The sequence below is a fragment of the Micromonospora sp. CNZ295 genome (assembly GCF_004217535.1).
The window spans coordinates 2,284,330-2,513,925 of the sequence record NZ_SHKZ01000001.1; the positions used below are offsets into that span (position 1 = coordinate 2,284,330).

At 72.1% G+C, this 229,596-nt stretch carries 207 protein-coding genes, 4 tRNA genes and 3 pseudogenes (2 of these 214 cut by a window edge); 136 read left to right on the forward strand and 78 right to left on the reverse strand.

Going from position 1 to position 229,596, the window contains the following annotated elements; translation table 11 throughout:
* Together EV376_RS10890 and EV376_RS10895 are read right to left on the reverse strand one after the other, a co-directional pair.
* Positions 1-797 carry the 5' portion of an Ig-like domain-containing protein gene (locus tag EV376_RS10890; RefSeq protein WP_130322313.1) on the reverse strand. It extends 463 nt beyond the left edge of the window, so only the first 797 of its 1,260 coding nucleotides appear in the window; its start codon is at positions 795-797; its stop codon lies beyond the left edge, outside the window.
* 130 nt (positions 798-927) lie between these two features.
* Positions 928-2,175 carry an Ig-like domain-containing protein gene (locus EV376_RS10895; protein WP_130322315.1) on the reverse strand — a complete coding sequence of 416 codons (1,248 nt, stop codon included), beginning with the start codon at positions 2,173-2,175 and terminating at the stop codon, positions 928-930.
* A 188-nt stretch (positions 2,176-2,363) separates the two neighbouring features.
* Between EV376_RS10895 and EV376_RS10900 the strand changes: the two genes are divergently transcribed.
* Positions 2,364-2,439, forward strand: a tRNA-Lys gene (locus EV376_RS10900).
* A 621-nt stretch (positions 2,440-3,060) separates the two neighbouring features.
* On the forward strand, positions 3,061-3,861 hold the full coding sequence (locus EV376_RS30460; RefSeq protein WP_486482586.1) for a MarR family transcriptional regulator: 801 nt from the start codon (positions 3,061-3,063) through the stop codon (positions 3,859-3,861).
* 108 nt (positions 3,862-3,969) lie between these two features.
* Here EV376_RS30460 and EV376_RS10915 read toward each other — a convergent pair whose 3' ends face one another.
* The 4 genes from EV376_RS10915 to EV376_RS10930 all read right to left on the reverse strand — a co-directional run bounded on the left by EV376_RS10915 (position 3,970) and on the right by EV376_RS10930 (position 7,661).
* On the reverse strand, positions 3,970-5,112 hold the full coding sequence (locus tag EV376_RS10915; RefSeq protein ID WP_130322319.1) for an IS110 family RNA-guided transposase: 1,143 nt from the start codon (positions 5,110-5,112) through the stop codon (positions 3,970-3,972).
* 596 nt (positions 5,113-5,708) lie between these two features.
* Positions 5,709-6,917 carry a hypothetical protein gene (locus tag EV376_RS10920; RefSeq protein ID WP_130322321.1) on the reverse strand — a complete coding sequence of 403 codons (1,209 nt, stop codon included), beginning with the start codon at positions 6,915-6,917 and terminating at the stop codon, positions 5,709-5,711.
* Positions 6,918-7,164: 247 nt separating this feature from the next.
* Positions 7,165-7,377: a hypothetical protein gene (locus tag EV376_RS10925; RefSeq protein ID WP_130322323.1), complete on the reverse strand. Its 213-nt coding sequence runs from the start codon at positions 7,375-7,377 to the stop codon at positions 7,165-7,167.
* An 80-nt stretch (positions 7,378-7,457) separates the two neighbouring features.
* Entirely contained in the window at positions 7,458-7,661 is a 204-nt protein-coding gene (locus EV376_RS10930; protein WP_130322325.1) for a hypothetical protein, read from the reverse strand.
* Between the two features lie 171 nt (positions 7,662-7,832).
* On the opposite strand from EV376_RS10930, the gene EV376_RS10935 reads away from it, so the two are divergent.
* The gene (locus EV376_RS10935; protein WP_130328607.1) at positions 7,833-8,612 is read left to right on the forward strand and encodes a transposase family protein; all 780 of its coding nucleotides are present in this window, start codon (positions 7,833-7,835) and stop codon (positions 8,610-8,612) included.
* 50 nt (positions 8,613-8,662) lie between these two features.
* Here EV376_RS10935 and EV376_RS10940 read toward each other — a convergent pair whose 3' ends face one another.
* Both EV376_RS10940 and EV376_RS10945 read right to left on the reverse strand, forming a co-directional pair.
* Complete coding sequence (locus EV376_RS10940) at positions 8,663-9,139, reverse strand: barstar family protein (RefSeq protein WP_207228120.1); 477 nt, start codon at positions 9,137-9,139, stop codon at positions 8,663-8,665.
* A gap of 161 nt (positions 9,140-9,300) precedes the next feature.
* Complete coding sequence (locus EV376_RS10945) at positions 9,301-10,614, reverse strand: hypothetical protein (protein ID WP_130322327.1); 1,314 nt, start codon at positions 10,612-10,614, stop codon at positions 9,301-9,303.
* A 484-nt stretch (positions 10,615-11,098) separates the two neighbouring features.
* On the opposite strand from EV376_RS10945, the gene EV376_RS10950 reads away from it, so the two are divergent.
* Positions 11,099-11,773, forward strand: a complete 675-nt coding sequence (locus EV376_RS10950; protein ID WP_130328608.1) for a YdcF family protein — start codon at positions 11,099-11,101, stop codon at positions 11,771-11,773.
* A gap of 6 nt (positions 11,774-11,779) precedes the next feature.
* On the opposite strand, the gene EV376_RS10955 is transcribed toward EV376_RS10950, so the two are convergent.
* Positions 11,780-13,006, reverse strand: coding sequence for a helix-turn-helix domain-containing protein (locus tag EV376_RS10955; protein ID WP_207228122.1), 1,227 nt, complete (start codon positions 13,004-13,006; stop codon positions 11,780-11,782).
* A gap of 370 nt (positions 13,007-13,376) precedes the next feature.
* Here EV376_RS10955 and amcA (EV376_RS30170) point away from each other — a divergent pair, with 370 nt between their 5' ends.
* From amcA (EV376_RS30170) to EV376_RS10980, 6 genes and pseudogenes are all read left to right on the forward strand, one after another.
* On the forward strand, positions 13,377-13,541 hold the full coding sequence (amcA, locus tag EV376_RS30170; RefSeq protein ID WP_165437985.1) for a multiple cyclophane-containing RiPP AmcA: 165 nt from the start codon (positions 13,377-13,379) through the stop codon (positions 13,539-13,541).
* A complete protein-coding gene (locus tag EV376_RS10960) occupies positions 13,538-13,885 on the forward strand; it encodes a hypothetical protein (RefSeq protein WP_130322329.1) in 348 nt (115 codons plus the stop codon). Before amcA (EV376_RS30170) ends, EV376_RS10960 begins: the two co-directional genes overlap by 4 nt.
* Positions 13,882-15,018 (forward strand): cyclophane-forming radical SAM peptide maturase AmcB, encoded by a 1,137-nt coding sequence (gene amcB / locus EV376_RS10965; protein WP_130322331.1) that lies wholly within the window; start codon positions 13,882-13,884, stop codon positions 15,016-15,018. Before EV376_RS10960 ends, amcB begins: the two co-directional genes overlap by 4 nt.
* Positions 15,015-15,197 carry a multiple cyclophane-containing RiPP AmcA gene (gene amcA, locus EV376_RS10970; RefSeq protein WP_130322333.1) on the forward strand — a complete coding sequence of 61 codons (183 nt, stop codon included), beginning with the start codon at positions 15,015-15,017 and terminating at the stop codon, positions 15,195-15,197. Before amcB ends, amcA (EV376_RS10970) begins: the two co-directional genes overlap by 4 nt.
* A gap of 63 nt (positions 15,198-15,260) precedes the next feature.
* Positions 15,261-15,923 (forward strand): pentapeptide repeat-containing protein, encoded by a 663-nt coding sequence (locus EV376_RS10975; RefSeq protein ID WP_130322335.1) that lies wholly within the window; start codon positions 15,261-15,263, stop codon positions 15,921-15,923.
* A 15-nt stretch (positions 15,924-15,938) separates the two neighbouring features.
* Positions 15,939-16,512, forward strand: a pseudogene (locus EV376_RS10980) (kinase).
* Positions 16,513-16,624: 112 nt separating this feature from the next.
* Here EV376_RS10980 and EV376_RS10985 read toward each other — a convergent pair.
* The gene (locus EV376_RS10985) at positions 16,625-16,996 is read right to left on the reverse strand and encodes a hypothetical protein (RefSeq protein ID WP_486482587.1); all 372 of its coding nucleotides are present in this window, start codon (positions 16,994-16,996) and stop codon (positions 16,625-16,627) included.
* A 631-nt stretch (positions 16,997-17,627) separates the two neighbouring features.
* On the opposite strand from EV376_RS10985, the gene EV376_RS10990 reads away from it, so the two are divergent.
* The 4 genes from EV376_RS10990 (at position 17,628) to EV376_RS11005 (ending at position 21,673) form a co-directional block, all read left to right on the forward strand.
* Positions 17,628-18,515, forward strand: a complete 888-nt coding sequence (locus tag EV376_RS10990; protein ID WP_130322337.1) for a replication-relaxation family protein — start codon at positions 17,628-17,630, stop codon at positions 18,513-18,515.
* A 380-nt stretch (positions 18,516-18,895) separates the two neighbouring features.
* Positions 18,896-19,798, forward strand: a complete 903-nt coding sequence (locus EV376_RS10995) for a DUF2637 domain-containing protein (protein ID WP_130322339.1) — start codon at positions 18,896-18,898, stop codon at positions 19,796-19,798.
* Positions 19,791-20,201, forward strand: a complete 411-nt coding sequence (locus EV376_RS11000; protein WP_130322341.1) for a hypothetical protein — start codon at positions 19,791-19,793, stop codon at positions 20,199-20,201. The genes EV376_RS10995 and EV376_RS11000 overlap by 8 nt, the downstream gene beginning before the upstream one ends.
* The gene (locus EV376_RS11005; RefSeq protein WP_130322343.1) at positions 20,198-21,673 is read left to right on the forward strand and encodes a site-specific integrase; all 1,476 of its coding nucleotides are present in this window, start codon (positions 20,198-20,200) and stop codon (positions 21,671-21,673) included. Before EV376_RS11000 ends, EV376_RS11005 begins: the two co-directional genes overlap by 4 nt.
* An 80-nt stretch (positions 21,674-21,753) precedes the next feature.
* Here EV376_RS11005 and EV376_RS30815 read toward each other — a convergent pair.
* From EV376_RS30815 to EV376_RS11030, 5 genes and pseudogenes are all read right to left on the reverse strand, one after another.
* Positions 21,754-22,056: pseudogene (locus EV376_RS30815) on the reverse strand (transposase); the annotation flags it as partial.
* Positions 22,057-22,235: 179 nt separating this feature from the next.
* Positions 22,236-24,833: a DEAD/DEAH box helicase family protein gene (locus EV376_RS11015; protein ID WP_130322345.1), complete on the reverse strand. Its 2,598-nt coding sequence runs from the start codon at positions 24,831-24,833 to the stop codon at positions 22,236-22,238.
* Positions 24,830-27,076 (reverse strand): DNA methyltransferase, encoded by a 2,247-nt coding sequence (locus EV376_RS11020; RefSeq protein ID WP_130322347.1) that lies wholly within the window; start codon positions 27,074-27,076, stop codon positions 24,830-24,832. The genes EV376_RS11015 and EV376_RS11020 overlap by 4 nt, the downstream gene beginning before the upstream one ends.
* A gap of 25 nt (positions 27,077-27,101) precedes the next feature.
* Positions 27,102-28,592: an AAA family ATPase gene (locus EV376_RS11025; protein ID WP_130322349.1), complete on the reverse strand. Its 1,491-nt coding sequence runs from the start codon at positions 28,590-28,592 to the stop codon at positions 27,102-27,104.
* Between the two features lie 2 nt (positions 28,593-28,594).
* On the reverse strand, positions 28,595-31,327 hold the full coding sequence (locus tag EV376_RS11030; protein ID WP_207228124.1) for a hypothetical protein: 2,733 nt from the start codon (positions 31,325-31,327) through the stop codon (positions 28,595-28,597).
* Positions 31,328-32,052: 725 nt separating this feature from the next.
* On the opposite strand from EV376_RS11030, the gene EV376_RS11040 reads away from it, so the two are divergent.
* From EV376_RS11040 to EV376_RS11060, 5 genes and pseudogenes are all read left to right on the forward strand, one after another.
* Entirely contained in the window at positions 32,053-33,111 is a 1,059-nt protein-coding gene (locus EV376_RS11040) for an NAD(P)-binding domain-containing protein (RefSeq protein WP_486482588.1), read from the forward strand.
* A 116-nt stretch (positions 33,112-33,227) separates the two neighbouring features.
* Positions 33,228-33,346, forward strand: a pseudogene (locus EV376_RS30820) (cyclophane-forming radical SAM peptide maturase AmcB); the annotation flags it as partial.
* Positions 33,343-33,525 (forward strand): multiple cyclophane-containing RiPP AmcA, encoded by a 183-nt coding sequence (amcA, locus tag EV376_RS11050; protein WP_130322353.1) that lies wholly within the window; start codon positions 33,343-33,345, stop codon positions 33,523-33,525. The pseudogene EV376_RS30820 and the gene amcA (EV376_RS11050), both read left to right, overlap by 4 nt.
* A gap of 60 nt (positions 33,526-33,585) precedes the next feature.
* Positions 33,586-34,248, forward strand: coding sequence for a pentapeptide repeat-containing protein (locus tag EV376_RS11055; protein WP_130322355.1), 663 nt, complete (start codon positions 33,586-33,588; stop codon positions 34,246-34,248).
* A gap of 15 nt (positions 34,249-34,263) precedes the next feature.
* Positions 34,264-34,833: a kinase gene (locus EV376_RS11060; protein WP_130322357.1), complete on the forward strand. Its 570-nt coding sequence runs from the start codon at positions 34,264-34,266 to the stop codon at positions 34,831-34,833.
* A 175-nt stretch (positions 34,834-35,008) separates the two neighbouring features.
* Here EV376_RS11060 and EV376_RS11065 read toward each other — a convergent pair whose 3' ends face one another.
* Together EV376_RS11065 and EV376_RS11070 are read right to left on the reverse strand one after the other, a co-directional pair.
* A complete protein-coding gene (locus EV376_RS11065) occupies positions 35,009-35,740 on the reverse strand; it encodes an alpha/beta hydrolase family protein (protein WP_130322359.1) in 732 nt (243 codons plus the stop codon).
* A 211-nt stretch (positions 35,741-35,951) separates the two neighbouring features.
* On the reverse strand, positions 35,952-36,380 hold the full coding sequence (locus EV376_RS11070; protein WP_130322361.1) for a hypothetical protein: 429 nt from the start codon (positions 36,378-36,380) through the stop codon (positions 35,952-35,954).
* Between the two features lie 287 nt (positions 36,381-36,667).
* On the opposite strand from EV376_RS11070, the gene EV376_RS11075 reads away from it, so the two are divergent.
* On the forward strand, positions 36,668-37,366 hold the full coding sequence (locus EV376_RS11075; protein ID WP_130322363.1) for a hypothetical protein: 699 nt from the start codon (positions 36,668-36,670) through the stop codon (positions 37,364-37,366).
* 18 nt (positions 37,367-37,384) lie between these two features.
* Here EV376_RS11075 and EV376_RS11080 read toward each other — a convergent pair whose 3' ends face one another.
* Positions 37,385-37,567, reverse strand: a complete 183-nt coding sequence (locus EV376_RS11080) for a hypothetical protein (RefSeq protein ID WP_130322365.1) — start codon at positions 37,565-37,567, stop codon at positions 37,385-37,387.
* 170 nt (positions 37,568-37,737) lie between these two features.
* On the opposite strand from EV376_RS11080, the gene EV376_RS11085 reads away from it, so the two are divergent.
* Positions 37,738-38,712 carry an NADPH:quinone reductase gene (locus EV376_RS11085; RefSeq protein WP_130322367.1) on the forward strand — a complete coding sequence of 325 codons (975 nt, stop codon included), beginning with the start codon at positions 37,738-37,740 and terminating at the stop codon, positions 38,710-38,712.
* A gap of 14 nt (positions 38,713-38,726) precedes the next feature.
* A complete protein-coding gene (locus tag EV376_RS11090) occupies positions 38,727-39,374 on the forward strand; it encodes a YdcF family protein (RefSeq protein ID WP_130328611.1) in 648 nt (215 codons plus the stop codon).
* A gap of 47 nt (positions 39,375-39,421) precedes the next feature.
* On the opposite strand, the gene EV376_RS11095 is transcribed toward EV376_RS11090, so the two are convergent.
* Together EV376_RS11095 and EV376_RS11100 are read right to left on the reverse strand one after the other, a co-directional pair.
* On the reverse strand, positions 39,422-41,182 hold the full coding sequence (locus tag EV376_RS11095) for an ABC transporter ATP-binding protein (protein WP_130322369.1): 1,761 nt from the start codon (positions 41,180-41,182) through the stop codon (positions 39,422-39,424).
* Positions 41,179-42,921, reverse strand: coding sequence for an ABC transporter ATP-binding protein (locus tag EV376_RS11100; RefSeq protein WP_130322371.1), 1,743 nt, complete (start codon positions 42,919-42,921; stop codon positions 41,179-41,181). The genes EV376_RS11095 and EV376_RS11100 overlap by 4 nt, the downstream gene beginning before the upstream one ends.
* A 138-nt stretch (positions 42,922-43,059) precedes the next feature.
* Between EV376_RS11100 and EV376_RS11105 the strand changes: the two genes are divergently transcribed.
* Complete coding sequence (locus EV376_RS11105) at positions 43,060-44,358, forward strand: low temperature requirement protein A (RefSeq protein ID WP_165437987.1); 1,299 nt, start codon at positions 43,060-43,062, stop codon at positions 44,356-44,358.
* Positions 44,359-44,389: 31 nt separating this feature from the next.
* Here the strand turns inward: EV376_RS11105 and EV376_RS11110 are convergent, their stop codons facing one another.
* The gene (locus EV376_RS11110) at positions 44,390-45,205 is read right to left on the reverse strand and encodes a DUF72 domain-containing protein (protein ID WP_207228126.1); all 816 of its coding nucleotides are present in this window, start codon (positions 45,203-45,205) and stop codon (positions 44,390-44,392) included.
* Between the two features lie 212 nt (positions 45,206-45,417).
* On the opposite strand from EV376_RS11110, the gene EV376_RS11115 reads away from it, so the two are divergent.
* Both EV376_RS11115 and EV376_RS11120 read left to right on the forward strand, forming a co-directional pair.
* Positions 45,418-45,855, forward strand: a complete 438-nt coding sequence (locus EV376_RS11115; protein ID WP_130322378.1) for a SigE family RNA polymerase sigma factor — start codon at positions 45,418-45,420, stop codon at positions 45,853-45,855.
* Between the two features lie 52 nt (positions 45,856-45,907).
* Positions 45,908-47,467 (forward strand): recombinase family protein, encoded by a 1,560-nt coding sequence (locus tag EV376_RS11120; protein ID WP_130322380.1) that lies wholly within the window; start codon positions 45,908-45,910, stop codon positions 47,465-47,467.
* Positions 47,468-47,801: 334 nt separating this feature from the next.
* On the opposite strand, the gene EV376_RS11125 is transcribed toward EV376_RS11120, so the two are convergent.
* Both EV376_RS11125 and EV376_RS11130 read right to left on the reverse strand, forming a co-directional pair.
* Entirely contained in the window at positions 47,802-50,846 is a 3,045-nt protein-coding gene (locus EV376_RS11125; RefSeq protein WP_165437988.1) for a type ISP restriction/modification enzyme, read from the reverse strand.
* An 871-nt stretch (positions 50,847-51,717) separates the two neighbouring features.
* Positions 51,718-52,272 (reverse strand): AAA family ATPase, encoded by a 555-nt coding sequence (locus tag EV376_RS11130; RefSeq protein WP_130322384.1) that lies wholly within the window; start codon positions 52,270-52,272, stop codon positions 51,718-51,720.
* A 269-nt stretch (positions 52,273-52,541) separates the two neighbouring features.
* Between EV376_RS11130 and EV376_RS11135 the strand changes: the two genes are divergently transcribed.
* Positions 52,542-53,243, forward strand: a complete 702-nt coding sequence (locus EV376_RS11135; protein WP_130322386.1) for a pentapeptide repeat-containing protein — start codon at positions 52,542-52,544, stop codon at positions 53,241-53,243.
* A gap of 105 nt (positions 53,244-53,348) precedes the next feature.
* Here the strand turns inward: EV376_RS11135 and EV376_RS11140 are convergent, their stop codons facing one another.
* The gene (locus tag EV376_RS11140; RefSeq protein ID WP_130322388.1) at positions 53,349-54,572 is read right to left on the reverse strand and encodes an MFS transporter; all 1,224 of its coding nucleotides are present in this window, start codon (positions 54,570-54,572) and stop codon (positions 53,349-53,351) included.
* An 81-nt stretch (positions 54,573-54,653) separates the two neighbouring features.
* On the opposite strand from EV376_RS11140, the gene EV376_RS30825 reads away from it, so the two are divergent.
* Positions 54,654-55,385, forward strand: coding sequence for an ArsR family transcriptional regulator (locus EV376_RS30825; protein ID WP_165437990.1), 732 nt, complete (start codon positions 54,654-54,656; stop codon positions 55,383-55,385).
* A gap of 281 nt (positions 55,386-55,666) precedes the next feature.
* Here EV376_RS30825 and uppS read toward each other — a convergent pair whose 3' ends face one another.
* Positions 55,667-56,557 (reverse strand): polyprenyl diphosphate synthase, encoded by an 891-nt coding sequence (gene uppS, locus EV376_RS11155; RefSeq protein ID WP_486482589.1) that lies wholly within the window; start codon positions 56,555-56,557, stop codon positions 55,667-55,669.
* A 79-nt stretch (positions 56,558-56,636) separates the two neighbouring features.
* Positions 56,637-57,449: an SAM-dependent methyltransferase gene (locus tag EV376_RS11160; protein ID WP_486482887.1), complete on the reverse strand. Its 813-nt coding sequence runs from the start codon at positions 57,447-57,449 to the stop codon at positions 56,637-56,639.
* A gap of 1,132 nt (positions 57,450-58,581) precedes the next feature.
* Between EV376_RS11160 and EV376_RS11165 the strand changes: the two genes are divergently transcribed.
* The 5 genes from EV376_RS11165 (at position 58,582) to EV376_RS11185 (ending at position 63,159) form a co-directional block, all read left to right on the forward strand.
* Entirely contained in the window at positions 58,582-58,980 is a 399-nt protein-coding gene (locus EV376_RS11165; protein WP_130322396.1) for an ATP-binding protein, read from the forward strand.
* A gap of 768 nt (positions 58,981-59,748) precedes the next feature.
* Positions 59,749-60,585, forward strand: coding sequence for a DUF2637 domain-containing protein (locus tag EV376_RS11170; RefSeq protein ID WP_486482590.1), 837 nt, complete (start codon positions 59,749-59,751; stop codon positions 60,583-60,585).
* 465 nt (positions 60,586-61,050) lie between these two features.
* Entirely contained in the window at positions 61,051-61,992 is a 942-nt protein-coding gene (locus tag EV376_RS11175) for a replication-relaxation family protein (RefSeq protein WP_130322398.1), read from the forward strand.
* Between the two features lie 579 nt (positions 61,993-62,571).
* Positions 62,572-62,715: a hypothetical protein gene (locus tag EV376_RS30830; RefSeq protein WP_486482591.1), complete on the forward strand. Its 144-nt coding sequence runs from the start codon at positions 62,572-62,574 to the stop codon at positions 62,713-62,715.
* A gap of 93 nt (positions 62,716-62,808) precedes the next feature.
* Positions 62,809-63,159: a hypothetical protein gene (locus EV376_RS11185; RefSeq protein WP_130322402.1), complete on the forward strand. Its 351-nt coding sequence runs from the start codon at positions 62,809-62,811 to the stop codon at positions 63,157-63,159.
* Between the two features lie 49 nt (positions 63,160-63,208).
* Here the strand turns inward: EV376_RS11185 and EV376_RS30835 are convergent, their stop codons facing one another.
* From EV376_RS30835 to EV376_RS11225, 7 genes are all read right to left on the reverse strand, one after another.
* On the reverse strand, positions 63,209-64,249 hold the full coding sequence (locus EV376_RS30835) for a GNAT family N-acetyltransferase (RefSeq protein ID WP_486482592.1): 1,041 nt from the start codon (positions 64,247-64,249) through the stop codon (positions 63,209-63,211).
* Positions 64,250-64,273: 24 nt separating this feature from the next.
* The gene (locus EV376_RS11200; RefSeq protein ID WP_130322404.1) at positions 64,274-65,767 is read right to left on the reverse strand and encodes an APC family permease; all 1,494 of its coding nucleotides are present in this window, start codon (positions 65,765-65,767) and stop codon (positions 64,274-64,276) included.
* A 46-nt stretch (positions 65,768-65,813) separates the two neighbouring features.
* Positions 65,814-66,545, reverse strand: coding sequence for a GOLPH3/VPS74 family protein (locus EV376_RS11205; RefSeq protein ID WP_486482593.1), 732 nt, complete (start codon positions 66,543-66,545; stop codon positions 65,814-65,816).
* The gene (locus tag EV376_RS11210; RefSeq protein ID WP_130322406.1) at positions 66,542-66,772 is read right to left on the reverse strand and encodes a hypothetical protein; all 231 of its coding nucleotides are present in this window, start codon (positions 66,770-66,772) and stop codon (positions 66,542-66,544) included. The genes EV376_RS11205 and EV376_RS11210 overlap by 4 nt, the downstream gene beginning before the upstream one ends.
* Before the next feature lie 97 nt (positions 66,773-66,869).
* The gene (locus EV376_RS11215; protein ID WP_165437991.1) at positions 66,870-67,469 is read right to left on the reverse strand and encodes a class I SAM-dependent methyltransferase; all 600 of its coding nucleotides are present in this window, start codon (positions 67,467-67,469) and stop codon (positions 66,870-66,872) included.
* A gap of 86 nt (positions 67,470-67,555) precedes the next feature.
* Positions 67,556-67,924, reverse strand: a complete 369-nt coding sequence (locus EV376_RS11220; protein WP_130322410.1) for a hypothetical protein — start codon at positions 67,922-67,924, stop codon at positions 67,556-67,558.
* 135 nt (positions 67,925-68,059) lie between these two features.
* A complete protein-coding gene (locus EV376_RS11225; RefSeq protein WP_130322412.1) occupies positions 68,060-68,797 on the reverse strand; it encodes a hypothetical protein in 738 nt (245 codons plus the stop codon).
* Positions 68,798-69,509: 712 nt separating this feature from the next.
* Between EV376_RS11225 and EV376_RS11230 the strand changes: the two genes are divergently transcribed.
* From EV376_RS11230 to EV376_RS11265, 8 genes are all read left to right on the forward strand, one after another.
* On the forward strand, positions 69,510-70,892 hold the full coding sequence (locus tag EV376_RS11230) for an NsdA family TPR-like regulatory protein (RefSeq protein ID WP_130322414.1): 1,383 nt from the start codon (positions 69,510-69,512) through the stop codon (positions 70,890-70,892).
* A gap of 33 nt (positions 70,893-70,925) precedes the next feature.
* Positions 70,926-71,504 (forward strand): GNAT family N-acetyltransferase, encoded by a 579-nt coding sequence (locus EV376_RS11235; protein ID WP_130322416.1) that lies wholly within the window; start codon positions 70,926-70,928, stop codon positions 71,502-71,504.
* A 601-nt stretch (positions 71,505-72,105) separates the two neighbouring features.
* Positions 72,106-73,731, forward strand: a complete 1,626-nt coding sequence (locus EV376_RS11240) for an Eco57I restriction-modification methylase domain-containing protein (RefSeq protein WP_165437992.1) — start codon at positions 72,106-72,108, stop codon at positions 73,729-73,731.
* Between the two features lies 1 nt (position 73,732).
* Positions 73,733-74,827, forward strand: coding sequence for a BsuBI/PstI family type II restriction endonuclease (locus tag EV376_RS11245; protein WP_130322420.1), 1,095 nt, complete (start codon positions 73,733-73,735; stop codon positions 74,825-74,827).
* A 145-nt stretch (positions 74,828-74,972) separates the two neighbouring features.
* Positions 74,973-76,460: a hypothetical protein gene (locus tag EV376_RS11250; RefSeq protein ID WP_130322422.1), complete on the forward strand. Its 1,488-nt coding sequence runs from the start codon at positions 74,973-74,975 to the stop codon at positions 76,458-76,460.
* Between the two features lie 8 nt (positions 76,461-76,468).
* A complete protein-coding gene (locus EV376_RS11255; RefSeq protein ID WP_130322424.1) occupies positions 76,469-76,867 on the forward strand; it encodes a hypothetical protein in 399 nt (132 codons plus the stop codon).
* A 439-nt stretch (positions 76,868-77,306) separates the two neighbouring features.
* Positions 77,307-78,563: a hypothetical protein gene (locus EV376_RS11260; RefSeq protein ID WP_130322426.1), complete on the forward strand. Its 1,257-nt coding sequence runs from the start codon at positions 77,307-77,309 to the stop codon at positions 78,561-78,563.
* 64 nt (positions 78,564-78,627) lie between these two features.
* Positions 78,628-79,368, forward strand: a complete 741-nt coding sequence (locus tag EV376_RS11265; protein ID WP_130322428.1) for a Clp protease N-terminal domain-containing protein — start codon at positions 78,628-78,630, stop codon at positions 79,366-79,368.
* Positions 79,369-79,371: 3 nt separating this feature from the next.
* On the opposite strand, the gene EV376_RS11270 is transcribed toward EV376_RS11265, so the two are convergent.
* A complete protein-coding gene (locus tag EV376_RS11270) occupies positions 79,372-79,884 on the reverse strand; it encodes a hypothetical protein (RefSeq protein ID WP_130322430.1) in 513 nt (170 codons plus the stop codon).
* Positions 79,885-79,976: 92 nt separating this feature from the next.
* Positions 79,977-80,162: a hypothetical protein gene (locus tag EV376_RS11275; protein ID WP_130322432.1), complete on the reverse strand. Its 186-nt coding sequence runs from the start codon at positions 80,160-80,162 to the stop codon at positions 79,977-79,979.
* 245 nt (positions 80,163-80,407) lie between these two features.
* Here EV376_RS11275 and EV376_RS11280 point away from each other — a divergent pair, with 245 nt between their 5' ends.
* Entirely contained in the window at positions 80,408-81,070 is a 663-nt protein-coding gene (locus EV376_RS11280; RefSeq protein WP_130322434.1) for a GNAT family N-acetyltransferase, read from the forward strand.
* Positions 81,071-81,320: 250 nt separating this feature from the next.
* Here the strand turns inward: EV376_RS11280 and EV376_RS11285 are convergent, their stop codons facing one another.
* A complete protein-coding gene (locus EV376_RS11285; protein ID WP_130322436.1) occupies positions 81,321-82,772 on the reverse strand; it encodes a glycoside hydrolase family 3 N-terminal domain-containing protein in 1,452 nt (483 codons plus the stop codon).
* A gap of 166 nt (positions 82,773-82,938) precedes the next feature.
* On the opposite strand from EV376_RS11285, the gene EV376_RS11290 reads away from it, so the two are divergent.
* Positions 82,939-84,114, forward strand: a complete 1,176-nt coding sequence (locus EV376_RS11290; RefSeq protein WP_130322438.1) for an ROK family transcriptional regulator — start codon at positions 82,939-82,941, stop codon at positions 84,112-84,114.
* 142 nt (positions 84,115-84,256) lie between these two features.
* Here EV376_RS11290 and EV376_RS11295 read toward each other — a convergent pair whose 3' ends face one another.
* The gene (locus EV376_RS11295; protein ID WP_130322440.1) at positions 84,257-85,270 is read right to left on the reverse strand and encodes an ABC transporter permease subunit; all 1,014 of its coding nucleotides are present in this window, start codon (positions 85,268-85,270) and stop codon (positions 84,257-84,259) included.
* Entirely contained in the window at positions 85,267-86,274 is a 1,008-nt protein-coding gene (locus tag EV376_RS11300) for an ATP-binding cassette domain-containing protein (protein WP_130322442.1), read from the reverse strand. Before EV376_RS11300 ends, EV376_RS11295 begins: the two co-directional genes overlap by 4 nt.
* Positions 86,275-86,397: 123 nt before the next feature.
* Here EV376_RS11300 and EV376_RS11305 point away from each other — a divergent pair, with 123 nt between their 5' ends.
* The gene (locus EV376_RS11305) at positions 86,398-87,201 is read left to right on the forward strand and encodes an ABC transporter ATP-binding protein (RefSeq protein ID WP_130322445.1); all 804 of its coding nucleotides are present in this window, start codon (positions 86,398-86,400) and stop codon (positions 87,199-87,201) included.
* 17 nt (positions 87,202-87,218) lie between these two features.
* Positions 87,219-88,115 (forward strand): ribokinase, encoded by an 897-nt coding sequence (locus EV376_RS11310; RefSeq protein WP_130322447.1) that lies wholly within the window; start codon positions 87,219-87,221, stop codon positions 88,113-88,115.
* A gap of 11 nt (positions 88,116-88,126) precedes the next feature.
* Here EV376_RS11310 and ftrA read toward each other — a convergent pair whose 3' ends face one another.
* Positions 88,127-89,119 (reverse strand): transcriptional regulator FtrA, encoded by a 993-nt coding sequence (gene ftrA, locus EV376_RS11315; protein ID WP_130322449.1) that lies wholly within the window; start codon positions 89,117-89,119, stop codon positions 88,127-88,129.
* A gap of 70 nt (positions 89,120-89,189) precedes the next feature.
* On the opposite strand from ftrA, the gene EV376_RS11320 reads away from it, so the two are divergent.
* Entirely contained in the window at positions 89,190-89,648 is a 459-nt protein-coding gene (locus EV376_RS11320) for a rhodanese-like domain-containing protein (protein ID WP_130322451.1), read from the forward strand.
* 3 nt (positions 89,649-89,651) lie between these two features.
* On the opposite strand, the gene EV376_RS11325 is transcribed toward EV376_RS11320, so the two are convergent.
* The 3 genes from EV376_RS11325 to EV376_RS11335 all read right to left on the reverse strand — a co-directional run bounded on the left by EV376_RS11325 (position 89,652) and on the right by EV376_RS11335 (position 92,358).
* Positions 89,652-90,365: a hypothetical protein gene (locus tag EV376_RS11325; protein ID WP_130322453.1), complete on the reverse strand. Its 714-nt coding sequence runs from the start codon at positions 90,363-90,365 to the stop codon at positions 89,652-89,654.
* A gap of 235 nt (positions 90,366-90,600) precedes the next feature.
* Positions 90,601-91,083, reverse strand: coding sequence for a DUF6232 family protein (locus EV376_RS11330; RefSeq protein WP_130328616.1), 483 nt, complete (start codon positions 91,081-91,083; stop codon positions 90,601-90,603).
* 726 nt (positions 91,084-91,809) lie between these two features.
* Complete coding sequence (locus tag EV376_RS11335; protein WP_486482594.1) at positions 91,810-92,358, reverse strand: DUF6232 family protein; 549 nt, start codon at positions 92,356-92,358, stop codon at positions 91,810-91,812.
* A 99-nt stretch (positions 92,359-92,457) separates the two neighbouring features.
* Here EV376_RS11335 and EV376_RS11340 point away from each other — a divergent pair, with 99 nt between their 5' ends.
* On the forward strand, positions 92,458-93,231 hold the full coding sequence (locus tag EV376_RS11340) for an enoyl-CoA hydratase-related protein (protein ID WP_130322455.1): 774 nt from the start codon (positions 92,458-92,460) through the stop codon (positions 93,229-93,231).
* 72 nt (positions 93,232-93,303) lie between these two features.
* Positions 93,304-94,926 (forward strand): acetolactate synthase, encoded by a 1,623-nt coding sequence (locus EV376_RS11345; RefSeq protein ID WP_130322457.1) that lies wholly within the window; start codon positions 93,304-93,306, stop codon positions 94,924-94,926.
* A gap of 42 nt (positions 94,927-94,968) precedes the next feature.
* On the opposite strand, the gene EV376_RS11350 is transcribed toward EV376_RS11345, so the two are convergent.
* The 3 genes from EV376_RS11350 to EV376_RS11360 are packed head-to-tail and all read right to left on the reverse strand — an operon-like array spanning position 94,969 to position 96,130.
* Complete coding sequence (locus EV376_RS11350) at positions 94,969-95,385, reverse strand: PLD nuclease N-terminal domain-containing protein (protein WP_130322459.1); 417 nt, start codon at positions 95,383-95,385, stop codon at positions 94,969-94,971.
* Positions 95,386-95,412: 27 nt separating this feature from the next.
* A complete protein-coding gene (locus EV376_RS11355) occupies positions 95,413-95,742 on the reverse strand; it encodes a DUF202 domain-containing protein (RefSeq protein WP_130322461.1) in 330 nt (109 codons plus the stop codon).
* The gene (locus EV376_RS11360; protein ID WP_130322463.1) at positions 95,735-96,130 is read right to left on the reverse strand and encodes a DUF202 domain-containing protein; all 396 of its coding nucleotides are present in this window, start codon (positions 96,128-96,130) and stop codon (positions 95,735-95,737) included. Before EV376_RS11360 ends, EV376_RS11355 begins: the two co-directional genes overlap by 8 nt.
* 41 nt (positions 96,131-96,171) lie before the next feature.
* On the opposite strand from EV376_RS11360, the gene EV376_RS11365 reads away from it, so the two are divergent.
* The 9 genes from EV376_RS11365 to EV376_RS11405 all read left to right on the forward strand — a co-directional run bounded on the left by EV376_RS11365 (position 96,172) and on the right by EV376_RS11405 (position 104,738).
* Entirely contained in the window at positions 96,172-96,969 is a 798-nt protein-coding gene (locus EV376_RS11365; protein WP_130322465.1) for a GNAT family N-acetyltransferase, read from the forward strand.
* A 2-nt stretch (positions 96,970-96,971) separates the two neighbouring features.
* On the forward strand, positions 96,972-97,379 hold the full coding sequence (locus tag EV376_RS11370; RefSeq protein ID WP_486482595.1) for a hypothetical protein: 408 nt from the start codon (positions 96,972-96,974) through the stop codon (positions 97,377-97,379).
* A 180-nt stretch (positions 97,380-97,559) separates the two neighbouring features.
* Positions 97,560-98,339 (forward strand): electron transfer flavoprotein subunit beta/FixA family protein, encoded by a 780-nt coding sequence (locus EV376_RS11375; RefSeq protein ID WP_130322469.1) that lies wholly within the window; start codon positions 97,560-97,562, stop codon positions 98,337-98,339.
* Between the two features lie 12 nt (positions 98,340-98,351).
* Positions 98,352-99,311, forward strand: a complete 960-nt coding sequence (locus tag EV376_RS11380) for an electron transfer flavoprotein subunit alpha/FixB family protein (protein WP_130322471.1) — start codon at positions 98,352-98,354, stop codon at positions 99,309-99,311.
* Positions 99,312-99,786: 475 nt separating this feature from the next.
* Positions 99,787-100,962, forward strand: coding sequence for a cysteine desulfurase family protein (locus EV376_RS11385; protein ID WP_130322473.1), 1,176 nt, complete (start codon positions 99,787-99,789; stop codon positions 100,960-100,962).
* Between the two features lie 180 nt (positions 100,963-101,142).
* The gene (gene mnmA / locus EV376_RS11390; RefSeq protein WP_130322475.1) at positions 101,143-102,216 is read left to right on the forward strand and encodes a tRNA 2-thiouridine(34) synthase MnmA; all 1,074 of its coding nucleotides are present in this window, start codon (positions 101,143-101,145) and stop codon (positions 102,214-102,216) included.
* 46 nt (positions 102,217-102,262) lie between these two features.
* The gene (locus EV376_RS11395; RefSeq protein WP_130322477.1) at positions 102,263-103,267 is read left to right on the forward strand and encodes a methionine synthase; all 1,005 of its coding nucleotides are present in this window, start codon (positions 102,263-102,265) and stop codon (positions 103,265-103,267) included.
* A gap of 35 nt (positions 103,268-103,302) precedes the next feature.
* A complete protein-coding gene (locus tag EV376_RS11400; RefSeq protein ID WP_130322479.1) occupies positions 103,303-103,668 on the forward strand; it encodes a VOC family protein in 366 nt (121 codons plus the stop codon).
* 44 nt (positions 103,669-103,712) lie between these two features.
* Positions 103,713-104,738 carry an ADP-ribosylglycohydrolase family protein gene (locus EV376_RS11405; RefSeq protein WP_130322481.1) on the forward strand — a complete coding sequence of 342 codons (1,026 nt, stop codon included), beginning with the start codon at positions 103,713-103,715 and terminating at the stop codon, positions 104,736-104,738.
* Positions 104,739-104,800: 62 nt separating this feature from the next.
* On the opposite strand, the gene EV376_RS11410 is transcribed toward EV376_RS11405, so the two are convergent.
* Positions 104,801-105,406, reverse strand: a complete 606-nt coding sequence (locus EV376_RS11410) for a type II toxin-antitoxin system PemK/MazF family toxin (RefSeq protein ID WP_130322483.1) — start codon at positions 105,404-105,406, stop codon at positions 104,801-104,803.
* A 333-nt stretch (positions 105,407-105,739) separates the two neighbouring features.
* On the opposite strand from EV376_RS11410, the gene ligA reads away from it, so the two are divergent.
* The 6 genes from ligA to EV376_RS11440 all read left to right on the forward strand — a co-directional run bounded on the left by ligA (position 105,740) and on the right by EV376_RS11440 (position 116,785).
* Complete coding sequence (gene ligA, locus EV376_RS11415) at positions 105,740-107,875, forward strand: NAD-dependent DNA ligase LigA (protein ID WP_130322485.1); 2,136 nt, start codon at positions 105,740-105,742, stop codon at positions 107,873-107,875.
* Positions 107,876-108,015: 140 nt separating this feature from the next.
* Positions 108,016-110,928 carry a bifunctional diguanylate cyclase/phosphodiesterase gene (locus tag EV376_RS11420; RefSeq protein ID WP_130322487.1) on the forward strand — a complete coding sequence of 971 codons (2,913 nt, stop codon included), beginning with the start codon at positions 108,016-108,018 and terminating at the stop codon, positions 110,926-110,928.
* A gap of 85 nt (positions 110,929-111,013) precedes the next feature.
* Entirely contained in the window at positions 111,014-111,319 is a 306-nt protein-coding gene (gene gatC / locus EV376_RS11425; RefSeq protein WP_088995614.1) for an Asp-tRNA(Asn)/Glu-tRNA(Gln) amidotransferase subunit GatC, read from the forward strand.
* Positions 111,316-112,791 (forward strand): Asp-tRNA(Asn)/Glu-tRNA(Gln) amidotransferase subunit GatA, encoded by a 1,476-nt coding sequence (gene gatA / locus EV376_RS11430; protein WP_130322489.1) that lies wholly within the window; start codon positions 111,316-111,318, stop codon positions 112,789-112,791. Before gatC ends, gatA begins: the two co-directional genes overlap by 4 nt.
* A gap of 14 nt (positions 112,792-112,805) precedes the next feature.
* Entirely contained in the window at positions 112,806-114,305 is a 1,500-nt protein-coding gene (gene gatB / locus EV376_RS11435) for an Asp-tRNA(Asn)/Glu-tRNA(Gln) amidotransferase subunit GatB (protein WP_130322491.1), read from the forward strand.
* A gap of 122 nt (positions 114,306-114,427) precedes the next feature.
* Entirely contained in the window at positions 114,428-116,785 is a 2,358-nt protein-coding gene (locus tag EV376_RS11440) for a transketolase-like TK C-terminal-containing protein (protein ID WP_130322493.1), read from the forward strand.
* Positions 116,786-116,815: 30 nt separating this feature from the next.
* Here EV376_RS11440 and EV376_RS11445 read toward each other — a convergent pair whose 3' ends face one another.
* The gene (locus tag EV376_RS11445) at positions 116,816-118,393 is read right to left on the reverse strand and encodes a metallophosphoesterase (RefSeq protein ID WP_130322495.1); all 1,578 of its coding nucleotides are present in this window, start codon (positions 118,391-118,393) and stop codon (positions 116,816-116,818) included.
* Positions 118,394-118,455: 62 nt separating this feature from the next.
* On the reverse strand, positions 118,456-119,628 hold the full coding sequence (locus tag EV376_RS11450) for a PQQ-dependent sugar dehydrogenase (RefSeq protein WP_486482596.1): 1,173 nt from the start codon (positions 119,626-119,628) through the stop codon (positions 118,456-118,458).
* 143 nt (positions 119,629-119,771) lie between these two features.
* On the opposite strand from EV376_RS11450, the gene EV376_RS11455 reads away from it, so the two are divergent.
* Positions 119,772-120,692 carry a 2-hydroxyacid dehydrogenase gene (locus EV376_RS11455; protein WP_130322499.1) on the forward strand — a complete coding sequence of 307 codons (921 nt, stop codon included), beginning with the start codon at positions 119,772-119,774 and terminating at the stop codon, positions 120,690-120,692.
* Between the two features lie 19 nt (positions 120,693-120,711).
* On the opposite strand, the gene EV376_RS11460 is transcribed toward EV376_RS11455, so the two are convergent.
* Positions 120,712-121,098, reverse strand: a complete 387-nt coding sequence (locus EV376_RS11460) for a PH domain-containing protein (protein WP_130322501.1) — start codon at positions 121,096-121,098, stop codon at positions 120,712-120,714.
* Between the two features lie 202 nt (positions 121,099-121,300).
* Here EV376_RS11460 and EV376_RS30840 point away from each other — a divergent pair, with 202 nt between their 5' ends.
* On the forward strand, positions 121,301-123,613 hold the full coding sequence (locus EV376_RS30840; protein ID WP_486482597.1) for an EAL domain-containing protein: 2,313 nt from the start codon (positions 121,301-121,303) through the stop codon (positions 123,611-123,613).
* Positions 123,614-123,630: 17 nt separating this feature from the next.
* Here EV376_RS30840 and EV376_RS11470 read toward each other — a convergent pair whose 3' ends face one another.
* Positions 123,631-124,650, reverse strand: coding sequence for a LacI family DNA-binding transcriptional regulator (locus EV376_RS11470; protein WP_130322503.1), 1,020 nt, complete (start codon positions 124,648-124,650; stop codon positions 123,631-123,633).
* A 300-nt stretch (positions 124,651-124,950) separates the two neighbouring features.
* On the opposite strand from EV376_RS11470, the gene EV376_RS11475 reads away from it, so the two are divergent.
* From EV376_RS11475 to EV376_RS11500, 6 genes are all read left to right on the forward strand, one after another.
* On the forward strand, positions 124,951-126,237 hold the full coding sequence (locus EV376_RS11475) for an extracellular solute-binding protein (RefSeq protein ID WP_130322505.1): 1,287 nt from the start codon (positions 124,951-124,953) through the stop codon (positions 126,235-126,237).
* Positions 126,238-126,297: 60 nt separating this feature from the next.
* Positions 126,298-127,290 carry a carbohydrate ABC transporter permease gene (locus EV376_RS11480; protein WP_130322507.1) on the forward strand — a complete coding sequence of 331 codons (993 nt, stop codon included), beginning with the start codon at positions 126,298-126,300 and terminating at the stop codon, positions 127,288-127,290.
* Positions 127,287-128,162, forward strand: a complete 876-nt coding sequence (locus EV376_RS11485; RefSeq protein ID WP_130322509.1) for a carbohydrate ABC transporter permease — start codon at positions 127,287-127,289, stop codon at positions 128,160-128,162. Before EV376_RS11480 ends, EV376_RS11485 begins: the two co-directional genes overlap by 4 nt.
* Positions 128,159-130,591: a glycosyl hydrolase 2 galactose-binding domain-containing protein gene (locus EV376_RS11490; protein WP_130322511.1), complete on the forward strand. Its 2,433-nt coding sequence runs from the start codon at positions 128,159-128,161 to the stop codon at positions 130,589-130,591. The genes EV376_RS11485 and EV376_RS11490 overlap by 4 nt, the downstream gene beginning before the upstream one ends.
* A gap of 91 nt (positions 130,592-130,682) precedes the next feature.
* Complete coding sequence (locus EV376_RS11495) at positions 130,683-131,015, forward strand: metalloregulator ArsR/SmtB family transcription factor (RefSeq protein WP_130322513.1); 333 nt, start codon at positions 130,683-130,685, stop codon at positions 131,013-131,015.
* A complete protein-coding gene (locus EV376_RS11500) occupies positions 131,012-132,691 on the forward strand; it encodes a SulP family inorganic anion transporter (protein ID WP_130322515.1) in 1,680 nt (559 codons plus the stop codon). The genes EV376_RS11495 and EV376_RS11500 overlap by 4 nt, the downstream gene beginning before the upstream one ends.
* 31 nt (positions 132,692-132,722) lie before the next feature.
* Here EV376_RS11500 and EV376_RS30470 read toward each other — a convergent pair whose 3' ends face one another.
* Both EV376_RS30470 and ilvD read right to left on the reverse strand, forming a co-directional pair.
* Positions 132,723-133,067: an RloB domain-containing protein gene (locus tag EV376_RS30470; RefSeq protein ID WP_207228128.1), complete on the reverse strand. Its 345-nt coding sequence runs from the start codon at positions 133,065-133,067 to the stop codon at positions 132,723-132,725.
* Between the two features lie 148 nt (positions 133,068-133,215).
* Positions 133,216-135,063 (reverse strand): dihydroxy-acid dehydratase, encoded by a 1,848-nt coding sequence (gene ilvD, locus EV376_RS11510; RefSeq protein ID WP_130322517.1) that lies wholly within the window; start codon positions 135,061-135,063, stop codon positions 133,216-133,218.
* A 110-nt stretch (positions 135,064-135,173) separates the two neighbouring features.
* On the opposite strand from ilvD, the gene EV376_RS11515 reads away from it, so the two are divergent.
* The 5 genes from EV376_RS11515 (at position 135,174) to serA (ending at position 143,260) form a co-directional block, all read left to right on the forward strand.
* A complete protein-coding gene (locus EV376_RS11515) occupies positions 135,174-137,549 on the forward strand; it encodes a bifunctional diguanylate cyclase/phosphodiesterase (RefSeq protein WP_130322519.1) in 2,376 nt (791 codons plus the stop codon).
* Positions 137,550-137,785: 236 nt separating this feature from the next.
* The gene (locus tag EV376_RS11520) at positions 137,786-139,666 is read left to right on the forward strand and encodes an acetolactate synthase large subunit (protein ID WP_130322521.1); all 1,881 of its coding nucleotides are present in this window, start codon (positions 137,786-137,788) and stop codon (positions 139,664-139,666) included.
* Between the two features lie 81 nt (positions 139,667-139,747).
* Positions 139,748-140,263, forward strand: a complete 516-nt coding sequence (gene ilvN / locus EV376_RS11525) for an acetolactate synthase small subunit (protein ID WP_073832451.1) — start codon at positions 139,748-139,750, stop codon at positions 140,261-140,263.
* Between the two features lie 53 nt (positions 140,264-140,316).
* The gene (gene ilvC, locus EV376_RS11530; RefSeq protein WP_130322523.1) at positions 140,317-141,330 is read left to right on the forward strand and encodes a ketol-acid reductoisomerase; all 1,014 of its coding nucleotides are present in this window, start codon (positions 140,317-140,319) and stop codon (positions 141,328-141,330) included.
* 331 nt (positions 141,331-141,661) lie between these two features.
* Entirely contained in the window at positions 141,662-143,260 is a 1,599-nt protein-coding gene (gene serA / locus EV376_RS11535; RefSeq protein ID WP_130322525.1) for a phosphoglycerate dehydrogenase, read from the forward strand.
* Positions 143,261-143,322: 62 nt separating this feature from the next.
* Here the strand turns inward: serA and EV376_RS11540 are convergent, their stop codons facing one another.
* Together EV376_RS11540 and EV376_RS11545 are read right to left on the reverse strand one after the other, a co-directional pair.
* Complete coding sequence (locus EV376_RS11540; protein WP_130322527.1) at positions 143,323-143,679, reverse strand: hypothetical protein; 357 nt, start codon at positions 143,677-143,679, stop codon at positions 143,323-143,325.
* A gap of 348 nt (positions 143,680-144,027) precedes the next feature.
* A complete protein-coding gene (locus tag EV376_RS11545; protein ID WP_130322529.1) occupies positions 144,028-144,873 on the reverse strand; it encodes an FAD:protein FMN transferase in 846 nt (281 codons plus the stop codon).
* Positions 144,874-145,094: 221 nt separating this feature from the next.
* On the opposite strand from EV376_RS11545, the gene EV376_RS11550 reads away from it, so the two are divergent.
* Both EV376_RS11550 and EV376_RS11555 read left to right on the forward strand, forming a co-directional pair.
* Positions 145,095-146,126 carry a 3-isopropylmalate dehydrogenase gene (locus EV376_RS11550; protein WP_130322531.1) on the forward strand — a complete coding sequence of 344 codons (1,032 nt, stop codon included), beginning with the start codon at positions 145,095-145,097 and terminating at the stop codon, positions 146,124-146,126.
* Positions 146,127-146,369: 243 nt separating this feature from the next.
* Entirely contained in the window at positions 146,370-147,467 is a 1,098-nt protein-coding gene (locus EV376_RS11555) for a branched-chain amino acid aminotransferase (RefSeq protein ID WP_130322533.1), read from the forward strand.
* Positions 147,468-147,536: 69 nt separating this feature from the next.
* Here EV376_RS11555 and EV376_RS11560 read toward each other — a convergent pair whose 3' ends face one another.
* Both EV376_RS11560 and EV376_RS11565 read right to left on the reverse strand, forming a co-directional pair.
* Entirely contained in the window at positions 147,537-148,265 is a 729-nt protein-coding gene (locus EV376_RS11560) for a tyrosine-protein phosphatase (RefSeq protein ID WP_130322535.1), read from the reverse strand.
* Positions 148,266-148,322: 57 nt separating this feature from the next.
* Positions 148,323-148,781, reverse strand: coding sequence for a PRC-barrel domain-containing protein (locus tag EV376_RS11565; protein WP_130322537.1), 459 nt, complete (start codon positions 148,779-148,781; stop codon positions 148,323-148,325).
* A gap of 305 nt (positions 148,782-149,086) precedes the next feature.
* Between EV376_RS11565 and cimA the strand changes: the two genes are divergently transcribed.
* Positions 149,087-150,670: a citramalate synthase gene (gene cimA / locus EV376_RS11570; RefSeq protein ID WP_130322539.1), complete on the forward strand. Its 1,584-nt coding sequence runs from the start codon at positions 149,087-149,089 to the stop codon at positions 150,668-150,670.
* A gap of 63 nt (positions 150,671-150,733) precedes the next feature.
* On the opposite strand, the gene EV376_RS11575 is transcribed toward cimA, so the two are convergent.
* A complete protein-coding gene (locus EV376_RS11575) occupies positions 150,734-151,714 on the reverse strand; it encodes an endonuclease/exonuclease/phosphatase family protein (RefSeq protein WP_130328618.1) in 981 nt (326 codons plus the stop codon).
* A 336-nt stretch (positions 151,715-152,050) separates the two neighbouring features.
* On the opposite strand from EV376_RS11575, the gene EV376_RS11580 reads away from it, so the two are divergent.
* From EV376_RS11580 to arfB, 7 genes are all read left to right on the forward strand, one after another.
* Positions 152,051-152,593 carry a hypothetical protein gene (locus tag EV376_RS11580; protein WP_130322541.1) on the forward strand — a complete coding sequence of 181 codons (543 nt, stop codon included), beginning with the start codon at positions 152,051-152,053 and terminating at the stop codon, positions 152,591-152,593.
* A gap of 162 nt (positions 152,594-152,755) precedes the next feature.
* Positions 152,756-153,805, forward strand: a complete 1,050-nt coding sequence (locus tag EV376_RS11585) for an AAA family ATPase (protein WP_130322543.1) — start codon at positions 152,756-152,758, stop codon at positions 153,803-153,805.
* Positions 153,802-154,818, forward strand: coding sequence for a DUF58 domain-containing protein (locus EV376_RS11590; protein WP_130322545.1), 1,017 nt, complete (start codon positions 153,802-153,804; stop codon positions 154,816-154,818). Before EV376_RS11585 ends, EV376_RS11590 begins: the two co-directional genes overlap by 4 nt.
* The gene (locus EV376_RS11595) at positions 154,815-155,774 is read left to right on the forward strand and encodes a VWA domain-containing protein (protein WP_130322547.1); all 960 of its coding nucleotides are present in this window, start codon (positions 154,815-154,817) and stop codon (positions 155,772-155,774) included. The genes EV376_RS11590 and EV376_RS11595 overlap by 4 nt, the downstream gene beginning before the upstream one ends.
* 53 nt (positions 155,775-155,827) lie before the next feature.
* On the forward strand, positions 155,828-156,691 hold the full coding sequence (locus EV376_RS11600; RefSeq protein WP_130322549.1) for a trypsin-like peptidase domain-containing protein: 864 nt from the start codon (positions 155,828-155,830) through the stop codon (positions 156,689-156,691).
* Positions 156,692-156,799: 108 nt separating this feature from the next.
* The gene (locus EV376_RS11605; protein WP_130322551.1) at positions 156,800-157,090 is read left to right on the forward strand and encodes a hypothetical protein; all 291 of its coding nucleotides are present in this window, start codon (positions 156,800-156,802) and stop codon (positions 157,088-157,090) included.
* 132 nt (positions 157,091-157,222) lie between these two features.
* Positions 157,223-157,648, forward strand: coding sequence for an alternative ribosome rescue aminoacyl-tRNA hydrolase ArfB (arfB, locus tag EV376_RS11610; protein WP_130322553.1), 426 nt, complete (start codon positions 157,223-157,225; stop codon positions 157,646-157,648).
* 87 nt (positions 157,649-157,735) lie between these two features.
* Here arfB and EV376_RS11615 read toward each other — a convergent pair whose 3' ends face one another.
* Both EV376_RS11615 and EV376_RS11620 read right to left on the reverse strand, forming a co-directional pair.
* Positions 157,736-158,620 carry a 3-methyladenine DNA glycosylase gene (locus EV376_RS11615; protein ID WP_130322555.1) on the reverse strand — a complete coding sequence of 295 codons (885 nt, stop codon included), beginning with the start codon at positions 158,618-158,620 and terminating at the stop codon, positions 157,736-157,738.
* A 35-nt stretch (positions 158,621-158,655) separates the two neighbouring features.
* Positions 158,656-160,119, reverse strand: coding sequence for a hypothetical protein (locus EV376_RS11620; RefSeq protein ID WP_486482598.1), 1,464 nt, complete (start codon positions 160,117-160,119; stop codon positions 158,656-158,658).
* A 285-nt stretch (positions 160,120-160,404) separates the two neighbouring features.
* On the opposite strand from EV376_RS11620, the gene EV376_RS11625 reads away from it, so the two are divergent.
* The 4 genes from EV376_RS11625 (at position 160,405) to EV376_RS11640 (ending at position 161,860) form a co-directional block, all read left to right on the forward strand.
* Positions 160,405-161,208, forward strand: coding sequence for a fumarylacetoacetate hydrolase family protein (locus EV376_RS11625; RefSeq protein ID WP_130322557.1), 804 nt, complete (start codon positions 160,405-160,407; stop codon positions 161,206-161,208).
* A 103-nt stretch (positions 161,209-161,311) separates the two neighbouring features.
* Positions 161,312-161,383, forward strand: a tRNA-Gln gene (locus tag EV376_RS11630).
* Positions 161,384-161,488: 105 nt separating this feature from the next.
* Positions 161,489-161,561: transfer RNA gene (locus EV376_RS11635), tRNA-Glu, on the forward strand.
* Positions 161,562-161,787: 226 nt separating this feature from the next.
* Positions 161,788-161,860 (forward strand) — tRNA-Glu (locus EV376_RS11640).
* 174 nt (positions 161,861-162,034) lie between these two features.
* On the opposite strand, the gene EV376_RS11645 is transcribed toward EV376_RS11640, so the two are convergent.
* Positions 162,035-162,721, reverse strand: a complete 687-nt coding sequence (locus tag EV376_RS11645) for an IclR family transcriptional regulator (RefSeq protein ID WP_130322559.1) — start codon at positions 162,719-162,721, stop codon at positions 162,035-162,037.
* Between the two features lie 49 nt (positions 162,722-162,770).
* Here EV376_RS11645 and leuC point away from each other — a divergent pair, with 49 nt between their 5' ends.
* The 4 genes from leuC to EV376_RS11665 all read left to right on the forward strand — a co-directional run bounded on the left by leuC (position 162,771) and on the right by EV376_RS11665 (position 167,859).
* Positions 162,771-164,216, forward strand: coding sequence for a 3-isopropylmalate dehydratase large subunit (leuC, locus tag EV376_RS11650; protein WP_130322561.1), 1,446 nt, complete (start codon positions 162,771-162,773; stop codon positions 164,214-164,216).
* Positions 164,217-164,231: 15 nt separating this feature from the next.
* Positions 164,232-164,819: a 3-isopropylmalate dehydratase small subunit gene (gene leuD / locus EV376_RS11655; protein WP_130322563.1), complete on the forward strand. Its 588-nt coding sequence runs from the start codon at positions 164,232-164,234 to the stop codon at positions 164,817-164,819.
* A 173-nt stretch (positions 164,820-164,992) separates the two neighbouring features.
* On the forward strand, positions 164,993-165,595 hold the full coding sequence (locus EV376_RS11660; RefSeq protein ID WP_130322565.1) for an HU family DNA-binding protein: 603 nt from the start codon (positions 164,993-164,995) through the stop codon (positions 165,593-165,595).
* A 197-nt stretch (positions 165,596-165,792) separates the two neighbouring features.
* Positions 165,793-167,859, forward strand: a complete 2,067-nt coding sequence (locus tag EV376_RS11665; RefSeq protein WP_130322567.1) for an endonuclease/exonuclease/phosphatase family protein — start codon at positions 165,793-165,795, stop codon at positions 167,857-167,859.
* A 39-nt stretch (positions 167,860-167,898) separates the two neighbouring features.
* Here EV376_RS11665 and EV376_RS11670 read toward each other — a convergent pair whose 3' ends face one another.
* The 4 genes from EV376_RS11670 to cofC are packed head-to-tail and all read right to left on the reverse strand — an operon-like array spanning position 167,899 to position 172,056.
* Positions 167,899-168,798, reverse strand: a complete 900-nt coding sequence (locus EV376_RS11670; RefSeq protein ID WP_130322569.1) for an NUDIX hydrolase — start codon at positions 168,796-168,798, stop codon at positions 167,899-167,901.
* A gap of 18 nt (positions 168,799-168,816) precedes the next feature.
* A complete protein-coding gene (locus EV376_RS11675) occupies positions 168,817-171,153 on the reverse strand; it encodes an RNA degradosome polyphosphate kinase (RefSeq protein ID WP_130322571.1) in 2,337 nt (778 codons plus the stop codon).
* 53 nt (positions 171,154-171,206) lie between these two features.
* Positions 171,207-171,404, reverse strand: a complete 198-nt coding sequence (locus EV376_RS11680) for a S1 domain-containing protein (protein WP_207228130.1) — start codon at positions 171,402-171,404, stop codon at positions 171,207-171,209.
* 10 nt (positions 171,405-171,414) lie between these two features.
* Positions 171,415-172,056 (reverse strand): 2-phospho-L-lactate guanylyltransferase, encoded by a 642-nt coding sequence (cofC, locus tag EV376_RS11685; protein WP_130322575.1) that lies wholly within the window; start codon positions 172,054-172,056, stop codon positions 171,415-171,417.
* A gap of 131 nt (positions 172,057-172,187) precedes the next feature.
* Here cofC and EV376_RS11690 point away from each other — a divergent pair, with 131 nt between their 5' ends.
* The 5 genes from EV376_RS11690 to EV376_RS11710 all read left to right on the forward strand — a co-directional run bounded on the left by EV376_RS11690 (position 172,188) and on the right by EV376_RS11710 (position 177,031).
* Positions 172,188-172,913, forward strand: coding sequence for a lysophospholipid acyltransferase family protein (locus EV376_RS11690; protein ID WP_130322577.1), 726 nt, complete (start codon positions 172,188-172,190; stop codon positions 172,911-172,913).
* A 76-nt stretch (positions 172,914-172,989) separates the two neighbouring features.
* A complete protein-coding gene (locus EV376_RS11695) occupies positions 172,990-173,988 on the forward strand; it encodes an NAD(P)H-dependent glycerol-3-phosphate dehydrogenase (protein WP_130322579.1) in 999 nt (332 codons plus the stop codon).
* Positions 173,989-173,993: 5 nt separating this feature from the next.
* Positions 173,994-175,109, forward strand: coding sequence for a cystathionine gamma-lyase (locus EV376_RS11700; protein ID WP_130328620.1), 1,116 nt, complete (start codon positions 173,994-173,996; stop codon positions 175,107-175,109).
* 26 nt (positions 175,110-175,135) lie between these two features.
* Positions 175,136-175,888 carry a putative protein N(5)-glutamine methyltransferase gene (locus tag EV376_RS11705; RefSeq protein ID WP_486482599.1) on the forward strand — a complete coding sequence of 251 codons (753 nt, stop codon included), beginning with the start codon at positions 175,136-175,138 and terminating at the stop codon, positions 175,886-175,888.
* A gap of 90 nt (positions 175,889-175,978) precedes the next feature.
* Positions 175,979-177,031, forward strand: a complete 1,053-nt coding sequence (locus EV376_RS11710) for an ROK family protein (protein ID WP_130322583.1) — start codon at positions 175,979-175,981, stop codon at positions 177,029-177,031.
* A 69-nt stretch (positions 177,032-177,100) separates the two neighbouring features.
* Here EV376_RS11710 and EV376_RS11715 read toward each other — a convergent pair whose 3' ends face one another.
* Both EV376_RS11715 and EV376_RS11720 read right to left on the reverse strand, forming a co-directional pair.
* Complete coding sequence (locus EV376_RS11715; RefSeq protein ID WP_130322585.1) at positions 177,101-177,301, reverse strand: DUF397 domain-containing protein; 201 nt, start codon at positions 177,299-177,301, stop codon at positions 177,101-177,103.
* 4 nt (positions 177,302-177,305) lie between these two features.
* Positions 177,306-178,151, reverse strand: coding sequence for a Scr1 family TA system antitoxin-like transcriptional regulator (locus EV376_RS11720; protein WP_130322587.1), 846 nt, complete (start codon positions 178,149-178,151; stop codon positions 177,306-177,308).
* Between the two features lie 229 nt (positions 178,152-178,380).
* Here EV376_RS11720 and EV376_RS11725 point away from each other — a divergent pair, with 229 nt between their 5' ends.
* Entirely contained in the window at positions 178,381-178,644 is a 264-nt protein-coding gene (locus EV376_RS11725) for a hypothetical protein (protein WP_130322589.1), read from the forward strand.
* 51 nt (positions 178,645-178,695) lie between these two features.
* Here EV376_RS11725 and EV376_RS11730 read toward each other — a convergent pair whose 3' ends face one another.
* Entirely contained in the window at positions 178,696-179,979 is a 1,284-nt protein-coding gene (locus tag EV376_RS11730) for an ATP-binding protein (RefSeq protein ID WP_130322591.1), read from the reverse strand.
* Between the two features lie 197 nt (positions 179,980-180,176).
* On the opposite strand from EV376_RS11730, the gene EV376_RS11735 reads away from it, so the two are divergent.
* Entirely contained in the window at positions 180,177-181,283 is a 1,107-nt protein-coding gene (locus EV376_RS11735) for a D-alanine--D-alanine ligase family protein (protein WP_130322593.1), read from the forward strand.
* A gap of 96 nt (positions 181,284-181,379) precedes the next feature.
* Here the strand turns inward: EV376_RS11735 and EV376_RS11740 are convergent, their stop codons facing one another.
* Positions 181,380-182,015, reverse strand: coding sequence for a DUF3515 family protein (locus tag EV376_RS11740; RefSeq protein ID WP_130322595.1), 636 nt, complete (start codon positions 182,013-182,015; stop codon positions 181,380-181,382).
* A 9-nt stretch (positions 182,016-182,024) separates the two neighbouring features.
* On the reverse strand, positions 182,025-182,258 hold the full coding sequence (locus EV376_RS11745; protein WP_130322597.1) for an Lrp/AsnC ligand binding domain-containing protein: 234 nt from the start codon (positions 182,256-182,258) through the stop codon (positions 182,025-182,027).
* Positions 182,259-182,355: 97 nt separating this feature from the next.
* Between EV376_RS11745 and EV376_RS11750 the strand changes: the two genes are divergently transcribed.
* Both EV376_RS11750 and EV376_RS11755 read left to right on the forward strand, forming a co-directional pair.
* Positions 182,356-183,309, forward strand: a complete 954-nt coding sequence (locus EV376_RS11750; protein ID WP_130322599.1) for a thiamine-phosphate kinase — start codon at positions 182,356-182,358, stop codon at positions 183,307-183,309.
* 28 nt (positions 183,310-183,337) lie between these two features.
* Complete coding sequence (locus EV376_RS11755; RefSeq protein ID WP_130322601.1) at positions 183,338-183,805, forward strand: GNAT family N-acetyltransferase; 468 nt, start codon at positions 183,338-183,340, stop codon at positions 183,803-183,805.
* 168 nt (positions 183,806-183,973) lie between these two features.
* Here the strand turns inward: EV376_RS11755 and rpmB are convergent, their stop codons facing one another.
* Positions 183,974-184,165 carry a 50S ribosomal protein L28 gene (rpmB, locus tag EV376_RS11760; RefSeq protein WP_011905179.1) on the reverse strand — a complete coding sequence of 64 codons (192 nt, stop codon included), beginning with the start codon at positions 184,163-184,165 and terminating at the stop codon, positions 183,974-183,976.
* Between the two features lie 176 nt (positions 184,166-184,341).
* Here rpmB and EV376_RS11765 point away from each other — a divergent pair, with 176 nt between their 5' ends.
* Positions 184,342-185,973 carry a DAK2 domain-containing protein gene (locus tag EV376_RS11765; protein ID WP_130322603.1) on the forward strand — a complete coding sequence of 544 codons (1,632 nt, stop codon included), beginning with the start codon at positions 184,342-184,344 and terminating at the stop codon, positions 185,971-185,973.
* Complete coding sequence (gene recG / locus EV376_RS11770; protein ID WP_130322605.1) at positions 185,970-188,174, forward strand: ATP-dependent DNA helicase RecG; 2,205 nt, start codon at positions 185,970-185,972, stop codon at positions 188,172-188,174. The genes EV376_RS11765 and recG overlap by 4 nt, the downstream gene beginning before the upstream one ends.
* Positions 188,175-188,324: 150 nt before the next feature.
* On the opposite strand, the gene EV376_RS11775 is transcribed toward recG, so the two are convergent.
* The gene (locus EV376_RS11775) at positions 188,325-189,248 is read right to left on the reverse strand and encodes an LPXTG cell wall anchor domain-containing protein (RefSeq protein ID WP_130322607.1); all 924 of its coding nucleotides are present in this window, start codon (positions 189,246-189,248) and stop codon (positions 188,325-188,327) included.
* A gap of 375 nt (positions 189,249-189,623) precedes the next feature.
* Between EV376_RS11775 and rsmD the strand changes: the two genes are divergently transcribed.
* From rsmD to EV376_RS11820, 9 genes are all read left to right on the forward strand, one after another.
* Positions 189,624-190,187, forward strand: a complete 564-nt coding sequence (gene rsmD, locus EV376_RS11780; protein WP_130322609.1) for a 16S rRNA (guanine(966)-N(2))-methyltransferase RsmD — start codon at positions 189,624-189,626, stop codon at positions 190,185-190,187.
* Positions 190,184-190,672: a pantetheine-phosphate adenylyltransferase gene (gene coaD / locus EV376_RS11785; RefSeq protein ID WP_130322611.1), complete on the forward strand. Its 489-nt coding sequence runs from the start codon at positions 190,184-190,186 to the stop codon at positions 190,670-190,672. The genes rsmD and coaD overlap by 4 nt, the downstream gene beginning before the upstream one ends.
* Before the next feature lie 267 nt (positions 190,673-190,939).
* On the forward strand, positions 190,940-191,437 hold the full coding sequence (locus EV376_RS11790) for an SPFH domain-containing protein (protein ID WP_130322613.1): 498 nt from the start codon (positions 190,940-190,942) through the stop codon (positions 191,435-191,437).
* An 88-nt stretch (positions 191,438-191,525) separates the two neighbouring features.
* On the forward strand, positions 191,526-192,089 hold the full coding sequence (locus tag EV376_RS11795; RefSeq protein ID WP_130322615.1) for a YceD family protein: 564 nt from the start codon (positions 191,526-191,528) through the stop codon (positions 192,087-192,089).
* A 5-nt stretch (positions 192,090-192,094) separates the two neighbouring features.
* On the forward strand, positions 192,095-192,268 hold the full coding sequence (rpmF, locus tag EV376_RS11800) for a 50S ribosomal protein L32 (RefSeq protein ID WP_130322617.1): 174 nt from the start codon (positions 192,095-192,097) through the stop codon (positions 192,266-192,268).
* Between the two features lie 135 nt (positions 192,269-192,403).
* Positions 192,404-193,378 (forward strand): phosphate acyltransferase PlsX, encoded by a 975-nt coding sequence (locus tag EV376_RS11805; protein ID WP_486482888.1) that lies wholly within the window; start codon positions 192,404-192,406, stop codon positions 193,376-193,378.
* A complete protein-coding gene (rnc, locus tag EV376_RS11810; RefSeq protein WP_207228132.1) occupies positions 193,375-194,163 on the forward strand; it encodes a ribonuclease III in 789 nt (262 codons plus the stop codon). The genes EV376_RS11805 and rnc overlap by 4 nt, the downstream gene beginning before the upstream one ends.
* The gene (gene mutM, locus EV376_RS11815) at positions 194,156-195,019 is read left to right on the forward strand and encodes a bifunctional DNA-formamidopyrimidine glycosylase/DNA-(apurinic or apyrimidinic site) lyase (protein WP_130322621.1); all 864 of its coding nucleotides are present in this window, start codon (positions 194,156-194,158) and stop codon (positions 195,017-195,019) included. The genes rnc and mutM overlap by 8 nt, the downstream gene beginning before the upstream one ends.
* 204 nt (positions 195,020-195,223) lie before the next feature.
* Positions 195,224-197,464, forward strand: coding sequence for an MMPL family transporter (locus EV376_RS11820; RefSeq protein WP_130322623.1), 2,241 nt, complete (start codon positions 195,224-195,226; stop codon positions 197,462-197,464).
* A 54-nt stretch (positions 197,465-197,518) separates the two neighbouring features.
* Here the strand turns inward: EV376_RS11820 and EV376_RS11825 are convergent, their stop codons facing one another.
* A complete protein-coding gene (locus tag EV376_RS11825) occupies positions 197,519-198,367 on the reverse strand; it encodes an endo alpha-1,4 polygalactosaminidase (protein WP_130322625.1) in 849 nt (282 codons plus the stop codon).
* Between the two features lie 105 nt (positions 198,368-198,472).
* Positions 198,473-199,777, reverse strand: a complete 1,305-nt coding sequence (locus EV376_RS11830; RefSeq protein WP_130322627.1) for a CAP domain-containing protein — start codon at positions 199,775-199,777, stop codon at positions 198,473-198,475.
* 373 nt (positions 199,778-200,150) lie between these two features.
* On the opposite strand from EV376_RS11830, the gene EV376_RS11835 reads away from it, so the two are divergent.
* From EV376_RS11835 to EV376_RS11845, 3 genes are all read left to right on the forward strand, one after another.
* A complete protein-coding gene (locus EV376_RS11835) occupies positions 200,151-200,345 on the forward strand; it encodes a hypothetical protein (protein ID WP_130322629.1) in 195 nt (64 codons plus the stop codon).
* A 313-nt stretch (positions 200,346-200,658) separates the two neighbouring features.
* The gene (smc, locus tag EV376_RS11840; protein WP_130322631.1) at positions 200,659-204,255 is read left to right on the forward strand and encodes a chromosome segregation protein SMC; all 3,597 of its coding nucleotides are present in this window, start codon (positions 200,659-200,661) and stop codon (positions 204,253-204,255) included.
* Positions 204,252-204,872 (forward strand): HAD-IA family hydrolase, encoded by a 621-nt coding sequence (locus EV376_RS11845; RefSeq protein WP_130322633.1) that lies wholly within the window; start codon positions 204,252-204,254, stop codon positions 204,870-204,872. The genes smc and EV376_RS11845 overlap by 4 nt, the downstream gene beginning before the upstream one ends.
* A 7-nt stretch (positions 204,873-204,879) precedes the next feature.
* On the opposite strand, the gene EV376_RS11850 is transcribed toward EV376_RS11845, so the two are convergent.
* The 4 genes from EV376_RS11850 to EV376_RS11865 all read right to left on the reverse strand — a co-directional run bounded on the left by EV376_RS11850 (position 204,880) and on the right by EV376_RS11865 (position 209,357).
* Complete coding sequence (locus tag EV376_RS11850) at positions 204,880-205,410, reverse strand: DinB family protein (protein ID WP_130322635.1); 531 nt, start codon at positions 205,408-205,410, stop codon at positions 204,880-204,882.
* Positions 205,411-205,452: 42 nt separating this feature from the next.
* Positions 205,453-207,075, reverse strand: coding sequence for an MDR family MFS transporter (locus EV376_RS11855; RefSeq protein WP_486482600.1), 1,623 nt, complete (start codon positions 207,073-207,075; stop codon positions 205,453-205,455).
* 106 nt (positions 207,076-207,181) lie between these two features.
* Positions 207,182-207,622: a MarR family transcriptional regulator gene (locus tag EV376_RS11860; RefSeq protein WP_130322639.1), complete on the reverse strand. Its 441-nt coding sequence runs from the start codon at positions 207,620-207,622 to the stop codon at positions 207,182-207,184.
* Positions 207,623-207,644: 22 nt separating this feature from the next.
* Positions 207,645-209,357: an alkaline phosphatase D family protein gene (locus EV376_RS11865; RefSeq protein WP_130322641.1), complete on the reverse strand. Its 1,713-nt coding sequence runs from the start codon at positions 209,355-209,357 to the stop codon at positions 207,645-207,647.
* A gap of 153 nt (positions 209,358-209,510) precedes the next feature.
* On the opposite strand from EV376_RS11865, the gene ftsY reads away from it, so the two are divergent.
* From ftsY to EV376_RS11920, 11 genes are all read left to right on the forward strand, one after another.
* Positions 209,511-210,692, forward strand: a complete 1,182-nt coding sequence (gene ftsY, locus EV376_RS11870) for a signal recognition particle-docking protein FtsY (protein WP_130322643.1) — start codon at positions 209,511-209,513, stop codon at positions 210,690-210,692.
* 7 nt (positions 210,693-210,699) lie between these two features.
* Entirely contained in the window at positions 210,700-211,563 is an 864-nt protein-coding gene (locus EV376_RS11875; protein WP_207228134.1) for a phosphotransferase, read from the forward strand.
* Positions 211,564-211,757: 194 nt separating this feature from the next.
* Positions 211,758-213,137: an ammonium transporter gene (locus EV376_RS11880; protein ID WP_130322647.1), complete on the forward strand. Its 1,380-nt coding sequence runs from the start codon at positions 211,758-211,760 to the stop codon at positions 213,135-213,137.
* Positions 213,138-213,162: 25 nt separating this feature from the next.
* The gene (locus tag EV376_RS11885; protein WP_170839442.1) at positions 213,163-213,501 is read left to right on the forward strand and encodes a P-II family nitrogen regulator; all 339 of its coding nucleotides are present in this window, start codon (positions 213,163-213,165) and stop codon (positions 213,499-213,501) included.
* A gap of 12 nt (positions 213,502-213,513) precedes the next feature.
* A complete protein-coding gene (locus tag EV376_RS11890) occupies positions 213,514-215,793 on the forward strand; it encodes a [protein-PII] uridylyltransferase (protein ID WP_130322649.1) in 2,280 nt (759 codons plus the stop codon).
* 72 nt (positions 215,794-215,865) lie between these two features.
* The gene (locus EV376_RS11895; protein ID WP_486482889.1) at positions 215,866-216,801 is read left to right on the forward strand and encodes an ABC transporter ATP-binding protein; all 936 of its coding nucleotides are present in this window, start codon (positions 215,866-215,868) and stop codon (positions 216,799-216,801) included.
* The gene (locus tag EV376_RS11900; protein ID WP_130322651.1) at positions 216,791-217,612 is read left to right on the forward strand and encodes an ABC transporter permease; all 822 of its coding nucleotides are present in this window, start codon (positions 216,791-216,793) and stop codon (positions 217,610-217,612) included. The genes EV376_RS11895 and EV376_RS11900 overlap by 11 nt, the downstream gene beginning before the upstream one ends.
* A gap of 17 nt (positions 217,613-217,629) precedes the next feature.
* Positions 217,630-218,757: a sensor histidine kinase gene (locus tag EV376_RS11905; RefSeq protein WP_130322653.1), complete on the forward strand. Its 1,128-nt coding sequence runs from the start codon at positions 217,630-217,632 to the stop codon at positions 218,755-218,757.
* Positions 218,754-219,407, forward strand: a complete 654-nt coding sequence (locus tag EV376_RS11910; protein WP_130322655.1) for a response regulator transcription factor — start codon at positions 218,754-218,756, stop codon at positions 219,405-219,407. The genes EV376_RS11905 and EV376_RS11910 overlap by 4 nt, the downstream gene beginning before the upstream one ends.
* Before the next feature lie 200 nt (positions 219,408-219,607).
* A complete protein-coding gene (ffh, locus tag EV376_RS11915) occupies positions 219,608-221,152 on the forward strand; it encodes a signal recognition particle protein (protein WP_130322657.1) in 1,545 nt (514 codons plus the stop codon).
* A gap of 82 nt (positions 221,153-221,234) precedes the next feature.
* Entirely contained in the window at positions 221,235-222,314 is a 1,080-nt protein-coding gene (locus tag EV376_RS11920) for an amidohydrolase family protein (RefSeq protein WP_130322668.1), read from the forward strand.
* A 164-nt stretch (positions 222,315-222,478) separates the two neighbouring features.
* Here the strand turns inward: EV376_RS11920 and EV376_RS11925 are convergent, their stop codons facing one another.
* A complete protein-coding gene (locus EV376_RS11925) occupies positions 222,479-223,072 on the reverse strand; it encodes a TetR family transcriptional regulator (RefSeq protein WP_130322670.1) in 594 nt (197 codons plus the stop codon).
* A gap of 104 nt (positions 223,073-223,176) precedes the next feature.
* Between EV376_RS11925 and proS the strand changes: the two genes are divergently transcribed.
* The 9 genes from proS to lepB (EV376_RS11970) all read left to right on the forward strand — a co-directional run.
* On the forward strand, positions 223,177-224,583 hold the full coding sequence (proS, locus tag EV376_RS11930) for a proline--tRNA ligase (protein WP_130322672.1): 1,407 nt from the start codon (positions 223,177-223,179) through the stop codon (positions 224,581-224,583).
* Between the two features lie 85 nt (positions 224,584-224,668).
* Positions 224,669-225,316, forward strand: coding sequence for a ribonuclease FAU-1 family protein (locus tag EV376_RS11935; protein ID WP_130322674.1), 648 nt, complete (start codon positions 224,669-224,671; stop codon positions 225,314-225,316).
* 244 nt (positions 225,317-225,560) lie between these two features.
* The gene (gene rpsP, locus EV376_RS11940) at positions 225,561-226,025 is read left to right on the forward strand and encodes a 30S ribosomal protein S16 (protein ID WP_130322676.1); all 465 of its coding nucleotides are present in this window, start codon (positions 225,561-225,563) and stop codon (positions 226,023-226,025) included.
* A complete protein-coding gene (locus EV376_RS11945; RefSeq protein WP_174242547.1) occupies positions 226,000-226,260 on the forward strand; it encodes an RNA-binding protein in 261 nt (86 codons plus the stop codon). The genes rpsP and EV376_RS11945 overlap by 26 nt, the downstream gene beginning before the upstream one ends.
* Positions 226,261-226,262: 2 nt before the next feature.
* Positions 226,263-226,802, forward strand: a complete 540-nt coding sequence (gene rimM / locus EV376_RS11950) for a ribosome maturation factor RimM (protein ID WP_130328622.1) — start codon at positions 226,263-226,265, stop codon at positions 226,800-226,802.
* A gap of 42 nt (positions 226,803-226,844) precedes the next feature.
* Entirely contained in the window at positions 226,845-227,618 is a 774-nt protein-coding gene (gene trmD / locus EV376_RS11955) for a tRNA (guanosine(37)-N1)-methyltransferase TrmD (protein WP_130322678.1), read from the forward strand.
* A gap of 144 nt (positions 227,619-227,762) precedes the next feature.
* On the forward strand, positions 227,763-228,119 hold the full coding sequence (rplS, locus tag EV376_RS11960) for a 50S ribosomal protein L19 (protein ID WP_130322680.1): 357 nt from the start codon (positions 227,763-227,765) through the stop codon (positions 228,117-228,119).
* A 184-nt stretch (positions 228,120-228,303) separates the two neighbouring features.
* The gene (gene lepB, locus EV376_RS11965; protein WP_130322682.1) at positions 228,304-229,176 is read left to right on the forward strand and encodes a signal peptidase I; all 873 of its coding nucleotides are present in this window, start codon (positions 228,304-228,306) and stop codon (positions 229,174-229,176) included.
* 10 nt (positions 229,177-229,186) lie between these two features.
* Positions 229,187-229,596: the 5' portion of a signal peptidase I gene (lepB, locus tag EV376_RS11970; RefSeq protein ID WP_130322684.1), read on the forward strand. 232 nt of this gene lie beyond the right edge of the window; 410 of the gene's 642 nt are visible here — the first part of the coding sequence; the start codon lies at positions 229,187-229,189; the stop codon falls past the right edge of the window.

Sequence of the window (229,596 nt, forward strand, 5' to 3'; positions counted from 1 at the left end):
TTCGTGACCGTCATCCGCTTGGTCTTGTTGTCCACCGTCATGATCAACGACGGGCCGATCTTGATATCGACGGTCAGGTCGCTGCGTCCGTACCAGCCGTCGCCGAGCGGCAAGCCGCCGGCCTGGACCCGGTACGACACCGTGCTGTTCGCCGTCCAGAACTCCTTCGGGCGGTACCGCACCTCGGTCGGGCTGACCCAGTGCCAGATGCCCTCCTGCGCCGGCGTCGCGGTGACCGTCATCCGGCGCTGCAGGTCGTCCCGGTAGTCCTCCGGGATGGCGCGCCCGAACTTCACGATCAACGGCATCCCGACGCCGACCACCTGTCCGTCGCCCAGGAAGCTGCTGATCCGGATCTGCTTGTCCGGCTTGGCCATGGTGGTGAAGGTGCTGGTCGCGGTGGCGGGGCGGCCGTCGTCCCCGGTGGCGGTGACGGTCGCCGTGTACGTCTCGCCGTACGCCAGGGCGCCGGCCGGCAACCAGCTCGCGCCGTCCGCGGCGAGCGTGCCCTCGACGGCCGCGCCGGCGGAGTCCTTCAGCTCGACGGTGGTCTCCTGGGCCTCCTTGGCGGTGAACGTGATGCCCGTCGAGGCGGGCACGTCCTTCGCGTCGGCGGCTGGCTCGACGATGGTGACGGAGGCCTTCGGGGCGGGCGCGGCCTGGCCGTCACGCCAGCCCGACTTGTCGTCCCCGCCGGAGGTGCAGGCTGCGGTGAGCGTCAGCGCCGCCGCGAGAAGCCCGGCCGCGAGCGCGCGGCGTCGCACGCGCCGGGTCGGCTGGTCCTGGACAGCTCGCATGGTTACCTCACAGTCGTGGTGCCGATTGCCCATCCTCTCTCACCGACGCACGGGAGCGCCCGCCCGTTGCGTCGGGTGAACCGGAACACAGGGGGCCGACCGGTCCGGACCTTGACCGGCCCGGTGCAGGTCAGAACGGTGAACCGAACCCGCCCGGGGGCACCGGGAGGGCGCTGCCCTTGACGAAGTCGGACCAGCTCAGGCTCCACGCCGTCCACCCGTTGCCGGCGGCCAGCCTCCGCTCGGTGCCGGTGACGGTGATCGGGTCGCCGATCCGGGTCTTGTCGAACAGCCAGCGGGCGTGCGCCGTCGACACGTTCACACAGCCGTGGGAGACGTTCTGCCGCCCCTGCACGTGCTCCGACCATGGCGCGGCGTGGATGTACTCGCCGCCCCAGGTGAGCCGCTGCGCGAAGTCGATCTCCGTGACGTAGCGGTTGGCCGGATCCGGGTCGTCCCGGGTGTCGAAGACCGTGGACTGCTTCTTCTCCATGATCACCATCGTGCCGCTGGAGGAGGGGGTCTTCCGCTTGCCCAGGCTCACCGGCAGGGTGCGGACCACCTTGCCGTTCTCGTACACCGTCATCCGCTTGGTGGCGTTGTCGACCTTCATCTCGAACGCGCGGCCGATCTTCGCGGTCGCGACCCGGTCGACGTTCCCGTACCGGCCGTTGCTCAGGGGGATGCCGGCCAGCGCGATGCGGACGCTGAGCGTGGTGCCGGGCTTCCAGTACTCGGGGGCGCGGTAGTAGGCCTGCCGCCCGCCGTCGACCCAGTGCCACGCGCCCGGCTGCGGCGGGTCGGTCTGCACGAACATGCGCTGCTGCACCGCCGCCCGGTCCTTCTTCGGGATACCGGGGTTGAACTCGACGACCACCGGCATCGCGACGCCGTACTCCTTGTCGTCGAAGAGGTAGAGGCCGGAGGTGATCATCGACTTCGGCTTCGCCATCGTCGTGAACGTGCTGCGCCCCTCGCTGGTGCTGCCGTCGGCGGCGGTCGCGGTGACGGTCGCGGTGTAGCTGGTGGCGTACTTCAGGGGGGCCGCCGGCACCCAGGAGGAGCCGTCGGCGCGCAGCCGGCCCTGGACCTGCTTGCCGTCGGCGCTGGCGAGAGTGACGACGGACACCTTGGCACCATCCGGAAGGGCGGCGCCGATCTCGGCGCTGACCGGCCGGTTCGTCGCCCCGTCGGCCGGGACGACGGACAGCGGCGGTCCGTTCGGCGTCGCCGGCTGGCCCGGCGTGCTGCTCGCGGCCGGCGTCGGCGCGCCCATGAACTTCGGCTGCTCCTCGTCGCCGCCGCAGCCCGCCAGCGCCAACGACGCCATCAGGCCGAGAGCGCCCACGATCGCCCCGGCCCGCGTGAAACTGCCCATCGCCACCTCTGTCCTCGCGTACCTGGCGGACATCGTGCCGTATCGGTGCCCGTTGGCAGGTGCCCTCCGGCCTGGCCGATGGTCGTTTTGGGTGCTTACGTCCGACAAGCTCAACCGAAGGGTGGAGCGGGGGATCGGATTGGAACCCGGCTCACGGGCCGTGCTAAGGTTTCCCCCGTTGCCAGCGAGCGCCGCTAGCTCAACTGGCAGAGCAGCGGACTCTTAATCCGCGGGTTCGGGGTTCGAGTCCCTGGCGGCGCACCAACGATCAAGGCGCTGGCCTGGTGGTTCACACCGGGCCGGGGCCTTTTTCGTGTCCGTGGCGATTGCTGGGTGCTCGGTGGGTGATCGGGAGCGGTGGGACCGTTCCGGCCGGCGGTGGACGCGGTGCGGTGGTCATGGACGCTTGCTCTGATGTGGCCGCAGTCCGCCGTGTGGTTCTCGCCGGGCGGGCTACCGTAGCGCGTCGATGGCGCGGGACTCCTGGTGTCACCCTCGGTGACGACCGTGATGGTGGCTCCGATGCCGCCGTGAGCCTCCACCGGGCCGGCGAGGCCGCTGTATGGCGGGTGGTGCGAGGCGGGCAGTCTGGCCTTAAAAATCAACTCGCTGCGGTCCGATTTGCCCCCACCGTTGTTTTTGCCCTCAGCTCTTCGGCCGGTTCCCTGAACAGTGATCTCCAAAATCGGCCCCAAAACCCCGGTTTGGAGACGAGGGGTGCTTGCAGAGCCCGCCAGTGCTTCGTCCGATGCCCCGGAAGAGGCTCGTCCTCGGCCTCGGTGATCCCGGTTGCGCTGCCCCGAGGCGGTTCCTCCGACCACCCTCCGTTACCGGTCGGCGAAAACCGACTGTCCGGCTGTCGGTGTCTGGGGGGATCATCACAGGATGGGTGACGACGCGGCCGTGCTGCGGTTGTCGCCGCGGCGGTGGCGGATCTTGTCGTTCCTGGCGCAGCACGCTCTGGCGTCGACGATGGATGTGGCCCTGGTCTGTGACGTGTCGCGGCTGACGGCTCACCGGGACCTGGTCTGGTTGCACGAGGCGGGGCTGGTGAGCCGGCAGCGCTCGGAGGAGGACCGTACCCACACCTGGTGGTACAAGGCGACCGGCGAGGGGACCGAGCGGCTCCGCCGTGATTTGGCGGCCTCGGGGCGGCTGGTGCCTCTGCAACTGGGCCGGCGGCACCCGAGCGCGTCGGACGATCTGCTGTTCCTGCCGCTGGTCGAGGTGTCGCGGCGGAATCCGGGGCGGTGTGAGCTGTTCCAGTGGCTGGCGACGATGGACACCTCGGCGTGGCTGCGCCAGCACGACCTGGCGTACCTGCGCGCCGACGGCTATGGCGTCTGGCTTGAGGATGGACGGTGCCTACGGTTCCTGGTGCACGTCGACCGTGGCCCGGTAGGCGAGGTAGTCGCCGAACACGAGAAGCGGACGTACGGGCTGGGCGGGCTGCTGGCCGGCTACCGACGTACCGATCCGGTGGTGCCGGTCGGGGCCGTGTTGGTCGTCGCCCAGGACGCCGAACGAGAGGAGCAGTTGCTGGCCGGCCTGGTCCGCGAGCCGCTGCGGGCGCTCATCGCCACGACCAACAGGAACATGTTGTATCGGCACTGGCCGCATGAGCAGCTTTGGCGGGTACCGGGCGAGGACGAGCGCCGCAGCCGACTGATCGAGATCGCCGGCTGAAACCGAAGGACGTTCCGACGTCGACCAGCATGAGTCGATCCGCGGAGACTCGGAGTGGCGTCAGGTGACGGCGACTCGTCGGACGCGCTCATCTGGCTCCCCTCTGTGTCAAGACACCGCCGGGAGGAGAGTTCTATCCTGGGTCTTGGCGGGTCCGGGAAGTGACTTCTCCGAAGAGCCGGCTTGGGGATGAGAGTCGGTCACGCTGGAGTCAGTAGTCGTGCCCCGTTGTCCTCCCGGGCCCGCCGCCGTGGCCACCGCGTCGCTGATCATGCACCGGTAGACGATGTCGGACAGGCGTCGTTTCAGCGCGCGCATCGCTTCCATCGATGTCTTGCCGGAGGCCTTCTTCCGGTCGAAGTAGGCGCGTCCCTCGGTGGGATTGCGCAGCTGGACGGTGGCCATGATGTGCAGCACCCGGTTGATCTGCCGGTTCCCGGCACGGGAGAGCCGGTGGCGTACCTGCTCGCCGGAGGACGCGTCGATGGGGGCGGTGCCGTTCCAGGAGGCGAAGTGGGCCCGGTTGGGGAACCGGGTGATGCCGCCGACCTCGACCAGCAGCCGAGCGGCACCGGAGGGTCCGATGCCGTGCAGGTCCATCAACGTGGTGCCGGTGGAGGCGACCAGTTCCTTCAGTTCTTTGTCTGCTTCCTTGGAGCGACGGTAGATCCGTTCGAGGTCACCGATCAGCTCCGCGGCGACCCGCCGGCGGGCCTTGCCGACCGCGTCACGGGGCCGGACGGTGGCCAGCAGTGCTTTGGCCTGGGCGGCGGACAGGCTCTTCTTCGCTCCACCCGGAATGAGCTCGAGGAGCAGTTGGTGCAGCTGGGAGACCATCCGGGTGTGGTCCTCGCCGAGGGAGCGGCGCCGGTCGACCAGAATCCGCAGCAGGGCCAGCTGCTCGTCGTTGACCACCGGGCGCAGCCCGGCCATGCGGGTGCCGACCAGCGCGATGGAGTGGGCGTGGGTGGCGTCTGTCTTGCGGCCCTGCCCGGTGGCGAAGACCCGCGCCCTGGCGGACAGCTTCGGCGGGACGTCGACGACCTGCTCGCCGTCGGCCAGTAGCCGGTTGGCGATGTGCCGGCCGATGCCCTGGCAGCCCTCGATCGCCCACACCCGGTTCGGCCACTGCTTGGCGTACTTCTTCATAGCCGTGTAGCCGTCGCGGCCGGTGTCGAACCGGCCGGCGCCGACGACGGTCTCGTCGCGGGCCATGACCTCGATCGTGGCAGAGCGCTTGTGCGGGTCCATGCCGATGACCACACGATCCGACGTGACACTCAACGCGTCCTCCGATGCTCGATCCACCTGGGTTGTCGAGCCGGGAGGGCAACGCTACTTCGAGCCGAACAAACCCCTCTTGAGCCTCTCCCCGCCCTGGCGGCGCCCGGGCCGCGCAGGCCAAATGAGAGCCACACGACCAGCGTGGGCAGCCGAAATGAGAGCGACAGCCCGGGCGCCTCAACCGAAGCCTGGCCGGGCCACGGTCGCAGGTCAATGAAACAAGTAGCCGAGTTGAGTGCACTCGACCATCCGGGCAAAGTGCGCCTGCGCAGTCACCATCGCGCCATCTGTCAAACGCATCCCCGCCAACCGGCTCGGTGGCCACCGGCTGCCCAGGATGCGTCCACCATCCTGCTGATCGCCAGACATGCCCACCCTGGCATCGAACCGCTTCCGCTGTCTCTGAAGCCGGCTGAGTGAGTCAGTCGCACCGCCGAGAGGTGGACACGTGCCGAGCGGCATATCCGACCGCCGCCACCGGGGACCACCTGCGAAAGCACCTCAGCCGGCCGCAGAATCGCCTCGACGTTTCCATGTGATCTGCGATAGGTCACGGTTCGGGTTTACTTGTCGGGGTGCCCGGTCGTCGCCTGCACCTCGAAATCGATGGGACCACCAGGGGCCTGTCCCCCCGGGCGAGTCTCTAGCTCCGTAATCGTCCAGCCCGGTGCGCTCCGCACGATGTCCTTATACGCGCTGACGACAGCGACCTGGGCGTGTTCGGCGACCACTTCAAGGCGACCCAACATTCGTTCTACGGGTTCCCCGTCGTAGGAGAACGCAAGGGGCTCGTCGAGGAGGAGGATCGTCGGCTCGACACGGGCGTGGTGACGTGCGTGCGCGGCGGCCAGTTCAACCAATAAGAGTGATGTCCACATGCCGGGAAAGTGGTCAAGCTGAGTTTCGCGCACGATTCGTCCGCCTATTTCGACCAGCCACTCGATACGATTGCCTTTGGTGTTCACTTCCTTGACTATGTCGCTCGACTGCGGCAACGAACGCAGCACTGCCTTCATTGCTGCGGCACTCAGGTCAAACAGTTGAGCCAGCTGCATGACACTATTGAGCCGCGGAATGTTCGCCATCGGAAGAAAGATCGTCTTATATGGCCGGGCGACGTAGGGAACCTCTTTGCCGTCGAGAATGTGCCAAACTTCGCCGGCGCGTCCGCTGGTGGCCACGTCATGGGTATGCGGGTCGAACCATTTGACCGCAAAGTCAACATCTCGGTAGCGGGACATTTCGGCAACGTGTTCCGGGTAGGCGACGCTGGCGATGAGGCGAGCCAGGACCGATTTTCCGCTAACGTTAGGACCCGTGATGACGTTGCGCATGCCGAGAGGGAACCTTCGGCCGGCGAGGGCGGCAGGCCCGGAGTCGACCGTGATCGATTCTACGAGCCCGTAGTTGTCGGAGACAATGCCCGTGACCTCCCCGCTCTTCCTTGCCTCGTGCAGGCGTTTCCATGCGCGCAATTGAGCCGCAGAATAAATGCCGCTGGGGTCTGAGTCTATGGCCTTACCGTGGGTGTAGCAGCACCAGATGCCGTTCTCGGGCGCGCTCCGCTCGTCGGCAGAAAGGCCCCCTGTCCCCCGCGGCCCACCGGGAGCTGCGGCATAGATGTGAGCGGCCATACCGGTTCTGATGACGCTGCCACCGTTGGCCGAGGGGCCGATCGTGAGGCGGCCACAGTTCAGCACCGAGCACTGATAACCGGCGCGTTCGGCGATAATCGTGCGAACTGACTTTGAGAACTCGGCTCGATTTGTCATCCGCCATTCCCGTCGTTACAGCCCGGCTACCGGCATGCCACCCTGTACCTGGGCAGAGTATCGCCCATCCAGCCTATGGTGCGCGCCTCGTGCGTGCCATGGGGCCGGTTGATGCAGGGATGTGGTTTCTCTGCGTGCTGGCCACACCCAACAGCGCCGTAGTCGCCCGCGTGGCCCGGCTGGAGGCGCAGGGGCGCATGCTGCCTCCAGGCCGCGCCGCGGAGAAGCCGCGAAGGCGGACGGGCGATCAGTTCCAGCGATCGGCGTTCGGATTCTCGCCGAGCAGCCGCGCACTCTCCAGGCACAAGTCTTCGCCGAACAGTTGGTTGCCGTGGGAGTCGGTGCCCCATGCGTCGTCGGCGCAGGCAGCGATGGCCCGCCATGTGTAGCCTTCAGCCCGCCATTGCCTCACTTGGCGCGCGATGTCCGTGGTCAGGGTCAGCCCCCACGCCTCCAGCACGTGGCGAATCTACGCTGAGCGTCTTGACGTCGCCGCCGGTGCGTCCGGATCTGCCGCTGAACATGCGCGACCCCTGCCAACTAAAGATGGTCGCAGTATGGAGAGCAACGACGGCCAAGGGCGTGGCCCAGGTCCCGCAGGAGGGTACCCAGCCGCTCGGCCTCCTCGGCGGTGGGCGGAGTGATGGCCGCGCCAGCCGCGATGTGCTCTCCGGCCTCGTACAACGCGACGTACAGGTCTTCGGCGGTTGCGCGGTCGAGCCGCAGAACGATGTCATCCCGCATGCGCAGACCCTAATCACACGTCGCGGGGCACCGGTTGGCCAAGGTCGGGAGTGCGCGGATCTGCCGGGGATCGCGCGTCGCTGGGAGTGGTGGCCGGCGGAGGCGTGGACCTAAGGGATGTCTCGTAACCCCGGTGTTCGTCTGATGAGGACGATCATCGAGGATGCCTGGGTGCAGGTGATCTCCGCAGCCCGTCCGGAGCTGATCTTCCCGTTCACCGGTCTGCAGCCGGCCCAGTTCCGGCGGCTGGTCCGCCTGGTCGCCGAGCGAGGCGGGGACGCCATCGCTGACGGCCGGCCGGGCCGGCAGTGGGCCCTGGACCTGCCGGATCGGGTGCTGCTGGTGGCCGCGTACTGGCGTACCAACCTGACCATGCGCCAGATCGGCCCGCTGTTCGGCGTCTCGCACTCCGCCGCCCACCGGGTCATCGACACCCTCGCACCGCTGCTGGCCCTCGCCCCCGTACGCCGGCGACCGGTCGACCAGATCGCCATCGTCGACGGCACCCTGATCCCGACCCGGGACCACCGCCTGGCCGCGCCGAGCAAGAACTACCGCTACTCCACCAACCTGCAGGTCGCCATCGACGCCAGCACCCGCCTGGTCATCGCCGTCGGCGACCCGCAGCCGGGCAACCGCAACGACACCATCGTCTACCGCAGCAGCGGTATCGACCAGAAGCTCGCCGGGCGGCCGGTCATGGCCGACGGCGCCTACCGCGGCAACCCCGAAGTGATCATCCCGTACCGCAAGCCCTCCGACGGCAGCGACCTACCCGACTGGAAAGCCGACCTGAACAAGCAGCACCGCACCGTGCGTGCCCAGGTCGAACACGCCCTGGCCCGCATGAAGTGCTGGAAGATCCTGCGCGACTACCGCCGCGCCGCCCGCACATTGACCGATGCCGCTTCCGGCATCGCCCACCTGCACAACATCGCCCTCGCCGGCTGACGGTCAAGTCCGGCGCCGGGCAACGCCTTCACCGAGTTACGAGACGTCCCTTAGTGAGCGGATGCCGCTCGGGTCGGGCGCGCCAATGGTCGGGGGGTCGGTTTGTCCATCAAACGGGTTAGCGCAACTCGAGGATGATGCCGTCCTCGGATTCGCTGCCGCCTGGGCTGTGGTCGTGGATGATCTCTACGATCATGTCGAACAGCGTCTGCCCTTGGCCACGCTGCGCGTTGCTGACCCTGGCCTCGATGCTCGCGGTGCGATGGGTGGCAGGTGAGGAGGATCTGCTCCAGCCATCGGGCCGTCGCGTCATAACCGAGCGCGAGCCGGGACGAGTCAGAGTTGACCCACTTGAGCACCCATCCGGTCTCAGGGGTCCCGAAGCCTCCGCGGAGGATGTCGTTGAAGGCATCCAGGCTTCCGTTCCAGGTGCCGTGACAAAGCAGCTGCGAGAACTCGCGTACAAAGCCGGCGAAGTCGTTAAACGAGGCTCCGTCGATGACGAGCACGGGAAGGGCATCGCTCATGGTTGGTCACGGTGCAAGTATGAGGGCGACCTACACCACCCGGATCTGCCGCCGATCGTATGCGCTGGCCGGGCGGTAAGCGTCACGCTCAGTGGTCGGCCCGCTTGCCGGCCGGCCTTCCTAAACTGCCGATGAGAGCGCCCGTGCGTTCGCTGCGCCGGCTATAACTCGGTCTGGTGGGCGCTGACGATGCGTTTCAGGACAGCTGTCATGGCAGACCAGTCCTGGTGCGGTAGCGGGCCGCCATGCGCCTCGGCTAGACGGACCTTGCGGCGATAGTTCTCCTGCACCTTCTTCTTGCTTCTTTTGTCGGCGAAACGGGCCTCATACTGACTAGGGTCGCGGTGATGGAAGGCCAGATCCATTAACAGCGTGACGTTGTCGTCACCCCGGATCGTGTCAGATCCTAGATACATCTCGACGCACCCGGAGATTCGCGCATTGCTTCGATCCATAGTCGACCGGTGCTGACCTTCGAAAGGCGGGAGTTGAGCGATCAGATAGTCGGGTATCGGCACAGCGGGAAACTGTATGATGACGATATTCGGCGGCAGTGCGATTGTCTTGAGCTGCTTCAAGGCATCACTAGCGGCGCCATCGTCGTCGAACGCGGCTACGATGCGGTTCCTGATGCCTGCTGCGGCGAATGCTTTCACCGTATTGACCAGCGCTCCTGCGCTGCCCTCGGATCTGGCGCGCGGGTCGAGGAATCGCACGAGGTCGGTCAGGTGTGGATACAGCAACTTAAGGCCGGCACGAAGGAACTCGGCGTCGGTGCTGCCCTCGGTCAGTACGACAATCGGTGATCTGGCTGACGATTCGACTGTCCACCGTTCTTGCGCGACTGATGGCATGGTGCCGAGTTCGTCCTTAACAAGCCAGCCGTCATGCACCAAGTCTGAAACGTCGAGAATCACCTCGATGTCAGGCACGGCGTGAGTCACGAGCCGCAAGCGGTGCCATCGGGCATTTTCTGTTTCATCGGGAATCAGGCTCAGCAACCACTTTGCTGATCCGATGACGGGCTCCTGGTCGGGCGGCTCGAACACAGCTTTGCTTTGTGTAGCGGCTGCTGACGCTATCGCCTTCAGCCAACGATCAGTGTCGAGTTCGGCGAGTGCCGCCTGTTCGGCCTCCCAGCGTTCGACCCACTCTGGATGTACCCTGCCCGTGCCTTCGAACCAAGGCCGACTGTCAAGGTTCTCGCCGATCGATTGCCTCAGAACCTCGAGTGCAGAATCGATGTCGAAGCCGAGGATGTCGAGCCGGTCTGCGATCAGAAGCCCGGTGGCCTTGTACTCGAAGAACTCAACGTCATAGTCAGGCTTGTCACCGAGCGCGTAGCGAGTTGAAGCTCGCCCGATCGAAACGGAGTACATTCGGTCCTGGAACAGGCAAATGAGGTCATTCGGGACTATGTCCTTGAAGAAGAATAATGTGAACGGCCCGGCGTTCAGTTCACCCCAACTGCCCATGGTCATCCATTTTGGGGCTTCAGCCTGCCGACGCGCGAGCGGGTTTGGTCTCCTCTCTGACGCCGGACAGCAACGTCGCGATCAACGAGCGAGCCGGTGCACTCTCATGCCGCCGATCGCGCGCTCGGCTCGACGATGAGCCGTCAGGCCGGTAGTCGGTCCGCTCGCCCCGGTCGGCGTGCAGGCGATCCGTTCGTATCGCTGGCCGCGTTGGTTGCAGTCTTGACCGCTCCGGATCGGCTTGCCCTGCCAGCTGCGGTCGGCGACGGCGCACCCGTCGGGCGCGTCCTGCAGGTACGCGAGCTGGCGCCGACGGAGGGAGCGGCTGCCGATGGCGCTGATGGTGTCGGCCCTGCCTGAACGTCCCCTGCTGGGCAGAGGAGCTGTAGCTGATCTGGATCCGGCCCGGCCTGCCCTACGCTGGCGCCATGAGGGAACGGGGCGTGAATCGAACTCCAGCGCTGGCCCTACCTGGCGGGCGCTGATGGACCGGCAGGCCGCGGTGCCGACTCACGTGCTCCCGAACGAGGTCCGGCGTGACGTCGAGACGTTGTGGCGCTACCACGACATGCACCACCAGCTGCGCCCGTGCGACGTGGGCATCGGGCTGGGCAGCCATGACCTCGGCGTGGCGGTGATTGCAACGCGGCTGTTTCAGGTAGGCCTGTTCCCATGGATCGTTTTTACCGGCGCGAACGCCCCGACGACCGTTGAACGGTTCCCGCGTGGAGAGGCGGTGCACTACCGCGAGTACGCCATCGAGCAGGGCGTGCCGGCGGAAGCGATTCTCGTGGAGCCGCGCGCGACGAACACCGCCGAGAACCTTGAATTCTCCCGCGCGCTCCTGACCGAACACCGGATCCCGGTGAAGTCGGTGCTGATCATGTCTCGGCCCTACCAGCAGCGTCGGGCCTACGCCACGTGCCGGCTCGTGTGGCCGGAGGTTGATGTGGTGTGCGCTTCGAACCCGCTCGAACTGGACGACTACGTGAGCAGCATCGGCGACCCGCGGCGGGTGGTGGACATGCTGGTAGGCGACACGCAGCGGATCGAGGTGTACGCGGAGCGCGGGTTCGCCATCCCGCAGGAGATGCCGGACGAGGTACGGACGGCCTTCGAGCGCCTGGTGGCGGCCGGCTACACGAGCCGGCTGATCTGAGCCCAGCTACCAGCGCGGCCCTCCCGACCGGACGCCCATGCGGTCGCTGAGTTCGACGGCCAGTCGAGGTGGCCGGGGGCGGGTGAGAATGTCTCGGACGAGGTCGCGGGAGAGCTGGTGGTAGCGCACCTGGTCGGGGCCGATGACCTCGGCGTCCAGGAGCGCGTTGAGCGCGTCGTCAATGCGGTTCCACCGGGCAAGGGCTCGGGCGGTTTCGATGGCGTGCCGAACCCGCCGCTCGACGGGAACGGTGCTGGTGTCGAGTGGGGCGCCGATGGCGATGGCGCGTTGCACGTCGCCGAGTTCCATCGCCACGGTCGTCTTGTGGATCGACACGTTGGTCGGCCCGAACGCGGTCCACACGTGGTTGCCATCGGCACCGAGTCGCTGCGCGGTGGCATCGGCCTCGGCGATGTGGGTGTCGGCTGAGGCGCGGTCGTCGTCTCGAGCGGCGGCCAGCGCGCAGACCAGGTGCAGGCTTCCGTAGACCGACAGCAGCTGCGGAGTCGGCTTGACGAGCCGTGGTTCCAGGAACTGCGCCGCCGTGGCGGCGAGGCCGCGGGCTTGGGCGTACTCACCGATGGACGCCAGCGAGTGCGCGGCGGAGCGGCTAAGTGAGCCGATGACGACGTGGTCGTGGCTGGCGTTGGCGGCGGCCAGCCCTCGGCTGGCGGCGGTCCACGCGAGGTCACCTTCGCCGAGCTTGGTGAGGAACAACGCGGCGAGCTGATGGGCGTAGGCGGTCATCGCGTGCGCGCGCTGGCCGTCGTCTCCGTCGTACGCCTCGGTGGCGGTGAGGCAGTCGTGGATGAGGTAGGGGAGCCGGCGGGCGAGGGTGCCGTACCGCGAGTGCTGGTAGGCGGTCCAGATCTCGGCGATATCGTTCTCGATCTCGCGCAGGGCGGGAGCCTCGACGTCCCCCGTGCTGGCAAGCGCCGGCGCGAGGTGACGATAGTCGTGAAGCGCGGCCCGCAAGGCGGGGATGGTCTCGCGACCTGAGTCGTCCGACCACTCGAACAGGCTCGGTGCACCGATCAGGTCGCCGAGGGACACGTCCAGGGCCTTGGCGATTGCGCGTATGACCGACAGCCGGTCCAGGTCGGCCCGGTTCGTCTCAACCTTGCGTAACCACTCCTGCGTCTTGCCGACCAGACCGGCCAGCACCTCCTGGGAGAGCCCTCGCCGCCGCCGGTAGAAGGCGACGCGCTGGCCGATCGTCATGTCGTCCGTCATCCCTCGCACACCATCACCCTGCCCGCTGAAGGCCGCCGGACCCGGTACGGATTTTCCCGGTCCTCCGTACGGACCGCCCCTACGTTCAGTTCACCCCAGATCACCGGCACGTGTCGATGCCGGTGTCGGGGATGACTGACAGGGAGCTGCAGATGGAGGGATCGATGAGCGGCGCACCACACCACGGCTTGGGCCGCTGGCTCGGCCCGTCCGGGAGCGAACTGTCTCGGCGCCTTCCCCGCCTGCGTACCGCCATGAGGGCTGCGCGGGTGGGTGATCGGCGGTCTGCTCCCAGCCGCCGTGATGCGGCGGCGGGCTCGCCATTCCCCCGGCGAGCCCGCCGCTCATCGTCCCTGGTGGGGGTGGCGGCATGACGGTGTACGTCTCGCGTAACGCGATGGCCAGCCAGTCCCGGCGCCCCGAGCCCAGATGGACGTCCTCCCAGGGGCAGGTGTGGCCTGCTGATCCGCCGCTGCTCACCTTCGTGTGGCGTCGGCTGTTCGAGCAGCAGACCCGCGAGGGCGGTCGCCGGTGACCGGGCAGCAGCGCCGCCTCGCGGCGAACCGGGCCGCGCCAGCCGGGGTGGAACATCTGCCGATGCGCCCGCTATGGCTGTGCCGCCGATGCGGGCAGCCGTGGCCCTGCGGCGCAGCGAAGCTCGCGCTCCTAGCCGAGTATCGAGAAGTGCCGGTGAGCCTGTTCCTCTACCTGGCCGGCTGCCTGCACGACGCGATCGAAGACCTGCACCGGCTCAACCCGAGCGTCACGGGCAGCGCCGCCGACATGTTCGACCGGTTCCTCGGCTGGCCTGCCCGCCACACCCACGCCTACCGCGTCAGTGCCACCACGGCCGTCAGCATCGAGGAGGCATCCTCGTGAACGGCATCGGCCTCATCAACGCCACCGGCTGGCCGGCGATCGCCGGCAGCTTCCACACCCTGGTCGTGCAGCCGACGAGCTTCTGCAACCTCGACTGCACCTACTGCTACCTGCCCGACCGAAGATCCCCCCGCCTGATGAGCGGCGCGGTCGCGCAGGCTTGCGCCGAGTCGATCGCACATCAGAACAGCGGTCATCCGGTGAGCGTCGTGTGGCACGGGGGCGAACCCACCGCCACACCCGTCGGGCTGTTCCGGGATCTACTGGCCCCGTTCGAGGAGCTCCGGCGCGCGGGAGTGGTGCGTCATGAGATCCAGACGAACGCGACGCTGATCAACCGACAGTGGTGCGAGCTGTTCACCGTTTACGGGTTCGAGGTCGGGGTCAGCATCGACGGACCCGGCGCGTTGAACCGGAACCGCCTCGACCGGGCCGGCAAGTCGACGGACGCCCGAACCCTGCGCGGCATGCAGACCCTGGCCGACGCGGGGCTGAGGTACTCGGTGATTTGTGTGGTCACACCGGAAACCACCGGCCACGCCGAAGCCCTCATCGACTTCTTCGCCGGCCTGCCCGGCTGCGAGTCGGTGGGCTTCAACATCGAAGAGCAGGAGGGCGCCGACCGGGCGCCGGTGTCGGAGGGCGCCGCTTACCGGTTCTGGCAGCGCCTCATCGAGCGTCGCGTCGGCGGCAGCCCGCTGCGGATCCGCGACGTGGACCGCCTGGCCGACTATCTCGCCGCCACCCGCGCTGGGCGCGTCGACCACGCCCCGTACGAGCCGATCCCGACCGTCTCCTGGGACGGGCAGGTGGTGCTGCTGTCACCGGAACTGCTCGGCATCACCGAGCCGCGATACGGCCACTTCATCGCCGGCAACGTCCTCCATCAACCCATCACCGCCATGCTCGCCCGCGCCGGCGACCTGGACTACGTCGCCGAATTCATAACGGCCCTCAACGACTGCGCCGACCACTGCACCTTCTACGACTTCTGCCGTGGCGCCCAGGCCGGCAACCGCTACTTCGAGCACGCGACCTTCACCGCCCGAGAAACGACCTACTGCCGAACCACCCGGCAAGCTCTCGTCCGCGCCGCCGCAGACCACCTCACCCCTCAAGGAGGAGCACCATGACCAACGCTCTCGCGGTCCTCATCAACGCCGCACCCGAGCAACTCGCCCGCCTCGGCGTCGACCCGGAACGGTCGGTAGCGTCAATCGACGCGGCGAAGTTCGACAACCGCCCCACCTGGGCTAACAAGGGTAAGTTCGACAGCCGACCCGGCTGGGACAACTGGAACAAGAAGAAGTAGTCACCACCACGGGGACGCGCGGGGGTGGCGTGCCCACCCCGCGCCCATACAGGTTGAGGACACATGCGCACCACCACGATCGGCGACGTGAAGGTCCTGCTGCCGGACCTCGTACCGGACGACCTCGACACCACGACGGACCTCGCCGACGGCCTCACCGAGGCCCTCGTCAACGGCGCAGGGTGGCACGGCTCGCACCTTGAGGACGCCCGCATCCGCAGCAGCCTGATCACCGGCGTGGACCTGAGCGAGAGCACCTGGGAGGCCGGCAGCCTCTACGGCTGCGAGATAACCCGCACCGACTTCTCCGCCGCGAGCCTGACCGGCATCACCATCGAACGGTGCGCGATCACCGGCTCCCGGTTCACCGGCACCAGACTCACCGACGTACGCCTCAAGGACGTCCTGTTCGACAGCTGCCGCTTCGACTACGCCACCCTCCGCCGGGTCACCGCCACCGGCTCGGTCGCATTCACCAACTGCACACTCACCAACGGCGCGTGGTCTTCCTGCCGCCTACCTCGCGTCGCACTGCGGTCCTGCGACCTGAGCGGTCTGGAATTGGACTCCTGCCACCTCGACGGGACCGACCTGCGGGGCAGCCGACTCCACGGCCTCAAGACGCCGCTGGATAACCTGCGCGGCGTCACCCTCGGCGAGGACCAACTTCCTGACCTCACCCGGCTGACCGTCGCCGCCCTCGACCTCACCGTCCGCGACAACTGAAGCCGAGGAGGCATCGTGGTCGCTGAGCCCACCGGCAGCCCGGACACGATCCTCGTCCGCGTCCGGGGCAACTCCGGCTCGGGCAAGAGCAGCATCGCCCGGGAGCTGCGACGCCGGCACGGCCGGGGCTGTGCCCTGGTCGAACAGGACTACCTGCGCCGTATCCTGCTGCGCGAACGGGATCTGCCCGGGGGCGCCCCACCCGCCCTGATTGCGCAGACGGCTCGGTTTGCTCTCGACCACGGCTACCACGTGGTGCTGGAAGGCATCATGCACACCAGCCGCTATCAGGGAATGCTGACCGCCCTGCGGGACTGCCACCGAGGGCGGTCCCTCTTCGGCTATCTCGACGTGTCCCTGCCCGAGACCCTGCGCCGGCACCTCACCCGCCCACAGGCCAGCCAGCGAGTTCACCGCCGACAAGATGAGCGGCTGGTACGCCGCCCACGACGTCCTGGGCTGGCCCGACGAACTCGTCCTACCCGAGACCACCACCCTGGTTGACGCCGTCGAGGCCCTCGCCGCTGCCGCCGGGCTACCCCAGACCGGACGCGACGACGACCTGCTACCGAACGTGCCGTCCCCGTAGAGCAGCCCAGCTGGCTACGGTGATGCCGTTTCGGCGCGCCATTCGCCGACGTCGGTCCCGAATGGCCAGGCAAGCCGTCAAGCACGGCAACTGCGACAGCATGGAGGTCGCCCTACCACGCTCGCATGAGCCAGCTCTCGATGACTGTGAAGTCGTGCTCGGTCAGTCCGCGGTGTGGGTCGACCCGATGTAGCAGGGCCGGGTCGTGGTGGTGAGTCGATACCCACTGCTGGTCGGCGTGGGAGATTTCGTCGTCGATCCAGACGAAGGGGCGTCCGTGCGCCCATTCGACCAGTCCACGGGTCTTCCAGTGCAAGACGCCGACCTCGTCGGAGTCGGGCCAGTCCACGACGGGCAGGGCAGGTAGCCCGAGCAGCGGCGCGAGCACGTCGTTCGCGTCGCTCATCCAGGTCGTCGCCCACACGAGATCACATGGCAGGGCTTTCAGCCGGCGGCCGTGTTCCGGATTGACCTTGTGCAGCAAGGGGTGGGCGTCGGCCGGCAGGGCCGGTGCCCCGGTGGGCCATGTGACATGCCCGGCGAAGCCGCCGTGGGTGTCCCGAACGGGAGGAGGGTCCCGTCCACGTCTAGGAACAGCAACGGACGCGGCGCAGGGGCGGACATGACCCAAGAGGCTAGCTTCACCCCGCCCTCAACTACCTGCGCGCGCTTTCCCCAGGTCCATTCGTCTCGTCGGTGCTCCCGGCGGCCGGCAAGCGTGCGCTGCTGACGGCGACCACGGCAGGGGCGGCGCTTGGATGCCTCTCACCGGGACTCTTCCGCTCCGGCGGCGCTGTGGTGACCCGACCACGCCAGCACCACCACATTCCACACCCTCAACCAAGGAGTTCTCGTGCTTTCGCCGACACCTTCACCTACTGCCGTAGGCATTGATGCTGACGAGTTCCGGCTTGATCCCCGTTCGGGGGTCGGGCTTGGCGTCAGCGTTGACGTCAGTCTTCACCCGGACCCCCGAACGGACCCCCTGTTTCCTCTCACAACGCAGGTCAGCCCGTCTGTCAGCGCTGGAGCCTTGTCCTGCGACAGACCCTGCCTGGTCTCGGGTCTCTCCCCCTGGGGCTGGCATTCCATGCCCGGAAGGGAGGTGGTGGCCGGTGGATGATCCGGTCCTTCGGGTCCAGTCCCAGCTAACCGGCCGTGACCGCGTGCTGCTGGGCTGGTTGTACGACCACGGCGTGTTGACGTCGTTCCAGCTCGCGAACGCCCTGTTCCCGTCGTTGGACTTCTGTCAGCGGCGGCTGCGGACCCTGTACCGGCTGCGGTTGGTGGCCCGGTTCCGGCCGCAGCGGGCCGACGGCGGCTCGTACCCGTACCACTACGTCATCGATCAGCTCGGCGCCGAGGTCGTCGCGGCCAGCCGGGACGAACGCCCACCCCGTCGGGACCACGCCCGGGTGGAGCGGCGGCGCTGGACCTCGACCCGCAGCCTCGCCCACCGGCTGGGGGTGAACGGCTTCTTCACCGACCTGGCCGGGCACGCCCGCACCCACCCTGGCGCGGCGTTGGTGGAGTGGTTGCCGGAGGCGGTGTGCCAGCGCGCCGGGACGTTCACCCGCCGGCGGGATCCGGGGCTGGTGCGGGCGTATCAGCCGCGGGTCCGCCCGGACGGCTACGGCCGGTGGGTCGACGGCCGGACCGAGGTGCCGTTCTTCGTCGAGTACGACACCGGCGCCGAGCAGTTGTCGATCCTTGCCACCAAGGTGGACGGCTACCAGGATCTGTTCGCGACGATCCGGCGGGCGTGGCCGGTGCTGTTCTGGCTGCACTCGGCCGCCCGGGAGCGCAACCTACGCCGCGTGCTGGCCGACGTGCCGCTGTCGGTGCCGGTCGCCACCGGGGCCCGCGACCACCCCGCGACGGCGGGCCTGGGCCCGGCCGGGGCGGTGTGGGCCGTGGCCGGTGTGGAAGGGCAGCGGCTACGGCTGGCGGATCTCGCCGGGTACGCCGTTGACGCCTCCGGTCTGGCGGGTGAGGCCGCGTGATTGGCGACGGCACGACGGCGGCGGACAGTACTTCCGCTGCGGAGCGGACAGCAAGGTTCGGCGTCTGTCACGGATCTGTCGTGAGCGGCTCGGCCGGTGCTGACAGATCCGTGAGAGCACCGGACGTTCGCTCCCACAGCTGCAGGACCGCATCCCGGTCCCGCGTCCGCGGCGGGCGGTCCGCGGCCGGCGTCCGATCCCCGTCCGACGGTTGTCCGACGCCGGGCCGGTCCGCTATTCGGTCCGGCCTCCTGCGGCTGACGGATGGGCCGTTGCTCCGGTCAGGGTCGAGGAGGTGATCGGCCACGACGACACCGGTCCCTGGCCCGAACGCCAGTCCGCGGGGTAGCCGCGTCGAGGGCGGCGTCCAGGTCGTCATCATGCTGGCCATCGGCGGCGCAGCCGGGGCGGCCAGCTTCACCCACGTGCACAACGTGGCCGCCGCGCACGGCCAACCCGGCTGGCTGGCCTGGGCCGACGCGATCGTCCTGGAGCTGATGTCCATCGCCTCCGGCCTGGAACTGCGCCGCCGCAAACGCACCCACACCTCCACCGTGTTCCCAGCCACCGTGCTGGCCTGCGCCGTCACCCTGTCCCTGGCGGCGCAGGTCGTCGAGGCCGAACCCTCGGTCATCGGCTGGGTCGCCGCCGCCGTACCGGCGCTCGGATTCCTCGTCATGGTCAAGATCGCCCTCGGCCGCACCAGCACCGCGACGTCCGCCACCGCCGAAACGGTTGGGGACTGCCGACCGAATGATGCCGGACGGGCCGATCCGGACAGCAGACCAGACGAGGCGACCCGGACCGCTGTCAAGGCGGGGGAGCGGCGGCCTAGGAGCCGGACCGTCCGCTCAACGGATGCTCGTCACCGACACGGCGGACGGGATCGGCAGCGGCGAGCGGACCGGGGACCGTCCGCGCAGCCGCCCGGCGACGTTGGCGAGCTGCTACCGGCGGCGCGAAAGGTCCGGGACCGGCTCGCCGCGGACGGGCAGGCACTGACCCGGGCGGCGCTCGCCGAAGCGCTGCGCGCAGCCGGTCAGACCGTGTCCAACACCCGCCTATCCGAACTCCTCAAGACCCTCAGGGCCGAGTCATCGGCACCACCCGAGCTGGTCGTGAGCCCGGCCGTGCCGACCAACCCGACGTCACCACCTCTGTCACCGGAGCGCCGCAATGGTGGCGGAGCAGTCACCCCTGCGCCGGTCGACCCCGACGGGACTACCCCGCTCCTACCGCCCAGCGATCCCTCTCACGACCAGGAGAAGCTTGATCATGAATAGCCCCACCAATCCCGCTGACCAAACCACCCGCACCACGACCGACAGCACCACCACCCCGCCCGCGCCCACCGTCGAGGAGGTGTGGACCGTCGAGCGCATCCGTGCCCTCGGCGTCACCACCACCCTCGCCACCACCGCGTCGGTGCTCGGGATCAGCCGATCCCAGGCGTACCGGCTCGCCGCCACCGACCAGTTCCCCGTACCGCTGATCCGGGCAGGCAGCCGCATCATCGTCCCGGTCGCCGCCCTGCTCCATCTCCTCCAACCCGACCCGGCCGCGACTGGCGGCGGGCGACTTGATGCCGACGCGAAGGTGAGCGTGGATGCGATGGCCCTGCCGCCAGCGGATTCCACCCGGCACCGCTGGCGGCACCATACGAAGCATCCAGGAGACGATGAGTGAAGGGATCCACCTTCAAACGCTGCGGCTGCCGCGACAGCGTCACGGGCCGGCGACTGGGACGCTCCTGTCCCCAGCTTCGCCGGCCCGGCGGCGGCTGGTCCCGCACCCACGGCCACTGGCACTGGCAGATCGAAGTACCCGCCCGCGCCGATGGCACCCGCCGCCCACTACGCCACGGCCCGTACGCCACTCAGGCCGACGCGGACGCGGTGCTGGACCGCATCCGGGCCGCGCTCGCCGTCCCCGACCCCACCGACCCGTACACCACTGTCAAGACCGGCGACCTCATCGAAACCGCCGTCAAGAGCGGCGCCCCCATCCCCACCCCGGACCAGATCCGCCGGGCGCTGCACCTGGACATCACCCCGACCGAGCTACCGACTGTGGCCGACTACCTGACCGACTGGCTCGCCGGACGCAAGAACATCAAGACCGGCACCCTGCGCTCCTACGAAGGCCACATCCGGCTGTACCTGATCCCGTACCTCGGCCACCTGCGCATCGACCGGCTCCGCCCCGGCCACATCGACGCCATGTACGACGCCATCGACGAACGCAACACGACCATCACCACTCTGCGCGCCAGCCGCGACCCCGCCAAACGCGACCAGGTCAAGAACCAACGGATCGTCGGCCCCAGAACCCTGCACGTCATCCACGCCACCCTGCGCAAGGCCCTCAACGATGCGATGCGCCGCCACCGCTACATCGACACCAACCCCGCCCTCATGGTCGAACTACCAACAGCCCGACCACCCAAGCCCACCGTATGGACCGACCAACGCGTCAAGACGTGGCGCGACACCGGCAAGACCCCCAGCCCCGTGATGATCTGGACCCCCGAACACACCGGCAGATTCCTCGACCACACCCACGACGCGAACGACCGGCTCTACGCCCTCTACCACCTCATCACCTTCACCGGACTACGCCGAGGCGAAGCCTGCGGCCTGCACTGGGACGACCTCGACCTCGACGCCCACACCCTCACCGTCCGCTGGCAACTCGTCCAACACGGCTGGGCCACCGCCATCGACACCCCGAAAACAAACGACAGCGAGGCCGCGGTCGCCCTCGACACCGAAACCGTCACCGTCCTGCGAGCCCACCGCACCCGCCAACACCGCGAACGCCTCGCCGCCGGCACCGCCTGGACCACCACCGGCCTCGTGTTCACCACCCCCACCGGCGGTCGGCTCCACCCTGCGGACGTCACCGATCACTTCCACCACCTCGCCACCCAAGCCGGGCTACCACCCATCCGACTCCATGACCTCCGCCACGGCGCCGCCACCATGGGCCTCGCCGCCGGCGTCCAGATGAAAGTCATCTCCAACCGACTCCGCCACTCCAGCCCGCACTTCACCGCCAAGTTCTACGGCGACGTCTTACCCGAGCTGTCTCACGCCGCCGCTGAAGCAACGGCGTCAGTCGTCCCGCGACGGCGTGGCTCGACGACAAGGCCGGCGTAGGCCGGTACGAACTGCGCATGGGGTTATCACCCAGATTCTCCCGGCTGTCTCGAGGACGGCGCCACAGTGTCTGGCGCGCTCGTGCGCACCACGGTGGCGATCCACGGCTGCGTCGACTTGGGCTATCTTCGTCAGCCAGGTTGCGCAGGTAGCGGGTCCGGCGCTGGCATGACGCGCCGGGTAGGCCGCGCCGATGGAGGCCACGAGGTTGGCGTGGACATCGGACATGATCAGACACCCCGGTCAGAACGCAGGCGGTCAGCGATCTCCGGGACGCCAGCCAGCCGGCTCCGTCCTCGTCGAAGGACGACATCCAGGCCCAACACTTCGCGCCCGCCGTCGGCGTTGACCCGGACCTCGGTCAGGCCATGGACGTTGACGGTTCCTTCGAGAAATCCTGTAGCTGGTACTTCATTGTTTCGGCGAGTGCACTGCATGAGTGGCCGCAATACTGGGCACAGCTCAGCTGCGGCAGTTGGAGGAGCGCTCGCAGAGTCTGGAGCCTTCAAGTCGCGCAAGGCCGGGCTTGGGCACGGCGGCCTCCTTCCAGGTCAACTGCCCGTCATAAGCCCGGTCCGTCGTAGTCCTCGGCGATGGGGGAGTCGTAGAACTCGATCGGGGTGTTGCCGCCGGCGTAGATCGCCTCGCGAACAGCGGGCTTTGTCAGGTCGAGCACGCGCATGTTGCCGTTGACTCTGCTCAGCGCTTCGATCCGGTGGAACGACGCACCGTGGTCCTCGGCGAACTTCGCGAGCCCTTGCAGCTTCTCCGTCGAGTCGCCCAGGTGGTGACCGTGCGGGTCGACGATCGACGGGACGACCTTGCCGTTCACTTCGCTGAAGAAGATGAAGTCCGGGTGCATCGAATGCCAGTCGCCGCTGCCGTCTCGGTACGCGATCCCAAGCGAGTCCGTCGCCTGACGCGGCGGGTTGCGATACCACGCGACAGATCGCTTCAGCTCGGCGAAGACCACTTCGCGCTCCCAGTCGTTCAGCTTCGTTATCGGCACCTGCCCGTGCTCGTCGGACATCAGGTGCTTGGGCGCCAACGGCGCCCGCGCCAACTGCCCGGTCTTTTCGTCCACCTCGACGTAGTCCTCGATCCGTGTCTTCGGCCGCCCGAGCGACGTCACTTGCGGCTCGACCGCCAGCGCCCGGATGTCCTCGTACTCGGATTGCCGGTCGTCACGCAGGCTCTTGATGTCCACGCGGTGCTCGGCGAACAACGTGTTCGCGATCTCGTTCGCCCGCGCGTCGATCCGTTCGCGGATCTCCGGGACGGTCGCCAGCGCTGCGGCTCGGATGAACGCGTCGCGCAGGTCGTCGTCCTCGCCGTTTTCGCCCACCAGGTGGTCCACGTACATCGACGCGATGTCCGAGCCGAACGCCTTGCGGGCGTCCTGGAACGCGGCTCGGATCGCCCGCTCGTCGGCCCGTTCGAAGATGTCCGCGTACGCGATGTTGCCTTTACCGAGTCGGCCGGAAATTTGCTGCAGCCGAACAGCGAGCACCTCCGCCGTCGATGCCTTCACCTTGGACGCAAACTCGACGTTCGCCCCGTCGAGCGCCGCGTGGATTAGCCCGGCGACTTCCTTCACCGCCCCGGGACGCACACCGTCGGTGGCCAGCGCGTGGGCGAGCGAGGCGAGCCGCTTCACCGGGGCAGCACCCCGCTGCGGGACGGTCATCGTAGGGATCGAATCCCACACGGGCCAGACGAAGTCCACCGCAGCGTTCGGCAGCAGCTTGCACTCTTCGATGATCGCCTTTCGGCCCGATCCGTCCGGGACTCCGTCGATCTTGCCGGTCAGGTACTTCACGACGTTGCCGGCCATCGTCCGGTCGAAGAACGGCAGGATGCAGTCGACCGAGTTGAGCACCTCATCGCCGGGCACGCGGCGGGCGAGCGGGTTGCGTACCATCCGGCCGAGCAACTGTGTGATGTGCGTGTGCTCGCGCGCCGGGCGGAAGGACACGAGCACCTCGGCCCGCGGGCAGTCCCACCCGGTCGAGATGGCGTCCTTGGCGATCAGGATCCGAATATGCGTCTTGTCCTCGACCGTCTGGGGCTCGACCCAGTCGACGTCGTGCGCACCGAATCGCTGGGGAGTGTGCTCGCCGAACACGTGCCGGATACACCCGGCTGGCAGTGCCGGGAACTCGTCGAAGATGACGTCGATCGCCTCGCCGATCTTGTCGTGGTCCGGCGTGGCCGGCGCCTGCAGGACCAGCAGCGGCCGGACTACGTCCGGCAGACCCTGGTCGGTGCAGTACCTCTCCCACCGCTCGCTCGCCTCGCGGAACTTCTTCGCCGCTCGGCGCACGAGGACGAGGTCGATCGCTTGAGCCTCGGCGGGGATTTCCAAGACGACCGTGTCTTTGACGAGGCCGGACTCCTGCACTTGGAACCCGTCCACCTCGATCGGCGGCAGCGCCCGGCGCGCGTCGGACGAGTCCGCTTCGGTCATCGCGTTACGGAATTGCTCGATCGTCGCCGAGATGCCCCAGACGATCGGGATCGGTGGGTAGCCGGAGTGGCCGTTGACGAGCTTGCGTACGGTGGTCGGTTTGTCGGACGCACTGCGGTCGGCGCGGAACCCACGGTGCGCCTCGTCAAGGATCATGTACACGGTCATGTCCGGGTCGCTGATCGTGTTGGCGATCGTCTCCCAGATCGTCCACCCCTGCATGTCCGGCTGGGCCGCGTCATGCAGACCGGGAAGAACTTCACCCTCCTCCACCTCGACGTGACCGCGGGTGAGCAGCGAGTTCTTCGTCAGCTTGCCGGTGTTGAGGAAGTACACCTTGCCCGGGTCGAGCCGCGGCTTGGCGAACGGCGGTTCGATGACGACGAGATCGGACGACTCGATCTTGTCGGACGCCTCCATCAACCGGAACCGCGACTGCTCGTTCAGGTCCGGGCTGTAGGAGAACCAGATGACGACGGCGCCCGGGTCGGCCTCGAACTCGAACGTCTCGTTGCCATAGAACAGAGCTTCGATCACCGCGGCGGCCATCACGGTTTTGCCAGCACCGGTCGTCGCGGACAGGGACACGGACGTCGGAACGTTCTCGCGCTCGTACACGTTCTTCGCCCGCTCCAGCGAGCTGAGCATCGCCGCGACGGCGTCGGCTTGGTACGGCTTGAGGGTGAATTTCATCGCGCGGCCCGCCCCGCTTCGATCTCGAAGTTGCGCAGGTACGCCTCGTACAAGCGAACCGGCTCGACGTGCGCAGGCAGCTGGCGCACCATCGCCTCGAACAAACGGTCTTCGTCGGTGACGATGAACGCGTGGGTGACGCTCGGTGCGTCTTCCATCGCTTTCAGGAACTGCTTCGACTGGTCGAGATCAACTATCACGCCGTACGCCTCCGCCACGTCCCATCCAGTCGAGATGTCGCCGATCCGCCTCCCGCGGGAGCCCGCCCTCAGCCACAGGAAGGGGGCAATCTTCCCGAACTCGCGATTCGTGGAGACCCGCAGCGGCGCCTCGTACGTCAACGTAAAAAACTCGACATTCTCCTCGAACCCGTCCGCCATCGGGAACACGTCAGGGTCTTTGTACTCGCCTTTGACGGGGGCGCCCTCGGGGGTGCTCCCGGTGATAGCCGCGCGAATCCGAGGTTTAGTCACGTACTCGCAGATGCCCCAAGCCTCCCAAGCTTCGTCTCCCGGCCTGAGACCCATCTTGCGGAGTCGCTGCTGCTCATCCGCCGCGACCTCGTTGTTGGTGATGCAGATCGACACCCGTCGGCCCGCGTCCTGGCGATTCAGGCGCATCACGGCGTGGGCTGTCGTGCCGGAGCCCGCAAAGAAGTCCACGACGGTCGCGTTTGGTTTGTCCGAGGTGAAGAAGCGGATCGCGTCCTCGACCGCATACAACGACTTCGGGTACGGGAACTTGCGATTCGGTAGGAACTGCCCCAGCAGGGCGGTGCCGTTTTCTGACGCGTTGTGTGAGGCAATCTTCCACTGCGTCGGCGCCACCCGCGTCGCGTCGGATGATATTCCGGTGGCGATGAGCGAACCGTCGGGTGCCCTGCCTTGAATCTCAAACCTATCGGATAGAACTTCTGCGTAGGCGCCGTCCGGAAGGTAGTTGACGACGTAGCCGTAGGAGGTGGCGCGTCCTAGGCGGATTCGGCCTTGCTCTATCCGGGTGAGAAGTTCTGTGTGGGAGACTTGCCAGCGTCCCTCGCTCCCATTCGTGCGGATCGGTAGGATCGTCACTAGGCCGGGCTTCGATGGGGCTTCGTGAACGCCGTCCGGCAGCGGTTCGCCGACGGCGACAATATTTGGACCGGCGGGGTCGGCGTAGATCGGGTAAAACATTTTGGGTCGATCAGCGCGAGCCGAGTTCGATCCTCGACGCATCATTGATGTCCAGCCAGGGTCGATCACGGCCGGCTCCGTCAACTCCTCAACGTCTCGTCGAGATGATGCGGACCACTCCGGCCCGAGAGCGAGCCGAGCGGGTGATGAGTCCCCAATCATGACGAAGAAGATGTACTCGTCGGCGCGCCGAAAGCCGACTCCTCTCGACGAACCCTTAGGGTTGATGACCGTTGAAATCATCTGGATGGATGCATCCGGAAACGTCTGCTCAAGGAGGAGGCCGAGGCGGAGGTACTCCTTTTCATCGATCGTCACAATAAGCACGGACTCGTCGGGATCCAGCAGCTCCCGGGCTAGCAGCAGACGCCGCTCCATCATCGCAAGCCACTTGGAATGGCGGTACAGGTCGTCTCCCTCCACGTAGTCGTTGTTGTACTTCCAGTCCTTTGCACCGGTGTTGTACGGCGGGTCGATGTAGATGACGTCGACCTTGCCGCGGTGTGTGAACAGCAGCGCTTGAAGTGCGTGATAATTCTCGGCGTTGATCACCGCGTGGTATGGCTTATCAGGGCCGCCGCGCTCGACCTTTCCAGTGGACACGAGGCCGGGGTAGATCGGGTCGCGAAACTCGGCGACAACGGCCAAGTCATCGAGCGGGACATCGGTGGCTTGGAGAAGGGCGTCACTCTCCTCGACCACCGATCGGGTGAGTGTCGCGGTCGCGGCCTTCCGGTCGACGGAGGCGACACGCCACAGGACGCTGTTGGACTCCCTGAGCTCCAACTCCAGGCGAGAAAGCTCGTCCCTCTCGGCGTCGGTCTGTTCCCTCTCCCTGATCGCCCTCAGGTTGGCGAGGCGAACCTGCTTTTCCCGCGTCAATAACGCGTGCACCTTGTCATTCTTGCGGACCGGCCGGCCCGGTAGCTCGACGGCCTCCGGGACGTGTCGCTCGAAGTTCAGGCCGAAGGAGCGCCGTTCGGCGAGGGCGTCCGTCTCGCGCTTGAGGTCAGCGGCGAGGCGCTCGTCCTTCAGTGCGACTTGGCGCAGGAGTTCGGAGAGGCGAGACATGTAGTTGAGGCTTTCAGGTCAGCGATCAGACGGTGTAGGTGCCCCGGGCAAACGTGGCGAGGATACGTTGGTGGGTCTGCCGCGGCAGAGTGCGGTTGCCGGGCTCTCCGAACGGAGTGCCGGGCCTGGCCGGCGCCTCCTGCAGCATACGGTCCAGCCCGGTACGCGAGACGATTAGTAGCCCGTGGGTGGCGCGGGTGCACGTGACGGCCAGACGACCGAACGACGAGTTGAACTCGTCGAGTTCCGAGGCGCCGGTGAGCGGGTGGACCGCTATCGTGATGCCGTTGGTCTGCCCTTGCCAGGAGTCGACGGTGGAGGTGAGCAGGTCCGCTTCGGTGAGACCGTGCCGCTTGCACAGCCGTTCGACTGCGTCGGCGGCGTCTTCAACCGTGGCGTTTCGGGTGGCGAGCACGGCGACGAGCGGATCGGTCGGCTCGTCCCCCGGTTCGGTAGTGATCGTCTTCCCGCTCGGTGTGCCGTCGCCGTTGTACTCGGTGGCGACGAGCGAGAAGCCGGCGGAGAACAGGTCGTCGAGAAGCTGCTCGACGAACTGGACGAGGGGGAAGTCGACGTCTGGCGCTTCGGCGGGCGGCAGCCCGTCGACTTCCAACAGCGTCGGGACGCCAGAGGCGACGGTCTCCCACACGTCCTTCGCGACGCCGGTCAGTTTGCCGAGCTTGATCGACCGGTCGCCGGGCGCGGCGACGCAGTTGAGGGAGCGCCACTCGGGGTAGAAGGCGCGCCACAGCCCGAGCTGCTCTCCCGTCGGGCGCCATACGGCGGGCAGTTCGGTAACCCACGCGTGCTCGTCAGAAGAGTGGTTGTTCGGCCATGCGCGGTACGGGTTGTACCCGGAGTCGCCTCGCCAGGGGTTCTCGCCGATCTCGATCGGGGGCAGCTGCCCGACGTCGCCGACGCCGACGCGGATCGGGGCGACGTAGTTCAGCTTGTCGAACCGGTGGCTGGCCAGCTGCCAGGCTTCGTCGACGAACAGGACGTCGAAGCGGTAGTCGCCGTGAAACGACGGGGTGAAGTGGTCTCTGACGATCTTGCGCGGCCCGATCTCGCCGAACATGTGCGACGTGGCGATCACGACGGGGGCGTCGATCGGGATGGCGTTGCCGGAGTCGACGACGGTGGCGGTCGCCTTCACCGAGTCGGGAACGTCGTTGAAGCGGCCCTTCGACGACCAGAGGTAGACCTTGTCCTTGCCGATGGCGGTGCCGAGCGACTCGGCGAGTGGCCACAACTGGCGGTTCTGGAACGCGGTGACGGCGACCCGCAGGCACTGCGGCTGGACGGTCGCGTCCTGAACGAGTTGCTTGAGGACGTACGACTTGCCGGCTCCGGCAGCCGCCTTGAGCAGGATCGTCGTGATGTCGGACGAGCCGTTCAGCGCGTCGAGCAGCTGGCCCTTGGCGATCTTGGCGGCGGCTTCGTTCTCGGCGGCGGCCCGTGAGTGGTGGTAAGCGCTCGTGGCGACAGCGGTTGGCGGGGTGAAGACGATGGTCACGGCTACTCCACGTCGTCCATCGAGAGGTCTTCCGGCGGTGCGACGGCCGGTTCGGCTGCGGGGTCGGGCAAGTCGTCGCCGACGGCGGCGACGTCAAAGGCGTCCGGGTCGACGATCGGCGGCCAGGTCTGTGGATTGAGCTGACCGGACGCTCGTCGGACGGCGAGTTCGTCTGACCACTCGGCTTCCGAGACTTCGTGCGGCTTGCAGCAGTACTGGTGGCTCGCTGGGTCGTCGCCGTACGAGTCGGGGGTGCAGTCCGGCTTCGGGGCGGAGCGCTGGTCGACGCTCGGCCGTGGGACGTTCAGGAACGCGTCTCCGGTGTTCGTGGAGAACCATGCGAAGTCGGCGACGATGAGTTCGTCGCCGACGGCTATGCCCGGGTCGTGGTGTGGGTTCCACTGGAACTGACGTGGGTCGGCCGAGATTTCGGCGAGCGGACCGATCGCCATGTTTGAGATCTTGAACGAGCCCTTCTGGATCTTCACGGTGACGGCAGGCTTTTCCACGCACGGTTCGCCGTTGACGTGCAGGACGACGACTCGCGACTGGTCCCCGATGCGCCGCGAGTCGATTTCGAGGACGTATGGGGAGGTGCCGACAACGCGAGCGATGGCGACGCGTCGGTTGCCGGCGTCGACCGCGGCGTCGTGGGCGGCGAGCGGGCTGGTGAGGATCGTGAGCTGGTCGACGAAGAGCTTGTCCGCCTCCAGGAGGGGGACGTTGTCGTTGCGCCAGAAGCGCGACGTGCGGGTGAAGCGCACGAGGTCGAACGCGTGCAGGTCGAGGCGACGGCGCCACACGATTTGCGAGTCGCCCTCGACCTGCCGGACGGCGGCCCGCAGCTTGGACGGAGCGAACTCGGAGTCGAGCGCGGCGACGCACTTGTCGAACACTTCCGTCTTGTACGCCAGTTCGTCGCGCACGAGTGAGTCGTAAGCGACGGGGTTGGCCGGGCGGGGCAGACCCGGCTTGTCGCCGGCGAACGCCTCGTGGATCGCGTTCGACTGGGGGGTGGTCAGTTGGGCGCCGACGGTGTGCGGCGACTTCTCGATGACAGAGCTGTGGGTGCGGAAGTCGATCGTCACTCTTCCGGAGATCGCCCACGGGTACAGGTAGTCGACACGCAGCGAGTTCACGGACGGTCCACCGGCGGTGACGAGGGCAGCCAGCGTGGCGCGCAGGTCGACGATCGGGATTCGGCACTTCATCGTCCGGGCCCGGTCCTGTTCGAGCAGGAACGACACGGCCGTCCGATCTTTCTCCGGCAGCCGCGGCGGGATGACGGCAGGCTCGCCGCCGAAGGTCAGCGCCGGACGGTCTTGGTCTTTGTCGCGCTGCCAGCGCAGCCGGGACAGTTCGGAGCCGGCGATGGAGTCCGCGATGCCGACGAGCAGGTCGGCGGTGCCTGAGTCGGGGACGACGACGTGGATCGGTTCGGGGCTGGCCGTATTCGCTTTCACGGCACCAGACAGGGCGTCGAAAAGCTGCTTGCCAAGCAGCTTCATGATCTGGCGGCGAGTGGCATCGGAATCGGGGTTGTCGAAGACGGTGACGTCCCACGCCCCCGCACCCTGGGCGGTGATGCGCTGTAAAGCAATGCCGTACACACCGAGCGTCGCACCGTCCGACTTCGCCATAACGACGTTGACGGTGCCAGACTGCCCGATCGGGTCGAGGCGCCGCTGCCGCGACTTCACGCCGACGCCGGAAAGACTGGCCTCGATCATCGACCGAACGGAGGACGAGATCGGGCCGAGAGGGGTGGTCTTGTCGATCAAGCCTATCGCCTGCTGACGCATCTCCGGTTTCACGCCAAGCTCGATGAGCAGGTCGGCGGGGTCTTTCGACGACTGGAGTTCGTTTCGGCAGAAGATGAAGAGGTCGCATCCGGCGCACGAAGCAGGGTCGAAGTGAGCCGTGAGGTGGGCGAGGTGCTCGATCGGGTCAATCGTCGTCGGGTCTGGGAACCGTGCCACCTCGTTCTGCCGTTCGACGACGCGCATACGGACTTCGTCGCGGTAGTCGGTGAGGTCTTCGATGACGGCGGTCGGATTCAGGGACGTGTTGCGCGGCACCGCGAGCACGCCGAAGGTGTGGACTTCCATACCGGCCGGCAGCTGCGACCACTGGGCGGCGGATTCGGCGCCGAGGGCGACCTGCAGGAATCCCTTCATTAGCTTCGCGTCGTCGATCTTTGCGCGCACGCGCTGGTAGTCCTTCGCGTCTCCGACGATCAACCACGACGAGTCGACCTCGCCATCGACGTTCGGGCGGCGTGGGGTGACGACAGCGAAATCCGGTCGGGTGGTGGTGGCGTCCACGCCATCGAGCCCGACGAACGGGACAGCGAGGTGGTAGATCAGAGTGGCGCGGCCGTGGACGACAGCGTCCTTGTGAGCGGCGTCGAGCACGGCGGCGGTCTTGATTACGTTGACACCGGCGTCCCTGATGACGACGCCAGTCGGGCGAGCCAGGCCAAGGCCGCCAACGGCGGTCGTGACAACTTCGGAGGCGAATCGTTTGTCCTGAATAAGGCCTTCGAACGTCATCGCACGCATCCAGCGCAGCAGCGGGATGGCGCTCTCCGGGCCCTTCGAGTGGCCGACGTCCTGAGCGAGCTTCCGGCGGGTGACGCCCGTGACCAGCGGGTCTGTCCCACGGAATCGGGCGCACGAGGCGTGCGCCGACGCCGCCACTGCGCTGCTGGCCCCTCCGGACACGCTGCCTGGCATGGCCTAGATTCTGCCGCAAGCTAGCTGCAGAGGTTGAAGGGCTGACGTCTGCATCATCATGGCGGTTTGGCTTGAGGGTCATGCCGGTCTGGGCGAGGAAACCAGCGATGAGGTCATTCGCCGCTTTGAGTAGCTTGATCGGTCAAGCGTTGGGTTGTGCGGCAGTCCTCATCGTACGCAGGGATACGGTATGCGGGTGCTCGTCGGGTGCTCGCGCGCCCTGGACGGATGGGCACCCGCTGGTACACGGCGGCCCCACAGCGATGGACTGGTAGGGGATTTGGGACTAACGGCGCGGTACGGGACCGATAAGGCCGGCATCGACGGACCTCTTAATCCGCGGGTTCGGGGTTCGAGTCCCTGGCGGCGCACCAGCAATCACCTGGGCATTCACCCTCACGGGTGGGTGCCCAGATGTCATTTCGGGGTGAGTCGGCGACGGCAACGCTCGCACTCGCCAGCATCATGACCCGTCTCAAGCTCGCTGGGTGCCGCGTCATGTCCGGCGGTCGCCGCTTGATGCGCGGCCACGCGTGAAGGAATAGCTCGCGTTAGTTGAAAGTTGAACTAGTTCTCGTCCTATCTCTTTCTCATCGCGGGCGGGGGATGCGGAAACGGAGGACATCATGGATTCGGCAAGGATGACCCTCCGGCGAGGGCGTGTCGTTGGTGGCCTCGACCACGGAGACAACGCTCAAGGCCACCCTGCACAGCCAACCGAGACCTTGGACAGCCTGGTCATCGGCGGCGGACAGGCTGGCCTCGCCGCGTCCTTCTTCCTGCAGAGAAGGGGCGTCGGTCATGTGGTACTCGATGCCAACCCGGCGCCCGGGGGCGCTTGGCAGCACCGCTGGGACTCGCTCACCATGGCGGATGTCCATGGGGTCGCCGACCTGCCCGCCGCACCGGCGCCGGCGCGGTCGGGCCGGCGGGCCAACGAGGTGATCCCTGCCTACTTCGGGGAGTACGAGCGACGGCACGGGCTGCCGGTGGTCCGACCCGTCCACGTCACCAGGGTGGAAGCCGACGGTGATCTGCTTCTGGTGCACGCCGGCGAGCGGCGGTGGCGCACGCGCACCCTGGTCAACGCCACCGGCACCTGGACGCGACCGTTCGTGCCGTACTACCCGGGGATCACCTCGTTCACTGGCGAGCAGCTCCACGCCGTGGCCTTCCCCGGGGCCGAACACTTCCGCGACAAGCGGGTGCTCGTCGTCGGTGGTGGCGCCTCGGCTGTGCAGTTCCTCGGTGAGCTTGCACCGGTCACCGACACCCTGTGGGTCACCCGGCGTCCACCGGTGTGGCGCGACGACGACTTCGACTCCGAGGCCGGTCTTGCCGCCGTGACAGGGGTTGCGGAGCGCGTACGCCGCGGACTTCCGCCAGCCAGCGTGGTGAGCGTGACCGGCCTGGCACTGCGGATCCAGGAGCGTCGTGCGGCGGAGCTCGGCGCCTACGTGCGGCGTCCCATGTTCGCCGTCATCGAACCGGACGGGGTGCGCTGGGCCGACGGTTCCTTCGAGTCGGTGGACGTGATCTTGTGGGCCACCGGATTCCGCGCTGCCGTCGACCACCTGGCTCCGCTCGGACTGCGGTCACCGCAGGGCGGCATCGCCCTCGTGCACGTCCCCGGCAACGTTCAGGGCGCCACCACGACCGCGCGAGATCCGCGCGTGCAGTTGGTCGGCTACGGCCCGTCGGCGAGCACCATCGGCGCGAGCCGGGCCGGACGGGCCGCCGCAGCCGCCGTTGCCCGGCACCTGGCCCGGACCGCCGCGGCGTGACCGGGGCTCCCAGACGTTGCGGCGGGTTCGCGGCGATGGTGTGGTGTTCGGCCCGTTCAAGTCCCGCCGGTCCCGTTCCCCGAGCTTCGCCTTCCCAGCCGACGGCCAGCCGAGCCAACCGCTACTTCGAGCACGCGACGTTCACCGCTCGCGAGACCGCGTACTGCCGCACCAGCAGGCAAGCCCTCGTCCGCGCGCAGCGGATCACCTCACCCGTCAAGGAGGAGCACCATGACCAACGCTCTCGCGACCCTCGTCAACGCCGCACCCGAGCAACTCGCCCGCCTCGGCGTCGACCCGGAGCGGTCGGTAGCGTCAATCGACGCGGCGAAGTTCGACAACCGCCCCACCTGGGACAACCGAGGAAAGTTCGACAGCCGACCCGGCTGGGACAATTGGAACAAGAAGAAGTAGCCCTGCCATGGAACGCGCGCGGTGGCGTGCCCACCCCGCGCCCACACAGGTTGAGGACACATGCGTACCACCACGATCGGCGACGTCAAGGTCCTGCTGCCGGACCTCGAACCGGACGATCTTGACAGCACACCGGACCTGGCCGACGGCCTCACCGAGGCTCTCGTCGAGGGCGCAGCGTGGCGCGGTGCGCACCTTGAGGACACCAGCATCCGCAGCAGCCTGATCACCGGCGGGGACCTCAGCGAGAGCACCTGGGACGCCGGCAGCCTCTACGGCTGCGAGATCACCCGCACCGACTTCTCCGGCGCGACCCTGACCGGCCTCACCATCGAACGCTGCGCCATCACCGGCTCACGGTTCACCGGCACCAGACTCACCGACGTACGCCTCAAGGACGTCCTGTTCGACGGCTGCCGCTTCGACTACGCCACCCTCCAGCGCGTCGCCGCAGCCGGCTCGGTCGCGTTCACCGACTGCATCCTCACCAACGGCGCGTGGTCCTCCTGCCGGCTACCTCGCATCGCGCTGCGGTCCTGTGACCTCGCCGGCCTGGAACTGGACTCCTGCCACCTCGACGGCGCGGACCTGCGGGGCAACCGCCTCCGTGGGCTCAAGACGCCGCTGGACAACCTGCGTGGCGTCACCGTCGGCCGGGATCAGCTTCCTGACCTCAGCGAGCTGACCATCGACGTCCTCGACCTCACGGTCCGCAACGAGTGAACCCGAGGGTGCATCGTGCTCGCTGAACCCACCGGCAGCCCGGAGACGATCCTCGTCTGCATTCGGGGCAACTCCGGCTCCGGCAAGAGCAGCATCGCCCGGGAGCTACGGCGCCGGCACGGCCGGGGCTGCGCCCTGGTCGAGCAGGACTACCTGCGCCGCATCGTGCTGCGCGAACGGGACCTGCCCGGCGGCATCGCGCCGGCGCTGATCGCGCAGACCGTCCGGTTCGCCCTCGACCACGGCTACCACGTCGTGCTGGAGGGCATTCTGCACAGCAGCCGCTACCGGGGCATGCTGACGGCCTTGCGGGACGGGCACCGGGGGCGGTCACTGTTCTGCTACCTCGACGTGTCCCTGGCCGAGACCCTGCGTCGGCATCTCACCCGCTCGCAGGCCAGCGAGTTCACCGCCGAGCACATGAGTGGCTGGTACGCCGCCCATGACGTCCTGGGCTGGCCCGACGAACTCGTCCTACCCGAGACCACCACCCTGGACGAGGCCGTCGAGGCCATCGCGGCTGCCGCCGGGCTACCCCAGACCGGACGCGACGACGACCTGCTTCCGAGCGTTCCGTCCCCTTGACGGAGCCCGGCCGGGCTGCCAGCGCCGCGCCACCGCCCCGACCGGCGGTACCGCCGCGATCGGGCCGGTGGCGCATCTGCTGGCCCCCGTCATCGAAGGGCCGGGGGCCGGTCCTCGATGAGCGAAGTTCTGGCCCGCAGCTCCTATCGTCGGCGGCCGGCCTGACGGCCCCGCCTCACTTCAGGTGCCGGGCGAAGAACCGGTTCGCGTCGTCCCCCTCGAACTGTGGGACGCCGGTGTGCCCGCCCAGGTTGGCGTGCAGCGTCTTCTCCCTGGAGCCGAAGGCGTCGAACAGATCGAGGGCCAACTGCCGGTCGTTTCCTTCGTCGTCCCACTGCAACAGGACCAACAGCGGAATGGTGACCTGTCGGGCATCCTCGATCATGGCGCGGGGCACGAAGCTCCCGGCGAACAGAAGAGCGGCCGAGATGCGCGGCTCGACCACGGCCAGCCGGATGCCGATGGCGATCACCCCTCCCGAGTATCCGACCGGGCCGCCGATCTCGGGCAGCGGAAGCAGGGCGTCCAGGGCGGCCCGCCATTCCGGGACCGCCTTCTCGACCAGCGGGAGGACGAGCCGGTCGACGATCTCGTCGGCGACCGGCTGGCCGGCCTCCAGCGCCCGGTGCAGGTCGGCGCGGGCCTCTTCGACGGCGGCGAACCGGGGCCGGTCACCGCCACCGGGGAGCTCGATCGTGGCCGCGGCGAAGCCCTCCGCCACGGAGTGCCGGGCCCGGGCCACCAGCCGGGGGTACATCCTGCGCAGTCCGCCAGGGTGGCCGATCAGGATCAGCGGCGCCGGTGCGGATGCGGTCGCGGGCGTCCACAGGATCCCGGGGATCCCGTCGAGAGTGAACTCGCGCTCGAGGACACCGTCGCCGAGGCGTTGTTCAGCGGTGAATCGCATGGTCGTGCCTTTCGGGAGTGCTCGTGAACGGCGCTCCCGGACGACCTATCGCCCGACCGTGACCCCAGAGGGGAGCACCCACGTCGATACGATGTTCACGGGTACCACCTCCTCGTTCTCTGGCACGGCCTCCGAAAGCTAGCAGTGTCGCCGTGGTCCGCCAACAGGTTTGCGGAGGCCTCGAGGAGATCAGCCACGCGCGGACCCTCGGCTAGACGCGGGGGAACCACCCGCTGGTGGGGTAGAAGCGGTTGTCGAAGAGGTTCCACCAGCCAAAGCGGCCGGTCGATGTCTGCAGCTGCGTGCCGAAGGAGGCCGGACCGTACGGGGTGTTCAGGAACTTCCCGCCGATGAAGAATGCGTTCACGCCATCGGTCGCCGTTATTCGTCCCTGGTTGTTGAGCGACCCGCTGGCTGTCAGCCACCCGCTCTGGTAGGAAAGCTGCCCGGTGATTCCGCTCCGGAGAGCTGCCCGACCGAGCGAGCCGGTCGTCAGTAGGCATACCTGCACCGGCCCGTACCCGGTCGACAACGTGTGCGCCCAGCAGTTTGTCGCGGCGCGGGCTGGCGTGGTGAACACCAGTACGGACGCGAGCAGGACGGTGAGGGTCACCGCGAGCCGGCTGATGAAGCGGACCATCCCATACCTCCCGACGGACCTGACGGGTGTCCTGGCCGACGCTAACGGTCCGGCCGTCTCGCACCAATGACCACGGTTGCTTCTATCAATATCTGGTACGACGGGCGTCGGCGCCTGCCGACCTTCCACGCCCGGACACCGGCTGTCCGTCCGAACCGGACCGGTCACCCGGCGTTCCGTCCATGTAGGGGAACCGAGCGGAGCCGCCGGCAGCACCGGGGCGGCGCGGCCGGACCGACTGCCGTTGGTGAAAGCGAGTGGTTGCCGTCAATTGCCATAATCCAGCCATGGCGTGGGAGGACCTGGTCGGGAATTCGGGCACCCTGCGGGGTTACGAGCACGTCGAGACGGGTTCACGCACGGACGTCCGCGCGAATCTGCTGATTGCGGAGTACAACTCGATTCGAGCGCTCGTGGCTCAGAAGTCGGCGGCGTCGCACGCTCTGGTGGGCGCGTACATGACCGTTGTCGCGGTGATCGTGGGGCTGGTGCTCGCGAACGGCGCCGATCCGCGACTGTTCCTTGGCCTGCCTCTCCTGGCGGCGATCTCCGGGGTGACCATCCTGCGGCGCCGGAGGGATCGCGAGGCGGCGAACAGGTACATCCGCGAGGTGCTCAAGCCGATCGCCGTCCAGTGCGCCGGCGATGAACGGATGTTCACCTGGGAGGAACATTACGCGCGGCACAAGATCAACCGGTCCCTGCACTACGAACTCGGGCTGCAGCTGATCTTCCCCTTGTCCGGGATCGCCTGCCTGGTCGGCACGTTCTCGCGCCTGGAGTCGCCCATCGACTGGCTGGTCTGGCTCGCCGGCTGGGGCCTCCTGGTCCTGCTGCTTGTCGTGTACGTCGGTCAGAACAAGGCTCATCTCGCCCGGGCCACCTCCGGGTTGCGCCCCTCGGGTCGCAGGGTGCTCGGCAGGTGGCGAGCGCGCACGGCGCCGCACCCGCCCGCAGGCCGGCGGGTCTCACCGCCCGGCACATGAACGGGGGGCGCGGTTTTCCTACCCCCACTCCCGGCGCACCTGAGGCTCCGGTGGCTCCTGGTGTGCGGGATCCGTGTCCACGGTCTCGATCAGGTCCTCGGCCGGCGTCACTCGGGCGGGCAGCGCACCGAACCTGACATCCCGCAGGCGGGCGAACTCCTCGTCCGTCGACCGATCGGTGCGCTCTCGATCCTCAGCCATCGCGGACCTCCCTCGTCCGGTTCCATTGTCCCGCTGAGGTGCGGCTCGTCGACACCCGGCGGACCGACCGCGCCACGGCCGGGCCGGTGCGTCCCCGGGTCGGCCGCGAACCGCTGTCGGGGCGTGTGACCTGCCCGGGCAGGTGGGACGACGTCCAGCAGAATCAGGCCATGCGAGCCGCGTACATCGAGCGTCCCGGGCCCGCCGCGGGCATCCGGGTCGGTGACCTGCCGACACCCCGCCCCGGCCCGACCGACGTCCTGGTCGACGTCATCGTCACCACCGTCAACCCGGTCGACACCTTCGTCCGCTCCGGGGCCTATCCCACGGCGCTGCCGTTGCCCTTCGTGGTCGGCCGCGACCTGGTCGGCCGGGTGGTGGAGACGGGACCGGGGGCCGCCGGCTTCCGCGCCGGCGACCTGGTCTGGTGCAACAGCCTGGGGTACGACGGCCGGCAGGGCAGCGCCGCCGCGCAGGCCGTGGTGCCGGTCGACCGGCTGTACCGGTTGCCGAGCGGCGTCGACCCGGCCACCGCGGTGACCGTGCTTCACCCGGCGGCTACGGCGTACCTGGCGTTGTTCGTCCACGGCCGGCTCCGGCCCGGCGAGACCGTCGTCGTGGCGGGTGGTGCGGGCAACGTCGGCGCGGCGCTGGTGGCGCTCGCCGCCACCGCCGGGGCCCGCGTCGTGGCGACCGCATCGGCGGCCGACGCCGATTACTGCCGTCGCAGGGGCGCCACCGACGTGCTCGACTACCGCGCTCCCGACGTCGTCGACCGGCTGCGGACGGCCTGCCCGGACGGAATCGACGTCTACCTGGACACGTCCGGACGCAACGAGCTGGAGCCGGTGATCGACCTGCTCGCCCGGCGCGGACGGATCGTGCTGCTCGCCGGCGCCGCCACCCGGCCGGTGCTGCCGGTCGGCGCGCTCTACCAGAACGACCGCGCGGTGCTCGGGTTCGTGATCTCCCACGCCACGGTCGCGGAGCTGGCCGAGGCCGCCGGCCTGGTCAACCGGATGCTGGCCGGCGGGCGGCTGGCGCCGCGCGAGGTCGTGCCGCTGCCCTTGTCGGCGACGGGTCAGGCGCACCGCATGCTCGAACAGGGCGAGCTTCGCGGCCGGCGGGTGGTGATCCGGCCGTGAGGGCGGGCCGGACCATGCGGATCCCCGAGGAGGTCCGGGCGGACGTGGAGACGTTGTGGCGCTACCACGACATGTGCCACCAGCCGCGCCCCTGCGACGTGGGGATCGGGCTGGGCAGCGACGACCTGGGCGTCGCGGCGGTCGCGGCGCGCCTGTTCCACCAGGGCCTGTTCCGGTGGATCGTGTTCACCGGTGCGAACGCGCCGACAACCGTGCAGCGGTTCCCGCGCGGGGAGGCGGTGCACTACCGCGAGCACGCGATCGAGCTGGGCGTGCCAGCGGAGTCGATTCTCGTGGAGCCGCGCGCGACGAACACCGCCGAGAACCTGGAGTTCTCGCGCCGCCTCCTGGCCGAGCGCCGGATCCCGGTGCGGTCGGCACTGGTCATGTCGCGACCGCACCAGCAGCGCCGGGCCCACGCCACCTGCAAGCGGATCTGGCCCGAGGTCGACGTGGTGTGCGCGTCGGATCTGCTGGATCTCGACGACTACGTGCGTAGCATCGGCGACCCGCAGGGTGTGGTGGAGATGCTGGTCGGCGACACACAGCGGATCGAGGTGTACGCCGAGCGCGGGTTCGCGATCCCGCAGGAGATGCCGGAGGAGGTACGCGCAGCGTTCCGGCGGCTGGTCGCGGCGGGCTACACCAAGCGGCTGGTTTGACGTCCCGGCGACCGCGACGGGTCGGCCGTGAAGGATCCCGAGCGCGGCTAACCGCTGCCGCCGTGCCAGGTGCGCCAGAGAGCGGCGTACGCGCCACCGGCGCGGACCAGGTCGTCGTGGCCGCCGAGTTCGGTGATGCAGCCGTCCTCCAGCACCGCCACCCGGTCGGCGTCGTGCGCGGTGTTGAGCCGGTGCGCGATGGCGATCACGGTCCGCCCGGCGACGATGGCGGCGAGCGCGCGCTCGGTGCGCCGGGCGGTGGTCGGATCGAGCGCGGCGGTCGCCTCGTCGAGCACGAGGATGTCCGGGTCGGCGAGCACGAGCCGGGCCAGGGCGAGTTGCTGGGCCTCGGCGGCACCGAGTTCGCGGGCACCGTCGCCGAGTTGCGTGTCGAGACCGTCGGGCAGGTCGGCGTACCAGTCGGCGCCCACGGTGACCAGCGCGGAGCGCATCTGTTCGTCGGACGCGCCCGGCGCGGCGAAGGCGAGGTTGTCGCGCAGCGAGCCGATGAAGACGTGATGCTCCTGGGTGACGAGGGCGATCCGGCGGCGGCGCTCGGCCGGGTGCAGCTCGGTGACCGGGCGGCCGTCGAGGCTCACCCGGCCCTCGCGCGGCGCGTCGATCCCGGCGAGCAGCCGGGCCAGGGTGGACTTCCCGGCGCCGGACGGGCCGACGATGGCGAGGCGTTCTCCCGGCTGCACCTCGAGGTCGATCCCGTGCAGCACATCCGGCCCGGCGGCGTACGAGAATCGGGCGCCGCGCACGGCGAGCCGTTGCCGGGACGGGGTCGCCGCGCCCCGCGGCCCCGGTATCCGGCCGGCGGCCGGCGGGTCGCTGACGGAGCCGACACCGAGCACGCGGGCGAACGAGGCGAGGCCGCGTTGCGCCTGCTCCATCCACTGCAGCAGCCGGTCCAGGGGATCGATCGCCTGCTGGAGGTAGAGCGCGGCGGCGACCACCTCGCCGAGCGACACCGTGCCCCGGTCCAGGACGAACCCGCCGACCAGCAGCACCGCGGCGATCGGGAGCGGGTAGCTCGCCTCGACCACCGGGAAGAAGACCGAACGGAGGGCCAGGGTCGCCCGGCGGGTGGCCCACACCCGACCGATGCGCTGCGCGCCGTACGCGATGCGCTCGTCGCCGAGGCGGAGCGCCTCGACCGTGCGGGCGCCCTCCGCGGTCGTGGTGAGCGCCTCGGTCAGCTCGGCGGTCGCGGCACCCTCGGCGAGGTACGCCGGCCGGGCCCGGCGCAGGTACCAGCGGGTGACCGCGAGGATCGACGGCAGCCCGGTCAGGGCGATCAGCCCGAGCAGCGGGTGCAGCAGGAAGATCGCGCCGAAGAGGAGCGCCAGTTGGGTCGAGGAGATGACGACGACGGGTACCACCTCCCGGACGGTGGTCCCGACGGTCGTCACGTCGACCGAGCTGCGGGTGGCCAGTTCGCCGGTGCCGGCGCGCTCGACGACGGAGACCGGCAGGTCCAGCGTCCGCGCGACGAACTCCTCGCGCAGCCGGGCGACGGCCCGCTCGCCGAACCGGTGGCCGGCGTACTGGGCGTACCGGGAGAGCAGCCCCTGGGCCAGCACCGACGCGCCGATCGCGAGGGCCAACCGGTCGACGGCGGCGACCCCGCCCCCGGTGGCGACCTCGTCCACGATCCGGCCCAGCAGCCAGGGTGCGGCGAGCCCGGCGACCGCGGCGGCGGCGTGCAGCACCAGCAGGACGGCGACGGCCCGCCGGTCCTGGGCGACGAGGCGCAACGCGGCCCGGCGGACCGCGGCCCGGTCCGCGACGGGGAGCTTGGTCACCGCAGCGCCCGGTCGACGTCGGCGGACTCGCTGTCGCGGGACACCAGCGCCCGGTAGCCCGGGTCCCGGTCCAGCAGGTCGGCGTGGGTGCCGACGGCCACGGCCCGCCCGTCGCGCAGGTGCGCGACGGTGTCGGCGCACGCGAGCAGCAGCGGGGACGTGGCCAGCACGACGGTGGTCCGCCCGGTCCGCGCAGCGCGGAGCCGCTGCGCGATGCGCGCCTCGGTGTGCGCGTCCACGGCCGAGGTCGGGTCGACGAGGATCAGCACCTCCGGTTCGGCGAGCAGGGCCCGGGCGAGGCGGAGGCGTTGTCGCTGCCCGCCGGAGAGCGTCCGGGCCCGCGCGCCGACCGGGGTGGCGAGCCCGGCCGGCAGGGCGTCGACGACATCCTCGGCCGACGCCGCACGCAGGGCGGCGCGGATGTCGGCGTCACCGGTGCCCGCCCGGGTCCGCAGGATCTCCCGCAGCGTCCCGGCGAAGAGGTAGGAGTCGTGGTCGGCGACGAGGATCCGGGCGCGCACCTCGTCGAGGTTGATCCCGGCCAGCGGCACGCCGCCCCAGGTGACCTCGCTGACGGCGTACCGCCCGAGCCGGTCGGCCAGCGCGCTGGCGGCAGCCGGGTCGTCGGCGGCGACAGCCAGCAGCCGACCGGCGGGCACCGTCAGGCCGCTGGCGGGATCGTGCAGGTCGGCGGGGTGCTCCGGCGCGGGCCGGGATCCCGATCCACCGGCCGGCGTGACGTCGTCCGGGGTCAGGTTGAGCAGGGCGACGATTCGCCGAGCGGCGACCCGGCCCCGGATCAACTGGTAGCCGCCTTCGAGCAGGAACCAGACCGGCACGACGAGGATCGCCACGTACCCGTAGACGGCGACCATCTCCCCGATCGTGATGTCGCCGGCCACGGCCATCCGCGCCGCCAGCCACACCACGGCGGCCAGGAAGAGGCCCGGCACGGCGATGGTGAGCGCCTCGATCCAGCTGTTCACGGCCCCGACCCGGTACCCCTCGGCCAGCAGGTTCCGGGAGCGGGCCGCGTACCGGCGGGCGAACAGGCCGCGCCCGCCGACCCCGGCGAGCACGCGCAGCCCCGCCACGATGTCGCCGGCCCGTGTGGTGAGGATGCCCTGCTGGTGGCGGTAGGTCGACTCGACCCGTTCGAGGCGGCGCAGCAGCGGCGCGACGACCAGCACCACCGCCGGCACGCCGAGCAGCACGAACAGCGCGAGGACGGGGGAGATGGACCACAGGACGACGGCGACGAACGCGTACGCGAACACCGCCCCGACGCCCGGCCCGGTCATCGTCAGCACCGCCGACGTGTGCGTGATGTCGGTGCCGCCGACGGTGGCGACCTCGCCGGCGGCGAGCTTGCGCGGCAGCACGGCGCCGATGCGGGACAGGTGGCGCAGCAGAACGCCCGCCGAGCGGGCCGACGCGTCCTCCCGGACGAACGTCATCGTGCGGTGCCGCATGATGCCGAGGTAGGCGAGGCCCACTCCCGCGACGACGATGGCGGCCACCCACCACGACAGCGCCCGGTGGTCGCCTGCGCGCAGCCCGTCGTCCACGGCCCGCGCGACGAGGTACGGCCGGGCGGACAGCCCGAGCATCCAGGCCGTGCCGATCAGGCTGCCGCGCAGCACCCGCCAGGGCTGGCGGCGGACCAGCCACCAGATGTAGCGGATCGGCCCCCGGGTGTCCGGCACGCCCGGATCGGCATGCGGGAGCTGTGGGGGCACCGGTCCAGGTTACCGATCACGCGTTTGACGTGCGGCCCCTGTCGTCAGGCCGCAGCCACCGCACGATCAACGGCCGGCCGGGCGACGCGTGTCGGTGCCGGGGGAGAAACCGCCGATGCCGTCACGAAGCAGGCCGAAATGGGCTGCGATGGAGAGGTGGAGGCACTGCGGAGGCACTGGGGCCGGGGGCAGGCGGTCAAGCTGCTGCGCAGCCCGACCAGCGCCCAGCAGGCCACCTACGTGGAGCTGTTCTTCGACCTGACGATGGTGTTCGCCTTCAACCGGCTGGCGGCCGCAGCGGTGCCCGGTTTGGAGGTACCGGGCCTCGACGTCGCGGACATCGCCAGCCGGTGGACCACGGTCGGCCGCACCGTGCTGCTGTTCGCGCCGCTGCTCTGGGCGTGGACGACGACCGCATACATGACCGCGAGGTTCGACCCGCGGGCCCCCGGGGCGCAGTGGGCCGTCCTGGTCACCGCGTTCGCCGTGCTGGTGATGGGCACGAGCGCGCCGCACGTGTTCGGCGGCGGTACCGCACTGTCGTTCGCGCTGGCGTACGTGCTCAGCCAGCTCTTCCGGTCGTCGATCTTCGCCTACGCCCTCGGCCGGCACCCGCTGGCCCGGGTGTACCGCCGCGCCACCTTCTGGTTCGCCGTGAGCGGAGTCCTCTGGGTCATCGGTGCCGTGTTCCCCGGCCGGGCGCATCTGCTGCTGTGGATCCTGGCGGTGGTCGTCTCCCTGGGCTCGGTGCGGTTGGGCTGGCCGCTGCCCCGCCTGGGCCGGGGGCGGATCTCGGTGTGGCGGATCTCGCCGCACCATCTCGCCGACCGGTACACGCAACTGGTCCTGATCGCCCTCGGCGAGGCGATCCTCACGGTCGGCATCACCTACGCCAATGGCCGCAGGAGCTCCGGCTGGTACGAGGGCATCGGACTGGTCGTCGCGTTCGTCACCGCCGTGCTGATGTGGCGCATCTACTTCCAGCGGGCCGGCCAGGTGCTCGGTGACGCCGTCGCCGAGGCCCGGGACCCGGCGGCACTGGGGCGCTTCGTCGCGTCCGCCCACGCGGTGTTGATCTTCGGGATCATCATGACGGCGATCGGGCAGGAGCTGATCCAGCGCCACCACACCCGACCCACCTACTCGGCATGGGTGATCATGATCGTCGGCGGGCCGGCCTGCTTCCTGATCGGCCGGGCCATGCTGGAGTGGGCGGTCTTCTCCCGGGTCTCCGCCAACCGCTGGGTCGGCATCGCCGTACTGCTCGGCGCCGTCGTGCCCCTGATGGCCCTACCGTCGCTGGCCGCCGGGATCACCGCCTCCGTCATCCTGGCCGGGGTCGCGGTCATCGACACCCGCCGGGCCGCTGGCCGCCCGCTGGAGCACCCGCGACCCGCCGACCTGCTGACGGAACGGCCGGCACGGCGTCGGCAGTAGCAGGGATGCCGGGTGACGGCACCGGCAACCGTCAGAAGAGGGTCAGGGGTCCGACCGGGGCCGGCTCGGGCAGGGGTTCGAGCTCCGGTACGCGGGCGCGTACCTCGTCGTGGAACCGGCGGGCGAGCGCCGGCGCCTCCGCGTTGTCCGGGGTGTGGATGAACACCGTCGGCGACCGGCCCTCGCGCAGCCAACCGACGACGATGCCGACCCAGCCCTGCCAGCCCGCGACCGTCCGCGCCGAGTCGTCGCGGCCCAGGTAGCGGACGATCGGCCGGTCGGTCAGGGCGACCGCGCGGAACGGCAGTCGCGGCTTCTTCGTCCAGGCGTCGCGTTCCGCGTCGCTGCTGGGCGGGCTGTCGAAGAAGGCGGTGGTGTCGAAGGGAATCCACTCGGCGGCCAAGGCGGCGAGCGCCTCCTCGAGGAGTCGGGTGGCGGAGGGCTCGGTGAAGAACGCGGGGTGCCGGACCTCGACGGCGTACCGGTGGGAGGCGGGCAGGCGGCGCAGGAAGTGGGCGAGCGCGGGCACATCGGCGGGCGCGAAGGAGCCCGGCAGTTGGATCCAGAGGGCGTGGGCGCGGGGGCCGAGGGGCTCGACCGCGTCGAGGAAGGCGCGCAGCGCCCCGTCGGTCTCGCCAAGGCGGCGTTCGTGTGTGACGACCCTGGGCAGTTTGAGTACGAACCGGAAGTCGGGGTCGGTCTGCTGTGCCCACGACGCCACGGTGTCCCGCGCCGGAGTGGCGTAGAAGGTGGTGTTCCCCTCGACGGCGGTGCACCAGCCGGCGTAGTGCCGCAGGCGGTCGTGTGCCGGCAGCCGGTGCCCGGGCCAGGCCCTGTGCGTCCACATCGCACAGCCCACGTGAAGACGCATCCGACCTCCCGTGCCGGCGGCGGTGGCCGCCGCTGCCGCATGCTAGTCCGGCGGCGCCGGGCGGCCGCGATCCACCCCCGGGCGCCGGCCGTCGAGGAAGGCCGCGAGATTCCCTGGGAACGGATACAACCCGGTGGACCGGTGGACCCGTCTGAGGGTGGGACGTATCCAGACGGAGGAGCGGTGCATTGGCAGACGGGGACGAGGAGTACGTCGAGTACGTCACGGCGCGGATACCCGCGCTGCGCCGGCTCGCCTGTCTCCTCACCGGGGACGAACACCGGGCCGACGACCTGGTCCAGCAGACGATCACCGCGCTGTACGTGAAGTGGGCCCGCGCCCGGGCGGCCGACGACCTCGACCGGTACGTGCGGACGATGCTCGTGCGGAGCTTCATCGACGAGCGGCGCCGGGCGTGGTCGAGGGTACGGCTGTTCGCGGCCCCGCCGGAGCCGGCGCCGGCGCACGACGCGGGTGTCGAGGACCGGCAGGTCCTGCGCGCGGCGCTGGCCCGCGTGCCGCGCCGCCAGCAGGCCGTGCTGGTGCTGCGGTTCATCTGTGACCTGCCGGTGGACGAGGTGGCGGGGTTGCTGGGGTGCGCGCCCGGAACTGTCAAGGATCGTTAGATGCTAGGGTCGATGTTGTCAGACACGAACGTCGATCTAAGGGGACGGTCTGATGGTACGGCGGAAGGCCCGGTCGGGGAATCGGGGCCGGTTCGACAGCAAGGACGCGTTGTTGGCCGGTGGCGCGGATGTGCGGGCGTTGCGGTATCAGCGCGCGAGTCAGGACAAGAAGGAGCAGGGCAAGAGCGTCCACGACCAGGGCGTGCTGAACCTGGCGGAGATCACGAAGCGGTCGTGGACGGACGCGGGGTCGTTCACCGACAACCACCGCTCGGCGAGCCGGCACGCGACGAAGGACCGGGAGAACTTCGAGCTGTTGATCGAGCAGATCCGCGCCGGCAAGGGTGACGTGCTGGTGATCTGGGAGATCTCCCGCAAGGAACGCGACCTCGCGGTGTACGTGAAGATCCGCGACATGTGCCACGAGGTCGGCCTCTATTTCTGGCTCGTCGGCGGGGTCCTGTACGACCTGCGGGACAAGAACGACCGGATGATGCTCGGCTTCCAGGCCGTCCAGGCGGAGTGGATGGCCGACTCGATCCGCGACAACGTGCTGCGCGGCATCGTCGGGGCCGCGGAAGCGGGCCGCCCGCACGGGAAGATCACCTACGGGTATCGGCGGATCTACGACCAGCGCACCCGTGCCCTGCTTCGTCAGGAGCCGGACACGGAGATCCGCAAGGCGGTCGCCGCGGACGGGACCGTTACGGAGTACTCGCATGCTCAGGTGGTGCGGGACAACTTCCGCAAGATCTCCGAGGGCATGCCGCTGACGGTTCGGGAAGCGGAGTTGAACCGGCTCGGGATCCCGGCCTCACAGGGTGGGATCTGGCGGCGGGGGATTCTGCGCAAGCAGTTGATGAACCCGGCTTACATCGGCAAGCGGGTGCTGCGCGGGGAGATCGTGGGCGACGGGATCTGGCCGCCGCTGGTGAGCGAGGAGACGTACTGGTCGGTGGTGCGGATGCTGGGCGACCCGTTCCGCACGACGACCCGTCCCGCGCGGGCGGTGCATCTGCTGTCGTACATCGTGCGCTGCGGGGTGTGTGACGGGCCGTTGTCGTCGCAGCGGCTCAACCGGCACGGCTGGACCGGGCAGGTGTACTCGTGCCTGCACCGGCGGTGCACGGCGGTGAAGGCCGAGTTCTTGGACGAGTACGTGCAGCGCACGGTGGTGGCGTGGCTGTCCCGCCCCGACGTCTACGACATCCTCACCGCCGCCCGCGCCACCGACGAGGAGGTCGCGCACGCCCGCGCCGAAGCACAACGACTGCGGGGTGAGTTGGAGGACTGGCGCAAGCTCGGCGAGGAGGGCGAGGTCACCGCGATCGCCTACGCCCGCGCCGAGAAAGGCCTGCTCGCGCAGATCGCCGAGCACGAGCAACGCGCCGCGGACGCCGGCATCCCCGCCGTGCTACGCGGACGCATCGGCGACCAGGCGGTGCAGGCGTGGCAGGAACTCGGCGACGACATCCCGGTCAAGCGAGAGATCATCCGCCTCGTCGCCGACATCAAACTCCTCCGCGCGGGGTTCAAGGGTGAGCGCCGAACGTTCGGCCGTCACCGCTTGGATTGGCGGTGGAGGTTCGGCCCGCAGGACCAGGCAGCCTGATCGTGCACGGCGGCGTCGGACGGTTCGTCTCGGCGCCGCCGTCATGGCGTATCACGTGCCACGTGCCCTACCGAGCGGAATTGACGCAGCGGGCCGCAGGAGGTGACGCCAAGAGCCGCAGCGATCTCGCCGACACCACCGCGGTCGGCATATACGTACTGGCGGTGTTTCCGCGGCCAGGGGCGCGTTCCGGCGGCACAGCTCGATCGTTGCTGACCTGGCGCTGGACGTCGTCGCCGGGCCTGCCGGGAGCGAGGATGCGGCGCGCCGTCGCCTCGAGTGCTTCGCGTTGGATGGTGGGCAGGCCTGAGGCGCGATCCAACTGACCATGTCATCAGAAGAGGGGTGGCTGAGCTTCAATGATCGGCTGTTTCGCTTCAGCCGCCGGCGGCAGCATGCCGGAGTCCTCAAGCTCTTTCGCCCTGAGGAGCGGTCCATCGAGGATGGCTTCCAGTACGTCATCCTGCTGCGGTTCGAGGAGCACGCATCCATGGAGTACGGCTAGCAAGTTTCGCAAGTCGTCAGTGAAGTCCCACTTGGTGGCGACGATCTCGTTTAGTGGGGACGATTTGCGCACGCGGGGCTTTTTTGAGCGGTAGCCAAACCATTTTTTGACCACTTGCGTGCCGCAAACGTCGTAATCCCACACCCCTGAGGGAACGGGACCGAGGGCTCCTTCGCCAACGTGCAGGGTCGAGCTGTCCCGATCGTACGTGATGCATTCGGGCATGTGGCCCGGCGCCCCTGGTATGGGCACGAGGACATCAGGCCGCAGTTCCCGCGGGGGTCCCGGTGGACGGCCGGCCGTTGAGCAGACATAACGCTCACCGTAGGTCTGGAGCCAGATTACTCGTTCTCCGAGCCTGACTGCTCTACGCCAAAGGTCGGGGTTCAATGTGAACGGAATCCGTACTCCCGGGGTGCGAAGCTCCGAACGGAATCGTGTCGGGAAGCCGGGATGCGACGCCACAGCGGCAACATAGGCGAGCACGTCGTCGCAGGTAACGTCAGTCTCGAGCTGACGAGAAAGGTGCTCGATCAAGCCAGACGCGATGTTGGGTTGATCACCGCTGGCGTCACGGTATTTAGGTAATACCCTGCCTCCATGATGGCCCATGTAGTGGTGGGTATCCGGCACTTCAGCGGCGAACACGACGGCCGGTCCGGAGGTTACCGATTCCGCGAACAATGTTGTCAGATACGTTTGATGCGTTCCGTATGTAGACCAGAGATCGGGACGAGCGAAGTCGACAACCCTGCGGTCGGCGATGACATACTGCCGGTCGAAGCTCCGGAACGATACGCGCCTGATGGAGACCTGAGGGTCGATGTCGCCAGTCAGTGACGCGGGCTGACCGCTGGCGTCAAAGTGCGGCGAGAGTGCGAGGCCGATTTTCCTATCCCGAGTTTCCTTCATGAGCTCTGGCCGTTCTGCTAGGGGAGCCAAGCTTAGGCGCCGCCACCGCTCGGCCAACGTTTCTTCGTCCGGCGCGTAAACCCATGTTCGGTTGGGTGTTATACCTGGGGATTGCCACGGCATCAGGTCGGCGAGCGCAATACAGTCGTTCCATATGGCCTGCGATGCGGGTCGGAAGGGTGCTGACCACTTCGTTGGGCAGTCCAACCAGCGACCGCTTGCAGCAGTCAGTGTCTGGATGGCGTCGAATTTTTCTTGCCTGGTCCCGGAGAGGGCAATGTATCGAATCCTGGCAGGTATGGCTGTGTTGGCCGTCTTGCTGCGTCCGAACACTCCGATGCACAGCGGCTGCTGCACGTCCGGGAAGACGCGCGTCGGCACCTCTGACTGGTGCCCCTCAGGAGAGAGATCGATGATCCAACCCCAGTCCGCTTGCCGTCGCAGGTACTCGCGCATGCCGGCGAAGCCTGGTCCGGTCGTGTAAGCCGACGTGCAAACGAATGCGACGACTCCCTCGGGGTGCTCAGGATGCGCTTCGAACACCTTCCAGGTGGCCCAGCGCCAGAAGTAGATGTTCAAGTTGTGCAGTTTGAATTCGAGTCGGCCGGTACCCGTGCCCCGAAAGGCGTCGAGCATGCTCGACTTCCCCTTGTTGCTGGCGAGTACGAGCCCTCCCTGGCCTTTGGCACGTTCGAGGTAGGGTGGGTTGCCGAGAACGACCATGACTCGTTCCTCGGTCTTGACCTTGATTGCCTGCGCCCGGGAATCAGCGATTGGGCGGTATACGTACGGACTAACGAGCGTCTCTACATTAGGATCGTCCAGGGTGTCAGTGACGTAGAACCTGACCTTCTCGTCGGTGACTTCTATTCCCCGCGCTGCGAGATCCTGGTGTAGCCGTAGTTCCGCTACGGCGAAAGGCGCGATCTGGCGTTCAAAGCCGACTAGTCGGCCGAGGAGGGCACGAAGTTCGGCCGGTTCGTCCCCGTGGTCGGCCGCGATCGTCTCCGCTACACGTGCAATGACGCTCAACAGGAAGGTGCCGGTGCCCATAGCCGGGTCGACGACGACTACGTCGCGGTCGGCGAGGCCGAGCCGTCGTTGCAGCTTGTCGTGCAGGATGCTGTCGACGAACTGGACCATGAAGTTTGCAATTGGCTGCGGTGTGAAGTAGGAGCCACTTCCCCGTCGCACTGCTGGGTCGTACAGCTCCAAGAAGTGTTCGTACAACTGGTCGGACGTGTCGGTCCGCCAATCCGTCCAGTCACTGGCCGCGATGGCGCGGCGCAGCGTTTGCAGCGCCACGCTGCGCTGCTCGATGGTGGGACCACCGTGGTCCTCGGTGAGGATGGCCAGCGCTCGCCCGACGAGAAGGTGGTTCTTTGCCAGCTCTCGCCCGAGCGTCGGCAGTTCCTTGCCCTCGAAGTCGATTCCTGACCGGCGCGCCAAAAGCAGCCCAAATGTGACGGTCTGCGCGTAGGCGTCGGCGAACAACTCTTCGCTCAAGTGCGGAAATAGCCAGGTGCGCCAGTCGGCTAGGTGATCACTGAAGAGCCGTACTCTTCCACCGAGCCGCTCTTGACCAAGAGTGTCCAACACCTCGTCGCGCAACAGTCGACAAAGTCGTGCCGCGTCCCGGACCAGATGTTCAAGGCGGCGATGTGGACGTGGACGCCATGAAAGGAACGCATGAAGCACGAGCGCCAGGTTGGCGTCTGCGGGGCGAAGCCGCCCACCGGCCCGGTGCAGGTCGCCTTCCATCCGTGCCACTGGCCCCTGCAGCTCTCCCCAGCGATACACCGCGAAGGACTGACCGTCGCTGTACAGGACATTTGGAAGCAGCTGAAGCTGGGCCCATTGCTTACGCTCCCGAGCCGTGGGATGCCAACCCTGGCTGGGCACGCCCCGACCGGGCGCCTTGAGTTCCACATAACCGATCGGGGCTCCGTCGACGTCGATCAAGTAGTCAGGACGGATAGCCAGATCCGGGAGGCGGACCTCGCCATGCGCCCTAACCGGACAGCCAATCGCTCGTCCAGCCGCCCTGAGAAGCTCGACCATTGGCGCCCGCAAAGTGTCCTCCGGAGCAGCCAGACCCCGCTGAAGCACCGGCGCGACGGAAGCACCGAAGCGAGAAACTGCCGCCTCAAGCACGGCGCCATACGCCTCAGCAGAGCCCCGAGGACCGGGCACTTCAGCCGCGTTGCGGGTGCGGGCGCTCCTAGCCATGCGCCCTCGTCTGGACCGGGTCAATCGTGCACATGCCGCAACCACCCAGCTCGCCATGGCTACCCGAAGTCATCGACCGACCTCCCGCCGTGTTCTCACAGCATGCGACAGGCAGCGAGAGAGATCAATGCCGGCAGTGCACATTTGGCTAACCGCATGATGCCCATAGGCACGCACAGCAGATGTCGGCGTACAGGTTGGTGTGGCCAGCCAGGTACGACTGAACGTACCCAACCCGCCGTACCCGCCTACGTGCCTTCATGATCGCGACGGAGCCCTCATAGATCGAGGCACGAACGGCCAGCCGTCGCAGCGTCCGCGAGCGACCAGAGTGGGATCGCCGATCGTGTGGACCTGGATGCATGTGCTGTGAGGATGGCGCAAAAGCGGCGTAGGCGCGCCTCGGTCGTCTAGTCGACGCATGGTCGAATGCACTCACATCGGCAGTTGCGGATGCAGTCGAGCGCCCGCCTGCAGTCGACGGCAAGCCCGATACCGGAATCTGACACCTTTCTCCATCCGGGCTGGGCCCCAGGTGTCGGCGGCCAGTCGAATTTCCTCGGGCGACGGCCAGTCGCAGAACTACGGAAGGTGACCGGTGAAGTCATCGTCCTGAGTTCACGAAGGCAACGATCTCGTCGAGTCCGGGTCGGTAGCCATCGGTGGTGTCCACTTCGAACTCGGGCACGGCAAGTCGGACGCGGTCGAAGCTGTCGTGGCCAGCCGAGTGCATGTGCTGGTCGACGAGGTATGCGTCGGCGTGTGCGCGCCGGGTCGGGCTCTCGTTCTGCCGTTGCTGAATGCGGTCCCATGCCATCTCGGCCGCGATCTGGCAATGGACGACCCGGATGTCGGCGAGTCCGCCCAAGGGTCGCAGATGCGGGCGCCAGAGCCGGTCCTGGAAGGCTGCCTCCGCCACCGTGGTGACGCCGGCCGTCAGGAGCAGTTCCAGCACCTGGAAGAACGTCGGCAGGGTCCGCAGGGTCAATTCGTCGCTCGGCGCGGCGCTGAAGTCACCAGCCGCATGGACCATCCCCTCCTTGATCTCGTCCCGGCAGATCGCCGGACAGCCGATCCTGTGGGCGAGTCGATGGGCGAGCGTGGTCTTGCCTGCGCCGGGCGGACCGCTGACGACGACAAGAATCGGTCTTCTCCGCACCAGGTCGTTTATAGCCGCGCTCGCGGCGGGACGGGGTCATCGTGCGCCAGTCAGCTCGACGCTCGGTGACCGGGTACGGCCAGATCGCTCCCCGTTAAATGGCCGCCAGTGGGAAATCTCGACTGGCCGCTCACACCCCAGGCGGTGAGCCACTGGGGGTGCGCCGGTAGTGGGATCCCTGATGATCAGGACTTCAAGGCTGTGGCAGCGTGGGTGGGGACGGCGTGTGCTGCGGCAGTGGATACGGCGTCTGCGGCTAGAGTGCGCGGATGGCTGCGCGGACGTCTCGTGGTGGTTCGGGTGTCACCTGCTCTCGGGCTCCGGCGAAGCCAAGACCGCCGGCCTCGCTGGACCTGGCCACAGTCGACGATCACGGGCTTGAGGACGAATCGGCGTTCCGAGCGCTGGGATTCGTCGATGTGGACCTGTCGGGACAAGCCGCTGACGGCGTGGAGTTCACGCAATGCCGATTCAAGGGTGCGGACCTCAGCGGAGTCCAGCTCGACGGGGCGGCCTTTGCCGACTGCCTTTTCGAGAGCACGAACCTGGCGAACCTGCGGGCGCAAAACTGTTCCATGATCCGGGCCCGGCTGTCGACGCTCCGGATGACGGGCGTGCACTGGAGCAACGGGGCGTTGCGCGACGTGACGCTGTCCGAGTGCCGGCTGGACCTGTCATCGTTCCGGTTCACCACCTTCAGCAGCGTGACGTTCCAGGGCTGCAACCTGACCCGGGCGGACTTCCAGAACGCGGACCTGACCGGCGTCCGGTTCACCGACTGCGACCTGACCGGCGCCCAGTTCTCACAGGCGACCATGAACGGCACCCGCTTCGCCAACTGCGTGCTGGCCGGGGTCGGCGGAGTGACCAGCATGGCCGGAGCGGTCATCGCCCACCAAGACCTCACCACGCTGTCCTACACCCTGGCAGCCGCGCTCGGGATCCACATCGAAGACCCCGCCGGCGAATAGTGCATTTTTGGCTCGGGAAGTCGCACATCTGAGGCGCGCACGACCTGCGGGGCATGAGCGAGTGCGGACGTCGCTGCCAACCGAAGGACATTGGGTTGCTCGGGGTTATCGCGGTTGGCGGCGGAGCGGGCGCGCGAGTATGGGCAGGACGGCGAGTGTTCCGGCGCCGGCGAGGATGAAGGTGATGCGGGCGCCGATCAGGTCGACCAGCAGGCCACCAACTGCGTAGGCGAGGCCGGCTCCCAGCTGGGCGGCGGTGCCGACGGTGCCGAACACGCGGCCCAGCATCGGGCGGGGCACGAGGTTCTGGACGACGGTGTCGTAGCCGATGTTCTCCATGGCGTTGCCCGCTCCGGCGATCAGCTGTGCCGCGACGACGACGGCGAGGACCGGGGCCAGGCCCGTGACTAGGGTGCCCGCGCCGCTGGCGGCGATGGCGACGATCAGCAGCGCCACTGGTGAGCGGCCGCGGGCCAGTCGGGTGCAGGCGATCGATGCCAGCAGCATGCCGACGCCGAACGCGCTGGCCGCGAGGCCGTACCCGGCGGGGCCGGCGGCGAGGTCGTCGTTGGTGAGGAACACCAGCGCCACGTTGTCCGCGGCGGCGAAGGCCACGACGATGAACAGGGCCAGGACCAGGACCCGGACCTGCCGGTGCGTCGCGACGTAGCGCAGACCGGCTGCCGCCTCGGCCCACACTCCGGTGGTTGCCGCCGGGTCGCGGGCAGGCGGGAGAGCGGGGAGCCGGGCGAGCAGTAGTGCGGAGGCGACGAAGGTCGCGGCGTCGACCGCTAGCGCGGTGTGGAACCCTCCGGGCTGGGCTGTCAGGAGGCCACCCAGGGCGGGGCCGACGGCGACTTGCAGGGTGTGGGCCAGTCCGAACAGGGCGTTGGCCGGGGCGCGATCGGCCGGGGCGACCAGGACGGGGACGAGGCTGCGCCCGGCCGGGTTCCGGATGGTGGCCAGGACGCCGGCCGCCGCGACGAGCGCGACCAGCACCGGCAACGGCGGCAGGGTGGCCGCGATGACTCCGATGACCAGCGCTGAGGCCAGCTCGCAGTTCATCATCAACCGGCGAGTCTGGATGCGGTCGGCGAGCACCCCGGCCAACGGCCCGGCGAGGCGGGGCAGCGCGTGGGCGAGAAGTAGCATGCCCACCCCGGCCGACCCGTCGCGTGGGGCGACGAGCAGCACGAGCACCGTGACGGTGATCCCGTCGCCGACGAACGACACCGCCCGCGACGCACACAACGCTCGAAAGGCCGGGTTCCCACGCAGAAGACGGGCTCGGGGAGCATGCTCCGCAAAAGGCTGCGACAGTTCGGTCATGACCGTCAGCGTGCGGTCGTCGTTACCTGGGCCGCCTGGATTCGGTGTCCACCGAATCCACGCCGTGTCATCGTTGTCGGCGTGACGCTGGTGTTGAGGTTCGGGCCCGGTGACGCGGCACGGTGTCGGTTCGCGGTGTCACCGCTGCAGGAGACGATGTCGGCGCTGCTGGTGCTGAACGATCCGCGCCGCCACGGCTGGTATCTGTCGTGGCTGGGCGGCGTCCAGCACGTCGTCGCCGAGCTCGATCTGCGTCTGTTGAGCGTTGCCGCGCCGGTGCGCGGGCACGGGCCGGACTTCCTGTGGCCGACCCCGACCACTGCGCTCACCACCATCGACGACGACCTCGCCCAGGTTCAGGCCACCGATCCCCACACCGTCGCCGCCGAACTCGCCGAGCAGGCCGGCCGCCTCGACCCCCGCACCGTGCCCGCGGACCTGTACCGGGCTCTCACCGGCGACCCCGTCGAGACCCGGGACATGCTGGTCGCGCAACAGCGCCTGGCCTGGCAGGCCCTGGTGGCCCCGCTGTGGGATCGGATACGGGGCCTGCTCGACGCGGACATCACCACGCGAGCCCGGCTCCTGGGCGCCGGACGCGCCTCCGTACTAGCCGAGGCCCTCATCCCCAGTACAACCAGCAGCCTCGCCCAGCGCCTGGACCTGGCCCCCGCAACCGTCTCCCAACACCTCGCCGTTCTCCGCGACGCCGGCCTCGTCACCGCCCAACGCCGCAGCCGCGAAGTGCTCTACCGGCAAACCGCCCTCGCCGCGGCGCTCCTCCACCCCAACCCCGAACCCGAACAGCCATGACAACGATCCTCAAGCGTGTCGGCCTGCCACACCCGATTCCGACACGACACCCGCTCATCGGCCGAGCGGATACAACCGAGGCTCCGTTCACCGTCGTCACGCCAGTCGGAACGGGCACAGCCCTGCGGTACGACACCGGTCGACGTGGACCAAGCCGCGCCAGCTGAGGCCGCCTGCCGACAAGACACTGAGCAACCCGACATGACGTAGACTCGCTATCCCGGATGGTCAGCGCCCGCGCCTCCGCGGGCGGGGCTGGTGTCGACTGCCGGGTTGCGCGGTCATGCGCCGAACCTGCGGTGACGGGCCGCATACGAGCGCAGGGCTCGCAGGAAGTCGATCTTTCGGAATCCGGGCCAGTACACGTCGCAGAAGTGCAGCTCGGAGTAGGCCGCCTGCCATAACAGGAAGCCTGACATCCGCCGCTCGCCGCTGGTACGGATGACAAGATCCGGGTCCGGCTGCCCGCCGGTATACAGGTGCGCGGCTATCTGGTCTGCGGTCAGGCGGTGGGCAACGTCATCGAGCGTCGCTCCCGCCCGTGCCGCGTCCTCCATCAACGAACGGACTGCGTTGACGATCTCCTCCCGGCCGTCATAACCGATTGCCACGTTGAGATGGAACCTGGCCGCTCGCTTTCGGGTAGCTTCCTCGGCGAGCTTGAGAGCGTTCCTCGTCGAGTCGGGCAGCACATCCAAGCGGCCGGCGAGGTGGAGCTGCCACAGGCTTTCCGGCCGCGACAGGCGATCGGCGACCACGGTCTCGATCATCTGCATCAGATTGTCGACCTCGTCCGAGGCGCGCTTGCGCATGTTGTCGACGGAGGCGACGAACACCGTGACGTGGCGGATGTCGACCTCGGCGCACCAACCCAACACCTCATCAAGGTGCTCAGCGCCGTAACGGTGCCCGATCTTGGGATCGTCGAACCCCGCCTGTCGGGCCCACCGCCGGTTTCCGTCCATCACCATCGCCACGTGCCGTGGCAGGTCGGCACCGGCGAGCTGAGCGCGTAGGCGTCGGGCATAAAGCCGGTAGGCCGCCCGCAGCAAGGGCTGCATCATGATCCGATCCAACCACCCCACCCGGGTCGTCGCTGCCCTACCGCCCATCCGCCGGTGGGCCAGCGACACGATCGTGCGAATCAGTCGCGACATCACCGCGAGAAGCATCGCTCCGTGGCTGCTCCGCGCAATGGCCCTCGACAAGAGCCACGAGAACCTCCATTAGCGGCGACAGATGAAAGATCAGCTAGGGTTTGCGGGCGACGCCGGCCCAGTAGTAGGCGGCGTGCGGGTCGGCGGGTTTGCCGTCGGCGGGTTGCCATTCCATCACCGGCACGATTCCCGGTTCGACCAGTTCCCAGCCGTCGAAGAACCGGGCTACCTGGTCGCGGGTGCGGGGTACGAGGGTCATGCCGCTGTTAACGGCCGCGGCGACGGCTGCGGACATGGCGTCGGGGTTGAAGTCGCCGGTCGGGTGGGTGATCGCCACGTAGCTGCCGGATGGCAGCGCGTCCATCAGCACGCGTGCCTTGTGCCACGGGTCGTCGGCGTCGCGCAGCAGCATCAGGATCGCGATCATCGTCAGCGCGACCGGCTGGTCGAGATCGAGTGTCTCGCGCAGCGTCCGGTGGTTGAGGATCATCTCCGGCTCGCGCAGGTCGGCGTGGATGTACTCGCTGCGTCCCTGCTCGGTGCTGACCATCAGGGCCCGGGCGTGGGTCAACACGATGGGGTCGTTGTCGACATAGACCACCCGGGTGTCGGGGGCGATCTGCTGGGCGATTTCGTGCAGGTTCGGCCTGGTCGGGATGCCGGTGCCGATGTCGAGGAACTGCCGCACACCGGCTTGGCCGACCAGGTAGCGGGCCGCGCGGTGCACGAAGTAGCGGTTCTCGGCGGCCATTGACCGGATCGTCGGGATCGCCGCCACGAGGGCTTCAGCGACGGCGCGGTCGGCGGCGAAGTTGTCCTTGCCGCCGAGCCAGTAGTCGTAGATCCGCGCCGAGTGCGGCACGCTGATGTCGATCCTGGGCGGCGCTGTCTGCCGCTGATCTGCCACAGCCTCGTCACCGTGCCGCACGGACACCTCCTACAAAGGACAGTCGTTGGGGTGAGCGGCGCTCAGCCTAGCCCGACACGGACACCGGCCGCATTCCCCCGCGGCTGTCGAGGGCAACCTCCGGCGGGCGTTCGACCGCAATGTCAATCTCCTCGACTGCGTTATGCGGCCTGGGCCTCCAGGGCGTCGGCGTTGTTCGCTCCCCAGTCGATGGGTGGGCCCAGTCGCAGACGGAGTGTCAGCGGCCCCGTTTGTTGAAGTTGGTGATCCAGGCGCGATCTTCAGGCGGGCCTGTTCGCAGCGGAACTGGCGGCGGTTGATGGTGGAGAAGGTAGCCTCGGCGACGGCGTTGACGAAGCACGGTCCGACTCGGCCATCGCCCGGCGTGCCTGGCAGCGGGCACAGGCGCGGGCGAAGTCGGCCGAGGTGCACTCGCCCTTGCTGCCGCGGTCGCTGTGGAAAATCACGTCGGCGACATCGCCGCTGCGGTGACGGCGGCGCCACCGGCCCAGCGCCGAACATCAACGGCCATGGTCAACGCCGCCACGACCAGGCCGGCGTCATAGCACTCGCCCATCGCGGCGGCTCATCGCCGGGGGCTTCGCCGCGCCCTCGCGGTGGCCGCAGGCGGGCGGAACCTGGAGGGGGCCCGAGGGGGTGTGGTCCCGCCTGCCTGCGGCGGGGCCGCGCGGCGACACGGCTCCACTGAAGGGGCGTCACGGCTGCGGGATCTGTTACGGCCGCAGACCGCGGTCTGAGCGGGTCACGTCCGCGCCGGCGGCATGGGGGACGACTTCGCGCCGGCGGCATGGGGACGACGATCGCGGACTCGTCTCTGCAGCCGCCGGGGCGTTTGTCATCGAAGCGGCATGCGCCATCGAGGGACGGGGCTCGGGAACCGACAGGCTGAGGGCCACACGGGCGCCCGTTCGTGGAGTTCGGCCGACTGCTCCCGCTCAACGGGGCCCCGCCGCTGCACGAGCGGCGGCTTCCAGTCGCCATCCTGGCCTTGTCGACGTTCCATCATGCCGGATCGGCAGGTCGTTGCCGGCGGGCAAGTTTTCCCTGGTCACGGCTTGGGTAGCGGTGGACCGCGCCAGGTGGCGCCGGTCGGCGGAAGGGGATCACGGCCGTGAGTGAGCTGACCGCGCACCTGGACCTTCCGGTGGGTCCTGACGCCCTGGCCGCAGCCCGGCAGGCGGTCAAGACCGTGCTGACCGGATGGGGATTCCGGCATCCGGAGTGGGTGGGCGATGCGGTGCTAATCGCCGACGAGTTGGTAGCCAACGCGGTGCGCCACGGTGGCGGCTGCCTGCGTCTGCAGCTCAACGCCCGTGACGGCGACGTGACCATCTCGGCGGTGGACGGCTCGGCGGTGGTGCCGCGCCGCCGGGACCCGGACGGCGACGGCGGCCGGGGCTTGGCCATCATCGAGGCTGTGTGCCACGCGTGGGGTGTGGACAGCCTCGACGACGGCGGCAAACGCGTCTGGGTCCGCCTGATGAGACCGCCCGTCCCGCCAGGTGAGTAGCGCTGCCAGGTTTTCCGCCGTGACCACGCGGACGCAGGAGGACTGGGGAGCACTGGGGCGAACCCTATAGCACGCCGGCGGACTGGTAGCAAGACCCGGTGGCGATCCGTAGCGAATTGGGGGTTGACTCGACGGGGGTTGCCGAGGCGTACTGGATACACGTTCCCGCAGCGCCGGCCGGCGCGGTCGGCCACACATGCAGCGGGCAGGCACCCCACGGATGGGGTGCCTGCCGTTGTTCGTATCGACGCCGCGGGGCGTGGAGAGATGGGAGGCCCCACATGAAGGATCGTCTGTCGGCGAGCTGAGCCGCCGCACCACCCCCGGCGCCTCTGCGCCGCTGCCAGTGGTGAGTCCTGATCTTTGTGGCTCGGCTTTGCCGTCCGCCCGATGTCCGCGCGTTGACCGCAGCCTGCTGTGCGGGTTGTGGCGACGCCTGCTGCCCTGGTGCCTGCCCCTGCGCGGGGTCTGGCGTGTTCGTTGACTCGACCACAGTGACTTTTGTCGTCCCCTGCCCGCGAGGGGTCCGCCCGGCCGGGCGTCACCCGGCAGGGTCGCGCCTGCCCGGGAACTGACCCGAGCCGGGCAGGCGCGACCTGGGACGGAACCCTAACCACCTGAAGCCGAACCCTTCAACCACCTGTTTGGAGCAGAACGTGACCTCACACGACAACCCCCTGGAGGCGGCGACTGCCGTCGCGGCCCGCCTTCGTACGACAACGCCGATCGCGGCCGTGCACGCGCCGCCTGAACCCAGGTGGTGGGCCGTTGGCGGCACCTGACCAACGTGACCCCGGCTCACCCGCCCGGGTAGGCGCGGGGCGGGAGCGGTGGGAGGACCGCGCCCAGGTGGCGATCATGCTGTTCATCGGCGGCGCTGCCGGCGCGGCGTCGTTCACGCATGTGCATGACGTCGCCGCCGGGCACGGCCAGCCGGGCTGGCTGGCCTGGGCCGACGCGATCGTTCTGGAGTTGATGTCGATCGCCGCCGGGCTGGAGTTGCGGCGCAGCCGGCGCCTGGGCAAAAGCGTCGTCTTCCCCGCCGCGGTGCTCGTGGTGGCGGTGTCGCTGTCGCTGGCCGCACAGGTGGTGGAGGCGGAGGCGTCGGTGATCGGCTGGATCGCCGCCGCCCTGCCGGCGCTGGGCTTCCTGGCGATGGTGAAGATCGCCCTCGGCCGCGCCGACACCGCCCCACCCCACCCGCCCGTCCCGCCCGTGCGGGCCGAGCCCGGGCCGCCGCTGACCGTCGACGCGTCGGTCCGGGACACCCGCCAGCCGGTCCCCGTGGCCGCTGCCGCGGTCCGGGACTCCGTGACCGCGGTCCCCGTCGTCGCGGACCAGCCTCCGGCGGTCCCGGACCGCCAGGACACAGAGACGTCGACCGACGATGGCGGTCCGGAGGTCGCCGCGTTGGTCCCGGCCGGCAGGACCGCCGCCCGCACCCTCACCGCCGAGGGGACACCGCTCTCCCGCAAGGCCCTCGCCCAACAGCTCCGCGCGGACGGGCACCAGTTGTCCAACGCCACCGCCTCGGCGCTCGTGCGCGTCCTACGCGCCGAGACCACCCCACCCACACCCGATCTGTCACCGCGGGAGGCCGCGTGACAGAACCACCCCCTGCGACATCTGTCAGACCGAGCCGCCGCTGTCAGACCAGCCCACGTGTCTGTCAGCAAGCCCGCGACCTGACAGAACCCGACCCGACCTGTCAGCGCGTTCCCGCCGCCCCTCCGCCATCCCGCAGCGGCGGCAGGTGCGCCCCCCTCACGCCAACCCACACCCCTGACCAAGGAGCAACAACGATGATCACCCAGCAGAGTGGCCGGCACCTGCACCGCCGGCACCATCACCGGCCAGACTCACAGCGGCTCTCACGGCATCGTCACACCGGGTCCGGTGTGGCCGACCATGTCGGTGTCAGCGTGGATCCCCGTTCTACCGTCCGTCTTGATCCTGACCCCCGAACGGACCCCCCGTCCTCGCTCACAGCGCAGGTCAACCGCACTCACCCCGGCCGTGATCGGCTCCAGACACACCCTCATGCGTGGGGTGTCCCCCCAGGGGCCGCCCATGCGTAGCAGATCGCTACCGCCGGCGGATCCGCTGCTGCGGCTGCAGGCCAGCATCACCGCCCGGGATGACCGGCTCCTCGGCTGGCTCTACGACCACGGCGTGCTCACCACCGACCAGATCGCCGCCGCCCTGTTCCCGTCCCTGGACTTCACCCAACGCCGGCTCCGCCGCCTCACGCTCCTGCGGGCCGTCGACCGGTTCCGACCCAACAAGGCCGACGGAGGCTCCTACCCGTACCACTACGTCCTGGACCAGCTCGGCTACGACCACGTCCACGCCCAACGCGGACTCGGACCACCCCGCCGGGACCAGGCCCGCCGCCGCAAGCAGTCCCTCACCAGCCGGCCGGACCTGCCGCACCTGCTCGGCGGCAACCAGGTCTTCATCGACCTCGCCGCCCACGCCCGCACCCACCCCGACACCAGCTTGGACCGCTGGCGACCCGCGTCCGCGTTCCACGAGCCAGGCGTGTTCTACCGCGAAGGCGGCAACCCGCAGGTGATGGTCCACGGACCGACCGGACTGCCCCGCCCCGACGGCGCCGGCGTCTGGACCGAGCGCGGACGGTCGGTGCCGTTCTTCCTCGAGTACGACACCGGAGGCGAACGACTCGACGTCCTCACCGAGAAGATCGCCAAGTACGAGCGGCTCTACGTTATGAGCACCTGGGCGTGGCCGGTGCTGTTCCACCTCCCCTCGGCCCGCCGGGAGGCGAACGTGCATCACCGCCTCGCCGCCGTCCCCGGCCTGGAGACGGTCATCGCCACCACCACCGCGGAGCTACGTGCCGCACTCGGTGCCAGCCCCGCCGACCAGGTCTGGCACCTGGCCGGCCGCAGCGGCCGCCACCGCCTCATCGACCTGCCCTACACCGACACCCACCACGACACCGAGTTCCCCACCCCCTCCGTACCGGATACGGATGGGCGGGCCGCCTGATGGGTCCGGCAGGCGGCGGCCTGGTGGCCCCACACGTCGTCGAACCCGCCCACGCCCGCCGGAAGCCCAGGGCGGCGGCCGTCCGTCCGCCGTACGGACCACACCGAGACGACGTGCCGGACGGCGCGTCGGAGGCACGGGGCAGACCCTCGCCACCTCCCAGCCGGTCTGTCAACGGCGGTCTTCGGCGACAGACCCGGCCACCGTCCGCGCACTCACACCAACGGGCCGCCGTGACCGTTCCTGTGAATGGCGCACGTCTTCACTTCCGAGGCCACCGGAGTTACAGTCCGCGGCCCCTCCACCCGTCGCCGGCCTGATGCCGCCTGCCCAACGGCACGACCCGGCGATCCAACTTCAGCGAGTCCCTACGTCCGTAAAGGAGATGCCCATGGCCCCACACGTCGACCTCACGCCACGAGCCGTCCTGGGAGGGACATGGCCATACGCCGTGACCAGCGATCACGCGCGCCCACACCACACCCGTCGCCGCCGACCCCGCCCACGCGGGCAGCCGGCGGCGAGGCCCCGACCGCGCACCCCGACACCGAACCTGCAGTCCTGCCGGGAACGCTGTCGATGGCCCGCTACCTGACCGACCCCGAAACCGAGACCGAGATCCAAGCCCTCGCCGCCGAAGCCGGCCTCCCCACCGTCGACCAAGCCACCAAACTCGCCCGCCTGCTCCGCCTGCACCAATCCGCTCCGCCAAGCGCCGCGTGACTGCGCCCGCCCGCAGCCCGCTTCATCCGAGCGCCGACCGCGCGAGCGCTCGAAGGCGACCACCGCCATGCGCGACCACATTACGATGCGCTCGTGGACACCCCACGCCGATCGGAGCACCCCTTCTACCTGCCGCTAGAGCTGCACGACCCGGATATCGGGCCCGAGCAACTGCTCGCCCAGCCCCGCCCCGGCTACGGCACCGTCTACGTACATAAAGGCCGCGATCTGCACCGGCGTGTCGTCTGGGTCGCCGCCTGGATCGACGAGATCCCCGGCCATACCACCGGAATCGACCAGATCAAAGGCACCCGCGAGGCCGTCCTCGCCTGGGCCCGCTCCCGACCCGCCGCCGCCTACCTCATCCCCGCCGCAAACGGGCCGGGATGGGTACCGATGCCCGACAGCGACGACGACATCGACATCCCGCCCCTCGCCGACTGACTCTGCCGCCAGTCGCGCTGAGACGCCGCTCCGATTCGCAGAGTAGTGTTCAGGTGTCACCTAGCACCTCGCTCCGTACCCCGAGCGATGAGGTGCAGAGCGAGGAATCATGAACCTGACGATCACCGTGAGCGGCGAGGGCCCGCTCGTGTGCCTGTTCCTGGCCGGTCGGCTCGGCGCACCGACCTGCGGGCTCGTGTATGACGCCGTGCTCGCCGCGCTGCGCTCCGACACCGTCCGGCACGTCGACCTCGACCTCGCCGGCGTGACCCGCTTCGATGCCGCCGCCACCAGCACGCTGGTGGCCTGCCACCGGGCCGTGCACGTACGCGGCGGGATTATGCATTTGGTCAACATTCCGCCCGCAGTCCGGCGGCAGCTGTTCACCGCCGGGCTGCTCGGCCTGCTCGACGGAGACAGCAGCACCGTGCAGGTCCCGGCCCAGCCTGCTTAGGCTGCTGGGACGGGACCTGCTGGCTGGCGGCCAGCCGAGGGAGGTTGTGGGTGGCCGCCACATGGGCCAGAGGGTGGGGCCATAGGGCAGGGTGATGGGCGTTCGGAGTGTGTAGCCGAGGCGTAGGTACAGGTCGCGGTTGCGTTCGTTGCTGGCTTCCAGGTAGGCGGGCGTGCCGGTGCGGTCGAGCAGGTCGTGGTAGCTGGTGAGCAGGGCGGTGCCGATGCCGTTGCGGTGGCGGGTGGGATCGACGGCGACGAAGGCGAGGTAATGGTGGGGCTCGCGGGGGTGGGCGGCCTTGAAGGTGGCGTCGAGCAGGTTGAACCGGGGTGCGTAGACGCCGGTTACCTGCGCGAGGTCGAAGTCGGCGGATGGCGGTGGCGGCGGCTGGGTGCGGTCGTACCAGATGGCGACGGCGGACAGGTCGGTGGTGGTGTCGACGTGGCCGTGCAGCAGGCCGCGGTGCAGCATCAGCGCGAAGTAGCGGTGGTAGACGGCTCGGCGGTGGGTCAGGTTGGGAATGAGCCAGTCGCCGACCGGGCCGGGCAGGAACGCCTCGGCGAGCACGGCAGTGAGCGCAGCGGCGTCGTCTTTGGTGGCGCGGCGGACGGTCACCGCGGGTGTGATGGGTGGCATGAGGTGAACTCCTGCGCTTGAGGGTCAGGCGGGTTGGCGGACGGCGGGGTCGCGCAGCGGCGCGGCGACGCTGGCCGCGCCGAGACCGATCGCGGTGAAGGCGTCCGGGCGCATGCCGCGTAGCAGCAGCGCCCATGCGGCGCCGAGGATGCCGGCGGCGGCGTAGGCGGCGGGGAACGCCCAGCGCAGCGGGTTGGCGGCGTCAACGCCGAGGAGAGTGTCGAACTCCTGCAGGGTGACGGCGAGGATCGCGCCGAGAGCGAGGGTGGCCGCGAGCGGGGCGATCCAGGTGCGCCATGCGTTCTCGCTGTGGCCGGTGGTGGCGAAGAAGCCGATGACGGCGGCGGAGGTGACGGTCATGAGGATGAGCACGCCGAGTCCGCCGGTGACGGTGATCCAGAAGAACAGGTGCACGATCGGATCCGCGCCCGCGATCGCATAGCCGGTGATCACGGCGAGGGCGAGGACGCTCTGGGTCAGCGAGCCGGCCATGGGTGCGGCGGTGCGGCGGCTGGTGCGGGCCAGCACGGCGGGCAGCACGCGTTCGCGGCCGAGCGCGAACAGGTAGCGGGCGACCGTGTGGTGGAACGACAGCAAGGCGGCGAAGAGGCTGGTGATGAACAGCAGCCGGCCGATCGTGACGACGGTGTCGCCCAGGTGCGGGGACACGAGGTTGAAGATGAGGTCAGTGCCCTCGGTGCGGGCGGCGGCGACGATCTGGTCGGGTCCGGTGGCCACCGACATGGCCCAGGCGGACAGGCCGTAGAGCAGGCCGGTGACCGCCACCGCGATATAGGTGGCTCGCGCCACCGTCCGGCGCGGGTCCTTGGTCTCCTCGGAGAACACAACGGTGCCTTCGAAGCCGACGAACCCGGTGATCGCGGTGACCAGCGCCGCCCCGATACCGGCGGCGAAGATGTGCGACGGGGCGAGGGTGTCGAAGACGACGCTGCCGCCGTTGACAGGGTGAGTGACCATGACGGCGTCGAAGAGCAGGGCGACGGCGCACTCGCCGATGAGCATGACGGCCAGGACCTTGCCGTTGAGGTCGATGCGCAGCACCCCGAGGACCGCGACCACGGCCCAGCCCGCCAGGGCGCACGCCCACCAGGCGATGCCCAGTCCGTAGCGGGCGTGCAGGAACTGGGCCAGGACCGCGCCGAAGCCGCCGTAGAGGCCGATCTGCATCGCGTTGTAGGCGAGGAGGGCGACGAACGCGGCGGCGACGCCGCTGGGGCGGCCGAGGCCGCGGGCGACGTAGGTGTAGAACGCGCCGGCGTTGACGATGCGCCGGGACATCGCCACGTAGCCGACCGCGAACAGGGCGAGCACTACGGCGACGACGAGGTAGGCCACGGGGATGCCGGTCACGCCGGTGACCGCGTAGCCGGTGGTCGCGCCGCCCGCGACCACGGTCAACGGCGCGGCGGCGGCGATGACGAAGAACACCACGGATGGAATGCCGAGCCGGCCGCGGGCCAGTACGGCCGACACGATGCCCGGTTGGTTGTGCACCATTGACGTCTCTTTCCTTAAGGCAAGGGGTGAGGTGGATGACCGCACGTCAAGTGCGGTGGGTCAGAACGCTGTTGCCGATCGCGGTGCCGAGATCGGCCAGCAGGTCGCGCAGCGCCGGCCAGGCGTCGTCGAGCAGCCTGCGTAGGTGCGCTGCGGCGGCGTAGGGGGCGCCGTCGAGGACGTACCGGTCCAGGCCGGTGTGCACCACCAGGCCCGCGAGGGCCAGGTCGAACGGGTCGAGCTGCTCGTAGCGGCGCAGCTTGAACGACAACCTGGCCCACGGCCACGCGGCGGTGTTGATGTCGGTAGGCACGTAGACGACACCGCTGCGCCACAGCCGTCGCACCTGCTCCGGCCGCACCTTTCCGGCCTGCCACAACCGCTGCGCGACCTGCTCAGCGGCGGAGTCGGCGACGAAGGCCAGCCACACTTGGGTGGCGGTGTGCTGCGACTCGGCCACCAGCCGGTCCAGGATCAGGTGCTGCAAGGCGTCTGCCGGTGGCCGCGTGTCAAGGACCCGCACTTGCCCGCGGTCGAAGGTCACCCGGCCTGCCTCATGCAGCTCTAGCAGCAAGGCGGCGGCCAAACCCAGGCCGACGCCGGTGGCGTGCAGGCGCGGCCGACCGGTCTGGTCGTGATGGGCGACGAAGAAGAACTCGTCCGCCAGGCGCGCCGGCCGCGCGGGTGCCGTCCCGATGATCCGGGCGGGCCGCTCGCCCTCGTCTGGCTGGATGTGGCGAGGGGAGTGCTGGTAGGTGGCGTCGTCGGGAGGGTTCACCGGAGGCTGCCTTCGGTGCTCGACTGGTCCTCGGCCGTGAGGAGGGTTGCCCAGAAGGTCCAGAAAGCGGGGTTGCCTTCGGCTCTCTGATCACCCGGTGCCTCTGTGGACTGGGCTGGTTCGGTGAGGAGCCCGTCGCGGTTACGGCCGTATCCGTTGGCGGAGCCGAGCCCCATAGGGTTGAACGGCTCGTCGCTGCCAGGCAGGAACCACTTCACGCGTTTCATTGGGCGAGCCTCGCGGGGTGCGGCGACGGTGCAGCGGGGGTGCGAGGCGGTGGCCGGTGGGTTGGGGAAGGCTCGGGTGGGGCCGGTGGGCAGCGGCTCAGGCATCGGAGCCTCCAGCGGGTTTCTGCGCGTGGACGAGAAGGCAGCAGGTGCCGTCGCCGGTCGGCGTGTCGATGGCCTCGACGTGCAGGCATCGCAGCCCGGCCGCGCGGACGGCGGCGTCCCACCCGCGTGGTCCGGACAGCCAGCGGGCGACGGGCACGTGGCTTCCGTCAGCCAGTCGCATCACGCGGCGGCGTGGGCCGAGCCAGCGCGGGTCGGGCACGGAGAACAGCAGCCGGCCGCCGGGACGCAGGTGGTGGGCGATCAGCGGCAGGAGCTGTTCGGGCGGGCAGAGGCCGATCGCTCCGAAGATGGAGAAGCAGATGTCCAGCGGTCGGGTGCGGGTGAGGAAGACACGCGCGTCGGAGCAGTGGAACCGGATCGGCAGGTGTCCCCAGCGGGTGCGCGCTCGGCTGATCTGTGCGGGTGCGAGGTCCACTCCGACGCAATGGGCGCCGCGCGCGGCCAGTGGGGCGATGTTGTCGCCGTTGCCGCAGCCGAGTTCGGCCACGGTCAGTCCGCGGACGTCGCCGAACAGCTCGGTGCCGGGGCCGTGCCCGGGGTACTGCGTCCACTCGACCCGGCCCGGTGTCATCGGTCGGTCGTGCGGCAACGCGAGGCGCGCCTGACGGTCCCACGCCTGCCGGTTGATAGTCGTGGAGATGCTTGCGCGCATGAGGGCTACGACTGGGTGACGTCGAGGCATGCCTGCACGTTGCGCATCTTCTTGCCCAGGTTGATCAGGCTGCGGGCGGCGGCTTTGAGGTCCTTGGAGGCGGCGCGCATCGCGGCCAGGTTCGCCGCGTCGACGTGGGGGTTGGCCTTGACCCAGCGGTCGATGGTGCGGGCGATATGCTCGGCGAGTTCGGCTTCCTTGGTCATCACGCTTCGGAAGTGGCCGGCTGATTCGGTCCAGTTCCACGGGTGGGGCTCGTGACCGGCGCCGGCGGTGTCGAGCTGGTAGTTGGTGTATTTCAGCGACGTGCTGATGCCGTCGAGCATGTCCCGGACCGTCACGACCCGGCCGCTGGTGTCTCTGGCAATCGCCACTGCCACTCCTCGGAGGTTCCTGGGGTGGCCGCGCGCGGCGCGGGGAACACCTGCGCGCGGCCACCGGTTCGGATGGGTAGTGGCCGCGCGGGCAGGTTGAAGCGGCGTAAGGCGCCGCGCGGCCACCGGTTCTTCTCAGGTCAGCGGGGCCAGGGTCCGCTCGATCCAGGGCACGCGCATGCCGGCCAGCTCGCGGCGCATCGTTTCGACGTCGGTGCCGAAGGGCACGACGCAGCCGCCGGACATGTTGGGAGCGCCCTGGCAGGCGTGGACCAGCCTGCCGCCGAGAGCCGCGTGCGCGAGGATGCTCTCGCGTCGCCGCGACTCGTTGAACCAGGTGCCGTGATACAGCTCGTCGAGCACTTCAGCGGTCGCCTTGTCCAGATCGTAGACCACCCGGGCGGCGGCGCACAGCATCCAGGCCGGGGAGACGTTGCTGATGTGCCCGTCCAGCTCGACCCGGTTGAGCGCCATCAGGGTGCCGCACTCGCGCAGCATCCGCAGTGTCCCGTCGGGCACGAAGTCCAGGCCGGGATCCTGCAGGTGCTCCTCGCGGAACATGTAGGCGTACACGTCGTGCGCGGTGCGCAGCACCTCGGCCGGATCCGTCGTGGAGTAGCCGTGCTCCTTGACGAAGTCCAGCACCAGCTGCTCGATGGTCAGATCTTCGCTCTCCACCGCCGGGAGCAACTCGTCGCGGACCCGCTGCCAGTCGCACAGCAGCCAGCTCGGGTTCTCGTAGCGGAAGAAGAACTCCTCCGGCTTGATCGTCAACGTCGGTCCGTCGACCGTGATGCCGGGGATGCGCTCCCAGGTCTTCGTGAACGGCACGGGCAGGTCGACCTTGATAAGGTCGGCAGTGGCTACCGTCATCGCGGCAATTCCTCTCCAAGTGGGATGTGACCGTTTGCGGTGGTCGGGCGGTCCTGCGGAGCTAGCCGGCTAGCAGGGCCGCCGCTACGAGCGGTGCTGGCTGTCGCGGCGTGTCTCACCTCCCCTCTCCGACGATGACTCGGCGTCGGCTGTGGGCAGCCGTGCCACCGCCACAACGCCCATCAGGTTGTGTCGCTCTTCCTCGCCGACGTGACGAGGGCGGGAGGCCGCGCCGACAGCTGGACCGGGCGTCGGGTCGCCCAGCCCTGCCCCCGGCGCGGCCACCGCATCACCCGGCAGCGCGGAGCCGCTGTCACGCACCACCGGGGGCACAAGACGGAATGGGCCTCGCCGGTAGGGGTCGAGCCGGTGAGGGAGAAGCGCACGAGACGCTCCAGTCGTAACGCGACTCGGTGACGCACCTGCCTCACTCCTCTCATCCGGTGCCGAGACCCTGCCGACTCTGCGCATCCCAACGCTGCGGTTGGTGGGCGCAACGGTGCGTGGCCGCGTGGATGCATTAGGTCTTGCATCGGAGTTTGGCGATGACCACCATGCCGTTAGAAGCGCACAGCCGGGCCGGATCACTGCCGTTGGACTGTCATAAGGGGGACATCGATCGGCCTTATCGCCAGCCGGGACGCGGAGGGCTGGTTGCCGGACAGCGAACGGTCCTACCGTCATGGATAGATCCGTCCGGAAGGGGTCGGGGATGTCGGAACAGAGGCTCACGCTGCTCGCGGTCCTCATCGACCGCGACGAGCGCACCCACAGCGAAATCGTGGCGCGGTTCGAGCGCTGCGCACGCGACAACGACGAAGACGCCACCCTCAGCGTCCGCACGCTTCGGCGATGGATCGCCGGTGACGTGCAGACCGCTCCGCGCCCGTCGCAGCGCCGCGTCGCCCGCCTGTTCTGGGGCTACCCGATGTCCGACCTGCTCGCACCCGCCCCCGCCGTGCTGGTGCCGGCGTCGCCGCCAAGCGGCGTGGTCACCGCTGCACCTCTCGGCGCCACCTCGCCTAACCCGGTGGCGGAAACATTCACACCAACGGACGAGCCTGGCCGCTCGTCGGACCCCCTAGAAAGGCAGGTTGCGATGGCAACACGGCGCGCGGCACGATTCGCCACATTCGCTGAAATCGACAACGTCGGCCCAGAGGCGATCGCCCAACTCCGCGACGACGTCGTCCACCTCGCCAACGCCTACATCCACGACCCACTCGCCTCAATCATGAGCGACCTCCTTGTAGAACAGGAAACCGTCTTCCAGCTCCTGGAAGGCCGGCAGAAGCCGGCCCTGAGCCGGGACCTTTACCTGCTGGCCGGAGTCGTGTCCGGCCTGATCGCCAAAGCAAGCCAGGACCTCGGCCGCTTCCACGAAGCCATGACCCACGCCCGGACCCTGTATGTGTGCGCCGACAACGCGGACCACCAGGGACTTCGGTCATGGGCACGAGGCCTGCAAAGCCTCATCGCCTACTGGGCGGGCCGCCCACAGGAAGCCGTGCGCTACGCGAAGAGCGGCGCCGAGTACGCCGCTAACGTCACCGGCTCCGTCGCGTCGTGGCTACCCGCCCTGGAAGCCCGCGCCTGGGCCCTCATGAACTCCCCCAACGATGCCTCCCAGGCGCTCGGACGAGCCGCAGACCAGCGAGCTGCCCACCGGCCCGACGACCTTGACGCGATCGGCGGCCTGCTCGCCTTCCCGCAGGCTAAGCAGAACTACTACGCCGCCGGAACATACGTCTACCTCGACGGCGAACACGACCTGGCCCAAGCCGAGGCGCTGTCCGCACTCGACCTGTTCGAACACGGCCGCCCAGAAGACCGCTCGTTCAGCGACGAGGCAGGTGCCCGCGCCGAACTCGCCCTCGCCCGCGTCAACGCCGGCCAGGTAGACGGAGCCCAAGAAGCACTCGCTCCCGTCCTCGAACTCGAACCCGACCGACGCATCGGTGGCATCCTCACCAGCGCCACCCGCGTTCACCAGGCGCTCCGTGGTCGGCACCACGCCCACTCCTCGGTAGCAAGGAACCTGCGCGAGGAGATCGAAGCGTTCTGCCGCGTCCCCGCCGCCGCCCTCCCCGCCTAACCAACACCAACCGGCCCGACTACCGTCATCGTCGTGTTCCCCGTGACGATCACCGGTCCCCGCCTGACCCTGCGCGAATTCCGGGCCGACGACCTGGACGCGTCGATGGCGGTAGTCGGCGACCCCGAAGTAACCCGCACCCTCAGCTTCGACGCCCGCAGCCGGGCAGAACAGACCGAACGCCTGGCACAAGACATCGAACGCGCACAAGCTGAACCGCGGCCGGACTACTACCTCGCCGTCGCCAACAACGCCGACCTGCTCGTCGGGTTCATCCGCATCGGACTCGGACGCGACCACAGCGGCGAACTCGGCTACGCCATCCGCCGCCAAGACTGGGGGAAAGGCCACGCGACCGAAGCTGCCACGCTGATGCTTGACTTCGGCTTCGACACCCTGCGGCTCCACCGTATCCAAGCAGCATGTGGCCCGGACAACCACGCATCGCAGCGCCTGCTCGCCCGACTCGCCTTCACCCCCGAAGGCCGCATCAGAGACCACGTCTTCACCAACGGCGCCTGGAGGGATTCCCTCCTGTACTCAATCCTCGATCACGAGTGGACGAACCATCGCAGCGCGATCGGTCAGGTGGAACCGCCACGGCCCATTTGACCTATCCGGTGCGCTCCCTTGCCTTCTTTGAAGGTCACGTCCGGTGCCGCCCGGGCGGCGCAGCGGTTGAGCCAAGTCGCGGGACCCGCGTTGCATCAGCCGTTCGCGCAGCCGGTCGAGCGGCCGGGGGCCCGTCCGGATAGGTGAACAAGAGCACCGGTCGCTGGACCGCGTCGCGGCGGTCCGGCGTCCGGCCAAGTCCTGCGCCCCTGGCACTGAGGTTCATCGGCGTACCTGGTAGTCGTCCAGGCCGGCCTGTCCTGTCGCAGTTATGCCAACACCCGGAGCGCGGCATGGAGTAGCGCCCTGGTCAGAAGCTAGGACGGCATTGCCCGTCCCGTATGCGGTCGCACCTGGCCGGGGCCACTTACACGACCCGAACCAGTGGTACCGCGATCTACCTACTCATCATCCTGGCTAGATAGGGTTACCCTGTCCGACCATTTGGAGGAACACTGCGGTGATGCCCGACCTGCTCGTTTCAGCAGCTGTGTCGGAAGCGGCTGGGAGCGCTTCCTCAGGGCGCCCCTTAGGTTCACGCGGTTCTCGCATTGATGTTACGGACAGTGATCCGGCGGGGTTGACTCCGACGGCGACAGCCGTGCTGGCGGCTATCCCCGCCTGGTGGAAGGCCCAAGCGTTAGCCGCTGGGCTGGACGGGCGGTGGCTCGACGTTGCGGAAGCGGTTAAGGCGAACCCGCCTGTCGATCTTCCTCGTGACTCAGCTTTGACGGGCTCGTGGGGGTCCCTTGCGCCAGAGCAGGTCGGCGCGGCATACGTCGAGGCGCTGTCGGCGGCCGTGCGGGCTCGTCACGGTCGTCATTACACGCCGCCGGCACTTGCAGCGCATCTCTGGGCGCTGGCGCGTAAGGCGCTCGACCTGCCACCGGCGAGCCAGATTCTCCCGGGCCTGGTTCGGGACCCGGCTTGTGGTGCGGGCTCCCTCCTGCTTCCGGCCCTACGCGAACACTTACGCGCCTCATACGATGTCGATCCGGCGCTAGTCCTCGCTGGGCTACCCAACATCGTCGAAGGCGTCGACACCGACCCTGCAGCCGTGTGGGTTGCCAACGTCGTCCTGGCAGCCGAGATGCTGCCAACGCTGGCGCGTGTGCCGGTCGCTCTACGTAAGCCCTTGCCCGCGCTTGCCCAGGTAGGGGACGGGCTTGCCGCCACGAACCGACCTGCTCGCGTCGTGGTCATCAATCCGCCCTACGGTCGTGTTCGCCTCTCGCCCATCGAACGTGACCGCTACGCCCACGTGCTCTATGGCCACGCGAACCTGTATGGCTTGTTCATGGCGGCTGGCGTGGAAGCCCTTGACGACGAGGGTGTCCTCGCGGCCCTCGTGCCTACCAGCTTCACCAGCGGACGTTACTTCTCGAACCTGCGGGCCTACCTGGGCCGTGAGGCTGCGATGAGCGCAATCACGTTCGTGGAAGACCGTAGCGGTGTCTTCTCGTCGGTTCTCCAGGAGACATGTCTCGCGACGTTTGAGCGGCGCAAACGGAGAAAGACGCGCGTGACCAGCCTCGGCAGCAGCGAGTCCACCATTGCGACCGTCAAGGTTCAAAAGACCGAAGACCCATGGTTCCTTCCGCGTCGCTCCGACGACGCGGCGGTGGCTGCGGCGGCGTCAGCCATGACGGAATCGCTAGCATCGCTTGGGTGGCGTGCCTCAACCGGGCCTCTGGTCTGGAACCGACGCAGCGAGGACCTGTACCCGACCTGGGGGCCGACTCGCTCGCAGGTGATATGGGCCGCCGACCTTGACGGTGGGGTCCTGCACCGCGACCCCGCCAGGGATTCGATGCGCTACTTAGCCCTCACCAAGCCATCCGACCTCAAGGTGATGGTCCTGGATAAGCCTGCGGTGCTTGTCCAGCGCACCACGGCCCCGGAGCAGGCGCGCAGGCTCATCGCTGCGCATCTAAGCCAGGACGCGCTGGACGCTCGTCACGGCCGCGTCACGGTCGAGAACCATGTGAATGTACTGCGGCCGACCGGTTCCGATCCGGTACTTACTCACGAGGCCATGACTCGGGTGTTGGCTACCAGGACCTTGGACCGAGTAATCCGATGCATCTCGGGCTCTGTCGCGGTCAGCGCGTACGAACTAGAGTCGATCCCCATGCCTCACCGCGGTGTCGTTCGAAGTTGGAACGACCTGGAGGGTTCGGCTCTGGAGGCTGCCGTAGCAGCGGCGTACCGGCCGCTAGGAGACTGAAGTGCGAAAGCCCATCAGCCGCGAGGAAGCCGAGCGGCGACTTCAGATCATCTTCCCACGGGCGGCATTCGACTCAGTCCTGTCATCGCCCTTGGCCGGGATGGCGGTCGCCGCGCTCATCCACGTTGATGCCGTGTGTAGCGCCAGCGATAAGCCAGAGGCAGTGCACTGGGCACGGCCATCGACCGTAATCTGGATGTCGGACGAAGCGCTCTCTCGCACTACCGAGGCCGACCGTCGCGCCTTGCGCGCCGCAGCCGCCAAGGGCAGCAAGCAGGTGGAAGAACTCCACAAATCATGGGGCGTCAGTTTCCAGCCGGCATACAAGGACAACTCGCGTGAGACACTGCGGGACGAAACATTCCGTAAGTGGCGCGAGCACGGCGCGCTCCGCATGCGTCCCGGCCTCGCGACCTCAAGCAGCCTGCCCCGTTGGGCGCTGTTCGACGACTTCGCGGACCTGTTCGACCCAGACCTTGACGGCGATGCCTTTCAGCAAGCAGCGGATCAATGGAGAGAAAAACACCTCGATCCGGGGGCCAGGCTCAAGGCCCTATTTGCCCTCGGCGCCGAGGCCGCCCAGCACGCCGTAACAGTCAACCTGCCCAACGGGACCACGCGGACACTTGAACCCGGCGACTCGTCGTTGATCGTCAAAGGAGTAGTCGAGACGTGGGCCCCCACCCGCCTGGCGCAGCCAGTCGTCCTCGCGATCTCCGAACCCGGCGTCAAGGTGCACATCGGCGATGAGCAGATGCTGCAAGCACTAGGTATCAAGATCGATATCGCGAACGTCCTGCCCGACGTCGTCATAGCAGACATCGGCACCGAGCCTGTCCAGTTCTGGATCATCGAGGCCGTCGCGACAGACGGGCCTGTCTCCACCGAACGCCGCAAAGCGTTGCTGGCCTGGGCCGCTCAGCAAAACATCAAGGCAGATCGGTGCTCGTTCCTCACGGCCTTCCTATCCAGAAACGCCAGTGCCGCCAAGAGACGACTGAAGGACCTCGCCTCCGGAACCTGGGCTTGGTACGCAGACGAGCCGGGCAACGAACTCGCCTGGTACAAACTGATGCCGGACGCTGACGACCTGTAGATGCTCGGCCTGCCGAGAAGAAGTACCGGCCGGCGACTATCACCCGGCTGCGGAGATCGGCAGGATCGCCGCGAAGCCGTCCCTCTCCGGCCGTTGAGAATCCAGATGCGGTGAAGGATCCAGGGCAAGTCTCCGGGGAGCGCGGGTGGGTGTGCGTCGGAAAGTGTCGGGGCTCTCCGTTAGCGTAGCTACGCAGGGAAGCAACGAAGGGCTGGGCGACGTGGCAGCGGATGGCGACAAGGTCGATCCCGCCGTCGGTATCGTCAACCCGCGCCTGAGCGACGTCTTCGGCCTGGTGATTCGGCAGGACGAGGTGGACTTCGTCGTCCCCCACCTGCGCGAGGACCTTCCGCTCTACCTCGACCCGTTCCTGCTTTGGAAGTCCGACGACCCGGAGTACCGGCGGCTTCACGCCGACCTGCTCGGCTTCGTGGACGAAGTCCGCAAGCACGCCGTTGACGGGCGGGCCACCCGAGCGAGCATGCTCCTATCAGAGGTCAGTGAGCCGATCGAGCTTGGGTTGGGCTACGCCGCCGGGACCAAGCGGGGCTCAGCGCTCGGTCCCGGCACCATCGACGGCATCGTCCGCACGTTCCAACAGGTGCCGCAGCTCCAAGCCGCTGGCCTGGACCACCTGGAGGTCCTCTCGCTGCTCGTGCCCGGCATCGCCGAGGACCGAATCAGCGACCTGACCGCCTCGGTCATCAAGCCTTGGCTTACCGAGTTCACCGAGCGCCGCTGCGAGGACTGGGGAATCCCGACGACCCGCCGCCGCCTCCTGGGCTGGGACGCCGCTGCGCTTGATTGGCGATCGTTCGACGCCCGCCTTCCGTACAACCCCTCCGACGGCTCGCCGGTCCTACTCGCGCCGCTGAACCTGCTCCGCAGGCTGCCCTGGATCAACTATGGCGACTACTACCGCACCGCCTACGCGCCGCTCGTGCTGCCACCGGGCCGCGCGGGCAGGGCCGTCGCCAAGCAGGACGTGCTCGCCTACAACCGCGCGCACTTCGACACGGTCCGCGGCTACGTCGCGGAGCGGGAGTCCGCAGCCGGCGCGTGCGCACCAGACCCGCTCTTCACGCCGCTCAGACTCGCGACCGTCAAGAAGAAGGTCTCAGAGATCAAGGCGCTGCCGACCGGCCGCGACGACGGAGCGGACAAGAAGTTCGAGGAACTCGCGTTCGACGTCCTGTCCTCCGTGCTCTACCCCGAGCTCGACCTCGCCGGCCAGCAGGAACGAACGATCAGCGGTGCCCACATCCGAGACGTCATCTTCCACAACGACGGCAAGACACCGTTCCTGACCGACCTCCGGGACCAGTACGGCGCGCGCCAGCTCGTCTTCGAGCTCAAGAACGTCGCTGAGCTCGACACGGAGCACGTTAATCAGCTCTACCGCTACCTCGACGACGAGGACATGGGCCGCCTTGGCGTCCTCGTCGCGCGCAACCCGCCGAAGACCCGCGTCCAGCGCAACATCGTCGACTTGCACTCGTCCAAGCGCCGTGCGGTCCTGTGCCTGGACGACTCCGACCTCGACCTCATGGTCGCCCTGCTCGACTCCGGACGGCGCCCCATCGAGGCCCTGCGCAAGAAGCACGTCGAGTTCACCCGCCGGCTCCCGAAGTAGGAGAACACATGCCCCGCACCACCCAGCCGAACGACGGCTCCTCGCCGTCACCGACCGAAGAGCAGGCAGCGACCTATGACCGGCTCGTCCCTATGTTGGAGGCCGCCCACCGCGAGATGACCGAGCTGTCCAAGAAAAAGCAGGATGGCATCGTCAACACACTCAAGATCAAGATGCTCAACCGGCTCCTCGGCGAGCTCAGCAAGGTCATCGAGAAGGACCCTAGCCATGCCTTCGTCGACATGCTCGACGAGGAGACCCTCCCGCAGAACAGCGACGCGGTCCTCGTCCTCAGCCAGTGGAAGGCAGCGCTCAAGCAGTACAAGGATCGCCACCACGGCCACGACTCCTCAACGCACGAATTCCGTTGGTTCACGGTGGAGAACCCCCGAGACGGCGACTACTGACGCCCGCCCACCACTTTTGCCCCTCCCTTCCCTGGGCGGGGTCCCCGCGAGATAGCGACTGCCGCTGGCCGGGGTCGCTGCCGGCATCGGCCTTACTGCCCCACGGTTGAGTAACGGCTGGCGGACACGCAAGCCGTGGACGGTCGACAACGATGCCGTCGAGGGAGCGTTGGCACGTACCGGCAACGTCGCCATACGCCTGGCCATCGGCTGGGAACAACACCTCCAGGAGGTTGTCCGGCCGCGGACAACCCCGGCTTGACCTCCCGCCCCGCGCCCGTACGACCTCTGATACCTGATTGACCGGCATCGAGATGTCTGGCTTTTATAGACACTTGACTACGGTGAAGAGCCAGACCTCGCACGGGTTGGCCACGCTGCGCCGGTTGCTCGGCGAGCGGGCGCCCGTCGCGGCGACGACAAGAGAGAGGTACGCGGGATGAGCGGACGCGACGACGACCAGGGGCTGCTGCGGTTGCTCGACCACGAGCCGACCGGCACGTCGGGGGTGGACGTCGGGCGGGCGATGGCGGAGGGCCGCCGGCGGCGCCGGATCCGGCGGGCGCTCACGTACACCGGCGCGGCCGGGCTGAGTGTCGCCGTGCTGGCCGGCGGCACGCTGGCCGTGGGCGCGCTGGGGAGCGGGACGGCGGGGCCGTTGGCGACCGCGCCGGCCGGCGCCGGTTCGGGCCCGAGCGGTTCGCCGGTCGCGGTACCGGCGGTCACCGGCGAGGCACCGCCACCGCCGACCCGGTGCGCGGTCTCGATGCTGCCGGTGCCGGACGGCGTGCCGATGGCGCTGGTGACCGGCGCCGATCCGACCGGCCGGATCCTGCTCGGGCGTTCGTATCCGCGCAGCGGCGAGAACCAGGTCCTGATCTGGGTGGACGGCGAGCCGACGAAGGTGCCGATGCCGGGCGACGACCAGATGTTGCACGACGTCACGACCGGCGGGCTCGCGGTGGGGACGACCTACCAGCGGTTGCGCGCCGGCGAGGAGGGGGTCGGGCCGGTCCCGTACGCGTACGCCGACGGGAAGCTGACCCGGCTGCGCGGGGTGACCTTCGGTTCGGCCACCGCCGTCAACGAGGCCGGGAAGGTGGTCGGGGTGGACGACCGGACGCGCCGTCCGGTCGTCTGGGCGTCCCCGGCGAGCGAGGCCGAGCCCCTGCCGCTGCCCGCGGGCGCGGTGAGCGGCATGGCGCACGACGTGGACGAGGACGGCACGGTGGTCGGCGCGATCAGCACCGACGCAGGCCGGGTCGACCGGCCGTACGTGTGGTTCCCGGACGGGACCCACCGCGAGTTGCCGGTGCCGAAGGGCGGGGAGGCGACCGGCGGGGGAGCGTTCACGGTCCGCAACGGCTGGGCGACCGGCGTGCTCGCGAAGGACCGGACGAGCACGACGTCGGCGGCGCGCTGGAACGTTCGGACCGGGGAGGTGCGGGCGTTCCCCGAGTTCGCCATCCGGGCGAGCACCGCGAACGCGCACGGCTGGCAGGTCGGGACGGGGCGGCAGGGCAGTGCCCTGTTCCTCTCCGACGCGGGGCCGGTGGCCCTGCCGGGCCTGGTCGAGCGCGAGCCGGGTGACCTGGCCGACATCGGGGAGACGGTCAGCGACGACGGCCGGACGATCGGCGGCCAGTCGGAGGACGGGTCCGGCACCATCCGGGCGGTGGTCTGGCGCTGCGCGTGACCGACTGACGGGGTGCCGTCAACCGATGGTTGACGGTACCCGGTCGTCAACCTACGGTTGACGCATGACGGAACCAGCCAAGATGACCAACCCGGTCCGCCTCGACGACCTCATCCAGGGCATCAAGAAGGTGCACGCCGACGCGCTGGAGCAGCTGGCCAGCGCGGTCGTCGTCGCCGACCACCTCGGCGAGCTGGCCGATCACCTGATCGGGCACTTCGTCGACCAGGCCCGGCGCTCCGGCGCCTCCTGGACCGAGATCGGCCGGAGCATGGGGGTCAGCAAGCAGGCCGCCCAGAAGCGGTTCGTGCCGAAGCCGGGCGACGCGCAGATCGACCCGCAGGAGGGGTTCAACCGGTACACCGTCCGGGCCCGCAACGTCGTCCTGGCCTCGCAGAACGAGGCCCGGGCCGGGGGCCATGCCGAGATCCGTCCCGAGCACATCGTGCTGGGGCTGCTGGCCGAGCCGGACGCGCTCGCGGCGAAGGCGATCCTCGCGCAGGGCGTATCCCTGGACCGGGTGCGTGAGGCCGCCACGGCCGCACTGCCGCCGGCGTCCGGTGGCGAGCCGTCGCCGCTGATCCCGTTCGACGCGCAGAGCAAGAAGGCGCTCGAGCTGACGTTCCGCGAGGCGCTGCGGCTGGGGCACAACTACGTCGGCACCGAGCACATCCTGCTCGCGCTCCTGGAGCAGGAGGACGGCAGCGGCGTGCTGTCCGGGCTCGGCATCGACAAGGACGCCGCCGAGGCCAACCTCACCGCGGCCATCGCGGCGCTGGCCAAGCGGGCGCCGACCGGGGAGTGACGGTCAGGCCGGGAAGCCGTACCGGGCGGCGTGCTCGGGGTCGGCCGGGTCGATCTGGCGCAGCCCGGCGTCGGCGAGGCGCTTGTTGACCTCGTCGAGCCGCTCGCGGACCAGCCGGGCCTCCTCCTCGGTGACCCGGCCCCGGTGCGGCCTGCCCGCGTGCTCGATGGTGCCGTAGTCGACCTTCTCGGCGGCGCGGCGGGTCCTCGGCGGGCGCACCCGCTCGGCCGTACGCAGCAGCTGCGCCATCGGCACGTCGGTGGCCATCGCGTCGAACTCGCTCGCGGTCAGCACCACCCGGCGGGGCTCGCCGCCGCCGTGCCGGTCGTGAACCTCCACGACCGCGACGTCCAGCGCGGCGTCGTCGATGCTCTCCACCTCGACCGGGGTGGCGTCCAGCTGCACGGGCCCGGCCACCAGGTCAGGGTGCTCCAGGACGACGACGCGGACGACCTCGTCGTCGGGCTGCAGCACCGTGCCGCTGAAGTCGGAGACGCGGATCGTCTTCTTGCCCATGCGCGGAGCTTCTCCTGTCGTAGGCCGGTCGGAGGACCAGCAGACGTTACCCGACAGGTGTGCGAAAGCCCGCGCTGGCTCGCCGCCGTGCGTCAGTGGGTGTTGAGGGTACGGGTGGAGGCGCCGGCGGGCAGGCGGTTCAGCTCACCCCAGGTGAGCGTCGCGGCGCGATTGCCCCGGTACGGCGGCTGGGCCGGAAACCGTCCCGCGGTGACCCCGGAGTTCGGCCAGAGCAGATCGGGGTCGTGCTGGTACCGGTCGTTCGGCTGATTCGGCATGAGCCTACCGTCCCAAAGAAAGTTGTACGTCTATGGAAATACATATGACGGTCGATTGAGTGCGGTGGTTCCCGGGGGGCGGAGACCGCGCCTCGCATCGACATCTGTCACCGATGTCCGATGGTTGTACCCCGTCCGGCCCGCCTCAATCCCCTGCCGCAGGCGTCAAGAAGGGGCCCTTCCTTGCCCGCCGGTCGGCGTACGGTGATCGCCGAGCGACCAGTCCGGGCCGGAGGGAGAAGCCGATGCGCGACCGGCGGCTCCACCTGCACCTGGCCACCTGGCTGGGGCAGTGGCCGGCCGGTCCCGGGCTGCACGTCGTCGGTTCCCACCGGCGGGTCCGGCCCGCCTGGGACGGCCGGCTCCGGCCGGCGATCGCCGTCTCCGCCGGGGCGAGCACGGTGCTCTCGGTGCCGCCGGACCGGGTGACCGAGGTCCGGGACCTGGCCCGGGGCTCCGCGCGGCGGCTGCTGTCCGGCCTGCCGGCGGCGGTCGGCCACGCCGGCTGGGCGGTACACGACGACGTGTTCCGGTGGAGTTCCGCTCCCGCGCCGCTGCCCGAGGTCGGGGAGTGGGTCCCGCCCACCGCGCGCGGCCTGCCGCCCTGGCTCCGGCTGTTCGACCGGCCGGTGCTCGTGGTGCGCGACGACCGTGGCCGGTACCTGGCCGGGGTCGGGGTCAAGCGGCACGACGACCACGGCCGGGAGTTGGCGGTGGGCACCGTGCCGGCCGCCCGGGGGCGGGGCCTGGCCCGACGGCTGGTCGCCCAGGCGGCCCGCCGGGTGCTCGACGAGGGCGCGGTGCCGACGTACCTGCACGACCGGCGCAACGCGGCCTCGGCCCGGGTGGCCGAGGCCGCGGGCTTCCCCGATCGCGGCTGGCGGTCGTTCGGCGTCTACCCGAGCTAGGGGCCGCCTTCTGCCGGCAGGGCGCGGACCGGAACTCCCGGGCCGGATCCCCGGTCCGCGCCCTTCCCCCCAGGCCCCGTGTGGTGTCCGGCAGGCGGGCCGGTCACCGGATGTACTGGTCACGCTACGTATCGATCAGTTCGTCGGCAAGAGTCGGCAGGGCAGGTCGAAGTGTCGACAAGTGGACTCTGACCTGCGAAGGTGCGGCCGCGTGTCGCATGCCCCACCGGTGACGCAGCGTGCCAGCGGCTCAGCCGGTCAGACCGAGGACCTCCGCGGCGGCGCGCCCGTTGGCGTGGCTCGCGCCGTAGGTGGTGACGAACGCCCGGACCCCCTCCGGGCGCCACGGACCGGGCCAGCCCATCTCGACGACGGTGACCGGATGTTGGGCGGCGAGTGCCGTGACCAGGTCGGCGGCACCGGGCAGGCGGTGCAGGTGCCGGCCGACCAGGACGACCGGGCGGTCCCCGGCGAGCCCGCGCAGCGTCGCCGGGTCCGTCTCGGTGGCGACGACCCGCAACTCGTCCGCGTCGGCGAGGTGCGGGCCGAGTCCCCACGGCACCCGTCCCTCGGCGATCGTCGAGGTCGAGTGCAGCTGTACGACGAGGGGACGGTCCAGCCCGGTCAGCACGCCCTCCACCCGGACGGCCCGGCGGGCGGCGGCGTACCCGAGGTCGGGGGCCGCCGCGTCGACGGCGCCGGTGGCCCGGGTCCAGGCGGCGAGATCGGCGGCGCGGCCGGCCGCGTCCTCGACCCGCGTCCGCTCCAGCCGTCCGTCGGTGAGCGCCGTGACGATCTCCGCGGCGACGTGTTCGACCAGGTCGGCGTCGACCTTCGCGCCGATGCAGAGCAGGTCGGCCCCGGCGGTGAGGGCCCGGACGGCGGCCGGGCCGACACCACCGGCGGCCACCGCGGCGCCCTTCATCTCCAGGGCGTCGGTGACGATCGCACCGGTGAAGCCGTACTCCCCGCGCAGCAGGTCGACCAGGACCGCGCGGCTGAAGGTGGCCGGGCCGTCCCCGGTCAGCACCGGGACCCGGATGTGCGCGGTCATCACCGCCCGCGCCCCGGCGGCGACCACCGCGGCGAACGGCGGCAGGTCCCGCTCGCGCAGGACCGCCAGGGGTACGTCCACGGTGGGCAGTTCGTAGTGCGAGTCGGCGACCGTGGCGCCGTGACCGGGAAAGTGCTTGGCGCACGCGGCGACGCCGGCGGCCTGGAGGCCGGCCACCGCCGCGGCGGAGTGCGCGGCGACCTTCAGCGGGTCGGCCCCGAAGGACCGGGTGCCGATCACCGGGTTGTCGTCGGCGCTGTTCACGTCGACGGTCGGGGCGAGGTTCACGGTGATGCCGAGGGTGGCCAGTTCGGCGCCGATCGCCTCGTGGACGCGGCGGGTTAGCGCCACGTCGCCGATCGCGCCGAGCGCCGCGTTGCCGGGGTACGGGCTGCCGGTGGCGTGCGCCAGCCGGGTCACGTCCCCGCCCTCCTCGTCGATCGCGATCAGCACGTCGGAGCGGGCGGCGCGCAGGGTGGCGGTGCTGGCCGCCACCTGTGCCGGGTCGTGCACGTTGGTGCCGAACAGCGTGTGCCCGGCGAGCCCTTCGCCGACGAGGTCCACCGCCCAGTCCGGCGGGACCGGGCCGGGGTACGCGCCGAGCAGCGTGCCCAGCGCCAGCCGGCGGAGTCCTGGATCCAGCCCCACTGATCTTCCCCTTTCGGTGCCGTCCGGCACGGACCTCGTACCGGAGGCGGTGGTCGGCGTGCCGGGTCGGCCGAACACTCCGGTCACGGGTGGCCGATACGCTACGGCTACCCCTTCGCAGCTGAATTTACAGTTAGCAAACTTTATAGAATTTTGAGGACGTGGCATGAGTTCGACCCGGCTGCCCGGCACCCCCCGCCTGTTGCGGGCGCTGAACGACCGCGCGGCGCTGGAGTTGCTGCTGGAGCGTGGCCCGCTGACCCGTGCGCGACTGGGTGAGCTGACCGGCCTGTCCAAGGTCACCGCGTCGCAGCTGGTCGAGCGCCTGGAGGAGCGCGGGCTGGTCACCCGGGTCGGTGAGCAGGCCGGCGGGCGGGGCCCGAACGCCCAGCTCTACGCCGTGCGGCCGGGCAGCGCCCACGTCGTCGGCGTCAACGTCGGGGCGGACCGGGTGGTCGCCGCGTGCGCGGACATCACCGGCGCGGTGATCGGCCGGGTGGAGCAGTCCACGCGCGACACCGACGATCCGGTCGGCGTGGTGCACAACGCCGTCGTCCAGGCGGCCAGCAGCGCCCAGGCGCAGCTGTCGAGCGTACGGCGGATCGTGCTGGGCACCCCCGGCCTGGTCGACCCGACCACCGGCGACATCACCTTCGCGTTCAACCTGCCGCGCTGGCACGCCGGCCTGCTCGGCGCGCTCCGGGAGGACCTGCACACCCCGGTGGTCTTCGAGAACGACGTCAACCTGGCGGCGGTGGCCGAGGCGCAGTCCGGCGCGGCGCAGGGCGTACCCGACTTCGTCCTGGTCTGGGTCGACGCCGGCGTCGGCCTGGCGATCGTGCTGGGCGGGCGGCTGCACCACGGCAGCAGCGGCGCCGCCGGCGAGATCGGTTACCTGCCGGTGCCCGGCGCACCGATCCCGCGCGACGTCTCCCGCCGGGCGAAGCCGGCCTTCCAACAGCTCGTCGGCGGGGACGCGGTCCGTGCGCTGGCCCGCGAGCACGGATACCGGGACGACACGGCGGCCGGCACGGTGCGCGCGGCGATCGCCGACGGCGCGGCCGGCGGCCCGATGCTCGACGAGCTGGCCCGCCGGCTCGCGCTCGGCGTGGCGAGCACGTGCGTGGTGCTGGACCCGCCGCTGGTGGTGCTGGCCGGTGAGGTGGGCCGGGCCGGCGGGACCGCGCTGGCCGAGCGCGTGCAGCACGAGGTGGCGGCGATCACCCTGGTCCGGCCCCGGGTGGTGCCGACCGGGCTGACCGAGGAGCCGATCCTGCGCGGCGCCCTGCACAACGCCCTGACTGCGGTCCGGGACGAGGTGTTCGGCTCCACGGTCGGCTGACCGGTTGCCGCCGACATCCGCCATGTGAAGGAATATTTCATCGAAGGCCCGGGTGCTGCAAGGACTTGCCGCACCCGGGCCCGCTCGACTTCGCGCTCGGGCCCGGGCCGGGCCCGCCCGATCTCGGCCCGCCGAACGCCGCTCAGATCAGGTCGCGACGACGGAACACGGTGAAGGCCGCCGCCGCCAGGCCCCCGGCGAGCAGCAACAGGACGGCCAGCCCGGCCTGCCAGGTCAGCAGATACGTACCGTCGCAGGGCTCGGTGAACGTGCCGGCGCAGGCGCTGGCGTCCCAGAACCGCACCCCACCGGCCAGCCACGCGCCCACGTAGCTGGAGAGCATCAGCTGGTCCAGCCGAGGCGTGTCCAGGATCTGCAGCACCACCTGGGCACCCAGCTCCCAGAACACCGCGTACGCGGCGACCGCGCCGAGCGCCGCCGCGGTGTGCCGGCCCAGCGTGGCGATGGCGAAGCCGACGATGGTGGCCACCAGCACCACGACCACGCCGCGCCCCCAGGTGGCGCCCAGCTCGGACCAGAACGCCCCGTCCACCGGGCCGACGTACCCGTCGGTCACGGCGATCAACCAGAAGGTGATCAGGTACGCCGCCGTGGACAGCACGGCGAGCAGCAGCACCGCCGCCAGCAGGGTGCCGAGCTTGGCGGCCAGCACGGAGACCCGGCGCGGCCGCCAGAGCAGCAGGTTCACCACCCCGCCCGAGTTGAGATCGGCGCCGATGTAGGAGGCGCCGACCAGGAAGCCGAACAACACGAGGAAGGCGATGAGGATGTACAGCAGATCGGTGGCCTCGCTGAAGACGAAGACCCCGGTGAGGTGGTCAGCGGCGATCGGCAGCTGCTCGCGCTGGCCGGGGTCGAGCGAGCTGCAGTCCGGCGGGTAGTAGTACCCGTCGTCGAACGAGTCGGAGAACCCGCCGCGCTCCTGGGTCAGGCACTGGTTGTGCCGCAGCTCCATCTCGCGGATCTCGGCGGCGGCCTTCTGCTGCGCGGTGGACAGTTCCGCGGGAGTCGGCCGGTGCGAGACGGCCACGTTGGTCAGCGCCGTCACGACGAAGGCGAAGGCCAGCAGGACGAGCATGAGCTGGACGAAGCGCCGCGCCCCGAGACGCTCCAGCTCGGCACGGACCAGGTTCACGCGTCCACTCCTCTGCGCTCCAGGTCGATCACGTCGTGGGGCTCCGCCGGCGGCACCGTGGAACCGTCCACCTGCCGGGGCACCGCCGGCTGGTCGCCCGGCCCGGTCAGCTCGAGGAACACGCTCTCCAGGTCCGGCCGCAGCGGCGTCAGCTCACGGGCCCAGACGCCCTGCTCGCCGAGGGCCCGGCTGACCGTCGTGGCGTCCTCCACGCCGTGCACCACGAGATGGTCGGCGTGCTGGCTGACCGTGAGCCCGGCGGCGCCCAGCAGCTCCACCGCGCGCGCCGGCTCGTCGACCCGGACCAGGACCTCGTGCTGGTCGAAGCCGGCCAGCACCTCCTCCACGCGGCCCGCCGTCACCCGGCGGCCCCGCGAGATGATCGTCACGTGGTCGCAGATCAGCTGGATCTCGGCGAGGATGTGGCTGGAGACCAGCACGGTCACGCCCGAGTCGGCCAGCGTCCGCATCAGGTCGCGCATCTCCCGGATGCCGGCCGGGTCCAGCCCGTTCGCCGGCTCGTCGAGGATCAGCAACTCCGGACCCTTGAGCAGGGCCGACGCCACCGCGAGGCGCTGCTTCATGCCCAGCGAGTAGCCCTTCACCCGCTCGTGGGCCCGGTCCCGCAGGCCGACCTGCTCCAGCACCTCGTCGATCCGGCTCGTCGGCACGCCCCCCGCGCGGGCCAGGAGCCGCAGCGTCCGGTGCGCGGTGAAGTTGCCGAAGAACTGCGGGCTCTCCACGATCGCGCCGACCCGTCCGGCGACGCGCGGCAGGCGCTCCGGCGACTCCGCACCGAGGACCCGCATCCGTCCCTCGTCGGCACGGACCAGACCGAGCAGGGCGCGCAGCGTGGTGGTCTTGCCCGAACCGTTGGGCCCGAGAAAGCCGTGGATCTGACCCGGCTCGACGAGCAGGTCGAACCCGTCGACCGCGACCCGCTGCCCGCGCCGCAGGCTGTGGAAGGTCTTGCGCAGACCCTCGATCTCGATGACCGCGCTCATCCGCGCGGCTCCGTGCTCCGAACCGGCATCGGCCGTCCTCCGAACGGGGTGATCAACGACACGGCGCCTCAGCCTACGGCCGGTGCGCCGCCCGTAGGGGGCAGCCCGGCGGTGCGTGGTTGGATGGGGCTCGTGAGTGTGGACGCGGATCTGGTGGTCAGACTCGACGGCGTGGGCGTACGACGCTCCGGCACGGCCCTGCTGCATGACCTCGACTGGCGGGTCGAGCTGGACGAGCGTTGGGTCGTGCTGGGCCCGAACGGCGCCGGCAAGACCACGCTGCTCAACCTCGCCGCCGGCCGGCTGCACCCGACGACCGGCACGGCGCACGTGCTCGGCGAGCGGATCGGCCGCACCGACATGAACGAGCTGCGCACCCGGATCGGGCTGTCTACCGCGGCCCTCGCCGAGCGGATCCCCGCCGACGAGCGGGTCGTCGACGTGGTGGTCACCGCGGCGTGGTCCGTCGTGGGCCGCTGGCGGGAGAGCTACGACAGCGCGGACGAGGCCCGGGCCCGGGCCCTGCTCGGCCAGCTCGGCGTCGGCGCGTTCGCCGAGCGCCGCTACGGCACGCTCTCCGAGGGCGAGCGCAAGCGGGTGCAGATCGCCCGCGCGCTGATGACCGACCCGGAGCTGCTGCTGCTCGACGAGCCCGCCGCCGGGCTCGACCTGGGCGGTCGCGAGGACCTGGTGGCCCGGCTCGCCGAACTGGCGGACGACCCGGACGCCCCGGCCCTGGTGCTGGTCACCCACCACGTGGAGGAGATCCCGCCCGGCTTCACCCACGCGCTCCTGCTGCGCGAGGGCAGCGTGGTGGCGCAGGGTCTGCTCGGCGACACCCTCACCGGCGACAACCTCTCCAAGGCCTTCGGGCTGCCGCTGGTGGTCGAGCGGCACGGCGGCCGCTACACGGCCCGCGCCGCCTGACCGCGGGCGGGCGTCCGATGCCGCAGACCCGGGTCGTCGTCGTGGGCAGCGCCAACATGGACCTCGTGGCGACCGCCCCCGCCCTGCCGAAGCCGGGCGAGACCATGCTCGGCACGGACTTCGTCATGGTCCCCGGCGGCAAGGGCGCCAACCAGGCCATCGCCGCCGTGCGGGCGGGAGCCTCCTGCGCGTTCCTCGGCGCCATCGGCTCCGACTCGTTCGGCGTCACCCTCCGCGCCCGGATCACGGCGGCCGGGGTGGACACCAGCCAGCTCCGGGTCGTCTACGGCGCCTCGGGCGTGGCGCTGGTGATGGTCAACGCCGAGGGCGAGAACGCGATCGTCGTCAGCCCGGGAGCCAACGCCTCGATGACCGGGTTGACTGTTCCGGAGCTGGTCGCCGTACGCGAGGCCGACGTGCTGGTCGCCCAACTGGAGATCCCGGTGGAGACGGTCACCGAGGCGGCGGTCGCGGCGCGGGCGGCCGGCACCCGGGTCGTGGTCAACGCCGCGCCCGCCCGGCCGGTGCCCCGGGAGCTGCTCGAGGCAATCGACGTCCTCGTGGTCAACGAGAGCGAGGCGCATGCGCTCACCGGCCGGGGCCTCGACGAACCGCGGGCGCTGCTGGACCTGGCGCCCCGCGCGGTGCTCACCCTCGGGGCGGCCGGTGCCTGGTACGGCGACCGGGACGGCACCTCGCTGCACATCCCGGCGGTCCGGGTCGAGGCGGTGGACTCGACCGCCGCCGGCGACGCGTTCACCGCGGCGCTCGCCGTCGGCTGGGGTGAGGGGCGGGACGTCGTGGACGCGGTGCGGTGGGCGGCGGCGGCCGGCGCGGCCTGCGTACGGCGGCTCGGCGCCTCGGTGGCGCTGCCTGGCCGGGCCGAGATCGACGAGCTGTACCAGCCGGGCTGACCCGGCGGCCGCTACGCCGGTCGGTCACCTGCCGTTCCGGTCCGGAAGGCCCGCCGGTACGCCGACGGCGAGGTCCGCATGGCCCGGCTGAAGTGGTGCCGGTACGTGGCCGGGGCGTCGAAGCCGGCCGCGGCGGCCACCTCCTCGACCGGCGCGTCGGTCGTCTCGAGCAGCGCCAGGCTGGCCCGGACCCGCTGCTCGACCAGCCACCGGATCGGGCTGGTACCGGTGGCCCGGGCGAAGTGGCGCAGGTAGGTGCGGGGCGACATGCGCGCCTGCGCGGCCAGTCGGGCGACGGAGAGCGGCTCGCTGAGGTGGGCCAGCGCCCAGGCCAGACTGCCGGCGATCCGATCGTCGTCCGGATCGACCGCCACCGGCGCCTCGACGTACTGCGCCTGACCGCCGTCGCGGTGCGGCGGGATCACCAGCCGGCGGGCGACCGCGTTGGCGATGGCCGCGCCGTGGTCCCGGCGGACCACGTGGACGCACAGGTCCAGGCCGGCGGCGCTGCCGGCGCTGGTCAGGACGTCACCGTCGTCCAGGTAGAGCACGTCCGGGTCGACGGTGACGCGGGGATGGCGGCGGGCCAGCAGGTCGGCGTACCGCCAGTGGGTCGTCGCGCGCCGGCCGTCGAGCAGGCCGGCACCGGCGAGCGCGAACGCTCCGGAGCAGATGGACATCAGCCGGGCACCGGCGGCGTGCGCCCGGCGCAGGGCCGCGACCAACGCGGGCGAGGGGTCGGCGGTCACGTCGGCCACCCCCGGGACGATGACGGTGGCGGCGCCGGCCAGCACGTCCAGGCCGTACGGGGTGTGCAGGCTCGCGCCGCCGACCAGCGGCACCGGGCCGGGACGCTCGGCACAGACCGTGAGCGCGTACCAGTCGACGTCGAACTCGGGCCGGGGCAGGCCGAACACCTCGGTCACGATGCCGGTCTCGAAGGCCGACATGCCCGGGTAGGCGAGCACGGCGACGCTGCGGTCGGCGGGTGCGCGCAGGGGCATGGCGGGATGTTAGCGGAGATCGGCGTTCGGGCCACTCGCGCCCGGGGCGCGGTGTACGCACGATCGAGGTATGACGCAGACCTTCGCCGTGCCGGCCGCCGCACCGGATCTGGCCGCCGCCCACCTCCTCGCCCGACTTGCCGTGGAGACCGACGTCAGCGACGTGCACGCCGACCTGGAGGCACGGGTCGCCGGCCTGGTGGTGGTGGACTCGCGGGGCGCCGCCGGGTGGGACCAGGGGCACCTGCCGGGCGCGGTGCACCTGCCGACCGCCCGGATCGCGGCCGAGGCCGCGCGGTTGGTGCCGGCCGGGTCGCGGGTCGTCACCTACTGCTGGGGGCCCGGCTGCAACGGCGCGACGCGGGCGGCGCTGGAGTTCGCCCGGCTCGGGTACCCGGTCAAGGAGATGCTCGGCGGCTACGAGTACTGGGTCCGGGAGGGCTTCCCCGTCGTCACGGCGGCCGGGCTCGTCCGGCGGCCGGTCGACGACCGCACCGCCCCGCGTACCGCCGTCACCTGCGACTGCTGACGCTCACTCCGGCTCGTCGGTGAGCCGTTCACCCCGGCGGCGCAGCATGTTGAGGCCGGGGATGCCGGCGACGGCGAGCTTGAGGTCGCGGGTGACGTCGAGCAGGTCGTGCAGGTCCGGCCCGACCCGGTCGAGGGTGGCCAGGATGGGCAGGATGTCGGAGGTGAGGTGCTGCCGCAGCTTCGGCAGCTCGTCGACGAGCCGGACGGCGGCGTTGACCTCCTCGTGGCTGAGCTGCTCGACGAAGTGGTTCGCCATCGGGGCGCCCCGGCGCAGCGCCGGCTCGTACGCCGCCAGCAGCTCGGCCGCTGTGGCTGCCGCCTCCGCGGCCTCGCCGACGGTGGTGGCCGCCCGGCCGGCGACCGACTCGACCGTGCCGACGACCGTGCTTGCTCTGCGGGAGACCCGCTCCGCCTCGCCGACGACCACGGTCGCGGCCGCCGTCACCTCGGTCGCCTTCTCGATGGCGGTGGTCGCGGCAGCGCTGATCACCGCCACCTCGGCGACGGCGGTCTCGGCGTCGGTGAGTACCCGGTCGGTGCGCTCCAGCGACTCCTCGATCCGGTCCACCACCCCGTTGATCCGCGTCAGCAGCGCCTCCACCCCGTCCAGGACCGCGAAGGCGCGGGCCGGGATGGCGGCGAACGACGTCGCCGAGCCGAGGGCGGAACGGGTGAGGCCGACGACCGACGAGGGCCGGGGGAGGGGAATCGCCATGGCACCAAGTGTGCGTCGACCGCGCCCGTGCCGCCTGCCGGGGCGGTCCGGGTCCGGGGCGGCACCGGCGCTGGCGCCGAGGGGAGCGGGAAGCATCGGGGTGAGGACGGCCGCGCCGGCGACGATGAGCCCTGTCAGCATGGCGGTTACTCCGATCGACAACTATCCATTGAATAGCAAGGAGAGCATCGATCAACCGCGCCGCGCACAGCCCGTTTCGGCAATCATGGTGGTGTTATGACCGACCGTCCGTGTGCTGTTCCACGGCGCGCTGCACCGCCCGGTAGATCTGCCCGAACCGGAGCGCGTCCGGCGTGCGCAGCAGGAGCACCTCGTGGCCGTGCGCCTGCACCCACAGCTCGTGGACGTGGTTCCCGCGCTCGTAGGACCGGTCCAGCCAGCTCAGCGGCAGTTCCAGGAAGGGGGCCAGAGCCAGCGCGATCACCACGCACGCGACGAGGGCGAGGAGCACCGGCTGCCAGCCCCGGTCCGGTACCGACCACGCCAGCGAGAGCGCGCACATCACGGCCACCAGCGGCGGCAGCGACAGCAGCAGCACCAGCATCCCGCGGCCCAGGACCCGCCCCCGGACGGCGAGCGTCCGCCGCCCCTTTGCGTGCCAGACGTACGTCACGTCGGCGATCGCCACCGCGATCCCGCCGGCCCGGATCGACTCCGAGGTCACCTGCACCGCGTCGTCACGGTAATAGAGGACCATCATTAAGTCTAACCGCGCCGGGCTGCGCCCGGCGGGTGCGGTGAGCTGGGGTTCGGCGGTGCGGTGAGCCGGGGCCGCCCGGCGGTGCGGTGGGCCGGGGCTGGGCGGTGCGGTGGGCTGGGGTTTGGTGGTGCGGTGGGCCGGGCTGGGCGGTGCGGGCGGCGGGGGTTTGGCGGTGCGGTGAGCCGGGCTTGACGGTGCGGTGCGCCGGGGCTCGGTGGTGCGGTGCGCTGGAGTTCGGTGGTGCGGTGCGCTGGAGTTCCGTGGTGCGGGTGGGCCGGGTTCGGTGGTGCGGTGAGCCGGCAGGGGCAGGATGCTGTTCATCGCCTTTGGAGCTGAACCGTTTGAGGCATCAACGCTGTCCGCGTTCGCGCCCGCAGCGATGCGTCAACGACATCAGTTCCAAAGCGAGCGGCCCCGGATGACCGCCGCGGCGGCCGTCGCGGTCGACCGGCGGACTGCCCTGCGACCGTCTTCGCCGACGAGGGTCAGCCGGCAGCGGCCTCAGGGGCCGGCGGCGGTGCCAGGGGCGGCGGCGGAGTCATTGGTCGGCGACGGTGCCAGGGGCGGCGGCGGAGTCATTGGTCGGCGACGGTGCCAGGGGCGGCGGCGGAGTCATTGGTCGGCGACGGTGCCAGGGGCGGCGGCGGTGCCGGGGTCGGCGGCGGTGCCGGGGTCGGCGGCGCAGTCAGGGGCCGGCGGCGCAGTCAAGGGTCGGCGGCGCGGTCAGGGGCCGGCGGGCCTTCGGCGGTTGCCGGACGAGCCCGTCGCGCTCGGGAGGGGGCGCCGGCCCGGGGTGGACCCCGCGCTCCGGGCGACCGGCTGGCCGGCTTCGACGGCCCGCTGCACGGCCCGGTAGATCTGGCCGAACCGCAGCGCGTCCCCGGTGGCCAGCAACCGCACGGGCCGGCCCCGCCACCGGGCCCACATCTCCAGGTTCCGGCTGCCCCGGGCGTACGAGCGGTCGAGGTGCTCGAAGAGGAAGTCGGCGACCGGCCCGACGGCGAGCCCGGCCAGCACCGAGGTGCCGATGATGGCGATCGTCACGGTGGGGGAGCGGTCCAGCCAGAGGGCGAGCGCGATGCCCAACGCGGCGGCGATCACCGGGCCGGCCAGGGCCGCGCCGATCGCGCCGCGGCCCGCGAGCACCCGCCAGGAACGGCTGCCCCGGTGGTGCCACACGGCGCTGATCTCGGCAAGGGGGAAGGTCCGCCCGTCCACCCGGACGGCGGCGGAGGTGACCTGGACTGACCTGTCGTCGTAGTACGTGACCATCGCGGATCTCCCGGTGGCGGCTCTGACACCAGACTACGTACCCCAACGACCCGCGCCGTAAGGTTGGCACGCGACTTCGACGAGGAAGTGAGGGTCAGCGTGGGCGAGTTCGTGCGGCTGGAGACCAAGGACGGCATCGGCACCATCCGGCTGGAGCGGCCGCCGATGAATGCTCTGAACACCCAGGTGCAGGAGGAGTTGCGCGCCGCGGCGGCGGAAGCCAGCGCCGACCCGGGGGTCCGTGCCGTGATCGTGTACGGCGGGGAGAAGGTCTTCGCCGCCGGCGCGGACATCAAGGAGATGGCCGACATGTCCTACGTGGACATGGCCGCCCGCGTCGCCGACCTGTCCAGCGCGCTGGGCTCGATCGCCCGGATCCCGAAGCCCGTCGTCGCCGCGATCACGGGGTACGCGCTCGGCGGCGGCTGCGAGCTGGCCCTCGCCTGCGACTGGCGGGTGGTCGCCGAGGACGCCAAGCTCGGCCAGCCGGAGATCAAGCTGGGCATCATCCCGGGCGCGGGCGGCACCCAGCGGCTGGCCCGCCTGGTCGGCCCGGCCCGCGCCAAGGACCTGGTCATGTCGGGCCGGATGGTCGACGCCCAGGAGGCGCTGCGGATCGGGCTGGCCGACCGGGTGGTCCCGGCCGCCGAGGTGTACGACGCCGCGGTGGAACTGGTCAAGCCGTACCTGACCGGGCCGGTGCAGGCGCTGCGCGCGGCGAAGCTCGCGATCGACGGCGGCCTGGACATGGACCTCAACTCCGGCCTCGCCTGGGAGAGCCAGTTGTTCGCCGCGCTCTTCGCCACCGAGGACCGGCGCGAGGGCATGGCCGCCTTCGTGGAGAAGCGCAAGCCCGACTTCACCGGACGCTGACCTGAGGGCGGTTCACATTCCGGCTACCGCTGAGTAGCGTGGGACACCGTCATCCGGACGAAGGGAAACGGCATGTCGGAGCGGATCGAAGGACACGGCGGTGAGCTCGCACTCGCGGCGCTGCGCGCGTACGGGGTGCGGGAGATGTTCACGCTCTCCGGCGGACACGTCTTCCCGCTGTACGACGCCGCGCACAAGAGCGACTTCCCGATCTACGACGTCCGGCACGAGCAGTCGGCGGTCTTCGCCGCCGAGGCGGTGGCGAAGCTCCAGCGCCGCCCCGGTCTCGCCGTCCTGACCGCCGGCCCCGGTGTCACCAACGGCATCTCCGGCCTGACCAGCGCCTACTTCAACGCCTCACCGGTGCTGGTGCTCGGCGGGCGGGCCCCGCAGTTCCGGTGGGGCTCGGGCAGCCTCCAGGAGATGGACCACCTGCCGCTGGTCGCCCCGGTGACCAAGCACGCCGAGACGGTGTTCAGCCCCGACGACATCCCGCGGGCGGTGGGCGCCGCGCTGGCCACGGCGCTCACCCCGCACCGCGGCCCGGTCTTCCTGGACTTCCCGCTCGAGGCGGTCTTCTCGGTGGCCGACGCCGACCTGCCCGCCGTCGCCCCGGTCGCCCCCATCGAGGCGGACCCGGAGGAGGTCGCGAAGGCCGTCGCCCTGATCGCCGGGGCGCAGCGCCCGGTGATCATCGCAGGCTCCGACGTGTACGCCGGTGACGCCGTCGACGCGCTGCGCGCGGCGGCCGAGGCGCTCCAGGTGCCGGTCTTCACCAACGGCATGGGTCGCGGCGCCCTGCCGCCGGAGCACCCGCTCGCCTTCGCCAAGGCCCGCCGGGTCGCGCTCAAGAGCGCGGACGTGGTGGTGGTCGTCGGCACCCCGCTCGACTTCCGGCTCAACTTCGGTGACTTCGGCGACGCGGCGGTCGTCCACGTCGTCGACGCCCCGAGCCAGCGCGCCGGGCACGTCCAGCCGGCCGCCGCCCCGGCGGGTGACCTGCGGCTGATCCTGTCCGCCTTCGCCGCCTACTCCGGCGACCGCGCCGACCACGCGGACTGGATCGCCGGTCTGCGTACCGCCGAGGACGCCGCGAAGGCCCGCGACGCCGAGGAGATGGCCGCCGAGACCGACCCGATCCGCCCCGCCCGGGTGTACGGCGAGCTGCGCAAGGTGCTGGGCCGCGACGCCATCACCATCGGCGACGGCGGCGACTTCGTCTCGTACGCCGGCAGGTACCTGGAGCCGGCGCAGCCCGGCACCTGGCTCGACCCGGGCCCGTACGGCTGCCTCGGCACCGGCATGGGCTACGCCATGGGTGCCCGGGTCACCCACCCGGACCGGCAGATCTGCGTGCTGATGGGCGACGGCGCGGCCGGCTTCTCGCTGATGGACGTCGAGTCCCTGGTCCGGCAGAAGCTCCCGGTCGTGATCGTGGTCGGCAACAACGGCATCTGGGGCCTGGAGAAGCACCCGATGCGAGCCATGTACGGCTACGACGTCGCCGCCGACCTGCAGCCGGAGCTGCGCTACGACGCGGTGGTGTCGGCGCTGGGCGGCGCCGGCGAGACCGTGGCGAAGGCCGCGGACCTGGGGCCGGCGTTGAAGCGGGCGTTCGACGCGGGCGTGCCGTACCTGGTGAACGTGCTCACCGACCCGACCGACGCGTACCCCCGCTCGTCGAACCTGGCCTGACCGGGACGGCCCGGCCGCCGGCGGCACCGCGCCGGCGGCCGGTCAGACCTCGGGGCTCTTCTCCCCGCGCGGCGGCTCGCCGTCGCGGCGGCGGAGGTCGTCCTCGCGCCGGCGCAGATCCTCCTCCCAGCGGCGGAACAGCTCCTGGTCCTGCTGGCGGGAGCGCTCCTCGATCGAGCGGAGGAACTCGGGGTCGTCGTCCGGAGCCACCGGGCGGCGCCGGCGCTCGGTGAAGGCGTTGCCCGCCGGCCATGCCGGCCGCCCGCGACCGGCGCCGGACTCGCGGCCGGCGATGAACCAGGCGATCGAGCCGACCAGCGGGAAGAACAGGATGATCAACACCCAGGCGATCCGGGGCAGGGCGCGGATGTCGCCCTCCTCGGCGGAGAGGCAACTGATCAGCGCGCAGACGGCGAGGACGACCTGCGCGAGAAAGAGGAGGATATACAGCCGGGCCATGACTCCATGATGGCTCACCCGTAGCGGCTACCACACCCCACCGATGACCAGCAGGGCACCGAGCGCCGCGTACCCGGCCGTGGCCAGCGCCGCAAGCGGAAGCGCCCGGCCGTAGGCGGCGGCGGGACCGGCCCCGGTCGAGCGCCGCCAGCAGAGCCGCAGCGTCGCCACCCAGAGCAGCGCCGCCGCCCCGACGACCACCACGCCGGTCAGGCCCCGGGCGTACGCGAGCCGCACCGTCAGCGCCATGATCACGGTCATCGCCAGCGCGGTGCGCCGCCAGGCGAGCCGGGTGCGCTCGGGTTGCAGGCCGGGGTCGCGCCGGCCGTCGTGGCCCGCGCCCGTCGGGTCAGTCACCGATGCCGACCGTGGGATCCAGCACCACGGCGACCAGCAGCAGCGCCCCGAGGCCGACGGCGAGGGCCAGGACGGCCGGGAACCGGGACGGCGGCAGTTCCTCGCCGAGCCGGATCGCCCGTTCGGTGCGGGCCCAGCGGTCGATCGCCCGGACCGCGACGGCGCCGCCGAGCAGGAGCAGCGCGACCGAGATCGCCTCGCGCAGGTGGGTCAGTGCCAGCGGCGGCAGGAACTGCGCGGCGGCCAGCCCGCCGGCGACCAGCGCCAGGCTGGTGCGCAGCCAGGCCAGGAAGGTGCGCTCGTTGGCCAGCGAGAAGCGGTAGTCCGGGGTCCGGCCCACGGACCGCAGATCCTGCGGGTCGAACCACTGTTTGATCGCCTGCCACACTCGGCCGATTATCCGCTTTCATCCGGCCGTAGCCTGGATTGATGATGGACCTCGACGCCACGACGCTCCGGGATTCCTACGACCGGCACCTGCGCGCCCACGTTCCCGATCCGCTGCCGGCCGGCGTGTCGGTCGAGCGGGACGGTCCCCTGCTGCGGTTCGCCGGCTTCGACGAGGGTGGCTTCCTCACCTACCGCGACCTGGGCGGCCTGGCCGGCGAGGCGCTCGACGAGCTGATCACCCGGCAGGTGACGATCTTCCGGGACCGGGGCGAGCCGGTCGAGTGGAAGCTGCACGGCCACGACGAACCGGCGGACCTGCCGGACCGGCTACGCGCCGCCGGGTTCGTGCCGCAGGAGCCGGAGACCATCGTGATCGGGCCGGTCGCGCCGCTGGCGGCGACGCTCCCGGTCGTCCCCGACGGCGTACGGCTGCGCGAGGTGACCGCCCGCGCGGACCTGGACCGGATCGTGGCGATGGAGGAGGCGGTGTGGGGCACCGACCGCGGCCACCTCGCGCCGGGGCTGGAGAAGGAGATCGCGGCCGACCCGCAGTCGATCACGGTGGTCGTGGCCGAGGCCGGTGCCGAGGTGGTCTGCGCCGGCTGGGTGCGCTACCTGCCCGGGTCCGGGTTCGCCACCCTGTGGGGCGGCTCGACCCTCCCCCGATGGCGGCGCCGGGGAATCTACCGCGCCCTGGTGACCTACCGCGCCCGGCTCGCCGCCCAGCGCGGCGCGACGCTGCTGCAGGTGGACGCGTCCGAGAACAGCCGCCCGATCCTGCAGCGGCTCGGCTTCGTCGCCGTCACCACCACCACGCCGTACGTCTACACTCCGTGATCATGGAGCAGCGGTTGACGGCCGAGGAGCGGCTGACTCTCAAGACGGGTGCCTTCGGCGCGGTCTTCCTGGTGTCCAACGCCGACCCGGGAATGCTGGCGCTGATCCGGGAGAGCTTCGCCGCCTCCGGGGCGATGGCCGACACCAGCGGCGTGGTGAAGGAGGCGCTGACCAGTGGTCCCCTGCCGAAGCTGCCGCGCGACTCGGAGCTGGAGATCGAGTCGGTGGTGCTTCCGGCGCTCACCCGGTCGATGGCGATCCTGCGGGAGAAGTCGCCACAGGACGTGGGGACGTACCGCGAGGTGGTCCTGGCCGCGGCCGACCGGGTGGCCCGGGCGCACCGCGGCGTCACCGCCGAGGAGGCGGCCATGATCGAGCGAATTCGGGGCGCGCTTGCCGAGCCGGCCTGAGCGACCCGGTGAGCTGTGTCACGGTAGGCTCCACGGGAGCCGAAGCTACTTGCGGGTAACATTGCGCCGTGGGCAACTGCACAGCGGCCCGCGGTTGACCGAGCGTTAAGTCACGCGGGAGGCTGCGCCCCAGATTGGGCGAGCGAAACGCAACAACCACAGGAGGGTCGTCGAAGCGCGATGAACATCGTCGTACTCGTCAAGCAGGTGCCTGATTCGGGCGCGGACCGCAGCCTGCGTAGTGACGACAGCACTGTCGACCGCGGTTCGGCGAGCAATGTGATCAATGAGATGGATGAGTATGCCATCGAGGAGGCGTTGAAGATCAGGGAGGCGCTTGGGGGTGAGGTCACGGTCTTGACGATGGGTCCGGACCGGGCGACCGAGTCGATCCGTAAGGCGCTGTCGATGGGTCCGGACAAGGCGGTGCACGTCGTGGATGACGCTCTGCACGGTTCGTGTGCGGTGGCGACGTCGAAGGTGCTGGCGGCCGCGCTGGGTCAGCTCAACGCGGATCTGGTGTTGTGTGGCGCCGAGTCGACCGATGGCCGGGTGCAGGTGATGCCGCACATGATCGCCGAGCGGTTGGGGGTGGCCGCGTTGACCGGTGCGCGCAAGCTCACCGTGGATGGGTCGACCCTGACGGTGGAGCGGCAGACCGAGGAGGGGTATGAGGTGGTGTCCGCCTCGACCCCGGCCGTCGTCTCCGTGTGGGACACGATCAACGAGCCGCGCTATCCCTCGTTCAAGGGGATCATGGCGGCGAAGAAGAAGCCGGTGCAGACGTTGTCGCTGGCTGATCTGGGTGTCGCCGCGGCCGAGGTGGGCTTCGACGGCGCGACCAGCGCTGTGCTGGAGCACAGCAAGCGCCCGCCGCGCTCCGGTGGGACGAAGGTCACCGACGAGGGCGAGGGCGGCGTGCAGTTGGTCGAGTTCCTGGCTACCGAGAAGTTCGTGTGAGGGCAGGTCATCATGTCTGAGGTTCTCGTCGTCGTCGAAGCCACCCGGGAATTCGGCGTCAAGAAGGTCACCCTGGAGATGCTCACCCTCGCCCGCGCGCTGGGCACGCCGAGCGCGGTCGTGCTCGGTGGGCCCGGCGCCGCGCAGGCGCTGAGCGCGAAGCTGGGCGAGTACGGCGCGGCCAAGATCTACGCCGCGGAGAGCGAGGAGATCGACGGCTACCTGGTGGCCCCGAAGGCGACCGTGCTGGCTGAGCTGATCGGGCGGGTGCAGCCGGCGGCGGTGCTGCTGGCCTCGTCGCAGGAGGGCAAGGAGATCGCTGCCCGGCTGGCGGTGAAGCTGGACAACGGCATCCTGACCGACGTGGTCGCCCTGGACGCTGACGGGACGGCGACGCAGGTGGCGTTCGCCGGTTCGACGATCGTGAAGTCGAAGGTCACCCGGGGGCTGCCGCTGGTGACGGTGCGGCCGAACTCGCTCACCCCGACCCCGACCGCGACCGACCCGAGCGTCGAGCAGCTGACCGTGTCGGTGGGTGACACGGACAAGCTGGCCAGGGTGGTGCAGCGGGTCGCCGAGCAGAAGGGCTCCCGCCCCGAGCTGACCGAGGCCTCCGTGGTGGTCTCCGGTGGCCGTGGGGTCGGTAACGCCGACAACTTCAAGCTCGTCGAGGAACTGGCCGACCTGCTCGGCGGCGCGGTCGGCGCGTCCCGCGCCGCGGTCGACTCCGGGTTCTACCCGCACCAGTTCCAGGTCGGGCAGACCGGCAAGACCGTCTCCCCGCAGCTGTACATCGCACTGGGCATCTCCGGCGCGATCCAGCACCGCGCCGGCATGCAAACCTCCAAGACCATCGTCGCGGTCAACAAGGACGCCGAAGCACCCATCTTCGAACTCGCCGACTACGGCGTCGTCGGCGACCTGTTCAAGGTCGTACCCCAAGCCGCCGAGGAAATCCGCAAGCGCAAGTGACGGCACCGGGGCGTCGCCTTCGAGCGGCGCCCCACCCGCACGTACGACGAGGGGCCACCCGTTCCCGGGTGGCCCCTCGTCGTGTGTCGCGGCCCCCTCCCGTGCGGGGGAAAGGGGAGCTGATCGGCGGGCCGGGGAGCTGAGCCGGCCCGCCGATCAGCCCGTCTGGGTGCCCCCTCGGCAGGACGTCGCCGGGGTGGGCGTGTCGCGGTTGACGCCTTGGCGGAGACGTCGACAACCGAGTATGCCCCAAGGTCCACGTCCGGTGGCAACGGGCCGGCCGGTCATTTCCGTTCGGTGCCCCACACCTGGTAGTACCCCGGTGTGTCCGGGAGATTCGGCCCGTTCCTCGCTCATCCGGCGCCCGCGCTCATCCCGGCGGCCCCGCACGGGCTGCGGCGGGCGGGGTTCGGGAATCCGGCCCACCGCACTCCGGCGTCCGGCGGGCCGTCGAGCGGTCGTAGGCTGAACCGTGATGGCATACCTGGATCACGCGGCGACGACTCCGATGCTCGACGAGGCACTGGACGCGTACGTCGCCGTCGCCCGCGAGGTCGGCAACGCGTCCTCCCTGCATGCGGCGGGTCGCCGTGCCCGCCGCCGGGTGGAGGAGTCGCGGGAGCGGGTGGCCGCCGCACTGGGTGCCCGGCCGTCCGAGGTGATCTTCACCGGCGGCGGGACCGAGAGCGACAACCTCGCGGTGAAGGGCGTCTTCTGGGCCCGGCGCGACGCCGACCTCCGGCGGACGCGGGTCGTCTCCAGCGCGGTCGAGCACCACGCGGTGCTCGACGCCGTAGACTGGTTGGTCGCGCACGAGGGCGCCCGGGTGGGGCTGCTCCCGGTCGACGCGATCGGTCGGGTGGACCCCGCCCGGCTCCGCGCCGAGCTCGACGCCCACGGCGACGAGGTGGCCGTGGTCACCACGATGTGGGCCAACAACGAGGTGGGCACGGTGCAGCCGGTCGCCGAGCTGGCGGCGGTCGCCGCCGAGTACGGCGTGCCGTTCCACACCGACGCGATCCAGGCGGTCGGCCAGGTGCCGGTCGACTTCGCCGCCAGCGGCGTATCCGCGCTCACCGTGACCGGGCACAAGCTCGGCGGCCCGGCGGGGGTGGGCGCGCTGGTGCTCGCCCGGGACGTCGCCGCCACGCCGCTGCTGCACGGCGGCGGCCAGGAGCGGGACGTCCGCTCGGGCACGTTGGACACCGCCGGCATCGTCGCCTTCGCGGTCGCGGTGGAGACCGCGGTCAAGCGCCAGCAGGAGTACGCCGCACGCGTGGCCGCCCTCCGCGACGACCTCGTGGAGCGGGTCCGGCAGGCCGTACCGGAGGTGGTGTTCAACGGCGACCCGACCGGACGGCTGCCGGGCAACGCCCACTTCTCGTTCCCCGGCTGCGAGGGCGACGCGCTGCTGCTCCTGCTCGACGCGCAGGGCATCGCCTGCTCGACCGGTTCGGCCTGCTCTGCCGGCGTGGCCCAGCCGAGCCACGTGCTTCTCGCGATGGGCGCGGACGACGCCCGGGCCCGCTCCTCCCTGCGCTTCACCCTGGGCCACACCAGCACCCCGGACGAGATCGACGCCCTGATCGCCGCCCTGCCCGCGGCGGTCGACCGGGCGCGCCGAGCCGCCAGCCTCCGCACCCCCCGCTGAGCCCCACGCTGCCGTCGATCATGGACTTGCGGTGCCCGAATTGCCCTGACTAGGCATAATTCATTCCCGCCACAACTCCATGATCGGCGGGGGTGGGGGTGCGGGGAGGTCGGGGGTGGGGTTGGCGGTGGTTACGCTCGGGTGAGTGGGTGGTAGGCAGTGGGGGAAGGGTGTGACGTAGTGCGGGTGTTGGCGGCCATGTCGGGGGGCGTGGACTCGGCTGTCGCGGCGGCGCGGGCCGTCGAGGCGGGGCATGACGTGACCGGGGTGCACCTGGCGCTGTCCCGCAACCCGCAGACGTACCGCACCGGCGCCCGGGGCTGCTGCACGCTGGAGGACTCGCGGGACGCCCGCCGGGCCGCCGACGTCATCGGCATCCCGTTCTACGTCTGGGACATGGCCGAGCGGTTCCACGCCGACGTGGTGGACGACTTCGTCGCCGAGTACGCGGCGGGGCGCACCCCCAATCCGTGCCTGCGCTGCAACGAGAAGATCAAGTTCGCCGCGGTGCTGGACCGGGCGGTCGCGCTCGGGTTCGACGCCGTGGTCACCGGCCACCACGCCCGGCTCGGCCCGGACGGGCTGCTGCGGCGCAGCGTCGACCTCGCCAAGGACCAGTCGTACGTGCTCGCCGTGCTCACCCGCGAGCAGCTGGACCGGTCGATGTTCCCGCTCGGGGACTCGACCAAGGCGCAGGTACGCGAGGAGGCCGCGCGCCGCGGGCTGGCCGTGGCCGACAAGCCGGACTCGCACGACATCTGCTTCATCGCCGACGGCGACACCCGCGGCTTCCTCGCCCAGCGGCTCGGCGAGACACCGGGCGACGTGGTCGACGCCGCCAGCGGCACCGTCGTGGGCACCCACACGGGTGCGTACGCGTACACCGTCGGCCAGCGGCGCGGCCTGCACCTGGATCGGCCGGCACCGGACGGCCGTCCCCGCTACGTCCTGTCGATCACGCCGAAGACCAACACGGTGACCGTCGGTCCGGCCGAGGCCCTGGAGGTCTCCCGGGTCCACGCCGAGCGCCCGGTGTGGACCGGCGGCACCCGTCCGGACGGGCCGGTCGAGTGCGAGGTGCAGCTGCGCGCCCACGGCGACGTGGTGCCCGCGACCGTCGCGGTGACGGCGGACGGCCTGCACGCCGAGCTGCGCCGGCCGGTCCGCGGGGTGGCCGCCGGGCAGGCGATCGTGGCGTACCGGCCCGACCCGGCCGGCGACGTGGTGCTCGGCTCCGCCACCATCGCCCACTGACGGCGGTCCGGGCGGCCCGGGCCCGGGCACCGGATAGTCTTCGGCCGTGACAGATCACGCATGGCCGTGGCCGGCCGGCGCGGCGACCGGCATCGGCTCGCTGCCCGGCACCGACATCGCGGAGGCCCAGCGGATCGTCCTCGGTGAGCTGCCCGCCCTCCCGCACCTGCCGGAGCTTCCCGCCCGCGGTCCGGGCGCGGAGCTGATCGGCCGCACCGCCGGCCTGCTCGCAGAACTGCCCGTCGAGCTGTACGCGGCCCGCTGGCGGGTCGCGCCCCGCCCCGGACGGGACCTGCGGCGTGCCCGCGACCTGATGGAGCGGGACCTGGACCAGCTCGCCGAGCAGGCCGAGGCGTACGCCGGACCGGTCAAGATCCAGGTGGGCGGGCCGTTCACGCTCGCCGCGTCGCTGGAGCTGCCGATCGGCGGGCGGATGATCCGCGACCCGGGTGCGGTGCGGGACCTGGCCGGATCCCTCACCGAAGGGGTACGCGGGCACGTCGCCGCCGTCGCGCGTCGCCTGCCGCAGGCGTCGGTGCTGCTGCAACTGGACGAACCGTCGCTGCCGGCGGTGCTCGCCGGACGGGTGCCGACCGAGAGCGGCTTCGGCACGTACCGGGCGGTGGAGCCCGGCGTGGCCGCCGCCCTGCTGCGCGGTGTCGTCGAGGCCGCCGGGGCGCCGGTCGTCGTGCACTGCTGCGCGCCGGACGTCCCGCTCGACCTGATCCGGCAGGCCGGCGCGGTCGGCGTGGCCCTCGACCTCGGGCTCGTCACCGACCTGGACCCGCTGGGCGAGGCGATCGACGCCGGGCTGGGCCTGCTGGCCGGCGCCGCGCCCACGCAGCCGCCGTCGGCCGGTCGCGCGCCCACCTCCGCGCAGGTCGCCGACCGGGTACGCCAGCTCTGGGACCGCCTCGGGTTCCCCCGCCGCCGGCTCGCCGAGCAGGTGGTGGTCACCCCGGCCTGCGGACTGGCGACCGCCACCCCGCAGTACGTCCGGGCGGTGCTGGCCGCCTGCCGCGACGCCGGGCGTCGGCTCGCGGAGGAGTGAGGTTTCCGGTCGTATCGACGGGGCAGCATGACGGCATGATTGGACAGCTGAATTCAGTGGTGATCGACTGCCCCGACCCGCGGGCGCTGGCGTCGTTCTACTCGGAGCTGCTCGGCCTGCCGCTCGACGAGCAGGGCAGCGCCGATGACGGTTGGGTGGTGATCTCCGGTGGCGGGCACCGCCTCGCCTTCCAGAAGGCGCCCACCCTGCGCCCCCCGACCTGGCCGGAGCCGGACGTCCCCCAGCAGTTCCACCTGGACGTGCAGGTGGACGACGTGGCGACGGCCGAGAAGCAGGTGCTCGCGCTCGGGGCCCGGCGACTGCCGGGCGCGGGCGGCGACTTCCGGGTCTACGCGGATCCCGCCGGTCACCCGTTCTGCCTGGTCTTCGACGCGGATTGAGCGCGGGACGGAGCCGGGTTGCCGACGGGCGGCATGATCGCGGGATGACCGACCCTTCGCTCCGGCGGGCCGCGGGTTCGCTCTTCGGCCTCGCCTACGGTGACGCGCTCGGCAAGGCGACCGAGTTCCTGACCGTGACCGAGATCGTCCGGCGGTACGGGCCGGCCGGCCCGCGCGAGTTGACCGGCGAACGGGCCCTGGTCACCGACGACACGCAGTTGGCCCTGGCGGTCGGTTGGGCGTTGCACGAGGCACCGAAGCTCACCCCGGAGGCGGTGGAGCCGGTGCTGCGGCGGCGCTTCGTCGACTGGTCGGTCAGTCCGGACAACAACCGGGCTCCGGGCGTGACCTGCCTCCGGGCCTGCGGCGAGCTGGCCCGTGGACTCCGTTGGCAGGAGGCGACGGTGGCCGGCTCGAAGGGCTGCGGGGCCAACATGCGGGTCACCCCGGTCGGCCTGCTCGACACCGACCTCGACACGCTCGCCGGGCTGGCGCAGCTCCAGGCGGGGCTGACCCACGGCCACCCGACGGGCCTGGCGGCCAGCGAGCTGACCGCGTACGCGGTGCGGCTGCTGCGCGACGGCGTCGCGCTGGCCGACGTGCCCGGGGCGCTCGCCGAGCGGGCCCGGGAGCAGCGTGCGGTCTACCGGGAGGAGTGGCTCGGCGACCTGTGGCGGGTGGCCGGCGCGGCCGGTCCGGCGGCCTTCATCGCGGCCGGCTGGGACGAGTGCGCCGCGATCCTCGACCGCCTGCGCGGGGCACTGACCGCGCCGGACGACGGCGGCGACCCCTGCCGGCTCACCGGCGAGGGGTGGATCGCCGAGGAGGCGCTCGCCACGGCCCTGTACTGCGCCGTCCGGCACGCCGACGACCCGGTCACCGTCCTGGCCCGGGGCGCCACCACCGCCGGCGACTCCGACTCGATCGCCGCGCTGGCGGGCGCCTTCGTCGGCGCGGCCCTCGGCATGCCCGGCTGGCCCGCCGACTGGGCCACCCGCATCGAGTACGCCGACCAACTGGCGACCCTGAGCACCGTCCTGACCGGCACCTCCGGCCCCGGCCTTCGCTGATCGGGAGTTCCGGGGCCGGGGCCCATCCGCGGACTTCCTGAGCGGCGCGGGCGGGTCCCGGGTCAGTGCCGGAGGTGCCGCCAGAGGGTCGGGTCGCAGGTGCCGGCGTGGTTGGCGAAGGCGGCGAGCGGGATCCGGGCCGGCTCGGCGAGGTTCAGGAAGCTGTCGTGGTCGGCGCCCGGGTCCCAGTCGCGGGTCGGGATGCGGATGTGGTCGTCCCGGCCGCTCTTGTCCTGGCTGGTGATCTTCAGGACGTCGGCGCCCCGCGCGTCGGCGTGCAGCACCAGGCAGGGCCGGACCTTCGAGCCGGTGCCGTCGGCGTAGGGCACGTCGGCCCACCAGATCTCCCCGGGCCGCGGGGCGGCCGCCTCGCCGGCCGGACGAGGTCGGGGCGCCGTGGCGGCGCGGGGCCGGCCGGCCCGGCCGGGGCGGGTACGGGAACCGCCGCCGCGCCCGCCGCCACGCCCCTCGCGGGTGCCCCCGGGGCCGCGCCCGTCACGGGTGCCCCCGGCACCCGGCCGCTCGCGGGTGCCGGCACGGGCTCCGGGTCGGTCGCCGCCCGGTCGGCCGGATCGGCCGCCGGAAGCGCGGTGCCGCCCCTCGTTCCAGCCCCAGCCGGCTGCCACGGCCAGCACGATCGCCGCAGCCCAGAGCAGCCAGTCGGGCACGCGTACCCCTCTCGGTCGCGGTCGGCGGGGCGCGGACGCCGCGCTGGCCCGTGGCGCGCGCCCGGCCTACCCGGCGACCCCGGACGTCCGGCTCCCGGCGCCGTCCGTGCGGCGATCCTCGCACGGCTGGAGCCGGTCGCCCAGCCGGCGGCGGGCGCAGCGGCCGGACGTCCCCGGGAAGCTCAACCCCCGCGCGCGGATGTCCCGGCGGAACGGCTCAGCCCGCGCGCCGGGATGCCTCCGGGATCGGCTCAGCCCGCGCGGCGGGTGGGCGGCGGGATGTCCCACCCTGCCGTTACCGTTCCGGGTAGCGGAGCAACGGGAGGTCACGGCGTGTCCGAGGATGTCATCGGCCAGCAGGTCACTCCGGCGCAGGAGGCGGCGGCCGGCGCCGAGCCGACCCCGGAGGCGCGGGAACGGCACGCGACGCTGAGCCGCGAGCTGACCGAGCACCAGTACCGCTACTACGTGCTCGACGCACCGACCATCTCCGACGCGGAGTTCGACCGGCAGCTCCGCGAGCTGGAGGCCCTGGAGGCGGAATATCCGGCGCTGCGCACGCCCGACTCGCCGACCCAACGGGTGGGCGGCACGTTCTCCACCGAGTTCACCCCGGTCGCGCACGCCGAGCGGATGATGTCGCTCGACAACGCCTTCGCCGACGAGGAGCTGGCCGCCTGGGCCGAGCGGGTCGAGCGGGACGCGGGCGGTCCGGTTCCCTACCTGTGCGAGCTGAAGGTGGACGGGCTCGCGATCAACCTGACCTACGAGAAGGGGCGCCTGGTTCGGGCGGCCACCCGGGGTGACGGCCGCACCGGCGAGGACGTCACGGCCAACGTCCGCAGCATCCGCGACGTGCCGGGGGAGCTGACGCCGTCGGCCGAGTTCCCGACGATCCCCGAGTTCCTCGAGGTGCGCGGCGAGGTCTACTTCCCGGTCGCCGCCTTCGCGGACCTCAACGCCGGGCTGGTCGAGCAGGGCAAGGCGCCGTTCGCCAACCCGCGCAACGCGGCCGCCGGCAGCCTCCGGCAGAAGGATCCGCGGGTCACCGCGTCGCGTCCGCTCCGGCTGGTCGTGCACGGCATCGGCGCCCGCCGGGGTTGGCAGCCGAGCGCCCAGTCCGAGTCGTACGCGGCGCTGACGGCGTGGGGCCTGCCGACCAGCGACCGGTGGCGGGTCGTGCCGGACCTGGCCGGCGTCGCGGAGTACATCGCGTACTACGCGACGCACCGGCACGACGTCGAGCACGAGATCGACGGTGTGGTGGTGAAGGTCGATCCCGTCTCGATCCAGGGCCGCCTCGGTTCGACCAGCCGCGCGCCCCGGTGGGCGATCGCCTTCAAGTACCCGCCGGAGGAGGTCAACACCAAGCTGCTCGACATCGACGTCAACGTCGGTCGCACCGGGCGGGTCACCCCGTTCGCCGTCCTCGAGCCGGTCCGGGTGGCCGGGTCGACGGTGGCGCTCGCCACCCTGCACAACGCCCGCGAGATCGAGCGCAAAGGTGTGCTGATCGGTGACACGGTCGTGCTCCGCAAGGCCGGTGACGTCATCCCGGAGGTGCTCGGCCCGGTGGTCGAGCTGCGTCCGCCGGATGCGCGGCCGTTCGTCATGCCCACCACCTGCCCGTCCTGCGGCACCCCGCTCGCGCCGGCGAAGGAGGGCGACGTCGACATCCGCTGCCCCAACTCGCGGGCCTGTCCCGGGCAGATCCGCGAACGGGTGTCGTACCTGGCGAGCCGCAAGGTGCTCGACATCGAGGTGCTCGGCGAGAAGGCGGCCGCGGCGCTGCTCGACGCCCAGGTCATCACGAACGAGGGGGATCTGTTCGCCCTCGGCCCCGAGCAGTTGGCGCAGTCGCCGTTCTTCGTCAACAAGGACGGCAGCCTCGGCAGCAACGCGGTGAAGCTGCTGGACAGCCTCGCCGAGGCCAAGAAGCGGGACCTGTGGCGGGTGCTCGTGGCCCTCTCCATCCGGCACGTCGGCCCGACCGCCGCACAGGCCCTCGCCCGGCACTTCCGGTCGATCGAGGCGATCGACAAGGCCAGCGAGGAGGAGCTGTCGTCCGTCGAGGGGGTCGGCCCGACCATCGCCCAGAGCATCCGTGAGTGGTTCGCCGTCGACTGGCACCGCGAGGTGGTCCGCAAGTGGGCCGAGGCGGGCGTACGGATGGCCGAGGAGGCGGTCGACGAGGGGCCGCGACCGCTGGAGGGGGTGACCGTCGTGGTGACCGGCACGCTCGCCGGCTACTCGCGGGACCAGGCGGCCGAGGCGATCCAGTCGCGCGGCGGCAAGGTCAGCGGCTCGGTCTCCAAGAAGACGGCCTTCGTGGTGGTCGGCGACAACCCGGGGTCCAAGGCGGAGAAGGCGGCGACCCTCAAGGTGCCGATGCTGGACGAGGACGGCTTCCGGGTGCTGCTCGACTCCGGCCCGGAGGCGGCCCGCGAGGTCGCCCGGGTCGAGGGTTGACGGGGATCTTGGGCGCGTATACCAACTTAGTTACGACTACGACCGATTCGTGACTGTCGTACTGGGGAATCCGGCACCCGGGCGTTTCATTGGGGCACGGCGTACGGACGGGTACGCCGTTCGTGACCGCCGGAGGTGTGATGGAGACCGCCGATCCGCGCAACTCCGTCCCACCAGGACGGATCGCGCCGTTCTCCGCCTACGTGGCCGCGGTCCTCGCCGTGGCCGCGCTGGTGTCGGCGGGCCCCCTGCTGGCGCTGGTCGACGAGGTCCCCCGGCTGCCCGCCGCGTTCTGGACCATGGCCGCGCTGGCCGTCGCCTGCGACGCCCGGCCGTTCGTCCCGCCGGGGCGGCGGCAGTCGTCGGCGGTCTTCCCGTCGACCTGCTTCACGTTCGCGATCCTGCTCGGCTGGGGTCTCGGCCCGGCGGTCGCCGTGCAGGCGGTGGCGGTCGTGGTGTCGGGCGCCCGGATGGGGTACGCCCCCTGGCGGACCGCCTTCAACGCCGGGCAGTACGCCTGCGCCCTCGCCGCCGCGTACGCCGTGACCCGGCTCGGTGCGGACGACCTGTTCGGCGGCGACCGTCTGGGCTGGACGGACGTGGCCGCCCTGGGCGGCGCCATGCTCGCCTGGTTCGCCGTCAACTACGGGCTGGTCAGTTCGGCCGTGCGGCTGCGGTTCGGCGAGCGGTGGCTGCCCGGCCTGCGCCAGGGGCTGGGGTTCGAGCTGCTGTCCACCGGTTCGCTGCTGCTGCTCGCTCCGGTCCTGGTGACGGCGGCCCGGGCGAGCGCGGCGCTGATTCCGCTGGTACTGGTGCCGCTGTTCGCGGTCTACCGGATGGCCCGGCTCAGCGTCGAGCAGCAGCAGCTCGCGTCTCTTGACCCGCTCACCGGGCTGCCCAACCGCAAGGCGCTGCTCGCCGAGGTCGGCGAGCAGCTGCACCTGCACGCCGAGCGGGCGGCGCGGGGTGAGCGGAGCGCGCGGCTGGCGCTGCTGCTGATCGACCTGGACCGGTTCAAACACGTCAACGACGCGCTCGGGCACGCGGTGGGGGACCGGCTGCTGGTCGAGGTGAGCAGCCGCCTCACCGACGTCGTCGGCGAGGACATGGTGGCGCGGCTCGGCGGGGACGAGTTCGCCATCGTGATGACCGGGCTGACCGACGCCGGCGAGGCGCGCGAGCTGGCCGACCGCGTGGTGGCCGCGCTGGCGGAGCCGGTCCCGCTGGACGGGCTGCCATTGGATGTCGGCGGCTCGATCGGCATCGCGCTCTTCCCCGAGCACGGCGAGGACTTCGCGACCCTGATGCGCCACGCCGACGTGGCGATGTACGACGCGAAGCACCGCAACGACACGGTGGCCGTGTACACGGCCGAGTCCGACCACAACTCCGCCGAGCGGCTGGGTCTCCTCGCCGACCTGCGCCGGGTGCTGGAGGCCGGCCCGAGCGCGCTGGGCCCGGGCGCGGTCGGCCCGGCCGGCGCGGGGTCGGACCCGGCCGATCCGCCGCACGATCCCGCCGACGCCGACGCCGACGCCGACGCCGACGCCGACGCCGACGCCGACGTCCCCGCGGACGCGGGTACGGGTGCCAGCGCCGGCGGGCTCGTGAACGCCGGGTCGGGCGGGGCGGACGGCACCGGCGTCGCCGCCCGCAACGGCGGCGGTGCGGGGCCGGGCGCGCGGGCCGGTGACCGCGGTGTCGGGGACGGCGCCGGGGCGGCCGCCGGACGGGACGAGCCCCGGCCGGCGCTCACCTCCGGCGGGCCGGCGCTGACGGCGATCCCGGCGACCGCCCGGGGCGGCGACGGCGCCGTGCTGCCGGCCCGGGAAGCGCGGGCCGGCCGGTGGTGGCAGCGCGGCCGCCGGCAGCGCACCGACCTGACCCACAGCGACGAGCTGATCCGGCAGATCGTCGCCGCCGCCGACCCGATCCGCCGCCGCGCCGGCCAGGCGGCCGACGGTGGCGCCGCCGGCCACCCGCCTGCCGGCCGCGTCCCGAACCGGCCGGCCCGGCCCGCCGAGCGGCCGGGTCACCCGCAACGTGGCGAGGTGCTGGAACGCGGCGAGCCCGCGGGACACGGCGAGCCGACCGGACGGGGCGAGCCGGCCGGCGGCGCGGCGTCGGGGCGGGGCGAGGTGGCCGGGCGGGACAATCGGGCGCCGGCCGGTCGCTGGAACGGGGCGCGCCGGACCGGCGCGGTGCGGGACCCCGCCCGCGGCGTGGCCGACCGGGCGGTCGGTGACCCGGCCGCCGACGCCGGTGAGATCACCATGTACTACCAGCCGCAGATCGCCATCGCGACCGGCGAGGTGGTCGGCGTCGAGGCGCTGCTGCGCTGGCGGCACCCGCGCCGCGGGATGGTCGACCCGGAGGAGCTGATCCGGGTGGCCGAGCAGAGCGCGGTGATGCGCCTGCTCACCTTCCGTGTCGTCGACGACGTCGTGGAGCAGTTGGCGAAGTGGCGGGCCGCCGGGGTCGGCCTGCGGGCGTCCCTGAACGTCAGCGTGCGCGACCTGCACACCGGCGAGATCGCCGACCGGATCGCCGACCGGCTCACCCGGTACGGCGTACCGCCACGGCTCCTCCAGGTGGAGATCACCGAGGGAGCGCTGATGGCCGACCCGCGCCGCGTGCTGGCCACCATCACCCGGCTGCACCGCCTCGGCGTGGGGATCGCGCTGGACGACTTCGGCACCGGGTACTCGTCGCTGCAGCACCTGCGCCGGCTGCCGCTGTCCGAGGTGAAGGTGGACCGCTCCTTCGTCCTGGGCATGGCCGAGGACACCGACGACGCGGCGATCGTCACCTCGATGATCGAGCTGGCCGGCGCGCTCGGGCTGCGGGTGGTCGCCGAGGGTGTGGAGGACGAGCGGACCTGGCGGATGTTGTACGCGGCCGGCTGCGACGCCGCCCAGGGCTGGTTCTACGCGCGGCCGATGCCGGCCGAGGAACTCGCCGGCTGGCTGGCCCGCTACCGCCCGGTGCGCCCGGCGCCGGGCGGGGGAGCCGGGAGGGGGACTCGGGAGCGGGCCGCCGGGGCGGAACAATAGACTCGCTCCGGTCACCGCGCGTCACGCAGCAAACCGCGCGGTCGGCGCGGACAGACGCAGCAGGACAGCCACGAAGGGGGCACCGATGGCCGCCATCTCCCGCGAGGAGGTCGCGCACCTGGCGCGACTGTCGCGGCTCGCCGTGACAGAGGAGGAGTTGGACACGTTCGCCGGCCAGCTCGACGTGATCCTCCAGGCGGTCGCCCAGGTCGGCGAGGTCGCCGCGGCGGACATCCCGCCGACGTCCCACTCGGTGCCGCTGACCAACGTGCTGCGCGAGGACGTGGTGACGCCGTGCCTGACCCCCGAGGAGGCGCTGTCGGGCGCGCCGGACGCCGAGGAGCAGCGGTTCCGCGTCCCGCGGATCCTGGACGAGGATGTGGCCTCATGACCGATCTGACGAAGCTCACCGCCGGGGAGCTCGCCGGCCTGGTGGCGAACGGCGAGACCTCCGCCGTCGAGGTCACCCGGGCGCACCTGGACCGGATCGCCGCCGTCGACGACCGGGTCCACGCGTTCCTGCACGTCGACACCGAGGGCGCGCTGGAGGCGGCGCGGAAGGTGGACGACCGGCGGGCGGCCGGTGAGCCGCTCGGCCCCCTCGCGGGCGTGCCGGTCGCGGTCAAGGACGTGCTCACCACGAAGGGCGTGCCGACCACCGTCGGTTCGAAGATCCTGGCGGGCTGGCGCCCGCCGTACGACTCGACGATCGTGGAGCGGCTGCGCGCGGCGGGCACGGTGATGCTCGGCAAGACCAACATGGACGAGTTCGCGATGGGCTCCTCCACCGAGTACTCGGCGTACGGGCCGACGCACAACCCCTGGGACCTGAGCCGGATCCCGGGCGGCTCCGGTGGCGGCAGCGCCGCCGCGCTGGCCGCGTACGAGGCGCCGCTGTCGATCGGCTCGGACACCGGCGGCTCGATCCGCCAGCCCGGCGCGGTCACCGGCACCGTCGGGGCGAAACCGACGTACGGCGGGACCTCCCGGTACGGCCTGGTGGCGTTCTCGTCCTCGCTGGACACCCCCGGCCCCTGCGCCCGTACGGTGCTGGACGCCGCGCTGCTGCACGAGGTGATCGGCGGTCATGACCCGCGTGACTCGACCTCGATCCCGGCCCCGGTGCCGGACGTGGTCGCCGCCGCGCGGCTCGGCGCGACCGGTGACCTGACCGGCGTGAAGCTGGGCGTGGTGAAGGAGTTCGCCGGCGAGGGCGCCGAGCCGGGGGTCCTGGCCGCGTTCCGGGAGGCGGTCGACACGCTCACGAAGCTGGGCGCCGAGATCGTCGAGGTGTCCTGCCCGCACTTCAAGTACGCGCTGCCGGCGTACTACCTGATCGCGCCGAGCGAGTGCTCCTCCAACCTGGCCCGCTTCGACGGCGTCCGCTTCGGTCTGCGGGTCGGCGACGACGGCAACCGCTCGCTGGAGGAGGTCATGTCGCTGACCCGCGAGGCCGGCTTCGGCCCGGAGGTCAAGCGGCGCATCATGATCGGCACGTACGCCCTCTCGTCGGGCTACTACGACGCGTACTACGGGCAGGCGCAGAAGGTCCGGACCCTGATCACCCGGGACTTCACCGCGGCGTTCGAGCAGGTCGACGCGCTGATCTCGCCGACCACGCCGTTCGTGGCGTTCCCGATCGGGGCGCGCATGTCCGACCCGTACCAGATGTACCTGGCCGACCTGTTCACCATCCCGAGCAACCTGTACGGCGGGCCGGGCATCTCGGTGCCGTGCGGCCTCTCCGAGGGGCTCCCGGTCGGTCTCCAGGTCATGGCGCCGACGATGGCCGACGACCGGATGTACCGGGTCGCGGCCGCGCTGGAGAGCGCCGTCGGCACGTTCACCCCACCGGCACTGTGAGGCAGGAGCCACCGATGACGACGACACTGCCCGCGTACGACGAGGTCGTCGCGCGCTTCGAACCGGTGATCGGCCTGGAGACGCACGTCGAGCTGGGCACGAACACCAAGATGTTCTGCGGCTGCCCGACGGACTTCGGCGGCGCGCCGAACACCCGGGTCTGCCCGGTCTGCCTGGGCCTGCCCGGCTCGCTGCCGGTGGCGAACAAGGCGGCGATCGAGGCGACCATCCGGATCGGCCTCGCGCTGAACTGCTCGATCGCGACCTGGTGCCGGTTCGCCCGGAAGAACTACTTCTACCCGGACATGCCGAAGAACTTCCAGATCAGCCAGTACGACGAGCCGCTCTGCGTCGACGGCTACCTGGACGTCGAGGTGAACGGCGAGACCGTGCGGATCGGCATCGAGCGGGTGCACCTGGAGGAGGACACCGGCAAGACCCTGCACGTGGGGGGCGCGACCGGCCGCATCCACGGTGCGACCGAGTCGCTGGTCGACTACAACCGGGCCGGCATCCCGCTGGTCGAGATCGTCACCAAGCCGATCCCGGGCACCGGCGCGCTGGCGCCGGAGGTGGCCCGGGCGTACGTGACCGAGCTGCGGGACGTGATCCGCTCGCTGGGCGTCTCCGACGTCCGGATGGAGGAGGGCTCGCTGCGCTGCGACGTCAACACCTCGCTGAACCGGCCGGGCGAGGAGTGGGGCACGCGCACCGAGACGAAGAACGTCAACTCGCTGCGGTCGGTGGAGCGGGCCGTCCGCTCCGAGATGCTGCGGCAGGCCTCGGTGCTCGACGCCGGCGGCCGGATCACGCAGGAGACGCGGCACTTCCACGAGGACACCGGGGACACCACGCCCGGCCGGTCCAAGGAGACCGCGACGGACTACCGCTACTTCCCGGAGCCGGACCTGGTGCCGCTGGCGCCGGACCCGGCCTGGGTCGCCGAGCTGAAGGCGGCGCTGCCCGAGCTGCCCCGGCTGCACCGGCGCCGGCTCCAGCAGCAGTGGGGCCTGTCCGACCTGGACATGCAGTCGATCCTCAACGCCGGCGCGGTCGAGCTGATCGAGGCGACCGTCGCCGCCGGGGCCACCCCGGCGGCCGCCCGCAAGTGGTGGCTGGGTGAGCTGTCCCGCCGGGCGAACGAGACCGGCGTGGAGCTGGCCGACGTCGGCGCCAGCCCGTCGCAGGTCGCCGAGCTGCAGAGCCTGGTCGACGCCGGCAAGCTCACCGACAAGCTGGCCCGGACGGTCCTGGAGGGTGTGGTGGCCGGCGAGGGCTCGCCGACCGAGGTCATGGCCAACCGCAACCTGGAGGTGGTCTCCGACACCGGCGCGCTGACCGCCGCGGTGGACGAGGCGATCGCCGCCAACCCGGACATCGCCGACAAGGTCCGCAGCGGCAAGGTCGCCGCGGCCGGCGCGCTGGTCGGCGCGGTGATGAAGAGCACCCGCGGTCAGGCGGACGCGAAGACCGTCCGCGAGCTGATCCTGAACCGCCTCGGCGCGCAGGGCTGACGCTGGCCCGCTCCCGCCACCCGAGTTGATCATGAGGTTAGCGGTCGACAGCCGCTAACCTCATGATCAACAGGCGAAACCCCCTCGGAGGGCGTCAACGGCGACGCCCGGATGGAGTCACCGTGAACCAGCACGACCACGACGTCCTCGACGAGATCCAGCGGCGGGTGCTCTGGCTCGCCACCCGCATCGTCGACGCCGCGAACCACGACCGGGACACCGGCGACGGCGTCAAGGTCGGCGGGCACCAGGCGTCGAGCGCCTCGCTGGTGACCGCGCTGACCGCGCTGTGGTTCGCGCACCTCGACGCCGAGGACCGGGTCGCCGTCAAGCCGCACGCGTCCCCGGTGTTCCACGCCATCCAGTACCTGCTCGGCAACCTGGACCGGTCGTACCTGACGCGGCTGCGTGCCCGGGGCGGCCTGCAGTCGTACCCGTCGCGCACGAAGGACCCGGACCAGGTCGACTTCTCCACCGGCTCGGTGGGTCTGGGCGCGGCCGCGCCGCTGTTCGCGGCGGTCACCCGCCGCTACGTCGACGCCCACTTCGGCGAGCGCCCGCGGTCCCGCTTCGTCGCGATCATCGGCGACGCCGAACTCGACGAGGGCAACATCTGGGAGGCCGTCGCCGACCCCGTCACCAAGGGGCTGGGCAACGTGATGTGGCTGGTCGACTTCAACCGCCAGTCGCTGGACCGGGTCGTCCCGGGCATCCGGATCGACCAGTGGCGCGGGCAGTTCGAGGCGGCCGGCTGGCACGTCGTCGAGGTCAAGTACGGCCGCCGGCTCGCCGCGGCCTACGCCCGGCCGGGCGGCGAGGCACTGCGCGACTGGATCGACGCCATGCCCAACGAGCAGTACCAGTCGCTGTTCGGGCTCGCCGGGCCGGCGCTGCGCAAGCAGTTCCTCGACGGCGCCCCGGCCGGGATCGCCGAGTTCATCGCCGACATCCCCGACGACGAGCTGGGCCCGCTCGTCACCGACCTGGGCGGGCACGACCTGGAGGCCATGCTCGACGCGTACGCCCAGTGCGACGCGGTCACCGACCGGCCCAGCGTCGTCTTCGCGTACACGGTCAAGGGCTGGGGCCTGCCGATCGCCGGCAACCCGCGCAACCACTCGGCCCTGCTCACCACCGAGCAGGTCGACGCGCTGCGCGCGGCGCACGGCCTCACCCTGGACACCGAGTGGGACCGCCTCGACCCGGCGTCCCCGGCCGGCATCCGGGCCGGCGAGCGCCGCGAGGCGCTGTCCCGCAAGCCCCGCGCGCGTGCGCTGGGCGTCGCCGTTCCGGAGACCACGAAGGCACGCGCGAACAAGCCGATCTCCACCCAGGAGGTCTTCGGCCGGGTGCTGGTCGACCTGGCCCGGGACCCGCAGGTCGGGCGCTACCTGGTGACGACCGCGCCGGACGTGGCCACCTCCACCAACCTGGCCGGCTTCATCAACAAGACCGGGGTGTTCGCGCCGACCGAGCAGCGCTCCTGGTCGGAGGACCGGATGCTGCGCTGGACCGAGAGCCCGTCCGGTCAGCACATCGAGCTGGGCATCTCCGAGATGAACCTGTTCCTGCTGCTCGGGCAGCTGGGCCTGTCCTGGGACCTGTCCGGGCAGCCGCTGCTGCCGGTCGGCACCGTGTACGACCCGTTCGTGCTGCGCGGCCTGGACGCCTTCCTCTACGGCACCTACTCCGGCTCCCGGTTCGTCGTCGCGGGCACCCCGTCGGGCATCACCCTCGCTCCCGAGGGCGGCGCGCACCAGTCCACGATCACCGCGAGCGTCGGGCTGGAGCTGCCCGGCGTCACCTTCGTCGAGCCCGCGTACGCGGCCACGCTGGACTGGCTGCTCTGCGACGCGCTGGGCCAGATCGCCGGGGGATCGGCGCCGGCCGCCACCGCCGCGCCGGCCGAGGACGGCGCGTACTACTTCCGGCTGAGCACCCGTCCGGTGGACCAGGCGCCGTTCGAGGCGGCCCGCGCCCGGCTCGGTGACGCGGTGCTGCGCCGCCAGGTGCTCGCCGGCGGGTACCGCCTGGTCGACGCGCACCAGGCGTACCCGCACCTGGCCGACGCCCCGGTCGTGCAGCTCGCCGCCTCCGGCGCGGTGCTGCCGGAGGTGCTCGCCGCCGCCGCCGAACTGGCCGAGGAGGGCATCGCCGCGCACGTCGTCGACGTCACCAGCCTGGACCGCCTGTACCGGGCCTGGCAGCGCACCCTGCGCCAGGGCGTCCGCACGGCCACCGTCCCGAGCGTGCCCGGCGCCCTGCGGTCGGCCTTCGCCGACCGGGTGCCGGTGGTCACCGTGCACGACGCCGCGTCGCACGCGATGGCCTGGCTCGGCTCGGCCGTCGGCGCTCCGGCGGTGCCGCTCGGCGTCGACGAGTTCGGCCAGTCGGGCAGCGTCGCCGAGCTGTACGAGCTGCACGACCTGCTGCCGGGCAGCATCGTCAACGCCGCCCTCGCCGCCCTGTCGCTGCGCTGACCGGCGCTCCCGCGCCGGCCGGTGCGGCGGCTAGCGGGTCGGGGTGGGGGTGACCGGGGCGGGGGCGCCGGCCTGCGGGTCCTCCACGATGTGCCGCTGGAGGTTCACCTGGGCCTGCCCGGTCCCGCCCACGGTGATGTCGTCGTACGCCTGGAGCAGCTTGTCCTCGTCGAAGTACAGGACGGTCATCGACAGCGGGGTCGGCTGCTCGCCCTCCAGGCCGCGCAGCCCGGCACCGCCGGTCGAGCCCTGCACCATCAGCAGCGTGGGCGGCTGGCCCGGCTCCTGAGGCAGCCGGGAGACGTCCCGTTTGTGGGCGTGCCCGGCGAGCACCAGGGGGCAGTTGCCGGCGAGCGGGCCGGCCGACGCCGGGTCGTGCAGCAGCGCGAGGTTCACCGGCCGGGGCGAGCTGCGGACCGTCGCGGCGAGCTGGTCGCCCGTGGAGATGAGCTGGTCGGCGGTCTCCCTGGTCAGGCCGCTGCCCGCCGGCGAGGTGCTCTTGTCCGGGGTGAAGCGCGGGTCGCCGATGCCGGCGATGGTCAGCCCGGCGACGGTGGTGGTCGTGTTGTTGAGCACGATGGCGTTGCGCTGCCGGGCCACCGCCGCGGCCGTACGCCCCGAGTCGTGGTTGCCCCGGACGTAGACGTACGGCTTCGCCAGGAGCCCGATCGAGGCGACGTACGACGCCTCCGGCTCGCTGCCCCAGTCGGTGATGTCACCGGTGTCGACCACCACGTCGATGCCGAACTGCTCCACCACGGTCCGGATGAGCTGCCAGGCGGTCGGGTTGAGGTGCATGTCGGAGATGTGCAGCACGCGGGTGGTGCCGGGCGCCGGCTCGTACACCGGCAGGGCGGAGACGGTGGTGTAGAGCTGGCTCACGTTGCCGACGATGCGCTGGAGCTGCTCGGCGTAGCGCGTGTAGTCGTTGGCGATCCGCCGCGCGTCGCCGACGATCGCCGGTGCGTTGACCAGCAGCCCTTCGTAGCGCGGTTCCTCGATCGACTGGGGCCGCATGGTGGCCGCAGCGGCACCCAGGCTGCCCGCGGTCACCAGTAGCGCGAGGGTGCCCGACCAGGCGGCCCGGCGGGTGTCGCGGAACACCAGCAGGGCCAGCACCAGGGTGGCCAGCACGGTCGCGGCGACCGTACGCACGCCGAGCCGCATGACTCCCTCGCGGACGTCGTCGACGGCGGTGCGGCTCGCCTGGCTGATACTGGCCGGGTCGTGCAGGAGGGCCTCGGTGCGGCTCTGGTCGAGCGAACCCAGCTCCACCGTCAGCCGGGTCGGCCCGTCGTGGCTGTCGAGCAGCAGCGAGCCGAGCGGCGGGACGTCGACCGTGGTGCCACCGCTGAGGGCCGGCGCCACCGTCAGGTCCGCCTGGAACGGCCCGATGTCGGTGCTCACCCGGCCGCCAGCGAGCACTCCGATCATGACGCCGACCAGGGTCACCGCGAGAACGGCCAGCGTCACACCGGCGGCCCGCAGCGCCCGCCGCCCGGACGAGCCGCCCGCGGGCCCGCGCGCCTGCCGGCGAAGCGGGAACCACCGGGCGCGGCGGGGCCCGCCGCCCCGGCCGTCCTGTTGCGTGTTCTCCTGGCCGTCCATCCTGAAATTCTGACCTGCCCGCCGAGGGATCTTGGCAAACCTGGGGTCGGTGTCCCCGGACGTCAGCTTCGTCCGGCTCCGCCGTCAGCGAACACGAGGCGTAGGAGCCGGTCGTCCTCCGGTGCGGGGTCACCGCGTCCGTCGTGGTTGGAGGTGCTCACCCACAGCGAACCGTCCGGCGCGGCGGCGATCGCCCGCAGCCGGCCGTAGCGGTTGGTCAGCAGGTCCCGCGGCTGGCCGAGCACCGTCCCCGTCGGGGTCAGCTCGACCAGCCAGAGCCGCCGGCCCCGCAGACAGGCGGTGGCGAGCACGTCCTCCGCCCGGGCCAGCCCCGAGCAGGAGGCGTCCGAGGTTGGCCACTGGGCGATCGGGTTGACGTACCGGCGGTCGTCGGAGCGCCCCTCGACCTGCGGCCACCCGTAGTTGCGCCCCTTGCCGATCTCGTTGATCTCGTCCCAGGTGTTCTGCCCGAACTCGACCGCATACATCTTCCGGTCGGCGGTCCAGGTGAAGCCCTGCACGTTGCGGTGCCCGACCGACCAGACCGGTGAGCCGGGGAACGGGTTGCCGGGTGCCGGCTTCCCGTCGGTGGTGATCCGCAGGATCTTCCCGCCGAGACGCTTCGCGTCCTGCGACTGCGTCCGGTCGCCGGCGTCGCCGGTGCTGGCGTAGAGCTGACCGTCCGGCCCGAAGGCCAGGCCCCCGCCGTTGTGGATGCCGGCCTTCGGGATCCCGGTCAGGATCGGCTGCGGCCGCTCGCCGAGCCGGAGCCGGGCGACGCGGTTGTCGCGCTCGGCCGTGTAGTAGACGAAGACCGTCCGGTCCCGCTGGTAGTCCGGCGACACGGCGATGCCCATGAGCCCGCCCTCGCCGCCCGCCGAAACCTCGGCGATCGTCTGGACGACGGTCACCTTCAGCCCGTCAGGCCCGGACTCGGGGCCGACCCGGAGGATCCGGCCGCTGTCCCGTTCGGTCACCAGCGCGCCCCCGTCGGGGAGGAAGGCGATGCCCCACGGGACGCGCAGGCCCTTCGCCAACACGGTCGTCACGACCTCCTGGCCGGCGCCGCCCGGGGTCGCCGTGACCGACGGCGTGGGGAAGGTGGGTGGCTCGCCGGCCCGGTCCGGCTCCGGCTCGCCGAAGCTGCAACCGCTGGTCACCAGCAGCGCCGCGCACGACGCCGCCAGGGCCGCCCGCAGGCGGCCGGTGCGAGGGTACGGGGGACGGGCGCTCACCCGGCCCAGCGTAACCCGACATCGCGGCATTCCGGGTCCTCCGGGCGCGGCCGGTCCGCGCGGCGGTGGCACCGGTCCCGTTCGGGTAGGGCCGGCCGCCCCCGCCCGACGGGCCGGCGGGCGAGGGCCTATCGTCGGCGGGCGTGAAGGTGTGGATCCCGCACGAGGACGGCCCGGCCCTGCTCGGCGACCTGCCCGCCGGCGTCACGGTGGAGGTGGTGCCGAACCCGACCCGGCTCCCGTCCGCGGTGGCCGGCGTCCGGTTCTGGGTCCCGCCGTTCCTCGCCGGGTCGGCGGCCTCGGCCCTGCTGCGCGAACTCCCGGATCTCGAGGTGGTGCAGCTGCTGTCCGCCGGCGCGGACGCGTGGGTCGGCCGGATGCCGCCGGGGGTGACGCTCTGCGACGCGCGCGGCGTGCACGATCCCGCCACGGCCGAGTGGGTGGTCGCCGCGATCCTGTCCCACCTCCGGTGCTTCCCGGCGCTCGCCCGCGCGCAGGCCCGGCGCGAGTGGGCGTACGCCGAGGTGGCGCCCACCGACGAGCTGGCCGGCAAGCGGGTGCTCATCGTCGGGGCCGGCTCGATCGGCACCGCCGTCCAGGCCCGCCTCGCCCCGTTCGAGGTGAGCTTCACCCTGGTCGCGCGGACGGCCCGACCGGGTGTCCACGCCGTCGCGGAGCTGCCCCGGCTGCTGCCCGAGGCCGACGTGGTGGTGCTGCTGGTGCCGTTGACCGACCAGACCCGGGGGCTGGTCGACGAGAAGTTCCTGTCGGCGATGCCGGACGGCGCGCTGCTCGTCAACGCGGCGCGGGGGCCGGTGGCACGCACCGAGGCCCTCGTCGCCGAGCTGCGTACCGGTCGGATCTCGGCCGCGCTGGACGTGACCGACCCCGAGCCCCTGCCCGCCGACCACCCGCTGTGGACGATGCCGAACGTGCTGCTCACCCCGCACGTCGCCGGCTCGGTGCGCGGCCTGCTGCCGCGGGCCTACCGGTTGGTCGGCGACCAGATCCGCCGGCTGGCCACCGGCGAGCCGCTGCTCAACGCGGTCGTCGACGGGTACTGACGCCCCGGTGGCGCCGGACCTAGGCCGGCGGTTCCGGCGCGCCGGGCAGGGTCTGCCCGGTGACGGCGACGAGCCGGGGCAGGTCGTCGCGGCGGACGGCGGGGAGCTGGACCTGGTGGCCGTCGTCGAGGCGGGCCACCGCCCGGCCGCGCGAGTCGGCCGCCAGCTCGACCACCCGGTGCCAGCCGATGCGGCGCTGACCGGTGAGCGCCCGCAGGCGCAGCTCCCGGGCGTCGGCGTCGGTGCCGGCCCGCCACGCCCACACCCCGACGGCGAGGGGCACGAGCAGCACCGGCAGCAGGTACCACCGGGCGGCGGCCAGCGGCAGGGCGCCGAAGAAGGCGATCACGGCGGCGACCACGATGGCCTGGTTGTGCCGGAACCGGACGGCGTCTGGACTGCTCACCCGGCGATGATCCCACCCGCTCCCGGTCCCGGTCGCCGCGGGTGGCCCGGGCCGGACCGCGGCCAGATGGTGACGCAGGTCACGGTAAAGTTGCCGTCACTGCTCCGACGCCACCTCGTTGTCGAGGATTGGGCAGCGGACCTTCGTTCCGCCTCCCGCACCGCCGCACCGCCCCCGTGCCCCCCTCACGAAGGCGATCGCCGTGCCCCTCGCGTACCCGATCCACGCCTCGGCAGGCCGACCGGCCCTGCCGGAGACCGTCGTCCTCGCGGTGGTCTCCCTGCTCCTGCTCGCCGCCGCCGTCGGACCGCTGCCGGCCCTCGGCGTGGTGGCGCTCACCGCCGCGGCCGGCAGCGCACTCGCCGGCACCCGGCTGTCGCGGCTCGCCGCCGGCCCGCACCGACCCCTCGTCCGGGACGGCGACACGCGCGCGGTCGCCCGGCGGCGAGCGGCCCGCCCCCGGCGGGTGGCCGCCCTGCTCGACGCGGCCGTCGTCGCCGCGGGGCTGACCGCCGCCGTCCTGCCCCTGGCCGCCGGGGCGCGGCGGAGCGCCCTCGCCCTCACCGGGCTGCTCGTCGCGGCCCTGCTCTTCGCCGCCGGGCTGGCCACGCTGTCGGTGCCGGCACGCCCGCCGGCCCGGATCCGGCTGCGCCGGCTCGCCGACGTGGCGGGGTCGGGCGCCGGCCTGGCCCTCGCCGGGTGGCTGCTGTTGCCGCGCGACGCCGCCACCGCGCCGGCCCGGCTGGCGGCGGCGGTCACCGTCGGCGCCCTGGCCGCCGCCGCGCTGACCGCGCTGACCGGGCCCGACCGATCGGGTGGGGCGGCCCGCTGCCGGGGCGGCGCGGCCCTGACGCTGACCGGGCTGGTCCTGCTCGCCACGTTGACGGCCGACACCCTGCCCGACCGGGCGGGGCTGCTGGCCGTACCGCCGCTGGTGGGCGGGGTGCTGTTGACCGCGGCCGGCGCGCGGCGGGCGCTGCCTCCGGAGCTGGATCCGCCGACGCTGCCGACGGTGGTGTGGCCGAGGGCGGTGATTCCGGCGAGCGCGGTCGTGGCGGCCACCGGCTGGTGGCTCGGCTCCGGGCTGGCGCCCGACCCGATCGCCGTCCTGCTCGCTCTCGCGGCGGTCCCACCGCTGGTGCTCCGGGAGCTGCTGCGCTCCGGCCGCCGACCGGACGGGCCACCGCCCGGTTCCACGTCGGCCTCCGGCCCGGGACCGGCCGGGGCCGAGCCGACCCCGGGCGGCGGAGTCGGCGGTGCGCTGCCCGCGCGCCGGCCCGGCCCGGCCGGCGACCGGAGCGCGCTGCTGCGGGCGCTCGGCGCGCTGCGGGAGGCGCCGCCGCCGTCCGGCGCTCTGCTGCTCGTGGAGCTGCACGCGCCCACCGCCGAGGCGGCCGAGCACCTCTCCGCACCCGAGATGGCGGACGAGGTGGCGCGCCGGACCCGGGCCGTGCTCGGGCCGGACGACGTGGTGGCCGACGTGACCGTCGGCGGGTTCGCGGTCGCGACCGGCGTCGGGCCGATGCTGGCGTACGCGCTCGGGACCCGGCTGGTCGCCGCGCTCACCCAGCCGTACCAGGTGCCCGGCGCGGCGCTTCCGCTGCAGGTGAGCATCGGCCTCGCCGAGACCGGCGGGACCAACCCGCAGGACGTGCTGCGCCAGGCCGAGCTGGCCCGCCGCCGTGCCGTGCAGCTCGGCCGGGACCGGGTCGAGTGGTACGACGCCTACCTGGAGGAGCAGCTGGTCCGGCGCCTGGACCTGGAACGGGAGTTGCCGGGGGCGGTCGCCCGGGGCGAACTGGATCTGGTGTTCCAGCCGGTGCTCGGGCTGGCCGACCGGCATCCGGTCGGGGCCGAGGCGTTGCTGCGCTGGCGCAGCCCGGTGCTCGGCACCGTGCTGCCGGCCGAGTTGCTGCCGGTGGCCGAGGACCTCGACGTGCTGGGCGAGCTCGGCTGCTGGGTGCTGGAGCGCGCCTGCCGGCACCTGGCCAGCTGGAGCGGGACCGGGCGGGAGCTGTGGATGGCGATCAACGTGGGCGTACGCGAACTGACCTCGCCGGACTTCGTGCCCCGGACGGCGGCGGTGCTGGACGCGTACGGGCTGGCGCCGGAGCGCCTGGTGATCGAGGTGACGGAGCCGGCGGTCGCGGCGGAGCTGCCGACGGTCGTGGCGCGGTTGGCGGGCCTGCGGTCGCTGGGGGTCCGGACGGCGCTGGACGACTTCCGGGCCGAGCACGCCTCGCTCGCCCAGCTCCGCCGGCTCCCGATCGACCTGCTCAAGGTCGGTCCACAGTTGGTGGACCGCAACGCCGACCGCCCGCTGATCGACGTGGTGGTCAGCGTCGGTGAGCGGCTCGGGCTGGAGATCGTGGTGGAGGAGCTGGAGTCCGACGACCAGGTGGAGGCCGCCCGCCTCGCCGGCTGCCGGTACGGGCAGGGGTTCGCCCTCGCTCGGCCGGCGACGGCGGAGCGGGTCGAGGCGTACTTCGAGGAGTTTCCGTTCGCCTCCCGGTGACCGGTGGGTGAATCGGTTCAGTCGATGCGGGGCGGTGCGGTGCTGCCGCGCGGGGTGAGGTGGGCGGTCTCGTCCTGGACGCCGCCCACGGCCGCCCCGCCGATCGCGGCCAGCAGCTGCCGCGCGGCGTGGGCGCCGTACGCGGGGATGTCCCGGCCGAGCGCCGTGAGCGGCGGGTGCACCAACCGGCAGAGCGGCGAGTCGTCCCAGGCCACGATGGACAGGTCGGCCGGGACGGCGAGCCCCATCTCCTGTGCGACCGACAGCCCGGCGATCGCCATCACGTCGTTGTCGTAGATGACCGCCGTGGGTCGCGCGGGCGCGCTGAGCAGGCGGCGGGTGGCGCGGGCGCCCTCCTCGCCGGTGTAGTCGGAGGTCACGGTCACCGCGTCGGCCAGGTCGAGCCGCCGGCACACCGCGGTGAACGCCTCGGTGCGGATCGAGGTGTGCAGCAGTTCGGGCAGGCCGCCGACCCGGGCGATCCGGCGGTGGCCGAGGGCGACCAGGTACTCGACGGTCTCCACCAGGGCGGCCGCGTCGTCGGACCAGACGTTGGCGAGGCGGCCGGTGCCGCCCGGTCCGCCGATCACCACGGCGGGCAGGCCCAGCTCCTCCAGGGCCGGCACCCGGCGGTCGTCGGTGCGCAGGTCGCACACGAGGACGCCGTCCACCCGCCGCTCGCCCCACCAGCGCCGGTAGACCGCGATCTCCGCCTCCGGATCGGCGACCATCTGGAGGGTCAGCGCGTACGACCGGGCGGAGAGTTCCGCCTCGACGCCGCTGATCAGCTCCATGAAGAACGGCTCGATCCCGAGCGTGCGCGCCGGTCGGCACAGCGCCAGGCCGATGGCGTCCGAGGTGGACCCGGAGAGCGCCCGCGCGGCGCTGCTGCGGCTGAAGCCGATCTCCGCCGCGATGGCCAGGATGCGCTGGCGGGTGGTCTCCGAGACGCCGGGCTGGCCGTTGAGCGCGTAGGAGACCGCCCCCTTCGACACCCCGGCGCGTCGTGCCACGTCGGCGATGGTCGGCCGCTTCACCGGTGCCCCCTCGTGCTCCGCCGCCCCAGGTGCCGTCGGCGGATCGTTGATCACTTGCTCGGTTCAGCCTACGACAGGGTGGGCCTCGACGGAACGCCGAGGTACTGGCGCCGGGGTCCGGAAACGTTCGCCACCAAGCAGATCCACGCTCTGGGCGGTGCCCTGCCGGGTTGCCGGCGGGTCTCCCGGTCGATCGATCGTTGACACCGTCGCAGGGCGCTCGTACGGTGTCGTCACTTATCCGGTTCAGTCGACGTCTCTCGATGGCGGGAGCGTTTCCAGATTGGTGTGGAGGATGTGATGACGCGATCCCCGACCCGGTGGGCCCGGACAGCCGCGCTCGGCGCGGTGGGCCTGGTCCTGGTGGCGGCGTGCAGCGGCAACAGCGGCGGTGGTGGTGGGGAGTCCGGCGACCGGGTCACCCTGAAGATCAATTTCTGGGGCGACTTCGGCCTCGACGAGCTGAAGGCGAAGTACGAGGACGCCAACCCGAACGTCAAGATCAGCCTGAACACGGGCGAGTACAACGCCCAGCACGAGGACCTCCAGAAGAAGCTCATCGCCGGGTCGGGCGCACCGGACATCGCCGCCATCGACGAGGGCTTCGTGGTCCAGTTCCGGGGCCAGGCCGACAAGTTCGTCAACCTGCTCGACAAGGGCGCCGGCCAGTACGAGAGCCGGTACCTCCCGTGGAAGTGGAAGCAGACCCTGACGCCGGACGGCAAGACCCAGATCGGCCTGGGCACCGACGTCGGCGGCCTGGCCATGTGCTACCGCACCGACCTGTTCGGCGCGGCCGGCCTGCCCGTCGAGCGGGACCGGGTCTCCGCCCTCTGGCCCACCTGGGACGCGTTCGTCTCGGTCGGCCAGCGGTACACCGCGAAGAGCGGCAAGAAGTTCATCGACTCCGCCACCAACATCTTCAACCCGGTGCTCGGCCAGCAGCCGGTCGGCTTCTACGACGAGAGCGAGACCCTGCGGATGGAGGGCGGCCCGAAGGTCGCCTTCGACGTCGCCGCGAAGATGATCGGCGCCGACCTGTCGGCCAACCTCGCCGCGTTCTCGCCCGAGTGGAACAGCGGCTTCGTCAAGGGCGACTTCGCCGTCCTCGCCTGCCCGGCCTGGATGCAGGGCCACATCAAGAACACCGCGCCCGGCACCAGCGGCAAGTGGGACGTCGCCGCGATCCCCGGCGGCGGCGGCAACTGGGGCGGCTCGTTCCTCACCATCCCGAAGCAGGGCAAGAACGTCGACGAGGCGTACAAGCTCCTGGAGTGGCTGATCCAGCCGGAGCAGCAGATCGAGATCTTCAAGCAGGTGGGCAACCTGCCCTCGCAGCCGGCGCTCTACCAGGACCCGGCGATCCGGGACTTCACCAACCCGTTCTTCAACAACGCCCCGGTGGGCCAGATCTTCGCCAAGACGGCCGAGAACCTGACCCCGCAGTACCTGGGCCGGAAGAACGGCCCGACCCGGGTCGCGGTGGAGAACGTGATCAACCGCCTGGCCACCGGCAACCTGAAGGGCAAGCCCGACCAGGCGTGGACCGAGGCGGTCAAGGAAGCCGAGAAGGCCGCGAAGTCCTGACCGTACGCGCCCGGCCGGGTGGGGCCCCGCCCGGCCGGCCGTCCCGCCTGGAGGTCCCCGATGTCCCCGACCCGGGCCGCACCGGCCCCCGTCCGGCCGGTCGCGCCGGCACCACCCGACGGGCGCGCGTCCCTGCGCGACCGCCTGCACCGCTTCGACCTGCGGTACATGCCGTACCTGCTGATCGCGCCGTTCTTCGTCCTGTTCGCCGTCTTCGGGCTCTTCCCGATCGCGTTCAACGCGGTCGTCGCACTGCGCAACTGGCGATTGGACGATCCGACCCGCACCGGCTGGGCCGGGCTGGCGAACTTCGACCGGCTGCGCACCGACGGCGACTTCTGGAACGCCCTCTACAACACCTTCGGCATCTCCCTGCTCTCCACCGTGCCGCAACTGCTGTTCGCCCTGGTCGTGGCCGCCCTGCTGAACCGGAGGCTGCGGGCGCAGACCTGGTTCCGGGTGGGCGTGCTGCTGCCGTACATCACACCCGTCACCGCCTCGACGCTGATCTTCTCGGTGGTCTTCGCCCGCGACACCGGCATCGCCAACTGGGCGCTGTCCCTGCTCGGCATCGGCGAGACCGAGCCGGTCGACTGGCGTGCGGCGAAGTGGTCCTCCTGGATCGCGATCGCCACGATGGTCAACTGGAAGTGGATCGGCTACAACGCCCTGCTCTACCTGGCGGCCATGCAGTCGATCCCGCGCGACGTGTACGAGGCGGCGGCCGTCGACGGTGCCGGGCCGTGGCGGCAGCTGTGGCGGATCACCGTGCCGATGATCCGGCCGGTGGTCATCTTCACCGTGGTGCTGTCCACCATCGGCGGGCTGCAGCTGTTCACCGAGCCCATGCTCTTCGACAACAACCCGGCACTGGCGCAGGGTGGCGACGACCACCAGTGGCAGACCATCGCCCAGCTCATCTACAAGGTCGGCTGGCGTGACCTCAACCTCGGCTACGCCGCCGCGATGTCCTGGGCGTTGTTCCTGGTCATCCTGCTCGTCGCGGCCGCGAACGCGCTGCTCACGAACCGGCTGGGAGGTGGCAGGCGATGAGCCGCCGCACGGCGCCGGCGGGCCGGGCCCCGCAGAACACGCCGGGCCGGGCCGGGACGTACCTCCTGCTGGCCGGGGTCATCGCGGTGTCGGCGTTCCCCCTGTACTGGATGTTCGTCATCGCCACCAACACCGACGAGGCGTTGGCGAAGATCCCACCGCAGGTGCTGCCCGGCGGGCAGCTGCTGACGAACCTGCGGGAGGTCTTCGCCATGCAGGACGTCTTCTTCCTCCAGTCCCTGGGCAACAGCGTGATCGTGTCGTCCGTGGTCACCGCCTCGGTGCTCTTCTTCTGCTCGCTGGCCGGGTTCGCCTTCGCCAAGCTGCGGTTTTGGGGACGCCACGCGCTGATGGTCATGGTGATCCTGACCATGACGGTGCCCAACCAGCTGGGCGTGGTGGCCCTCTACATCCTGATGGGGAAGATGCCCGGCGAGGGCGGCTGGAACGGCACCCTGCTCGCGGTGATCGTGCCCGGTCTGGTCAGCGCCTTCGGCGTCTTCTACATGCGACAGTTCATCCTGGAGGCGGTGCCCGACGAACTCGTCGAGGCCGCCCGGGTGGACGGAGCCACCACCATGCGGATCTTCTTCAGTGTCGTGGTGCCGGCGGTCCGGCCGGCCCTCGGGGTGCTCGGGCTGCTCACCTTCGTCGCCACCTGGAACGAGTTCCAGTGGCCGCTGATCACCCTCGGCGGCACCGACTACCCGACCTCGATGGTCGCCCTGTCCGACCTGGCCAGCGGCAACTACGTGCTCTACCGGCGGGTGCTGGCCGGTGCCCTGGTGGCCACCCTGCCCCTGCTGGTCATGCTGGTCATCGGTGGACGTCAGATCGTCCGCGGAATCATGGAAGGCGCGGTGAAGTCGTGACCCCGTTGCACGAGGGCTGGAGCCTGCGGGCGGTTCCCGGGCCGCAGGTGCCGGCCGGTGTCGCCGGCCGGGTGGTGCCGGCCACCGTCCCCGGCTGCGTCCACACCGACCTGCTCTCGGCCGGGCTGATCCCGGACCCGTACCGGGACGACAACGAGACCCGGCTGGCCTGGATCGGGCGCACCGACTGGGTGTACGAGACCACGTTCGACCGGCCGCCCGGCGGCCACCAGCGGCTCGACCTGGTCTGCGCCGGACTGGACACGGTCGCCACGGTGACCGTGAACGGCGTCGAGGTCGGCCGCACCGAGAACATGCACCGCGGTTACCGCTTCGACGTCACCGGCCTGCTGCGGGCGGCGGACAACCACCTCGCGGTCCGCTTCGACTCGGCCTACCGGTACGCCGAGGCACACCGGGACCGGCTCGGCGACCGGCCCAACGCCTACCCCGAGCCCTTCCCGTTCATCCGCAAGATGGCCTGCAACTTCGGCTGGGACTGGGGACCGACCCTGGTCACCGCCGGCATCTGGCGGGCGATCGGCCTGCACGGCTGGTCCACCGCCCGGCTGGCGACGGTCCGCCCGCTGGTCACCGTCGACGGTGGACACGGGCGGGTCGAAGTGCACGTCGAGGTCGAGCGCGTCGCCGACCGGCCGCTCAGCGTCCGCGCCACCGTGGCGGGCGCCCAGGCCGAGGCGCGGATCGCGGCGGGACAGCGCAGGGCCGTGCTGGCCCTCACCGTCGAAGAGCCACGGCTGTGGTGGCCCCGGGGGTACGGCGACCAGCCGCGCTACGCCCTGGACGTGGTCCTCGGCGACGGCGACGGCGACGTCCTGGACACCTGGTCCCGGCGCATCGGCTTCCGGTCGGTGCGGGTCGACACCACCCCCGACGCGTACGGCGCGCCGTTCGCGTTGCACGTCAACGACGTTCCGATCTTCGTCCGGGGGGTGAACTGGATCCCGGACGACGCCTTCCCCACCCGGGTCACCCGCGAGCGGCTGGCCCGGCGGTTCGACCAGGCCGCCGGTGCCAACGTCAACCTGCTGCGGGTCTGGGGCGGCGGCCGGTACGAGTCGGAGGACTTCTACGACCTGGCCGACGAGCGGGGCCTGCTGGTGCAGCAGGACTTCCTCTTCGCCTGCGCCGCGTACCCGGAGGAGGAGCCGTTCGCCGCCGAGGTGGCCGCCGAGGCGGTTGAGCAGGTGGTCCGCCTCGCGCCGCACCCGTCGCTGGTGCTGTGGACCGGCAACAACGAAAACATCTGGGGCTGGCACGACTGGCACTGGCAGGAGCCCCTCGCCGGGCGCACCTGGGGCCGGGCCTACTACCTGGACCTGCTACCGCGGACCGTCGCCGAGCTGGACCCGACCCGCCCGTACTGGCCGGGCAGCCCCTGGTCCGGCCGCGAGGAGATCCACCCCAACGACCCGGCGTACGGGACCACGCACATCTGGGACGTCTGGAACACCGACGACTACCCGAAGTACCGCGAGTACGCGCCCCGGTTCGTCGCCGAGTTCGGCTGGCAGGCGCCGCCGGCGTACGCGACGCTGCGCCGGGCGCTGTCCGACGAGCCGCTGGCGCCCGACTCGCCCGGCATGGTCCACCACCAGAAGGCCGTCGACGGGGACCACAAGCTGCGGCGGGGCATCGAGACACACCTGCCGCGGCCGCGCGACTTCGCCGACTGGCACTACTACACCCAGCTCACCCAGGCCCGGGCGGTCCGGGTCGGGGTGGAGCACTTCCGCGCCCACCGGGACCGGTGCGCGGGCGCCATCGTCTGGCAGCTCAACGACTGCTGGCCGGTGACGTCCTGGTCGGCGGTCGACGGCGACGGCCGGCGCAAGCCGCTCTGGTACGCGCTGCGGCGCGCGTACGCCGACCGGCTGCTCACCGTCCAGCCCCGCGAGGGCGGGCTGGCGCTGGTGGCGGTCAACGAGACCGGGGAGTCGTGGCGGGTCACCGCCACCGTGACGCGACTCACGCTGGCCGGTGAGCCCCGGGCGAAGGCGGTGGTCGAAATGGCGGTTCCCGCGTACTCCGCGGGGGTGCGGGCGCTGGCGGCGGAGCTGGCGCGGCCGGACGAGCCCCGGGCCGAGCTGCTGCTCGCCGAGGCGGGGGAGGACGCCGGGCGGGCGTTGTGGTTCTTCGCCGAGGACCGCGACGTGGCATGGCCGGCGGCGGAGTACGAGGCGACGGTCGAGCCGGCCGGCGACGCCCAGCGGGTCCGGGTCACCGCGCGGACGATCCTGCGTGAGCTGGCCCTCTTTCCGGACCGGCTGGACCCGTCGGCCGACGTGGACGAGGCGCTGGTGACCCTGCTCCCGGGCGAGTCGGTGACCTTCACCGTCCGCGCCGACGGCCCGCTGGACGCCGCCGCCCTCACCGCCCGCCCCGTCCTCCGCTGCGTGAACGAGTGAAAGGAAGGGCCCTTCTCGACGCCCCCGATGGGCGCCGACTTGAAGACTTTTGAAAGTGCTAAAGTCGTCAGGTCATCGGGGAGGAGACAACGTGTCGGTGCCGCTGTACCAGGCGAAGGCGGAGCTGTTCCGCACCCTCGGCCACCCGGTCCGCATCCGGGCGCTCGAGCTGCTCCAGGACGGCCCGCGGCCGGTCCGCGACCTGCTGGCCGCCATCGACGTCGAGCCGTCCAGCCTCTCCCAGCAGCTCGCCGTGCTGCGCCGCGCGGGCATGGTCACGTCGTACCGGGACGGCTCGCTGGTCATGTACGCGCTCAGCACCCCCGACGTCGCCGACCTGCTCGCCGCCGGGCGGCGCATCCTCGGCGCGATGCTCACCGACCGGGACGCCCTCCTCGAGGAGCTGCGCGGGGAGGACCGGTGACCGCACTCCTGCGGGACCGGGTCCTGGGGCTGCTGCCCGGCCGGGCCGACTGGGCAGCCGTACGCCGCTCACCGAAGCGAGACCTGCTCGCCGGCCTGACCGTGGCGGTGGTGGCGCTCCCGCTGGCGCTCGCCTTCGGCGTCACGTCCGGTCTCGGCGCCGAGGCCGGGCTGGTCACCGCCGTCGTCGCCGGCGCCCTGGCCGCGATCTTCGGCGGCTCCAACCTCCAGGTGTCCGGCCCGACCGGCGCGATGACCGTCGTCCTGGTGCCGGTGGTGCACCAGTTCGGCGCCGCCGGCGTCCTCATGGTGGGCGCGATGGCCGGGGTGCTGCTGATCGCGCTCGCGTTCGCCCGCATGGGCCGGTACGTCCGCTACCTGCCGGCGCCGGTGATCGAGGGCTTCACCGCCGGCATCGCCGTGGTCATCGCCCTTCAGCAGGTGCCGGCGGCGCTCGGCGTCACCGACGCGCACGGCGAGAAGGTCTGGGCGGTGGCGGCCGACGCGGTCACCCGGTTCGTCGCCCATCCCCGGCCGGCGGCCCTCGCCGTCGCGCTCGGCGTGGCGGCGCTGATGCTGCTCGGCGCCCGGTGGCGGCCCGGCCTGCCGTTCTCCCTGATCGGCGTCGCCGTGGCGACGCTCGTCGCCGAACTCGTCCCGGTCGACCTGGTCCGCATCGGCACGCTGCCCCAGGGGCTGCCGGCGCCCTCGCTGGGGTTCCTCGACCTCGACGCGGTCGGGGTGCTGCTGCCCAGCGCGCTCGCGGTGGCCGCGCTCGCCGCCCTGGAGAGCCTGCTCTCGGCGACCGTCGCCGACGGAATGACGGTCGGCGAGCGACACGATCCCGACCGGGAACTCTTCGGCCAGGGCCTGGCCAACCTCGCCGCGCCGGTCTTCGGCGGCATCCCGGCGACCGCCGCGATCGCCCGCACCGCCGTCAACGTGCGCGCCGGCGCCGCGTCGAAGCTCGCCGCGCTCACCCACGCCGTCGCGCTGGCGGTGATCGTGCTCGCGGCGGCCCCGTTGGTCGGTCGCATCCCGCTCGCCGCGCTGGCCGGGGTGCTGCTCGCCACGACCGTCCGGATGGTCGAGGCCGGCTCCCTGCGGGCGCTGCTGCGCGCCACCCGGGCCGATGCCGTGGTGCTGGTGCTGACCTTCGCCGTCACGGTCGTCTGGGACCTGGTCACCGCGGTGGTGGCCGGGCTGGCCGTGGCCGTGGTCCTCGCGCTGCGGGCGGTGGCCCGCAGCGCCCGGCTCGAACAGGTGCCGCTCGACCCCGGCGAGCACAGCGCCGAGGAGCACGCCCTGCTCGCCGAGCACATCGTCGCCTACCGGCTCGACGGGCCGCTCTTCTTCGCCGCCGCGCACACGTTCCTGCTGGAACTCGCCGAGGTCGCCGACGTCCGGGTGGTGATCCTGCGAATGTCGCGGGTGTCGACCATCGACGCGACCGGGGCGCAGGTCCTCGGCGACGCCATCGACCGGCTGCGGGCGCGCGGCATCGTGGTGCTGATCTCCGGCATCACGCCCGGCCACGACCAGGTGCTCAGCGCCCTCGGTGTCGCCGACCAGCTGCGCAGCGAGGGGTTGGTCTTCCCGGACACGCCGGCCGCCATCGCGTACGCCCGCCACCTGGCGCTCGGTGCGCCGACCGTGGTGGCGAGCCGAGACGCCTGACCCTGCGAACTGCCGATGTTGGGGTGGCTCTTCACCGCTGCAATGCGGCGACGAGTTCACCCACCGAAGTCGAGGGATTTCCCTCAGGCGCTGGAGCCAGCCGCGCCGCCCGGCGGCAGGCGTCGGTGACACCGTCGCGGAACCTGGCGAAGTCCAGCGTCGTCTTGTCCCACTGCGGGAGGTGTTTCCGCAGCAGGTCACGGGCCTTCTTGGCGTTCTCGACGTGCCCCGCGTGATAACTCAGATGGAGCAACAACCACACCTCGAAGCAGGGGTTGGACCAGGCCAGGCGTACTCCTGACGCACGTGCCGTCGCCCGGGAGAGGCCCACTCCAGGCTCGACCGCCCGGTCCGACTGCACGACCATCTGCCGCATGAACGCGAGCGCGCCCAGGCAGTTGGACTTACCGGATGCATTGGCTCCGAAGATGCCGACGACCTGGACCGCCGCTCTTGCGAGCTCGGTGCGGCGGTCGGGAGCGCAGCCTGGCGCCGGCGACGGCCCGACGAGGTCGTGCGTCCCCCTACTCCGGGACGCGGCGGTAGGCGCCGTCGCTGGCCGAGGTGGCCATCGAGGCGTACGCCCGCAGCGCCGCCGAGACCGGGCGCTGCCGGTCGAGCGGCGTGTACGGGCGCTCCCGCTTCTCCTGCGCGATCCGGCGGGCCTGGAGCACGTCGTCCGGCACGTTGAGCTCGATCGAGCGGTTCGGGATGTCGATGACGATCTCGTCGCCCTCCTCGACCAGAGCGATCAGCCCGCCGGAGGCCGCCTCCGGCGAGGCGTGCCCGATGGACAGGCCGGAGGTGCCGCCGGAGAACCGCCCGTCGGTGAGCAGCGCGCACGCCCGTCCCAGCCCGCGCCCCTTGAGGAACGAGGTGGGGTAGAGCATCTCCTGCATGCCGGGCCCGCCCCGGGGGCCCTCGTACCGGATCACCACCACGTCCCCGGCGACGACCTCCTTGGCCAGGATCGCCGACACGGCGTCGTCCTGGGACTCGTACACCTTCGCCGGGCCGCGGAACGTCAGGCACTCCTCGGGGACGCCGGCGGTCTTCACGACGCAGCCGTCCGGCGCCAGGTTGCCGTGCAGGATGGCCAGCCCGCCGTCGGCCGTGTACGCGTGCGCCCGGTCGCGGATGCAGCCGCCGGCCGCGTCGGTGTCGAGGGACGACCAGCGGTTGGTGGTGGAGAACGGCTCGGTGGTGCGCACCCCGCCCGGAGCGGCGTGGAACAGCTCCACCGCCTCGGGGGTCGCCGACCCGCCGCGCACGTCCCAGTCCGCCAGCCACTTCGACAGGTTGGGCGAGTGCACGGCGTGCACGTCCCGGTTGAGCAGGCCGGCACGGTCCAGCTCGCCGAGGATGGCCGGGATGCCGCCGGCCCGGTGCACGTCCTCCATGTGGTACTGCGGCGAGTTCGGCGCGACCTTCGCCAGGCAGGGCACCCGCCGGGAGATGGCGTCGATGTCGGCGACGTCGAAGTCCAGCTCCGCCTCGCGGGCGGCGGCGAGCAGGTGCAGGACCGTGTTGGTCGACCCGCCCATCGCCACGTCCAGCGCGACCGCGTTCTCGAACGCCGCGCGCCCCGCGATCGACCGGGGCAGCACCGAGGCGTCGTCAGCGGCGTACCACCGGTTGGCGATCTCCACGACGGTGCGGCCGGCCTCGACGAAGAGCGACCGGCGTGCGGCGTGGGTGGCCAGGGTCGAGCCGTTGCCCGGCAGGGCCAGGCCGATCGCCTCGGTGAGGCAGTTCATCGAATTGGCGGTGAACATGCCGGAGCAGGAGCCGCAGGTCGGGCAGGCCGAGCGCTCGATGGCGTCGAGCTGGTCGGTGGTGACGGCCTCGTTGGACGCCGCGACCATCGCGTCGATCAGGTCGATCTTGGAGTGCACGACGCCCTCGATGGCGACCGTCTTGCCGGCCTCCATCGGCCCGCCGGAGACGAACACGGTCGGGATGTTCAGCCGCAGCGCGGCCAGCAGCATGCCCGGGGTGATCTTGTCGCAGTTCGAGATGCAGACCAGGGCGTCGGCGCAGTGCGCGTTGACCATGTACTCCACGGCGTCGGCGATCAGCTCGCGGCTGGGCAGCGAGTAGAGCATGCCGCCGTGGCCCATCGCGATGCCGTCGTCGACCGCGATCGTGTTGAACTCGCGGCCCACCCCGCCGGCCTCGGCCACCGCGTCGGCGACCAGGCCGCCGAGGTCCTTGAGGTGGACGTGACCCGGGACGAACTGGGTGAAGCTGTTCGCGATGGCGACGATCGGCTTGCCGAAGTCGTCATCGGTCATCCCGGTGGCCCGCCACAGGGCCCGGGCACCGGCCATCGTCCGACCGTGGGTGGAGGTCCTCGACCGCAGCTCAGGCATGCGTACCAGTCTGACACCACCGGCCGCGCACCGGTTCCCCGCGCACGCCGTGTCCCAACAGATGCACACCCGGTATCCCGCGGCGGGCGGCCATCCGGCACAGTTGATGTGTGCTGTCACCCCCGGGCATGCGCACCCTCGCGGTGCTGAGCGCACTCGTCGCCGCGGCGGCCGTGGCGCTGCTGGTCGTCGGAGCCCGCCGGCGGTCCGGCGGGCTCCGGTCGGCGTACGTCCTGCTCGCCGCGGCCGCCGGCGTCGGGCTGGTGGCGGTGCTGGTCGGGTCCGGCGTGGCGCTCGAGGCGGCCGGGCACGTCGACCACGGGCAGGCCCGGCGCACCGGCTGGGCCGAGGTCGTGTCGCTGATCACGGCGGCCAGCGGGCTGGCCTTCGCCGCCGGCGTGCTGCGGCTGCCGGGCGTGGCGCCCAACGCCGGTGCGGCCGCCCGGCTGGCGCTGGACGGCGTGATCATCGCCACCGCGTTCTGGTTCGTCGGCTGGGTGCTGCTCTCCGAGCCGACCCGGCTCCTCGGCGACGCCACGCCGATGGCCTGCGAGCCGATCCTGCTCGCCACGGTGAGCGCGGCGCTGACCGCCGGGCTCGCCGTCATCGTGGTCTTCCGCGCTCCGCCCCCGCGGCACCGGCTGGCACCGCTGACCGGCGGCGCCACCGCGGTGACCATCGGCGGCCTCGGCGCCGCCACCGGGCTCTGCCAGGCCGGTCCGGCGTTCGCGCTGGTGGGCGTGGCGGTGCTCGCCGCCGGGCTGCTGACCGTCGCGCTCTCCGCCCGGCGGCTCGACCCGCCCTGCCGGTTCGACGTCGACGTGATCCGCCGCGACAGCGACTACGCGTTCCTGCCGATGTTCGCGATGGCCGCCTCGGCGATGTACCACCTGCTCCAGGACGGCCGGTTCGACGCGCTGAGCGTCGTCGCCGGCAGCGTGGAGGGTTTCGCGCTGGTCGCCCGGCAGTACCTGGCGCTGCACGACGTCCGCCGGTACGCGGGCCGGCTGGCCGAGCGGGAGGCGCACTTCCGGGAGCTGGCGCACACCGACCCGCTGACCGGCCTGGCCAACCGGCGCGGCCTGCTGCGCGCCCTGCACCGCTGTGCCGAGGCGGACACCGCGTGCGTCCTGCTCACCCTCGACCTGGACGGCTTCAAGAACGTCAACGACATGCGCGGTCACGACGCGGGCGACGCCGTGCTGGCCGAGGTGGGCCGGCGGCTGCGCGGCAACCTGCGCCCCGGCGACGTGGCGGCGCGCCTCGGCGGTGACGAGTTCGCCGTGCTGATGCCCGGGCGACCGGCCGACGGAGACCGGGTCGGCGAGCGCCTGCTCGGGGTGCTCGGTGCGGCGTACGACCAGCCCGAGGGGCCGGTCTTCCTGTCGGTGAGCATCGGCACCGCCGGCTGGGCCGGGGAGCCCGACGTCGAACTGCTGCTGCACCACGCCGACCTGGCCCTGCGGTACGCCAAGCAGCGCGGCAAGAACCGGATCGAGCGGTACGACGCCGCGTACGACCAGCTGCTGCGCCGGCGGACCACCCTCGAGCACGAGCTGCGCGGCGCGATCGAGCGCGACGAGCTGCGGCTGGCGTTCCAGCCGGTGGCCTCGCTGCCCTCGGTGCGCCCGGTCGGCGCCGAGGCGCTGCTCCGGTGGCACCACCCCGAGCTGGGCAACGTCCGGCCCGACGAGTTCATCCCGCTCGCCGAGGAGTGCGGGATGATCGCGAAGCTGGGGGCGTGGGTGCTGCACCAGGCGTGCCACCAGCTCTCCCGCTGGCTGGCCGACGGCCACGACGTGTGGGTGTCGGTGAACGTCTCACCCCGGGAGCTGCACGCCCCGGAGTACGTCGTCCAGGTCGCCGAGGCGCTGCGGGCCCACCACGTCCCGCCGCAGCGCCTGGTCCTGGAGGTGACCGAGCACGCGGTCGCCACCGACCTGGACGAGCTGATCCGCCGGCTGACCGCGCTCCGGCGCACCGGGGTCCGGATCGCCCTGGACGACTTCGGCGCCGGTTACTCCTCCCTCGGGCAGCTACGCCGCCTCCCGATCGACATCCTCAAGATCGATCACAGTCTCGTCGCCGAGCACGAGCCGGTCCGGCCGGTCGACACCGACGGCCCGGCCTTCGCCCCGATGGTCGACATCGTCATGCGGCTGGGTCACCAGCTCGGCCTGGAGGTGATCGCGGAGGGCGTCACGACGCCGACCGAACTCGCCGCGGTGGTGGCCGCCGGCTGCCGGTTCGGTCAGGGCGCCGCCTTCGGCTGGGGCGTTCCGGCCGAGCACCTGGAGGCGATGCTGGAGGCGGCCACCTCGCCGAACGCGCGACCGGTCCCGATCTCCGCGCCGCCCGCCCCGCCGGCCGGGCCGACGCCGCCCAGGCGGCTGCCGGCCCTCCCCGGCCCCCGGCCGCCCGCCTCTGAGCAGGCCGAACAGGGTGCGTCGGGCCACCCGAACGGGGGATTTCGCAAGATCCGTTAACCAGCATGTGGGATCAGTTGACTCATCGCGTGAGATCCGTCAGGCTTGACCACATGTCGTCGTACCCGTCGCTGCGAGTACTTACCTGAGCGCGCTCTCCCTCACCGAGAGTGCGCTGGCCCCGTGCATCCTGCACGAGGGCTTTTTTGTTGCCGTCAGACCCCGCCGGTGCGGGCCCCGCCCGCGTTCCACCGCTTGACCAGCCGCACCCACTCCAGCCGAAGGCCTGAACCGCCATGACGAGACCCACGCCCGAGACCCTCGCCAACTCCGCCCGGCGGGCCCGCGCGACCGCCGAGCCGGCGCGCGACGCCGACGCGGCCGTCCGCGCCGCGGCCACCCCGACCGTCCCGGGGGTACGCGTCCCCGCCCCGGCGCAGGTCTCCGGTGCCGGCTCCCTCGTGCGGTCCCTCGAAGCGCTCGGCGTCGACGTCGTCTTCGGCATCCCCGGTGGCGCGATCCTGCCGGCGTACGACCCGCTCTACGACTCCACCGTGCGGCACATCCTGGTCCGGCACGAGCAGGGCGCCGGGCACGCGGCGACCGGGTACGCCCAGGCGACCGGCCGGGTCGGCGTCTGCATCGCCACCTCCGGCCCCGGCGCGACCAACCTGGTCACGCCGATCGCCGACGCGTACATGGACTCGGTGCCCCTCGTCGCGATCACCGGCCAGGTCGCGCGGCCCTCGATCGGCACGGACGCCTTCCAGGAGGCGGACATCCAGGGCATCACCCTGCCGATCACCAAGCACAACTTCCTGGTGCAGAACGCCGACGAGATCCCCCGGACCCTCGCCGAGGCGTTTCACCTCGCCTCGACCGGCCGGCCCGGCCCGGTCCTGGTGGACATCCCCAAGGACGTCCTCCAGGCGGCGACGACGTTCACCTGGCCGCCGACGCTCGACCTGCCCGGTTACCGGCCGACGCTGCACCCGCACGGCAAGCAGATCCGCGAGGCGGCCCGGCTGATGGCCATCGCCCGCCGGCCGGTGCTCTACGTCGGCGGGGGCGTGCTCAGGGCCGGCGCCACCGACGGGCTGCGCAAGCTCGCCGAGCTGACCGGAATTCCGGTGGTCACCACGCTGATGGCGCTCGGCGCGTTCCCCGACTCGCACCCGCAGCACCTCGGCATGCCCGGCATGCACGGGACGGTGGCGGCGGTCTACGGCCTGCAGAAGGCGGACCTGATCGTCGCGCTGGGGGCGCGGTTCGACGACCGGGTCACCGGCCGGCTGGACTCGTTCGCCCCGGACGCGACGGTGGTGCACGCCGACATCGACCCGGCCGAGATCGGCAAGAACCGCCACGCGGACGTGCCGATCGTGGGCGACGCCAAGCACGTCATCGACGAGCTGATCGGCGCGGTCACCGCCGAGCAGACCGCCGGGCACCGCCCCGACCTCGCGGACTGGTGGACCCAGCTCGACGACCTGCGCGGGCGTTACCCGCTGGGGTACGAGGAGCCGGCCGACGGCACCCTGTCGCCGCAGTACGTGATCAAGCGGCTGGGCGAGATCGCCGGTCCGGACGCCGTCTACGTGGCCGGCGTCGGCCAGCACCAGATGTGGGCCTCCCAGTTCATCTCGTACGAGAAGCCGTACACCTGGCTGAACTCCGGCGGCCTCGGCACGATGGGGTACGCGGTGCCGGCGGCCATGGGCGCCAAGGTGGGCAGGCCGGACACGGTGGTCTGGGGCATCGACGGCGACGGCTGCTTCCAGATGACCAACCAGGAGCTGGCGACCTGCGCGCTGGAGGGCATTCCGGTCAAGATCGCCGTCATCAACAACGGCAACCTGGGCATGGTCCGGCAGTGGCAGACCCTGTTCTACGGGGAGCGCTACTCCAACACCGACCTGGGCACGCACAAGCACCGCATCCCGGACTTCGTGAAGCTCGCCGAGGCGCTGGGCTGCATCGGCCTGCGTTGCGAGACGGCCGAGGACGTCGACAAGACGATCGAGGCCGCGATGGCCATCAACGACGCCCCGGTGGTCATCGACTTCGTGGTCGGCAAGGACGCCATGGTGTGGCCGATGGTCGCCGCCGGCACCAGCAACGACGAAATCATGTTCGCCCGGGGCGTCCGCCCCGCCTTCGACGAGGACGACCTCTGATATGAGTGAGCGAAGCGAGCGAATCATCAGGCTCAGCCCCAATTCGCGTCCGGGCGCGACCGAGCGGAGCGAGGTCGTGGCATGACGATGCACACGCTGTCCGTGCTCGTGGAGAACAAGCCCGGCGTCCTGGCCCGGGTGTCCGGCCTCTTCTCCCGGCGCGGCTTCAACATCGACAGCCTCGCCGTCGGCGAGACCGAGAACCCGGACGTCTCCCGGATCACCATCGTGGTCAACGCCGAGTCGTCCCCGCTGGAGCAGGTCACCAAGCAGCTCAACAAGCTGGTCAACGTGCTCAAGATCGTCGAGTTGGATCCGCAGGTGTCGGTGGCGCGCGAACTGCTGCTGGTCAAGGTCCGCGCGGACCGCAACGCCCGCGGCCAGGTACTGGAGACGGTCAACCTGTTCCGCGCCCGCGTGGTCGACGTCGCACCGGACACGCTGACCATCGAGGCGACCGGCACCCCCGACAAGCTGGACGCGCTGCTGCGCGACCTCGAACCGTTCGGCATCAAGGAGATGGTCCAGTCCGGCACCGTCGCCATCGGGCGTGGCTCCCGCTCCATCACCGCCGGCCCGGCGCTGCGGGCCGCCTGACCTCCACACCGACCACGACGGGCCGCCCGGGCCGCCGTACGAAAGGGAAATCCATGAGCGTTGAGGTGTTTTACGACGACGACGCCGACCTGAGCGTGATCCAGGGTCGCACGGTCGCGGTCATCGGCTACGGCAGCCAGGGCCACGCCCACGCGCTGTCGCTGCGGGACTCCGGCGTCGACGTGGTGATCGGCCTGAAGGAGGGCTCGAAGAGCCGGGCCAAGGCCGAGGAGCAGGGGCTGCGGGTGGTCACCCCCGCCGAGGCGGCGGCCGAGGCCGACGTGATCATGATCCTCGCCCCGGACACCGCGCAGCGCAGCCTGTATACCGAGTCGATCGCGCCGCACCTGACCGCCGGCAAGGCGCTGTTCTTCGGCCACGGCTTCAACATCCGGTACGGGCTGATCAAGCCTCCGGCGGACGTGGACGTGGCGATGGTCGCCCCGAAGGGCCCCGGCCACCTGGTCCGCCGCCAGTACGTCGACGGCAAGGGCGTGCCCTGCCTGGTCGCCGTCGAGCAGGACGCCAGCGGCAACGCCCTCGCGCTGGCCCTGTCGTACGCGAAGGGCATCGGCGGCACCCGCGCCGGAGCGATCCGGACCACCTTCACGGAGGAGACCGAGACCGACCTGTTCGGCGAGCAGGCGGTGCTCTGCGGCGGCGCCGCCGCGCTGGTGCAGACCGGCTTCGAGGTGCTCACCGAGGCCGGGTACGCGCCGGAGGTGGCGTACTTCGAGTGCCTGCACGAGCTGAAGCTGATCGTCGACCTCATGTACGAGGGCGGCATCGCGAAGATGCGCTACAGCATCTCCGACACCGCCGAGTACGGCGACCTCTCCCGCGGCCCGCGGGTCATCGACGCCCGGGTCAAGGAGGAGATGCGCAAGATCCTCAGTGAGGTCCAGTCGGGCGAGTTCGCCCGCGAGTGGGTCGCCGAGGACGAGGCCGGCCGCCCGAACTTCAGCAAGTGGCAGGCCGAGGGGGCGGCGCACCCGATCGAGGAGACCGGCCGCAAGCTGCGCGGGATGATGAGCTGGGTGGACCGGCCGATCACCGAGACCGCCTGATCCCGCACGACGACCTCGCCCATCCGCCCGCGACCCGACGCCCTCCCTCCCCGGCGTCGGGTCGCGGGCGCGTCGCGTGGGTGATCCCGACCGCCCTCCCGTCGCCCCGGGCGGGCGGGCGCGCCGGGGCGCACGGACGATCGTCCATCCGCACGTCATGCGTTGTTTGTGAGGGCACTCACCCCACGGTCCGCGACATCCCGGCCAACCCGCCCCCTACGATCGCGGGTAGGTGCGTAGCCGGCACCTGACGGCCATGGCCCGGACAGGGCGGGGCGCAGTGCCGCCCCCCGCCGCCCGGCCGACCGCTCTGACGACACCTAGAGGACCGATGAATCCTGTCGTACTGATCGCCGAAGAACTCGCCCCCGCCGCCATCGAGGTGCTCGCCCACGACTTCGACGTCCGGCACGTGGACGGCACCGACCGACCGGCCCTGCTCTCGGCGCTCTCCGAGGCCGACGCCGTCATCGTGCGCAGTGCGACGCAGATCGACGCCGAGGCGATCGCGGCCGCGCCGCGCCTGAAGGTCGTCGCCCGGGCGGGCGTCGGTCTGGACAACGTCGAGGTGCCGGCGGCGACCGCCCGGGGCGTCATGGTCGTCAACGCCCCGACCTCCAACATCGTCTCCGCGGCCGAGCAGGCCGTCGCGCTGCTGCTCGCGGTCGCCCGCAACACGGCCAGCGCCAGCACCGCGCTCAAGGCGGGGGAGTGGAAGCGGTCGAAGTACACCGGCGTGGAGATCCAGGGCAAGACCGTCGGCGTGGTCGGCCTCGGCCGCATCGGCGTCCTGTTCGCGCAGCGGATCGCGGCGTTCGGCACCCGGCTCATCGCGTACGACCCGTACATCCAGCCGGCCCGGGCGGCGCAGCTCGGCGTCCGCCTCGTCGGGCTGGAGGAGCTGCTGCGGGAGAGCGACTTCATCTCGGTCCACCTGCCGAAGACGCCGGAGACGGTGGGTCTGATCGGTGAGAAGGAGCTGGCGATCGTCAAGCCCGGCGTGCGGATCGTCAACGCCGCCCGGGGCGGCCTCATCGACGAGCAGGCCCTCGCGGACGCGATCGCCGAGGGGCGGGTCGCCGGCGCCGGCGTCGACGTGTACGCCAAGGAGCCGTGCACCTCGTCGCCGCTGTTCGCGTTCGACAACGTGGTGGCCACCCCGCACCTGGGCGCCTCCACCCACGAGGCACAGGACAAGGCCGGCCTCTCCGTCGCCAGGAGCGTCAAGCTGGCGCTCCAGGGCGAGTTCGTGCCGGACGCGGTGAACGTGCAGGCGGGCGGCGTGGTCGCCGAGGACGTCCGGCCGCTGCTGCCGCTGGCCGAGAAGCTGGGGCGGGCCTTCACCGCCGTCGCCGGCGGCGTCGCCGCCAGCGTCACCGTCGAGGTGCGCGGCGAGATCGTCAGCCACGACGTCTCGGTGCTCAAGCTCGCGGCGACCAAGGGGCTGTTCAGCTCGGTGGTGGAGGAGCAGGTCACCTACGTCAACGCGCCGCACCTCGCCGCCGAGCGGGGGGTCGAGGTGTCGCTCACCACGCAGCCGGAGACGGTCGAGCACCCGGTGCTGGTCACCGTCCGGGGCGCCCTGCCCGACGGTCGCACCGTCAGCGTCTCGGGCACCGTCACCACCGCCGGCACCCGCGACATCATCAAGCTGACCGAGGTGGACGGCTTCGACGTGGAGATCGGCGCGGAGGGCATCCTCGTCTTCCTCCGCTACGCCGACCGGCCCGGCGTCGTCGGCATCGTCGGCACGCTGCTCGGTGAGGCCGGCATCAACATCGCCGCGATGCAGGTGGCGCGGCGGGAGGCCGGCGGTGAGACGCTGATGACGCTCACCGTCGACCAGGCGCTCGGCGCCGACCTGCTGACCTCGGCCGCTGACTCGATCGGCGCGACCTCGGCCAGCGCCGCGGACCTGCGCGACGAGTGATCCGTACGCACGACAGCGGGGGGCCCGGCGATCCGCCGGGCCCCTTCGTCGTCGACCGACCGTCAGGTGTTGACGCGGGCGGGCGGCGGGTAGACCGACCCGTCCTGGGCGTCGAACAGCATCAGGCCGTGCTCCCCGGCCAGCCGTTCGATGTCCAGCAGCACCTGGTCCTCGCAGGTCGGGTGCAGGTTCAGTTCGACGTGGTCGCCGGCCGCGTGCAGCGGTGCCACGGCCCAGGGCGTGCCGGCGACCGCCGGCCGGTCCGGGTACGCGGCGGTGATCGCCCGGTAGAACCCGACGACCCGGGGGTCGGGCTGGCGATCGGCGTGCTGCCCCTCCCGGCACCGCCGCACCGCTGTTCGCACATCCTCGGGCGTCGCCCCGTCGGCCAGGGCCCACACGCTCAGATCGAAACTCACGGCGGACAGCGTGCCATCCGCCGTTCACGATGTCGAAACCGCCTCGCCGCAGGCCAGCCGCATTCCTGTCGGGAGTCTCCCTAGTGGAGACTCTTGCGTCGAGTTGCGGCAATTCGCTAGCGTACCGGTGCGGTCACTGGCCGAGTCCGAGAGCGTGGGCCCGTCTTCGGGTGGCGAGGTCGACGTCCCGGCCCGACCGGTCCGCACCCCTCGATTGCGCGAGCCACGCGCACTCGTCGCTGACCGGCCCTCACGGTCGTTGCCGAGACCGTGGGGGCCGATCGCGGACCGCGGCCACTTCGGCGGCCCACGGCAGCGGCGGCGACCCGGTCGGACGCGGCGACCGGCTCAGCGGCGGGCGAGGAGTGCCCGGTAGTCGGAGCCGTCGCGGAACCAGGCCAGCCCGGTCGGGCCCGCCGCGTAGAGCGCGGTGGCGTAGGCGTCGGCGACGGCGAGATCCGGCCCGATGACGGTGGCGGCGGCGAACCGGTCGACCGGCTCCCCGGTGTGCGGATCGACCACGTGCCCCTGCCGCCCGGTCACCCCGGACGTGCCGACCGCACCCGCGGTCATCTCCAGCAGCAGCGGTGCCCGGCGCCGGTCGGTGGGATGGTGCACGGCCACCCGCCACGGACCCCCGTGCGCCGCGTGGCCGCGTACGACGAGGTCGGCGCCGGTGAGCACGGCGTAGTCATGGATGCCGGCGGCGCGCAACCGGGCCGCGGCCCGCTCCACCGCCCAGCCGCCGAGCAACCCGCCCGGGTCGAAGCCGCCGGGCACGGCCCACGCGTCGAACCAGCCGTCCGTCGCCGCCCGCATCGCGGCGCAGCGGTCCACCAGATCGGCCAGCGGCGGGTACGACTCGGGGCTGATCTCGCCGCGGCGCAGTCGGGAGACCAGGCTCTCCGCTCGGGTCGGGCCGTAGGTCAGGTCGATCGCGCGCAGCTCAGCCACCGCGTCGCGCAGTGCCTCGCCGACGCCCCGGCGGCCGAGCCACTCCGGCGCGTTGAACAGCAGCGAGTACTCGGCGGCGGCGGTGCGCACGGTGTGCTGGACGACGACGCGGTCACCGGTGGCCGTGCCGATCGCGTCGACGTGGTGGTGGCGCGCGCTCAGGCGCAGGTCCGGACGGGGCCGGGGACGGAACAGCGACGGGTCGACCCATCGGGTCCGTGGTTGCTCGTCGATTCTCATTCCTACCCCCGCCTCCTCGGCCGACCGCTCCGCCCCGTCGCGGCGCCGGTCGCGCGCCCCGTTGCCCGCTGGCCATCAGGCTAGCCAGCGGAGATGACCGCAGCATGGATGTCACCTGGAAGCCTCCTGTGCATCCCGGCTTCCCGAATCCTGGAAGATCCGTACCGGGGGACGGGACGGCGGCGTACCGTCGGATCCTACGGCGAGGCGAAGGAGCGGACGTGGCACGGATCGCGGTGGTGGCCGGGGACGGGATCGGCCCAGAGGTGGTCGCGCAGGCCCGCAAGGTCGTCGACGCGGTGCTCCCCGGTGTGGCGGCCACCGAGTACGACCTCGGCGCCGCCCGCTACCACCGCACCGGCGAGGTGCTGCCCGACTCGGTGCTCGCCGAGCTGGCCGGCCACGACGCCATCCTGCTGGGTGCCGTCGGCGACCCGAGCGTCCCGCCCGGCGTCCTGGAGCGGGGTCTGCTGCTGAAGCTGCGCTTCGCCTTCGACCAGTACGTCAACCTGCGCCCCTCTCGGCTCTGGCCCGGCACGGCCGGCCCGCTCGGCGGCGTCAAGCCGGGCGAGGTCGACCTGGTGGTGGTCCGCGAGGGCACCGAGGGCCTGTACGCGGGCGCCGGCGGCACGCTGCACCGGGGCACCCCCGCCGAGGTCGCCACCGAGGAGAGCCTGAACACCCGGCACGGTGTCGAGCGGGTGATCCGCGACGCGTTCGCCCGGGCGCGGCGCCGCGAGCGGCGCAAGGTCACCCTCGTGCACAAGACCAACGTCCTCACCCACGCCGGCTCCCTGTGGGCGCGCGCCTTCGCGGAGGTCGCCGCCGAGCACCCGGATGTGAAGACCGAGTACCAGCACGTCGACGCGGCCGCGATGTTCCTGGTGACCCAGCCGCAGCGGTACGACGTGGTGGTCACCGACAACCTCTTCGGCGACATCCTCACCGACATCGCCGCCGCCGTCACGGGCGGCATCGGGCTGGCGGCGAGCGGCAGCATCAACCCGGACGGCACCTACCCGTCGATGTTCGAGCCGGTGCACGGCTCCGCGCCGGACATCGCCGGCCGCGGCCTGGCCGACCCGGTGGCGGCGGTGCTCTCCGCCGCGCTCCTGCTCGACCAGCTCGGCCACACCGAGCAGGCGGCCCGGATCACCGCCGCCGTCGGCGCCGAGCTGGCCGGCCGGACGCCCGGCGTACCGGTACGCACCGAGGAGGTCGGCGACCGGCTGGCCGCGCACGCCGCCGGCTGAGCGACACCCACGCCCGGGCCGCACCGGCCCGCGCGACCCCGGTCCACGGGCCGTACCCGCGCCCGTGACTCCGTCCGACCGGCGCCGCCCCGCGACCAGCGGCGGTGCCGGGCGGCGACCGTCGGGCGGCGCCCGCGCGCCCTGCGGCGCTACCCGCTGAACGACCGTTCGGGGTAAGTTTCTCGCACCAGTCGTCTCGGCATGCGGACTCGTGTGCCGTTGTTCCGCAGGGAGGTCAGCGCGATGAGCGGTGGTGACAAGCTCGACTTCGAGATCCGTCCGAATCCCGCGCCGGCATCCGCCGCCGACCGGGCCGCCCTGCTGGCCAACCCCGGCTTCGGGCGCGTCTTCACCGACCACATGGTCACCATCCGCTACGCCGACGGCAAGGGCTGGTACGACGCCCGGGTCGAGGCGCGGGCACCGATCCCGATGGACCCGGCGGCCGCCGTCCTGCACTACGCGCAGGAGATCTTCGAGGGGATGAAGGCGTACCGGAGTGCCGACGGCGGCGTGACGATGTTCCGCCCGTACGCCAACGCGGCCCGGTTCGCCACCTCCGCCCGCCGGATGGCGATGCCCACGCTGCCGGAGGAGACCTTCGTCGACTCGTTGCAGCGGCTGATCGAGGCGGACCGGGAGTGGATTCCCGAGGGCGAGGACGGCAGCCTCTACCTGCGGCCGTTCATGTTCGCCAGCGAGGTGTTCCTCGGTGTCCGCCCCGCCAACGAATACCTGTACGCGGTGATCGCGTCCCCGGTCGGGGCGTACTTCTCCGGCGGGGTGAAGCCGGTGACGGTGTGGGTCTCGCCGGACTACACCCGGGCCGCCCCGGGCGGCACCGGCGCGGCGAAGTGCGGCGGCAACTACGCCGCCTCGCTGGTCGCCCAGGCGGAGGCCATCGAGCACGGCTGCGACCAGGTCGTCTTCCTGGACGCGGTGGAGCGCCGGTTCGTCGACGAGCTGGGCGGCATGAACGTCTTCTTCGTGTACGACGACGACACCGTGGTCACCCCGCCGCTGACCGGCACCATCCTGCCCGGCATCACCCGGGAGTCGGTGCTCGCGCTGGCCGCCGACGCGGGGCACCGGGTGGAGGAGCGGCCGGTCACGTTCGCCGACTGGCAGGCCGACGCGGCGAGCGGGCGGCTGCGCGAGGTCTTCGCCTGCGGCACCGCCGCCGTCGTCACGCCGATCGGCACGGTCCGCTTCCCCGACGGCGAGTTCCTGATCGGCGGCGGCGAGCCGGGCCGGGTGACCATGGCCCTGCGCCAGCAACTGGTCGACATCCAGCGCGGCAAGGCGGAGGACCGGCACAACTGGGTCCACCGCGTGCTCTGACGGAAGGGCTCCTGCTCGGCGCCCGCCGCCGCGCCCGGCGCGCGCCGCCGCGCCCGGCGCGTCCCCGCGCTACTCCAGCAGGTGGTCGCGGAGGGCGGCCAGCTGGTCGTCGGTGAGGCCGGCGTGGCGCAGGTAGCCCGCCACCGAGCCGTAGCCCTCGCGCAGCTCGGCCAGGAACAGCCGCATGGCCTCCTCGGGGCAGGTCAGCGGCGGCAGCCCCGGCCGTACCTCCTTGCCGGTGGAGCGGAACCAGGCCATGAACCGCTCGCCGGCCGCGGTGCTCAGGGCGTAGTCGGCCGCGATCTCGTCATCGGGGACGCCGAGCGCGGCGAGGGTGAGGCCGCAGACGATGCCGGTGCGGTCCTTGCCGGCCACGCAGTGCACCATCAGCGGCGAGTTGGCCTCGTCGGCGATCAGCCCGATCGCCCGGCCCAGGCCGACCGTGCCGGTCCGGGCCAGGTCGGCGTACCGGTCGGCGAGGTAGCGCGCCAGGTCGGCGTCGGTCCGGTACGGGGTCTGGCTCCACTCGGCGTGCTCCGGGTGGACGTGCCGCCAGGTCAGGCCGTCAAGGTCGGGGACCCGGCCGTCACGCTCCACCTCGTACGGACGGCGCAGGTCGAGCACCGTGCGGATCCCGAGAGCGGTGAAGGCCTGCCGGTCCGCGTCGTCGAGCCGGTGCGGCGAGTCGGAGCGGAACAGGCGGCCCCGGCGTACGGCGCGCCCGTCCTGGCCGACCGGGCCGCCGACGTCGCGGAAGTTGAACAGTGTGGTGAAGCGGGTGACCTCGATGGCGTCCACCCTGACACGGTAACGGCCGGTGGGGCGGAACCCCACCGGCCGTCAACAGGATCACCGTTACCGGGCGGTACCCGGCGGGATGGCCGAGTAGGTGTCGCCGTAGTAACCACCGAGCTTGTCCCGGTAGGCCGGGTCGGTGTCCGCGGTCTCGTCGAACTCGGGCGCGGCCTTGATCTGGTCCTTGCTCCGGTCGACGTAGACCTTCCGCTCGTCGTGGTCGACGTGGTTGACGGTGCCGGCCGGAATCATGACCTTCTTGCCGAAGATCCACGGACCGGTGTCGACCACCAGGTAACTGGAGTTGACCTCGTGGCTGGACCGGTCCACCTTGCCGATGCCACCGTCGCCCGCCTCGACCTTGTAGCCCACCAGGTCGACGCCGGACACCCCGGCGTCGTCCCGGTACCGCCACGGGTCGAAGGCGCCCACGGGCGTGCCGCCCGCGAAGCCGCCCTGACCACCCGTGACGAGCGGGTCCGGCGTCCCGTGGGTCGTTCGAGGTTCGAGCCGCTCCATCGCGTTTCATCTCCTCTACTCGACTGATCGGGGGTTGGTGCCTGTCAGCCCCATGTCCTACCCGGTGTCGAGATCGGTACACCCCCGGGTGCGGCAGAAACAGCCGCCCGGGTGCCGCCCCTCCGCGTGCCGTCCCGGGATGTGGATTATGCCTCCCAAAACCGGCCCGGCAGTGGCAGAGTGGCGACCGTGACCAGCACCGTCCTGATTATTGGCACCTAGCGCGCCGGCCCACCCCTCCGCCGAGCGCGCAGACCTCCCGCATCCCGCGGGGGGTCTTTTTGTTGGCTTGCGAAAGGATCCCGATGACGTTCCAGGTCTACGACACGACCTTGCGCGACGGCGCCCAGCGCGAGGGGCTCAGCTACTCGGTGGTCGACAAGCTCGCGGTGGCCCGGCTGCTCGACGAGTTCGGCGTCGGCTTCATCGAGGGCGGATGGCCGGGCGCGGTGCCGAAGGACACCGAGTTCTTCCGCCGGGCGCGCACCGAACTCGACCTCAGACACGCGGTGCTGGTGGCGTTCGGGGCGACCCGCCGGGCCGGGGTCGCGGTCACCGACGACCCGCAGGTGCGCGGCCTGCTCGACGCGGAGACACCGGCGGTCGCCCTGGTCGCGAAGGCCGACCTCCGGCACGTGGAGCGGGCCCTGCGTACCTCCGCCGAGGAGAACCTCGCGATGATCCGGGACACGGTCACGCACCTGGTCGCCGAGGGCCGGCGGGTCTTCGTCGACGGCGAGCACTTCTTCGACGGCTACCGGCACGACCCCGCGTACACCTCGACGGTCGTCGAGACCGCGCTCGCCGCGGGCGCCGAGCGGTTCGTGCTCTGCGACACCAACGGCGGCATGCTCCCGTCCCAGGTCACCGCCGCGATCGAGGACCTCGCCGCCCGGATCGGCGTCGCGCCCGAGCGGCTCGGCATCCACTGCCAGAACGACACCGCCTGCGCCGTGGCCAACACGATCGCCGCGGTGGAGGCGGGCGTGCGGCACTTCCAGGGCACCGCCAACGGGTACGGCGAGCGCCCGGGCAACGCCGACATCTTCGCCGTCGTGGCGAACCTCCAGCTCAAGCTCGGGCTGCCGGTCCTACCGGAGGGCTGCCTGGAGCAGATGGTGCGGGTCTCCCACGCCATCGCCGAGATCGCGAACATCGCCCCCGACACCCACCAGGCCTACGTCGGGGCCGCCGCCTTCGCCCACAAGGCCGGGCTGCACGCGAGCGCGATCAAGGTGGATCCGCTGCTCTACAACCACGTGGACCCACAGGTGGTGGGCAACGACATGCGGATCCTCGTCACCGAGATGGCCGGCCGGGCCAGCGTGGAGCTCAAGAGCCGCGAGCTCGGCCTGGACCTGGCCGGCCATCCGGAGACGCTGACCCGGGTCACCAAGCGGGTCAAGGAGATGGAGGCCGGTGGCTGGTCGTTCGAGGCGGCGGACGCCTCGTTCGAGCTGCTGGTCCGCTCCGAGCTGCCGGACTCGGCGCCCGCGCGGCCGTTCGCGCTCGAGTCGTACCGCGTGCTGGTCGAGCATCGCGAGGACGGCGCGGTGGTCTCCGAAGCGACCGTCAAGATCCGGGTACGCGGCGAGCGCGTGATCGCCACCGCGGAGGGGAACGGCCCGATCAACGCGCTCGACGAGGCGCTCCGCGTCGGCCTCACCCGGCACTACCCGGAGCTGCGCGACTTCGAGCTGGCCGACTACAAGGTCCGGATCCTGGAGGGCAGCCACGGCACCGGCGCGGTGACCCGGGTGCTGGTGGAGACGTCGGACGGGGCCGGCCGGGACTGGACCACGGTGGGCGTGCACCCCAACGTGGTGGAGGCGAGCTGGCACGCGCTGGTCGACGCCCTCACGTACGGGCTGGACCGGGCGCGGGTCTGAGGGCGGCGAGCGCGCGTTGAGAAGGGGCCCTTCCACAAGCGAGGCGTCGAGCAGGGCCCTTCCTCACCGCTCGGCCGGGAGGCGGAGGTCGGCCAGCACGGCGCGGTGGTCGCTGTCGGGTATCGCGTGCACGGAGACGGCCCGGACGGCGATCCGCCGGTCGACCAGCACGTGGTCGATGGCCACCGGCGGGATCGGATCGCCGTCGTACGGCCCCCAGGTGCCGGTGAGGCCGGCGCCGGCGGCGTCGGCCGCGTCGACGTACCCGGTGTCGAGCAGGGCGCGCAGCGGCGCGTGGTCGAGGGTGGCGTTGAAGTCCCCGGCCAGGATGCTCAGCTGACCGTCCGGCGTGGCCGGTGGCTGGGCCGTCAGGTCGGCTCGCCAGTGACCGACCTGGTCGACGGCGTACGGTGCCGAGGGGTGCGCCGACTCGACCCGGATCGGCGGCGCGCCGGGCACTTCGACCGTCCCGTACGCCTGGTCGAAGCCCCACCCGCCGCGGTTGTGCCGGACACCGCCGGCGCTGATGGGGTGGCGCGAGTACAGGCCGGAGCCGACCGTGCCGTCGGCCGGGTGCAGCTCCCGGTGGGGCAGCAACCGGTCCAGACCCGACCGGTCCAGCTCGGCCGCGATTGCCGGGGTGAACTCCTGCACGGTGAGCACGTCCACCCGGTGCCGCCGGACCAGGTCGACCAGCACCCGCGCGTCGGCGGTGCCGGCCAGCAGGTTGGCGGTGAGCAGCCGGACCGGCGGGCCGTCGGCGGGCGGCCCGTCGGAGCCGACCGCCCGGGGCGCCACGACGGCGACCAGCGCGACGGTCGTCACCGCCGCGACCGCCGCGGGCCACCGGCGCCGGAACGCGACCGCCAGGACCAGGGGCAGCAGACTGGCCGCCGCGACGTACGGGGTGAAGGCCAGCAGTTGCACGAGCGGCCCCCGGTCGAGCCCGAGCAGCCGGACGACCGCCCATCCCGCGGCGGGCGCGACGGCCAGCCAGCAGCCGGTGGTGACGGCGCGTCGCCGGCCGCCGCGGTCCTCCGCGATCACGGCAGCAGCCTAGCCGAACGCACACCCCACACAATTCATGAATGGGGAAGGGCTCGCTTTTCACAATTAGTTGAGCTGCCCGGAAAGCTTGATCGACTATTGACGCTCGGCATTTTATGGTGCTACTTTCCACCTGGTTGAGGCGTCGCAACTTACGTAGTCTTCCCAGGTCACAAGCGGTCAGAAGCATAGAGCGGTCACATTCGCGGTGCGCTCGGAAGGTTTGATTCCGTAGCGAATGACGGTCGCCCGTGCTGGTTGAAAAATTGTCAGCAACACCGTCCCGTCATCCGGGTCGGCCGGATATTCACGGTCCAAAAAGGGAGCCTCGTCATGACCTCGATCCTCAGACGCAAGGCCGCGACGGTAGCGTTCGTCGTCCTGGCCCTCACCCTCGCCGGCGGCGGGATGGCCGTCGCGAAGCCGATCGCCCAGTCGCCCGCCGAGGCGGTCCAGGCGGACCGGCAGCCACGCGGCAACGCGCAGCCTCCGGTGACCGCCGCGGAGCGCGTCGCGGCGCGGGCCGCCCTCGCCAAGGGCGACGTCGGTGTGGCCGCCGTCGGCACCCTGTACGCGGCGGTGGTCGAGCAGAATGCGGTCACCGGCGTATGGCAGGTCACCCGCTCGTCCCACCCCGGCGTCACCGTCACCCAGATCGGCGTCGGCTGGTACTCGGTCAACTTCCCGGTCAACGTCTCGACCGCCGTCTACCACGCCACGATCGGCACGACGAACAACTACCTGGTCCCGCCAACCGGCGAGGTCGCCGTCGCGCCCCGGCGTGACCTGGTCAACTCCGTCTTCGTGGCCACCCGCAACTCGGCGGGCGGCGCCCGGAGCCTGCCGTTCCACCTGGTCGTCCACCAGATCGTCTGAAGCCCCCGCCCGGACCGGCCCCCGGCGCCCGCGCCGGGGGCCGGTCCGTCGTCCGTACACGTGGGCGGGTTGTCCCGCTCCGAGCCGCCGTGGTCCTGATTGGGCCTGGTCCGTCCGGTAATTCCGACGTTTGTCCGACGGCCGGTACGGGAAGCAAGCACCGTGACGGACATCTCGGACACCCTGGCCAGCGTGCCCACCCCGGTCGATCCCGACGCGGCCGGCAACGAGTTGCAGCAGACCCTCTCCGAGGTCAGACGCGTGATCGTCGGGCAGGATCGGCTCGTCGAGCGCCTGCTCACCGCACTGCTCGCCAACGGCCACTGCCTCCTGGAGGGGGTTCCCGGCGTCGCCAAGACGCTCGCCGCGCAGACCCTCGCCACCGTCGTCGGCGGCAGCTTCTCCCGCATCCAGTTCACCCCCGACCTGGTCCCGTCCGACATCGTCGGTACCCGCATCTACCGCGCCTCCCGGGAGACCTTCGACATCGAGCTGGGCCCGGTCATGGCCAACCTGGTCCTCGCCGACGAGATCAACCGGGCCCCGGCGAAGGTCCAGTCCGCCCTGCTGGAGGCCATGGCCGAACGGCAGGTCTCCATCGGCGGACGGAGCTGGGACGTCCCCGCGCCGTTCCTGGTGCTGGCCACCCAGAACCCGATCGAGTCCGAGGGCGTCTACCAACTGCCGGAGGCCCAGCGCGACCGGTTCCTCATGAAGGTCGTCGTGGACTACCCGAGCGACGCCGACGAACTCGCCATCCTCTACCGGATGAGCGCCGACCGGCCGACACCCCGCCAGGTGCTCGACCCGCAGCGGCTCCTCGACCTCCAAGCCCGGGCGTCCCGCGTCTTCGTCCACCACGCGCTCGCCGAGTACGTCGTGCGCCTCATCCTGGCCACTCGCGACCCCGGTCGGTTCGGCCTGCCCGACGTCGCGGCGCAGCTCGCCTACGGGGCGAGCCCGCGGGCCACGCTCGGACTGGTCGCCGCCGCCCGGGCCCAGGCGCTGCTGCGGGGGCGGGAGTACGTGCTGCCCGAGGACGTCCGTGAGCTGGCGGTGGACGTGCTCGCCCACCGGCTGGTGCTCTCCTTCGACGCCGTCGCCGACGGGGTGTCCGCCGAGTCGGTGGTCCGGCGGTTGGTCGACGCGGTCCCGCCCCCCCGCGTCGCGTCCGATCAGCCCGAACACGCACCCGACCTGGCGGTGGCATGAGGTGGCGGGGGAGGGACCCGGTGGCCCTACCGCCGGATCCCGGCCTCGCCGACCTCGCCGGCGACCGGCGGTTGCGCCGGCTCGAACTGGCCGTCACGCGCCGGCTCGACGGCCTCCTGCAGGGCCAGTACCAGGGGTTGCTGCCAGGCCCGGGCAGCGAGCCGGCCGGCAGCCGCGAGTACCGGCCGGGAGAGGACGAGATCCGGCGGATGGACTGGGCGGTCACGGCGCGGACGACGGTGCCGCACGTCCGTGAGGTCGACGCCGACCGGGAGCTGACCACGTGGCTGCTGGTCGACGCCAGCCCCAGCATGGAGTACGGCACGGCCGAGCTGGACAAGCGGGAACTCGCGGTGGCCGCCGTCGCGGCGGTCGGCTTCCTCACCGCCGGGGTGGGCAACCGGCTCGGCGCGCAGGTGCTCACCCCGACCGGGCTGCGCCGGTTCCCGCCCGGCAGCGGTCGCACCCACCTGTTCGGCCTGCTCCGGACGCTGCTGGCGGCCCCGCGCCACGGCGCGTACGACGAGGACACCGCGCCGCTCGCGCCGCCCGCCCTGGCCGAGGCGCTGGACGCCGTGCACCGCGTCGCCACCCGGCGGGGTCTCGTCGTGGTGGTTTCGGACTTCCTCGACGGCCTCCCCGACGACCCGGGACGGGCCGCCCCCTGGGAGCGGACGCTGCGCCGGCTCGCCGTCCGCCACCAGGTGCTCGCCGTGGAGGTGACCGACCCGCGCGAGTGGGACCTGCCGGACGTCGGCCTGGTCACCCTCGTCGACCCGGAGAGCGGCCGGCGGCGCGAGGTCTGGACCGGCGACCCCGGGCTGCGGGATCGGTACGCGGCCGCCGCGGCGGCCCAGCGCGACCAGGTGCGCCAGGCGCTGCGCCGCTGCGGCGCAGCGCACCTGCCGCTGCGTACCGATCGAGACTGGGCCGCGGACATCGTGCGGCATGTGCACCAGCAGCGCCGGCTGGCCGCCGCGCCGTCCGGCGCGGCCCGGGGAGGTGTCGCGTGATCTGGCTCTCGCCGGCCCGCCTGTGGCTGCTGCTCGGCGTGGTCGCTCTCACCGTCGGCTACGTGCTGCTGCAGCGCCGCCGCAGCCGGTACGCGGTGCGCTTCACCAACCTGCGGCTGCTGGACCGGGTGGCGCCGCAGCGACCGGCCTGGCGGCGGCACGTGCCCGCCGGGCTGTTCCTCGCCATGCTGGCGCTGCTGGTGGTCGGGTTCGCCCGGCCGACGGCCGAGGTGCGGGTGCCCCGGGAGCGGGCCACCGTGATGGTGGCCGTGGACGTCTCCACGTCGATGCTCGCCGGGGACGTGGAACCGGACCGGCTCACCGCCGCCAAGGACGCGGCCCGCCGGTTCGTCGACGGACTGCCCGACGAGTTCAACGTCGGCCTGGTCGCGTTCGCCGGCAGCGCGGCCGTGCTGGTGCCGCCCGGCACCGACCGGGAGGCGCTGCACGACGGGATCGACCGGCTGGTCGAGGGCGCCACCGGCGTGCAGGGCACCGCGATCGGGGAAGCGATCAACACCTCCCTCGGCGCGGTGCGGGCCCTCGACGGCGAGGCGGCGAAGGACCCGCCGCCGGCCCGGATCGTCCTGCTCTCCGACGGCGCCAACACCTCCGGGATGGACCCGATGGAGGCGGCGACCGACGCGGTGGCGATGGAGGTGCCGGTGCACACCATCGCCTTCGGCACCCCCTCTGGGTACGTGGACCGCGGCGGCCGGCCGATCCAGGTGCCGGTGGACGGGCAGACGCTCGACGCGGTCGCCCGGGAGACCGGTGGCCGGTTCCACGAGGCGGGCAGTGCCAAGGAGTTGCGCGCGGTGTACGAGGACATCGGCAGCTCGGTGGGTTACCGCAACGAACGGCAGGACGTCTCGGCCCGGTTCATCGGCCTCGGTCTGCTGTTCGCGATGGGGGCGGCGGCCGGCTCGATGCGCTGGTTCTCCCGGCTGCCCTGAGCCCACCGGCGGGGCCGGCCGGGGTGCGGCAGATCGACACGTGAGGAGTACGCATGGCAGTGCAGACCGGGCTCGGCGAGCCGCGCGGCCCGTGGTTCATCTCGCCCGAGCTGGGGCCGGACGGGCGGCCCCGCTGGGACGCGCCGGGCTCCGACCGGGAGAGCGCGGGGCGGCGCTGGCACAACCGGTTGCTGGCCGCCCTGGCGGTCGTCGCGATCTCCAGCGCCTCTGGGGCGGTGGCCGGTGGCCTGGTGGCGAGCCGGGACGGGGCACCCGGGCCGGCGTCGGCCTCGGCCGCGCCGGTGCCGGCGGAGCTGGTGACCGCCGCCGAGAAGACCGTCCCGGGGGTGGTGTCGGTGCTCGTGGGCGGTGCCGGCGGCGCCTCGGCGACGGGCTCCGGCTTCGCCGTCGACGACCAGCAGCACATCATCACCAACGACCACATCCTGGCGAAGGGCCGGGGTGGCTCGGTGACGGTGGAGCTGCCGGACGGGCGGCGGTTCGCCGCGGAGGTGGTCGGCCGGGAGCCGCGCAGCGATCTCGCCGTGCTGCGGGTGCCGCCGTCGGCGGGCCTGTCGGCGCTGCCGCTGGCGAAGCCGGGATCCACGCGGGTCGGCGAGCCGGTGCTGGCGGTCGGGTCGCCCCTCGGGCTCTCCGGCACCGTCACCGCCGGGATCGTCAGCGCCCTGGACCGGCAGGTGCGCCTGGGCGACAACCGGCACACGGCGGTCCAGACGGACGCCTCGATCAACCCGGGCAACTCCGGCGGGCCGCTGGTGAATGCCCGGGGCGAGGTGGTCGGGGTGAACACGGCGATCGCCACGATCGACGGCAACGGGTCGATCGGCATCGGCTTCGCGATCCCCATCGAGCAGGTCCAGCAGACGGCCGACACGATCATCGGCAAGGGCGGATGAGCACCGAGCGTGACTGACCGATTACGCAGGGAACGGGGGAAGTGTCGGATTTCAGCGAAGGCATGATCGGGCCATGGAAATTTACGCTGAGTATGGATACTCGGCGGGGTGGAGCGTCCTCTCATCGCGGTCCTCCTCCTGGTGGGCCTGATCGTCGGAGTCGGTGTGGGGTCGTCGTACGCCCGGGCGCAGCGCGGGTGGCGGGACTACCAGACCGTGAAGAAGTCCGTGCCCGCAGCGCGCCGCACCGCGTGGCTGCTCATCCGGCTGGTCACCACCAAGGTGGGTGTGATCGCCCTGTTACTGGTCGGCGCCGTCGCGTACGCGGCCGCCGGCTCCGACGGCGAACCGGAGCGGGCCGGCCCGACCCCGGCGGCGACGACCCCGGCCCCCCGCTGATCGCCGCGCCGGTCGGTCGGTAGCCCCTCGCACCTTCGGGGAAGCTGTCGCCTCCCGGGCCGTGCAGGCCGCGGTTTCCCCGAAACCGCCGCCTCCTGAGCCGCGGCCGGGGCCGGACGTTAGCCTCAGGGCATGGACGGTGGGCTGCGGGTGACCGACCGGTGGGTCGTCCCCGACGGCGAGCTCCGGGAGCGGTTCTCCCGGTCGTCGGGGCCCGGCGGGCAGGGCGTCAACACCACCGACTCACGGGTGGAGCTGAGCTTCGACCTGGCCGCCTCACCCAGCGTCCCGGACCGGCTCCGGGCCCGGGCCCTCGACCGTCTCGCCGGCCGGCTCGTCGACGGCGTGCTCACGGTGAGCGCCAGTGAGCACCGGGCGCAGCTCGCCAACCGGGAGGCGGCCCGGGAACGAATGGCCGCGCTGCTCCGCGAGGCGATCGCCCCGCCACCCAAGCCGCGCCGGGCGACCCGGCCCTCCCGCGCGGCCAAGGAACGCCGGCTGGCCGAGAAGAAGCGGCAGTCCCAACGCAAGCGCGACCGCCGCGTCGACGGCGACTGACTGCCGTCCCACCGCCCGATCCGCTCGATGCCGGCGACATCGGGCCGTCCCCGGGCGGACACCCCGGTGCCGGCGGCGCGGAGTGGATCAGGCGGGCAGCAGCCGATCACACGCGGCGATCAGGCGCGCGCGCAACGGCGCCGCCCGTTCCGCGAACGACCGCTGGGCCCGCGCGTACTCGTGCCTGCCCTCGGCGGTCTCGACCCTGATCGGCGGATAGCCCAGCTCCGCGAGGTCGTACGGGCTGGCCCGCATGTCCAGCGTGCGGATCTCCCGCGCCAGCTCGAAGCAGTCCGCGACGACCTCCGAGGAAACCAGGGGCGAGAGCTTGTACGCCCACTTGTAGAGATCCATGTTGGCGTGCAGGCAGCCGGGTTGCTCCAGGTCGTGCTGGTTCTCCCGGGTAGGGGTGAGCAGGTTCAACGGCCGGGCCGGTGCCGTGAAGAACCGGTACGCGTCGAAGTGGCTGCACCGTACGCCCCGCTCCGCCACCACCGCCGCGGTGCGCTCCGGACCCAGGCGCAGCGGCCAGACGTTGTGCCGGAGCTCCTCCTGCGTCTGCCGGTAGACCATCGCCCACTCGTGCATGCCGAAGCAGCCGAGCTGGGCCGGCCGCCCCGCCGTGGCCACCAGCAGCCGCCGGATCCAGGCGATCGACTCGGCGCGCCGTGCGCGTACCCCCGCGGTGTCGACGGTGACCCCGACGGCGCCGGCGCGGTAGTCCCGCCCGAACTCGGCCGGATCGGCGTCGCGCAGCACCACCCCGGCGCCGGGGTGCCAGCGGCGCAGCTGGGCCGGCCGGTACGAGTAGTAGGTGAAGAGGAAGTCCTCCACCGGGTGCTTCTCGCCGCGCCGCCGGCGCGCCAGGTGCGGGGCGAGCGCGGCGTCCACCCGCTGCTCGTGCGCCCGGCGCCGGGCCCGCCAGACCTCCGGGTCGAGCACGGTGCCGGGCGGGGCGAGGGCGGCGGTCACCCACCCAGGGTACGACCGCCGCCCGCGCACCCCGGTCAGGGCATGTCCACCCGGACGCCGGCGGAGAAGACCCCGCTGCGCAGCTCGAGCTGGGTCGGCGGCTGCTTGCCGTGCACCGTGAAGACCAGCGGCAGCACCATCCGGCTGCCGCCCGCCATCGGCTGCGCGAACACGTCCCGTCCCTGGTTCGCCCGCCGGGTGGCCTGCTCGTCCGTGCTGACGAAGTTGCCGTCGGCGAGGTAGGCGCGCTGCAGGCGGCCGTGCCAGCTCTGCTGCTCGGGCGTGAGGTTGCGCACCCCGACGGTCGCCGCGCACTGCCGCGCGCCCCGGCCCGGCTCGCACGCCACGCGGTACACCGTGAACTCGAACGCCGCCTCGCGCAGCGGCTCGCCGACCGCGCCGACGACCCCGCCACCGACCCAGGCGCCGCTGGTGGGCCGGGAGTCGGTGTCGACGCCGGCGGCCTTCCGGGTGGCCGTCCAGGCCGCCGTGCCCACGGTGCCGGCCAGCACCACCGCGGCCACCGGGACGATCAGCCAGGTCGAGGGACGACGGCGGCGCGCCGGGAGCCCGGGTGTCGCCGGCCGCGGGTAGAGGGTGCCCCGGCCGCCCGGGTCGGCGGCCAGGGGACGCGGCCGACGCCGGTGCCGCCACGTCCAGAGGCCACCGACCGCGACCGTGGCGACCCCGCCGAGCCCGGCCAGCAGGGCGGCCGGCTGCCGCCACGCCGGTGGCTCCTTCTTCGGTGCGGTGGGCGCGGCGGCGGCCTGCCAGGTCGCCGTCCCGCAGTCGTACGGGCGCTTGCCGTCGGTGGCGAAGGCGCAGGCGGGCGCGGTCAACGGCCGGCCCGGTGGGGCGGTGATCGCGGTGCCCAGGGTGGTGGTGCTCCGGGCCGGCAGCCGCAGGTTCCACGTCACCTCGGTCACGTCCTTGCCCCTGGGCCGGAAGGCCCGGCCGCCGTCCGTGATCGAGGTCGGCGACGTACCCGGCGGCAGCTCCTGGCGGACGGTGGTGGACACCGGGCGGCTGCCGTCGTTACGGACCTGGATCCGGTACCGGGGCGCGGGCGTGCTCTCCGGCGCGACCCGGACCGAGACCGGCGGCTTCGGCGGTGGGACCGCCGCCCGGGTCGGGGTCGGCAGCGCCGGCGGTGCGACCGGCCGGCCCGGCTCCTCGCTCGCCCCGCCGGACGGCCCTGGGCTGGCCGCCGGGGCGGCGGCCACCCACGGCGCGAGTGCCGGTTGCCGGGCGGCGACCACGGGCGGCGCGGGTGCCGGTTGCCGCATGGTGGCCGGCCGGGGAGCGGCCGCTGGTTGGACGGCGGCCGGTGGTGGGGCGGCGCCCGGTGGTTGTGCGGCGGTTGGTGGTTGTGCGGCGGTTGGTGGTTGTGCGGCGGCCGGATCGGGCCCTGCCGTGGGCAGGGCCGGCACGGCGGCGAGGATGCCGAGGCAGTGGACGAGCACTGCGAGGGCTCTGTGGTGTCGTGTCGATGCAGGCATACGAACGAACCTCCGGAGTCGACGCTAGGGGCGGCCGCGCGCCGTGCGGGTACGAAGTGGCGAAGTCGGCCCCGGCCGAGCGGCGTTGGCGTAGGGTGCGGCCCCCCCGGCCTGCCCGCCGCAACCCGCGCGGCCCGGCCTGCCCAGGTGGCGCCGCGCAGGGAGCCCTGGTGGCGCCGCGTCCGGGGCGCCCAGGGTGCCGGGGGTGGCGCCGCGCCCGGCCGGCGGCCGGCGCGGCGCCCGGCCAGCGGTCGCGGTCCGCCGGACCGGGGATAGATTGGCCGGGTGCGTATCGCTCGTTTCGCTCATGCCAAGGGAATGTCGTTCGGGGTCGTCGAGGGGGAGGCGACGGCAGGCCCGCAGGGCCTGACCATCGCGGAGATCGAGGGGCACCCGTTCGGGCAGATCACCTTCTCCGGCCCGCGCTGGGCCCTGTCGGACGTCCGCCTGCTCTCGCCGATCCTGCCCAGCAAGGTGGTCTGCGTCGGCCGCAACTACGCCGAACACGCCGCGGAGCACGGCAGTGAGGTACCGAAGGAGCCGCTGCTCTTCCTCAAGCCGTCCACCTCGGTGATCGGGCCGCGGGACGCGATCCGGCTGCCGATCTTCTCCAAGCAGGTCGAGCACGAGGCCGAGCTGGCCGTGGTGATCGGTGCGCCCGGCGCCCGCCGCGCGGACCGGGCCGCCGCGGAGCGCGCCATCTTCGGCTACACCTGCGCGAACGACGTCACGGCACGGGACCTGCAGCGGGCGGACGGGCAGTGGACCCGGGCCAAGGGCTTCGACTCGTTCTGCCCCATCGGCCCCTGGATCACCACCGGTCTCGACGTGACCGACCTGGAGATCCGGTGTGAGGTGGGTCGCAGCCCGGACGAGATGGAGGTCCGGCAGCTCGGGCGTACCCGGGACCTGGTGTTCGACGTGCCGGCCCTGGTGTCGTACGTCTCGCACGTGATGACGCTGCTCCCCGGTGACGTAATCCTGACCGGCACGCCGGCCGGGGTTAGCCCCCTCCTGGACGGGGATACGGTCACGGTGCGAATCGAGGGGATCGGCGAGCTGACCAACCCGGTCGTGCCGGTCAGTTGATCTCGCCGGTCCGTTTCCGCAGCTCAAGCGCGGTTTTGGGGTATCGATTTGGCCTGCTGGCGCAGGGAAGGTAAGGTTTGTACCCGGCGCCGCAAGGGGCCGATGGGGTATGGGGTAATTGGCAGCCCGACTGATTCTGGTTCAGTTAGTCTAGGTTCGAGTCCTGGTACCCCAGCGCAGTCGCGATTCGGTGCGAATCGCGGTCGCTGGATTCTGACGGAGGTCAGCTCCTCTGCTAGGGTCCGGCTTCCCGCCTGCGAGGGCGGGAGCAGCAGGTTCTGGCCCCGTCGTCTAGCGGCCCAGGACGCCGCCCTCTCAAGGCGGTAGCGCCGGTTCGAATCCGGTCGGGGCTACAGCAGCAGTGACAGCCCGTCCCACCTGGGGCGGGCTTCGTCGTATCCGCCTCGCCGTGGCCGGGCGCCGGGCTCGTTATGCCGTCCGTGCCGCCCGGTGCTGTCGTGTCATCCGGCGGCTCGCGGGCGGCGTGCGCACCGCGTACCCCGCGTTGGGCATCCGGCTCCGGTGCGGCTAGACTACTGCCGCGCGCCACCCGAACGGGTGGTGAAGCAGGAAGTTCCTGGCCCCGTCGTCTAGCGGCCCAGGACGCCGCCCTCTCAAGGCGGTAGCGCCGGTTCGAATCCGGTCGGGGCTACAACCCGGAAGGGCCCCGTCTCGCACGCGAGACGGGGCCCTTCCGCATTCGCGCCCCGCCTGCCCCCCACCCCGCTCGCCTGCCGACCGTGTTGATCATGAAGTTGCAGCTGCGACACGCCGTCGTTCCGGGCAGTAACCTCATGATCAACCCGGCGGGGCGGGGCGGTGGGGGCTAGAGGCCGCTGAGGCGTTGGCCGGCTCTCACGACCGCCATGGCGTGGCGTTCGCCGGGGCGGCGGCCGAGGCGTTCGATCGGGCCACTGATGCTGATCGCCGCGATCACCCGGCCGGTGCGGTCGCGGATCGGCGCCGAGACGCTCGCCACACCCGCCTCCCGCTCGGCCACGCTCTGCGACCAGCCGCGCCGACGGACCTCGGCCAGGGTGCGGCCGGTGAACTTCGAGCGTGGCAGCAGCGGCATGACCGCCTCCGGCGGCTCCCAGGCGAGCAGGATCTGCGCCGCGGAGCCGGCCGTCATCGGCAGCACCGAACCGACCGGCACGGTGTCGCGCAGGCCGCTCGCCCGCTCGGCGGCCGCCACGCAGATGCGCTCGTCGGCCCGGCGCAGGTAGAGCTGCGCGCTCTCGCCGGTGGCGTCGCGGAGGGCGGCGAGCAGTGGCTCGGCGGCGGTCAGGAGTACGTCGGGGGCCGCGTTCGCCAGCTCGCCCAGGCGCGGGCCAGGGCGCCACCGTCCCTGCGTGTCGCGTACCAGCATCCGGTGGATCTCAAGTGCCTGTGCCAACCGGTGCGCCGTTGCCCGGGGCAGCTTCGTGCGTTCAACGAGTTCGGCCAGGCTGGCGCCGTCGACGCAGGCGGCCAGGATGACCACCGCCTTGTCGAGAACGCCGACACCGCTCATACTGTGTCCCACAAGCCGAAACTTACCTCCCAGAATTTAGGAAGTCCAGATGGTGGGAGTCACTCCTGAGCCGAGGACCCTGGCCGAGAAGGTCTGGGACGCGCACGTCGTACGGTCCGCCGCGGGCGAGCCCGACCTGCTCTTCATCGACCTGCACCTGCTGCACGAGGTGACGAGCCCGCAGGCGTTCGACGGGCTGCGCCTCGCCGGCCGCCGGGTCCGCCGCACCGACCTGACGATCGCGACCGAGGACCACAACACCCCGACCGGGTACGCGGACCCGTCGTTCCGCACCCGCCGCGGCGACCTGCTCACCATCGCCGACCCGACCTCGCGTACGCAGATCGAGACGCTGCGCCGCAACTGCGCCGAGTTCGGCGTCAAGCTGCACCCGCTGGGTGACGAGAACCAGGGCATCGTGCACGTCATCGGCCCGCAGCTGGGCCTGACCCAGCCCGGCATGACGATCGTCTGCGGCGACTCGCACACGGCCACCCACGGTGCGTTCGGCGCCCTGGCGTTCGGCATCGGCACCAGTGAGGTCGAGCACGTGCTCGCCACCCAGACGCTGCCGCAGGCGCGGCCGAAGACCATGGCGGTGAACGTCGTCGGCGAGCTCGCCCCGGGTGTCACCGCCAAGGACCTGGTGCTCGCGCTGATCGCGCAGGTGGGCACCGGCGGCGGGCGCGGTCACATCGTCGAGTACCGCGGCGAGACCATCCGGGACCTGTCCATGGAGGCTCGGATGACCATCGCCAACATGTCCATCGAGTGGGGCGCGAAGGCCGGCATGATCGCCCCCGACGAGACCACGTTCGCGTACCTCAAGGGTCGACCCAACGCCCCGACCGGCGCCGCCTGGGACGCGGCGCTCGAGTACTGGCGGACCCTGCCCACCGACGAGGGCGCGACCTTCGACTCCGAGGTGACGCTGGACGCCAGCCGGATCACGCCGTTCGTGACCTGGGGCACCAACCCCGGTCAGGGCGCTCCGCTGGACGCGTCCGTGCCGGACCCGGAGGAGTTCGTCGCCGAGCCGGAGCGGGCCGCCGCCCGCCGGGCACTGGAGTACATGGGTCTCACCCCCGGCACCCCGCTGCGCGACGTGGCGGTCGACGTGGTCTTCGTCGGCTCCTGCACCAACGGGCGGATCGAGGACCTGCGTGCCGCCGCCGACGTGCTGCGCGGGCACCGGGTGGCCGAGGGCGTGCGGATGCTGGTCGTGCCCGGCTCCGCCGCCGTCCGGGAGGTCGCCGAGGCCGAAGGGCTGGACAAGATCTTCATCGACGCGGGCGCCGAGTGGCGCTTCGCAGGATGCTCGATGTGCCTGGGCATGAACCCGGACACGCTCTCCCCGGGGCAGCGCGCCGCCTCGACGTCCAACCGCAACTTCGAGGGCCGCCAGGGCCGGGGCGGGCGTACCCACCTGGTCTCGCCGCCGGTCGCCGCCGCCACCGCGGTGGCGGGTCGGCTGGCCGCTCCCGCCGACCTGTAGAAGGGGACACCGTTGATGGAGAGGTTCACCACCCACACCGGCACCGCCGTGCCGCTGCGCCGTTCCAACGTGGACACCGATCAGATCATCCCGGCCGTGTACCTCAAGCGGGTGACGCGTACGGGTTTCGCGGACGGGTTGTTCAGCGCGTGGCGGGAGGACCCGGAATTTGTCCTCAACGATCATTCCTATTCGGGTGCGTCGATTCTTGTGGCCGGGCCCGAGTTCGGCACCGGCTCGTCCCGCGAGCATGCCGTCTGGGCCCTGCGGGACTGGGGGTTCCGCGCCGTGATCGCCCCGCGTTTCGGTGACATCTTCCGGGGCAACGCCCTCAAGGAGGGTCTGCTGCCGGTCGAGTTGGAATTGAAAGCCGTCGAGGAGATCTGGGCCCGCGTAGAGGCCGACCCGACGACTCCGGTCACCGTCGACCTGACCGCCCGGGAGGTCCGGCTCGGAGACGCCACCTGGTCGTTCCCCCTCGACGACTTCAGCCGGTGGCGGCTGATGGAGGGCTTGGACGACATTGGACTCACCCTCCGACACGAGGCCGAGATCAGCGCCTTCGAGGCGTCCCGGCCGTCGTTCCTGCCGACGGTCGCATAGTCGAAGACGCCGTACCCACGCGGATTGTCGCCCCCGCCGGCCGCGCCGGCGGGGGCGAATCCGTTGCGACACAAGGGCTTTTTTCCACCGAATGTTTGTGTAGCGCCAGCACAGGGCATACCGTGCGCGCAGAATGGCTCGCGTCGAGTCAGTTGCACATTCGGGAGGAAGTCGTGAACAAGGCCGAGCTCATCGAGGCGCTCGCCGTTCGCCTGGGGGACCGGAAGACGGCGACGGCCGCGCTCGACGCGGTCCTCGCTGAGGTCCAGGCGGCGGTCACCAAGGGCGAGAAGGTGGCGATCACTGGATTCGGAGCGTTCGAGAAGCGCGTCCGGGGTGCTCGAACAGCGCGCAATCCGCGGACCGGGGAGGCGGTGAAGGTCAAGAAGACCTCCGTCCCCACCTTCCGGCCGGGCGCCGGGTTCAAGGAGATGGTGGCCAGCGGCAAGGTGCCGAAGGCCACGGCGGCGGCGAAGAAGACCGCCGCCGCCGCGAAGGCGACCGGGACGAAGACGACCGGGGCCGCGGCCAAGAAGACCGCGGCGGCGAAGGCGACCAAGCGCGCCACCACCAAGGCCGCCCCGGCGAAGAAGACCGCGGCGAAGAAGACCGTGGCGAAGAAGACCACGGCCAAGACCGCCCCGGCGAAGAAGAGCGCCGCGGCGACCAAGGCCACGGCGGCGAAGAAGACCACCGCCGCGGCCAGCAGGAGCGCGGCGGCCAAGAAGGCCCCCGCGAAGAAGTCGGCCGCCAAGAAGACGGCTACCCGGCGCTGATCCGGCCGTACGAAGGGCGTCCACCGGTCCGGTGGGCGCCCTTCGCCGTACGCCCGTCGACCGGCCACGGCCGGCGTCGACCGGGCCGGCCGTCCATGCCGTCGCCCGCCCGGGGCCCACGGCCGGCCACCGCCCGTTGACCGGGACCGCCCGCCTCCCGGACAATCGCCGGACGATCGGTCGGCGAAAGGCAGCCCGTGCGCTACCGCCACCTCACCACCGCCACCCTGGCCCTCGGGGTTCTCCTCCTGACCGACGTGCTGCGGGTCTTCCTGCCGGCGGTCATCACCATCTTCGGACAGGCCGCGTCGACACCGGCCGAGCTGCTGGGCGCCTTCGCGCTGGGCTGGTTCGTGCTCGCCCTCGGCGTACCGGCGCTGGTCCGCCGGCTCGGTGCCCGGCCGGTGGCGCTCGCCGCCGCCGTGGCGCTCGCCGTCCTCCGGCTCGCCGTCGTCGGCCAACCGGGCGGCGGGCTCCAGCTCTGGCTGGCCGCGGCCGGCCTGTTCGCCGGACTGGTGTGGCTGGCCGGCGTCGCCGCCAGCACCGACCGGTCGGTGCCCGGCTGGGCTCTCGGGCTCGTGCTCGCGGCCGTCGTGCACACCGCGCTGGACACCTACCGCCCGGCGGGTGTCGGCCCCTGGATCCAGTGGCTCGCCGCCGCCGTCCCGGCCCTGCTCTTCGTGGCCCTGCACGCCCGGGCCGGGCGGGGGCCGGGCCGGCCCCGTCCGGGCGGGTGGGCGCCGGCCGGCCCCGGCGGTGTACGTGGCTGGCTGCTGGCCGGGCCGGTGCTGCTGCTCGCCGGCATGGTGGCCCTGTCGCCCGCGGTGGCCCGTACGGCGTCGAGTTACCAGTTCGGCCTGCTGCGCGACGACGCCGACGGCGTGGCGACGGTGCCGCTGGCCGGGGCGGCCCCGATCGCGCTGGCCGCCGGCGGCTTTCTGCTGGCCGCGCTCGCGCCGCCCCGGGGCACGGCGGGCCGCTGGCTCGGGCCGGCGACGCTGCTCGTCGGCACCGTGCTCTTCGCCGTCGGTCGCGGCGAGCTGCTGCTGCCGTCCGTCCTGCTCACCGCGGTCGGCCTGGGCGGCTGCCTGGCGCTGGCCGGTGCGGCGGACCAGCGCGCCGCCGGGGTCCCCGATGCCACGGCCGAGGGCACCGCGGTACGCGCGGAGAGCGCCACCGCACCGGTGCCGGGCCACGAGGGGACGCCCATTGCGACGGCGGCGGACGCCGAGACGGCCGACGGCGTCTGGGCGGCCGAGGACACCGGGCCGGCCGGCGACGTGGGGGCGGCGGTCCGCCGGGCGTACGCCGCCGTGGGCGGCATGCTCGTCTTCGCCCTCGCGGCCGTGCTCTACTACGCCGCCTATGACCTCGGCTACCCCAATGCCGCCGTACCGGTGGTGGTGGCGGTGCTGGTCGCCGCGACGGCGCTGGCCGCCGGGCCGGTCACCGCCCCGATCCCGCCGGCGCTGCCGCCGGTCCGCGTCGCCGCCGGCGCGGCGGTGCTGGCGCTGATCGCGGCACTGGCCACCGATGAGCCGCTGGTGTCGAGCAACCGGGACGGTCCGCCCGAGCGGGTGCGGGTGGTCGCCTACAACATCCGCATGGGGTTCGGCATGGACGGGCGGTTCGATCCGGACGAGCTGGCGCGGGCGGGCCGCGACGCCGACGTGGTGGTGCTGGGCGAGGTCGACCGGGGCTGGCTGCTCAACGGCGGCCACGACACGCTGGACCTGCTGGCCGAACGGCTCGACATGCCGTACGTGTTCGCGCCGGCCGCCGACCCGCTCTGGGGCGACGCGGTGCTCAGCCGCTGGCCGCTGGAGCGTACGCGGACCCGGCGGCTGCCGGCGGTCGGCGCGCCCACCGGGGCGCAGGTCCTGGGGACCACGCTCGACCTGGGCGCGGGTGTCCGACTCGCGGTCGTCGCCACCCACCTGCAACCGCCGCCGGGGCGGGAGGCGGTCGTGCAGGCCCGCGAGGTGAGCGCGTTCGCCGTCGACTACGCGGACGGGCTGCCGCTGGTGGTCGCGGGGGACATGAACACCGAGCCGGGGGCGTCCGCGTTCGCGGAGTTCACCCGCGCCGGCCTGGTCGACGCGCTGGCGCCTGCCCGCCCGCTGCCGACCAGCCCTTCGGACGAGCCGCGGTCCGAGATCGATCACGTCTTCGTCTCGCCCGGCCTCACGGCCACGGACGCCGCCGCGCCGCCCGGCACGGCCAGCGACCATCTCCCGGTCGCGGTCACGTTGACCCTGCCGTGAGCCGCCGCCCGTTGGCGGTGGGTGTCAAGAAGGGGGCCCTTACAGGCGGTCGGTGGCGACGAGCCGCTCGCCGGAGAAGGCGAGCAGCCAGCCGCCGCCCTTCGGGGTGGTGAAGTCGTCCGGCCGGCCGGTGAGGCGCTCCAGCGCACCCGGGATCACCTTGCCCTGGCTGCACACGGCCACCGGTTCGCCGGCCGCGCCGAGCGCGGCGAGCCGCGCCGCGGCGGCCAGCACGCACTCGTCCCGGTCCTGGCCGGGCCGGGGCTCGTCCAGGTCGCCGTCCACCTCGATGGGCAGGTCGAGCAGCGCCGCCGCCGGGTCGAGGGTCTGCACGCAGCGCCGCGCCGACGCGGAGAGCAGGCGTACCGGGTGGACCAACGCCACCAGCGGCGCGAGCGCGTGCGCCTGCGCCCAGCCCTCGGCGTCCAGCGGCCGCCCGCTGTCCGGACCGGACCAGGTGCCCCGGATGCCGGCGTGGCCGTGCCGGACCAGCACGAGCGCCACGGTCACCGGAGGCAGCGCCGCGAAGGCGGCGAGCACCTCCGCGTCGTGGGGGTAGCTGACCAGCCGGACCGCCTCGTCGACGGCGCCCCAGCGCACCTCGTCGACCTCCGTGCCGGGCTGGAAGCCGCCGTTCGCGACCGCCCGCATCGACCAGTAGTCGACCACCTTCGGCCGGCCCTCGCTGCGGTAGCCGGCGCCGGGCAGGCGCACCTGCGGCACCGCCCGCACGTCGGTCTCCTCGGCCACCTCGCGTACGGCGGCGCGCAGCGGGTGCTCGCCCGGTTCGAGCTTGCCCTTCGGCAGCGACCAGTCGCCGTACCTCGGCCGGTGCACCAGGCAGACCTCGACGCCATCCGGGCCGGGACGCCAGACCACGCCGCCGGCCGCGTGGATCCCGGCCGGTTCGCCGTCCCGCGCCGGGTCGCCGTCGTCCATCCCGTCAGCGTACGGCGGTCAGCCGGCCGTGCCGCCGACGCGGCGCAGCAGGAGTTCCTGGAGGTGCGTCGGGGGTCCGTCCCCGGTGCCGGTCCACCGGTGCCAGGTGCCGTCCGCGGCCAGCTCGAACGCCGCCACGTCGGGGCTGAACGCGGCGGTCAGCACGTGGTCCAGCTCGGCCCGGGCCACCGGGTCGCTGACCCGGACCAGCGCCTCGACGCGGCGGTCCAGGTTGCGGTGCATCAGGTCGGCCGAGCCCATCCAGAACTCGGCGTCGCCGTTGTTGCCGAACCGGAAGATCCGCGAGTGCTCCAGGAACCGGCCGAGGATCGACCGGACCCGGATGTTCTCCGACAGCCCGGGCACCCCGGGGCGGAGCGTGCACATCCCGCGGATCAGCAGGTCCACGTGGACGCCCGCCCGCGAGGCACGGTAGAGCGCGTCGGTGATCTCCTCGTCCACCAGCGCGTTCACCTTGAACTGCACCAGCCCCGGCACGCCGAGCCGGACGTGCGAGATCTCCCGCTCGATGCGTTCGATCAGGCCGCTGCGGACGCCCTGCGGCGCGACCAGCAGCCGCCGGAACGCGGTCTGCCGGCTGTAGCCGGTGAGCACGTTGAACAGGTCGGTCAGGTCGGCGCCGATCTCCGGGTCGGCGGTGAGCATGCCGAGGTCCTCGTAGAGCCGGGCGGTCTTCGGGTGGTAGTTGCCGGTGCCGATGTGGCAGTAGCGGCGGATCTGGTTGCCCTCCTGGCGGACCACCAGCGCCGTCTTGCAGTGCGTCTTGAGACCCACCAGGCCGTAGACGACGTGGCAGCCGGCGCGCTCCAGCGTACGGGCCCAGCCGATGTTGGCGACCTCGTCGAACCGGGCCTTCAGCTCGACCAGCACCACCACCTGCTTGCCGGCGGCGGCCGCGTCGACCAGCGCGTCGACGATGGGGGAGTCGCCGCTGGTGCGGTAGAGGGTCTGCTTGATGGCCAGCACGTCCGGGTCGGCGGCCGCCTGCTCGATGAAGCGCTGCACGCTGGTGGCGAACGAGTGGTACGGGTGATGCACCAGCACATCGCCGTCGCGCAGGGTGGCGAAGACGCTCCGGGGCACCTCGCCCTCGGTGAGCCGCGGGTGGGTGGCCGGCACGAACGGCGGGTCCTTGAGGTCCGGCCGGTCGGCCTCGCCGTACAGCTGCCAGAGCGCCGACAGGTCGAGCAGGCCGCGCACCCGCAGGACGTCCTGGGCGTCCATGTCCAGCTCGCGGACGAGCAGGTCGAGCATGTGGTCGGAGATGGAGGTGGCGACCTCCAGCCGTACCGGCGGGCCGAAGCGGCGCCGCGCCAGTTCCCGTTCGAGGGCTTGGAGCAGGTCCTCGTCGCGGTCCTCGTCGACCTCCACCTCGGCGTTGCGGGTCACCCGGAACAGGTGGCACTCCACCACCTGCATGCCGGAGAAGAGCTGGCCCAGGTGCACCGAGATCAGGTCCTCGACCGGCAGCACCCGGACGCCCGGCCGGTCCCGGTCGACCCGGACGAACCGGGGCACGTTGTTGGGCACCTTCACCCGGGCGAAGAGCTCCGACCCGCCGTCCGGGTCGCGGACCGACACCGCCAGGTTCAGCGACCGCCCGGAGATGTACGGGAACGGGTGCGCCGGGTCGACCGCCAGCGGGGTGAGCACCGGGAAGATCTGCGCACGGAAGTACGTACGCAGCCGCTCGCGCTCGGGGTCGTCCAGCTCGCCCCAGCCCAGGATCCGGACGTCCGCCTCGGCCAGCCTCGGCAGCACGTCGTCGACGAAGCACGCGGCGTGCCGGGTGACCAGCGCCGCGGTCTTCTCGGCGACCAGTTCGAGCTGGGTGCGCAGTGGCAGCCGGTCGCCGCCGCGGACCGGTAGGCCGGCGGAGAGCCGGCGCTTGAGCCCGGCCACCCGCACCATGTAGAACTCGTCCAGGTTGCTGGCGAAGATGGCGAGGAACTTCGCCCGCTCCAGCAGGGGCGTGCGCGGGTCCTCGGCGAGCGCGAGGACCCGGGCGTTGAAGTCCAGCCAGGAGAGCTCCCGGTTGAGGAAGCGGTCCTCGGGCAGCGGTTCGACGGCGGGCGGCTCGTCCTCGGCCCGAGCGGCCGGAGCGGCTGGAGCGGCTGGCGGCGCGGCGCGCGCGGACGGCGGATCCAGCACCTCCTCCAGGCCCGCCGACGCGGCGGCGGCGTCGGTGCCGGCCGGGTCGGGGTGCGCGTCGGCGGTGTCGGTGGAGCGGGCGGCGCGAAAGCCGTCGTCGGCGCCACGCGGGCGGGTGCCGTCGCCCGACTCGGCCGGTCGGGTGGCGGCGGGCGGATCGGGCTGCTCGCGAGGGGTGCTCACCCAGCAATCATCACCCGCGCCGGCCGGACGCAGAATGAACTTCGCCGGGCGGCTCAGGCCATCGTCGGCAACGTCACGCGCACCACCGCGCCGGTCTCGTCGGTCTCGACGCGTACCCGCTGACCGAGCCGGAGCAGCCGCAGCCCGGAGGCGTCGAACGCCCGCGCCGGGAACGCCAGCTCCGTGCCGTCGTCGAGGAGGAGGACGCCGCTGCGGGTCGCCGCGTCGTAGGTGGCCACCGTGCCCTGCATGACCGGCACGCTACACCGGCCGCCCACCCGCCGGGGCCGCCGCGGCACGCAGCGCGGCCGTGCGGGGCCCCAGCCCGAGCCGGGCCGCGGCGGCCAGGTCGTCCGCCGTGTCGACGTCGCGGCGCAGGCTCGGCCAGGTGCCGAGGAGGGCGAGCGCCCCGCTGGCCGCGTGCGCCGCCGCCGAGCCGGGGCCGAAGCGGGGATCCAGGGGTACGCCGGGCGGCGCGGCGAGCAGCGCCGTGCCATCGCCCGGCGCGTCGGGGACGTAGCGGCGGGTCTCGCCTGTCTCCGCCGCCCGCAGCGCCGCCGCCAGCTCGACCGGACGCAGCGCGGGCAGGTCGGCGGTGAGGCCGGCGACCCAGCCGGTCCCGGCGGCCGACGCGCCGTGCCGGAGGGCGGCGTTGAGGCCGGCGGCGGGGCGGTCCGGCAGCACCCGGGCTCCCGTGGCGGCGGCCTCCGCCGCCACCCGCGGGTCGTCGGTGACGACCAGCACCTCGGCGACGGCCGGGCAGGCCAGCACCGCGCCGACCGTGTCGGCCGCCAGCGCCAGCGCCAGCTCCGCATGGGGTACGCCCGGCAGCGCGCCGCGAAGCCGGCTCTTGGCGACTCCCAGCCGCTTCACCGGCACCACCACGGTCCACACCTGGGTCACCCCGCCATCCTGCCAGCCGGGGCGGGACCCCTCACTGGCCGGACCCAGGGCGAGCAGGCATGATTTCACCTCGCGGGTTCCCCCAGGGCAGGGTGGACCGGCGGGGTCGTACGGCGGCAGGAGGAGGCGCGGTGGCGCGGCGCAGGATCGGGTTCTGGCCACGGGTCGCCGTGGTGCTCGTCAAGCCCGTGTTGACCGTTTGGACGCGGCGCACCTGGCGCGGCATGGAGCAACTGCGGCGCCCGGGCGGCGTGATCATCGTGCCGAACCACATCTCGCACGCCGACCCGCTGGTCGCCGCGCACTTCATCTACGACTCCGGGCGGTGGCCGCAGTTCCTCGGCAAGGCCAGCGTGTTCCGGGTGCCGCTGATCGGCTGGATCCTGCACCGCTGCCGGCAGATCCCGGTCGAGCGCGGCACGGTCGACGCGGTGAAGTCGTTGGACGCCCTGGTCGCGGCGCTGGACAAGGGCGGCGCGGTGGTGATCTACCCGGAGGGCACCACGACCCGGGAGCCCGAGCTGTGGCCGATGAAGGGCAAGACCGGCGCGGCGCGGCTCGCGCTGGCCACCGGCGCCCCGGTCATCCCGGTGGCCATGTGGGGTCCGGAGCGGATGTTCGACCCGCGGACGACCCGGCTGAGCCTCCGCCCGCGCATCCCGGTGACCGTGGTCGCCGGGCCGCCGGTAGACCTGAGCCGGTGGACGGGCGCCACCGCGACGAAGGCGGTGCTCGAGGGGATGACCGACGAGATCATGCTGAGCCTGCGTGACCTGCTGGCCGAGATCCGGCAGGAGAGTCCGCCCCCGCTGTGGGAGCGCCCCGGCCGCGTCCAGCGCAGCGGAGGCCAGGCATGAGCGAGTGTCAGCGAGTGAATCATCAGCGCAGCGCCGTGGTGCCTCATGACGGCACGGAGCAAAGCGGAGGGCCGGCATGAGCGGGCATGTGGCGGTGCTGGGGGCCGGGTCCTGGGGCACCGCCTTCGCCAAGATCCTCGCCGACGCGGGCCGGGACGTCACCATCTGGGCCCGTCGGCAGCCGGTCGCGGACGTGATCCGGGCCGAGCGGCGCAACCCGGAGTACCTGCCGGGGCTGGTGCTCCCCGAGCGGGTCACCGCGACCGGGGACGCCGTGGCGGCCATCGAGGGTGCCGAGCTGGTGGTGCTCGCGGTGCCGTCGCAGACGCTGCGCGGCAACCTCGCCGGCTGGGCGCCGCACCTGCACCCGGACGCCACGCTGGTCTCCCTGATGAAGGGCATCGAGCTCGGCACGACCAAGCGGATGAGCGAGGTCATCGTGGAGACCGCGAACGTGGCGGCGGACCGGGTGGTGGTGGTCTCCGGCCCGAACCTCGCCCCGGAGATCGCCGCCGGGCAGCCCGCCGCCACGGTCGTCGCCTGCACCGACGTCGACCGGGCGACGCTCGTGCAGGGGGCGATCACCACGCCGTACTTCCGCCCGTACACCAACGACGACGTGACCGGCTGCGAGCTGGGCGGCGCGGTGAAGAACGTGATCGCCCTCGCGTACGGCATCGCGACCGCGATGGGCTTCGGCCACAACACCCGGGCCATGCTGGTCACCCGGGGCCTGGCCGAGACCGCCCGGCTGGGCGTCGCGCTCGGTGCCGACCCGCTCACCTTCGCCGGCCTGGCCGGCATGGGCGACCTGGTGGCGTCCTGCTCGTCCCCGTCGGCCCGCAACCGCACCTTCGGCGAGCATCTGGGCCGGGGCGCGACCCTCGAGGAGGCTCGGATCGCCACCCGGCAGACCGCCGAGGGCGTCAAGAGCGCCCTGGCGATCCGCGACCTGGCCCGGGCGCACGGGGTGGAGATGCCGATCACCGAGCAGGTGGAGCTGGTCTGCCACGAGGGCGTCGACCCGCGGCGGGCGGTGCAGGCGCTGATGAGCCGCACGACGAAGCCGGAGTGACCGACATGACTTCCGACCACGACGGCACCCGCTGCGTGCACGCCGGGCTGCCGGCCGCCGAGCCCGGGCAGCCCTTCCTGCCCGGTCCGGTCCTCGCCGCGCCGTACCATCTCGACCCGGCGGTGGGGCCGGCCGCGGCGCCGAACGGCTACGGCCGGCCGGACAACCCCACCCGGCGGCTGCTGGAGGCGGCGATCGGTGAGCTGGAGGGCGGCGACTGCCGCGTCTTCGCCAGCGGGCAGGCGGCGATCACCGGGGTGCTGCTGACCGTGTTGCGCCCCGGGGACTCGGTGCTGCTCCCGGCCGACGGCTACTACCCGCTGCGGGCCTTCGCCACGGACACTCTGGCCGGCATCGGGGTCCGGGTGCTCTTCGCGCCGACCGCCGGGCCGTACCCGGACCTCGAAGGCGTACGCCTGGTGCTCGTGGAGACCCCGGCCAACCCCGGCCTGGACGTCGTCGACGTGCGCGCGCTGGCGGACCGGGCCCGGGCGGCGGGCGCCCTGCTGGCGGTGGACAACACCACCGCCACCCCGCTCGGGCAGCGCCCGCTGGACCTCGGCGCCGACCTGGTGGTGGCCTCCGGCACCAAGGCCCTCACCGGCCACTCCGACCTGCTGCTCGGGTACGTCGCCACCCGCTCGGCGCGGTTGCTGGAGGCGGTCACGGGATGGCGGAACATCGCCGGTGCGATCCCGGGGGCCTTCGACGCCTGGCTCGCGCACCGCTCGCTGGCCACGCTCGACCTGCGCCTGGCCCGGCAGACCGCGAACGCCGAGGCGCTCGCCTCGCTGCTGCTCAGCCGTCCGGACGTGACCGGGGTGCGCTGGCCCGGGCTGCCCGGGGACCCGGCGTTCCCGGTGGCGTCGATCCAGATGCGACGGATGCCGGGCGTGCTCTCGTTCGACCTCGGCGACGCCGACCGGGTCGCCCGGTTCCTCGGCGCCGCCCGGCTGGTGGCGGCGGCCACGTCGTTCGGTGGCCTGCACACCAGCGCGGACCGGCGGGCCCAGTGGGGTGACGACACGGCGCCCGGCTTCGTCCGCTTCTCCTGCGGCATCGAGGACACCGTCGACCTGGTGGCCGACGTCACCGCCGCACTGGACGCCACCCGCCGGTGACGGTGGCGGGGGATCGAGCGGCCCTGGTGCGCCGGTTGCGCGCCGCCGGGTGCGTCTACGCCGAAGAGGAGGCGGGGCTGCTGCTGACCGCCGCCGACAGCCCGGAGGCGCTCGCCGACCTGGTCGACCGCCGGGTGGCCGGGCAGCCGCTGGAGCACCTGCTGGGCTGGGCCGAGTTCGGCGGGGTCCGGGTCGCCGTGGATCCCGGTGTGTTCGTGCCGCGGGCGCGCAGCCTGCTGCTGGTGACGGCGGCGGTCGCGGTGACCGGCCCGGAGCCGGCCGTGGTGGAGTTGTGCTGCGGCTCCGGCGCGTTGAGCGTGCTGCTCGCCGAGCGGCTCGCGCCCCGCTTCCACGCCGCGGTGGACGTCGACCCGGCCGCGGTGGTGTGCGCCCGGCGGAACCTGGCCCGGCGCGGCGTACCGGTCTTCGCCGGTGACCTGTTCGACCCGTTGCCCGAGGCGTGGCGCGGCCGGCTGGATCTCGTGGTGGCGAACGCGCCGTACGTGCCGACGGACGCGGTCGGCCTGATGCCGCCGGAGGCGCGGCTGCACGAGGCGCCTGTGGCGCTCGACGGTGGCCCGGACGGGCTGGCCGTGCTGCGCCGGGTCGCGGCGGGCGCAACGCGCTGGCTGGCGCCCGGCGGGCAGCTGGTCGTGGAGGCCGGCGAGAGCCAGGTGACGGCGCTGACGGCGGTGCTGTCCGACGCCGGACTGGCACCCACGGTGCTCCGCGACGAGACCCTCGACGCCGTCGTCCTGACCGCCCGCCATCCCACCTGACCCCGCCCCACCCCGGGGCGGAGGTGGGCGTGGCGGAGCGGCCGTACGGGAACTAGCCTCGCGTCATCGTCTCGAGGGTGGGAGGGCGCGGTGGGCAGCCTAGGGGTGCCGGTGGTCGTCGGCCTGGACAGCGGCGGCACCAGCAACAACGCCACCGTCCTGGCCGTGGACGGGCGGTTCCTGGTGGACGGCCTGATGGAGACGCCGAGCGAGGTGCAGGCGGGTCCGGAGGCGGCGATCGAGGCCCTCGCGCGCGCCTTCGACGGCGCGCTGGCGGCCACCGGCGTGCCGCGCGGCCTGGTCCGCGCCGTGGGGCTGGACACGCCCGGGCCGGCCAGCGCCGCCGGCGTGATCTCGTCGCGCGGCTCGACCAACTTCGCGCAGCCGGCCTGGCGGGGGTACGACGTGCGCGGAGCCCTGGAGCGGCGGCTCGGCCTGCCGGTGGTGTACCTCAACGACGGCAACGCCGCCGCGCTCTACGCGCACCACACGTACTTCGGCGGGCACGCGATGGGCCGCTCGTCGGTGTCCGCGATCGTCGGCACCGGTCTCGGTGGCGGGCTGGTCGAGGGCGGCCGGGTGATCGCCGGGGCGGCCGGGATGGCGGGGGAACTTGGGCACGTGCACCTGCCGCTCACCGGGCTGCTCGCCCCCGGCCAGCCGGAGCCGGTCTGCGCCTGCGGTTTCGTCGGGGACGCGGAGAGCGTCGCGTCCCTGACCGGCATCGCGCGCAACCTGCTGCCGTACTGGCTGACCCGCTTTCCGGGACACCCGCTGGCCGGGGAGCCGGCGGCGCGGGCGGCGAAGCTGGTCCGTGGGCTCGGCGAGCAGGGCGACCCGCTGGCCCGGGAGATCTTCACCCAACAGGCGATGGCGATCGGCCGGCTGTTCACCCTCGCCGCCAACTTCACCGACCCGCACGCGTACTTCGTCGGGGGCGGTGTGGTGGAGGCGGCATCGGCGTTCCGCGACTGGTTCCTCGCCACCGTCCGGGAGCACACGGTGCTGCGGGAGGAGCAGGCCGCCGTGGCGACGTTCGCCCTGGTGCCCGACCGGGACATGGCCGGTGCCCGCGGCGTGGCCATCGCGGCGCTGGAGGCGCTGCGGGCCGAGCCGGCGCCGGAACCGCTGGTGAACGGCTGAGGCGCGGGCTCGGCCCCGGCGGGTCGGGCGGCGGCGGGACCTGGATGCCGCCGCCCGACCGGTCCGTGGTCAGCCGCGGGGTGGCGCGGCGGCGAAGGCCGCCCAGGCGTCCGCCGCGAAGAGCAGCACCGGGCCGTCCGGGTCCTTCGAGTCCCGGACGCCCACCGTGCGGGGCAGCGTCGCGATCTCGACGCACGCCCCCTCGTCGCCGCTGTGGCTGCTCTTGCGCCATCCGGCCCGGGCCAGCTCCGTGCTGATCGTCGGGGTCATCGTCCTACCGTCCCTTCATGAGTTGCCGGAGCTGGTCGCGACTGGCGGCCGGACTGAGGGCCACGCTCCGCAGGTGCTCCATGATCTTGGTGCAGGTACGCAGGTCGGCCGGCCGGTCGAGGACCATCTGGCCGGCGACGGTCTCCACCGAGGCGATGAGCGGGTCTTCGGGGTCGGCGAACTCCAGGATGTGCAGGGAACCCCGGGTGCCCCGGTGGTAGCCGGCGGCCAGCGGGATCACCTGGACGGTGACGTTCGGCAGCTCGCCCATCTTCAGCAGGTGCTGGAGCTGCGCCTCCATCACCGTCCGGTCGCCCACCGGCCGTAGCAGCGCGCCCTCGTCGATGATGGCGTCGAAGATCGGCGGGTCGGCGGCGGTGAGGCGCTGCTGCCGGTCGAGCCGGAACTGCACCCGCTGCTCGACCTCGTCGTCCGGCAGGGTGTGCGGGCCGCCCCGCATCACGCCGCGGACGTAGTCGGCGGTCTGGAGCAGCCCGGGCACCACCGAGGGCTCGAAGTTGGCGATGCCGGTGGCCTCGGCCTCCAGCGCGATGAAGTCGATGGTGCGCCGGTCGAGCAGGTACGAGTAGGACACCCACCAGCCGGGCTTGCGCGCGTCCTTGGCGAGCTGCACGGCCGCCGCCACCTCGTCCGGAGCGACGCCGTAGAGGGTCAGCAGGGCCCGGACGGTCGCCGGGCTCACCAGCGTCTGCGCGTTCTCGTAGCGGGACAGCGTGCTGCGGGTGCTGTTGATCTCGTCCGCCGCGGCCTCCAGGGTGAGGCCGGCGGCCTCCCGGTGGGTGCGCAGCGCGATGCCGAGCCGGCGGGCGCGCGCGGTCTTCGGTGCCATGGATCGATCCTCGCACATCTCTGGGAAGCTGTACATGAGAGAACGCGGTTGAGAGTTGCATTCACGGGCGTCTTGATGCCAATCTGTCATCAAGTCCTCACCGGCGGTTGTCGTGGCGACGGCGGCGGTGAGTGACCGGAGGGGATGGGGCGCGCGGCGATCGGGTTTCTCCCCCGTACCCGATCGCCGCGTGCCACGCCCGGTGGCCCGCCACCCGAAGGGACTCGACGTGCGTACTGCCCAGCAGCCCCGAAACGAGCGCGCCAACGGCACGGCGCTGACCCGCTTCCTGGTGGTGCTCACGGACGTGCGTCCCGACGACGGTGGCCGCGACGAGCGCAGCAGCCCGGAGCGGCGGCGTCAGGTGGTGGGCGCGAGCAGCCGTGAGGCGGCCGACCGCATCGCGGGAGCGTTCATGGCGCTGGGCATGGTTCGGGCGGGCCGGCAGCGGGTCAAGGTGATCGCCATCGGCCGGCGGAACGCCCGCGGATAGCCGACGGCCCGGCGGGCTGCCGGAACCCGCCGGGCCGTCCCCACGCGCCGCTCAGAGCAGCTTGCGCTGCTTCAGGTACGCGACCAGGTCGTCGTAGACGCCGCCCTCGTTGGCGAACATCGCCACGTTGCGGGCGGTGGCCAGCCACGGCCGCGTCGACGGCCGGACCTCCTTCAGCGCCCGCTCCAGGTCGCGCTGCTCGATCATCCGTACCTCGCCGGTGCGCACCGAGTCGGCCATCGCGAACTCGGCGGCCGTCTCGCACAGGTGCGCCAGGTCCGCGCCGGAGAAGTCCTCCGTGGCGGCGACCACCCGGCGCAGGTCGATGCCGGCGATCGGGCGCTCCCGCAGGTGGTACTCCAGGATGGACCGGCGCGCCTCGGGGTCCGGCGGCAGCACCAGCACCACCCGGTCGAGGCGCCCGGGACGGCGCAGCGCCGGGTCCACGTCCCACGGCGTGTTGGTGGCCGCGAGCACGAAGACGCCCTCGTTGTTGCCCTCCATGCCGTCCAGTTCGGCCAGCAACTGGTTGCCGAGCGTCCGCATCGAACTCGAGCTGACCTGCGAGCGCTTGTGCCCGAGCGCGTCGACCTCGTCCAAAAAAAGCACGCAGGGCGCGTTGCGGCGGGCCGCCTGGAACAGCTCGTGCAGGTTGCGTTCCGAGTTGCCCAGCCACATGTCCAGCACGTCCACGATCGACAGCGAGATGAACCTGGCGCCCATCTCGCCGGCGACCGCGCGGGCCAGGAAGGTCTTGCCGCAGCCCGGCGGCCCGTAGAGCAGCAGGCCGCCGCGCAGGCTCTTGCCGTACATCTTCCGCAGCTGCGGATTGCGGAGCGGGCCGAGGAAGGCCAGCTCGAGCCGCTCCTTGACGGCCGCCATCCCGCCGACGTCGGCCAGCCGGATCCCCGCGACCTCGACGTCGTAGATCCGGTCGGCGTGCCCCTCCACCGGCTCGGGCTCGTCGCCGGCCGGCGCGAAGCGCGGCGGGACGACGTCCGCCAGCTCCTGTTCGTAGGCGGCGAGTGGATCGGCCGCCGCGCCGGCCGTACCGCCCGTGCGCTGCGCCGGCGGCCGCGGACCGGCCGTCCCGTCCGCGGGCGGTGCCGCGGTCGCTGCCGGCGGGGGTACGGAGCCCGTCAGCGCCCGCTGCATGAGCGCCTGCGCCTGGCCGTTGCCCGGGTCCCGGGCGAGCGCCTGGCCGACCTGCGCGATCGCCTCGCCGCTGCGGCCCGCGTCCAGCAGCAGCGCGGCGAGGTGCAGGCGGAGCGGCAGGTCGTCCGGGCGGGCGTCCAGGGCCGCCGAGAGCGAGTCGATGAGGGCGTCGGAGCTCATAGGACGAGCAGCGTAACGGCCGCGGCGGGCTGTGGTGGTCCCGGACGTCCGGTTACCCACCGTGTATGCCGCATCGACCGGTTGCTGACCGCCAGGGCTCTCCCCGGGTATCGGCCGCCGACTCTCGCCACGCACAGTAAGGTCAACCGGGTGAGCGGACCGGCGGACCCGACGAGCCGACGAAGAGGTGAGGGCCGATGACCACCCCAGGCAGGACCCGCGTGGCGATCGTCTTCGGCGGACGCAGCCCGGAGCACGGCATCTCCTGCGTCAGCGCCGGCAGCGTGCTGGCGGCGCTCGACCCGGACGAGTACGAGGTGGTCCCGGTGGGCATCACCCGCGCCGGCCAGTGGGTCCTGACCAGCGGCGATCCGGGTCAGCTCGCGATCAACTCGCGGCGCCTGCCGGAGATCACCGCCGAGTCCGGCGCCGACATCGTGCTGCGCGCCGACCCGACCGGCAACGGGCTCATGGTGCTCGACCCGGCCGAGGGGCCCCGGGCACTCGCCGACGTGGACGTGGTCTTCCCGGTCCTGCACGGCGCGTACGGCGAGGACGGCACCATCCAGGGGATGCTGGAGATGGCCGGTATCCCGTACGTCGGGGCGAACGTCTTCGCCTCCGCCGCCGCGATGGACAAGGAGTTCACCAAGAAGCTCTGCGCCGCCGAGGGCATCCCGGTCGGCCCGTACGCGGTCCTGCGCAGCGGCATGACGCTCAGCGAGGAGGACAAGGAGCGTCTCGGCCTGCCGGTCTTCGTCAAGCCCTCGCGGGCCGGCTCGTCCTTCGGAATCACCAAGGTCAGCGACTGGGCGGACCTGGACGACGCGGTCGCCGTCGCCCGGCAGATCGACCCCAAGGTGCTCGTCGAGGGCGCGGTGATCGGCCGGGAGATCGAGTGCGGCGTGCTCGAGGGCGAGGCCGGCGGTGCGCCGGAGGCGTCCGTGCTCGCCGAGGTCCGGGTCGTCGGCGACTACGACTTCTACGACTTCGAGGCGAAGTACATCGACGCCGAGTCCGCCTGCGAGTACGACATCCCGGCCGGCCTGCCCGAGCGGGTGGCCCGTCAGGTCCAGGAGTACGCGGTCCGCGCCTTCACCGCGCTCGACTGCGCCGGCCTGGCCCGGGTGGACTTCTTCGTCACCCCGGAGCTGGACGTCTACCTCAACGAGATCAACACGATGCCCGGCTTCACGCCGTCGTCGATGTTCCCCCGGATGTGGGCGGCCGCCGGCCTGGAGTACCCGAAGCTCGTCAACCGCCTCATCCGCACCGCGCTGCACCGCGGCGTCGGCCTGCACTGAGCCACCGGCGCTGTCGGAATCGAGGCCGCACTTTCAGGGAAGGTGCGCGACGGCGCCGGCGCGGGGTGGTGCCGGCGCCGGGTGGTGGCGTCCGGCTCAGCCCTGGCAGCCGCTCGGGGCGTCGCCGCCGGAGGGGACGGAGGCGACGATCGTGTCCGAGATCTCGGACACCCACTGCAGCGGCGGCTGGTAGTCGTTCGGGACCCGGACCGTCACGGCGGTCTCCCGGTCGACGGTGGTGAGCACCATCGCGTCGCCCGACTCGACGCCGTGCCAGCAGACCTGGTTGACCATCCAGAGATGGTCGGTGGCGCCCACGGTCGGCTCGGGGCCGCCGCAGGCGACCGTGACCGCCGGGTCGCCGTACGCGGCGTTCTGCTCGGCGCCGGCGGTGACCGGCCGCTGCGGGAGGTCCCGGATGGTCGACGGCAACTGGGAGAGCAGGGCGCGGCAGACGACGGCGGGGCGTTCGGCCAGGGCCGGGGCGGCCATCTCGACGGGCGCGGTGGCCTGCGCCCGGGGCGCGCTCGCCGACGGGCTCGGCTCGGTCGCCGGCTGGTCGGGGGCGAGGCGGGCGAACGCCAGCACGCCGACCAGCACGGTCACCGGCAGCGCGACCGCCGTCGCGATCAGGGCGGCACCCCGGCTGGTCCGGTCCCGGCCGGGCCGCTCCGGGCCCGCGGGCGCGGCGGTCTCGTCCGGGGTGGCGTCGGCCACGGAGGAGTCGGTCATCTTGTCCACTTACAGGCGCACCACCGAACAGGTGAGGGTGCGGGTGATGCCGGGCACCATCTGCACCTTGCTGACGATGAGTTTGCCGAGTTCGTCGACGGTGTTCGCCTCGGTGAGGACGACCACGTCGTAGGGCCCGGTGACGGCGTCGACGCGGGCCACGCCGGGGATTTCCGCGATCTCACCGGCCACGTCACGCGCGCGGCCGACCTCTGTCTGGATGAGGATGTACGCCTGAACCACGACTAGACCTCCGTCCGTCGCCGCTGCGTGAGCGGCCCGAAGGGAGAAAGTACCTTACGGACCAGGTCTGATCCCGATCGGTGGTCAAGGAGAAGCGGTGAGCGAGGACGGCAGCAGCGTCGTGGGGGTGGGGGAGTTCGGTCTGATCGACCGGGTGACCGCCCGGTTGTCGTACGGATCGACCGTTCTGCTCGGTCCCGGCGACGACGCGGCGGTCGTGGCCGCTCCGGACACCCGGGTCGTCGCCTCGACCGATGTGCTGGTGGAGGGGCGGCACTTCCGCCGGGACTGGTCGGGGGCGCGGGACATCGGCCACCGGGCGGCGGCGGCGAACCTCGCGGACATCGCGGCGATGGGGGCCCGGCCGACCGCCCTGCTGGTCGCCCTCTGCATGCCGCGGGACCTGCCGACCGGGTGGGCCGAGGAACTGGCGGACGGCCTGGGCGCGGAGGCGGCCGTGGTCGGCGCGAGCGTGGTGGGCGGGGACATGTCGGCGAGCCCCACGCTGACCATCGCGGTGACCGCGCTCGGCGATCTCGAAGGCCGGCCGCCGGTGACCCGGGCCGGGGCCGGCCCCGGGGACGTCGTGGCCATCGCCGGCCGGACCGGGTACGCGGCGGCCGGGCTCACCGTGCTGTCCCGGGGCTTCCGGACGCCGCGACTGCTGGTCGAGGCGTACCGGCGGCCGGAGGTGCCCTACGCGGCCGGACCGGTGGCGGCCGGGGCAGGGGCGACGGCCATGATCGACGTGTCGGACGGGCTGCTCGCCGACCTCGGCCACGTGGCCCGGGCCAGCGGCGTCGCCGTGGACGTGCGCCGGGACGCGTTCGAGGTGCCCCGGCAGATGGCGGACGCCGCCCAGGCGCTCGGCGTCGATCCGTACACCTGGTTGCTGGCCGGGGGCGAGGACCACGCCCTCGCGGCGACCTTCCCGCGGGCGGCGGCGCTGCCGGCGGGCTGGCGGCCGATCGGCGAGGTCACGGCCGGTTCCGGGGTGACCGTCGACGGCCGGCCGTGGGAGGGCGTCGCCGGCTGGGACCACTTCCGGTGAGGGCTCGGCACGGTCGTACCCTGCACTGGTGCAGAACCTGGAGATCCATGCCGTCCGCTTCGACTCGCCGGCGGCGCAGCGGCTGATCCGCGCCGCGCTGGCCGACCTGGGCGAGCGGTACGGCGGCAGCGGCGACGACACCCCGGTGGACGCGGGCGAGTTCCAGCCGCCCGCCGGGACGTTCCTGATCGCCCTGCTCGACGGCGAGCCGGTGGGGTGCGGCGGGTGGCGCAGCCACGGCGACGGCGGCGACACGGCGGAGCTGAAGCGGATGTACGTCGCCCCGCAGGTACGGGGGCGGGGGGTGGCCCGGGCGGTCCTGGCGGCGGTGGAGCACTCGGCGCGCGAGCAGGGCCGCAAGCGGATCGTGCTGGAGTGCGGCGACCGGCAGCCCGAAGCGATCGCCCTGTACGGCTCGTCCGGCTACGAGCGCATCCCGAACTTCGGCTTCTACAAGGACGCCCCCGGCTGCATCTCCTTCGGCCGCACCCTCTAGCCGCCCCTGGGCCTCGCGATCTTGCACGTCGCGCCCCGACGAAGCTCCTCAGACCGCAGATCGAGGGCCGAACGTGCAAGATCGCGGAATGGGTGAGCGGGTCCGGGCATGGCGAAGCCGGCGGACCCCCGCGGGGCCCGCCGGCTTCAGAACGAACGCGCTACCGCGTCAGGCGCGGGTGACCTTGCCGGCCTTGATGCAGGACGTGCACACCTTCAGCTTCTTGGTGTTGCCGCCACCGGCCGGGGTCCGCACCGACTGGATGTTCGGGTTCCAGCGGCGGTTGGTCCGCCGGTGCGAGTGGGACACGTTGTGGCCGAAGCCCGGCCCCTTGCCACAGACGTCGCACACGCTAGCCACGGGATACTCCTGGGATTGAAACGTTCATGAGGTCGCCGCCAGGCGCTGCCCGGGCAACCTGGTCAGGTTACCCGATCCACCGGCCCGACGACCAATCGCCCCCGGCACGGCCGGACACGCCGGGCGGTCGCCGCCGACCCCGGCACGTGTCGGTGCGCGCCAGTAGGCTACTCGCCGTGCTGGACACCCTCGACGCCACCGCGGTCCGCCGCTGGTGCGTGGTCGGGCTGGCCGCACTGAAGCGCCACCAGGGCGAGATCGACGAGCTGAACGTCTACCCGGTGCCCGACGGCGACACCGGCACCAACCTCGTGCTCACCCTCACCTCGGCGCAGGCGGCGCTCGCGATGGACCTGGAGACGCTGCCCGACGACGGGCCCACCCCGCACGGGCACGCGTTGCGGCTGATGGCCCGGGGCGCGCTGCTCGGCGCCCGGGGCAACTCCGGCGTGATCCTGTCGCAGATCCTGCGCGGTCTCGCCGACGCGGTGGCCGCCCGCCCCGCGGTGCGGGGTCGGGACCTGGCCGCCGGGCTGCGCGAGGCCGCCGCCGCCGCGTACGCCGCCGTCGCCGCCCCGGTCGAGGGGACCCTGCTCAGCGTCGTCGCGGCCGCGGCCGGCGCGGCCGAGGGCGCCGACAGCGACGACCTGCGCACCGTGGCCCGGGCGGCGGCGGACGAGGCGGTCCGAGCGCTGAGCCGCACCCCCGAGCAGCTGCCGGCGCTGGCCCGGGCGGGCGTGGTCGACGCCGGCGGGCGGGGGCTCTGCCTGCTGCTCGACGCCCTGGTGGAGGTGGTCACCGGCGAGCGGGCGGAGCACGCCGCGCCCGTGCTCCGCCCGGTCCGTCCGCCGGCCACCACCGTCCGGGAGACCGGCTCCGAGGCGTACGCGTACGAGGTGCAGTACCTGCTCGACGCCGAGCCGGCGGCGGTGGCCCGGCTGCGGGAGGAGCTGGCCGCCCTGGGCGACTCGCTGGTGGTGGTCGGTGACGGCGCGGCCTCGGGCGGCACCTGGAACGTCCACGTCCACGTCAACGACGTCGGCGCGGCGATCGAGGCGGGCGTGGTCGCCGGCCGCCCGCACCGGATCACCGTGACCCGCTTCGCCGACCAGACCGCGCCCTCGGCGGCCCCGCGTGACGCGCTGCCCCGCGTCCCCGACGGCCGGGCCGCCGTGGTGGTGGCGACCGGTGCCGGGATCGCCGAGCTGTTCGCCGCCGAGGGGGCGACGGTGGTGCCGGGCAACCCGTCCACCGGCGAGCTGCTGGACGCGATCCGCGGGACCGGCGCGGCTCGCGTCGTGGTGCTGCCCAACGACCCGAACACGCAGGCCGTGGCGAGCAACGCCGCCAAGGAGGCGCACGCCCTCGGCATCCGGGTCAGCGTCGTACCGACCCGGTCGCCGGTCCAGGCCCTCGCCGCCCTCGCGGTCCGCGACCCGGGCCGCCGCTTCGAGGACGACGTGATCGCGATGGCCGAGGCCGCCGGCGCGTGCCGGTACGCGGAGGTCTGCCACGCCAGCCGGGAGGCGCTCACCGTCGCCGGGCCGTGCCGGGCGGGGGACGTCCTCGCCCTGGTGGACGGCGAGGTGCACCTCATCGGGTCGGAGCTGCTCGACACCTGCACCGCGGTGGTCGACCGGATGCTCGGCGGCGGCGGCGAGCTGGTCACCCTGCTCGCCGGGGCGGACGCGCCCCCCGGCCTGACCGAGGCGGTCCGCGAGCACGTGACCCGGGCCTGGCCGTTCGTCGAGGTGAACGCGTACCCGGGCGGCCAGCCGCACTACCCGCTCCTGGTGGGGGTCGAATGACAGCCGAGCAGGCCACGGTCGACACTCCGCTGAAGAAGCTGGTGGGGGAGAAGACGGCGAAGGCCCTCGCCGCCCACCTCGACCTGCACACCGCGGGCGACCTGCTCTACCACGTCCCGCGCCGGTACGACGAGCGCGGCGAGCACACCGACATCCGCTCACTCGACGTCGGCGAGCAGGTCACGGTGCTGGCCCAGGTGCAGCGCACCGCCGTCCGCCCGATGCGGCAGCGCCGGGGCAACCTGCTGGAGGTGACCGTCGGGGACGGCTCCGGCGGCACCCTGACCCTGACGTTCTTCGGCAACCAGGCGTGGCGCGAGCGGGACCTGCGCCCCGGCCGGTGGGGGCTGTTCGCCGGCAAGGTCACCGAGTTCCGGGGCAAGCGGCAACTCAACGGCCCGGAGTACGTGCTGCTCGGCTCCGGCGGCGAGGGCGAGGCGGCGGCCAGCGAGGAGGTCGAGGAGTTCGCCGGGGCGCTGATCCCGGTCTACCCGGCCGCCGCGGCGGTGCCGACGTGGGTGATCGCCCGCTGCGTACGCGTCGTGCTGGACACGGTCGCCCCGCCGGACGACCCGCTGCCGGCGACCGTACGGGCCAGCCGCAACCTGGTCGGCCTCGGCACCGCGCTGCGGGAGATCCACCGCCCGTCCAGCAAGGAGGCGCTCTACCGGGCCCGGCGCCGGCTCAAGTGGGACGAGGCGTTCGCGGTGCAGCTCACCCTGGTGCAGCGCAAGCACCAGGCCGCTGCCCGACCGGCCCGGCCCCGGCCCGCCGTGGCCGGCGGGCTGCTCGACGCGTTCGACGCCCGCCTGCCGTACGAGCTGACCCCCGGCCAGCGGGACGTCGGCACCGAGATCGCCGCGGACCTGGGCACCGCCCACCCGATGCACCGGCTGCTGCAGGGCGAGGTCGGCAGCGGCAAGACGGTGGTCGCGCTGCGCGCGATGCTCCAGGTGGTCGACGCCGGTGGGCAGGCGGCCCTGCTCGCCCCGACCGAGGTGCTCGCCGCGCAGCACCACCGCGGCATCCTCGACCTGCTCGGGCCGCTCGGACGGGCCGGCGAGCTGGACGCCGCCGAGCACGCCACCCGGGTCGAGCTGGTCACCGGGTCGCTGGGCGCGGCCGCCCGGCGGCGGGCCCTCGCCGAGGTGACCGAGGGGCGGGCCGGCATCGTGCTCGGCACCCACGCGCTGCTCTACGAGGGCGTCGACTTCGCCGACCTCGGCCTGGTGGTGGTCGACGAACAGCACCGGTTCGGCGTCGAGCAGCGGGACGCGCTGCGGGCCAAGGCCGAGCAGCCGCCGCACGTACTGGTCATGACGGCCACGCCGATCCCGCGCACGGTGGCCATGACCGTCTACGGCGACCTGGAGGTGTCCACCCTCTCCCAGCTTCCGCGCGGCCGCTCGCCGATCGCCTCGCACGTGGTGCCGGCCGCCGAGAAGCGGGCCTTCCTCGAGCGGGCCTGGCAGCGGCTGCGCGAGGAGGTTGCCGCCGGCCACCAGGCGTACGTGGTGTGCCCGCGGATCGGGGACGGCGCGCAGGCGGACGAGGAGGCCGAGCCGCGTGCGGACGACACCGGGCGGCGGCCGCCCCTGGCGGTGACCGAGGTGGCGCCGCTGCTCGCCGAGGGCCCCCTGCACGGGCTGCGGATCGGCGTGCTGCACGGCCGGCTGCCCGCCGACGAGAAGGACGCGGTGATGCGCTCCTTCGCCGCCGGTGACCTCGACGTGCTGGTGGCCACCACGGTGGTCGAGGTCGGCGTGGACGTGCCGAACGCGACCGTGATGATCGTGCTCGATGCCGACCGGTTCGGCGTCTCCCAGCTGCACCAGCTGCGCGGCCGGGTCGGCCGGGGGGCCGCGCCCGGGCTCTGCCTGCTGGTCACCGAGGCCACCGAGGGCACCCCGGCCCGGGAGCGCCTGGACGCGGTGGCGTCCACGACGGACGGCTTCAAGCTGGCCGAACTCGACCTGGAGCAGCGCCGCGAGGGCGACGTGCTCGGGGCGACGCAGTCCGGCCGCCGCTCGCACCTGCGGCTGCTGTCACTGCTGCGCGACGCGGACCTGATCCGTGACGCGCGCGCCGAGGCGATCGAGCTGGTCGAGGAGGATCCGGAGCTGGCCCGGCACCCGGCGCTGGCCGCCTCGGTGGCCGCCCTGGTCGACGCCGACCGCGCCGAATACCTGGAGAAGGGCTGAGAAGGATCCCGCTCCTGCGGTAGCGGAAGGGTCCCTTCTCGACGTCGCGCCCGACGCCCGCCGTCGGCCGCCGGTCGTTCGCCGCCGGGAACGGCGGGAGGCGCGCCGGCCGGTGGGCCGGCGCGCCTCCGCGCGTCAGGTGCTCTCCGCTCAGGCGGTGAACCGGAGCTTCCGGCGGCGGGCCAGCACGAACAGGCCGGCGCCGGCGGCCAGCAGGACGGCCGCGCCGCCCGCGACCAGGGTGGTGTTCGCGCCGGTGACGGGCAGGCCGCCACCCTCGCCACCGCAGTCCTTCGGCTCGGTGTACTCGATGGTCTCGCTGCCCTCGACGACGTCGTACGAGACGGTGACCTTCAGGCCCGGGTACGCGTCGAAGGTGACCGAAGCCGTCTCACCCGGCTTCGACTCCAGCTTCTTGGTGACGCCCTTCTCGGTGACCAGCGTCGCGGTGAAGGGGATGCCCTTGGCCGGGTTCTCCACCGTGAAGATCATCTCGTCGCAGGTCTCCTCGAGCCGGAACACCGGCTCCTCCGGCTCCGGCGTGGGGGTCGCCGTCGGCTCGGTCGGGGTGGGGGAGGGCTGCTCGGGGCTCGGCGTGGGCTCCGGGGTCTCGGTCGGCGTCGGGGTGGGCGTGGGGGTCTCCTCGCCCTTGCAGTCGCCAGCGGGCTTGGCCGTGACGCTGCGCTCCTCGGTGATGTTGCGGTTGCCCCGCTTCCACTTCGCCTCGACGGTGAGCTTCAGCTCCGGCAGCGCGCCCTCGAACGTGTGGGTCTGGGTCGCGGTCAGCGGACCGTCGCCCTTCTTCGGCAGGGTGGCGTCGAGAGCGAGGGTGCCGGCGAAGTCGGCCGGGATGGTCGACTCGAGCTTGCTGATGGTGCCCTCGAGATCCCGCTCGCTGTTGCCGACGGTCCAGGTGACCTCGACCTGGTTGTCGGCTCGCAGGCAGAAGGTGCCGGCGGGCTCCGGGTGGTGGGCGCTGGCCGGAGCGGCGAAGATCGCGACGCCGGTGAGGCCGAGCAGCGCTCCGGCGGCGACGGCGGTGACGCGCCGGAACTTGGGGTGGAGACGGTTCACGTCTGCTCCTGGTGACGGGTCGGACGAACTGCCGGGCGGGCGGGAGACAGCGGCGGCCGAGGGTGGCCGCCGGCTCATCGACGCTCGCCCGGACGCGGGGTGTGCGTCCGTTGGGGCGGACGCAGGGGGTGACTGTACTGACCGGTCATGAACCGCGGGCGTCCGGATGAGGATGACTCCATGATGTTGTCTATTTGTGATCATTGATGGACGCGTGGTGATCGACCGATGACCGTCGGGTGTGGATCGCCGTTCGCGCCGTTCGGTCGGCCGAGTTGTCGTCGTCCGGCCGGACGAGGCGTCCGGACTGCCGGTCCGGGCGGTGCCGGGCCGGGCCGCGTGACGTAGCGTCATCACCATGACCGGGAGCAGGCGGTGACGCGGATCGTGGCCGGCACGCTGGGCGGGCGACGGATCGCCGCCCCGGCGGGTGCCGGCACCCGCCCGACGTCCGACCGGGTCCGGGAGGCGCTGTTCAGCGCGATCCAGGCGGAGGTCGACCTCCACGGCGCACGCTTCGCCGACCTGTACGCCGGATCCGGGGCGGTGGGGCTGGAGGCGCTGTCGCGGGGCGCGTCGCACGTACTGCTGGTCGAGTCCGACCCGCGCGCCGCCCGCGTGATCCGGGAGAACGTCGCCGCGCTGCGGGCCGGCCCGGCCGTCCGGCTGGTCACCGGGAAGGTCGCCACCGTGCTCGCGGCCGGCCCGGACGGCGACCCCTACGACGTGGTCTTCGCCGATCCGCCGTACGCGGTGTCCGACGACGAGGTGTCGGCGATGCTCGGCGCGCTGGTCGGCACCGGCTGGCTGGCGCCGGAGGCGCTGGTGGTGGTGGAGCGCTCCAGCCGGACCGGGCCGGTGGCCTGGGTGCAGGGCGTCACTGGCGAGCGTAGTCGTCGCTACGGCGAGACCACCCTTTGGTACGGTCGCCGATCATGAGACGTGCGGTGTGTCCCGGCTCGTTCGACCCGGTCACCAACGGTCACCTCGACATCGTCGGCCGGGCCAGCCGGCTGTTCGACGAGGTGATCGTCGGCGTGCTGATCAACCAGTCGAAGACCGGCCTGTTCACCGTCGAGGAACGCATCGACATGCTCCGCGAGGTGACCAAGTCGTACGACAACGTACGGGTGGAGTCCTTCCGCGGTCTGCTGGTGGACTTCTGCCGCGCCCAGCAGGCGAGCGTCCTGATCAAGGGCCTGCGGGCGGTCAGCGACTTCGACTACGAGTTGCAGATGGCCCAGATGAACATCGGCCTGGCCGGCGTCGAGACCCTCTTCATGCCGACCAATCCGCTCTACTCGTTCCTCTCCTCAAGCCTCGTCAAGGACGTGGCGAAGTGGGGCGGCGACATCTCCGCCCACGTCCCCGACGTGGTCCGCGAGGCCCTGGCCGCCCGCCTGGATCCCCCCACCCGCTCCTGACCCCCACGCCCACACCCCTGTCTCCGCACGTCCCGCACGCGCCGCGCCCACGGCCCACGCGCCCGCGATCCCGCAGTTTCGCCCTGTTTCGCCCTGATCTGCGCGCTTTGTCGGGGCCGAAGGTGCGGAGGGGAAGCGGATGCGACGCGCCGGGGTGGGGTCATGGTGTGGACGTGGACGGCGCACCGCATCATGTGTGGGAGCGCCGAATCCGGGTTCAGCCCGCATCATTGAGGTCGGCCGACGAACGACAGGAGTGAGGTACCGGTGGACCCGCTCGATCGCATCGACGAACTGATCGCCATGGTGGAGCAGGCCCGCTCCGTCCCGATGTCGCGCAACAACTGCATGGTCGACCGGGGCGAGATGATCGCCGCCCTCGACGAGCTGCGCGCCGAGCTGCCCGCCGACCTGCGCCGGGCCGCCGCGCTGCTCGAGGAGCGCGACAAGATCATGGAGGCCGGCAAGCGGGAGGCGGACCGGATCATCAGCGAGGGTGAGGCGGAGCACGCCCGGCTCGTGTCGGTGAACGAGATCACCGTCTCCGCCGAGCACGAGGGCGCCCGGATCATCGCCGAGGCGCGGGCCGAGGCGCAGCGGCTGCGCGAGGAGGTCGACGACTACGTCGACACCGCGCTCGCCAACTTCGAGCAGTTCCTCACCCGTGCCCTCGCCTCGATCGAGCGCGGCCGGGACAAGATGCACGCGCTGCGGGAGATCGGCACGTTCGCTGGGGACGAGGCGGAACGCCCGCTACCCTTCTGAGGTCGGGGCGGGGCCGCCCCCGATTCGACGCTGCGGCGATCGCCCAGGTAACCTCGTTTGTCGGCCTCTCACCGGCCGGAGTCTGACTATGCCCAAACACACGCCTTCACCACTCGACCCCAGGTCGCCGCTGGTCCTCGACACGAGAGACCTGCCGCGTCGGCCTGGCGCGTTGCGTACGGTCAAGCGGGTCGTACCGGCACCGGCGGACCTCGGCGTGGAGTTGATCGGCGTGCCGGAGGGCGCGGACCTCGACCTCGACCTGAGGTTGGAGTCGGTGTCGGAGGGTGTGCTCGTCTCCGGGACCGTCACCGGTCGCGTCAAGGGCGAGTGCAGCCGCTGCCTGCGCGAGATCGACGACTCGGTGGCCGTGCGGATCCAGGAGCTGTACGCGTACGAGAACAGCACCACGGACACCACGACCGACGAGGACGAGGTGGGCCGGATGCAGGGCGATCTGATCGACCTGGAGCCGGCACTGCGGGACGCGGTGGTGCTCACACTGCCGACCAACCCGCTCTGCCGGGAGGACTGCCCAGGCCTGTGCCCCGACTGCGGGGTGCACTGGGACGAACTGCCGGCCGACCACAGTCACCAGCAGGTCGACCCGCGTTGGGCGGCCCTGTCGCAACTGACCCGTAAAGAGGAGTAAGAACCGTGGCCGTCCCCAAGCGCAAGATGTCGCGCAGCAACACCCGGGCCCGTCGGGCGCAGTGGAAGACCTCGGCGGTCGCGACCGTGGCCTGCCCGCAGTGCAAGTCCGCGAAGCTGCCCCACGCCGCCTGCTCCGTCTGCGGCACCTACAAGGGCCGTCAGGTTCTCGACGTCTGACCTGGTCGCCGAGTGACGCCCCCGACCTTCGGTCGGGCGGCGCGCGCGCCCTGGCGTTCGCCCGGTGCCCCGGCTCCCTCCGACGCCGGCCGGCCTGTCCCGGCCGGCGTTCCGGCGGAGCCGGGTACCGCGCGGATCGCCGTCGACCTCCTCGGCGGGGACGAGTCTCCCGCCGTCGTGGTTGACGGCGCTCTGCGGGCCGTCCGCGCCGACCCCGACCTGCACCTGCTCCTCGTCGGTCCGGCCGAGGCCGCCGGCGCGCTGGTCGCCGCCCTCGACCCGACCCAACGCGCCCGGGTCGCCGTCCGGCCGGTCGACACCGCCGTCGGGATGGGCGACGATCCCGTCGCGGCCCGTGCCGACAGCACCGTCCGCGCCGCCGTGCACGCCGTCCGCGAGGGCGCCGCCGACGCGCTCGTCTCCGCCGGCTCGACCGGCGCCACCGTCACCGCCGTCGCGCTCGGTCTCGGCCGCTGGCCGGACGTCCGGCACCCGGCCCTGGTCGCGACCCTCCCGGCCGTCCAGGGCCCGGTCGTCCTGCTGGACGTCGGCGGCTCGCTGGAGCCCCGCCCGGCCATCCTCGCCCGGCACGCGGTCCTCGGCGCCGCGTACGCCGCCGTCACGCACGCCGTCGGGTCGCCGCGCGTCGGGCTGCTCTCCGTCGGCACCGAGCCCGGCAAGGGCGACCGCGCCCGCCGCCTGGCCGATCCCGCGCTCGCCGCCGCGCCGCTGCCGTGCGGCGGTCGCTACATCGGCCTCGTCGAGGGGTACGACGTCTCCCTCGGCGCGCGTGCGGATGTGGTGGTGACCGACGGGTTCACCGGTAACGTGCTGCTCAAGGCGATCGAGGGCGCGTACGCGATGGCCGGCGGCCCGCCGGCCGGCGGCGGTGCCCCCCGGGCCGCCGCACTGCTCGGCGTCGCCGGCACGGTGGTCGTGTGCCACGGCGCCGCCCGCGGTGACGACGTCGCCTCCGGCATCGCGCTGGCCGCCCACCTGTGGCGGCGCCGGGCCGCCGACCGGGTCCGCGCGCTGCTCGCGGGCATCGACGCGGGGGATCCCACGGACCGCACCGACCGCATCACCGACACCGAGGTACGCACATCATGAGCAACGACAACCGCCGGCGCCCGCCCGTCGGCCACCTGGAGGCGGCGTTCGGCGTGACGCTGGAGCCGGAGCTGCTGGAGCGTGCGCTGACCCACCGCTCGTACGCCTACGAGAACGGCGGCCTGCCCACCAACGAGCGGCTGGAGTTCCTCGGCGACTCGGTGCTCGGCGTCGTGATCACCACCGCGCTGTTCCACAACCACCCGGACCTGCCCGAGGGTCAACTGGCCAAGCTGCGGGCCAGCGTGGTCAACATGCGGGCCCTCGCCGACGTGGCCCGGGGGCTCGGCCCGGAGGGGCTCGGCCCGTACCTGCTCCTGGGCAAGGGGGAGGAGACCACCGGCGGCCGGGACAAGGCGAGCATCCTCGCCGACACGCTGGAGGCACTCCTCGGCGCGATCTACCTCCAGTACGGGCTGGACACCGCGGCGATCGTCATCCACCGCCTGTTCGACCCGCTGATGGCCGAGTCGGCCCGGCGCGGGGCGGCGCTGGACTGGAAGACCAGCCTTCAGGAGCTGACCGCGGCGCAGGGCCTGGGTGTCCCGGAGTACCGCATCGAGGGCACCGGCCCGGACCACCTGAAGACCTTCACCGCCTGGGTGGTGGTCGCCGGCAACCGCTACGGCGGCGCCGAGGGGCGGAGCAAGAAGGAGGCCGAGCAGCGGGCCGCCGAGTCGGCCTGGCGGACGCTGACCGCCCACGCGGAGAGCGAGCAGGGTGGCGTCGACGGGGCGGGCGACCCGGTCGAGGCGGGGATCGCCGGCGAGGCCAATCGTGCCTGAGCTGCCGGAGGTCGAGACCGTCCGGCAGGGGCTGGCCCAGTGGGTCATCGGCCGGCGGATCGCCGGCGTGCAGGTCCTGCACCCCCGGGCGGTACGCCGGCACACCGCCGGCGGCGCCCACTTCGCCGACGTGCTCGCCGGCACCACGATCCTGGACGTGCGGCGACGCGGCAAGTACCTGTGGCTCCCGCTGGACAGCGGCGACGCGGTGATCGGGCACCTCGGCATGTCGGGGCAGTTGCTCCTGCAGCCCGCCGGGGCGCCGGACGAGACGCACCTGCGGGTCCGGTTCCGGTTCGCCGACGACGGCCCCGAGCTGCGCTTCGTGGACCAGCGGACGTTCGGCGGGCTGTCGGTCAGCGAGGGCGGCGCGGACCTGCCGGCGGAGATCTCGCACATCGCCCGGGACCCGATGGACCCGGAGTTCGCCGACCCGGACTTCGTCGCCGCGCTGCGCCGCCGCCGCACCGAGATCAAGCGCGCCCTGCTGGACCAGACGCTGCTGTCCGGTGTGGGCAACATCTACGCCGACGAGGCGCTCTGGCGGGCGCGGCTGCACGGCGCCCGGCCGACCGACGCGCTGACCCGCCCCGCCGCGCTGCGCCTGCTCGGGCACGTCCGGGACGTCCTCGGCGAGGCGATCAAGGAGGGCGGGACGAGCTTCGACGCCCTGTACGTCAACGTCAACGGCGAGAGCGGCTACTTCGACCGCGCGCTGAACGTGTACGGGCGTGCGGGTCAGCCGTGCCGGCGGTGCGGCACGCCGATCCGCCGCGAGGCGTTCATGAACCGGTCGTCGTTCAGTTGCCCACGCTGCCAGCCGCGGCCTCGGGGATCCCTCCGGGTCCGACCCTGAGCGCTCTCCGGGTTGCGCCGGTGTGCCGCCCCCGGCTGGTCCGGGATGGACCCGGACCTGAGCGGCCGGCGCACCGGAACCAGGTCCGCTGCCGGTAGGTGACCGGTTCCGGGACGGACCGGGGCCGTTCCCGGATGTCCCCGCCTCGTCACGTCCCTAGCGTCGACTCCGTTGACAGGGGTTGACATGACAGGGGGACCCGGAATGGGGACAGGACCGGTGAGCACGGGGGCGAGACCGGTGACGGTACGGCTGGCGCGCTGGAGTGCCGAACACCCGTGGCGCGCGATCGCGCTGTGGGTGGTGTTCGTGGCGGTGTGTTTCGTCGGGGGGAGCGCGGCCGGACTCACCGAGGCCGACCAGTCCGACCAGGCGGTCGGCGAGTCGGGGCGGGCGTCGGCCATCGTGGAGTCGGGGAGCTTCGACGAACCGGCGACGGAGAACGTCCTGATCACGCCGCGCGGCGGGGTGCTGGACATGACGGCGGCGAAGGTCGCGGCCGACGACGCGGCGGGCCGGCTGCGGGACGTGGCGGGGGTCGCGGCGGTCGGTGAGCCGGTGCCGGCCCGGGACGGCTCGGCGCTGCTGCTGCCGATCACCATGTCCGGTGACCCGGAGACCGCGGCCGACCGGGTGCAGCCGCTGCGCGACGTCACCGTCGACGTGCAGGGCGCGCACCCGGGGTTGCGGATCGAGCAGGTCGGCGGGCCGTCGATCAACCAGGCGCTCGACGACACGCTCGGCGCGGACTTCAAACGGGCCGAGTTGCTGAGCCTCCCGGTCACCCTGGGTATCCTGGTCATCGCGTTCGGGGCGCTGATCGCCGCCGGCGTGCCGGTGCTGCTGGCCCTGTCGTCGGTGGCCGCCGCGATGGGGCTGTCCACGCTCGCCTCGCACCTGGTGCCGGCCACCGACGTGACGGCCAGTGTGATCCTGCTGATCGGCATGGCGGTCGGCGTGGACTACTCGCTGTTCTACGTCCGGCGGGAGCGGGAGGAACGGGCCAAGGGCAGATCCGGCCTGGACGCCGTGGAGATCGCCGCGGAGACCTCGGGGCACGCCGTCGTGGTGTCCGGCTTCGCCGTGATCATCTCGATGGCCGGCCTGCTGCTGGTCAACGACGCGGTCTTCTCGTCGCTGGCGGTCGGCTCGATCCTGGTGGTCGCGGTCGCCGTGATCGGCTCGCTGACCGTCCTCCCGGCGCTGCTGGCCAAGCTGGGCCGCTGGGTGGACCGGCCCCGGGTGCCGCTGCTGTGGCGGCTGACCGCGCCGCGTACCGGGCGGCACGGCGTGCCCGCGAAGCCGCGGTTCTGGCCGGCGGTGCTGACGCCGGCCCTGCGGGCGCCGGTGGCGACCCTGGTGGTGTCGGTCGGGCTGCTGCTCGCCCTCGCGGCGCCGGCGCTGGGCATGAAGCTGCAGTTCCCCGGGATGGAGGACCTGCCCCGCACGACGCCGGCGATGCAGGCGTACGACCGGCTCACCGCCGCCTTCCCGAGCAACGGCACCAGTCACACGGTCGCGGTCCGGGCCCCGGCGGGTGACGCCGACCGGGTCCGGGCCGCCCTGACCGACCTGGCCGCCCGGGCGTCGGCCGAGCCGCTCTTCGCGCCGACCGAGGCGGACGGCCCGAAGATCCGGGTGTCGGCCGACGGTCGGGTGTCGGTGCTGCAGGTCGCGACCCCGTACGCCAACCGCGACGGCCGGTCGACGCAGTCGCTGGAGCGGCTGCGCGCGGACCTGGCCCCGGCCGCGCTCGGCGGACTCGCCGGCGTCGAGTACGCGGTGGGCGGCGACGTCGCCGCCAGCGCGGACTACGAACGGCACATCCGGCAGAAGCTGCCGCTCGTCATCGGCTTCGTGCTGGCGCTCACCTTCCTGGTGATGGCGTGGACGTTCCGCTCGGTGGTGATCGCGCTCAGCTCGATCCTGCTCAACCTGCTCTCCGCCGGTGCGGCGTACGGGCTGCTGGTGGTGGTCTTCCAGGGCACCTGGGCCGAGGACCTGCTCGGCTTCACGTCGATGGGCGCGATCGTCACCTGGCTGCCGCTGTTCCTCTTCGTGGTGCTCTTCGGGCTGTCGATGGACTACCACGTCTTCGTGATCAGCCGGATCCGGGAGGGCATCCGGGCCGGCCTGCCCAACCGGGAGGCCGTGGCGCACGGCATCACGTCCTCGGCCGGCGTGGTGAGCAGCGCGGCGATCGTGATGGTCGGAGTCTTCTCGATCTTCGCCACGCTCAGCACGATCGACTTCAAGCAGCTCGGCATCGGTCTCGCGGCGGCGATCCTGCTGGACGCCACGATCATCCGCGCGGTGGTGCTGCCGTCGTTGATGACCATGCTCGGGGACCGGAACTGGTGGGCGCCGCGCTTCCTGCGGGCCCGGTCCGCGCCGGCGTCGACCGACCCGCCGGCGCCCGCGCCGGAGCTGGTCGGCGTGAGCTGACCGCATCTCCCTCCCGTGGGCCGGGTCGCCGCGTGCGGCCCGGCCCACGGCCGCTCAGGGCGCGGGACAGGGCTGCCGCCAGGCGTCGAGGGCCCGGTCCTTGCGGATGGACGTGAACCCGTAGCCCAGCGTGGTGACGCAGAAGTCCGCGGTGGAGCCGGTGTACTCGACGTGGAACACGGGCTTGTCGGCCTCGGCGAACGGCAGCAGCTTCGCGCACGTGCCGAGGCGTACGCACTCCTCGTTGACCGCGAAGTCGAAGTCCGGTGCCAGCGCCGCGATCTGCGGTACCGCGTTGACCAGGCCGGGGGACAGCTCCAGGGAGCGGGCCAGCTCGGCCAGGTTCCGGTTGAAGCGCAGCTGGTGGTCGAAGTCGAGCGGGAAGCCGGAGCGGTGGGCGTACGCGTCCGCGTCGGCGATCGCCACCGCCGCGAAGCCCTTGCCCCGGCAGAGCCGGAACCGGTCGGCCAGTACGGGACGCAGGGTGTCCCATTGCCGGACGTCCAGCCAGCGGCTCTGCGGGCGGTGGGCGGGCAGCCCCTGCGCGGTGGGTGGGAAGCGGGCCGCGTCCGGGTCGGTCGGCCGCACCGAGCCGACGTGCACCTGGCAGATGAGCCGGCGGTCCCGGTCGCGGTCGCGCAGCTCGGCGGTCTGCGCCGCGGTCGTGGTGACCGGGTCGAGCAGGAAGACGTCGGCCGGCACGTCCGGGTCCAGCACGCCGCTGAGCTGCCACTGCCACTGCCAGTGGCGGACCTCGGCGGCCGGCCAGGTGGCCGTGGCGCCCGGCCGGGGAAGTTCCACGGCGCAGGCGTACACCGGGGTCAGCAGCAGCAGCGCGACGGCGGCCGGCAGGGCCCGGCGCGGGCCCTGCCCGACGGCGCCTCTTCGCGGCCGGATCCGCATCGGCAGCTCCGCAGGTCGCGGACGGCGGGTCGCCGCCCGAGCGGGTACGCCGCTGCGGCGTACCTCACCCGGTCAACGAGGACGGACCCGACAACGACTCGCGGCTCAGCGGGGCGCGGCGAACACCTGGGTCCAGTACGGCCCGTTGCTGCTCGCGATGCCGACGCCGATCTCGGTGAAGGCGCAGTTGAGGATGTTGGCCCGGTGTCCGGGGCTGTTCATCCAGGCGTCCATCACGGCGGCCGGGGTCTTCTGGTTCCAGGCGACGTTCTCGCCGTACGTGCGCCACTGGTAGCCGACCCGGTCGATCCGGTCCCCGGGGTCGCTGCCGTCGCTGCCGGTGTGCGACATGTTCCGGTGGTCGGCCTGGTCCTGGCTGTGCCGCTGGGCGGCGGCCATCAGCTTGTCGTCGATGCCCAGCGCGCCGCAGCCCGCCTTCGCGCGTTCGGCGTTGACCAGGTCGACCACCTCGCGGGCCTGCGCGCTGACGCTGCCGCTGGCCGGCGCGGAGGCGCCGCCGGTGGACGGCGCGGTGGTCCGGGTCGCGGCGCGGCGGGCCGAAGCGGTGGACCGCGACGCCGCCGGGGACGGCTTCCGGCTCGGGGTGACCGAGGGGGAGGGCTTCGCGCTGGTCGGCGCCGCGCTCGGGCTGGTCGGGGTGAGGTCCTCGACCGGCGTCTCGCCGTCCTCCGGCACGGCGGGGGCGGTCGCGATCGTGTCGTCGACGGCGGAGGTGGGGGTGGCGTCGTCGCCGCCGGAGAGCGCCACGGCACCGACGCCGAGGCTCACCACCAGGGTGGCCGCCGCGGCGGCGCCGCCGATCAGCACCGGGCGCCTGATCCGGCGGGCCGGGCGCTGCCCGGCCTCGGTCGGCGCACCCCCGTACGCAACCGGCAGCGCGCCGGTCACCGGCTCGTCGGCGTACCCGCCGGCGGCCGTGCCCGCCCACCCGGCGGTCTCGTCGTGGCGCCATCCGGCGGTCGGTTCGTGCCATCCGCCGGCGGTCTCCGCGTGGTACCGGTCGCCGGCCGGCTCGTCCCGCCAGCCGGTGGCCTCCTCGCGGTGCCAGCCGGCCGTCGGCTCCTCCTGGTGCTGCCAGGTCGGCTCCGTGCCCTGCCAGCCGCCCGCGGCCTCCTGGTGCTGCCAGGTGGGGGCCGGCTCCCAGTGCTGGGCGGGCCGGTCGTGGTAGGCGTCCGCTGCCGTCCCGTGCTGCCCGGGGCCCGGCTCGGGCTGCCAGCGCGCGGTCGGCTGCTCGCGGTGCCACTCGTCGGCCGGCCGGTTCGGCTCGTCGCCGAACAGGTATGCCGAGCGCGGCTCGGGCCGGTCGGTCAGCCAGGCCGGTTCGTCGGCCGCCGGCTCGGGTCGCCGGGCGGCGCCGTCCGGGTCGATCGGGTCGTTCCAGCCGTACACGCCGTTAGCCTCCGCGGGGTTGGTGGTGGGCCGACGTGACGCTACGTGTCGGCCGGGACGCGCGGCAACGTGGCTAAGGAAGAGTTAAGGGGAACCGGGAAGCGGAGGTAGGGATTTCCGGAGATCCGGAGCGTACAGTTAAGAGGTCCGGACAGAGCGTGTCCGCGCCATGTGGCAGCCCCCCGCCAAGTGGACAGGTTGACGTGGAGATGATCTACGGCCTGCGGGAACTTGACGAAGGAGGGGGTATCGGCTCAATATGGAGGTGTCGCCAGTCGCGCCCGGTCATGCCCAGAATCGCCTGGAATGACAGTCGCGTACTAAGGGGCGCGCGTTGGCCGGCCTTTCCGGCAGCGCATATCAAGGAGTCAACATGGCGAAGGCCCTGTACGGCCACGTAGGTGCGGCGCCCGACCGGCGCCTGCTCGACGAGGTCACCCGACTGCGTGCCACGGTTCAGGCACTGGAGTTCGAGATCACGCGGCTGCGTGCCGAGAACGATCGGCTCGCCGCGGCGGCGGCCGAGGCGGACGACCTGCTCCGCATCGCCGAGCCCGCTCTGACCTGATCCGGCGGTCCGCAAGAAAAACTGAATCGCACCACGCGAAAAGGCGCGCCGACACTTATGTGCCGGCGCGCAGCTCTGTGCGCACCATTTTCGGCGCCACCGCCGTCCCGCCGTTCCGCGGCGAGTGACGACAACGGCCGGGGAACGACCGGAAAGCGATGTGGGCCGGCGGAAACGTGAACCGGTGCGTCCGGTGGGCGCTCCTTCAGGCGGGTCGCGTGCGGGATGGTCACCGGCCGCGGGTTAGTCTGCGTGTTCACCAGGTCCGCGCAGCCGGCGACGGTACGGCGGCCACCGGACGAGGATCGAGAAGGTGCATCTCAAGAGCCTGACGGTGAAGGGCTTCAAGTCCTTCGCCTCCGCGACGACGCTGAAGCTGGAACCGGGCATCACCTGCGTGGTGGGCCCGAACGGCTCCGGCAAGTCCAACGTCGTCGACGCCATCGCCTGGGTCCTCGGCGAGCAGGGCGCGAAGGCGCTGCGCGGCGGCAAGATGGAGGACGTCATCTTCGCCGGCACGGCGGGCCGGGCGCCGCTTGGCCGGGCCGAGGTGACCCTGACGATCGACAACACCGACGGCGCGCTCCCGATCGAGTACACCGAGGTCTCCATCACCCGCCGGATGTTCCGCTCGGGTGAGAGCGAGTACGAGATCAACGGCGACTCCTGCCGGCTGCTCGACATCCAGGAGCTGCTCAGCGACTCCGGTATCGGCCGGGAGATGCACATCATCGTCGGGCAGGGCCGGCTCGACGGCATGCTGCACGCGAAGCCGGAGGACCGGCGCGCGTTCATCGAGGAGGCGGCCGGCGTCCTCAAGCACCGCAAGCGCAAGGAGAAGGCGCTGCGGAAGCTCGACGCGATGCAGACGAACCTCAACCGGCTCACCGACCTCACCGCGGAGCTGCGCCGTCAGCTCAAGCCGCTCGGCCGGCAGGCCGAGGTGGCCCGGCGCGCCGCGGTTATCCAGGCGAACCTGCGCGACGCCCGGCTCCGGCTGCTCGCCGACGACCTGGCCACCCTGCGCGCCACGCTGGACAAGGAGATCGCCGACGAGACGGCGCTGCGGGAGCGGCGTGAGCAGGTCGAGGCCGAGCACACCGAGGTCCAGGCCCGGTTGGGCGAGCTGGAGGCCGCGCTCGCGGAGGACGCGCCGCTGCTCGCCGCCGCGCAGGACACCTGGTACAAGCTGTCCGCCCTGCAGGAGCGGTTCCGGTCGATCGAGCAGCTCGCCCGTGAGCGGCTGCGCCACCTGAGCGCCACGCCGGACGACGAGCGCCCGGGCCGCGACCCGGACCAGCTGGAGGCGGAGGCGGAGCGGGTCCGCGAGCAGGAGGAGGAGCTGCGCGCGGCACTCACCGACGACCAGATCCGGCTGGCCGAGGCCGTGGAGCACCGGCAGGAGCTGGAACGGCAGCTCGCCGCCGCCGAGCGGGAGCTGGTCGCCGCCGCCAAGGCCATCGCCGACCGCCGGGAAGGGCTGGCGCGGCTGACCGGCCAGGTCAACTCGGCCCGCGCCCGGACGGCCACGGCCGGCGAGGAGATCGACCGCCTCGCCGCCGCACACGCCGACGCCCTGGCCCGCGCGGAGCGGGCGCAGGCCGAGCTGGACGCCGTCGCCGAGCAGTCCACCGAGGCGGACCGGGACAACGCCGACCTCGACGCCCGGCACGCCGAGGCGGTGACCGTGCTGGAGAAGGCCCAGGCGACGGTCCGCACGCTCAGCGACGCCGAGCGGGCCGCCGAGAAGGACGCCGCCACCTGGAAGGCCCGCGAGGAGGCGCTCGCACTGGGCCTGCGCCGCAAGGACGGGGCGGGTGCCCTGCTGGCCCGCACGGACGAGGTGCCCGGCCTGCTGGGCAGCCTCTCCGGGTTGCTCACCGTGTCGCCCGGGTGCGAGGCCGCGCTCGCCGCCGCGCTGGACGGGCTCGCCGACGCTGTCGCGGTCAGCGGCGTCGACGAGGCGGTCGAGGCGATGCGGATGCTCAAGATCGCCGACGCCGGGCGGGCGGGTCTGCTGGTCGGCAGCCCGGCCGGCCCGGGCATGGACGGCTCCGCCGACGCGCTCCGCCCGAAGCTGCCCGACGGCGCACGCTGGGCACCCGACCTGGTGGAGTGCGCCGCGCAGATCCGGCCCGCGGTGCACCGCGCGTTGCGCGACGTCGTCGTCGTCGACGACCTCGCCGCCGCCGCCGAGGTCGTCGCCGGCAACCCGGAGTTGCGCGCGGTGACGCCGGAGGGCGATGTGCTCGGGGTGTACGCGGCCGCCGGCGGGTCGGCCAAGGCGCCGAGCTTCATCGAGGTGCAGGCCGCCGTCGAGGAGGCCCGGACCAACCGTGCCGCCGCCGAGCGGACCGCCGCGGAGCTGCGCGGGCAGTTGGTCGACGCGCGGGCCGAGGTGGCCGCCGCCAAGGAGGCGGTGCAGCATGCCGTGGCCGCGAAGCGGGAGGCGGAGAGCCACCGCAACGCCGCCGCCCGCCGGCTCGCCGAGCTGGGCGCCGCCGCCCGCTCCGCGAAGGCGGAGACCGACCGGCTCGGCGAGTCCCGCGCCCGGGCCGAGGCCGCCCGCGAGCGCGACCTCGCCGCCCTGGCCGAGCTGGCGGAGCGGCTGCGGCTGGCCGAGGCCACGCCGATCGACGCCGAACCGTCCACCGAGGAGCGCGACCAGCTCGCCGCGATGGTGCCCCGCGCGCGGCAGAACGAGATGGAGGTGCGCCTCGCCGTGCGTACCGCCGAGGAGCGGGTCGCGTCGATCGCCGGCCGGGCCGACTCCCTGCGCCGGCAGGCGACGGCCGAGCGGGCCGCCCGGGAGCGGGCGGCGGCGCGGCGGGCGGCGCGGACCCGCGGCGCGACGATCGCACGGGCCGTGGCCGGCGGTGCCCGCGAGGCCCTGACCCGGCTCACCACGTCGATCACGCAGGCCGAGGAGCACCGCGACGCGGTGGCGCGCGAACGCGCCGCCCGCGAGGCCGAGCTGTCCGAGGTACGCGGCGCCGCCAAGCGCCTCGGCGCGGAGCTGGAGCGGCTGACCAGCCAGGTGCACCGGGACGAGGTGGCCCGGGCTGAGCAGCGGCTGCGCATCGAGCAGCTGGAGGCGAAGGCGGCCGAGGACTTCGGGCTGGACGTGGCGACGCTCGTCGCCGAGTACGGCCCGGCCCAGCCGGTCCCGCCGACCGACGCCGACGTGGCGGCGGCCGAGCGGGACGGCTCGCCGGTGCCCGAGCCGGTCCCCTACGAGCGGGCGGTGCAGGAGAAGCGGGCCGCCAAGGCGGAACGGGAGCTGGCTCTGCTCGGCAAGGTCAACCCCCTCGCGTTGGAGGAGTTCGCGGCCCTGGAGGAGCGGTACAAGTTCCTCTCCGAGCAGCTGGAGGACCTGAAGGCCACCCGGCGCGACCTGCTGACCGTGGTCAAGGACGTGGACGAGCGGATCCTGGAGGTCTTCGCCAGCGCGTTCGCCGACACCGCCCGGGAGTTCGAGCAGGTCTTCAGCGTGCTGTTCCCCGGTGGCGAGGGGCGGCTGGTGCTCACCGACCCGGACGACCTGCTCACCACCGGCGTCGAGGTGGAGGCCCGGCCGCCGGGCAAGAAGATCAAGCGGCTGTCGCTGCTCTCCGGCGGCGAGCGGTCGCTGACGGCGGTGGCGATGCTGGTGGCGATCTTCCGCGCGCGACCCAGCCCGTTCTACATCATGGACGAGGTGGAGGCGGCGCTCGACGACGTGAACCTGGGCCGGCTGATCACGCTGCTGGCGCAGCTGCGCGAGAAGAGCCAGTTGATCGTCATCACGCACCAGAAGCGGACCATGGAGGTCGCGGACGCCCTCTACGGCGTGACCATGCGTAACGGGATCACCCAGGTGATCAGCCAGCGGCTCAACCGGGCCGACGACGGGCAGGAGAACAAGGAGTGAGTCGGGAACGCGCGACCGCGCTGCTGGTGGACTTCGACGGCGTGCTGCGCCGTTGGGACCCGGCGGTGGCCGCCCGCGTCGAGCGGGAGTACGGGCTCACCGAGGGGGTGCTCGGCGAGATCGCGATGTCGTGGGGACTGCTCCAGCCGGTGCTCGTCGGCAAGGTCAGCCACGCCGACTGGATGACCAGCGTGGCCGACGCGCTGACCCCGTCGGTGGGCGATCCCGCCCGGGCCCGTGCCGCGGTCGACGAGTGGCAGCGCTACCGGGGCGAGGTCGACCCGGACGTGCTGGCGTTCGTCCGGGAGGTCCGGGCGGCCGGCGTACGGGTCGGGCTGGGCACCAACGCGACCGACCGGCTCGACGCCGACCTCGCCGCCCTGGGGCTCGACGACGAGCTGGACGTCGTGGTCAACTCCTCGGTCGTCGGCGTGCACAAGCCGGCGAAGGAGTACTTCCAGGTGGCCTCCGACCTCCTGGAGACGCCGCCGTCGCGGGTGCTGTTCGTCGACGACGAGGACCGGGCGGTGGCCGGGGCCCGGGTGGCCGGCCTGTCGGCGCACCGCTGGAGCGGCCCCGGCGACCTGCGCTACCTGCGCGCCGCCCTGGCCTACTGAGGGTTCCTCAGTCGCCGGTCACGCCGTCGACGCGTTCCCGGATCAGGTCGGCGTGGCCGTTGTGCCGCGCGTACTCCTCGATCATGTGGAGGTAGACCCAGCGCAGGCTGACGCGGTGCTCGCTGCCGTCGCGGTGGCGCTGCGTGAACTCCTCGTCGAGGTCGTGGCCGGCGGCTGCCGCGTCGGCGGCCTCGATCTCGGCCCGGAACGCGGCGAGGTCGGCCTCCGGGTCGGCGGTGGCGACGGTGTTGAACTCGGCGTCCGGGTCGGCCGACCAGTCGTACAGCTCGGGCACGTCCGCGCCGGCGAAGCGCTGCCGGAACCAGGACCGCTCGACGACGGTCATGTGCCGGACCAGGCCGATCAGGGTGAGGGCGGACGGCTCGACGCTGGCGGTGCGCAGCTGCTCGGCGGTCAGCCCGGCGCACTTCTGCAGCAGGGTGTCGCGATGGTAGTTGAGCCAGCCTTCCAGCATGGTGCGCTCGTCACCGCGGTAGGGCTCGTTCCGGCGGTCGATCTCGGGTGCTCTCCAGATCATGCCGGCCATCCTCGTGCCCGGGTCCGACATCCGGCGAGCCGATTACGGCGCCGTTCCCCCCGTCCGGATCACGGCGGCCCCGGCGCCGGCCGCCACGGTCGACTCCTGCTCCACCTCGGCCTCGATCGGGTCACCCGGGTGCCGGCGCAGCGGCACCTCCTTGATGAAGCAGACCGCGACCAGGGCGATCAGCGCGAACGGGGCCGCGACCAGGAAGATCTCGCCGGCCGCGTGGCCGTACGCGCCCTCGACGACCGTCCGCAGCGGCGCCGGCAGGGCGGACACGTCGGGCAGGGAGCCGCCGCCGGCGGCACCGGAGGCGGGGATACCCAGCGCGGCCAGGCCCTCGGCGAGGTGGTCGGTGACCCGGTGGGCGAGCACCGCGCCCAGGGCGGCGACGCCGACCGCGCCGCCGAGGCTGCGGAAGAAGGCGACGACCGAGCTGGCCGCGCCGAGTTCCTGGGTGCCGACGGTGTTCTGCACGGCCAGGACGAGGTTCTGCATGCACATGCCGAGGCCGACGCCGACCACCGCCATGTAGCCGCCGAGCAGGACGAAGCTCGTGTCGGCGCGCATCGTGCCCATCAGCGCGAGGCCCACGGTGAGCAGCGCCGTTCCGGCGACCAGGTAGCGCTTCCAGCGCCCGGTGCGGGTGATCAGCTGGCCGCTGACCGTGGAGGAGACCAGGAGGCCGAGCACCATCGGCAGGGTCATCAGCCCGGACATCGTCGGGCTCTGGCCCCGGCTGATCTGGAAGTACTGGCTGAGGAAGACCGAGGCGCCGAACATCCCGACGCCGACCGCGATGCTCGCCACGGTGGCCAGGGTGATGGTGCGGGAGCGGAACAGGTGCGGCGGGATCATCGGCTCGGCGGCCCGCCGTTCGACGAGCACCGCGAGCGCGCCGAGCACCAGCGCTGCGGTCACCAGGACCGCGGTCTGGCCGGAGGCCCAGGGGAACGAGCTGCCGGCCAGCGACACCCAGATCAGCAGCGTGGACACGGCCGCGGTGATCAGCGTGGCACCCCACCAGTCGATGGTGGCCTTGCGCTTGACCACCGGCAGGCGCAGCGTCTTCTGGAGCACCACCAGCGCGGCGAGGGCGAACGGCACGCCGACGTAGAAGCACCAGCGCCAGCCGAGCCAGGCCGTGTCGACGATCACACCGCCGATCAGCGGGCCGCCGATCGTGCCGACGGCCATGACCGCGCCGAGGTAGCCGCTGTACCGGCCGCGCTCGCGCGGGGCGATCATCGAGGCCATGATCACCTGGGCCAGCGCGGTGAGGCCGCCGGCGCCGACGCCCTGGAGCACCCGGCAGGTGATCAGCTGACCGGTCGACTGGGAGAGCCCGGCCAGCACCGAGCCGACGAGGTAGACCCCCAGGGCGACCTGGACGAGTGCCTTCTTGCTGGTCAGGTCGGCCAGCTTGCCCCAGATCGGGGTGGTCGCGGTGGTTGCCAGCAGGGCCGACGTGACGACCCAGGTGTACGCCGACTGGCCGCCACCCAGCTCGGTGATGATCCGCGGCAGGGCGGTCGACACGACCGTGCCGGACAGGATCGCGACGAACATGCCGAGCAGCAGGCCGGAGAGCGCCTCCAGCACCTCCCGGTGGGTCATTGCGCCGTTCGCCGACCGGGCGGTCGCTGGGGCTGATGTCATCGTGGTTCGCCTCCGGAGGGGTGCGGTTGCTCGAAGCAACCTATGCCTTGTTGCCCGGAGCAACAACTTGGCCGGCCTCCGGGTTGTTCCCGTCACGTCAGGCGGATCAGAAGTACGTCTCGTTGAAGCGGTTGAGCAGCCGGGCGAAAGTCTCCACGTCCTGCGCGGACCAGCTGCCCAGCGTCTGCCGGAACCGCTCCAGCCGGCCCGCCGAGGCCGCGTCGAAGCGGCGCTGCCCCTCCTCGGTGAGGCTGAGCCGGAACGCCCGCCGGTCGCCCGGGTCCGGGTCACGCCGGACCAGGCCGAGCGCCTCCAGCCCGTTGATCTGCCGGCTCATCGTGCCCTTGCCGATGCCGAGCTTGTTGGCCAGGTCGGTGAGCCGGATCGAGCCGGAGCGGCGCAGCCAGAGCAGCAGCCCGTACGCGTTCGGCTCCAGGCTCGGGTGGACCTCGCGGGCGATGTCCCAGGACACGGCGCGGCTGCGGCGCAGGAGCGCGGTGAGCTCGTGCTCGACCGCCCGTACGGTCTCCGGGGGGTGCTCGTCCACGGTGATAGAGCGTACGGCCGGGTCAGCGTTCCCCGGTCAGCCGGTGGTGCATCACCTCGCGCAGTTCGCCCTCGTTGGTGGTGCCCTCGATCGTCACCTCGGCCGAGCGGCCGTCGTGCACCAGCGTGCCCACCGCGTTGCCGAAGTACGGGCCGGCCAGCTTGTGCCACCGCAGCGGCGGGCGGCGGACCCCGGCGGAGCGCGCCAGCGCCCAGGTGGCCCCGGACGGGCCGGGCGACCAGCCGAGCCGCATCAGCGGACGCAGCCCGGCCGGCACCTGGTTGTGGATGGGCGAGCAGGTGAGCTGGTGCACCGGGGTCACCACCCCCGGTTCGTCGAACCGCGCCCGGGCCACGTACGAGTGGTGCACGTCCCCGCTCAGGACGCTGATCGAGGCCGGTGGCGCGTACGCCGGGCCGGCGCCGACCCGGTCCCCGGACTCACCCGGCGTGCCGCTGCCGATCCGGGCGAACAGCGCCCCGAGCGCCTCGAACGAGCGGCGGAACGCCGCCCAGTGCTCGAGGTCCAGCCCGCGGCGCAGCCTCTCCGCGACGGTCGCCACCCAGCGTCGCCGCGAGTCGGCGAGCTTCTCGTTCCACGCCTCCACGTGGTGGATGCCCGGCGGGAGCAGCCAGGGCAGGGAGGAGCCCACCACCAGGTGGTCGTACGTGCCGTGGGCCCGGTCGACGAACCACGACCACTCGCCCGGCGGCAGCATCGCCCGCTGGCCGGGCTCCAGCACCCGGCTGCACCGGTTGTCGAGCAGGACCAGCCGGGTCCGGCCCAGGTCCAGCGCGTAGCTCCACTGGTACTGCACGGCGCGCCACCGCTCGGTGTCGTGCGCGAGGTCGGATTCCTGGTCGACCCGGTGCCCGAACTCGCGCAGCACCCCGGTGGCGTCCTCGGCGGCGGTCACCTTCGCGTAGACCGGGTCGGCGGCGATCTCGTCCGGGGAGAGGTTGCCGAGGTGCTGGTAGACCCAGTACGAGGCGAGCCCGCTGCCGATCCGCTCGGCCCACCACGGCTGGCTGCGGGCGTCCGCCCGCCAGGACGCGGAGGTGTTCCAGTCGTCGATGATCTCGTGGTCGTCGAAGATCATCACGCTCGGCAGGGTGGAGAGCAGCCAGCGGATCTCCGGGTCCCGCCACGACTCCAGGTACAGCTTCGTGTACTCGTCGAAGCTCACCACCTGGTCGGCCGGCGCGCCCTTCGGCCGCCGGCGCCGCCGCTTGAGCAGGCGCCGCACGGTCGGCGAGGTCTCGTCGGCGTACACCTGGTCGCCGAGGAGCACCAGCAGGTCGGGCAGGTCCGCCGGGTCGAAGCGGGCGGCCAGCCGCCGGGCGTACGCGTCGAGCGCGTCCGGCGGCAGCTTCCGGGCAGTGGAGTGCTGGGTGGTCTCCCGGCACGAGCCGAAGAGCAGGCGGACGGCCTGGTCGCGGTCGTCCGCCGGGCGGGTCCGGATGACGCTCGGCGGGAACGCGCCGCGCGGCTCGGGCCAGGCGACCTCGCCGTCGATCAGCACCTGGTAGGTGGTCGCGGCACCCGGCGTCAGGCCGGAGACCACGACCAGCGCGTAGTGGTGGTCGTACGCCGAGAAGGTGGGTGCGCTGCCGGTGGCGCCGTCGGCCGTGCGGACGGTGACCACGGCGGGCCCGCTCGTCTCCACCCAGATGGTGGCGCGCGTGCCGACCACCCGCCGCAGCAGCGGACCGATGAGCAGGTGGGCGGCGGGCATGGCGGACCTCCGAGGGTGAGTGAGCTTCATCCTTACTACCCGGCCGGCGGTCGCACCACTGCAGGCTGCCACGAGCCTACCGCCGCAGCCCGCGGGCGGCCGGGGGGTGCGGTGGTGAAGACGCCGTCGCCCGCGTCTGACAGGATTTCGGGCATGACGGAATACCTCCTCATCGCACTCGCCCTGCTCGGCGTGCTGATCCTCGGCGCCCTCGGGTTGGTGGTGCCGAAGCTGCGCCGCCGTCCCGAGCCGCCGCTGCCGACGACGGAGGTCGAGACCCGCGTCGAGGAGGATCTGGCCGGGCCGCCCGTCGAGGCGCCGGAGGCGGAGGTGTCCACCGGCATCCTGGTCGAGCCGCCGGTGGTCGAGGCGCCGCCGGTCGAGATCCCGGAGCCGACCGCCGGCCGGCTGGTCCGGCTGCGGTCCCGGCTGTCCCGCTCCCAGAACGTCTTCGGCAAGGGTCTGCTGGGCCTGCTCAGCCGGGACCGCCTCGACGAGGACACCTGGGAGGAGATCGAGGACAGCCTGATCACCGCCGACGTCGGCATCGACGCCACCCGGGAGATCGTCGACCGGTTGCGCGACCGGACCCGGGTGCTCGGCACCCGCACCGCCGGCGAGCTGCGCTCGTTGCTCGCCGCCGAGCTGGTCGAGGCCCTCGACCCGAGCCTGGACCGGTCGCTGCGGACCGCCCCCAAGGACGGCGTGCCGGCGGTGCTCCTGGTGGTCGGCGTCAACGGTGCCGGCAAGACCACGACCTGCGGCAAGATCGCCCGGGTCCTGGTCGCGGACGGGCGCAGCGTGCTGCTCGGCGCGGCCGACACCTTCCGGGCCGCGGCCGCCGACCAGCTGGAGACCTGGGGCGGGCGGGTCGGCGCCGAGACCGTCCGGGGCCCGGAGGGGGCCGACCCGGCCAGCGTCGCGTTCGACGCGGTCAAGCGGGGCATCGACACCGGGGTGGACACGGTGCTGATCGACACCGCCGGCCGCCTGCAGAACAAGGTCGGCCTGATGGACGAGCTGGGCAAGGTCAAGCGGGTGGTGGAGAAGCACGGTCCGATCGACGAGACGCTGCTGATCCTCGACGCCACCACCGGCCAGAACGGCCTGGAGCAGGCGCGGGTCTTCACCGAGGTGGTCAACGTGACCGGGGTCGCGCTCACCAAGCTCGACGGCACCGCCAAGGGGGGCATCGTGATCGCCGTGCAGCGCAAGCTGGGCATTCCGGTGAAGCTCGTCGGGCTGGGCGAGGGCAAGGACGACCTGGCGCCGTTCGACCCGGCGCAGTTCGTCGACGCGTTGCTGGGCACCGAGGCCCCCGGACGGGACGCGTAATCTCGCAGTGACGACCGACGATCGCGCCTACGCCGGGTGGCGCGACCCCCACCACCCGGCGCCCCGCCTCGGGAGGCCGTACGTGACTTCGCAGGAGATCCCGCTGCACGGCGGCAACGTCAGCACCGTGGTCCGGGTCGGCGACACCGTGCGGCGCAACGCCGGCCCCTGGACGCCGTCGGTGCACGCGCTGCTGCGGCACCTGGAGTACGTGGGGTTCACCGGCGCTCCCCGCGCCCTGGGGATGGACGAGCGCAACCGCGAGGTGCTGTCGTACCTGGAGGGGGAGTGCGGGGAGTACCCGCTGGCCCCGCACTGGGTCACCGACGAGGCGCTGGTCACCGTCGCCACCATGTTGCGCATGTTCCACGACGCCCAGTACGGCTTCGTGCCGCCGCAGGGGGCGGTGTGGCGCTCGTTCGGGCCGCCGCCGCCGGACACCGAGGTGATCTGTCACCACGATGCGGCGCCGCACAACGTGATCTGGCGCCCGGACGGCACCCTCGGGCTGATCGACTTCGACCTCGCCTCGCCGGGCGCGCGCATCTACGACGTGGCGTACGCGGCCTGGACCTGGGTGCCGATCTTCTCCGACCGGGACTCGATCACGCTCGGCTGGAAGCGCCCCGACCGGCCCCGGCGGCTGCGGCTCTTCGCCGACGCGTACGGGCTCATCCCGCGGGACCGGCACCGGCTGATCCGCACCATCCGCAAGCGGATCGTCGACCACGTGGAGGGCATCCGCCGGATGGCCGCGGCCGGAGACCCGGCGTTCGTGCGCATCGTGCACAAGGGGCACCTCCGGCGGCCGATGCGGGACCTGCGGCTGCTCGACTACGAACGGCACGCCCTCGAGGACGCCCTGCGCTGAGGTGCGGCCGGCTCCGCACCGTCCGCCGGGACGGTGAGGTTCTCTTCACACGTACGAAACAAGCCGTCACCACCCGGAAATCGACGGGTGACGCTGGGGGAAACAGGGAGCTAGCAGGCTTCCGCCCAACCGGCGTACGGGCGACGCTGCCCCGGAAGCCGGGAAGGAGGGAACTTCACCTTTAGGAGGCCAGCGTGCCTGAGGCACCGACCATCGACACCGGCAACACCGCATGGTTGCTCGTGTCGAGCGCGATCGTGCTGCTCATGACGCCCGGACTGGCGCTGTTCTACGGCGGTCTCAACCGGGCCAAGGGCGTCCTCAACATGATGATGATGAGCTTCTCGGCGATCGGGCTCGTCAGCGTTCTGTGGCTGTTCTACGGCTTCTCCGCCGCCTTCGGCGACGACCAGGGCGGGGTCATCGGCGACCTCGGCCAGTACGTCGGCACCAAGACGTTCATGGCGGAGACCGACCTGTGGGGCGAGACCGGCATCCCGCTCTACGTGTTCATGGCCTTCCAGATGATGTTCGCCGTCATCACCGTGGCGCTGATCAGCGGCGCGATCTCCGACCGGGCGAAGTTCTCCGGCTGGCTGCTGTTCGCCTTCGGCTGGGCGACCCTGGTCTACTTCCCGGTCGCCCACTGGGTGTGGGGCGGCGGCTTCATCGGCGCCAAGCTCGGCGCGCTCGACTTCGCCGGCGGTACGGCGGTGCACATCAACGCCGGTGCGGCCGCGCTGGCCCTGGTGCTGGTGCTGGGCAAGCGGCTCGGCTGGCCCCGGGAGACCATGAAGCCGCACAACGTCCCGATGGTGGCCCTCGGCGCCGGGCTGCTCTGGTTCGGCTGGTTCGGCTTCAACGCCGGCTCCGAGCTGACCGCCGACTCGACGACCGCCCTGGCCTTCCTCAACACCCAGGTCACCACCGCCGCCGCCGTCCTCGGCTGGCTGGTGGTGGAGAAGGTGCGCGACGGCCGGCCGACCCTGGTCGGCGCGTCCTCCGGCGCCATCGCCGGCCTGGTCGCCATCACCCCGGCGTGCGCCTTCATCGCGCCGTGGGCCGCGGTGCTGCTCGGCCTGGTGGCCGGTGCGGCCTGCGCGCTGGCGGTGGGCCTCAAGTACCGGCTCGGCTACGACGACTCGCTCGACGTCGTCGGCGTGCACTTCGTCGGCGGCTGGATCGGCTGCCTCTGGATCGGCCTGTTCGGCACCTCCTCGGTCAGCTCCCTGGTCAGCGACGAGGGCCTGTTCTACGGGGGCGGCGTGACCCAGCTGGGCGTGCAGGCGCTCAGCGCGCTGATCGTCACCGGCTACTCCTTCGCGGTGGCGTTCGTCCTCGGCTTCGTGATCCAGAAGACCATCGGTTTCCGGGTGCCCGCGGAGGCGGAGATCGAGGGCATCGACATCACCGAGCACGCCGAGAGCGGCTACGACCTCTCCCCGGCGGCCGGCTCCGCCGGTGGCGGCGCGTTCGCGATGGCCGGCCTGGCCGGCGGGAAGCCGGCGGCGGAAGCCGCCGCGCCCAGCACCGAGCCGGCCGCCGAGCCGGTCAACGAGAAGGTCGCCGGTTAACGTTCCTGGGATGGAGGGGTTGGACATGAAGCTGGTGACCGCGGTCATCAAGCCGTACCAGCTGGACGCGGTGAAGGAGGCGCTGCACGCCCTGGGCGTGGCCGGCCTGACCGTCAGCGAGGTCCAGGGCTACGGGCGGCAGAAGGGGCACACCGAGGTCTACCGGGGTGCCGAGTACACGGTCGAGTTTCTGCCCAAGATCCGGGTCGAGGTGCTCACCGACGAGATGGACGTCGAGAAGATCGTCGACGCCATCGTGGCCGCCGCCCGGACCGGCAAGATCGGCGACGGCAAGGTCTGGGTGACCGGGGTCGAGGAGGTCGTCCGCGTCCGGACCGGCGAGCGCGGCCTCGACGCACTGTAGGAGAACGCCCGGATGACCTCGTTGATCAAGCAGCCGGCCCTCTTGATCAACGAGGTCGTCGGCGTTCCCGCGGGGATCGGCGCGACCGCCCGGGAGGCGCGCGCCGCGGCGCTCGACGGGTGGCTCGCCGGGCTGCTGCCCGAGCGGGAGGGCGTCGCGCTCGTCGCCGTCGGCGGGCTCGGGCGGCGCCAGTGCGCTCCCTACGGGGACCTCGACCTGCTGCTGCTGCACGCCGGGGTGCCCGACGTCGACGAGCTGGCCGCCGGGATCTGGTACCCGGTCTGGGACGCCGGGCTGCGGCTCGACCACTCGGTGCGTACCGTCGCCGAGGCGCTCTCGGTCGCGCAGGACGACGTCAAGGTCGCCCTCGGGCTGCTCGACGCCCGCTTCGTCGCCGGCGACGAAGCGCTCGCCCGGCAGCTCGTGCACACCGCCACCGACCACTGGCGGCGCACCGCCGTCCGGCAGCTGCCCGGGCTGCGGGAGATCACCGCCGCCCGGTGGCGGGTCCACGGGGAGCTGGCCTTCCTCCTCGAAGGCGATCTCAAGGAGGCCGCCGGCGGGCTACGGGACGTGGGCATTCTGCGGGCCGTCGCGATCGCCGGCGTCACCGACGCGCTGCGGCCGGCGGTCCGCGCCGCCCACCTGCGGCTGCTCGACACGCGCGACGCCCTGCACACGCAGGTCGGCCGCCGGGTCGACCGGTTGCTCGCCCAGGAACGCGACGGCGTCGCCGCCCTGCTCGGGCTCCGGCAGCTCCAGCCGGACACGGCGCCGGGGGACGAGGGCGACGCCCTGCTGCGTCGGGTCGCCGGTGACGCCCGTACCGTCCGCCACGCCCTCGACGACGCCTTCCGGGCGGCCGAGCGGCTCCGCGCCGGCCGCCGCCGGGGTGCCGCCGGCGGACCGGTCCGCCGGCCGGTCGCCCGGGACGTGGTGGAGCACGACGGGGAGCTCGTCCTGGCCCGCACCGCCATCGGCGCGCGGCCCGATCCGAGCCTGTCGCTCCGGGTCGCCGCCGCGGCGGCGATCACGCGCCTGCCGATCGCCCGGGCCACCTGCGAGTGGCTGGCGGCGTACTGCCCGCCGCTGCCGACACCGTGGCCGGCGGAGGCGCGCGCCGCCCTGATCACCCTGCTCGGCGCCGGTGCCGGGCTCGTGCCGGCCTGGGAGACGTGCGACCGGTACGGGCTGGTCGACGGGTGGCTGCCGGAGTGGACCCGGATGCGGAGCCTGCCGCAGCACAACCCGGTGCACCGGTTCACCCTCGACCGGCACCTGGTGCAGACCGCGTACGAGGCCAGCCGGCACACCCGCGACGTCGACCGGCCGGACCTGCTCCTGCTGGGCGCCCTGCTGCACGACGCCGGCAAGGGGCTGCCGGGCGGGGACCACAGCCTGGTCGGCGCACCGGTCGCCGAGGCCGTCGCCGCCCGGATCGGGCTGCCCGGGCAGGACGTGGCGCTGATCGGGACGCTGGTCCGGCTGCACCTGCTCCTGCCGGACGTGGCCACCCGCCGCGACCTCGCCGACCCGAAGACCATCGCCGGCGTCGCCGCGAAGGTCGGCGACCCGACCACCCTCGACCTGCTGCACGCCCTGGTCCGCGCCGACGCGGCGGCCACCGGGCCGGCCGCCTGGTCGGACTGGAAGGGACGCCTCGTCGCCGAACTGGTCGCCCGGGTCCGCACCACGCTGGACAGCGGTGTGCCGCCCGCGCCACCCGCTCCCGATCCGGCGCTGGTCGCCGGCCCGCTGCCGGTCGTACACCTGACCGGGGACCGGGTGGCGGTGGCCGCGGCGGACCGGCGGGGCCTGCTCGCGACGGTGGCCGGCTGCCTGGCCCTGCACCGGCTGGACGTGATCGCCGCGGACGCCACCAGCGTCGACGGGCGGGCGCTGGTGGAGTTCCGGGTCCAGCCCCGGTACGGGCTCGCGCCCGACCCGATCGCGCTCAGCGCCGACCTGCGGCGCGCGGTGGCCGGCGACGTGTCGGTGATCCAACGGCTGCGCGGGCGCGCCCTGGCGGCCCGGGTCGAGGGCGCCGCGCCGCGGGTCGTCTGGCACCGCGAGGCGGCCACCGACGCGGTGGTGCTGGAACTGCGCGCGGCCGACGCCGCCGGCCTGCTCTACCGGGTCGCCGGCGCGCTGGACGAGGCCGGCGCCCAGGTCCGCGCCGCCCGGATCTCCACCCTCGGCGCGGACGTGGTGGACGCCTTCTACCTGGTCGGCGGCTGGCCCGCGGACGACGTCCGGGCCCGGCTGGAGGCCGCCGTCGTGGCCGCGGTGTAGGGACGCGCCCGCGTCGGCACCGGCCCGGCGTACGTCCCGGAGCGTAGGCGAGGTGCCGCTTCCGGGGTGACGATGCGCGCCGCGGTCAGCGGCACGCTCGAGGGCATGAACCTGCCAGTGCACACCGAAGGGCTGACCAAGCGGTACGGCCCGCTGACCGCCGTCGACGACCTTCACCTGACCGTCCAGCCCGGCGAGGTGTACGGCTTCCTCGGCCCCAACGGCGCTGGCAAGACGACCACCCTGCGCATGCTGCTCGGCCTGGTCCGTCCCACCGCCGGCACGGTACGGCTGCTCGGCCGGCCGCCCGGCGTCGGCCGGCTCGCCGGGGTGGGCGCGCTGATCGAGGGGCCGGCCTTCTACCCGTACCTGTCCGGGCGGGACAACCTGATGGTGCTCGCCCGGTACGCCGGGGTGGGTGCCGACCGGGTGGCGCTCGTGCTGGACCTGGTCGACCTCACCGGCCGGGCCGGCGACCGGTACGCCGGCTACTCGCTGGGCATGAAACAGCGGCTCGGCGTCGCCGCCGCCCTGCTCAAGGACCCGCGCCTGCTGATCCTGGACGAGCCGACCAACGGCCTCGACCCGGCCGGCATGGCCGACATGCGGATGCTGCTCCGCCGGCTCGGCGCCGCCGGGTGCACCGTCCTGGTCTCCAGCCACCTGCTCGGCGAGGTCGAGCAGGTCTGCGACCGGGTCGGGGTGATCTCCGGGGGCCGCCTGATCGCCGAGGGGAGCGTCGCCGAACTGCGTGGCTCGGCCGGGCTGCGGGTACTCGCCGATCCGCTCGACGAGGCAGCGGCCCGGGTCCGGGCGCTGATCGGCGCCGAGCGGGTGCGCGTCGTCGACGGCGGGCTCGACCTCGTCGTGGAACCGGAGCGGGCCGCCTGGCTCAACACCGAACTGGTCGCGGCCGGGCTCGCCGTACGCGAACTGCGCCCCCGCGAGCGGGATCTGGAGCAGGTCTTCTTCGACCTCATCGAGAAGGGAACGGCCGATGTTGCGTAGTTTCCGCGCCGAACTGGTCAAACTGGTCCGCCGCCCGGCGGCCTGGCTGCTGCTCGCCGTCGCGGTGGTGCTCGCGTTGATCTTTACGTACGTCTTCCCGTACGCGAGCATCGCGGGCGGGACGACCGGCCCGAACAGCGACCGGACCCTGCCGATGTTGCTGCCCGACCGGCTGGTCGGGAACTCGCTCGGCGGCCTGCCGGTCTTCCTCGGCGCGATCGTGCTGATCCTCGGCGTGCTCGCGGTCGGCGGCGAGTACGGCTGGGGCACCTGGAAGACCCTGCTCACCCAGGGCCCGTCGAGGCTGGAGGTGTACGCCGGCAAGCTGCTCGCCATCGCCGTGTCCGCGCTGGCCATCGTGCTCGCGGTGTTCGCGTTCGGCGCGCTGTCCAGCCTGCTCATCGCGCTCGCCGAGGGGCAGCCGGTGCGCTGGCCCTCGGCCGGCGACCTGCTCACCGGGGTCGGTGCGGGCTGGCTCGTCGCGACGATGTGGGCCATGCTCGGTGCGGTGCTGGCCATCGCCCTGCGGGCCGTGGCGCTCCCGGTCGGGCTGGGCCTGGTGTGGATGCTCGCGGTGCAGAACCTGCTCTCCGCGCTCGCCGCGCCGCTGCTCGACTGGGTGGCCGAGGCGCAGAAGGGGCTGCCCGGCCCGAACGCCGGGTCCCTGGTCGCGGCACTCGGCGCGCCCGCCGACGTCCCGGGCGTCACCGCGACGGTCGGCGGTGCGCAGGCGGCCGTCGCGGTGGCCGGGTACCTGGTCGCCTTCGCGGTGGTGGGCGGGGCGCTGCTGCGCCGGCGGGACATCGGCTGAAGCGGCGGGAGAGCGGCGTGGAACGGAAGCGGAGCGGCTGGGGTGACGGAGCCTTCGACGCCCTCGTCGCCCTGGCCCTGGTCGCGTTGGGGCTGGTCGGCACCGGGCCGGCCGGCCTGAACCAGGGGATCGGCACCGGCCGGGCGACGTATCCGCTGGTCGTGGTGGCGGCACTCGCCCTGGCCGGTCGCCGGCGGTGGCCGCTGGCCACCTTCGGCGTGGTGACCGCGGCGACCGCCGCGTACCTGGTGCTCGGCTACCCGTACGGGCCGATCCTGGTCTCGTTCTTCGTCGCCGCGTACACGGTCGCCGCGTACCTGCCGCTGCGGACCGCGGCGGTGGCCTCCGGCGCGGCCCTGGTCGCGCTGCTGGCGCATGTCTTCGTGGGGGTACGGACGCCGGGTCTGCCGGGGCTGATGCCCGCCGCCGCCTGGGTGGTGGTGCCGTTCGCGGTGGGCACGACGGTGCGGCTGGGGCGGGTGAGCGCGGCCCGCACCCGGCGGGACGAGGCCCGCCGGCTCGCCGACGCGGAACGGCTGCGGGTCGCCCAGGAGGTGCATGACGTGGTCGGGCACGGTCTCGCCGCCATCCACATGCAGGCGGAGATCGCTTTGCACCTGCTCGGGAAGCGGCCCGAGCAGGCCGAGGCGGCGCTGACCGCGATCAGCCGGACCAGCAAGGAAGCGCTGGACGAGCTGCGCGTCACCCTGACCGTGGTCCGGCGCGACGAGGCGGCCGACGGGCGGGCGCCGGTCCCCGGGCTGGCCGAGCTGCCGCGGCTGCGCGAGCGGATGGCCGGCGCCGGGGTGCCCGTGAGCGTCGAGGTCGAGGGCGAGCCGCGCGCGCTGCCGGTGGCGGTGGACCTGGCCGGGTACCGGGTGGTGCAGGAGGCGCTGACCAACGTGCTGCGGCACGCCGGCCCGGCCACCGCCACCGTGCGGGTCCGGTACGCGCCCACCGAGGTCACCGTGGAGGTCACCGACACCGGCCGGGGCGCCGTTTCGCCGGCCGAGCCCGCCGGCCTCGGCCTGGCCGGCATGCGGGAGCGGGTCGTCGCGCTGGGCGGGTCGTTCACCGCCGGTCCGGCCGCGGCCGGCGGCTTCCGGGTGTACGCCACACTGCCCCTGACGGAGGAGGTCGGATGATCCGGGTGCTGCTCGCGGACGACCAGGACCTGGTCCGGATCGGGCTGCGTGCCCTGGTCGAGAGCGAGGACGACCTGACGGTGGTGGGCGAGGCGGCCGACGGGCTGGCCGCCGTCGAACTGGTCCGCCGGGAGCGGCCGGACGTGGTGCTGATGGACGTGCGGATGCCCGGCGTGGACGGCATCGAGGCGACCCGGCGGATCGTCGCCGACCCCGACCTGGCCGGCACCCGGGTGGTCGTGTTGACCACCTTCGAGCTGGACGAGTACGTCTTCGACGCGCTCCGGCACGGCGCCAGCGGCTTCCTGACCAAGGACACCCGACCGGCCGAGCTGCTGCGGGCGATCCGGCTGGTCGCCGAGGGGGAGGCGCTGCTCTCCCCGTCGGTGACCCGGCGGGTGGTCCGCGAGTTCGCGACCCGGCCGGCCCGGGTGCCCCGGCCGCACCCGCGGCTGGACACCCTCACCGACCGGGAACGGGAGGTGGTCGGGCTGGTCGGCGAAGGGCTGAGCAACGCCGAGATCGCCGAGCGGCTGGTGGTGAGCCCGGCGACCGCGCGGACCCACGTCAGCCGGGCCATGGTCAAGCTGGGCGCTCGCGACCGGGCCCAGCTGGTGGTCTTCGCGTACCAGTCCGGGCTGGCCTCCTGATCCGGCGTACCCCGTCACGCCAGCGGCAGGTTCGGGGAAGATGTCGCTTTCCCGCGCGAGGTTGTCGGATCTCGGCCCCGGGCACGGGCGCCGTGGCGGCCCGCAGCGAGGGATCGGCGGGCCGGATACCCTAGCGGTGGCCGGCGAGTTCGCCCGGCCGGGCCTGTGCTCGCCGGAACACTGACAAACGGGATGTTCGTGTGTTTGACACCTTGAGTGACCGCCTGTCCGGGATCTTCACCAAGCTCCGCGGCAAGGGTCGGCTCACCGACGCCGACATCGACGCCACCGCGCGCGAGATCCGCCTCGCGCTGCTGGAGGCGGACGTCGCGCTGCCGGTGGTCAAGGGCTTCATCGCGAACGTCAAGGAGCGGGCGCGCGGCGCCGAGGTCTCGCAGGCGCTCAACCCGGCCCAGCAGATCGTCAAGATCGTCAACGAGGAGCTGATCAACGTCCTCGGTGGCGAGGGCCGGCGGCTCCAGTTCGCCAAGCAGCCGCCGACGGTGATCATGCTCGCCGGCCTCCAGGGCTCCGGCAAGACCACCCTCGCCGGCAAGCTGGCCCGCTGGCTCAAGGCCCAGGGCCACCAGCCGATGCTGGTGGCCGCCGACCTCCAGCGTCCCAACGCCGTCGGGCAGCTCCAGGTGCTCGGTGGTCGCGCCGGCGTCGAGGTGTACGCCCCGGAGCCCGGCAACGGGGTCGGCGACCCGGTGCAGGTGGCTCGCGCCTCGATCGAGCACGCGCGCCGGGCCGCCCGGGACATCGTCATCGTCGACACCGCCGGTCGCCTCGGTATCGACGCCGAGATGATGCAGCAGGCCGCCGACATCCGCGACGCCGTGCAGCCCGACGAGGTCATCTTCGTCATCGACGCGATGGTCGGCCAGGACGCGGTCCGCACCGCCGAGGCGTTCCGCGACGGCGTCGGCATCACCGGCGTGGTCCTCTCCAAGCTCGACGGCGACGCCCGCGGCGGTGCCGCGCTGTCGGTTCGGCAGGTCACCGGGCAGCCGATCCTGTTCGCCTCCACCGGCGAGAAGCTGGAGGACTTCGACGTCTTCCACCCCGACCGGATGGCCAGCCGGATCCTCGGCATGGGCGACGTCCTCACTCTGATCGAGCAGGCCGAGCAGGCCTTCGACGCCGATCAGAAGGAGAAGATGACCGCCAAGCTGATGGGCGGTGAGCAGTTCACCCTGGAGGACTTCCTCGACCAGCTCATCGCCGTCCGGCGGATGGGCCCGATCGCGAACGTGCTGGCCATGATGCCCGGCATGGGGCAGATGAAGGACCAGCTCGCCGAGCTGGACGACAAGCACTTCGACCGGGTCACCGCGATCATCCGGTCGATGACCCCGGCCGAGCGCACCAACCCGAAGATCATCAACGGCTCGCGGCGGGCCCGCATCGCCAACGGCTCCGGCGTCACCGTGATGGACGTCAACCAGCTGCTCAACCGCTTCGCCGACGCGCAGAAGATGATGAAGCAGATGGGCGGCATGATGGGCCTGCCCGGCGGCCGCCGAAAGGCGACCAAGTCGCCGAAGAACAAGCGCAAGGGCACGAAGGGCGGCGGCCGGCCGCGTTCCGGCGCCGGGATGCCGGCCGGCTTCCCGGGCGGGATGCCGCAGCTGCCCGCCGGCATGGACCCGAACGACCTGGCCGGCCAGGGTCTCCCGCCGGGCTTCAAGCTCCCGAAGATCGACTTCAACAAGCTCGGCAAGGGGGACAAGGGCCCGCGCTGAGCGGATCGGTCCCGGCGGGCGGCGACCCGCCGGGACGCCCCTGCCCGGCACCGGCGGGGAGTCATCGGGTAGGACTGAGCGCATGGCTCTGCACGTACGCGGTGTGCTCCTGCCGGACGACGAGGTCCGGGACCTGTGGCTGGTCGGCGACCGGGTGACCTTCGACCCGGTGCCCGGCGCCGAGACGATCGTCGACGGCGGGTACGTGCTGCCCGGCCTGACCGACGCGCACTGCCACATCGGCATCGCCCGTGGCGGCGCCCCGATCGACTCGCTCGACCAGGCCCGCGAGCTGGCCCGCACCGACCGCGACGCCGGGGTGCTGGCCATCCGCGACGCCGGCTCGCCGTACCCGTACCCGGAGCTCGACGACGATCCCGACCTGCCGCGCCTGGCGCGGGCCGGCCGGCACATCGCCCCGCCGAAGCGCTACCTGCGCGACATCGGGGTGGAGGTCGGCGCGGCGGAGGTCGCGGCGACGGTCGCCGAGCAGGCGCGCGCCGGCAACGGCTGGGTCAAGCTGGTCGGCGACTGGATCGACCGGGGGGTCGGTGACCTGGCGCCGGCCTGGGACGCGGACACCATGACCGCTGCCGTGGAGGCCGCGCACGCCGCCGGGGCACGCGCCGCGGTGCACACCTTCTCCGAGTCGGCGGTCGAGATCATGGTGCGGGCCGGGGTGGACTCGGTGGAGCACGGCACCGGGCTCAGCCTGGACCTCGTCGACCTGATGGCCCGGCAGGGCACCGCACTCGTGCCCACGATGATCAACATCCAGACCTTCGGCGGGATCGCCGACCAGGCCCGGGCGAAGTTCCCCGGGTACGCCGACCACATGCTCGCCCTGCGCGACCGCTTCCCGGCGGTGGTGCGGGCCGCGTACGAGGCCGGGGTGCCGATCTACGTGGGCACGGACGCCGGCGGCGGCATCGACCACGGACTCGCCGCCGAGGAGATGCTGCTGCTGCACGAGCGGGCCGGCATGTCCGCGGTGGACGTCCTCGCCGCCGCGTCCTGGGGGGCCCGGGAGTGGCTGGGGTTCCCCGGCCTGGTCGAGGGTGGCCGGGCCGACCTGGTCGTGTATCCGGAGGACCCGCGCCGGGACCTGCGCGTCGTCCGTACCCCCGCCCGGATCGTCCTCCGGGGGCGCGTCGTCCGCTGATCCGCGCGGGCGCCGCACCGTGCCCGCCGCAAGATCGTGCTCGATCGCCGACGTGGTGGCCTCCACGCGAAACGAGGGGACCACTTCGTGGATCCAGCGTGATCTTGCCGGTGCGGGCGCTCGGTCGGTGCGGGCGGCGATCGGCGCGGGTGAAGGCGGATCCGTCAGGACGAGGGCAGGGCGGCGCCGAAGAGGCGGACCGCGAGGCGGGTGAGGGCCTCGGCCGTCTCGTCGACCGGCGCCCCGGGCAGCACGATGTGACTGACCACCAGCCGGACGACGGAGTCGGCGGCGAAGGCCAGGGCCGCCGGGTCGGCACCGGGCAGGTGCCGCCCGGCCCACGCGATCAGTGCGGCGGACGACTCGGCGAGCACCAGGTCGCCCCGGGTGGTGAGGTAGGGCAGCAGTTCCTCGGAGCCACCCCGGGTGCTGGTGAGGATCGCCTTGACCAGCGGATTGTCGGCCGCCGAGGCGAGCGTGTGCCGGATCGCCGCGTACGTGGCGGCGCGGAGGTCGTCACCGTGCCCGGTCAGCGCCGCCCAGACCTCGGAGACGAACCGGTCCACCTCCCGCCGGGCCAGCGCCTCCGCCAGGCCGGCCTTGCTGCCGAACTCGTTGTAGACGGTCTGCCGGCTGACCCCGGCCGCGGCGGCCACCGCGCCCATCCGTACGCCGTCCCAGCCGGTCCCGATCGTCAATGTCCGCGCCGCGTCGACGATGCCGTCGCGCAGCGGGGTGGCGGCCCTGGATTCACCCATGATGGTCGAAGTCTACGGCGTGTCGGCGAACCCGCCGGGGCGCGCGGGACGCACCGGCCGCCCGATGACGGGGACCGGTCCGGCGGAGCATAGGATGTGCGGTCATGGCGCGCGTGCTCACTCCCCGTGCGGAGGACTTCCCCCGCTGGTACCAGGACCTGATCGCGAAGGCGAAGCTGGCCGACAACGGCCCGGTCCGCGGGACCATGGTGATCCGACCGGCCGGCTACGCCATCTGGGAGCGGATGCAGGCCGAGATGGACGCCCGGATCAAGGCGGCCGGCGCGGAGAACGCGTACTTCCCGCTCTTCATCCCGGAGAGCTACCTCAAGCGCGAGGCCGAGCACGTCGAGGGCTTCTCGCCGGAGCTGGCGGTGGTCACGCACGGTGGCGGCAAGCAGCTCGCCGAGCCGGTGGTGGTGCGGCCGACCAGCGAGACGGTCATCGGCGAGTTCATGGCCAAGTGGGTCGACTCGTACCGGGACCTGCCGCTGCTGCTCAACCAGTGGGCCAACGTGGTGCGCTGGGAGCTGCGCCCGCGGATCTTCCTGCGGACCAGCGAGTTCCTCTGGCAGGAGGGGCACACCGCCCACGCCACCCGGGAGGACGCCCGCGCCTACGCCCGCCGGATCCTGCACGAGGCGTACGAGGACCTGATGGTCAACGTGCTCGCCATCCCGGTGCAGGTGGGGCTCAAGACCGCCCGGGAGCGGTTCGCCGGTGCCACCGCCACGTACACGCTCGAGGGCATGATGGGCGACGGCAAGGCGCTCCAGATGGGCACCAGCCACGAGCTGGGCCAGAACTTCGCCAAGGCGTTCGACATCAGCTACTCGTCGGCCGAGGGCGGTCGGGAGCACGCGTGGACCACCTCGTGGGGCACGTCGACCCGGATGCTGGGTGGTCTGATCATGTGCCACGGCGACGACAACGGCCTGCGGGTGCCGCCGCGGCTCGCGCCGGTGCAGGCGTACGTCATGGTCGTCAAGGACGGCGACGGCGTCGCCGAGGCCGCGGCCAAGCTGCGCGACGGCCTGCGGGACGCCGGGGTCCGGGTGGCGCTCGACGACCGCACCGACACCCCGTTCGGCCGTCGGGCCGTCGACGCCGAGCTGCGCGGCTACCCGGTACGCGTCGAGGTCGGTCCCCGGGACCTGGCCGCCGGCAACGCGGTCGTGGTCCGGCGCACGGACGGCTCGAAGTCCCCGGTGCCGGTCGCGGACGTGGTCGGCGCGGTGCTCGCCGCCCTGGACGCCGACCAGCAGGCGCTCCACGACCAGGCGCTGGCCAACCGCACGGCCCGCACCCGCGAGGTCGGCACGCTGGCCGAGGCGATCGAGGCGGCGGCGACGGGCTGGGCCCGGGTGCCCTGGTCGGCCGTCGGCGCGAAGGGGGAGGCCGAGGCGAACGCGCAGGGCGTCACCGTGCGCTGCCTGGTCCGTGCGGACGGTTCGGTGCCGGACTCCGAGGACGAGCCCGACCTGGTCGCCATCCTGGCCCGCGCCTACTGAGGGGCCCGGAAGGGCCCCTTGGCAACGCCAGGCGTTGTAAAAGGGTCCTTCCCAGCACTTCTCCCGGTGTCGGTAGGGTCGGCTCGTGAGGTTCGAGCCCGGCCGGTTGATCGTGCACCGCAACGTCCGGCGGGGGCGCATCGGCTGGGTCCGCCCGGCGCGGGTGGTCAGCGACGACGACCGGGGGCTGCTGCTCTGGATCGCCCGCGGCTCGGCGGTGGCGAGCGAGGTCACCGAGGCGGGGCTCGGCATGCGGGCGGTGCCGTTCGCCGAGTGGGTCCTCTCGTCGTACCGGCTGGCGACCGGCCGCTGGCAGGGTCCGCCCCTGCTGAAGTTCCTGCCCACCGGCGCGGCGCATTCGGTCTGGTGGTTCCGGGACGAGCAGGGACGGTTCGCCCACTGGTACGTGAACCTGGAGGAACCCGGCGTGCGCTGGGACGACGGTGACCTCGCCGGCGTCGACGTGGTCGACCAGGACCTCGACGTGCTGGTCCGCCCGGATCGCGGCTGGGAGTGGAAGGACGAGGACGAGTTCACCGAGCGGCTCGACTTCCCGGAGCACTACTGGGTCGCCGACGAGCAAGCGGTCCGGGCCGAGGGCGAGCGGGTGATCGCGCAGGCCGAGGCCGGGCGGTTCCCCTTCGACGGCACCTGGTGCGACTTCGAGCCGCCCGGCGGGTGGACGGCGCCGCGGGAACTGCCGCCGGGCTGGGATCGGCCGCCGGCGCGTTGACGGTCGGGTGTTTCCGGTCACTTTCCGGTGCCGGCGGGTGAACCGGCCCGGTCCGGTGTGAGAGTTCCCGACCCGATCTGGCAGAATGGCTGGCTGGTATCCGGCGTGTGTCCGGCGCCCTCTACCCCGGGCACCGCGCCAGTCCACCGAGTAGTCTCCGGCCCAAACCCCACTGTGCCGGTGGGCGCTCACCCGTACACCGCCCCTTCCGGGCCGGTGGGATCGCAACAGGAGCGAAAGAACTGTGGCCGTAAAGATCCGGCTCCTGCGGATGGGCAAGATCCGCAACCCGCAGTACCGAATCGTCGTCGCCGACTCGCGCACCAAGCGCGACGGCCGGGCGATCGAGTTCGTCGGGATCTACCAGCCGAAGGAGGACCCTTCGGTGATCGAGGTCAAGTCGGACCGGGTGCAGTACTGGCTCTCCGTGGGCGCGCAGCCGAGCGAGGCGGTGCAGCGCCTGCTGGAGAAGACCGGTGACTGGCAGAAGTTCAAGGGCCTGCCGGCCCCGGAGCCGCTGAAGGTCGCGCCCGAGCGGGCCGACCGCAAGGCGGCGTACGAGGCCGAGGCGAAGGCCGCCGCCGGCCTCGCGGAGGCGCCGGCCAAGCCGGCCAAGAAGGCCGCCAAGGCCGCGCCGGCCGCGCCGGCCGCCGAGGAGGCACCGAAGACCGAGGAGCAGGCCGGTGCGGACTCCGGCGAGCAGGCCTGACGTGGCACTGCGTCCGGCGCTGGAGCACCTGGTCAAGGGCATCGTCGACCACCCCGACGACGTCCGGGTCCGGCTGGTCGACTCCCGTCGGGGCAAGCGGCTGGAGGTCCGCGTGCACCCGGAGGACCTCGGCACGGTGATCGGGCGGTCCGGGCGGACCGCCAAGGCGCTGCGCCAGGTCATCGGCTCCATCGGTGGGCGCGGCGTACGCGTCGACATCGTCGACTCGTACTGATGCTGCTCATCGTCGGCCGGATCGGGAAGCCGCACGGCATCCGCGGTGAGGTCACCGTGGAGGTGCGGACCGACGAGCCCGAGGCACGGTTCGCACCCGGGTCGGTTCTCCGGACCGACCCGGGTGCGAACGCACCCGCGCAGCCGGGGGCGTACCGGGTGCCGGCGGAGTTGACCGTCGAGGCCGCCCGCTGGCACCAGGGCCGGCTGCTGGTCGCCTTCGACGGCGTGCTGGACCGCAACGTCGCCGAGGCGCTGCGCGGCACCCTGCTCGCGGTGGACAGCGCCGAGGTCACCGCTCCGGAGGACCCGGAGGAGTTCCACGACCACCAGCTGGTCGGCCTGGCCGTGGTCACCCCGGCCGGGGAGCGGCTGGGCGAGGTGGCCCGCATCGACCACGCCCCCGCCTCCGACCTGCTGGTGCTGCGCCGCCCGGGTGGCCGGGACGCGCTGATCCCGTTCGTCAAGGCGATCGTCCCCGAGGTCGACCTCGTCGGCGGTCGCGTCGTCGTCGACCCGCCCGGCGGCCTGCTCGACCTCTGACGGGGTCGCCGGTCCGGCCGCACAGCCGTTGGAGCATCCCGCATGCGCGTCGACATCGTGTCGATCTTCCCGGAGTACTTCGCTCCGCTGGACCTGTCGCTGATCGGCAAGGCCCGCGCCAGCGGCACGCTGCGGCTGGCCGTACACGATCTGCGGACCTGGACCCACGACGTGCACCGCACGGTCGACGACACGCCGTACGGCGGCGGACCGGGCATGGTGATGCGGCCGGAGCCCTGGGGGGAGGCGCTCGACGCGCTCGCCCCGGCGGGGGCCACCGCGCCCCGGCTGCTGGTGCCCGCGCCGACCGGCGTCCCGTTCACCCAGGCGCTGGCCCACGAGCTGGCCGCCGAGCCGCACCTGCTGTTCGCCTGCGGCCGGTACGAGGGCATCGACCAGCGGGTGCTCGACCACGCATCGGCCCGGATGCCGGTGACCGAGGTCTCCCTCGGTGACTACGTGCTCTTCGGCGGCGAGGTCGCGGTGCTGGTGATCCTGGAGGCGGTCACCCGGCTGCTGCCGGGGGTGCTCGGCAACGCCGGTTCGCTGGACGAGGAGTCGCACGCCCACGGGCTGCTGGAGGCCCCGATGTACACCAAGCCGGCCGTGTGGCGGGACCTGGCGGTGCCGGAGGTGCTGCGCTCCGGCGACCACGGGCGGATCGCCCGCTGGCGGCGGGACGAGGCGCTGGTCCGGACGGCCCTCCGGCGCCCGGACATGATCGCGGCGCTGCCCCCGGAGAGCCTGGACGAACGGGACCGGGCGGCCCTGGAGCGGGCCGGATTTCAGCCGCCGCCGGGGGATGTGGCAAAGTAGAGGGGTTGCCGCAGTCGGCCGCGCCGCGGGCGGCTGCGAGGACCCTCGACCGGGGTCGGCGAGCGCCGGCGACCACCCGGGGGTCAGAATCACCCATCCGCGCACCGACTGACGGTGCGCCGTGAGCCTCACGAGGACGCAGCGATGAACATCCTGGACGCTCTTGACGCCCAGTCGAAGCGGGTCGACGTTCCCGACTTCCGCGCCGGTGACACCGTCAAGGTGCACGCGCGGGTCGTGGAGGGTAACCGGTCCCGGGTCCAGATCTTCCAGGGCGTCGTCATCCGTCGCCAGGGTGCCGGGCTGCGGGAGACCTTCTCCGTCCGCAAGGTCAGCTTCGGGGTCGGCGTGGAGCGCACCTACCCGATCAACAGCCCGGCGATCGACCGCATCGAGGTCGTGACCCGCGGTGCCGTCCGCCGCGCCAAGCTCTACTACCTGCGTGAGCTGCGTGGCAAGAAGGCCAAGATCAAGGAGCGGCGCGAGAAGCAGCCGAGCTGACATCGCGCTGCGCCACGCCGCCCGAGCTGCGCGTATGTCGTACGGACCGGACCGCACTACCCTGGTCGTACGGGCGCAGCCGGTCGGGTCCCCGCCCCGCGGCGGGGAAGACGTCCACTGCCGCCCGGGGAGCCGCGACAGGGCTCCCGGGCGGTAGTGTCATTTCTGCGGACCGGGGAGTGGCGTGGTGCAGACGCTCGACGAGAACGGCACGGTCGACCCGTGGCGTCGACGGACCCGCCGCACCCGCCGGCAGATGCCGCTCTGGCAGGAGTTGCCGCTGCTGCTGATCGTCGCGTTCTGCCTCGCCGTGCTGATCCGCACCTTCCTGCTCCAGGCGTTCTTCATCCCCTCCGGCTCGATGGAGGACACCCTCCTCGTCGGTGACCGGGTGCTGGTCAACAAGGTCGTCTACGACGTACGGGACCCGGCGCGCGGCGAGGTGGTGGTCTTCCGCGGCACCGACCGCTGGGCGCCGCAGGTCGACGAGCAGCCCGAGCCCGGCTTCGTGGCCAAGCTCGGCGCCACGGTCGGCGACCTGGTGGGTGTGAGCCGCCCCGGCGAGAAGGACTTCATCAAGCGGGTCATCGGCCTGCCCGGCGACCGGGTGAAGTGCTGCGACGAGCAGGGCCGCGTGCTGGTCAACGGCACGCCGCTGGACGAGGCGTACGTCCTGCGGGACTCGCCGCTCGACGTGCCGCCGAACCCGAACGAGTGCCGCGCACGGCGCTTCGACGAGATCGTCGTCCCGCCCGGGCAGATCTTCGTGATGGGCGACCACCGGCTGGTCTCCCAGGACGCCCGCTGCCAGGGTCCGGTGCCGATCGACAACGTGGTCGGCCGGGCGTTCGGCATCGTGTGGCCGTCCTCGCGGTGGACGTCGCTGTCCGTTCCCGAGACGTTCGCGAACGTGCCGCCGCCGGCGAGCGCCTCGACGGGCACGGCACCACCGGCGCGGCCGACGCCGGACGGCGGTGTGCTGCTGCTCCTGCCGCTCTCGGCCGCGCTGCTCCGTTATCGCGCGTTCCGGACGGTGCGTCCCAGCCGGGCAACGTAGGCTCCTTCCCGTGATTGACGAGCAGACCGACAAGTCCCGTAGCTCCTTCTGGAAGGAGCTGCCGATCCTCCTCGGCGTGGCGATCCTGGTCGCGGTGCTGGTGCGAGCCTTCGTGCTGCAGACCTTCTTCATCCCCTCGCCGTCGATGGAGAACACCCTTCAGATCGACGATCGGGTGCTGGTCAACAAGCTGGTCTATGACTTCCGCTCGCCGCACCGGGGCGAGGTGATCGTCTTCAAGGCGCCGACCACGTGGAGCGGCAACCCGGACGGCGAGGACTTCATCAAGCGGGTCATCGGCGTCGGCGGGGACCACGTCGTCTGCTGCGACGAGCAGGGGCGGATCACGATCAACGGCTCGGCGCTGGACGAGCCGTACCTGTTCTCGGTCGACGGTGAGCGGGACCGGCCCGCCGACCA

What these genes read in the sequence shown, in the direction of transcription:
- rplS (WP_130322680.1), top strand. Translation starts at nt 227,763, where the DNA reads ATGAACATCCTGGACGCTCTTGACGCCCAGTCGAAGCGGGTCGACGTT.
- EV376_RS11090 (WP_130328611.1), top strand. Translation starts at nt 38,727, where the DNA reads ATGCGGATCCCCGAGGAGGTCCGGGCGGACGTGGAGACGTTGTGGCGC.
- EV376_RS10915 (WP_130322319.1), bottom strand. Translation starts at nt 5,112, where the DNA reads ATGGACCCGCACAAGCGCTCTGCCACGATCGAGGTCATGGCCCGCGAC.
- EV376_RS10940 (WP_207228120.1), bottom strand. Translation starts at nt 9,139, where the DNA reads ATGAGCGATGCCCTTCCCGTGCTCGTCATCGACGGAGCCTCGTTTAAC.
- EV376_RS11730 (WP_130322591.1), bottom strand. Translation starts at nt 179,979, where the DNA reads ATGAGCTCCGACGCCCTCATCGACTCGCTCTCGGCGGCCCTGGACGCC.
- EV376_RS11230 (WP_130322414.1), top strand. Translation starts at nt 69,510, where the DNA reads ATGTCGGAACAGAGGCTCACGCTGCTCGCGGTCCTCATCGACCGCGAC.
- amcA (WP_130322333.1), top strand. Translation starts at nt 15,015, where the DNA reads ATGACCAACGCTCTCGCGGTCCTCATCAACGCCGCACCCGAGCAACTC.
- EV376_RS11350 (WP_130322459.1), bottom strand. Translation starts at nt 95,385, where the DNA reads ATGGCCCGGCTGTATATCCTCCTCTTTCTCGCGCAGGTCGTCCTCGCC.
- ftrA (WP_130322449.1), bottom strand. Translation starts at nt 89,119, where the DNA reads ATGCCCCTGCGCGCACCCGCCGACCGCAGCGTCGCCGTGCTCGCCTAC.
- gatC (WP_088995614.1), top strand. Translation starts at nt 111,014, where the DNA reads ATGGCCGCCATCTCCCGCGAGGAGGTCGCGCACCTGGCGCGACTGTCG.
- trmD (WP_130322678.1), top strand. Translation starts at nt 226,845, where the DNA reads ATGCGCGTCGACATCGTGTCGATCTTCCCGGAGTACTTCGCTCCGCTG.
- arfB (WP_130322553.1), top strand. Translation starts at nt 157,223, where the DNA reads ATGGACGGTGGGCTGCGGGTGACCGACCGGTGGGTCGTCCCCGACGGC.
- EV376_RS11700 (WP_130328620.1), top strand. Translation starts at nt 173,994, where the DNA reads ATGACTTCCGACCACGACGGCACCCGCTGCGTGCACGCCGGGCTGCCG.
- leuC (WP_130322561.1), top strand. Translation starts at nt 162,771, where the DNA reads ATGGTGGGAGTCACTCCTGAGCCGAGGACCCTGGCCGAGAAGGTCTGG.
- EV376_RS11085 (WP_130322367.1), top strand. Translation starts at nt 37,738, where the DNA reads ATGCGAGCCGCGTACATCGAGCGTCCCGGGCCCGCCGCGGGCATCCGG.
- EV376_RS11920 (WP_130322668.1), top strand. Translation starts at nt 221,235, where the DNA reads ATGGCTCTGCACGTACGCGGTGTGCTCCTGCCGGACGACGAGGTCCGG.
- EV376_RS11795 (WP_130322615.1), top strand. Translation starts at nt 191,526, where the DNA reads ATGCCCAAACACACGCCTTCACCACTCGACCCCAGGTCGCCGCTGGTC.
- EV376_RS11420 (WP_130322487.1), top strand. Translation starts at nt 108,016, where the DNA reads ATGGAGACCGCCGATCCGCGCAACTCCGTCCCACCAGGACGGATCGCG.
- EV376_RS11110 (WP_207228126.1), bottom strand. Translation starts at nt 45,205, where the DNA reads ATGTGGACGCACAGGGCCTGGCCCGGGCACCGGCTGCCGGCACACGAC.
- EV376_RS11735 (WP_130322593.1), top strand. Translation starts at nt 180,177, where the DNA reads ATGACCACCCCAGGCAGGACCCGCGTGGCGATCGTCTTCGGCGGACGC.
- EV376_RS11885 (WP_170839442.1), top strand. Translation starts at nt 213,163, where the DNA reads ATGAAGCTGGTGACCGCGGTCATCAAGCCGTACCAGCTGGACGCGGTG.
- EV376_RS30835 (WP_486482592.1), bottom strand. Translation starts at nt 64,249, where the DNA reads ATGCCACCCATCACACCCGCGGTGACCGTCCGCCGCGCCACCAAAGAC.
- EV376_RS11405 (WP_130322481.1), top strand. Translation starts at nt 103,713, where the DNA reads ATGACCGACCCTTCGCTCCGGCGGGCCGCGGGTTCGCTCTTCGGCCTC.
- EV376_RS11000 (WP_130322341.1), top strand. Translation starts at nt 19,791, where the DNA reads ATGAATAGCCCCACCAATCCCGCTGACCAAACCACCCGCACCACGACC.
- ilvD (WP_130322517.1), bottom strand. Translation starts at nt 135,063, where the DNA reads ATGCCTGAGCTGCGGTCGAGGACCTCCACCCACGGTCGGACGATGGCC.
- EV376_RS11590 (WP_130322545.1), top strand. Translation starts at nt 153,802, where the DNA reads ATGAGGTGGCGGGGGAGGGACCCGGTGGCCCTACCGCCGGATCCCGGC.
- amcA (WP_165437985.1), top strand. Translation starts at nt 13,377, where the DNA reads ATGACGGTGTACGTCTCGCGTAACGCGATGGCCAGCCAGTCCCGGCGC.
- EV376_RS11475 (WP_130322505.1), top strand. Translation starts at nt 124,951, where the DNA reads ATGACGCGATCCCCGACCCGGTGGGCCCGGACAGCCGCGCTCGGCGCG.
- proS (WP_130322672.1), top strand. Translation starts at nt 223,177, where the DNA reads ATGGCGCGCGTGCTCACTCCCCGTGCGGAGGACTTCCCCCGCTGGTAC.
- EV376_RS11715 (WP_130322585.1), bottom strand. Translation starts at nt 177,301, where the DNA reads ATGACCCCGACGATCAGCACGGAGCTGGCCCGGGCCGGATGGCGCAAG.
- recG (WP_130322605.1), top strand. Translation starts at nt 185,970, where the DNA reads ATGACAGCCGAGCAGGCCACGGTCGACACTCCGCTGAAGAAGCTGGTG.
- EV376_RS11135 (WP_130322386.1), top strand. Translation starts at nt 52,542, where the DNA reads ATGGCTGCGCGGACGTCTCGTGGTGGTTCGGGTGTCACCTGCTCTCGG.
- EV376_RS11925 (WP_130322670.1), bottom strand. Translation starts at nt 223,072, where the DNA reads ATGGGTGAATCCAGGGCCGCCACCCCGCTGCGCGACGGCATCGTCGAC.
- EV376_RS11890 (WP_130322649.1), top strand. Translation starts at nt 213,514, where the DNA reads ATGACCTCGTTGATCAAGCAGCCGGCCCTCTTGATCAACGAGGTCGTC.
- EV376_RS11620 (WP_486482598.1), bottom strand. Translation starts at nt 160,119, where the DNA reads ATGCCTGCATCGACACGACACCACAGAGCCCTCGCAGTGCTCGTCCAC.
- EV376_RS11645 (WP_130322559.1), bottom strand. Translation starts at nt 162,721, where the DNA reads ATGAGCGGTGTCGGCGTTCTCGACAAGGCGGTGGTCATCCTGGCCGCC.
- EV376_RS11835 (WP_130322629.1), top strand. Translation starts at nt 200,151, where the DNA reads ATGGCGAAGGCCCTGTACGGCCACGTAGGTGCGGCGCCCGACCGGCGC.
- EV376_RS11210 (WP_130322406.1), bottom strand. Translation starts at nt 66,772, where the DNA reads ATGAAACGCGTGAAGTGGTTCCTGCCTGGCAGCGACGAGCCGTTCAAC.
- EV376_RS10950 (WP_130328608.1), top strand. Translation starts at nt 11,099, where the DNA reads ATGGACCGGCAGGCCGCGGTGCCGACTCACGTGCTCCCGAACGAGGTC.
- EV376_RS11020 (WP_130322347.1), bottom strand. Translation starts at nt 27,076, where the DNA reads ATGTCTCGCCTCTCCGAACTCCTGCGCCAAGTCGCACTGAAGGACGAG.
- leuD (WP_130322563.1), top strand. Translation starts at nt 164,232, where the DNA reads ATGGAGAGGTTCACCACCCACACCGGCACCGCCGTGCCGCTGCGCCGT.
- EV376_RS11385 (WP_130322473.1), top strand. Translation starts at nt 99,787, where the DNA reads ATGGCATACCTGGATCACGCGGCGACGACTCCGATGCTCGACGAGGCA.
- EV376_RS11370 (WP_486482595.1), top strand. Translation starts at nt 96,972, where the DNA reads ATGGAGCAGCGGTTGACGGCCGAGGAGCGGCTGACTCTCAAGACGGGT.
- EV376_RS11300 (WP_130322442.1), bottom strand. Translation starts at nt 86,274, where the DNA reads ATGAGCGCGGTCATCGAGATCGAGGGTCTGCGCAAGACCTTCCACAGC.
- EV376_RS30830 (WP_486482591.1), top strand. Translation starts at nt 62,572, where the DNA reads ATGGCCCGCTACCTGACCGACCCCGAAACCGAGACCGAGATCCAAGCC.
- EV376_RS11265 (WP_130322428.1), top strand. Translation starts at nt 78,628, where the DNA reads ATGACGGAACCAGCCAAGATGACCAACCCGGTCCGCCTCGACGACCTC.
- EV376_RS11695 (WP_130322579.1), top strand. Translation starts at nt 172,990, where the DNA reads ATGAGCGGGCATGTGGCGGTGCTGGGGGCCGGGTCCTGGGGCACCGCC.
- ilvN (WP_073832451.1), top strand. Translation starts at nt 139,748, where the DNA reads ATGACGATGCACACGCTGTCCGTGCTCGTGGAGAACAAGCCCGGCGTC.
- amcA (WP_130322353.1), top strand. Translation starts at nt 33,343, where the DNA reads ATGACCAACGCTCTCGCGACCCTCGTCAACGCCGCACCCGAGCAACTC.
- EV376_RS11865 (WP_130322641.1), bottom strand. Translation starts at nt 209,357, where the DNA reads ATGCCCGCCGCCCACCTGCTCATCGGTCCGCTGCTGCGGCGGGTGGTC.
- EV376_RS10975 (WP_130322335.1), top strand. Translation starts at nt 15,261, where the DNA reads ATGCGCACCACCACGATCGGCGACGTGAAGGTCCTGCTGCCGGACCTC.
- EV376_RS10920 (WP_130322321.1), bottom strand. Translation starts at nt 6,917, where the DNA reads ATGACAAATCGAGCCGAGTTCTCAAAGTCAGTTCGCACGATTATCGCC.
- serA (WP_130322525.1), top strand. Translation starts at nt 141,662, where the DNA reads ATGAATCCTGTCGTACTGATCGCCGAAGAACTCGCCCCCGCCGCCATC.
- EV376_RS11445 (WP_130322495.1), bottom strand. Translation starts at nt 118,393, where the DNA reads ATGGACGGCCAGGAGAACACGCAACAGGACGGCCGGGGCGGCGGGCCC.
- EV376_RS11255 (WP_130322424.1), top strand. Translation starts at nt 76,469, where the DNA reads ATGCCCCGCACCACCCAGCCGAACGACGGCTCCTCGCCGTCACCGACC.
- EV376_RS11555 (WP_130322533.1), top strand. Translation starts at nt 146,370, where the DNA reads ATGAGCGGTGGTGACAAGCTCGACTTCGAGATCCGTCCGAATCCCGCG.
- EV376_RS11720 (WP_130322587.1), bottom strand. Translation starts at nt 178,151, where the DNA reads ATGGCACCGAAGACCGCGCGCGCCCGCCGGCTCGGCATCGCGCTGCGC.
- EV376_RS11290 (WP_130322438.1), top strand. Translation starts at nt 82,939, where the DNA reads ATGAGTTCGACCCGGCTGCCCGGCACCCCCCGCCTGTTGCGGGCGCTG.
- EV376_RS11215 (WP_165437991.1), bottom strand. Translation starts at nt 67,469, where the DNA reads ATGACACCGGGCCGGGTCGAGTGGACGCAGTACCCCGGGCACGGCCCC.
- EV376_RS11070 (WP_130322361.1), bottom strand. Translation starts at nt 36,380, where the DNA reads ATGGTCCGCTTCATCAGCCGGCTCGCGGTGACCCTCACCGTCCTGCTC.
- EV376_RS11670 (WP_130322569.1), bottom strand. Translation starts at nt 168,798, where the DNA reads ATGGACGACGGCGACCCGGCGCGGGACGGCGAACCGGCCGGGATCCAC.
- EV376_RS11900 (WP_130322651.1), top strand. Translation starts at nt 216,791, where the DNA reads ATGTTGCGTAGTTTCCGCGCCGAACTGGTCAAACTGGTCCGCCGCCCG.
- EV376_RS11225 (WP_130322412.1), bottom strand. Translation starts at nt 68,797, where the DNA reads ATGACGGTAGCCACTGCCGACCTTATCAAGGTCGACCTGCCCGTGCCG.
- EV376_RS11825 (WP_130322625.1), bottom strand. Translation starts at nt 198,367, where the DNA reads ATGCGGATCCGGCCGCGAAGAGGCGCCGTCGGGCAGGGCCCGCGCCGG.
- EV376_RS11305 (WP_130322445.1), top strand. Translation starts at nt 86,398, where the DNA reads ATGGGGCTCGTGAGTGTGGACGCGGATCTGGTGGTCAGACTCGACGGC.
- EV376_RS11140 (WP_130322388.1), bottom strand. Translation starts at nt 54,572, where the DNA reads ATGACCGAACTGTCGCAGCCTTTTGCGGAGCATGCTCCCCGAGCCCGT.
- gatA (WP_130322489.1), top strand. Translation starts at nt 111,316, where the DNA reads ATGACCGATCTGACGAAGCTCACCGCCGGGGAGCTCGCCGGCCTGGTG.
- EV376_RS11075 (WP_130322363.1), top strand. Translation starts at nt 36,668, where the DNA reads ATGGCGTGGGAGGACCTGGTCGGGAATTCGGGCACCCTGCGGGGTTAC.
- EV376_RS11680 (WP_207228130.1), bottom strand. Translation starts at nt 171,404, where the DNA reads ATGCAGGGCACGGTGGCCACCTACGACGCGGCGACCCGCAGCGGCGTC.
- gatB (WP_130322491.1), top strand. Translation starts at nt 112,806, where the DNA reads ATGACGACGACACTGCCCGCGTACGACGAGGTCGTCGCGCGCTTCGAA.
- EV376_RS11105 (WP_165437987.1), top strand. Translation starts at nt 43,060, where the DNA reads ATGGGCTGCGATGGAGAGGTGGAGGCACTGCGGAGGCACTGGGGCCGG.
- EV376_RS11365 (WP_130322465.1), top strand. Translation starts at nt 96,172, where the DNA reads ATGATGGACCTCGACGCCACGACGCTCCGGGATTCCTACGACCGGCAC.
- EV376_RS11910 (WP_130322655.1), top strand. Translation starts at nt 218,754, where the DNA reads ATGATCCGGGTGCTGCTCGCGGACGACCAGGACCTGGTCCGGATCGGG.
- EV376_RS11850 (WP_130322635.1), bottom strand. Translation starts at nt 205,410, where the DNA reads ATGATCTGGAGAGCACCCGAGATCGACCGCCGGAACGAGCCCTACCGC.
- EV376_RS11325 (WP_130322453.1), bottom strand. Translation starts at nt 90,365, where the DNA reads ATGGCGATTCCCCTCCCCCGGCCCTCGTCGGTCGTCGGCCTCACCCGT.
- EV376_RS10945 (WP_130322327.1), bottom strand. Translation starts at nt 10,614, where the DNA reads ATGGGCAGTTGGGGTGAACTGAACGCCGGGCCGTTCACATTATTCTTC.
- EV376_RS10930 (WP_130322325.1), bottom strand. Translation starts at nt 7,661, where the DNA reads ATGCGGGATGACATCGTTCTGCGGCTCGACCGCGCAACCGCCGAAGAC.
- EV376_RS11080 (WP_130322365.1), bottom strand. Translation starts at nt 37,567, where the DNA reads ATGGCTGAGGATCGAGAGCGCACCGATCGGTCGACGGACGAGGAGTTC.
- EV376_RS11260 (WP_130322426.1), top strand. Translation starts at nt 77,307, where the DNA reads ATGAGCGGACGCGACGACGACCAGGGGCTGCTGCGGTTGCTCGACCAC.
- EV376_RS11855 (WP_486482600.1), bottom strand. Translation starts at nt 207,075, where the DNA reads ATGACATCAGCCCCAGCGACCGCCCGGTCGGCGAACGGCGCAATGACC.
- EV376_RS11270 (WP_130322430.1), bottom strand. Translation starts at nt 79,884, where the DNA reads ATGGGCAAGAAGACGATCCGCGTCTCCGACTTCAGCGGCACGGTGCTG.
- EV376_RS11330 (WP_130328616.1), bottom strand. Translation starts at nt 91,083, where the DNA reads ATGGTCCTCTATTACCGTGACGACGCGGTGCAGGTGACCTCGGAGTCG.
- EV376_RS11480 (WP_130322507.1), top strand. Translation starts at nt 126,298, where the DNA reads ATGTCCCCGACCCGGGCCGCACCGGCCCCCGTCCGGCCGGTCGCGCCG.
- EV376_RS11565 (WP_130322537.1), bottom strand. Translation starts at nt 148,781, where the DNA reads ATGGAGCGGCTCGAACCTCGAACGACCCACGGGACGCCGGACCCGCTC.
- EV376_RS11380 (WP_130322471.1), top strand. Translation starts at nt 98,352, where the DNA reads ATGTCTGAGGTTCTCGTCGTCGTCGAAGCCACCCGGGAATTCGGCGTC.
- EV376_RS30460 (WP_486482586.1), top strand. Translation starts at nt 3,061, where the DNA reads ATGGGTGACGACGCGGCCGTGCTGCGGTTGTCGCCGCGGCGGTGGCGG.
- EV376_RS30470 (WP_207228128.1), bottom strand. Translation starts at nt 133,067, where the DNA reads ATGCGGCAGATGGTCGTGCAGTCGGACCGGGCGGTCGAGCCTGGAGTG.
- EV376_RS11335 (WP_486482594.1), bottom strand. Translation starts at nt 92,358, where the DNA reads ATGGTCACGTACTACGACGACAGGTCAGTCCAGGTCACCTCCGCCGCC.
- EV376_RS11175 (WP_130322398.1), top strand. Translation starts at nt 61,051, where the DNA reads ATGCGTAGCAGATCGCTACCGCCGGCGGATCCGCTGCTGCGGCTGCAG.
- EV376_RS11200 (WP_130322404.1), bottom strand. Translation starts at nt 65,767, where the DNA reads ATGGTGCACAACCAACCGGGCATCGTGTCGGCCGTACTGGCCCGCGGC.
- EV376_RS11485 (WP_130322509.1), top strand. Translation starts at nt 127,287, where the DNA reads ATGAGCCGCCGCACGGCGCCGGCGGGCCGGGCCCCGCAGAACACGCCG.
- EV376_RS11895 (WP_486482889.1), top strand. Translation starts at nt 215,866, where the DNA reads ATGCGCGCCGCGGTCAGCGGCACGCTCGAGGGCATGAACCTGCCAGTG.
- EV376_RS11055 (WP_130322355.1), top strand. Translation starts at nt 33,586, where the DNA reads ATGCGTACCACCACGATCGGCGACGTCAAGGTCCTGCTGCCGGACCTC.
- EV376_RS11600 (WP_130322549.1), top strand. Translation starts at nt 155,828, where the DNA reads ATGGCAGTGCAGACCGGGCTCGGCGAGCCGCGCGGCCCGTGGTTCATC.
- EV376_RS11030 (WP_207228124.1), bottom strand. Translation starts at nt 31,327, where the DNA reads ATGCCAGGCAGCGTGTCCGGAGGGGCCAGCAGCGCAGTGGCGGCGTCG.
- EV376_RS11275 (WP_130322432.1), bottom strand. Translation starts at nt 80,162, where the DNA reads ATGCCGAATCAGCCGAACGACCGGTACCAGCACGACCCCGATCTGCTC.
- EV376_RS11280 (WP_130322434.1), top strand. Translation starts at nt 80,408, where the DNA reads ATGCGCGACCGGCGGCTCCACCTGCACCTGGCCACCTGGCTGGGGCAG.
- uppS (WP_486482589.1), bottom strand. Translation starts at nt 56,557, where the DNA reads ATGCTTCTCGCGGTGATGTCGCGACTGATTCGCACGATCGTGTCGCTG.
- EV376_RS11580 (WP_130322541.1), top strand. Translation starts at nt 152,051, where the DNA reads ATGACCTCGATCCTCAGACGCAAGGCCGCGACGGTAGCGTTCGTCGTC.
- EV376_RS11820 (WP_130322623.1), top strand. Translation starts at nt 195,224, where the DNA reads ATGGGGACAGGACCGGTGAGCACGGGGGCGAGACCGGTGACGGTACGG.
- cimA (WP_130322539.1), top strand. Translation starts at nt 149,087, where the DNA reads ATGACGTTCCAGGTCTACGACACGACCTTGCGCGACGGCGCCCAGCGC.
- EV376_RS11345 (WP_130322457.1), top strand. Translation starts at nt 93,304, where the DNA reads ATGTCGGAGCGGATCGAAGGACACGGCGGTGAGCTCGCACTCGCGGCG.
- ftsY (WP_130322643.1), top strand. Translation starts at nt 209,511, where the DNA reads ATGACGGAATACCTCCTCATCGCACTCGCCCTGCTCGGCGTGCTGATC.
- EV376_RS11520 (WP_130322521.1), top strand. Translation starts at nt 137,786, where the DNA reads ATGACGAGACCCACGCCCGAGACCCTCGCCAACTCCGCCCGGCGGGCC.
- coaD (WP_130322611.1), top strand. Translation starts at nt 190,184, where the DNA reads ATGAGACGTGCGGTGTGTCCCGGCTCGTTCGACCCGGTCACCAACGGT.
- ilvC (WP_130322523.1), top strand. Translation starts at nt 140,317, where the DNA reads ATGAGCGTTGAGGTGTTTTACGACGACGACGCCGACCTGAGCGTGATC.
- EV376_RS11400 (WP_130322479.1), top strand. Translation starts at nt 103,303, where the DNA reads ATGATTGGACAGCTGAATTCAGTGGTGATCGACTGCCCCGACCCGCGG.
- EV376_RS11015 (WP_130322345.1), bottom strand. Translation starts at nt 24,833, where the DNA reads ATGAAATTCACCCTCAAGCCGTACCAAGCCGACGCCGTCGCGGCGATG.
- EV376_RS11545 (WP_130322529.1), bottom strand. Translation starts at nt 144,873, where the DNA reads ATGAGAATCGACGAGCAACCACGGACCCGATGGGTCGACCCGTCGCTG.
- EV376_RS11310 (WP_130322447.1), top strand. Translation starts at nt 87,219, where the DNA reads ATGCCGCAGACCCGGGTCGTCGTCGTGGGCAGCGCCAACATGGACCTC.
- EV376_RS11740 (WP_130322595.1), bottom strand. Translation starts at nt 182,015, where the DNA reads ATGACCGACTCCTCCGTGGCCGACGCCACCCCGGACGAGACCGCCGCG.
- EV376_RS11120 (WP_130322380.1), top strand. Translation starts at nt 45,908, where the DNA reads ATGGTACGGCGGAAGGCCCGGTCGGGGAATCGGGGCCGGTTCGACAGC.
- EV376_RS11375 (WP_130322469.1), top strand. Translation starts at nt 97,560, where the DNA reads ATGAACATCGTCGTACTCGTCAAGCAGGTGCCTGATTCGGGCGCGGAC.
- EV376_RS10955 (WP_207228122.1), bottom strand. Translation starts at nt 13,006, where the DNA reads ATGACGGACGACATGACGATCGGCCAGCGCGTCGCCTTCTACCGGCGG.
- rnc (WP_207228132.1), top strand. Translation starts at nt 193,375, where the DNA reads ATGAGCAACGACAACCGCCGGCGCCCGCCCGTCGGCCACCTGGAGGCG.
- EV376_RS11320 (WP_130322451.1), top strand. Translation starts at nt 89,190, where the DNA reads ATGACGCAGACCTTCGCCGTGCCGGCCGCCGCACCGGATCTGGCCGCC.
- EV376_RS11065 (WP_130322359.1), bottom strand. Translation starts at nt 35,740, where the DNA reads ATGCGATTCACCGCTGAACAACGCCTCGGCGACGGTGTCCTCGAGCGC.
- EV376_RS10995 (WP_130322339.1), top strand. Translation starts at nt 18,896, where the DNA reads ATGCTGGCCATCGGCGGCGCAGCCGGGGCGGCCAGCTTCACCCACGTG.
- EV376_RS10895 (WP_130322315.1), bottom strand. Translation starts at nt 2,175, where the DNA reads ATGGGCAGTTTCACGCGGGCCGGGGCGATCGTGGGCGCTCTCGGCCTG.